The following is a 174,612-nucleotide window of genomic DNA, read 5'->3' on the forward strand; positions in this document are numbered from 1 at the left end:
GGCCGGTATGCAGACCTCGAAGACGATCGTGGCGGTCAACAAGGACGCCGAGGCCCCCATCTTCGACCTGGTCGACTACGGCGTCGTCGGCGACCTCTTCGACGTCGTCCCCCAGCTCACCGAAGAGGTCAAGACCCGCAAGGGCTAACCTGTCCCGGTACCCGACCGCGCCCAGGACCTCGACGGCACCCGTGCCGTCACTGTTCCCGGGCGCGTCGGCGTACGTAATACGCGGCCGCGCCCGCCGAACCGGCGATCAGCGTGGCACCCAGGACGAGCTGCACCGTGCTGAAGCGGCCCAGCGAGCCGCCGTCACCGGCGTGCACGCCGTGGAGTTCCGTGCCGCCCCGGCCCGACACCGTGAGCAGCTGGCGCGCCACGGTGCCGCTCTCGCAGCTCACCGAGATCGGATACGTTCCCGGCCGCGCCGCCGACGGCACCTGGAACCGGCCGACGACGTCGCCCTGGTGGGTGCCCGTCCGGAGCGGGAAGTCACCGGCGCCCAGGCTGTCGGCATCGCCGGTGGCACGCTCGTCCTCGCCGCACGCGGAGGTGTTCGCCGTGACCGTGGAGCCGGGGCGGGCGTCGGCGGGGACGAGTTCGAGGGTGTCGGACGATGACTCGGCCGGGTCCTCGCCGGGCAAGTAGTCGTCCCCCTCAGGACTGTCTTCTACGGGGCTGTCCCCCTCGGGGATGTCCCCCTCGGGGATGTCCCCCTCGGGGATGCCTCCCTCGGGGATGCCTCCCTCGGGGCTGTCTCCCGCAGAACTGTCGGCGTCAGGGATGTCAGTTTCGGCGCCGTCCCCCGTAGCGCTGTCCGGGATCGTGCTGTCCGGGATCGTGCTCTCCCACGTCGCCCTCGTGTCGTCCTGGTCGGCCCAGGCGGGGGCGCAGACCGGCGCGACGGCGAGGGTGAGTACGACTGCGGCGACGGCGGAGGCCGGCCAGGACGTGGTGCGACGCATGCGAGGCCCCTCGGGACGGGCCGACGCGGCGGCCACGGACGGCGTTCCCGCACGAGCCAACCGCGCGGGAGCGCACGCCGCCTCCCGGGACGTCGAGGTGGGTGACGGACGGTGCGCGCACGGGTGACCCCGGGCCCGCACCGGCCGCCGGCGCCCGGGTTACAGGTACCCGTGCACCCGGTGGGCCTCGACCAGCTTCATGCGGGCCGATTCCAGCCGGTGGGCCATCACCTCGGCCACGCCGTGCAGCAGGGTCATGCCCAGCGCGGGCTCCAGATCGCAGAGGCCGCGTACCGCACCGGCGTCGAACTCGTAGGCACGCACCGGGCTGAACGCCTCGGCGCCGAAATCCCATTCGTAGGGCGGGAACAGCCAGGACCAGCCGAGCAGATCGCCCGGTCCGAGCGGGTCGATCGGCAGTGTCGCGCGGTCGGAGACCCGCACGTCGAGCGTGACCATGCCGGTCCTGATGATCCAGAACCGGTCGGCCCGGTCCCCCTCGGAGAAGATCCGGGTGTCCTGGGGAAACGAGACTTCCTCGGCGAGGGCCATCAGCCGGTCGCGGTAAGCACGCGGAAGTCGGTTCAGCAGTCGTGTGCGAGCCGTCATGACGCAACACCTCCACCGTCGTGTCGTTCCAGCGTACGTACGCCGCGGTCGGTGCCGAACGGGGGCGGGCGGACGCGCCTGGGGACGAGCGGACGCGAGTCGAACTATCGCCCGAAAAGGGTAGTTCCTTCCCCGTTCGGGCGCACCTGGACCACATGGCGTAAGCGGAGCGCGAGCCGACGATCACGCCCCTACGTTTCCGGCATGGCGAAATTCTTCGGCTTCTGCCCGGGTAGGACCAGGACGCCCGTGGCGCTTGCGACCTCAGGGTTCGTGACCTCAGGGCTGTGCGCGGCGGTCGCCGTCGGGGCCGTCGCGGGCCCGGCCAGGGCCTCGGCCCCCGCTCCGGCCCCGCCTGCCGCGCCGTCCCTGTCGGCGTTGTCCTGGGAGGTCATGGACGCGGGCTCCGGGCAGGTGCTGGCCGCGAAGGCGCCGCACCGCAGACTGCCGCCCGCGAGCACGCTGAAGACGCTGTTCGCGGTGGCCCTCCTGCCGAAGCTGCGCCAGGACCTCGTGCACAAGGCGACCACCGCGGATCTGGCCGGGGTCGCGCAGGGCAGCAGCCTGGTCGGGGTCGACGAAGGGAGCCGGTACACCGTCGCCGATCTGTGGCGCGGGGTCTTCCTGAGCTCCGGCAACGACGCCGTGCACACCCTCGCGCGGATGAACGGCGGGCCGGCACGCACCCTCGCCCAGATGCAGGCCACGGCCGAGCGGATCGGCGCCCGCGACACCCAGGTGCGCTCGCCGGACGGGTTCGACACTCCCGGGCAGTTCTCCTCGGCGCACGATCTGGCTCTCATGGCCAGGGAGGGTCTCAAGAATTCCGATTTCCGGCGCTACATGGGCACCAAATGGGCCCGTTTCCCGGCCGCCGGCGGTCCGAAGGCATTCGGGATCCAGAACACCAACCGATTGCTGGTGGGTTCGCACGGCGTACGGCCCTATTCGGGGCTCATCGGGGTGAAGAACGGTTATACGTCGCAGGCCGGCAGCACGCTCGTGACCGCCGCCACCCGTAAGGGCCGCACCATTCTGGTCACCGTGATGAATCCGCAGAAGGAGTCGTTCAACGCGGTCTACGAGGAGAGCCGCGCGCTGCTCGACTGGGGCTTCGCCGCCGCACCGCCGCGCGTGGTGCACAACGCGGGCCCCCAACACTCGGTCGTGCGGCACAAGTTGACTGCTGCCGCCGCCGCACCGGCCGCACCGACGGGGACCTCGGACGCAGGGCCCGGCCTCACCCGGCACCTCGGCGCCGCGGCAGCGCTCCTCGTCCTGTCCTTCGTCCCCTTGCTCATCGGCAGGCGCCTGCGCGGGCGGCGCTCGCTCCGCTGACCGGCGCGGCCGTCCTGTGCCGACGGCCGCGCGCTTACCGGTTGTGGCCGGGAACGGTCAGCGGTGCACGTTGACGTACACGACCGGAGAGACGGCGCCGCCGCCGACGATGCGCAGCGAGTTGCGCCCGATCAGGCCGAGCTGGACGCGCAGGTTGTAGCCGCCGCTCTGGTTGGTGGTCATGGAGGCGGGCAGCGACACCCAGTGCTTGTGCTTCCCCGTTCCCTGCATCTGTTGCAGCGTCACGCGGGTACCCGCACGCAGGTGTTCGGTCTTTCCGTAGATCCGGAACTGCTGCCACGCGCGTACGCTGCCGACGGACGCCTTCGCGCTGATCGACGGGCGCGTGGCCCGGACCGCCGTGGTGGACGGCGCCGAGATCGCCTCGGCCACGGGGCCGGCCAGCACCGCCAGAGCCGAGAGGGCGGCGGCGGACGCGTACTTCATGCGTTTCATATGCAACTCGCTGTTCTTTTCCGGACTTATTCGGGAATTGCGTGCGCTTGATTGCGCGCCCCAAAGATATGCAAATCCGTAAGTCGGTCCGGGCGAGCAACACGCATATCCCGAAACGGCTCTTCACATAGGCGTCCCGCGTCCCCCGTCCGGCTCAAGGAAAGGGGCGGCATCTCGCTTACGCAATGCGAGGAAGAGGCGGAGTGCGAAGGTCGCGGCGCCGGCGGCCGCCGCGAGGCACAGGGCGAGCGTCACATCGGGGAGCCAGAGCCACAGCGGCCCGAGGCCCGGCCGGGCGGCGGCCAGTATCAGCAGGGCGGGCGGCACGGCGCCCACGGCGCACCACGGCGCGGCCCCGACGGCCCGGCGCAGCAGGCCTGCGGGCACGCCCGGCCGGCGCAGCAGCACGACCGCACGTCCGGCGGCCAGGACCAGCAGCAGCGCGAGCCCGGTGAGACCCCAGACAGCGAGGTCGTAGGGCGACAGCCACGACGTGCCGGGCGAGGGTGGCGCGCCGCCCGCGAGGATCCGGGCCGCGTCGAAGCCGATCCGCATCACGTCCTCGTCGTCGAGCAGTCCGTACAGGTTCTGCTGGAGGACGAGGGCGAGGTTCCGCTCCGGCAGCAGGAACAGCATCGCGGAGTAGCCCGGGGTGCCGCCTGTGTGCCAGACGGCCTTGTCGAGGGGGGCGTCCAGGCCGCCGACGCGCCAGCCGAGCCCGGAGCCGGTGCCCTCTCCGGAGTGGGTCCTGTCCTCGGTGCGCATCGACCGTACGGAAGCCGGGGTCAGTACGCCGTCGCGCTCCCCCTTCGGCCCGCCCGCGCGCAGTTGCAGCGCCGCGAATGCCGCGAGGTCGTGCAGGTCGCCGCCCATGTACCCGTAGGCGGCGCCGGAGTCGTCCACGCCGTCGGCGATCGCGGCCGTCATGCCCCAGAGCCGCTGGTGTCCGGGGGCCAGGTTCCGTTCGCGGGCCGATGCCCGGTCGGCGATGGCGCCGTCCATGCCCGCCGGGCCGAGGACCGCCGTACGCAGGGACGCGGCGAAGGGCCGGTGCGTGACGGCCTCCAGGACAGCGGTCAGGACGAGGTAATTGGCGCTGCTGTACGCGTACTTGGCACCTGGCGGGCCGAGTGGTCGCACGTCGTCCAGGGCCTTGACCCGGGCGGCCGGTCCGGGGCAGTCGGCGTCGAAGCAGTCGGTCACCTTCGCGGTGGCCGCCTCCGGTATGCCGGAGGTCTGAACGAGCAGGTGGCGGACCGTGACCCGTGCCGTGTTCCGCGCGCCGCCGAAGCGGAAGGCTGGGACATGGTCGACGATCCGGTCGTCGAGGCCGAGCCTCCCGTCCTGGACGAGTGTCATGACAGCGGTCGCCGCGACCGGCTTGGCGACCGACCCCCAGAGGAACGGGGTCCGCGCCGTCACCTCCTTCCCCCGCCCGTCGGTACCCCAACTGCGCTGGTGCAGCGGCCCGTTCGGGCCGACGGCGGCGTACGCGAGCCCAGGAGTGCCGGTGGCGTTCATGCGCTCGCGCACATAGGTGTCGATCGCCGCGTAGCGGTGGGACGGATCCGCGCGCGCCGAAGCGGGAGAGAGCGCTCCGGGCAGAACGAGCGGAGCGAGCAGGGCGAACAGGGTGGAAAGGACGAGCGAGAACAGCTGGACGGGCCTGCGTGCGGCGCGCTGCCGCGGACGTCTTGACACGAGGGTTCCTCACCGTCGGAAGGAAGGCCGGAAGCGATAACCGTACGGGCATACGGTTATCGGCACCCGGAGTTTTACCGTACGCTGGTACGGTTATCAAGTGCCGAGAATCGCCGACCATGAAGAACGCCGACGTCAGATCGCCGTGGCTGTCTGTGAACTGATCGCGGATCAGGGCCTGGACGCGGTGACCGTGGCGCGGACCGCTGCCGCCGCCGGGATGTCGGTCGGTCTCGTCCAGCACTACTTCCGCACGAAGGACGACATGCTGCTGCATGCGTTCAAGGAGGTCACCGCCCGGATCCGCGGCCGGGCCGACGAGCGGATCCGGGGCGGGATCCGGCATCGGCGGCCCATCGCGGAGGTGCTCGCGGAGGCGCTGGCCGAGTTCCTGCCGCTGGACGAGGCGCGCCGCACCGAGTTCCGTGTCACCCGGGCCTTCGCCGGCCGGGCGCTCGACGCGCCCGCGCTCGCGGAGGTCGACGTGGAGACCGCGCACCGACTCCGGGAGGACGTGGCGCGGGCCGTGCACAACGGCAAGGAGTGCGGCGAAGTCGAGGAGGACCTCGATCCCTGGCCCGCGGCCGTCCGGCTCACGGCGGTGACGGAGGGCCTGGCCATGCAGGTCTACCGGGACGCCGCGGGCACGGAAGGGGTGCCCGCGAGCGAGCTTGCGGCGTCGGTCGTCGCCGCCGAACTCGCCGCCGTATTCACGGGCAAGTGCCGGCAGTACGCCGGGAACTGAGGACCCGTCAGTCGTGTGACGCGGTGCCGGTCACCCGGTGGTCCGCGTGGCTGAGGGCTTCCATGATCAGGCGTCGCAGGTGGCCGTCGGTGAGGCGGTAGTGCATGTGGCGGCCTTCCCTGCGCGCTTCCACCAGGCCCGCGAGGCGCAGCTTCGCCAGGTGCTGGCTGACGGCCGTGCGGGAGGCCGTGACGCGTTCGGCCAGTGAGCCCACGTCGGACTCCTCGAGCGCGAGCAGCCACAGCAGATGCAGCCGGGTGGCGTCCGACAGCAGAGCGAACACCCGTGTCGCCTCGGCGAGCCGGGCACCGTCCGGCTCGCGCAGATGCGCACCCGGCGCGGCGGGGAGGGAGTCGCGTGGAGGCATGGGGCAAGGGTAGGGCCGACGGGGCGGATGCCGGCGGCCCGGTCCTGGTGAACCCGCCGACCCCGGGCAGATATGTGCTTGAGTGCGCACATGACGGTACCGTGATGCGCATGCTCGCCGTTCTGCGTCATCGCACGTACCGTCGGCTGTTCGCCGCGCAGGTCGTCGCCCTGGTCGGGACGGGGCTGGCCACCGTGGCGCTGGGGCTGCTCGCCTACGACCTGGCGGGGGCCGACGCGGGTGCCGTTCTCGGTACCGCGCTCGCGATCAAGATGACGGCGTACGTCGCCGTGGCCCCGGTCGTCGGGGCGTTCGCGGACCGGCTGCCGCGCCGGGCCCTGCTGGTGGGGGCGGATCTGGTGCGCGCCGCGGTCGCGGCGGCGCTGCCGTTCGTGGATCAGGTGGGGCAGGTGTACGTGCTGGTGTTCGTGCTGCAGTCGGCGTCGGCCGTGTTCACGCCCGCGTTCCAGGCCGTGATCCCCGATGTCCTGCCGGACGAGCGCGCCTACACGCGGGCGCTGTCCCTGGCGCGGCTCGCCTATGACCTGGAGAGCCTGTTCAGCCCGGCACTCGCCGCCGCCCTGTTGTCCGTGATCACGTACAACCGGCTCTTCACCGGCACGATGTTCGGCTTTCTCGCCTCCGCCGCGCTGGTCGTCGGCGTCGCACTGCCCTCCGCCACGTGCCAGGCGTCGCGTGCGTCCGGCAGCCGCTGGGTCACCTCCGGAGCCCGGCTGTTCCTCACGGTCCCGGCGCTGCGGTCGCTGCTCGCGATGAACCTCGCGGTGGCTGCGGCGAGCGCGATGGTGACGGTCAACTCGGTCGTGTACGTACGGGAGTTCCTCGGCCGGCCCGTCGCCGCGCTGCCTCTGGCGCTCGGCGCGTACGGGGCCGGGTCGATGGTGGTCGCGCTCGCGCTGCCGCGCCTCCTGGACCGGGTCGGGGACCGGACGGTGATGCTGCGCGGGGCGCTGCTGCTGGCGGCGGTGTTCGCCGTACTGAGTGTCGTCACCGCGGCGGACAGCGGGAGTTGGCGGCTCCCCGCGCTGCTCGCGGTGTGGTGCGCGTTCGGGGCGGCGGGCTCGATGGTGCTCACGCCCACCGGACGCCTCGTGCGGCGCGCGGCCCCGGAGCGGGAGCGCACGGCGGCGTTCGCCGCGCAGTTCTCGATGTCGCACGCTTGTTGGCTGCTGACGTATCCGCTGGCGGGGCTGGTCGGCGCGGCAGCCGGGCTGCAGAGCGCGGTGCTCGTCCTCGGGGCCGTGACGCTGGGCGCGGCCGTGCTCGCGGTGCGCCTGTGGCCGGCGGCCGGGGAGGCGGTCGTGCACGAGCACGTCGGCCTGGCCGCGGACCATCCGCATGTCCGCGGGGCGCTGCGGGTGCCGCACGGCTGGCGGCACAGCCATGCCCGCGCCCGGGACGGGCTGCACCCGGTGCGCCCGTGACCAGGTCGCCGGGGCAGGATGCCCGGCATGGGACTTCACGAGCAGTACGGGCTGACGCACGTCATCAACGCGAGGGGGCCGTTCACGCCGCTGGGGGTCTCACGCAGTGACCCACGGGTCGCCGACGCCACCGCGCAGGCGCTGGGCGGGTTCTTCGTCATGGAGGAGGTGCAAAACCTCGCCTGCCGCGTTCTGGCGGAGGCCACCGGAGCGCCCGCCGCGACCGTCGTGCACTGCACTTCCTCCGCGATCACCCTGGCGGTCGCCGCGTCGATGACCGGCTCCTCCCCGGAACGGATCGCGGCGCTCCCCAACACCGCCGGCATGCCCACGCGCGTGGTGCTGCCCGCCGGGCACGCGGTCCACTACGGTCACCCGCTCGTGCAGGACATCCGCCTGGCGGGCGCCACGCCCGTGCTCGCCGGGACGGAGGAGGGCTGCACCCCCGAGGGTCTGGAGAAGGAGCTCGCCCACCCGGACACGGCGTGTCTGCTGCTCGTGTCGTCACGGCTGGTGCGCGGGGCGCCCGTGCCGCTCCCGGACGCCGTGGCGGCGGCCCACCGGCGCGGGGTCCCGGTGGTCGTCGACGGAGCCGCGCAGGATTTCCGTATCGCCGAACTCCTCGCCACCGGCGCCGACTTGGTGCTGGTGAGCGGGCAGAAGTACCTGGGCTCCCCCACCGCGGGCGTCGTGCTCGGAGGTGTCGGCCCCGTCACCGCGGTGCGGGCGCAGGAGAAGGGCATCGGGCGGGCGATGAAGGCGGGCAAGGAGGCCGTTCTCGGCGTGCTCGCCGCGCTTCAGGTGCGGCGGGACACCGACCTCGGCGCCTGGCAGCGTGCGCAGACCGACAAGGCCGCCCGTTTCGTCGAGCGGGCCGGCGCGCTGCCGGGGATCCGCGCGGCGCTCGCGTCCGACCCGACCGGGCTGCCCTTCCCTCGCGCGAGCCTGCGGGTGGACGCGGATGCCGCGCTGGACGCGGCCTCGTTGGCGCGGGCGCTGCGGGCGGGTGCCCCGGCGATCTGGGTCATGGACCACCGTCAGGACGAGGGGGAACTGCTCCTGGAGCTCGTCCCGCTCACGGAGGAGGAGATCGACGTCGTCCTGGACCGCCTGGGAAAGTTGCTGGGCTGAGACGCACCCGGTCGTCCGGGCGGCGTCGGAGTCGCCCGCGGGCCGGGCCGTTGCCTGCCGCGCGGCGTACCCGCCGCGGTCATGGAAGGCTCAGAGCGCTCCGACGCGGGGCGCCGGACGGCCGGTCCCCGGCACGGGGCCGGGGACCTGACCCGGCGTCACTGCCGCGGCCGGTCAGACCCGGCCACCCGTCAGCCGGGTCAGCGGACCCTGGCTGCCGCGTTCGGCGCGGCGTCCGGCCGCGTAGGAGGCCGCGGTCAGAGCGGTCGCCCCGACCGTGGCACCCGCCGCGATCATCTTGCGGTTCTTCAGGACGGTCCACGCGGTCGTGGCCACGGTGGCCACCTGCCCCGCCGCGGCCGTCACACCTTCACGCGCGGTGTTCAGCGCGGCGCCCGTCGTCTGCGCGGCACGACCGGCGGCCTGGCCGGCGTGGGTCGCAGCGCGGGCGGCCCCGGAGCCCGCCGACTCGGCGGCCTTGCCCGCCGACTCGCCGGCGCTCTTCGCCTTCTCGGCGGTGCCGGCGGCCGCGCCGGTCGCCGTTCTGGTCGCCGTCTTGCGCGCGGTCTTCGTCCTGTTCTGGTTGTCTCGTTGAGTAGCCATGGTCTGCGATTAGCCGCAATCGGCGCGCACAAACAGGCGAACGCTCAACGGCCGGAGAGGAGTTGCAGCGTGTCGATCACGCGGTTCGAGAAGCCCCACTCGTTGTCGTACCAGGCGACCACCTTGATGTGGCGGCCGTCGACGCGGGTCAGCTCGGAGTCGAAGATCGCCGACGCCGGGTTGCCGGTGATGTCGGACGACACGAGCGCGTCCTCGGAGTACTCCAGGATTCCGGCCATCGGCCCCTCGGCCGCGGTGCGGTAGGCGGCCAGCACGTCCTCGCGGGTCACGTCGCGCGCCACGGTCGTGTTGAGCTCGACGATCGAGCCCACCGGGACCGGCACCCGGATCGAGTCGCCGGACAGCTTCCCGTCGAGGTTCGGCAGCACGCGGCCGATCGCCTTGGCGGCACCCGTCGTGGTCGGCGCGATGTTGACGGCGGCGGCGCGGGCCCGGCGGGCGTCGCGGTGCGGGCCGTCCTGCAGGTTCTGCTCCTGCGTGTAGGCGTGCACCGTCGTCATGAACCCGTGCTCGATTCCGGCGAGTTGGTCCAGGACGGCGGCGAGCGGGGCGAGCGCGTTCGTCGTGCAGGAGGCGTTCGAGACGATCGTGTGCAGGTCCGGCTCGTACGCGTCCGTGTTCACGCCGTACGCGAGGGTCACATCCGCGCCGTCGGAGGGTGCGGAGACCAGCACCTTCTTCGCGCCCGCGTCGAGATGCGCACGGGCGGCCTCGGCCGAGGTGAAGCGGCCGGTCGACTCCAGGACGATGTCGACACCCAGCTCGGCCCAGGGCAGTTGCGCGGGTTCGCGCTCGGCGAGCACGGTGATGCGGCGGCCGTCGACCACCAGGACGTTGCCGTCGACACTGACCGGGCGGCCGAGCCGGCCCGCCGTCGAGTCGAAGGCGAGGAGACGCGCGAGAGCGGTCGGCTCCGTGAGGTCGTTGACGGCGACGACCTCGAGGTCGCTGTCGCGCTCGAGCAGGGCGCGCAGCACGTTGCGTCCGATGCGGCCGAAACCATTGATGGCGATACGAGTCATGAGAAATGTCCCTTCTCTCTTCGCCCCAAGGTTCGCGCGCGGCGATCACCGACGACAGCGGCAGGATCGCCATGGTCCGCAAGGATCCCGCCACGCCGCTCCGGGCTCTCAGTCGCCCCGGGCGAACGTGCGCCGGTACTCGCTGGGGGTGGTGCCGAGGATGCGCTGGAAGTGCAGGCGCAGATTGGCGCCGGTGCCGAGGCCGACGTCGGCGGCGATCTGTTCGACGCCGCGCTGCGAGCGCTCCAGGAGTTCGCGGGCCACGTCGATACGGGCCCGCATGACCCACTGCATCGGCGTGTAGCCGGTGTCGTCGACGAAGCGCCGCGAGAACGTGCGCGGGGAGACCGCCGCGTGCTCGGCGAGCGCCTCCAGGGTGAGCGGATCGCCGAGGCGGCGCAGCGCCCACTCGCGGGTCGCGGCGAACCGTTCGCCGAGCGGTTCGGGCACGCTGCGCGGCACGTACTGGGCCTGTCCGCCGCTGCGGTACGGGGCCGCGACCAGACGTCTCGCCGCGTGGTTCGCCGCCGCCACGCCGAGGTCGCCGCGCAGGACGTGCAGGCACAGGTCGATGCCGGAGGCGGCGCCCGCCGACGTCAGCACGCTGCCCTCGTCGACGAAGAGCACGTTCTCGTCGACGCGTACGCGCGGGTGCTTCGCGGCGAGCGCCTTCGTGTAGTGCCAGTGGGTCGTGGCCCGCTTGCCGTCGAGCAGTCCGGTGGCGGCGAGGGTGAAGGCCCCGGTCGAGATGGCGGCGAGCCGCGCGCCCCGCTCATGGGCCTCGGTCAGGGCGGAGACGACGGACGGCGGCGGGTCGTCGCGGTCCGGGTTCCGGTAGCCGGGGACGAAGACGATGTCGGCCCACGCGAGCGCTTCGAGGCCGTGGGCGACGGCGTACGACAGTCCGTCGCCGCCGGTCACCGGGCCCGGGGCCGCCCCGCACACGCGTACCTCGTACGGCATGCTCGCGCGGGTCGTGAACACCTGGGCCGGGATGCCGACGTCGAGGGGCTTGGCACCCTCGCTGACGAGGACGGCGACGCGATGCAGGCGGGAGGCGGGCACGGCACGAGCGTACGCGCAGCGGTGATCACCGGGCCCTCCGGTCGCTGCGCACCGCCGCGGCGGCGGTCCGCCAGGCCTCGGTCACCGCGCTGTGCGCCCGGCGCGTGGCGGCGGCCCGGCCGCCGGACAAGGTGAGCGGTGCTCCTACGTGGACGTGCAGGGCGGGGCGGCGCAGGGGCGCGGTCAGGACGCCGGCCACCTGCTTGGCCGCGCCGCCGGAGCTGATGCGCCGTGCCCCGGCCTGACCGACCGGCACGACGGGCGCTCCGGTGCGCTCGACGAGCCGGGCGACGCCGCTGCGGAACGCGCGCGGCGCGGCCTCCCCCGCATCGGCGCGGGCCGGTATCCCGCCCTCGGCGTAGACGAGCAGGAGCCGCCCCTCCCCCAGCGCGGCCGCGGCGAGGTCCAGGGCGTGGGCGGCCCGGCGGTCCCCGCGGTGGACGGGGATGTAGCCGTCGCGCTCCAGAGCGCGGCCGAGCACCGGCGCGCGCCACAGGCCCGCGGCGGCCATGACGACGGGCTGCGCGCCGAGCCGTCGCAGCGCGGCGAGCACGACGGCGGGGTCCGTGACCGACGTGTGGTTGGCGACGAGCAGGCTGCCCGGCGCGAGGGCGGCGCCGTCGTCGGCGCTCACGGTCAGGCGGCCGACGGCCGGCACCAGCAGGGCGGCAAGGCGACTGAGCAAGGGGTCCCCCGGTTTCGGCGATGGTCCCCTCATCGTCGGCGGGGGCGGTGGTGGGGTCCTGAGTGCGCGTACTCAATTCGTACGTGGGCCCGCGCCATTCGTATGCAGGCCCGTGTCATTTGCACGCAGGCCCGCGAAGTCCCGTAGCGGCAGTGCCGTTTGTTCGTGACAGGTGGATATGCGCGGCAGCGATTGCTGGGTAAAGTCATGAGGTCACCGTCCTGCTGTGGGGGCAGCCTGAGTCTGTCGACGGTGATGCGCATGCGGGGAGGTTGTGCCACATATGAGTCGTCGCTCCGGTGGTGTCGTCGGCGTCTGGGCCGAGATGCAACGGCAACAACAGCGTCAGTCCGAAGCCGAGGCCAGGCAGCGCAGGCTGGAGGCTCAGCAGGCACGCGCGTATCAGCGCCGGGTCGCCCAGAGCCATCGCGAGTACCGGCAGGCGGAGGCGCATCGGCGTACCGCCGAACTAGACGCCCAGGTGGCCGCGTTACAGGGCCTGCTCGCGGCCGGGTGCCGTGCTCCCGCGTTCCGCGCCGCCTCGCTCCTGCGCGCCGAGGACATCGAGCCGTTCGCGCCGGGACCGCTGGCGCATCCCGTGCCGCCGCCGGATCCGCGCCATTATCAGGCGCAGAGCGGCGGGTGGACGGCGAACCGCCGCGCCCAGGCGCAGGCCGACGCGAACGCGCGGTACGAGCATGATCTGCGGGCGGCGCAGGCCGCGGAGGCCCGGCGGCAGCAGGACCTGGCGGGGTACCTGAGTCAGTACGAGGCCTGGGCCCGGGCCCGGCGCGCCGAGGTGCGGCAGCACAACGACGGAGTCTCCCGCGTGGTCGAAGGGGTCCGCCGCAGGGAGCCGGACGCCGTCGTCGAGTACTTCTCGGCGGCGCTCTACGCCTCCACCGGCTGGCCGGACGGTTTCCCCCGCCGGGTCGCCGCGGCCTACGACGCGGCCGCCGGGCAGCTGGTCCTGGACTGGGAACTGCCCGGGTACGCCGTCGTCCCGGAGGCCAAGGCGGTGCGGTACGTCTCCACGCTGGACCAGGACAAGGAGAGCCCGCGGCCGGTCACCCAGCGGCGCGCGCTCTACCGGGAGGTCGTCGCGCAGTGCATGCTGCTCGCGCTGCACGACCTCTTCGCCGCCGACGAGCTGGGCGCCCTGGACTCCGTGGCGTTGAACGGCTTCGTCGACGATCACGACCCGGTGACCGGCCGGCCCGGTCAGATCGTGCTGGCGACGGTGCTGGCCCCGCGCGCGGCGTTCGCGGACCTGCATCTCGCACAGGTCGACGCCGTCAGCTGTCTGGGCGACGGGCTGCGCGGGCAGCTCTCGGCCCGGCCGGACCAGCTCACCGCGGTCCGGCCCGGGCGCCGTCCGGACGAGGTCGGCAACCGTGTGGTCAGCCACGGCGGCGACGAGGAGCCCGACCTCTACGCGATGGACCCGGTCGCCTTCGAATCGCTCGTCGCCGAGCTGTTCCGGGCCATGGGGATGCAGGCGGTCACCACCCAGCGGTCGAACGACGGAGGCGTGGACGTCGACGCCCTCGACCCCGCCCCGATCCGCGGCGGCAAGATCGTCGTGCAGGTGAAGCGGTACCGGAACACGGTGCCGCCCACCGCGGTACGCGACCTGTTCGGGACCGTGCAGGACGCCGGGGCCAACAAGGGCGTCCTGGTGACGACTTCGCGCTTCGGTCCGGGGTCCCACACCTTCGCCAACGGCAAGCCGCTGGAACTGATCGCCGGTGAGGAACTCGTCGATCTGCTGCACCGGCACGGCCTGCGCGGACGCCTCGGCCCGCGGGCCGGCACGCGTTCGGACGGACCCCCGGCCTCCGCGCCCGAACCCCGACTGCCAAGCGACTACAACATCTTGGGCATGTCATGGTCGGGGCGGGTGGCCCTCGACGTCTGCGCGCTCGTCTGCAGCGGCAACCGTGTCCTGAGCGACAGCCACTTCGTCTTCTACAACAACCCCCGCACGCCGGACGGTTCGGTGCAGGCGATACCCCCGGCCGGCCGCGACAGGGCCGCGATCCGGGTCTCCTTCGACGGGCTGCCGCCCGACGCCGACCGCTTCGTCCTCGTGGCCGCGATCGATCCGGAGGTCAACCCCGAGGCCGATCTGTCCGGTTTCTCCGACGCCAGGATCCGTCTCCTCGACCCGCAGCTGGCCGAGCTCGGCGAGCTGGAGGTCTCGGACGGCCGCCCGGGCGAGACGGCCCTCGTCCTCGGCTCGTTCCGCCACCGGGCCAACGGCGACTGGGATTTCGTCCTGGGCGGCAAGGGCTACGAGGGCGGCCTGGAGGAGTTGCTGCGGGATCACGGGGTCGAGGTGGACTAGGGCCTGTCGTCCGTCGCGGTGGGCCAGGACCCATCGTCCGTCGCGGTCGGCTGGGACCCGTCGTCGAAGTGGCGGCCGATCGGGATGACCAGCGGGGTGGAGCTGACCGGGTCCGTGGTCACCTGGCAGCGCAGACCGAAGACGTCCTCCACGGTCGACGCGGTGATGACCTCCGCCGGGGCGCCCTCGGCGACGATCCTGCCGGACTTCATGGCGATCACGTGATCGGCGTACCGGCAGGCCTGGTTGAGGTCGTGCAGGACCATGACGACGGTGCGTCCCTCACGGCGGTTCAGGTCGATGATCAGGTCGAGGACGTCGATCTGGTGGGCCAGGTCGAGGTACGTGGTCGGTTCGTCGAGCAGCAGGACCGGGGTGCTCTGGGCGACCGCCATGGCGATCCAGGCGCGCTGGCGCTGACCGCCGGAGAGTTCGTCGACGGCACGGTCGGCGAGTTCGGTGACGCCGGTGGCCTCGAGCGCGTCGTGGACCGCCTGTTCGTCGGACTTCGTCCACTGCCTCCACCAGGTCTGGTGCGGGGAGCGGCCCCGGTTGACCAGATCGAGGACGGTCAGTCCTTCGGGGGCCACGGGTGACTGCGGGAGGATGCCGAGCTGCTGGGCGAGTTCGCGCGTGGGGATGGAGTGCAGGGCGCGGCCGTCCAGGCTCACCGTGCCCTCGCGGGGTGACAGCAGGCGGGCCAGGGCGCGCAGCAGCGTCGACTTGCCGCAGGCGTTGGCCCCGACGATGGCGGTGACCCGGCCGGGCGGCACGGCCAGGTCGAGGTCGGTGACGACCGCGCGGTCGGCGTAGCCCAGGTGCAGGCCGGCGGCCCGCAGGTCGGGTTCGGCGGTGGACATCGGTCAGCCTCCTGAGCCCGCGCGGTTCACGCGGATGAGCAGCCAGAGCAGCACCGGGGCGCCGAGCACTCCGGTGACGATCCCGACGGGCAGTTCGGTGCCGGGGATCAGTTCGCGCGCGACGACGTCGGACGCGAGGACGACTAGGGCGCCGGTCAGCCCGGCGGCGAGCGGGGGCGGCCAGGCGGTGCGGCACAGGCGCTGCGCGATCTGCGGGGCGGCCAGCGCGACGAACGCGACGGGGCCCGCGGCGGCGGTAGCGAAGGCGACGAGGCCGACGCCCGTCAGCAGGACGGCCAGGCGCACCGCCTGGACGCGGGTACCGAGGCCCTGGGCCACGTCGTCGCCGAGCAGGAGCGTGCGCATGAGGCGGCCGATCAGCAGGGTGGCGGGCACCAGGACGGCGAGGGCCGCGGCGAGCGGCGCGGCCTGCTGCCAGTCGCGGCCGTTCAGATTGCCGACGAGCCAGCCCAGCGCGGCCTGCGCCTGGAAGCGGCCGCCGCGGGCGAGCAGGAAGTCGGTGGCGCTGAGGCACATCCAGGACACCCCGATGCCGACCAGGATGATCCGGTAGCCGGTGGTGCCGCGGCGCCACGCGAGCCCGTACACCACCACGGCGCCGGCGAACGCGCCGAGGAGTCCGAGCGCCTGGGTGCCGAGCCCGAAGTCCCAGCCGAGGACGATGCCGCCGACCACGGCGGTCCCGGCGCCCTGGGTGAGGCCGATCATGTCCGGGCTGGCCAGCGGGTTGCGGGTCATGGTCTGGAACAGGGCGCCGGACATGCCGAACGCGATCCCCGCCAGGAGGCCCACCACGGCGCGGGGCAGCCGTAGTTCCTGGACGACGAGCAGCGTCCCCGGGTCGCCGGAGCCCAGAAGCGCGCGAGCGACGTCGGGCAGCGGGATGCCGTACTCCCCGACCGACACATGCCAGCACAGCGCGACGAACACGGCGACGAACAGCCCGCCGCAGAAGGCGAGTTGGCGGGGCCGCAGGAAGCCGGAGACAGGCACGACGCGGAGGCGGAAGGGTCGGGCGCCGCCGAAGCGCAGCGGGGGCGGGTCCGTTGGAGACGGACCCGCCGAGGGGAGGCCGGTCGGGGGCGGGTCCGCCGAGGGCGGGGCCGTCGGGGATCGGTCCGACGAGGGCGGGTCCGTCGTAGACCGGTCCGACGGAGGCAGGTCCGACGAAGACCGGCCCGACGAAGACAGATCCGACGGGGACGGGCCCGACGAGGGCAGGCCCGACGGAGGCAGGTCCGTCGAAGACAGGTCCGTCGTAGACCGGCCCGACGAGGGCAGGCCCGACGGAGGCAGGTCCGTCGAAGACAGGTCCGTCGTAGACCGGCCCGACGAGGGCAGGCCCGACGGAAGCAGGTCCGTCGAAGACAGGTCCGTCGTAGACCGGCCCGACGAGGGCAGGCCCGACGTAGACCGGCCCGTCGAAGACCGGTCCGACGAAGACAGATCCGACGGGGACGGGTCCGGCGGAGGCGGGGTGGTGGTGGGCACGGGTCAGACCTCCGCTAGTCGGCGTCGGCGGACCAGGGTGATGAAGAAGGGGCCGCCGACGAACGCGACGATGACTCCGGCCTGGATCTCGACCGGGCGGTCCACGACCCGGCCGAGGATGTCGGCGCCTAGGAGCAGGCCGCCGGCCAGCACCGCCGAGAGCGGCAGCAGCCAGCGGTGGTCGGGGCCGAGGCCCGCGTACTGGGCCAGCGCCCGAGCGATGTGCGGGACGACGAGTCCGACGAAGACGACGGGTCCGATGGCGGCGACGGCCGCGCCGGTGAGCAGGGTGACGGCGACGACGCCCTGGAGGCGGACGAGGCCGAGCCGCCGGCCCAGCGAGGCGGCGACGTCGTCGCCGAGCGCGAGGCTGTTCAGGGCGGGGGCGCTCGCCAGCGCGAGCAGCGCTCCGACGGCCAGGAAGGGCAGGATGCGCAGGACCGTGGCGGAGTCCTGGTCGGCGAGCGAGCCGGCCGACCAGAAGCGGAAGCGGTCCAGCGCCTCCGGGTCGACGAGGACGACGGCGCTGGTGAGTGAGGACAGCACCGCGGTCACGGCGACCCCGGCGAGGGCCAGTTTCATCGGGGTGGAGCCGGAGCGGCCGAGCCTGCCGAGCAGATAGACCAGGACGCTCGCCGCCATCGCCCCGGCGAACGCGAACCAGATGTAGCCGAGGAGCGAGCCGATCCCGGCGACCCCCGCGGCCAGCACGATGGCGAACGCCGCGCCGGCGCTGACGCCGAGGATGCCGGGGTCGGCCAGCGGGTTACGGGTCAACGCCTGCATCACGCCGCCGGACAGGCCCAGCGCCGCGCCCGCCACCAGGCCGAGCACGGTGCGCGGCACGCGGACGGACCAGACGATGTCCTCGACCCGGACATCGACGTCCTGGCCGGTCAGCGCCCTGACGACCTGGCCCGGCGGGATCTGCAGGGCGCCGAGGCCGAGGGAGAGCAGGCACAGCACGATCAGCACGACGGCCAGGACGGCCACGAGCAGGGCGGGACGCCACCGGGCGGGGCGGGTCACGGGGCGGGTTCCACGGTCGGAATTCCTCATGGCGGTCAGCGGTCGGCGGTCGGTAGTTGGCGGCCAGCGGTCGGTAGTTGGCGGTCGGTAGTTGGCGGTCGGCTGCAGATGGTCAGGACGCCGGGGCGGAGACCTCGGTGACCGGCTTGCCGTCGACGGCGGCCGAGAGCAGCGGGACCAGGCGGTCGACCGTGTAAGGCAGGCTGAGGGGGCTCACGAAGGAGATCGCGCTGCCGAAGTGGCTGCTCTCCTCGACCATGACCTCCCGGCCCTGCGCGGCGACGTCGAGCTTCCCGTAGAGCGGGTCGGCGTGGAGTCTCTTCTCGTCCTTCGCCGGGTCGGTGACGATCCAGACGATGGCGTCGGTGTCGAGCAGGTCGGTGCGTTCCTTGCTGATGTTCGCGCCGAACGCGTCGCCCACGACCTTGTCCAGGTCTGCGGGGAGGGTGAAGCCGAGGGAGGTCAGCAGCCGGGACCGGTTGTCCTGCGGGCCGTAGACGTACATGCCTTCGTACGGGGTGGCCATGACGGCGCCGGCCCCCTTGAACTCGGGGTGCTTCGCGGCGGCGTCGGCGATGTGCCTCTCGGTCTTCGCGACGAGCTTCCCGGCCTCCCCGGGCCGGCCCAGCGCCTTGCCGATCTGCTCGGTCTGGTCCTGCCAGGAGATGCTCCAGTCCGGCCCGTCCTCGGGCTGGGCGACGACCGGGGCGATCTTGGAGAGCGTGCGGTACTGGTCCTTGGTGAGGCCCGAGTACAGGGCGAGGATCAGGTCGGGACGGAGCGAGGCGATCTTCTCGACCTGCGGGCCGGTGCCGTTGTCGTGGAGCACGGTGGGCAGGGGCTTGTCACCGAGTGCGTCCTTGGCCCAGGGGCCGATGGCGCCCTTGAACTCGCCGAGCCACTCGGTCGTGCCGACCGGGACCTTGCCGAGCGCGAGGACGGCGTCCTGGTCGGAGAGGCCGACGGTGACGATGCGCTGCGGTTCGGCCTTGACGGTCGTGGTCCCGTACTTGTGCGTGAGGGTCGCCGGGAAGGCACCCTTCTCCGCGGACTTGTCGGAGACGGGGGCGCTCTTGCCACCGCTCTCGCCGGACCCGCAGGCCGCGGCGCCGAACATCAGCAGGGCGGACGCGGCCACGGCGAGCAGCCGGGTGCGTGGAAGCAGACGGAACATGGCGAAGCCCTTCGGGGATACGAGTGATACGCAACTGTCGTACGAGCGGGTCGAGTTGAGGGGTCAGGGGTGGGGGCCGGGGCGGCTGCCGGACCAGGCTCCCCAGAGAGTCGCGTACGGGCCGCCGGCGTCGCGGAGTTCGTCGTGGCTGCCGCTCTCGACGATCCGGCCCGCCTCCAGCACGATGATCCGGTCAGCGGCGGCGGCCTGCGTGAGCCGGTGGGCGACGATCAGGGCGGTGCGTCCGGCGAGGGCCGCTTCGGCCGAGCGCTCCAGTTCCCTGGCGCCGGCGCTGCCCGCCTCGGCGGTCGCCTCGTCGAGCACGGCGACCTCGGGGTCGGCGAGGACCAGGCGGGCGAGGGCGAGTTGCTGGGCGCGGGCGGGGTCCAGCCGGTGGCCGCCCTGGCCGACGACGGTGGCGAGACCGTCGGGAAGCGCTTCGGCCCACTCCAGCGCGTGCACCGTGGCCAGTGCGGTGCGCAGCTCGGCGTCGGTGGCGTCGGGGCGGACGAGGCGCAGGTCGTCCGCCAGCGAACCGGTGAACACATGGACTTCCTGGGTGACCAGGGCGACGGACGCCGTGCCCTCTCCCCCGGCGACGACTGTGCCCCGCGTGGGCTGTTGCACGCCCGCGACGAGGCGGGCCAGGGTGGACTTGCCGGCGCCGCTGCTGCCGACCAGCGCGACGTGCTCGCCCTTGTCCAGCGTGAACGACACCTGGTGCAGGACGGGGGCGCCGGACCCGTAGGCGTGGCTCACGGCGTCGACGGTGACCGCGGTGCCGGCGCTCGCGGTGTCCTGCCGCGGTGCGGGGGCGCTCTCGAGCCCCGGGGCGCCGTCCTCGCGCAGGTCGGTGACCCCGATCAGGCGCGCGAGACCGGCCGCCGCGGACTGCGCGTCGTCCAGCAGCACCAGCGCCGCGTTGACCGGTCCGAAGAGGCTGTGGAAGTAGAGGGCCGCGGCCGTCGCCGTACCCACCGAGACGGCTTCGTCGTCGACCAGGAAGTATCCGGTGACCAGGACGGCGGCCAGGCCGATGTACTCGGCGATGTGCAGTCGCTGGTAGAAGCCGAGCACGAGGTTGACGCTGCGCATGGTGAGTCCGACGGCCGCGCGGGACCGTCCGGCGTTGCGTTCCGTGTGCTCCGGCTCGAGCCGGTGGCCCCGCACGGTGGCCGCGCCGCCGATGGTCTCCAGAAGCTGTTGCTGCTGGGCTCCGTTGGCGATGCGCTGATCGGCGTAGAGCGTGACGGCACGGCCCACGTACCAGCGTGCGGTGAGCAGTTGTACGGGCACGGCGAGGAGCGCCGCGAGCAGGAACCGGATGTCGAGGAGGGCCAGCGCGCCGAGGGTGAGGACGATGGTGAGGACGGAGCGGGTCATCTCGGGCAGGGCCGAGCGGACCGCTTCGGCGACGCGGGCGACGTCGCCGGTGATGCGGGCGGTGAGGTCGCCGGAGCCCGCGCGTTCCAGCCGGTCGGCGGGCAGTTGCAGGGCCCGCTCGACGAACCGCTCGCGCAGCCGGGCCAGTATGGTCTCGCCGAAGCGGGCGACCTGGGTCAGGCCGAGGGCCGTGGTGCCGCCCTGGGCCACCGCGACGAGGGCCAGGAGGACGACCGGCAGGGTGAGGGCGGAGGCGGGCCGGCCGTCGGCGACGATGTCGACGACGCGGCCCAGCAGCGGCTGGACGAGGAGTCCGATCGCGGTGGCGGCGGCCAGCACGCCGAGGCCGAGCAGGGCCCGGGCCCGATCCGGCCGGACGAGCTCGCGCAGGGCGGCGCGGGTCCGGGCGGCGGTGGCGACGGGCAGCAGTTCCCTGCCGTCGTCCGGTGCGCCCAGGGCGCTCTCGGTCTCCTCGGAAGCGGGGTGGTCCGGTATCGCGGAGATCGTGGTCATGACAGCACCGCCGCACGGTAGAGGGGATGGGCGCCGACGAGGTTCTCGTGGCGGTCCTGCGCGACGACGGTGCCGCCGTCGATGAGGACGACGCGGTCGGTGGCGGCGAGGAGCGCCGGGCTGCTCGTCACGAGGACCGTGGTGCGCCCGGCGCGGACGCGGCGGATGCCGGCGGCGATCCGGGCCTCGGTGGCGGCGTCCACCGCGGTCGTCGGATCGTGCACGACCAGGACGCGGCGGTCGGCGGCCAACGCACGGGCCAGGGCGACGCGTTGACGCTGGCCGCCGGAGAGCGAGCTGCCGCGCTCGCCGACCCCGGCGTGCACCCCGGCCGGGAACACGGCGGCGACCTGGTCGACGGCCGCCGCGTCCATGGCGGCCCGCGGATCGCAGTCGGCGGGCGCGGCCGCGGTCACGTTGTCGAGGAGGGTGCCGTCGAAGAGCTGGGCGTCGTGTTCGGCCACCAGGAGCGCGGAGCGCAGCGCGTCGGGGGCGAGTTCGGTGACCGGGGTGCCGTCCAGGGTGATGCTGCCGCGCTGCGGGTCGCACTGCCGGGCGAGGCAGCGCAGCAGGGTCGTCGCGTCCGCGGGGTCGGTGACGACGATGCCGAGGTGTTCTCCGGGCCGCACGGTCAGGTCGACGGCGGTGAGCCCCGCGTGGCCGAGCCCGGCCAGGCGCAGTTCACCCGGCGCGGGTCCGTCGAGCGGGGCGGTGCCGCCACCGGTCTCGCCGGGTGCGGCCAGCACGTCGGCGATGCGGGCGGCCGAGGCGCGGCCCTTGGCGAACTCGGCGCCCACCCATGCCAGTACGCCGATCGGCCCCGGCAGGAAAAGAGCGAGACCGACCGCGGAGACGAGGGCGCCCAGACCGATGGAGCCGTTCAGGACGAGGCGGCCGCCGACGAGCGCGACCAGCGCGATGAAGCCTCCGGTCAGCGCCAGCATCAGGCCGCTCTGCAGGGCCTCCGCGCGGGCGGCGCGCAGGTTGGCCGTCAGGGAGGCCTGGCTGGTCCTGCGGTAGCGGTCGACGGCGGCACGTTCGGAGCGCAGCCCCTTGAGTACACGGACCCCGGCCACCAGGTCGGCGGCGACGGCGGAGGCGTGGGCCGCGCGTTCCTGTTCCGCTTCGCTGCGGTGTTCGAGCGGGCGTGCCAGGACGTGGCCGAGCACCATCAGGACCGGCGCTCCGACCAGGACGAGCAGGCCGAGCGGGAGGGAGGCCCGGAGCAGGAGTACGGCTCCTGCCACCACGCCGACGACGGCCGCCACCCCGACGGTGACGGCCATGTTGAGCGCGCCCACTCTGCGGGCGTCCTCGGTGGCGACGTTCACCAGGGCGCCGGGCGGCCGGCCTGCCTCGGCGCCGCCGTGCGGGGCCAGTACGCGCTCGACGATGTCCAGGCGCAGGCGGTGCGCGGCGTGTTCGGCGGCGCGCTCGCCCGCATGGGAGCCCGCCCGGAAACCGACCGAGAGCATGACGTAGACGACGATGAGCACTCCGAGCCAGGCCGCGAGCGCCCCCGCGTCGGGCCGGGCCACGGCCCGGTCGACGACAAGGCCGATGAGCACCGGCACGAGCGCCTCGCCGGTCTGGTGCGCCGAGCTGAGCACCGAGCCCACGACGACGTCCCTGCGCTGTCCGGCAACGGCTCGGCGTATGACGCCGCGCCCGGATCTCTCGCCCCCCACGGACCTGCTCCTCAAATAGCCCAGGTCGGAAGGACGATTTCCGGCCTCCCCCAAATAGAAGGCAAGGCTAACCTTATTTTCATCGAATGGGCAGCGTCATCCCCAGTCGCCGAGGAGCCCGCGCCGACTCGTCGGCGCGGGCTGCCACTGCGCCGCTCGTCAGGTCTCGTCCATCCGGCGCTTGTCCTGCTCGTCCCAGGCGCGGGTGTCCCGGGGCTCGGCGTACGGCTCGGCGTCGGGCGGATGACCGCCGGCGATGGCCCGCTGGCGGACGGTCTCCGCGTCGAACTCCAGGCCGAGCAGGATGGCCAGATTGGTGACCCACAGCCACACCAGGAAGACGATCACCCCGGCCATCGTCCCGTAGGTCTTGTTGTACGAGGCGAAGTTGGCGACGTAGAAGGCGAACGCCGCGGAGGCGACCATCCAGACCACCAGTGCGAGCAGGCTGCCCGGGGTGATCCACCTGAAGCCCCTGACCTTGGCGTTCGGGGTCGCCCAGTAGAGGATCGCGATCATGATGGTGACCAGGATGACCAGGACCGGCCACTTGGCGATCGACCAGACGGTCAGCGCGCTGTCGCCGATGCCCAGCATGTCGCCCGCCTGACGGGCCAGGCCGCCGGTGAAGACCACGATCATGGCGCTGGCCACCGCCAGGATCATCAGGACCACGGTCACGCCGACGCGTACCGGGAGGACCTTCCAGATGGGACGGCCCTCGGGCATGTCGTAGACGGCGTTGGCGGTGCGGATGAAGGCGGCCACGTAGCCGGAGGCCGACCAGACCGCCAGCAGCAGGCCGATGATGGCGACCAGCGAGCCCGTGCCGCCGGTGTCCTGCAACTGCTCCACGGCCTGCGTGATGATCTCTCGGGCCGAGCCGGGCGCCAGCTGCTGGAGATTGTCCAGCACCTTGTCGGAGGTGGACTTTCCCGTGATGCCGAGGAGGGACACCAGCACCAGTATCGCCGGGAACAGCGACAGCACTCCGTAGTAGGTCAGTGCGGCCGCGCGGTCGGTGAGTTCGTCGTCCTGGAACTCCCGAAGACTGCCTTTGAGCACCGCCTTCCATGACTTCTTCGGCAGATGGGTGGGGCTTTCCGGGGCCCGCCGTTCGACCTGCTCGTCCGGGCCGAAGCGGTCGGCGTCGCTCTGCTCATGATGCTCGTCACCGAGCTCTGTTCGCTTGCCCATGGGCAGCGGGTAACCAGCCTGCCCGCGAACAAGCCCGCTGTTCGGGTGAATACGTCCCCTCTACGCACCGGCCCCCGCGAGCGTGGAGGCGCAGGGTTCCCACTGCGTGCCCGCGGGGGCCGATGAGCAGCCACTACCCACCGATCCGTCCGATACGCCCCTAAGGTACGCCGCACCCCGGGCCCCTCGGCCGGCCGCGGGGGCCGCGAGCGGTCTCAGCGCGGCAGCAGCGGGCCCAGCGGGCCGAGGTCGATGTTGAGATCCTCGGGCGCGAGGTCGTACCGCTCGCGCAGTTCCGCCATCCGGTCCTCGAGCAGCATCAGCGTGAGGCCGATGCGGTCCTCCTGCTCCTCCGACAGGTCACCCGTGTCGAAGCGGCGCAAGGCCTGACGCTCCATCAGCTGCCGCAGCAGTTCGACGATGGTCAGGACCAGTTTCATCAAGTCCCGTTCCACCGTGTCGGGTTCGATCTGGATACGGCCCCGCCCCTTCTCCACCTGGGGGGCGGGGGCGTGTCCGCCACAGGCAGAGCACGTGCCCTGCCCGGTGTGCTCGGGTTCCGCACCGGTGGGGTGCGCGTCGTCGTGCGGGGTCACAGCATGTCCTCGAACGGTGAGGGGACGTTCTCGTTCACGGAACTGATCAGGGCGTTCAGGTCGATACGGACCAGGTCGACGTCCGCGATCCGCAGCGTGACGTCGCCCGCGAGGACCACTCCCCCGGCGAGCAGCCGGTCCAGGAGGTCCACGAGGGCCACCTCACGCCGTTCGATGACGGTCATGACGCGTCACCTGCCGACGGCAGCGCCTCGTCGTCGCGTTCCTCGGGCGGCGCGGAGAAGGAGTAAGCGGCCCACGGCCCGGTCAGCTCCACGCGCAGTCCGGGCCCGCCGTCCTTGGTCGCGTCGACGAGCTCCACGAAGGCCTCGGACTCCGAACGGGGCACGAGGTAGGCGCCGTTGAGGACGTTGCGTCCCGAGCTCTTGGCCAGTTCCGGGTTCTGCGGCGGGTGGACGCGGGTCTCCACGCTGCGCTGCGCCAGCTGGTCGTGCAGGCGCTGCGCGAACGTCTCCGCCTGCCGCCAGACCTGGTCGCGCCCGTCGCGTTCGGCCCGGCGGCGGCGCAGGTAGTCACGGCCGGAACCGCTGCCGAGCGACTGCGCGGAGACGCGCTCCCGCTTCCCGGCGCCGGCTCCGGCGTCGTCCGCGGCCTGCGCCGGCTGCTCCTCCACGAAGACCTTCACGCCCCATTCGACGCGGTCCTCGATGCGGGCGAGGGAGGTGCGCAGCCGCTCCTGCTGCTCCTCCAGCATGGCGCGTACGCCGTCGTCGTCACGGAAGACGGTGGCGAGGCGCAGCGGCAGCGGGCTGGTGACCGAGGTGAGCGCGGCGATGACCGCTTGGTGGGCGCGCGCGGTGTCCGCGAGCCAGTCGAGGTTCTCCAGGTTCCGGCGCAGCGCGCTCTCGGAGAACTGGTCGGCCGGGACCTGGCTCACGACGGCCGTCAGACCCGCGTGCTCGATCCGGCGCGGGGCGCCGCCGCCGACGCCGGTCAGGTCCGCGGAGAGAGGGGCGTCGAGGGCGCCGCAGACCGCGTACACGTACCGCAGCTCAGTCACGGCGCGCTCCCTTCCCCCGGGCTTCCTTCCCCTGGGTTTCCTTCTCCGGGGCCTCGTCGAGCGCCCCGGCCGCGCCGCCGCCCTCCAGAGCGGCGAGGCGTTCTCTCAACTCGGCGTTCTCCCGGGCGAGTTCCTTGCGCCGGGCGCCGGAGGACAGGGCCGGGTCGTCCTCCCACCAGTCGATGCCCATCTCCTTGGCCTTGTCGATCGAGGCGACGATCAGGCGCAATTTGATGGTGAGCAGCTCTATGTCGAGCAGGTTGATGCGGATGTCACCCGCGATCACGATGCCCTTGTCGAGAACACGCTCCAGGATGTCGGCCAGGTTCGCCCCCGAACTCCCCCCGCCCAGGGGGGAGTCGGGGAACCTGCTTGCGGTACTCATCAGCGACTCCGGGCGTGTGCGTGCTCGCGCCGCTCGGGCTCGTCGGCGGGGGCGTCCTCGTCGGCGTACTCCTCGTCCGGCTCCTCGTCGGCGTACTCGACGTCGTCGTCCTCGTCGGCGTACTCGACGTCCTCGGGCTCGTCGGCGTCGTCCTCGACGGGCTCGTCCGCGGGCTCGTCCTCGTCGAGGTACTCCGCGTCCTCGTCCTCCTCCGCGTCCTCCGGCTCGGCGGCCTCCTCGTCCTCGTACGCGTCGTCCGCGTCGTCCGCGTCGTCGGAGGCTTCGTCGCTCTGGTCCTGCTGGTCCTGCGAGCGCTCGTCCTCCTCCTCGGCGACCGCGTCGTCGTGCGTGCGGACGACCTCGCCGTCGCGGATCTCCCCGCGCCAGCCGTCACTCGCCTCGCCCTTGAGGGAGATGAAGCGCGCGAAGTGCTTCAGGTCCAGGCGGGCGCGCCGGCCCTGGGCACGCCAGATGTTGCCGGTCTTCTCGAAGAGACCCTTCGGGTAGTACTCGATGACCAGCAGGACCCGGGTGAGGTTCGGTCCCAGCTCGTGGAAGGTGACGACGCCCTTCGTGGTGCCCTTGGCCCCTTCGGAGCTCCAGCTGATGCGCTGGTCCGGCACCTGTTCCGTGGTGTGCGCCTTCCAGCTGCGGCTGGACCAGAAGATCTTCATCTGCCAGTCGGAGGTGACGTCGTCCGCGCGGTTCGCGTTCTTCACGCCGCGCGCGAAGGTGGAGAACTCCTGGTACTGGGTCCACTGGTCGTAGGCGGTGCGGACGTCCACGCCGACATCGATGCTCTCCAGGATGACCGTCGGCTTCTGCCCGGCGCCGGACTTGGACTTGCCCTTGCCGCCCTTGTTGAACAGCCCCTTCACCCCGCCGACCAGGTTGTCCTTGAGGTGACCCGCGCCGGTCTCGACGGCCGAGCGTACTGGGCCCTTTCCGTCGGCGAGCTTGCGGCCGCCTTCCAGGGCGAGTTTCCCGAAGCCGGGGCTGTTGCCGTCGGCTATGTCGTTGAGCCGGGTCGTGGCCTGGCCCAGTTTGCGGCCGACGCCGGTCAGCAGGCTGGTCGCCTGTGCGGCGAGGTACTCCTGCGCCTCGGTCTTCAGCCGGTCGGCCGCCTGGCTCTGGGCCAGGTCCTTGAGCGGGTTCGCCTTCGACGACTCAGCCATTGTCCTGTCCCCCCTTCGTGCTGCTGCGCGGGGCCCGCCGGGCGGTGCCCGCGGTCTTCTTGGCCCCGGTGGCGGAGGCCTTCTTGGCTCCGGAGGTCGTCTTCTTGGCGGTCGTCCCCCGGGCCCGCGCGCCCTGCTCCGCCTTACGGTGCCCCGCCGAGGCGGACTTCTTGGCCGGGGCACGCTTGCGGGGCGCCGGGCGGTCGTCGTCCCGGCCTTCGTCACGGCTCTCGCCGCGGTGGCCGTCACGGCTCTCGCCGCGACCCTCGTCACGGTCCTCGTCCCGCGCCGAGCCGCCCGCGTCCTTGTCGTCCTCGTCGTCGGCGCCGGGGGCCACCCCTTCGAGGCGGCCCCGCACACCGGCCGTGCTGCTGTGCAGCCTGCTGGCCAGACCCTCCATCTGCCGTTCGAGGATCGCGCCGGTGGCAGCCTTGCCCACGCCACGGAAGTCGTCGCGCAACTGCCCCCCGAGCTCCTGGAACTGCGGGTTCTTGTCCAGCTGGGTGCGGACCATGTCCAGGACGGCCTTCGGGCTCAGCTGCAACTTCTTGCCGGCGACCATGGTGCCGACGGCGAAGGCCAGCTTCATCTTCTTGGTACGTCCCAGGACGTACCCCGCTCCTACCGCGAGGCCGACTGCTGTTCGGTTCATGGTGTCGTCCGTTCCTGCACGTATCGCTGCACGCGCCTAGAGATGTTCCGGCGTCACGCGCCTGTCTGTCTGTTCCGACTGGCCTCGAGCCGGTCGAGGAGCTCGTCCTCCAGGCGGTCGAAGGTCTCCTCGTCGATCTCGCCCGCCTCCAACTGCTTTTCCAGGGCCGCCAGTTGGGCCTGAATGGCCGAGGGGTCGTAGTACTGGTTCTCCGCTTCCGCGACCACCTGGTCGAGGACCCACATGGAGCCCCGCACGGGAGCCAGCGGCAGCAGCAGCACCTCGCTCAGCAACCCCATGGGGACCTCATCCCGTGATGGAGGCCGTCGGGGCCGCCTCCACGAAGCTGTAGGGCGGCAGCGGTCCGTTGACCCGGAACACGAGGTGGGGGGCCGCCTGCCGGAGCTCCTCGATCGCGCCGAGCAGCCCCTCGGAAGAGGTCCGGTCCACGAGGAAGGAGAGGTTGCTGATCCAGCCGGTGCTGCCGGGGCCCTCGCTGATGTCGTCGGCGTGCGGCTGCAGTGCCGTACGGACCGTCTCGGCGTCCTGCGCCTCGCGCGTCTGCACGGCCTTCGCGACGGCCTCGCCCAGTTGCAGCTTGTCCTCGTGGCTGCCGCCGCCGGCGTCGCGGTTGCGCACCGCCAGGGCGCGCACGTCGTCGTTGTCCGCCATGACGGTCCGCAGCACGGCCTCTTCGTCGTGCTGGACCTTGACGTTGTACTCCACGCGGTCGCGCAGCGCGGCCAGGCGTTCCTGATAGTGCGTCACGCGCTCTTCGAGGGCCGCCGCGACCGCCGCGTCGTCCTCCGCGACACTGCCGAAGCGCATGGGCAGGACGGTGCCACCGCCGCCGGCCTCGGAGAGCACGTTCTGGTGGGCGAGCAGATCGCGCCGCTTGGGGCGCAGGTTCTCGGGGGCGTCGCTGACGAGTGCGGCGAGGCCGCCGCCCTTGACGACGCGCACGGTCAGCGCCGGGCTGCCGATGCCTTCCATGCCGTCGGGCAGGCTCGGGTGATCGGCATCCGCGATGCCGTAGACGTAGGTGCTCACTCCTGCTCCTCCTTGCGGCGGCTCGACGAGGTGCGGCGCTGACGCGGCCGGGACTCGCTCTGGCTCTCTTCACGGGCCTGCGAGAACGCGTCGGAGATGGTCTCCGCCGCGCCGGAGAGCGCGCCCTTGGTCTTGCCGTGGGCGCCCGACTCCATGGTGTCGCCGATGATGTCCGTCAGGCCCGAGGGCTTCTTGCTGCCGGTCTCCAGGTCGAGCCGGTTGCACGCCTCCGCGAAGCGCAGGTACGTGTCGACACTGGCGACCACGACGCGGATGTCGATCTTCAGGATCTCGATGCCGACCAGCGAGACGCGGACGAACGCGTCGATCACCAGTCCGCGGTCGAGGACCAGCTCCAGGACGTCGTAGAGACCACTGGTCCCGCCGCCTCCGCCGCTCTGCTGGGTAGTTGCGACTGTCATGTGCAGTTCCTCCCTGTCGTTCGCCTTTCGGGGAGCCGTTCGCCGGGCGCCCGCCGTGGCGGCGCACCTCCGCCGGGCGCGGCCCGCTCGTTCGGGGGCCGGTCGGCGACGGCCGGTTCAGCGACGGTCGTCGGAGCGTCCGCGCTCGTACCGCCTGAGCCGCCGGTAGCCGGTGAGGATCCCCTCGTCGTCCAGGGCGACCTCGTAGCTGGCGAGCAGGCTCATCGTGTCGGGGACCCGGGACAGTTCCAGGACCTCCACCTCGAGCAGCCAGCCGTCCTCGGTGGCACGGAACGAGGAGACGGAATCGACCGATTTGCCGGTCAGTTCCATCAACTGCTCACGCGCCTCGCGGAGCGCCTCGGTCGGCCGGAGGCTCTTGGCGCGCCGCGGACTCTCGGCCGCCGCGCGCTTCCTCGTACCGCTCCCCTTCTTGGCGGGTTCCCTCGATGTGTCGTCGGACTCTTTGTCTGGTGGATTAGATGTGTTGGTCATAGCGATCTCCTCCCCGCGTGCCCGTGAATCCCTGGCCAAACCTTCACAGTTCTCTCGATTTTCTGGACTTGCGCCGGGCGGGGCCCGCTTCCCCCGGCCTCGGCCAACGAGTGCCCCGCTGATGCCGTGTTACGACACGCAGCCGGGACGCCGCCCCGCCCGCTACTGAGTGACGGCACGTCAACTGCCGTTGCGCCAGGGGATGATGCGACACCGGCCCAGATTTGTCGATCATGGAATGCGCTGTTCGGGGCACTCGTCCGTCAGCCAGATTCGTGACGACGCGCAGGAGACCCAGTGCCGATACGGAACACCAGGAGCACCGCGGGCCGACACCACTCCGTGGACCGGCTGTCGGGGCCGCTCGTCGCCCTCGGCCTGATCGGCGCCCTGCTCTGCGCCGTCGTCCTGCTCTTCATACGCTTCGCCGACTGGGCCGGAGCGCACCCGGTCGCCGCCGTGCTCCTCGCCCTGCTCGCCGTACCCGTGCTCTACGTCCTGTTCCGCGCCATGCCCCGCACCCGCGAGCTGCGCCGCGCCGCCCGTGCGGGGATGGCGCAGGCCGACCGTGAACTGGCCGACGCGGCACGGGCCACCGACCTCGCCGTACCGTCCGCGGCCGCCGTCCAGGACCGGGACACCGTGCGCCTCGTCCCGGCCTCCGCCGCGGTGCACGACGGCTTCACCACCGAACTGCCCGATCCCGAGCCCGACTTCACGGACCTCGACCCCGACGGCTTCGAGGCGGCGGTGGCCGCACTGTGCGAACGGGACGGCTGCACGGACGTCGAGGTCGTCGGCGGCGCGGGCGATCTCGGCGCCGATGTCCTCGCGACGGCGCCCGACGGCCGGCGCGTCGTCGTGCAGTGCAAGCAGTACGGGCCCACGAACAAGGTCGGCTCCCAGGATCTCCAGCGCTTCGGCGGCACCTGCTGGACGGTGCACGGAGCCCAGCTCGCGGTCGTGGTGACCACCGGTGAGTTCACCGCGCCGGCCGAGGAGTACGCCGCGGCGTGCGGCATCCGCTGTATCGACGGCAGCGCGCTCACGGCCTGGGCCGAGGGTTCGGGCCCGGCGCCCTGGAGCGCCCTGCTGACGGACCGCGGCTGAGCGCCTGTCCGGCTCCCTTCCCGCACCGCTCGTGACGTGCAGGTCTGAATCCTCGTACGGCGGACATGCGGAAGGCATGCCAGAACAGCGGAGCAACCTCGAACAGCGTGACGACGAAGCGCCGGACACGGACAAGACCGCGGCCTTCGGCCCGTCCCCCGAGGTGGAGGAGGCCGCGCCCGACAGTCCGGCCGGTCTGTCCGGGCACGCGTGGGGCCAGGTACTGAAGGGCAGCTTCCGCGAGTTCCAGAAGGAGGAACTGGTGGACAGGGCCGCCGCCCTGACGTACTACGCCGTCCTCTCGCTGTTCCCCGCCCTGCTGGTCCTGGTGGCCCTGCTCGGCGTGGTCGGCGAGTCCGCCACCCAGAAGGTGCTGGACAGCGTGGAGACGCTGGCGCCCGGCGCGGCGCGGGACATCCTCACCCAGGCCGTCGGGCAGTTGCAGGGCCGCTCGGGCACCGGCTCGGTCATGGCCGTGGTCGGCCTGGTGCTGGCCGTTTGGTCGGCCTCGGGCTATGTAGGAGCGTTCATCAGGACGGCGAACCAGATCTACCACGTGCCCGAAGGGCGGCCGCTGTGGAAGGTCGTGCCGCTGCGTCTCGGGATCACCCTGGCCCTGATGCTGCTGGCCGCCCTGAGCGCGCTCATCGTCGTCTTCACGGGCGGCGTCGCGCGGCGCGTCGGCTCCGTGTTCGGGGTGGGTGACACCGCGCTCACCGTGTGGTCCCTGGCCAAGTGGCCGCTGCTCGCGGTCCTGTTGGTCCTGATGATCGCCCTGCTGTACTGGGCCGCGCCCAATGTGAAGGGACGCGGCTGGCTCTGGGTCACACCCGGCGGCTGCCTCGCCCTGGTCGTCTGGCTCGTGGCCTCGGCCGGTTTCACGCTGTACGCGGCCGGGTTCGCGTCCTACAACAAGACGTACGGCGCCATGGCGGGCGTCATCGTCTTCCTCGTCTGGCTGTGGCTGAGCAGTCTGGCGATCCTGCTCGGGCTCGAGTTCGACGCCGAGATCGCGCGTCAGCGCGCGATCAGCGGCGGCCATCCGACACAGGAAGAACTGTTCGTCGAGCCGCGGGACACCAGCGCCTGGGACGAACAGGACATACAGCAGGTGCGGCAGAATTCCTGACCGTCTGGCCGGCGGCGGGCCGCGCGCCCGCCGCCGTCAGCCGTCAGCGTCGGCGCGACGTTCTGGACCGGGACCAGCCGCCGGCCCCCGCCAGCTGCAGGGCCAGGGCGGTGAGGCCGAGGAGCATGACGTTCACCGACGAGAAGACGTCGTTCGTCGCGATGTCGGCGGCGTTGATCAGGAAGGCGATGAAGAAAAGTACGGCGGCGGCGATGGCGAACATGGCAACTCCCGTTCGTGGTGGGTGTGTTGCCCGCCCGTATGCCCCGTCGACGCGCCACCACCCGCACGTGTTGCGTCCCGCCGCACGAGTGGGCTTCCTCACTGGCATCGGCAGCCGTATCCGGGGCAACCGTGAGAAGCCGTACCGGACGGCGCACGACCAGCCGATGAGCGAGGACCGCAGATGACAGCCCGCAGCCACCGTCACAGCATCGCCGGCCGACCCGCGCGAGCGCGTCGACTGCTCGACGCCGAGGCCTTCGAGACCTTCGCGGCCTCCGACGGTGAACTCGAGGCCGCCTGCTGTTCCGTGTGGTTCGTCTCGCGCAGCGCGGAACACGAGGCCAGGTGCGCGGCGGGGCCCTTCCGTGGCAGCGCGGCCTGAGCAAACACCTCTGCCCGAATGCGGGCAGGCATGTCCGGACGGAATCAGGGCAGTTGATGTTCCGTCGATCTCCCAGGACAACAGAACAGGAATCGTCTCGTGCGGAACGCCGATCCGATGTACATCCGGACCCTTCTGAGCCGCTACGCCGATGTGCAGCTGCGCTTCTCGGAGCGTCCGACCCAGGAACTGCAGTGGCAGCTCGACGATGTCACCTACACGTTGTGCGCCACCACCGGCACCCGGACCGTACGTGACGCCCTGATGGCAGCCGATCATGTCCTGGAGCGCGCCGCCGCACTCCGCTCCGGCGACGAGTCACCGGCTGCCTGACCCCCCGCCCGGGTTCACGCCGGGCTCGGGTGGACGGGCAGATCCAGTACGGCGGTGATCGTCTTGCCGTGGGGTCCGACCTCGACGGCCACGTGCGAGCTGAGCCGCTGGATCACCATCCAGCCGAACCCGCCCGGCACGCTCGGCCTGGAGGGGGCGCGGTGAGGCACTTCCACACTGCGGTCGCTCACCCGCATCCAGAGACAGTCGCCTTGAAGCCCGGCGTCGAACCCGGTCGTCCCGCCCGCGTGGCGGATCGCGTTCGCCGTCAGCTCGGTGGCCACCAGCAGCGCGTCGTCGTGCAGACGCCGCGCCTGTTCCAGGGGGAGACCGCAGCACACTTCCATGAGGGTCCAGCTGACTTCAGCCCGGGCCTGCGCGCAGGTCGTGCGCTCCGAAGCAGGTGTTTCGGGAACACTCATCAAGACGTGATCCTCTCTCTGTACACGTGCAAACACTGCACTTCGTCGTCGCTTTCATTTCGCTTTCCCAGCGCTGCTATCCGCACACCCGCGCCGGCGGGTGGTTCGCCAGAGTTGCGTTCACACCCGTGAAAACCAGCCCGGACCTGGTGTTTTCCCGGGGATTCGGGAGTCGAAGAACACAGCCGTCCCGTTCCGGAGGGGGCCGGGCATATGACAGGGTCGGGGCATGGCCAGTAACAGCGAGAACATCGAACTCACCCAGCAGGAGCGGGTGGCGGTCGTCATGTTGCGCCATGACATCGACCTCGAGGACGGGGATGAGGTCACCGCCGTCTTCCAGCGCGCGCTGACCGACATCGACACCGTCGCCACCCTGCTGGATCTGGGCGAACTCGACTTCGCCGACAGCACCCTGCTCAACCTGATCCTGCGGGCCAAGGCCGAGCACGACCAGGTGCGGCGGCCCTTCGTCCTGGCCGTGACCGAGGGCGGTGCCGTCCGGCGGCTGTTCGACATCACCGGCGTCACCGACGTCCTGGCCCTGGTCGGCACCCGTACGGAGGCGCTGCGGCGCATCGACACGATCCTCGACGGCGACCCGGATTCACCCGCTCAGCCGACCGGGCCCGGCTCCTGACACTGCTTGATCGTCCTACGGACGGGTAACAGAGCGGCATGTCCACCGAAATCGCCCCGCCCCCGAGCGGATACGTGCAGCCCGTCGTCGACGTCCCGGCTCTCACCGGGCTGCTCGACGGCGAGTACGCCGCCGTCCGCGACCTGGTCCGCACGAACCTGACGACGTACGCCTCCGTCCTCGACGACGCCGAGGAACTGGGCCTGGACGAGTACCGCGAACGCGTCCGGACGCTCGTCGTCGAGATGGCGGCGACGGGCCAGACCGGCATGGGCTTCCCCGAGGAGTACGGCGGCGGCGGGTCCGTCGGCGCCTCGATCGCCGCGTTCGAGACTCTTGCCTTCGGCGATCTGTCGGTACTGGTCAAGGTCGGCGTGCAGTTCGGGCTGTTCGGCGGCGCGATCCTGCAACTGGGGACCCGGCGCCACCACGACGCCTATCTCCCGGATCTGATCACCGGGAAGCTGATGGGCTGCTTCGCGATGACCGAGACCGGACACGGCTCCAACGTCCAGGCGCTCGGCACGGTGGCCACGTACGACGCGGACAGCCGGGAATTCGTCCTCACCACCGGCGACGACCAGGCACGCAAGGACTACATCGGCAATGCCGCGCGCCACGCGGAGCTGGCGGTCGTCTTCGCCCAGCTGGAGGTGGGCGGCACCTCGCACGGTGTGCACGCCTTCGTCGTGCCCGTCCGGATCGACGGTGAGGTCGCGCCGGGCGTCCGTATCGAGGACGACGGCCGCAAGATGGGCCTCAACGGCGTGGACAACGGCCGGATCTGGTTCGACGGCGTCCGGGTGCCGCGCGAGGCCCTGCTCGACAAGTTCGCCGACGTCACCCCCGAGGGCGTCTACGAGAGCGCCATCGAGAACCCCGACCGCCGCTTCTTCACCATGCTCGGCACGCTCGTCCAGGGCCGCGTCAGTGTGGGCGGCGGCGCGATCAACGCGGCCAAGGTCGCGCTCGCCATCGCCACGAAGTACGCCGAGCGGCGCCGCCAGTTCAAGGCGGACTCCGACGCGCAGGAGCAGGTGCTCCTCGACTACGGCCTGCACCAGCGCCGGCTGCTGCCGCTCCTCGCCCGCACCTACGCGCTGCACTTCGCCCAGGACGTCGTCCGCACGCAACTGCACGAGGTCTTCTCCGGCATCAAGGACGACGAACAGAGCAGGCGGGAGCTGGAGTCGCGGGCCGCGGGCACCAAGGCGCTCGGCACCTGGCACGCCACACGGGTGATCCAGGAGTGCCGCGAGGCGTGCGGCGGCGCCGGCTATCTCGCCGTCAACCGGTTCGCCGCGCTCAAGGCCGACAGCGACATCTTCACGACGTTCGAGGGCGACAACCACGTGCTGCTCCAGCTCGTGGCCAAGGGCCTGCTCACCGGCTACGCGAGCGAGTTCGGGGACATGGACCAGCTCGACATGGTCCGCTTCGTCACCGGCCTGGCCGTCGAGACGGTCATCGAGAAGACGTCCGCCCACAAACTCCTCGAACGGGTACGGGACCTGCTGCCCGGCGGTGACGAGTGGGACCAGGAGGCGGGGCTGCTCGACTCGGAGTACCACCTCGCCATGCTCCGCTTCCGGGAGGAGCACATGCTCGCCGGGGCGGCGCGTCGGCTCAAGCGCGGCATGGACGGCAAGGCCAGTCCCGGCGCGGTCTTCTCGCAGGTGCAGGACCATGTCATCGCGGTGGCCGACGCCCATGTGGAGCGGCTGGTCCTGGAGGCGTTCGTGGACAAGGTGCGCGCGCTGCCCGACGGGGACAACAAGGTGGCGCTCGGCCTGCTGTGCGACCTCTTCGCGCTGACCACGATCGAGTCGGACCGGGCCTGGTTCATGGAGCACGGCAGGTTGTCCGCCCAGCGTTCCAAGGCGATCAGCCGTGAGGTGAACGACCTCTGCCGCAAGGTCCGGCCGCTCGCCGCCGACCTCGTCGACGCCTGGGGCATCCCGCCCGAGATGCTGCGCGCGCCGGACCTCGTGGGCTGACGCCGGGCGTCACCGGCCGGTCCCGCCCTGGTGCTTCAGGGCCCCTCCGATCCGTCGGAAGGGCCGTCGCCGAGGTAGTGCGCCCGGCCCTCCTCGTCGAGCCCGACCGAGCCTTCGGGGATGACACAGAACTCGTTGCCCTCGGGGTCCGCCATCACCAGGAACCCGCCGTCGGCGTACTCCTCGAGCCTGCGCCCGCCCAGCTCCTCGATACGAGCCTGCTCGGCGGCGGGCTCGGGCGCGCTGATGTCGAGGTGCAGGCGGTTCTTGCCCGCCCTGGGCGCGTCGCTGCGCTGGAAACCCATCCCGAGGCCGTCCTCGCGCCGCAGCCACACATAGGGCCCGGTGCGGTCCACGACCGGCCGGCCGAGCACCTCGGCCCAGAAGGCGGCGAGCCGCTCGGGGTCGGCGGCATCGACAATGAGGCAGTTGACCCGCATACGTGTCCTCCGCTCAGCCCGCTCCGGGCAGACACACGGCAAGGATGCCGTCCGGTTCGATCCGCGTCTCGAAGCACGGCTGCGGCGCGGTCGCGGGCCCCCGCACCACCGAGCCGTCGGAGAGACGGAACACGCTGCCGTGCCAGGGGCACGTCACGCAGCCGTCGTCGACATCGCCTTCCGACAGCGGGCCCGCGAGATGGCTGCACCGGTCGGCCAGCACGTCGACCGTGCCGTCCTCGCCGCGCACCGCCACGACGGGTACCTCGCCGAGCATCCAGCGCACCGCCTTCCCGGGAGTCAGCTCGGCGACCGGGCCGAGCCGGTGCCAGCCGGGATCGATCAGATGCGGAACAGGCTCCGTCTTGTTGGCCCCCGCCGCCTGCCGGTAGGCGAGGTGGCCGCCGATGAAGCCGCCGACGCTCGCGCTGGCCAGACCGCCGAGCCCGAGCGCCCGGCCGAGCAGGGGGCGGCGCCCGCGCACGACGAACGACGCGCCGTACAGCGACACTGCGGCGACATTGGCGCCGGCGTGCACCAGGCCGGTGCGCATCTGCTGCTCGTGCTGCTCGGCCCAGTCCGCCCAGCCGGCCAGCGCGGCGGGCAGTGCCGCCAGCGTGCCGAGGCCGACGAGGAGGCGGGCCGGCCTGCGCGCGCCCGGCACGAGATCCAGGACGGCGGACGACAGCCAGGCGCCCATCGGCACCTGCACCATGACCGGATGCAGCGGGTGGCCGAGCTGACGGCCGTGGAGCACATCGCGCAGGGAACCGAGCGGCAGCGCCCGTACGGCCTTCTGTACGGGCGTCGCGACGCGGTCGAGGGCTTCGGCGTTCTCCACCCGCTCGAGCGCGTCGAGGCAGGAACGCAGCAGACGGGGTACGAGGACGCTCACGCGTGCGGTCGGCGGCCGAGCGCCGGGGGCAGTGGTCATGGCTGGCGATTCTCCTGGTCTTCGCGGAACAAACCCGGCATCGCGACAACAGGGGCGGACGGTTTCCCCGCAACAGCCCATGCGTCCCGCGGGACGCGAAAGGGGCGCGACCGGCAATCGGTCGCGCCCCTTTCGCATCGGCTCTGCTCTCCGCCCGCGCACCTGCGCGCAGGTGCGGGCGGTTCGGCCGCGCGCGGCATCACGCCTTCTTCGCGGCCTCCGCCTCCGTGGTGGCATCAGCGGTGGTGAGCGTGCCGCCCGCCGTCTCCAGGTGTGCGCGGACGAACCACTGGAACTGCTCCAGGTCCCGCAGCTGCCCGATCAAGAGGTCCTCGGTGGCCGGGTCGATCTCGCCGACCGTCTTGATCGAGGCGCGCAGGTCCTCGACGATGCCCGTGTACACGAGGTCGAGGGCGCCGAGGTGGGCGATGGCGTCGGCTCGGCCGACGCTGTAGTCCTCCCACTTGCGGGCCGCGACCAGAGCGCCGGGGGTGCCCTGCGCGACGCCGCCCAGGGCGGCGAGGCGTTCGGCGACGTCGTCGGCCATGTCACGGACGCTGTCGACCTGCGGGTCGATCATCTCGTGCACCGCGATGAAGTGCGGGCCGACCACGTTCCAGTGGACGTGCTTCAGCGTCAGGTGGAGGTCGTTGTAGGAGTGCAGACGCTCCTGCAGCTCCGCGATGACCGTGGCGGCGTCCTTCACCGTGATGCCGGGGACGGTGTAGCGGGGGGTGGTGGCCTTGGAAGTCAACGTACATCCTCCTGTCTCGTACCGCTTTGCGTTGTTATCGGTACTTCGCTCCGGTACCCCGTTTCGGCACCTGTACCCCACAACTTGAGAAAGTCCTCCGCCCCCGGTCCGTCAGGGACCGGGGGCGGCGGGCCGAGCCGGCGGGTGACCTCAGTCGGTCGTCAGCAGACCGGCGCGCAGCTTGCCCAGCACGCGCGTGATCAGCCGGGACACATGCATCTGCGAGTACCCCAGCTCGTCGGCGATCTGCTGCTGGGTGCGCTCCTCGACGAAGCGGAGGTGAATGATCTTGCGCTCACGGTCGTCGAGGTCCGCGATCAGCGGGGCGAGCGAGTGGAAGTTCTCGACGAGCTCGAAGCGGCCCTCGTCGAAACCGATGAAGTCGGCGAGGATGGTGTCGGCCTCGTCGTCCTTCCCGCTCACGGCGGCGTCCAGGGAGACGCTGTTGTACCCGTTGGACGCCATCTGCGCCTGGGCCACCTCGGACGGCTCCAGCTGCATCAGCTCGGCGAGCTCGGCCGTGGAAGGCGAACGGCCCAGGCGCGTACGCAGCTCCTCGGTGGCCCGGGAGAGTTCGAGGCGGGCTTCCTGGAGGCGGCGCGGGACGTGCACGGCCCAGGACGTGTCACGGAAGAACCGCTTGATCTCACCCGTGATGTAGGGGACGGCGAACGAGGTGAACTCGACCTCACGGGTCAGCTCGAACCGGTCGATCGCCTTGATCAGGCCGATCGTGCCGACCTGAATGATGTCCTCCATCTCCTGCTGGCCACGGTGCCGGAACCTCGATGCCGCGTACCGCACCAACGACAGGTTCATCTCGATCAGGCAGTTGCGCACGTAGCTGTACTCGTGCGTGCCCTCCTCCAGCTCGGTGAGCCGGTCGAAGAACCGCCTGCCGACCTCCCGCGCGTCCTTCGGCGCGAGCGATGCCGGGTCCGCATAGGCGCGCTCGATCAGATCCTGCTCGGCCCCTGCGGCCGGTGCCTGGGTCCGGTCCTGCGCCGTCACGGTGATCATGTGTCCGCCCCTTCTCGATTTTCATCTTGCCGGCCACTCTCGCGCGGCGTGGTGGTGGCGCCCTCTCCCCCTGAGGTGCCGGGGACTCTCAGTGGTTGCCGTGCGCACTGGCCGAGGCGCCGCCGAAGAGTCGTGCGACGGCCCGGAAGGGAAGCGTCACCACGGTGGCGATGGCGCCGCCGATCGCGCGCAGAACATCAGCAATGGCCTTGAACATGACGGGTCCTCTCTCTCAGTAAGAAGCCCGGTCCTCGAACGGGGGATCCGCTCGGGGCCGGACGGCCACAGCACTGGGTGTCCTCAGAGTGGTTTCTCAAACCCATGAGGCCCAGCTCATGACCGGGGACCCCGTCACCGCCGTCCTCGACGGGACGCCGGGCGCCGTCCGACGGCCCGACTTAAAGTGGCTGCAAGCCCTGGGCAGGGCCCGACCGACGCCGCTCGGCGACCACCGGATTGCGCGTGCGGCCGCAGGGTACTCAGCGGCTTCGGCGGTTCCCGGGACTCCCGAGATCGCACTTTCCCCTTCCCCTCGGAGACAGGGAGCGACCTTCATGCCGGCAACGCTGTCACCTCGCGCGCCCGGATCCCTGCACGGCCTCTCCGCCGTGGTCACCGGCGGCTCACGCGGCCTCGGCCTGCTCATCGCCGACCAGTTGGTGCGCCGCGGCTGCACCGTCACACTCGCGGCCCGGGACACGGCCGAACTGGAGCGCGCCGCCGAACTGCTGCAACAGCGGCATCCGGGAGCGCCCGTCCGCACCGCGGTGACCGACGTACGCGACAAGGAGGACGTCGCCGAGCTGCTGCGGCGGACTGCGGCCGCCTGCGGAGGCGTGGACGTGGTCGTCGCCAACGCCGGCATCATCCAGGTCGCACCGGCCGAGGCCGTCGGCGCGGCCGGCTTCGAGTCCGCGATGAGCACCATCTTCGACGGGGCGCTGCACACCGGTCTCGAAGCCCTCCCCTACCTGCGGGAGAGCCGGGCGGGCGGACGCCTTGCCCTCATCGGCTCGGTCGGAGGCCTGCTCGCCGTACCGCATCTGCTGCCGTACTCCTGCGCCAAGGCGGCGGTCGGTGCCCTCGCCGAGGGGCTGCACGTGGAGGCGGCGCGCGACGGCGTCTCGGTGACCGCCGTCCATCCCGGCCTCATGCGCACCGGCTCGCACCTGCACGCCGTGTTCGGCGGCGACCGGCGGCGCGAGTTCGCCTGGTTCTCCGCCCTCGCCGGCACCCCGCTGGTCTCGATGGACGCACAGCGCGCGGCCGACCGTATCGTCACCGCCGTCCAGCGCCGCCGGGTCCGGCTCGTGCTCACCCCGGCCGCCCGCGCCGCCGACAAGGCGCACGGACTCGCCCCGGTGCTCACCGCCCGGCTCAGCCATGTCGTGAACACGCTGCTGCCGTCGCCCGACGGAGAGCCCGAGCTGCGTCCGGGGATCGATGTGGAACCCGACCGCCCGCGCACGTTCGGGGAACGGCTGCGCTCCCTGGGCAGCGCCCTGAACGACCGGGCGGACCGCGCCTACAACGAACGTCACCACACCGCTCAGGAGCGGGCCCACCCCTGAGCCCGTACCAGATCCCGAGGCCCGTACGAGACTCCGGAGGAGCCACCATGACGCACGACCGCAACCGGCAGCACGACGACTCCCGCCCCGCACAGACCGCGGCGGACGAGGTCCTGGAGGAGTTCGAGGACGCCGAGACCGATCCGCTCCATGAGGAGAGGAAGGACCGGCATCGCGGGGAGAGCGGCGACGCCATCACGCCCAATGCCGTCGCCCAGCAGGACGCGGAGGGCGAATGAGCGGCCGCCGGCCGCTGTTCTCCCCTGTGGTTCACGCGCGCTCCGGGGTCCTTGGTGCGGACATGCATGAAATGTGCGCGACGGGACACTCGGGGAGCGAGTTGCTTGAGAAAAAGGAGCCTCTCGGAATGATCACTCCCCACCCGCAGATACTGCGCGCGCTGCTGTCCCGCTATGCGAAGGCGCGCGTCCAGCTGGTCGAGGACGACACAGCCGCCAACCGGCGCCTCTTGGAGGACGTCGCGTACACGCTGTGCGTCACCACCGGCACCCGCGAGATCAAGGACGCTCTCGCCACGGCGGAACGACTTCTGGCCGCCGAACCGTCGCCCACGGGGATCCGCCCCGCACCAGGACAGGAGCAGGCCGACCAGACGCTGGTCGCGTGAACCGGCCCGTTCCTCCGATGCACCACGGCGCGGCCCCACGGCCGCGCCGCCACCCCAGCCCCGGCGGACAGCACAGTGGCAAGGACATCTCCCCGTATGACGGACCGTATGTCGGCGCCCGGCGCACCACACGCGCCCGACGCCACGGACACACCTGGCACCTCTGACACACCTGGCACTTGCGCGACGCGGGCGACCGCGAGCGCCCCCGCCGCGCCGGTCCGCGACGGCATCGCGCCGGACGAGGCCCGCCGGGAGAGCGCCGCGCGGTTCGCCTCGGTCGTCGACCTCATCGACAGTGGACAGCTGGAGTTCCCGCTGCCCGGTTCCGGGCGTACGGCGGCCCGGCTGGCCGCCCTGCGGTCCGTCGCCGAGGAGGACCTGTGCGTCGCGCGCCTCGTCGAGGGGCACGTGGACGCGCTGGCCATCCTCGCCGAACTCGACGGGCCGGCCCCGATGCCCGGACAGCGCTGGGGAGTCTGGGCCGCCGAGCCCCCGAACGCCACGCTCGAAGCGACGCCGTCCGGCGACGGCTGGGTCCTGAGCGGCCTGAAGCCGTACTGCTCGGGCGCCCGCAGCTGTACCCACGCCCTGGTCACGGCACGGACGACGGAGGGCCGCCGGCTCTTCGCCGTCGCCGTCGACGCGGCGCGCTGCGTACCGGTCGAGGGCACCTGGCAGGCCCTGGGCATGGCGGGCAGCGACACACCCGACGTCCACTTCGACCGGGTGCCGGCCGTCGCCGTCGGGGACGTCGAGTCCTATGTGCAGCGGCCCGGTTTCCAGCACGGCGGCATCGGCGTCGCCGCCTGCTGGCTCGGCGGCGCGATCGCGGTCGCCCACGCCCTGCGGCGCGCCGCGGCCCAGCGCTCCGACCCGCACACGGACGCCCATCTCGGAGCGGTCGACGTACAACTGCACGCCGCGCGCGCGGTCCTCGACCAGGCAGCCGCGGAGATCGACGCCGATCCCGCCGACAGCAGCGGTCAGGCGGACGTACGCGGCCTGCGGGTACGGGCGTTCATCGAGTCCGTCTGCTCCGAGGTGCTGACCCGCGTCGGCCGCGCCACCGGAGCGGGCCCGCTCTGCCACGACCTGCGCCACGCCCGCGATGTGGCGGACCTGACCGTCTATGTGCGCCAGCACCACGGCGAGCGCGACCTCGCGCACCTCGGCGCCGTCCTCGCCCGCCCGCAGGAGTCCCGGTGACGCGCCCCGCGATACGCACCGACAGACCCGCGGAGACCGGTCCCGCGAACGCGATCCAGGCGCCCGGCACCGACGAGGCGCAGTGGCGGGACTGGAGCGGCTGGGACGCGATGCCGCCTGCGCTGCTGCCCGAGCGCGGCCGTGTCGTGGTGGTGGCCGCGCACCCCGACGACGAAGTGCTCGGCTTCGGCGGCGCGATGGCCGTGCTGGCAGCGCGCGGGGTGCGGCTGACGGTCGTCTCGATCACCGACGGCGAGGGGTCGCACCCCGACAGCCGGGTCGTGACACCCCCCGCCCTTGCACGTCTGCGCGCCCGCGAACTGCGGGCCGCCCTCACCGAACTCGGCGCCGGTCAGGCGGAGATCATCCGCCTGGGCGTACCGGACACCGGCGTGGCCGACCACGAGGAACAGCTCGTGGACGCGCTCACCCCCCTGGCCCGTGGCGCGGACCTGGTCGCCGCGCCGTGGACCGGCGACGTGCACAGCGACCACGAGGCGGCAGGCCGGGCGGCCCGCACGGCCGCGCTCCGTTCGGGCACGCCCCTTTCGCTGTATCCGGTCTGGATGTGGCACTGGGCTCGGCCGGACGATCCCCGGGTGCCGTGGCGGACGGCTCGGTGCGTCCAACTCCCGCCGCACGTCCAGGCGTTGAAGCAGGTGGCGATCGACCGGTTCACCACGCAGATCCATCCGCTGGGACCCGGCCCCGAGGACGCGGCGGTGCTGCCGCCCGAGGAGCTCGCCCACCATCTGCGCCCCACGGAGGTCCTGTTCCAGTGAGCACCCCGCCCTCGTACTTCGAGGACATGTACCGCGACGCGTCCGACCCCTGGCATCTGGCCGAGCGCTGGTACGAGCGGCGCAAGTACGACCTCACGCTCGCCGCCCTCCCCCGCCCCCGCTACCGCCGCGCCTTCGAACCGGCCTGCTCGGTGGGCGAACTCACCCTGCGCCTCGCCGGGCGCTGCGACACGGTCCTGGCCTGCGACCGGGTCCGCTCCGCGGTCGACACGGCGGCGCACAGGACCCGGGAGCTGGAGAACGTCGAGGTCCGCCGGCTCACCCTTCCGGAGCAATGGCCGGCGGGAACCTTCGACCTCATCGTGCTCTCCGAGCTGCTGTACTACTTCGACACCGCCGAGCTCACCGTCCTGCTGGAGCGTGCGGTCGACGCCCTGGAACCGGGCGGCACCCTCGTGAGCGTGCACTGGAACCATCCGGTCGCCGAGCACCTGCGCACCGGCGACGAACTCGCCGGCATCCTCGCCTCACTCCCCGGACTGGCTCCGGAATGCGAGCACCGCGAGGCGGACTTCGTCCTGCAGACGTTCGGCCGCCGCCTCGACGACGGCACGGCGCCGCCCTCCCCCGCGGCCGCGGAAGGCCTGGTGTGAGACCCCGCTCTCTCGCCGTCCTCGTCCCGGCCCACAATGAGGAGGACCTGCTCCCGGGCGCGCTGGACGCGATCCGGGCCGCCGCGCGGCATCCCGCTCTGCGGCGGGTCCGGGTGCTCACGGTGGTCGCCGCGGACGACTGCTCGGACGGTACGGTCGCGGCGGCCGCGCAGGCCGGTGCCGACGTCGTCCGGGTGACCTGTCGCAACGTGGGCCTTGCCCGGGCCGCGGCGGCCGACCGAGCCCTGGAGCTCCTGGACGGCCCCGAGGGCGTCTGGCTCGCCTCGACCGACGCCGACAGCACCGTGCCGCCGCACTGGCTCGCGTTCCAGCACGCGCGCGCCGTCGAGGGCTGGGACGCGGTCGTCGGCACCGTCTCCGTCGCCGAGTGGCCCCAGCACGTGCCCGGCCTGGCGGCCCGTCACCAGTCGCACTACGTCGCCTCCCGCCCGGCGCACGGCCCCTGGCACCACCCTCACGTCCACGGCGCGAACCTGGGCGTCTGCGCCGACGCCTATCTGGCCGTCGGCGGCTTTCCCGCCCTGCCCGTGAGCGAGGACCACGGTCTCGTCGCCGCGCTCGGTGCCCGGGGGCACCGCATCCTGCGCACGGCCGACTGCCCGGTCACCACCTCGGGCCGCCTGGCCCCCCGGGCCCACGGCGGATTCGGCGACCACCTCGCCGGTCTAGCCCTGGAGGAGAGCCCCGCGAGCTAGCCCATTTCGGAGCGGCTCCGCTCCGTCGGCGGCTCTCCCTACAGCACTCCCTTTAGCTCTCCCGACGTCCCTGCCGAGAGCTTTCCCAAGATGCGGTGCGCCCCGCAGTGACAAAACCTGTGGGCATGGCAGATCAACGTTCAGCACGGGCCGGTGGCTCCTCGACGGCGACCGCGACCCGGCGGAGAAACGCGCCCAAAAAGGGCCCCGTGTACGCCGCTCGCGCCGCCTGCCAGAGCCTCGAAGGCCTGATCGGCCACCGCACCGAGGGCGTTTCGGCCGTCCGGCGCGGTGACGACGACGGCTGGTGTGTCGTCGTGGACGTCCTCGAAGTGGCCCGCATCCCGGACACGACGAGCCTGCTCGCCTCCTACGAGGTGCTGCTCGACCGGGACGGCGAACTCCTGGAGTACCGCCGGCTCCGCCGCTACCGGCGGGGCGCCGCCGACGAGTGATCCGTCCGTACGACCACGCCGCACGAGATCGCCGTACGACCACGCCGTACGACCACGCCGTTCGCAACGGGAAGGACCCCGATGACGACCACGACCTACGCCGATGAGATCGCTCCCTGCCCGCCACGCGCCGGCACGCTCTACGACGTGCTCGAACTCATCCTCGACCGGGGCATGGTGATCGACGTGTTCGTGCGCGTCTCCCTGGTCGGCATCGAGATCCTCAAGATCGACGCACGCATAGTCGTGGCGAGTGTGGACACGTATCTCCGCTTCGCGGAGGCGTGCAACCGCCTCGACCTCGAACGGGACTCGGGCAGCACCACCGTCCCCGAGCTGATCGGCGGCGGCGCCGCCAAGAAGATCGGCAAGCGCAAGGTGCGTGACGCCGCGGAGTCCGTCGGCGACACCGTCCGCAAGGTGGTGGGAGGCGGCGACGACCGCTCCGCCGGACGCTCCGATGACGAGGACGACGGCTACGACGACGCGGACGACGGAGCCGACGAGCAGTACGAGCGTCCGAAAAAGCGTCGTCCCCCGGCCCGCGGCAGCAGTGGCGGTGCGGCTCGGCGCCGCAGAGCGGAGGCGTGATCGTGCCGACCGCTTCTCTGTACGTCTACGCGGTCGTCCGGGCCGGAACCGCACTGCCCAAGGACGCCGCCGGAGTGGGCAGTCCGCCCGCCGCGCCGCGCACGGTCGATGCCGGCCCGCTGGCCGCGGTCGTCAGTGCCGCCCCCGCCCGGTTGCGCGCCCGGCGCCGCGATCTGCTGGCCCACCAGAACCTGCTGACGGAGCTGGCCGAGACCGGGCCGGTGCTGCCGATGCGCTTCGGCGCGGTGGCCCCGGACGAGTCGGCGCTGCGCGACCGGCTGGCCGCGGCGGAGGCGGAGCACCTCGCCACGCTGGAGCGGCTCGCCGGGCACGTGGAGATCAACGTCAAGGCCATGCCCGCGCACGACGCGCTGGCCGCACTGGTCGCCGGTGACGCGACGGTGCGGCGGCTGCGCGACGAAGCGCGGCGACGCCCCGGCTACGAGGCCAACGTACGTCTGGGTGAGGCCGTCGCCGCCGCCCTGTCCCGCCGGGCGGCCGAGGCAGGCCGTCGGGCCCTGCACAGTCTCGCCTCGATGGCCCGCGCGGCGGCCACCGGCCCCGATGTGCAGGGGTGCGCGCTCAACGTGTCGTTCCTCGTGGCCCGTTCGGACACCGACCGGTTCCGTGCCGCGGCCGAGCGGCTCGCCGCCGCGCACCAGGAGCACATGGAGCTCCGGCTGGCCGGGCCGCTCCCCTGCTACAGCTTCGTCGACACCCGCCCGCCGGCCCCGTCGCCCGTGGCCGGCGGGGGCTGACGATGGGGCTGATCACCGGACTCCTGCTCCTCCCCCTCGCCCCGGCCCGTGGCGTCGTCTGGGTCGCCGGACGGCTCCAGGACGCCGCGGAGCGCGAGCTGTACGACCCCGGCGTGGTGCGCGCCCAGCTCGCCGCGCTCAACCGGGACCTGGACGAGGGGCACATCTCCCTGGCCGAGTTCGAACCGGAAGAAGAGCGGCTGCTCGACCGGCTGTACGCCGCGCAGACCGGCCCGACGCCGACAAACAGAAGGTGACAGGCATGGACGACCGGAGCAAAGTGGCGCTCGCGACCGCCGTCGTGGGCGGATATGTACTGGGGCGGACCAAGAAGGGCCGACTGGCTCTGAGCGTCGCGACCTTTCTGGCGGGCCGTCGGTTCGCCCTGGAACCACGCCAGTTGGCGGCCCAGGGGATGCGCAAGCTTGCTGAGATGCCCCAGTTCGCCGAGGTGCAGGAGCAGCTCAGGGGCGAGGTGCTCGGGGCCGGCCGCCAAGCCCTGACCGCTGCGGCCAACCGGAGCATGAACACGCTGGCGGACGCGATCGGCGACCGCACGGCCCGCCTCTCCGGCACGACGCAACCCGACGACGCCGACGAAGACGATGACGATTTCGCGGACGGTTACGAGGACGAATACGACGAGGACGAAGAGCCCGACGAGGAAGGGCCGGAAGAGGAGGAGGAGCCGCCCCCGCCGCGGCCCCGGCGCAAACGAACACCCGCCTCACCGCAGAAGAAGACGCCCCAGGCCAAGAAGGCTCCGCCAGCGAAAAAGGCCCCTTCGGCGAAGAAGGCCGCCCCGGCAAAGAAGACCGCTTCGGCGAAGGAATCCGCCGCCAAAAGGCCCGCCGCGAAAAAGTCCGCTCCGGCGAAGAAGTCGCCCCCGGCCAAGAAAACCGCCGCAAAGAAGACGGCACCCGCGAAGAAGTCGACGGCGAAGAAGTCCGCCCCGAAGAAGCCGGCCTCAGCGAAGCGCACGGCCACCAAGCGCGCCGATCGGCGGAGGTAGCAGGTCATGGCAGAGAACGACAGGGACGAGTCCGCGGCATCCGAGGAATCGGGGATCGGCCGCCTCAGGGACGAGTTGTCGAAGTTCGCCGGCGCTCAGGTCCAGCACCTTGCCGAGAAGGCGGGCGACAAGCTCACCGATCTGACGGACAAGTTGAGCGACGCGGCCGAGAACGGCGGTTCGCTGACCTCCATCGGCTCGCGCGTGCTCCAAGGAGAGTCCCCGGTCAAGGCGTTCGTCTCGGAAAAGGCCAAGGGAGCCAAGGACGCGGTGGTGGACAAGGCGAAGGACGCCTTCGGTGGTGGCGGCGGCAAGGGCAAGCGCAAGTCCGGCGACAGCAAGGTCATGAACATCATCGAGGTCCTCGACGTGGGCGTGCCGTTGCGCACCGCCTATGACGCGTGGACGCAGTACGAGCAGTTCAGCAGCTTCACCAAAGGCGTGCGCTCCGTGTCGACGAGCGACGAGACGCAGAGCGACTGGAAGGTCAAGGTCGGGCCCTCATCGCGCAGCTTCAAGGCCACGGTGCAGGAGCAGATCCCCGACGACCGGATCGTGTGGACCTCCGAGGGCGCCAAGGGCACCACCCGCGGCGCCGTCAGCTTCCACGAGCTGGCGCCGACGCTGACCCGGATCGTTCTGGTCGTGGAGTACTACCCGTCCGGGTTCTTCGAGAAGACGGGCAATCTCTGGCGGGCCCAGGGCCGCCGTCTGCGCCTGGACTTCAAGCACTTCCAGCGGTACGTCACGCTCACCGAGGAGGAGCCGGAGGGCTGGCGCGGCGAGATCCGGGACGGCGAGGTCGTCCTCTCCCACGAGGACGCCGTCGAACAGGAGGAGCAGGAAGAGGCGGAAGGGGAGGAAGGGGCGGAGGACGCCGAGGACCAAGACGCCGAGGACCAGGACGAGTACGACAGCGGCTACGACGACGAGTACGCCGAAGAGGAGCCCGACGAGGAAGAGGAAGACGAGGAAGCGGACGCGGACGACGACGAAGCAGCCGAGGACGATGACGAGGACGACGAGGAGGAGCCGCCCGCTCCGAGGCGTCCGAGCCGTAAGCGCCGGACGGGGGCGTCACGGTGACCGACCTCGACTTCAGGCCGGAGCCGCAGCCGGTGCCGGGCCCGACGACGACCAACCTGGCCGACATCCTGGAGCGGGTGCTGGACAAAGGGATCGTCATCGCGGGCGACATCAAGATCGACCTCCTCGACATCGAACTGCTCACCATCCGGCTCCGGCTCTTCGTCGCGTCCGTCGACACCGCGAAGAAGGCGGGCATCGACTGGTGGGAGACGGACCCGGCGCTGAGTTCGCGGGCTTCGCGCAGCGCGTTGCAGGACGAGAACCGCGAACTGCGCGAGCGGTTGGAGGCCTTGGAGGAAACGTCCGGCACAGCGGACAGGAAAAAAGCGGACAAGAAAGCGAACGGGAAAGAGGAGCACCGGCAGACATGACGCACTCCGACTCCCCCGCGCGGGTCCCGGACTCCGGCGCCACCTACGTGTTCGCCGTGTGCCGCGACACCCGCGCCGTCAACTCGGCCGATCTCACCGGCCTTTCGGGTATGCCCGGAGGCGGGCGGGTACGGCTGATCGCCTCCGGGGCGCTGACGGCCGTGGCCCAGACGGTGCCGGCCGCCGACTTCACCGACGAGGTCTGGCAACCGCGCCTTTCGGACCGTCGGGAGATCGAGCGGTACGCGCGCGCCCACCACGAGGTGGTGTCCGCGGCGGCGGCCGCCGGCCCGGTGGTTCCTCTCCCCCTCGCCACTCTGTACCTCGACGACGAGCGGGTCCGCCGTGTCCTGGCGGACGAGGCGGCGCGCTTCCACGGCGCGCTGCAACGCGTCGCGCACCACGCGGAGTGGGGCGTGAAGGTGTACCGGTCCGTGGCGCCGCCGGAGCGGCCGGCCCCCGTGCCGGAGCGTCCCGTCGCCGCGTCGGCGCCCCGCCGCGGTGCCCCGGCGCCGGGTGCCGGGCTCGCCTATCTGAACCGCAAGCGTGGGGTCCACGACCGGCGGGAGCGGCGCCGTGAGGAGGCGTTGGGCGTCGCGGAGTCGGTCGACGCCGAGTTGCGTGAGCTGGCGGCCGCCTCGCGCCGGCTCCGCACCCACGGCGCGGCCCTCACCGGCGAGCAACGTGTGCACGTACTGAATGCCACGTATCTGGTCGCCGCGGACCGGGCGGACGAGCTCAGGCGGGCGGTCGGGGCGCTGCGCGAACGCACGGACGCGCAGATCGAGTTGTCGGGTCCCTGGGTTCCGTACTCCTTCGTGGGCGAGGTGTGACCGTGGATCGGGATGTGGTGGCGTGGGACAGTCCGGAACCTCTGAGCGGTCCGCTGGGGGTGCCGCTCGTGGATCTGTTGGACCGCGTGCTGGCGACCGGGGTGGTGGTCAGCGGCGACCTCGTCATCGCGATCGCCGATGTGCCGCTCGTCCGGCTGTCGCTGCACGCGCTCCTGTCCTCGGTCAACGAGCGGGTGCCGGCTCCGTGGGCGGACGGGGGTCCCCTGTGACGGACTCCCGCGTCGACCTCGACTCCGAGAAGATGGGCCGCGACCTGGTGGCCCTGGTGCTGACCGTGGTCGAGCTGCTGCGGCAGCTGATGGAACGGCAGGCCATCCGCCGCGTCGAGCAGGGCGATCTGAGTGACGAGCAGGTCGAGGAGATCGGGACGACCCTCATGCTGCTCGACGAGCGCATGCGGGAACTCTGCGACCGGCACGGGGTGGGCCCGGAGGACCTGAACCTCGACCTCGGCCCCCTCGGCTCCCTCCTCCCCCGCGACTGAGAGCCTGTCCACCCGCCCCGGCCCGCGCAGGGCCTCGCAGGCGCTCACTCGGATGGCGGACCGCGACCGGTGGGCGCAGAGTGAGGGAGGGGACCCACGGGCGGGCGCTCCCGTCCGTGCCGGCGACTCACTGTGAGGCGGCCATGTCCGACATCGCAATCGGAAGCGGCAGCACGACGACAGGAAGTGCGCAGAAGGGCGGCACCCGCGGCACGACGAGCATCGCCGACGGTGTCATAGCCACCATCGCCGGGATCGCCGTCCGGGAGACGGACGGTGTCCGCGCGGTCGGCAAGGGCGCGGCGAAGGCGCTGGGTGCGGTCAGGAGCCGGATGCCCGGATCCCCGGACCCCGGGCAGTCGGTCAAGGTGGAGCGGGACGAGGAGAAGGTCTCGGTCGGCGTCGATGTCGAGGTCGAGTACGGGGTGCTGATCCACGAGCTCGCGGATCAGATACGTACCCATGTCATCGACGCGGTCGAGACGATGACCGGACTCGACGTGAACGAGATCAACATCAACGTCTTCGACGTGCACATCCCGGACGACGACGAGGACGCGGACGCGGACGCGGACGACCAGTAAGGCTGGATCAGGCGGCCCGCTGGTGGAAGACGTCCCGGTTGGCGTGGTCGCGGACCTTCGCGCAGCTACGGGTGATGAGACGCGAGACGTGCATCTGCGAGATGCCGACCCGCTCGGCGATACCGGCCTGGGTCATGTCCTCGAAGTAGCGCAGGTAGAGGATGGTGCGTTCGCGCTCGGGCAGGGCCCTGAGCCCTTCCTTGGCGGCTTCCCGGTCCGCTATGACGTCGTAGCCGGGCTCGGTGTGCCCCAGGGTGTCGGCGATGCTGAGACCGTCGGCGGCCGCGCCCGACTCGGCGTCCAGGGACAGGGAGCTGTAGCTCTCCAGCGCCTCCATCCCGTCGCGAACCTCGTCCGGGGTCAGCCCGGCCTGCGCGGCGATCTCGTCCGTGCCCGCCTCTCCGGCGTGGCCGGGCCGGTCCATGACGTCGCGGCGCGCGACACGGACCTTGTTGCGCAGGTCCTGCACCCGGCGCGGGACCCGCACGTCCCAGGTGTGGTCGCGGAAGTGGCGGCGCAGCTCCCCGGTGATGGTGGGGACCGCGTAGGACTCGAAGGCGCCGCGTGCGGGGTCGTACCGGTCGACGGCCTTGACCAGCCCCATGGCGGCGACCTGCTTGAGGTCCTCCAGGTTCTCGCCGCGGTTGCGGAACTTCGTGGCGAGGCGGTGGGCCATGGGCAGCCAGGCCTCCACCAACTCCTGGCTCAGGAGGTCGCGTTCGGGACCCTCGGGAGCGGCGGCCAGGCGGTGGAAGGCCTCGGCGGTCTCGGGCGCGTCATCGTGCAGTCGGCGTTCGGCCATCAGGATGTCCTCCTATCGCTGCTTCCGGCAGAGAGTGACCGTGAAGAAGCAGCGGGGGCCCGCATCCGGGCACAGTGCTCCCCCACGGATGCGCCTGTGGTCCCAAGCACTGACAACCGCCTGCCCTTGGCCCCGGGCGGCAAACAGGGGCACCTGCTGCGGCCTCCGGAGGAGCTGGGATCATGGCTTGCATGGACATCCTCCGCAGGAACAACGTCACCGTGACCGGGAACCCTCAGGGACCGGCGGTGGTGCTGGCCCACGGCTTCGGCTGCGACCAGAACATGTGGCGGCTGACCGTGCCCGCGCTGGAGCGGGACCACCGTGTGGTGCTCTTCGACTACGTCGGCGCCGGTGGCTCGGACCTGTCCGCGTTCTCGGCGGACCGCTACGGCTCGCTGGACGGCTACGCACAGGATGTGGTGGAGGTCTGCGAGCGGCTCGACCTGCGCGACGCGGTGTTCGTGGGCCACTCGGTCAGTTCGATGATCGGTGTGCTGGCCGCCCGGCAGGCACCCGACCGCATCGGGGCGCTCGTGATGGTGGCCCCGTCCCCGCGGTACATCGACGACGTGGGATATCGGGGCGGGTTCAGCGAGGCCGACATCGAGGAGCTCCTGGAGTCCTTGGACGCGAACTACCTGGGCTGGTCGGCGGCGATGGCTCCGCTGATCATGGGCAACCCCGAGCGGCCCGAGCTCGGTGAGGAGCTCAAGAACAGCTTCTGCGCCACCGACCCGGAGATGGCGCATGTGTTCGCGCGGACCACGTTCCTGTCGGACACCCGCGACGAGCTGAAGGGCGTACGGGTGCCGACGCTGATCCTGGAGTGCACCCAGGACGCCATCGCCCCCCGCGAGGTCGGTGCCTTCGTGCACGAGGCGGTGCCGGATTCGACGCTGGTCACGCTCGACGCGACCGGCCACTGCCCGCACCTGTCCGCACCCGAGGCCACCAATGCGGCGATCACCGCGTTCCTGGCAGGTCTGCGGTGATGAGCTGCACCGGGCCCGGGCCCGAGGAGGCCGGCGGCGGGACGGCTCCGGCCCCGACGTTCGCCGACCTTTTGGAGGACAGCCCCGAGGATCTGTACGACAACGCGCCGTGCGGGTATCTGTCCACACTGATGGACGGCACCATCGTGAAGCTCAACGACACCCTGCTGGGCTGGCTGGGGCTCGAACGCAAGGCGATCGTGGGGCAGTTGCGGTTCACGGACCTGCTGCCCGTCGGTGGCAGGCTGTACCACGAGACGCACTTCGCGCCGCTGCTGCGCATGCAGGGCGAGATCAGCGGAGTGGCCCTCGAACTGAAGCGGGCCGACGGCGCCCGGCTGCCGGTGCTGGTCTCAGGCGTGGTCAAGTACGGCAGCACCGGGACGCCCCTGCTGACCCGTATCACCGTTTTCGACGCCACCGACCGGCGTGCCTACGAGACGGAGCTGCTGCGCAGCCGCAAGGCCGCCGAGGAATCCGCGCGGCAGGCCCGCGCCGACCGGGCCCGGCTGCAACAGGCGCTGGCCGTGCTCCAGCAGTCGCTGCTGCCCTCGACGCTGCCGGAGATCCCCGGAATGGAGGCGGCCGGCTACTACCACACCGCCTCCCCCGACCGGCTCGGCGGCGACTTCTACGACGTCTTCCCGCTGGACGACAGGCGTTTCGCCTTCTTCCTCGGTGACGTCTGCGGCAAGGGCCCCGAGGCGGCCGCGGTCACCTCGCTGACCCGGTACACCCTGCGCGCCGCCGCCCTGCACGACCCTGACCCGGTGGCCGCCCTGACGACGCTCAACCAGGTCCTGCACGAGCGGTACTCCGGCGTCGACCCGCGCTTCTGCACCGCCATCTTCGGCGTCCTGGAACCCTCTCCCGACACCGGACACGTCACGGTCCTGCTCGCCTCCGGAGGCCATCCGCCGGCGCTCGTCCTGCGCGCCGCCGGCACCGCCGACTTCCTGCACACCCCCGGCGGACTCCTCGTCGGGGCGCTGCCCGATCCCCGCTTCTCCGCCGCCACCACCACCCTCGCCCCCGGCGACACGCTCCTGCTCTACACCGACGGTGTCATCGAGGCCCGCACCGGACCCGACCGCTCGTCCCTCTTCGGGGACGAGGCCCTGCGCGCGTTCACCGCCGAGCACGCCGGCTCCGCCAGGACCGTCATCGCCGCGCTGAGCGGCCTGTTGAGCGGCCTCGGTGACGGCCTCGACGACGACACCGCCCTGCTCGCGCTCGGCGTACCCACGCCCGCGTCCACGTCCGCATCCACGTCCGCTCCGACGCCGAAGAACACTCCATGAGCCCGTTGAAGATCACCGCCGAAGACGGCGCCACCGGTCCCGTCCTGAGAATCGCCGGGGACCTCGACCACGACACCGCCCCGGAACTGCGCGGGCTGCTGCCCACGATCGTCCTGCGGCCGGGCCAGAGCCTGGTCCTCGACCTCGCCGCGATGCCGTTCTGCGACTCCAGCGGGGTGAGCGCCCTGATCGCCGCGCACAATCACGCCCTCGCGGCCGGCGCCGGCATCGCTCTGGTCGCCGTCCCCGCCAACACCCTGCGGATCCTGCGCATCGTCGGCCTCGACCAGGTCTTCGCGATCCACCCGGACCTCGCGACGGCGACCCGCGCGGGCTGACGCCGGGCCGGACATGACCTCAGGGCCATCACGGGGGTGGGGCCCGGTCATGGCGGAGGGGTGGGCCGGCCGTCCCAGGCCGGGCCCACCCCTCCGGCACGCGCGCCACCGCCGGTGGCGCCGTGCCGCTCAGGCGCGTGTTCGCGCGTGTGCGGAGCTCATCCGAAGTACCTCACCATCGGTACCAGCGGCCCTTGCGGCTGCCGCTCGCGGCGGGCCGGATCACGAAACCGAGCAGCCACACCACCAGCACGATGATCGCGATCCACCACAGCGCCTTCAACGCGAAACCCGCGCCGAAGAGGATCAGAGCCAGAAGAAGAACCAGAAGCAGGGGAACCATCGTTATCGACCTCCTGGCCCTCGTGTGCTCCCACCCTGACCCGACAAACACACAACAGGCGCGTTACTTTCACGAGTTGCGGGGCATGTGCCCGCCCCGCGACCGCGTGGGCCGCCCACCGCAGAGCGGGCGAGGTCAGCGCCCCAGCCGCCGGTGCGCGTCGAACCTGAGCAGCACCCGCACGACGCGCCACACCCCGGCGACCCCGGCCAGGACGGCGCCGGGCACGAGGACCGTCTTGCGCGCCGGCCCGGAGACGTCGGCCACCAGTACGGGGATCAGGAACGCCGCGAACACGAGCGCGGCCAGCACGGCGGCCGTGACCAGAGCGAACATGATCTCCACCGTCATCGCGTCCTTCTCCGCACGCGATTCACGCCCCATATCCATGCCGCAAGTCGTATCAGACCCGCGCGAGGAGCCGCACCCGACCACCGCCGGGCCGGGGTGCGGATCAGAAGTGACGGGTGAACGGGGTCGGGTCGACGGCGAACAACCCGGAGAAGGGGCTGTCGAGTTGATAGATGAGGAGCACGGTGAAGGTGATCAGGGCGGACAGGCCCGCCACCATCACGACGTGCGTGAAGCTGCGCGTCACACCGAACAGGAACATGAAGGCGATGGTGAGGACACCGCCGACGATCAGGCCGAACCAGAGCACCGGTGACAGTTCCTCCGTGGAGTCGGCCTCGCGGCCGCGGCGGGCCTCGTCCAGAGTGCTCAGCTGCGCCAGGATCTCCTGCCCCGTGGCCTGTTGGGCGGGTGTGGCGTCCGCCGGGACCTGACCCGTCGCGCGCACCTCGTCCAGCATGCGCCAGCCCTCCCGGCCCAGCGGGGCCTTCTCGGCCATGGCGGGCCACTCCACGTCGGTGACGTGCCGGGTGTAGGTCTCGATCTCGTCGCGCATCCGGCCGGCCCGCTCGGCGGGCAGGCCCGCGGCGAGGAGATGGATCTGGTGCGCCGCGCTCGCTTCGGTGGCGGTGTGGTCCTCGGCGCCGGACTGCGCGTCCCAGACCGACACCAGGGAGAGGCCCAGGACGAGGGCGTACAGGACGCCGACCATCATGGAGATGTACTCGGCCACGTCCTCGCGGGGTTCGTCGTCCGGGCCCGGCGGCCAGAAGCGGTGTCTGACCAGGACGACGGCCGCGGCGAGCGCGGCGACGCCGAGGACGATGGCGAGACTTTCGATCATCGGGGGATCCCGTTCCGTGGTCGCACGGTCAGAGCCGGCGGGAGCCGAACACCGCGGCGGCGATGGCCGCGGGCAGCAGGATGAGGAACAGCGCGGCGAGCACGCCCAGGCCGGTGGGGGTGTGGTCCTGCCGGACGAAGCGGCTGAGCAGCGAGCGGCGCGGCCGGGTCTCCTCCGGCACGGCGGCCGGGGGCTCTGCGGCCGTCGGCTCGGCGGGCGGCGCCACCGCCGCCGGTTCACGGGGCTTCTCGGGCTTGGCCGGATCGGCCGGATCGGCGGGATCGGCGGGATCGGCCGGATCGGCGGGATCGGCGGGATCGGCGGGATCGGCCGGATTCGCGGGGCGGGCCAAATCGGGCGCGACGCCGGGCGCGGGCCCTGTCCGTACGGCCGCACCGGGCTGCGGGACTCCGGGCAGCATGACGCCGGGCAGCGCGAGGCCCGGGGCGGGGACGAGGCCGGGCGCCGCGATGCTCCATGGCAGCGGCTTCGGGGGCAGCAGCGCGGCGATGGGCGACACCGGACCCGGTGGCCCGGGGACCGGCTGCCCGCCGGGCGGCACAGGCGCCGGGGGCCGCGGCTTGGGGGGAGCGCCGGGCGCGGTGGCCCGGAGCGTGAAGCGTGCGGAGGCCCACGCGGTGAGCCGCGGGGCCGGTACCGGTCCGCCGCGGGGATCGAGGGTGCGCAGCAGGTCGCTGCCGTCGGCCCGGCCCCTGCTGACGTACGTGCCCGGGGGACGCCGTACCACGGCCGTGCACACGGCCTGCCCTCCGGCCGCGAGGTGTGCGACGACCGGCTGTCCGCCCGCGCAGGTGATCCGGTCCGGGGCGAGCGCCCGGGCGCTGCGCTCCGGGAGGAGCGTCCGGTCCGTGACCCGGACGCCGTGGACGGTCCGGTTGCCGCGGTTGACGACGACGTAGCGGACCTCGGCCTGTCCCGGGCCGGTGACGCGCGCCGTCTCCGTCAGGGACAGGGCCGCGCCGACGCCCGCGTAGCCGGACCGGGCGCTCGCCTGCACGGTGGCGCGCAGCAGGCGCACGTTGCCGACCGCCCGGACGTCACCGATCCAGGCTCCCGGGCGTGCGGGCCCGGTCGCCGTGCAGCGCACCGAGTGCATCCCGGTCAGTAGCGGCACCCGGTCCAGGCCGCCGGGGCAGCGGATCGCGGCGCCCGGCATCGCGGGGTCCCGCACCCGCAGGTCGCGCAGGTCGGCGCCGCCGCGGTTGACGAGACGGTACGACTTGACGACCTCGGCGCCGGTCCGGATACCGGGGTTGAGGGCGCCCAGGCCGGGCCGGGTGTTGACCGTGACGACGAGGCCGAGGCCGCGCGTTCCGGTGCCGTCGGCGGCGGAGGGCCCGGCGGCCGACCAGCAGCCCGTGGCCAGGAGAAGGCAGACCAGCAGCCACCGCGCCGACCGCTCCGGCCCCGTGGCTCGCGCACCCTTTCGTCCGATGATCACATCGGCATGGTGGCCATGGACCACCGCCCCGGCCGGCCCCGGCGCGCGTACACGCCCGGTCATTCACCCGAGCAGCGGCAACGGCCCTGCCGAGCGGCCCGGCGGCGGTTCTACTGCTTGAGGGCTGACCGACCGGGATCCGGCGCTCGACATCGACGTCGACGCGGGCGGTGCGCGGTCCGTGTCCTCGGCCGTCGCCGTCAGCAACTCCTTCGGCTTCGGCGGCCACAACGCGGCGGTGGTCCTGGCCCGCGACTGAGCCGGCGGCGCGGGCCCCGGCCTGGTGACCGGCAGTCGCGTCGGTCGTGAGGGGCGCCCGACGCGAGGCCTTTGCCGATACTGGCGTTGGATGGACAACAGCAGATCACCATGGCAGGACTGGGCAGGCACTGCCCACGCCACCCACGCCACTCGGAGGAACCAGTGAAAATGTTGATCAATGTGGCCGAGTCCGTCGTCAGCGACGCCCTGCGCGGGATGGCGGCCGCCCATCCCGAGCTGACCGTGGACGTCGACAACCGGGTGATCCTGCGCCGGGACGCGCCGGTCGCCGGAAAGGTGGCGCTGGTGTCGGGCGGCGGGTCGGGGCACGAGCCGCTGCACGGTGGGTTCGTGGGCCCGGGGATGCTGTCCGCGGCCTGTCCGGGTGAGGTGTTCACCTCTCCGGTGCCCGATCAGATGGTGCGGGCCGCCGCCGCGGTGGACAGCGGGGCGGGCGTGCTGTTCATCGTGAAGAACTACACCGGTGACGTGCTCAACTTCGACATGGCGGCCGAACTCGCCGAGGACGAGGGCATCCAGGTAGCCAAGGTGCTGGTCAACGACGACGTCGCGGTGGTCGACAGCCTCTACACGGCCGGACGGCGCGGCACCGGCGCGACCCTGTTCGTGGAGAAGATCGCGGGCGCCGCCGCCGAGGAGGGGCAGCCGCTGGAGCGGGTCGAGGCGCTGGCCCGGCAGGTCAATGAGAGTGCGCGGAGTTTCGGGGTGGCGCTGGGCGCGTGCACCACGCCCGCGAAGGGGTCGCCCACGTTCGATCTGCCGTCCGGGGAGCTGGAGTTGGGCATCGGCATCCACGGCGAGCCCGGCCGCGAGCGGCGTCCCATGATGACGTCCGGGGAGATCGCCGACTTCGCCGTCGACGCCGTCCTGGCGGACCTGAACCCGACCAGCCCCGTCCTCGTCCTCGTCAACGGCATGGGGGCGACGCCGCTGCTGGAGCTGTACGGGTTCAACGCCGAGGTGCAGCGGGTGCTCGGCGAGCGCGGCGTACCCGTAGCCCGCACCCTCGTCGGCAACTACGTCACGTCCCTCGACATGGCCGGCGCCTCTGTCACCCTGTGCCAGGTGGACGAGGAACTGCTGCGCCTGTGGGACGCGCCGGTCAGCACGGCGGGCCTGCGCTGGGGCATGTGACGGCCGCCCCTCTCGTCAACGTACCTACCACGCAAGGAGACCATGTGCTCGACGCCGACTTCTTCCGGCGCTGGATGGCGGCGACCGCGGCTGCGGTGGACCGCGAGTCCGCCCGGCTCACCGAACTCGACTCGCCGATCGGCGACGCGGACCACGGCAGCAATCTGCAGCGCGGTTTCACCGCCGTGCGGGCCACCCTCGACAAGGACGCGCCCGACACGCCGGGGGCCGTACTCACGCTGGCCGGACGGCAGTTGATCTCGACGGTGGGCGGAGCGTCGGGGCCGCTGTACGGGACGCTGCTGCGGCGCACCGGCAAGACGCTGGGCGACGCCGCGCAGGTGAGTGAGGCCGAGCTGGCACAGGCGCTGCGCGTCGGGGTGGACGCCGTGGCCGCGCTCGGCGGGGCCGCGCCCGGCGACAAGACCATGCTGGACGCGCTGGTGCCTGCGGTGGAAGCGCTCGATGGCGGCGACTTCGCCGCGGCGCGCTCCGCGGCCGAGCACGGCGCGGAGGCGACCACTCCGCTCCAGGCCCGCAAGGGCCGCGCCAGCTATCTCGGCGAGCGCAGCATCGGGCACCAGGATCCCGGCGCCACGTCGTCGGCGCTGCTGATCGCCGCGCTGGCCGAGACCGCCGGGGAGGCCTCGTGACCGCCCCCGACAAGCCCGTCGGCGTCGTGCTCGTGTCGCACAGCCGGGACGTCGCCGAGTCCGTGGCGCGCCTCACCATGGGGCTCGCCGGAGGCGGGACCACCGCCCCCGTGGCCGCGGCCGGCGGCACGGAGGACGGCGGCTTCGGTACGAGTGCGGAGCGGATCTCGGCGGCGGCCGCGGAGGTCGACCGCGGCTCGGGCGTCGCGGTCCTGGTGGACCTCGGCAGCGCGGTCCTCACCGTGAAGGCACTGCTCGCCGAGGGCGACGAACTCCCCGAGGGCACACGCCTGGTGGACGCCCCGTTCCTGGAGGGCGCGGTGGCCGCGGTGGTCTCCGCCTCGGCGGGGGCGGACCTGGACGCGGTCGTGGCGGCGGCGTCGGAGGCGTACACGTACCGCAAGGAGTGAGAGCTCCCTTTCAGGAGAATTCGCGGCAAGTGGGCCGTGTCCCGGCAGGACTGGGGCACGGCCCACTTGCCGCCGCCCTCTTGATGGGGACCCGTCACTCGTGCCATACAGGAGACCTACAGGTCTGAACCAATCCCGTCCGTCTCGAGCGGAAGGCACACCCGTGCGACGCGTCCCCCCACGCACTCTGCTCCCCCGCGCGGCCTGCGCCGTCGCGCTGCTGACGGTCCTGACCGGCTGCGGCCTGTTCCCGGACGACGACAAGGCCGGCGGGCCCGCCCTGACCGAACCGGTCGGCGTCACGGCGCAGGCCGGCAGCGCCACATCCGTGCACGTCATGTGGAACCGGCCCGTGAGCACCACGGACGTCACCGGGTACGAGGTGTACCGGGGCTCGGTGCGCGTCAAGGAACTGAGCGCCGAGCAGCACATGGTGGACGTCACCGGTCTGCGCGCGAAGTCCCGCTACGAGTTCACGGTCCGTGCCCGCGGCAAGGACGGCTCCCTGGGTCCGGCGAGCCGCCGCGTCACCGTCACCACCCCGGCCGCGGTCGCCGCGGACGGCTCCGCGCCGAGCCGGCCGGAGGGGCTGCGCGGGCACGTCGACGGCGGGCGGGCGGTGACCCTGTCGTGGCGGAAGGCGGCGGACGACAGGAGCGTCGTCTCGTACGACATCTACCAGGGCACGACGAAGATCCACAGCGTCGGAGGTACGCAGACACGCGCGCTGCTGACCGGGCTGCGGCCGGGCACCGCCTACAAGTTCAGCGTGCGGGCGCGGGACGCCGCCGACAACGTCTCCGCCGCGAGCGACCCGGTGCGGCTGACCACGGCGCGCGGCAAGAACGAGGGGCCTGGGACCGCCCCGGACGACTTCCGCGCCACGACACGGCGCGCGGACGGCGCGTACTACATCGACCTCGCCTGGACACCGCCGGAGACCGGGGGCGAGGTCCCGGCGTACCAGGTCTTCCTGGACGGTGAGCAGGCGACGACGGTGATGTGGGGGGAGAGTGCGCCCCCGGACGCGGCGAAGTACAGCTTCTACATCGGCAAGGACGCGGGCGCCCGGCACCGGGTGAAGATCCGTGGACAGCTGCCGGACGGGACGTGGGGCGCGTTCTCACCGGAGCGCACGGTGACGACGGGCGGGTAGGGACGCCAGCACGCGTACGGAAGGCAAGGGCCGGACGATGGAATCCGTCACCGGCCCGGCCGCCGTCCGCATGCGCGCGCGGCCGTACGTGCGTTGGGTGAACGGCAGGCAGCACGGGCTTTGCCGATTCGGGCGGGGCACGGGACGAACCGCCTCCTGTGCCGCCGGAGAGCAGACATCATGCGTACCCCTTCGCTCCTCGCCCGGCGCACACTCACCGTCGCCGCCTCGGCCGCGCTGCCGCTGACCCTCGCGGTGCCGGCGGCGCTCGCCGCGGGGGTCGACGTGACGGCCAGCGGCTCCACGGTGACGGCCACCACGACCTCGTGCCCGAACGGCGGCAATGCCGCGCTCCTCGACTCCGGCCAGGCCGACTTCGCCGCGGGCCGCCAGACGGAGCTGCGCTCGGGCACGGCCACCTGGCAGGGCCTGCGTACGGGGACGTACCAGACGGTGGTCGTCTGCTCCGACGGGTCGACCCTCGGGCCGGTGCCGGTGAGTGTCTCGGCGAGCCGGAGCCCGAACCCGAGCCCGACCGCCTCCGCACCGTCCCGCCCGGTCGGCGGTGTGCGGGGCGGACTGGGCGGGACGGTGCGGGACTCGGGCACGCTCACGCTCACGGCGGGCGGGACGCTGGTCGCCGTGGCGCTGGTGGGCGGTGCCTGGTACCTGCGGCGCCGGGCCGGCGGACGGCGCACCTGACCGCTCCCCCGCCCCCGAGGGCCGCCGCCCGCATCCTGGGCGGCGGCCCTCGCATGTCCAGGCCCTCTTGTCGGCGCGGCGCGCCGCGGCTTACCGTCCCCGGAGCCGTGTGATCGTCCGCCAGCATCCGTGGGGGCAGCGTGAGTTCAGGTCCGGTGGGGGTCGCCGTCGTCGGGGCGGGCGTGATCAGCAAGGAGTACCTGGGCACGCTGTCCGGTTTCCCGGATGTACGCGTCCTCGCCGTCGCCGATCTCGACGTGCGCCGCGCGGAGGCCGCGGCGCACGCCCATGACGTACCGCTCGCCGGGGACGTGGACACGGTGCTGGCCGTGCCCGAGGTCGAGCTCGTGGTGAATCTGACCGTGCCGTCGGCGCACGTCGAGGTGGCCCGGGCAGCGCTCCACGCGGGCAAGCACGTGTACGGCGAGAAGCCGATCGCGCTGCTGCCCGGCGAGGCCGAGAAGCTGCTGGAGGAGGCGGCCGAGCGGGGGCTGCTGGTGGGCAGCGCGCCCGACACGTTCCTCGGGGCGGGGCTGCAGTCCGCGCTGCGGGCCGTCGCGGCCGGGCGGATCGGGGCGCCGGTCTCCGCGTCGACGGCGGTACGCAGCCTGGGGCCCGAGGGCTGGCATCCGGACCCGGCGTTCTTCTACCAGCCCGGCGCGGGGCCGCTGCTCGACCTCGGTCCGTACCACCTCACGGCGTTGGTGGCGCTGTTCGGCGGCGTGGAGCGGGTCGCGGCGTCGGTGCGGCGGGCCCGCGAGGAGCGGGTGGCCGGGGCGGGTCCGGCGGCCGGGCGGTCGTTCCCCGTCGCCGTGCCCACGCATGTCTCGGCGCTGCTCGATTTCGCTGCGGGGCCGACGGCGACGTCCGTGTTCAGCTGGGACTCGGCGCGCCCGCACATCCATTTCGAGGTCATCGGCACGGAGGGCACGCTGGCGGTCCCCGATCCCAATACGTTCGGCGGTCCGCTGCGGCTGCGGCCCAACGGGGCGTCCGACTGGGTCGAGCTGCCTGTGCGGGGCCGTACGGACGGGCGTGGGCTTGGCGTCGTCGACATGGCGCGGGCGATCCGGGCGGGTTCCGTGCCGCGGGCGTCGGGGGCGGTGGCGCTGCATGTGCTGCGGGCGATGACCGCGGTGCCGGAGTCGGCGTCCCGGGGGGAGTTCGTGCGTGTGGCGGGGGCTTTGGTGCGGCCGACGCCCCTTCCCGCTGACTGGGATCCGAGGGGCTCGACCCTATGAGGGCGCGGGACTCGGGGCTCCGCCCCGGACCCCGCTCCTCAATCGCCGGAGGGGCTTGAACAGTCTGCGGACAAGTGCGGGACTCGGGGCTCTGCCCAAGACCCCGCTCCTCAATCGCCGGAGGGGCTCGAAAGGCCTGAAGGGGCTGCGGACAAGTCGGTGAGCGTGCGCTCCAGCCACTCCACCCAGAACGTCTCCAGGTCGATCCCTGCCCGCAGGACCGCGTGCTGCAAGCGGTCCGGCATCGAGTCCTTCTCCGGCGGGAAGTCCCGCAGCTCGATGGCCCGGTAGGTCTCCAACTGCCGCCGGTGCAGGTCGAGATGACGGCGCAGCTCGGCGTCGATGCCGTCCGTGCCGACCACCGCGGCGGAGCGCAGCCGCAGCAGCAGCGGGTCGCGCATCGTCTTCGGGTCCTGCGCCGACGCGGTCCAGCGGGCCAGCTCCGTACGGCCCTCGGGCAGGACCTCGTACTCCTTCTTCTGACCGCGCGCGGGGACCGGCGGGGCCAGCGCGCGGATCAGTCTGTCACGCTCGAGGCGGCCCAGCTCGCGGTAGATCTGCTGGTGCGTGGCCGACCAGAAGTAGCCGAACGACCTGTCGAAGCGGCGGGTGAGCTCGAGCCCCGACGACGGCTTCTCCAGGAGGGCCGTGAGGATCGCGTGCGGCAGTGACATGGGGCCAGAGTAAGTGGATGAGGGTGGTCACGCGGCCGGCGGGCCCGGCCACGTGACCACCCGGTCTCAGGGACAGGACCTCACAGGGCCGCCGCGACTTCGGTGCCCTGCTTGATGGCGCGCTTGGCGTCCAGTTCGGCCGCGACGTCCGCGCCGCCGATCAGGTGCGGGGTGCGGCCGGCGGCGACGAGGTCGTCGTAGAGGGAGCGCTTGGGTTCCTGGCCCGCGCACAGGACGACCGTGTCGACGGGGATCAGCGACGGTTCGCCGTCGACGGTGATGTGCAGGCCCGCGTCGTCGATCCGGTCGTACGTCGCGCCCGCGACCATCGTGACGCCGCGGTGGCGCAGCTCGGTGCGGTGGATCCAGCCGGTGGTCTTGCCGAGGCCCGCACCGACCTTGGACGTCTTGCGCTGGACGAGGTGCACCTGGCGCGGCGGCGCGGGGCGCTCGGGGCGTGTGAGGCCGCCGCGGTCGGCGTAGTCCATGTCGACGCCCCACAGCCGGAAGTACGTCGCCGGGTCCTGGCTCGCCTTCTCGCCGCCGTCGGTGAGGTACTCGGCGACGTCGAAGCCGATGCCGCCGGCGCCGATGACGGCGACGCGGTCGCCGACGGGCGCGCCCTCGCGCAGGACGTCGAGGTAGCCGACGACGCTGGGGTGGTCGACGCCATCGATGGCCGGGGTGCGCGGGCTGACACCGGTGGCGACGACGACCTCGTCGTACGCGTCGAGGTCGGCGGCGGCCACGAAGGTGTTCAACTCGACGCGCACGCCGTGCTGTTGAAGCTGCGTGCGGAAGTAGCGGAGGGTCTCGTCGAACTCCTCCTTGCCGGGCACCCGGCGGGCGACATTCAGCTGGCCGCCGATCTCGGCGGCGCCGTCGAAGAGGGTGACGTCGTGGCCGCGCTCGGCGGCGGAGACGGCGCAGGCGAGACCGGCGGGGCCGGCGCCGACGACGGCGACGCGCTTGCGTGTCCGCGTCGGGGACAGGACGAGTTCGGTCTCGTGGCAGGCGCGCGGGTTGACCAGGCAGGAGGTGATCTTGCCGCTGAAGGTGTGGTCGAGGCAGGCCTGGTTGCAGCCGATGCAGGTGTTGATCGCGTCGGAGCGGCCGGCGGCGGCCTTGTTCACGAAGTCCGGGTCGGCGAGCATCGGCCGCGCGAGGGAGACCATGTCGGCGGCCCCGTCGGCGAGCAACTCCTCGGCGATTTCCGGGGTGTTGATGCGGTTGGTGGTGACGAGCGGGACGGAGACCGCGCCCATGACCTTCTTGGTGACCCAGGTGTACGCGCCGCGCGGCACGGACGTCGCGATGGTCGGGATGCGGGCCTCGTGCCAGCCGATGCCGGTGTTGATGATCGTGGCGCCGGCCGCCTCGATCTCCTTGGCGAGCTGTACGACCTCTTCAAGGGTCGAGCCGCCGGGCACGAGGTCCAGCATGGACAGCCGGTAGATGACGATGAAGTCGGGGCCCACGCGCTCGCGTACGCGGCGCACGATCTCCACGGGGAAGCGGATGCGGTTCTCGTACGAGCCGCCCCATCGGTCGGTGCGCCGGTTGGTGTGGGCGACGATGAACTCGTTGATGAGGTAGCCCTCGGAGCCCATGACCTCGACGCCGTCGTAGCCGGCGGCCTTGGCGAGTTCGGCGGCGCGCGCGAAGTCCTCGATGGTCTGCTCGACGTCGGCGTCGCTCAGCTCGCCCGGGACGAACGGGCTGATGGGCGCCTGGATGGGGCTCGGCGCGACGAGGTCCTCGTGGTAGGCGTAGCGGCCGAAGTGCAGGATCTGCATGGCGATCTTGCCGCCCGCCGCGTGCACGGCGTCGGTGACCTCGCGGTGCTGCTCGGCCTCCGCCTCGGTGGTGAGCTTCGCACCGCCGCCGTAGGGGCGTCCGGCCTCGTTCGGGGCGATGCCGCCGGTGACCATGAGGCCGACGCCGCCGCGGGCGCGGGTCGCGTAGAACTCGGCCATGCGGGCGAAGCCGTTCTCCGCCTCCTCCAGACCCACGTGCATCGAGCCCATCAGGACGCGGTTGGGCAGGGTGGTGAAGCCCAGGTCGAGCGGGGCGAGCAAGTGCGGAAAACGGGTCATGGGGGCCTCCGGGCGCGGCGGACGTCGTCACTGTTGTAGACGACACCGAGGTCTTTGTGCAACAAGTTGCAAAAGAGAGCTGCGCCACGCAGGCAAGCCTTACTCGACCCTTTCGACCGGTCGGCACCCGCCCTTTTCGACCGGCCGACACCCGCCCTTACGACGGACCGGCACCCGCCCCTTCCCGACGGGCCGACCGCTACTCCTCCTCGACCTCGGCCACCCACCCGTACGGCAGCTCCTCGCCGTCGACGGTCACCGCCTCCACGGCGCGGGTCCGCGGGTCGATGTCGGCCTGCACCCCCTCGCCCGCGTAGCGCGGATAGCCGGACGCCCCCGCGGCGCCGGTCGCGGTCACCGGCACGGACCGCAGCGGGTTGCCGTGATCGGGGTGGCCGTCGGCGTCGGTCAGCCGGGGCTTGAGGACAACGGTGTAACGAGCGGGCACTTCGGGCGAATGACTCATGCTCCGGAGGCTAGTGCGCGGCGCACGGCCCCGCCCGCCGTCCGGCCCTTGGTTGTAGAGTGCAACCAGCGCATCGGAAAGGAACCCGCACGTGGCAGAGCCCGACCGTCCCTCCGGCCGCGACGCGGCTGTGGAGAGCATCCAGCGCGAGCTGACGTCCTTCGCCCGGCGCGCCAGGGCGACGGCGGCCCGGATGCACCCGGAGCTGTCACTCGTCTCCTTCACCCTGCTCAGCCATCTCGACGAGCAGGGCGGCTGCCGCGCCACCGACCTCGCCGCACAGTTCGCCCTGGACAAGTCCACGGTCAGCCGGCAGGTCGGCGCCCTGGAGCGGGCCGGGCTCGTGATGCGCCGCGTCGACCCGGACGACCACCGCGTCCAGGTCCTGCTCCCCACCCCGGCGGGGGCGGAGATCCTCGCGCAGGTGACCGTCAGCCGCCGGCGAATGTTCGGCGAGCGGCTCGCGGACTGGTCGGCGCAGGATCTGACGCGGTTCGCCGCCTACTTGGAGCGTTACAACGAGGCGTCGCGGGAGGACTGAGCCCCGGGAGCCGGGAGTCCGGGCACGCGCGCCGCGCGGAAGCGGGTTCTGCGGCGCAGTTGGAAACCGAGGGACTCGTAGAGCCGGATCGCCGCCGTATTGCCCTCGCCCGTGTGCAGGAACGGGGTCTCGCCGCGCTCCCTGATACCGGCGGCGACGGCCCGTACGAGCCGCCCGGCGAGGCCCTGGCCGCGCTGGTCGGCGTCGGTGCACACCGCGCTGATCTCGGTCCAGCCCGGCGGGTGCAGCCGCTCCCCCGCCATCGCGACGAGGACGCCCCCGCGCCGGATCCCGAGGTACGTGCCCAGCTCGATGGTGCGCGGCAGGAACGGGCCCGGCCGGGTGCGGGCCACGAGGTCGAGCATCTCCGGCACGTCGGCCGGGGTGAGCCGGACCGCCTCGGGGTCGTGCGCCGCCGCCACACTGACGTCGACGAGCTGCACACCCGCGATGTCCTGCGTCAGCTCCCAGCCCTCCGGCAGGGCGCGCGTCGTGCCCGGCAGCGGCACCTCGGCGCCGGGGCCGGCGAACGCGGCGAGGTCCGCCCAGTCCTCGGGTCCGGGGTCGTCGGGCAGCGCCAGCCAGGGCGAGACGTCGAGGGGGTAGCGCAGTACTCGTCCGCGCCGTTCGGCGAGATGGGCGTGCGGACCGGTCAGCGCGGCGTACGCCGGGTTGTCGAGCGGGTGCGCGAAGCCGCCGGCAGGGCGCCCGTCGGTGGCGGCGGCCGGCGCGGCGCCCTCGTATGTCTGCGTCTCGGTCATCCGGACCCTTCTCCCGTGACTCGGCTCTCGGCTTCCACGATGCGGCGCGGCCACCTGACCGTGATCGCGCCGCACCATGAAACCCCCAGGTCAGAGCCTGCATTCCCGCCCACACGCAGTGTTCATGAGGTCGCAACGTGTTCACACGCGCGCAACGCTCCCGTGCGCGGCCCCGGGGCGGCGTTGCCCGGCGGTGATCGTTGTTGGCATGCTGGCGCGATGCCGTCCATGCCACTCACCGACCATGTCGAGGCCCTGCTCGCCGGGCCGTCGCCGCTGCCGATCGTCGCCGCGGGCGACCCCGTGCTGCGGCGTCCCGCCGATCCCTTCGACGGACAGCTCGCCGACGAGCTGCTGGCCCGTCTGATCGAGGCGATGCGGGTCACGATGCACGCGGCGCCCGGCGTCGGTCTGGCCGCGCCGCAGATCGGCCTGCCGCTGCGCCTTGCGGTGATCGAGGACGCGGCGAACGTGCCGGAGGAGGTGCGCGACGCGCGCGGCCGCGTCCCGCAGCCGTTCCGGGTGCTGATCAATCCGTCGTACGAGGACGCGGGCGGGCGCCAAGTCGCTTTCTACGAGGGCTGCTTGAGCGTGCCGGGCTACCAGGCCGTGGTCGCCCGGCACGAGCGGGTGCGGCTGCGCGCCCTCGACGAGCGGGGGCGCGCGGTGGACGAGGAGGTCGGCGGCTGGCCGGCGCGGATCGTGCAGCACGAGACGGACCATCTGGCCGGCACGCTCTACCTGGACCGGGCCGAACTGCGCTCGCTGTCCTCCACGCAGACCCAGGCGGCCGTGGAGCGCTGGGCGCAGCTCACTCCGCAACTCGCCGCACAGGAGCTGGGGTTCGGGCTGCCGGGGTCCGGCTGACCGTCAGTCCAGCTTGGGCATCTCCCCCTTGGTCGAGGTGACGTCGATGACGGTGAACGCCGCGCCCTGCGGATCGCCGACCGACGCGAACCGGCCGAAGGGGCTGTCCATCGGCCCGAAGTGCAGTGCGCCGCCGAGGCGTTGAACGGTGTCGAGCGCTGCGTCGCAGTCCTCGACGACGAAGTACACGTTCACGTACGACGGCACGTGCTCGGGGAAGTCGTCGGTCATCTGCATGCGGCCGAGGGCCGGCCGGCCGCCGAGGTGCCAGACGTCGAAGTCGATGTGCTCGTCCGGCATCTTCTTCGCCTCGTACGGAAAGACGGCGGTGAAGAACGCGTCGGTCTTCGCGGCGTCACGGGAGTTGACCTCGGCCCAGCAGAACGCGCCGGGTTCGTTGACCGCCTCGAAGCCCTCGTGCGTACCGGGCTGCCAGACGCTGAACCAGCAGCCGGCCGGATCCTGGGCGGTGACCATCGTGCCGAAGTCGCCGACCTGCATCGGCTCCATCGCGAGCGTGCCGCCCGCGTTCTTGATCCGCTCGGCGGTGGCCGCGATGTCCGAGGTGGCGAAGTACAGGTTCCAGGCGGCCGGAACACTTTCCATGCCGGGCATCTGCGGTGACAGCGCGGCGACGTGCTTGCCGCCGGCCGTCCGCGCCTGCGTGTAGTTGCCGAACTCCTCGGCGCCGGAATCGTAGGTCCAGCCGAACAGCTCGGAGTAGAAGCCCTTCGCGGCCTCGAGGTCCGGGAACATGGCGTCGGCCCAGACGGGCGCGCCCTCAGGTACTGCGGGCATGACGCGAAACCCTTCCGTCGGGTCCGCCGGGCACACCGGGGCCCGGCGGCCATGGCTTCACGCTAGGCCGGTAGCAGGCGCTCCGCCATCCGTGCGGAAAGTCCTGTCACGACCCTTGACCCGGCGGTGGAGCTGCCTCCACAGTGCTCGTTAATGCGCATTAGTAATGCGCATAAACGTACGGTGCGAGCGAGGGAGCGGCAGGCGTGGAACAACCGAGGAAGCGGGCGAAACCCGGGCGGAACCCGGCGCCCGCGGGCCGTACGTCGCGGCCCCGGCAGGCCGAGGTGGCCCGGCTCGCCGGGGTGTCGCAGGCGACCGTGTCGCTGGTCCTGTCGGCGCGCGGCGACGGCAAGGGGCCGGCCATCTCCGACGAGACCCGGCAGCGGGTTCTCGACGCGGCCCGCGACCTCGGTTACGTCCCCGACCCGGCGGCCCGGCGCCTCGCGGCAGCCCGTAACAACCTGCTCGGGGTCTTCAGCTTCACCGCGACGTTCCCGACCGATGTGCAGCACTCCTACTACCCGTTCCTGGTGGGCGTGGAGCAGGAGGCGGCGGCGCGCGGCTACGACCTGGTGCTGTTCACCGGGTCGAGCAGCGGCGGCGCGGGGGCCGCGGGGCCGGACGCGCTCAGCCGGGTGCGGCTCGCCGACGGCTGCCTCTTCCTCGGCCGGCACGTGCCGCGCGCAGAGCTGAAGCGGCTCGTCGCCGACGGGTACCCGGTCGTGCACCTGGGCCGTCGCGAGGAGTTGGAGGGGCTCGCCTGGGTCGGCGCCGACTATGTCAGCGCGAGCCGTGAAGTCGTCGCGCATCTGGCCGAGTTGGGCCACCGCCGCATCGTTCTCGTACGGGAGGACGACGACGCGCCCGCCTCGACGGACCGGCAGCGGGGCTTCCTGGAGGGCCTTGCGGCGGCGGGTGTCCCGCAGGGCCCGGAGGCGGTGCTGCGCTGCGCCGATCCGGGGCGCGAGATCACGCCGGAGCGGGTGCGCGCCCTGGTCGCCGGCGGGGTCACGGCCTTCGTCGCCGAGGAGACGGACACCGGCGCGGCCTGGCGGGCCCTGAACACGGCCGTCCGCGAGGCGGGGCTCGCGTGCCCGCGGGATGTCTCCCTCGGGCTGCTCGGCAGTCCGCCCGCGGATCTGGCCGGGGAGCCGGTCCCGATGGGCTTCGACATCCCCCGGCACCGGCTGGGCGCCGCCGCCGTACGCCTGCTGGCCGCGCTGGTGGCCGGCGAGGAGGCGGACGAGCCGCTGGTGGCGTGCGAGTTCCGGAGGGGGCGGACCGCGGCGGCCCGCCTTTAGCCCTCAACCCCTGCGACACGACGGACAGTTCAGGAACGACCACAAGGAGCACAGTGATACCCGAACCGGACATCCTCATCGTCGGCGGCGGACTCGGCGGGGTCGCCGCGGCGCTCGCCGCCTGCCGTGCGGGGCGGCGGGTCGCGATGACCGAGGAGAGCGACTGGATCGGCGGCCAGCTCACGGCGCAGGCCGTGCCGCCGGACGAGCACCCGTGGGTGGAGCGGTTCGGCACGACGGCGACGTACCGGGCGCTGCGCGAGGGCATCCGCGGCTACTACCGGCAGTGGTACCCGATGCGGAGCGAGGCGCTCGGCCTCACGGACCTCAACCCCGGCGCCGGGCGCGTCAGCAAGCTGTGCCACGAGCCGCGCGTCGCGCTCGCCGTCCTGGAGGCGATGCTGGCCCCGCACCGGGCGTCCGGGCTGCTGACCGTGCTGACCGAGCACCGGGCGGTGTCCGCCGAGTCCGACAACGATATCGTCACCGCCGTCACGGTCCGCGACCTGCGGGACGGAACGCTGCGCACCTTCACCGCCCGCTACGTCGTCGACGCCACGGAGACCGGTGAACTCCTCGCCCTCGCCGACGTGGAGCACGCAGGCGGCGCTGAGGCGCAAGGGGAGTTCGGGGAGGCGCACGCGCCCGCCGAGGCGCAGCCGGACAACCAGCAGGGCATCACCGTGTGCTTCGCGCTCTCGCACCACGAGGGCGAGAACCACACGATCGACCGGCCCGGGGACTACGACTTCTGGCGCGCCTACCGGCCCGATTTCTGGCCCGGCCCCCTGCTCGGCTTCGAGGCGCCGGACCCGCGGTCCCTGGAGCCGGTACCGCGCACGTTCGTACCGAACCCGGAGTTGGATCCCCTCGCCGTGAGCGCGGACCAGAGCGCGGACGCCGGTGACAAGGAACTGTGGGGCTTCCGCCGGATCCTGGCCCGGAAGATGCACCGGCCGGGCGCGTTCGACTCGGACATCACCCTCGTCAACTGGCCGCTGAACGACTACTGGCTGAAGCCGTACATCGGCCAGGAGGCCGAAGCGCTGCGCGAGGCACGGCAGTTGTCCCTCTCCGTCCTGTACTGGCTGCAGACCGAGGCGCCGCGCGCCGACGGCGGCACCGGCTTCCCCGGGCTGCGCATCCGCCCGGACGTCACCGGCACCGCGGACGGCCTCGCCAAGTCGGCGTACGTACGCGAGTCGCGGCGCATCAAGGCGGTGACGACCGTGGTGGAGCAGGACGTCGCCATCGACGCCGTCGGCCCCTACGGCAGGACCCGCTACCGCGACTCGGTCGGCGTCGGCGGCTACCGCATCGACCTGCACCCCTCCACCGGGGGCGACTCGTACATCGACATCGGCTCGGTGCCGTTCGAGATCCCGCTGGGCGCGCTCGTGCCCCGGCGAGTGCGCAATCTGCTGCCGGCCGGCAAGAACATCGGCACCACGCACATCACCAACGGCTGCTACCGGCTCCACCCCGTCGAATGGAACATCGGCGAGGCCGCGGGCGCGCTCGCCGCACACTGCCTCGACGAGGGCCTTGAGCCGCACCAGGTGCAGGCCGAGGAGAAGCGGTTCGAGGAGTTCGGCCGGGTCCTGGACCGGGCGGGCGTGCAGCGGCACTGGCCCGACGTCCGCGGCTACTGACACACCCGGCCCACTTTCAGCACACGCACGTCAACGCACAAGGAGGTGCCCTGACATGACCCCTGACCGTCGCATCCGCGTCGGCATCGACGTGGGCGGCACGTTCACGGACGCCGTGGCGGTCGACGCCGCGACGCTCGTCCTCGTGGGCCAGGTGAAAGTGCCCACGAGCCATCACCACGAGGACGGTGTCGCGCACGGCATCGTCGAGGCGCTCGAACGCCTTCTGGAACAGGTCGGCCGGACCCCGGCCGATGTCACGTTCCTGGCGCACGGCACGACGCAGGCGACGAACGCCCTGCTGGAGGGCGACGTCGCGAAGGTCGGGCTGATCGGCCTCGGCGGCGGCGCGGGAGCGGTGTTCACCCGCCGGCTCGCCGCGCTCGGCAAGCTCGGACTCACACCGGGCAAGAGCCTTCCGCTGGCGTACGCGCACGTGGCCGACCCGTTCGACGCCGACGCCGTGCGAGCGGCCGTCGACCGGGTGCGGGCGGAGGGGGCCGAGGTCGTCGTCGCCACCGAGCCGTTCGGGGTGGACCGGCCCGAGGGCGAACAGGCCGTGCTCGACGCGGCCCGGCCCACCGGGCTGCCCGCGGCGGCGGCGCACGAGATCACGTCGCTGTACGGGCTGCACAAGCGGACGCGTACGGCCGTGGTGAACGCGGCGATCCTGCCGCGGATGCTGGCGACCGCCGACCTCGTGGACTCGTCGATCACGAAGGCCGGGGTGACGGCGCCCCTGATGGTGATGCGCTGCGACGGCGGTGTCATGTCGCTGGACGAGATGCGCCGCCGCCCGCTGCTCACGGTTCTGTCGGGTCCGGCGGCGGGGGTCGCGGGCGCGTTGATGCAGGAGCGGATCAGCGAGGGGGTGTTCCTGGAGACGGGCGGCACGTCGACGGACGTCAGCGTCGTGCGCCGCGGCAAGGTAGCGGTGCGGCACGCGACGATCCTCGGCAGGACGTCGTACCTGAACGCCCTCGACGTACGTACCGTGGGCGTCGGCGGCGGGTCCATGGTGCGGGTGAGGGACGGCCGGGTGGTGGGGGTCGGCCCGCGCAGCGCGCACATAGCGGGGCTGCCGTACGCCTGTTTCGCCTCGCCGGAGGATCTGCGGGACGCGCGGGTGACGCTGGTGCGCCCGATGGACGGCGACCCCGACGACCATGTGGTGCTCGACGCGGCGGGCGGCCGGTTCGCCGTGACGATGACGTGTGCGGCCAACGCGCTGGGCCGGGTGCCCGAGGGGGACTTCGCGCGCTGCGACCAGGAGGTGGCGCGGACCGCGCTCGCCCCGTTGGCGGCCGTCCTCGGCACGGATGTGGCCGGTGCGGCGCGGGCCGTCCTGGACGCGGGCACCGCGCAGGTGAAGACGGTCGTGGACGCGATGGTGCGGGAGTACCGGCTCGACCGGGAGACGGCCGTACTGGTGGGCGGCGGCGGCGGTGCGGCCGCGGTCACCCCGCATCTCGCCGCGGACGCCGGTCTCGAAGGCCGGATCGCCCGCCACAGCGAGGTGATCAGCCCGATCGGCGTGGCCCTCGCGCTCGTCCGGGAGCAGGTCGAACGGATCATCCCCGGGGCCACCCAGGAGCAGATCCTTGCGGTGCGCGCCGAGGCCGAACGGGCGGTGGTCGCGCAGGGCGCGGCGGCCGACGGCGTCGAGGTGGAGGTGACGGTCGACCCGCAGACCAGCACGGTGCGGGCCGTCGCCACGGGTGCGACCGAACTGCGCACCCAGGACCGGGCGCACCGCGCGGACGACGCGGAGCGGTTGCGGGCCGCCGCGACGAGCCTGAAGGCGCGGGAGGAGCGGGTCCGGGTGCTGGCCGGCACGGACGCGTACACCGTCTACGGCACCGAGGTGCGGCGCAGGCTGCGCGCGGACCGGCGGCCGGTGCGGGTCGTGGACGCCGACGGCGTGGTGCGGCTCGGGGTGTCCGACGCGCGGGTGACGGCGACGACCGTGGGCGCGGCCGGCGAGGCGCTCGCGTCGCTGGTGCGGGACACCACGTCGTACGGCGACGGCGGCGTGCGCGCGCCCGCGGTGCGGCTTCTGGTCGGCGGGCGGATCGCGGATCTGTCCGGTGTGCTCGAACCGGAGGCGCTCCTTGCCCTGGCCCGCAGCGAGCTGCGGGCGCGCGGCGCCGACGAGCCGGTGGTCGCGGTCGTGGAGTCCCGCACATGAGCGCCGGCAGACTTCCCGGCGCCGACCACGACCTGGACCTCGCGGTGCGGCTGCTCGCGGGCACGCCCACGCATGAAGGCCGTGACCCGGTGACGCTCCGTCATTGGGCTTGTGCAGCGCAGGAGTTCGGGGCCCGGATGGTTCCGGAACCGGTGAACGTCCGGGTCGTCGAGCGGGACGGCGGACTCGCCGCCGGACTGCTCGCGCGCTACCGCTCACGGCCGCCGGTCGTCGAGGTGTACGTCGACGCGGTCGCCCGCGCGGAGCGGCTCGTGGTCGAGCGCGGCTGGCGCCACTGGTTTCCCGAGGGGTCGGTGCGGGCCGCGGCGCTCGCGCACGAACAGGCCCATGCATGGCTCCATCACGCCGAAGTACGGGCCGAGTTCAAGCGGGCGCTCGGCCACACGGCACTGCGGCTCGGCCGGCACCGCGTGTACGCCCATGTCGCGGGCGCCGACGAGCTCGCGGCGCACGCCTACGCCCGCGCCGCCTGCGGACTGGGCCGCAGCCCCCTGCTGCTCACGGAGGCGCTGGCCGCCGTCGCGTATCCCGCAACACATCCCGCCGAGCGTCCCGCCGCGTTTCCCGAAAGCGAGAAGTGACCCATGGGTGTCGTCATTCTGCTCGTCATGGCGGCCGGAGTCGCCGCCATGCTCAGCCGCAAGCTGCCCACCGCGTTCGCGCTCGTGGTGCTCGCCGTGGTCATCGCGTTCGTCTCGGGAGCGCCACTGACCGGCGAGAACAGCGTCCTGGACACGGTGCTCCAGGAGGGCGCGCCCGCGCTCGCCGCGACGATGATCGCGATCCTGCTCGGCTCGTGGCTCGGCAAACTCCTGGAGGAGACCGGCATCGCGGGCACCCTGGTCCGCAAGATCGTCGAGTTCGGCGGTGACCGGCCGGTGTTCGTGGCGCTCGGCGTGCTCGCGGTGTCCGCGCTGGTCGGTACGGTGACGGGCTCGGCGCCCGCGGCGATGCTCGCCGGGCTCATCGGCATCCCGGCGATGATCGCGGTGGGCATCCCGAAGGTGACGGCCGCGGGCACGATCCTGATGGGTATCGCGGTGGGCATCCCGTTCGAGCTGCCGGTGTGGCAGTTCTTCTCCACGGCGCTCGAACTGCCGGTGGACACGGTGCGCGGCTTCATGGTCAAGCTGTTCCCGTTCGCGCTGGTCGCGGCGGTCGCGTACGTCCTGGTGGAGTCGCGGCGCCGGGGCGTGGAGCACACGTGGTCGCTCAAGTCCGTGCGGGAGAAGCCGGTTTCGCGCAGCCGTCGGCAGCTGCTCGGCGACGCCCCGTGGTACGCGCTGCTCACTCCGGTGGTCCCGCTGGTCCTGGCGCTCGGCTTCGAACTGGCCATCATTCCCAGCCTGTTGGCGGGTGTGCTGTACGCGCTGGTGACGACGACGCGGCCGCGTGACATGAACCGGCGGCTGCTGCGCACGCTGTACGGCGGCTTCGAGGTCGCGGCGCCGCCCATCACCCTGTTCGTGGCGATCGGCATCCTGCTCGCCGCGGTGAAGCTGCCCGGCGCGGTCGACGCCCTGGAGCCGCTCGTCAAGGCGGTCAGTCCGCAGAACGCGGTCCTGTTCGTCCTGGTCTTCACGCTGCTGGTCCCGCTGTGCCTGTACCGGGGCCCACTGAACGTCTTCGGTCTCGGCGCCGGCATCGCGGGCGTCCTCATCGCCACCGGCATCTATCCGGCCGTCGCCGTCCTCGGCATGGCCACCTCGTACAACCAGGTCTTCGGCGTCGCCGACCCGACCAGCACCCAGACGGTGTGGAGCGCCCAGTACGCGGGTGTCTCGCCCCAGCAGGTGATGGTCAGGACGCTGCCCTACGTGTGGGCGGTGGCGCTCGGCGGCCTGTGCGTCACGGCAGCCACCTACCTCTGAACCCCGTCAGCCCACCACGACCTCAGGAGCCTGTCATGCATGAGCCGCAGTCCGGCCTGGACCGTCGTATGTTCCTGCGCACCACCGCCGTCACCGGCGCCGCCCTCGCCGTCGGCGGGCTTTCGGCACCGTCCGCGTCGGCCGCCCCGGGTGGTTTTCCCGACTACACCTACGTCCGTACGCTGCTGAGGCCGGAGCAGCTGAAGTACAACCCGACCGGCGAGATCATCTTCCCGACCGTACGCGGCGTGTACGACAAGCTGGCGTCCCCGCTGGGCCGTTACTACCTCTACTACGCGCCGCACGACGCGCCGGGCGGCATCTGCCTCGCGTACGGGGACTCGCTGGAAGGCCCGTTCACGGAGTACCCGGCGAACCCGATCGTGTCGAACAAGTGGGATCCGCACTACTCGGTGAGCCATGTGTCCTCGCCGCACGTGCTGTGGCGGGAGGACCTGAAGGAGTTCTGGCTGTACTTCCACGGCGAGAACACCACGACGCGCCTGGCCCGTTCCAAGGACGGTGTGCACTTCACGTACGACAAGGTCGTCCTGTCCACGTCGATGATGCCGTCGGGCACCACGGAGACGTCGTACGCCCGGGTCTTCCGGCACGATCTGCCGGCGCGCGGGGCGCGGTACGTGATGCTGTTCATGCTGAACAACAGGACCAACCACCGTGACATCTGCTGGGGCTGGTCGGCCGACGGCCGGAACTGGACCTTCGACCAGGCACCGCTCGTACGCCACTCCGACGCCGGCGCGGTGAACGTCGGCGGCCCGCACCTGCTGACCCGGGGCGGATCCGCATACGTCGTCTACAACAAGGACAAGGAGAGCGGCGGCGACCTCATGATCACTGAGGTGGGCGCGGACTTCTCGCTCCGCAGGCACCTGGGCGTCTTCTACAACTCCCGTTCCGGGGCGCCGGAGAACGGCCGCTCGGCCGCGCCGTCGTTCGGCACGATGGGCGGGGTGCCGTACATGGTGTACGAGGCGGGCGAGCGGCTCGCCGGGGCGATCGCGGTGGCGCGGGGGTAGTCGCGAGGTCCGCCCGGCGGGCCCGACACGAAACCCCCGCCGGCCGGTGTGCACGGGCCGACGGGGGTTCGGGCGGTTCTCACGCCTGCGCGAGCTGCGGTTCCGGGAGCGGGGCCGGGACCGCCTTGGGCTGCCACAGTTTGATAGTCCGCATATAGCCGTAGACCACCGAGGCCATGGCCAGCAGGAGCAGCGGTCCGAACGCCCACGGGTGCCGGGCCATCTCCATCGGCAGATAGCGGTAGGTCACCAGGAGAACGGCGAACACGGTCGCGCCGTAGGCGACCAGCCGGATCGCGGCGCCGTCCCAGCCCCGCTCGAACGCCCGCATGGCCGCTTCGATGGTGATCGCGAAGACGACGCCCGCGATGAGGTCCACGCCGTAGTGGTAGCCGAAGCCCAGCGTGGCGGTGAGCGTGGCGACCAGCCAGAAGGCGCCCGCGTAGCGCATGAAGCGCGAGCCCTTGCGGGAGTGGATGAAGATCGTGGTGGCCCATGCCGTGTGCAGGCTCGGCATGCAGTTGCGCGGCGTGATCTCGTCGAACGGTACGGGGTGCGGAGGGCTGATCGCCGCCGCCGTGTGCGGCCAGAGGTCGGCCACCGCCCAGCTGCCGCCGTCGGCCCCGTAGGCGAAGACCGGTCCGACCACCGGGAAGATCATGTAGATGGCGGGCCCGAGCAGGCCTATGACCAGGAAGGTGCGGACCAGGTGGTGGCCCGGGAAGCGGCGCTCGACCGACACGTTGCGCAGCTGGTACAGCGCGATGACGGCCGCCGCCAGCGGAAGTTGACCATAGACGGCGTGCAGGATGTGGGTGCCGACCGGGCCGGTGGCGTCGACCAGCCGACCGGTCAGCCATGACGGGTTGCCCAGCGCGTGGTCGGCGACCGCGAGGTACGGGTCGAGCACTTCCGGACGCGTCTCGGACGTGATCAGCAGCCAGGTGTCACCGGTCTTGTGTCCGGCGACCAGCAGGAGGCCGAGGCCTACGCCCTTCAGCAGCAGGGTGCGTTCGGCACCGGTGCGGCGCGCGAGCGCGAAGCCCGCAATGCCCAGGATGACCCACAACGCGCCGTTGCCGAAGTTCATGTCCGCGCCGACCGCGAGCCGCACCAGCCAGAAGACGACGTCGATGCCGACCGCGGCGCCGAGCGCGAGGAACCGCTGCCGCCAGGTGAGCACCACCAACGTCAACGCCAGTCCGGCATAGAGCAACGGGCCCGATTCGGGAGCGAAGATCACCTCCCGTGCCTGGTTGGTGATCGGCCCCGGCAGACCGTAGCGACGCGCGACGATCTCCAGGACGACGAGGAACGCCAGGGTCGCCACACCCGCCGCGGCCCACAGCATCGTGCGGGGCCGCCGCCACACGGGGGGCGTGGTTCCGGGTCTTGTTCGCGAAGCCGTTTGCGCTTTTGCGTTTATCACTTGTCAGCCGATTTGTGAGTTTTAGTGGTGGGTTCACCCTTCGTGCTAGATCACGTCGTTCTCTAGCGAGGCAGGGGTGCTCGGCGCGATCGCTGTGAGATCACTGTGAGATCGGATCATGTTATCGGAGCGGCGCGCCGCGGTCCGGCGGATGCCCGCACGGCGAAGCCCCGCCACGACGGGGGATGCGTGGCGGGGCCTCAACTACCGGGCGCTGCCCGGCGTATGACCCCAATATGGCAGGCCCGTGCGGCGGCGTACGCGGAAACGCATTTATTCGTGGGAGCGGCCGCTCGTCAGTGCCCGGCGGTGAGTTGACCGCTGAGCGTCTTGTGCAGGTCGGCGCTGGGCTCGTTCAGGCCGACCATCTCGACGGTCTTGCCGCGCTGGGCGTACTTGGCCTCGATCGCGTCCAGGGCGGCGACCGAGGACGCGTCCCAGATGTGTGTGCCGGACAGGTCGATGACGACCTTGCCGGGGTCGGTGGCGTAGTCGAAGCGGGTCACCAGGTCGTTGGCGGAGGCGAAGAAGAGTTCGCCGGTCACGGAGTAGACGACCTGGCTGCCGTCCGGGTCGAGGACGGCGGTGACCTCGGCGACGTGGGCGACCCGCCGGGCGAAGATGACCATGGCGGTGACCGACCCGACGACGACGCCGATGGCGAGGTTGGAGGTGGCGACCACGATGGCGACGGTGATGACCATGACGGCGATCTCGCCCGCGGGCATCCGCTTCAGGGTCTTCGGAGCGATGGAGTGCCAGTCGAACGTGGCGAAGCAGACCATCACCATCACGGCGACGAGAGCGGCCATCGGGATGTCGGAGACGACCGGGCCGAAGACGACGCAGAGCAGCATGAGGAAGGCGCCCGCGAGGAAGGTGGACAGCCGGGTCCGGGCACCGGACACCCGCACATTGATCATGGTCTGGCCGATCATGGCGCAGCCGCCCATACCACCGAAGAACCCGGTGACGATGTTGGCGATGCCCTGACCGATGGACTCGCGGGTCTTGTTGGAGCGGGTGTCGGTGATGTCGTCGACCAGCTGCGCGGTCATCAGCGACTCCATGAGCCCGACGAGGGCCATGGCGAGCGCGTACGGGGCGACCGTGGTGAGGGTGTCGAACGTGAACGGCACGTCGGGCAGGCCCGGCACCGGCAGCGAGGAGGGCAGGTCGCCCTTGTCGCCGACGGTCGGCACCGCGATCCCGGCCGCGACGGTGATCACCGTGAGGACGATGATCGAGACCAGCGGCGCCGGGACCACCTTGGTGACCCTGGGGAAGAACACCATCAGCAGCAGGCCGCCGATGATCAGCGGATAGACGGCCCAGGGCACGTCGTGCATCTCGGGGACCTGCGCCATGAAGATCAGGATCGCGAGGGCGTTGACGAAGCCGACCATCACGGAGCGCGGGACGAACCGCATCAGCTTCGCGACCCCCAGCGCGCCCAGGACGATCTGGAAGACACCGGCCAGGATCACGGCCGCGACGAGATAGCCGAAGCCGTGCTCGCGGTTGAGCGGAGCGATCACCAGGGCGACGGCGCCGGTGGCGGCGGATATCATCGCGCGCCGTCCGCCCACGATGGAGATCGTCACGGCCATGGTGAAGGCGGCGAACAGACCGATCGCCGGGTCCACCCCGGCGATGATCGAGAACGAGATCGCCTCCGGGATGAGGGCGAGCCCGACGACGAGTCCGGCGAGGATCTCGGTACGCCATACTTTGGGGTCGGAGAACCAGTCGGGCTTGAGGCCACGCAGGCGGGCGGCGGAGACGAGCGCGGGAGCAGACAAGAGGAGACGTACCTGTCGGGTCGGGCACGCCCGGCGGCGAGGGGCGTGCGGAGAACGCGGAGGGCCGGGCCGGCCCGTCGCGAAGCCCGCGCGTCGGCGGACCGAGGTCTCAAGAAGAGGGCCACGCCGGAGGAACGGCGGCGGCTCAGCGGCGAGGAGTCACGGCGGGCAGACGGCGAAGCGGCACATCATGGTCATCCGCTCGCTCTCTTCCGCCTCTTCCGCAGTCTCTTCCGCGGGCACGGGATCCTCACCGGCACCACAACTCTACCCTAACGTTACGGTAGAGATGGAAGCGTCGCTGTGGAGCACGAGAAGCTGCTGATGAGCAGGCAAGGGCGAGGGACGAGAGAGGCGGGTCGCGTGAGCGGCGAGCACATGCAGATCGGCGAGGTCGCCGCACGGACCGAGCTGTCGTTGCGCACGATCCGGCATTACGAGGAGACCGGCCTGGTCATCCCCTCGGCCCGCTCCCAGGGCGGCTTCCGCCTCTACACCGAGGCCGACGTGGCCCGCCTCATGGTGATCCGCCGCATGAAACCGCTCGGTTTCACCCTCGACGAGATGCGCGACCTCCTGGCCGCCACCGATCGCCTCGACGCCGGCGGGGACCTCCCCGACGGGGTGCGCGAGCAACTCCTGTCCCGGGTGAGGGACTTCGAGGAGGCCACCCAGCGGCGGGTCGCGGACCTGCGCACGCAGCTGGCCCGCGCGGAGGAGTTCTCCGCCACTCTGGCGCAGCGCCTGTCCGACGGCTCCGCGCGAAGCGAAGAGGTAGCCTACGCACGTGCAGACAAGTCCTAGGGACGACGGCGACCATCCATACGCGGCCGTGCTGGTGGCTGCTTCCGCGGGAGGCCTCCAGGGCCTCGAGGTGATCCTGGGCGGGCTGGCGGCCACGTTCCCGGTGCCCGTGCTGGTGGCCCAGCATCTCAACCGGGCCGGTGGGACGCGCATCGTGCCCATCCTGTCGCGTGCCACCGCTCTCCCCGTCAAACTCGCGGAGGACGGAGAGCGTGCGCAGCCCGGGACCGTCTACATCGCTCCGCCGGACCATCACCTGTGCGTACAGACGGACTGGACGCTGTCACTGAGCCGGGAGCACCGGGTCAACTACGCGCGCCCGGCCGCCGATCCGCTCTTCGAGTCGGCCGCGCAGGTCGACGGCCCGGTCATCGGGTGCGTCCTGACCGGCGCGGACAGCGACGGCGCCGAGGGCGTCAAAGCGGTGAAGAAGCACGGCGGTGCCGTCCTCGTGCAGGATCCCGAGACAGCCGAGTTCCGCGGTATGCCCAGATCGGCGATCGACACCGGGCAGGTCGACTACGTGCTCCCCGTGTCCGCCATCGGGCCGGCGATCACGAAGATCCTCCAGGGAGACGCCGAGGGCGTGGCCGAACTCGGGACCCGCCCCTCCGCGTAGGCAAGCTTCCGCGCCGGGCCGGGCCCCGCACCGTACGGTCGGCGCGATGCCGTCACGCCGCCTCGTAGTGGTGCGCGCGGCCGCCCCGCCACTCCATGAACGACCGGTCGTCGAGCAGCATCTCGGCATCGGGCAACTCCGCACGCCGCAGCAGCTCGGTCACGTCCGCGTCGCAGTGCGCGAGTCCGAGGATCCGCCCGCGCGCCGTCACCCGCCGTCCACCGGTGCCGAGCGAGCGGTGGACGACTATCGGCGCGGCCGTGCACCCGGGGTTCTCAGGCTGGTCCAATGTCACGTCTCCGGCCTGTCAGGGGTGGGGATGACCCTGGTCGGGGTCGTCGTCGGGGGTCTGCCAGGTCGTGCCGCGCTGGGCTTCGTCGCTGCCGGGGTGGGTGCCGGGGGCCGGCTGCGTGGGCTCGGTGCGGCGGGCCGCGCGGCGGCGTCCGCTCACGAACATCGCGAGCAGACCGAGGACCACGACGACGCCGACGACGATGAAGACCAGCGAGCCTCCGCTTCCGGCGGCCAGAACGATATGGCTGTGAGTGTGCATGCGCCTCATGTACCCCGATCCGCGCCGAAACCGCACAGACCAGCAAGGAAAAGAATCTTCAGGGGTCCGCGGGCAGACGCGTCCCGGCCGTGATCGTTTCGGCTGGCCGTCAGGGGCTATCTGGCCGAGGGTGGGGACGGGCCCACGGAGCGAGGAGTCCCCTTGCAGTCATCGAGGAGCGATCGAGTGTCCGGACGAGCGACCACGACCCCGGCCCCGGATCAGGGCGCCGGACTCAAGAAGACGCTGACGACCCCGCTGCTCTACTTCTTCATCCTCGGCGACGTCCTGGGTGCGGGCGTCTACGTCCTCGTGGGCCAGGTGGCCGCCAAGTCGGGCGGCGCCGTATGGGTGCCGCTGGTCCTGGCCCTCCTGCTCTCCCTGCTGACGGCGGCCTCGTACGCCGAGCTCGCCACGAAGTACCCGAGGGCGGGCGGTGCCTCCCATTACGCGACGCTCGCCTACGGGCCGTTCGCCGGGTTCCTCGCCGGGTTCTGCATGCTGGCGGCGGGCATCGTCTCCGTGGCCGCGCTGGCCCGCGGATTCGCCGGCGAGTATCTGGGCGCTTTCGTCAGCCTGCCGGTCGTCCTGGTGGCGGCCGTCTTCCTGTGCGCCCTGGCGCTGCTGAACGCTCGGGGCATCAGCGAGTCCACCCGCGCCAACGTCGCCGCGACCCTCGTCGAGGTGGGCGGGCTCCTGCTCGTGATCGGCCTGGGCGCCTGGCTGTTCCTGCGCGGTGACGGCGACGCGGGCCGGCTCGTCCACCTCGGCACCGCCGACTCCGGGGCCGTCGCCGGAGTTCTGGCCGGGACGGTCCTCGCGTACTACTCCTTCGTCGGCTTCGAGACCTCGGTGAACGTCGCCGAGGAGACCCGCGATCCGCGCCGCTCCTACCCGCGCGCCCTCTTCGGCGCCCTGGTGACGGCGGGGGCCGTCTACGCCCTCGTCGGGATCGTCGCCTCGGTCGCCGTCCCCACCGACACCCTGGCGGGCTCCAGCGGCCCGCTGCTCGAAGTGGTGCGGGAGGCCGGCGGGGTGCCGCCGAAACTGTTCAGCGCCATCGCGCTCGTCGCCGTCGCCAACGGCGCGCTGCTCACCGGCATCATGAGCTCCCGACTGGCCTATGGCATGGCGCGGGACGGGCTCCTGCCGCACGTCCTCACGCGCGTGCTGCCCGGGCGCGGCACACCGTGGGCGTCCATCGCGGCCACCACCGTCCTGTCGTTCCTGCTGGCTCTCACCGGCGACGTGGAGACGCTCGCGTCCACGCTCGTCCTGCTGCTGCTCGTGGTGTTCTTCCTGGTCAACACCGCTGTGCTGGTCCTGCGCCGGGACCGTGACGCGCCGCCGCACTTCCGGGCGTACACCGTGCTCCCGGTCCTGGGCGCGCTCTCGTGCGTCGTGCTCGCCACGCAGGTCGAGGCCGCGGTGTGGGTCCGGGGACTGATCGTCCTGGCCGTCGGCGTGGTCCTGGGCGCGGTGGCCGCCGTACACCGCCGCAAGGCCGCGCGCTGAGCGGCGGCACGCATGCTGCGGCCGCGGCGGCTTCCCGCGAGGCCGGGCCCGGTTCGGCGTTCAGGGCCCGGCCGGACGCGCGCGGTGGTCAGCGGCCGACGGCCTTGGCCAGCTCCTGCTTGTTCATCGACGAGCGGCCCTCGACGTTCTTCTTCTTCGCCTCCGCGTACAGCTGGTCCTTCGTCGGTCCCTGGGAGCCGCTGTGCGAGCGCTCGCCGCCGCGCTGCGGGGCGGACTTCTTGTCGCGGGTGGACGTCTTGCTCGCCGTCTTCGACTCGCCGGAACGGGCCCGTTCCTTGTTCACGGTGCGCGCCGCGATCTCCTTCGCGCGCCCCTCGGAGGTGCCGCGCTTCTCCGCGCCCTCCTTGATGTGCTCGTACTGACGCTCACGCTTCGCGCTGGAACCCTGGGGCATGCCGTTCTCCTTCCGGACCGGGGCGGCTCGCTCGTCCGCACCCGCTGGGCGATGGCTTTCCGCGTACCCTCCGGCGGGCTCGTTCCACCCTGAATCCGGAGTGCTCCCATCTGACGCGGGGCCCCACGGCTGTGCGAGCAGACAACGACCGAACGGATGAGCCGCCGCTTTCCCTGCCGGCACGTTTCGCCCCTGTCCTACCAGGTCACCCGGAAGCACCCGCCCCTCAGCGGAGGCGGGAGAGGGAGCGGCCAGTGTCTAATGGACGTGGTTCGAGCAGCCACGAGAGTGAAGGCGACGCATCCAGCGAGCCATTCGTTCGTTGGAGGTCACGCGCTCTTCCAGGGATCACTGGCCGCCGGTCGCCATCCGGTCTCAGGCCGGGTGCCAGTAGCTCAGCACGGGTGGGGGGCCTCCATCGACCTCAGAACGGTACGAAAATGAGCAGCTATCAGACACCTGCAAGCGAGAGCCCGGCCAGCAGATCGGTGTTCGGCGCGCCCTGTTGGGTCAGCTTGTCCACGTACGATCTGCGGGCCGCCGAGGACTTCTATCACGCCGTGCTCGGGTGGGAGTGGCACACCGGCGAGATGGGCGACCAGTACCGGTTCGCCAGCGTGCACGGTGTACCGGTGGCGGGGGTCTCGGCCGCGAAGAGCATCGGGCAGACGTCCGTCGCCTGGACCCCGTTCTTCGCCGCGTCCAGTGCGAACGAGACGGTGGCGCGCAGCCAGGAGCGGGGCGGGACGACCGCCGTGGGCCCCATCTCCTTCCCGCCGGGCCGCGCCGCTCTGCTGGCCGACCGTGACGGAGCGGTCTTCGGGATCTGGGAGGGCGCGCTGGTGGCCGGCTGGGAGGAGTGGCGCCGCGCCGCCCCGGCCTTCGTCGCCCTGCACACCCGCAACGCCTTCGACGCGGCCATCTTCTACGCGGAGGTCCTCGGCTGGGCGTCCGGCGCCCCCGAGGCCTGCGATGTGCAGTACGAGGACGAGGAGGTCGTGCTGCGCAGCAAGGGCGAGATCGTGGCCCGTATCCACTCGGGCGCGGTGGAGTCCGCCCCCGATCCCGCGATCCGGCCGCGCTGGCAGGTCCACTTCTCGGTCACCGACGTGGAGGCGTGCGCCCAGGCCGCGATCGCGCACGGCGGCAAGATCCTGTCGGGCGCCGACGGTTCGTCGGAGGCCGTGCTGAGCGATCCCGACGGGGCGCGCTTCGCGGTGAACTCGGACTGGCAGGCGCCGTGAGGACCGCACGGGTGGCCGCGCCGCTCGCCCCCGGGGTCAGGGCCTGAGCAGCGTCTTGATCATCCCGTCCTCCTTGTCCTGGAACATCTGGTAGGCCCTGGGGCCCTCTTCCAGCGTCATGTGATGCGTGGCGAAACCGTCGACCCCGAGCGGGTCCTCGTCGGTGAGCAGCGGCAGGATGTCGTCCACCCAGTGCTTGACGTTGGCCTGCCCCATGCGGAGCTGGATCTGCTTGTCGAACATGGTCAGGAGCGGCATGGGGTCGACCGCGCCGCCGTAGACCCCGGAGACCGAGACGGTGCCGCCGCGCCGGACGATGTCGATCGCCGCGTAGAGGGCGCTGAGCCGGTCGATACCGGCCCGGTCCATGAGCTTCTCGGCCATCGGGCCGGGCAGGACGCCCACCCCCCACTGGGCCGCCTTGGCCACGGGTGCGCCATGGGCTTCCATCCCGACGGCGTCGATGACGGCGTCCGTGCCGCGCCCGTCCGTCAGGTCGCGGATCGCGTCGCCGATGTCCTTGCCGTAGCGGCGCAGGTCGAGGGCTTTGACGCCGTCCGCGTGGGCGCGGCGCAGCCGGTCGGGGACCAGGTCGACGCCGACGACGAGGCTCGCGCCGCGGTGCAGGGCGATCCGTGCGGCCATGGCGCCGATCGGGCCGAGTCCGAGGACGGTGACCGTGCCGCCGGGCGGGATGTCCGCGTACTCGACTCCCTGCCAGGCGGTCGGGAGCACGTCGGAGAGGAAGACGAACCGGTCGTCCGGCGGGCCCGACGGCACCTTGATGGGCAGGGTGTTCCCGAACGGCACCCGCAGCAGCTCCGCCTGCCCTCCCGGCACCTGGCCGTAGAGCTTGCTGAAGCCGAAGAGCGAGGCGCCGGTGCCGCGCTCCCTGACCTGGGTGGTCTCGCACTGGGACTGCAGACCCCGGTCGCACATGTGGCAGTTCCCGCAGGAGACGTTGAAGGGCACGACGACCCGGTCGCCCGCCTTCAGTTCCGTGACCTCCGGGCCGACCTCCTCGACGATGCCCATCGGTTCGTGGCCGAGGATGTCGCCGGGATCGAGGTAGGGCCCCAGCACCTCGTACAGGTGCAGATCGGATCCGCAGACGCCGGTGGACGTCACCCGGACGATGATGTCGGTCGGGTCCCGGAGTTCGGGGTCGGGGACCGTCTCGACGCGGACGTCCCGCTTGCCCTGCCAGGTCAGTGCACGCATCAGGCTCTCCTACGGTCACGGTGTTGACGCATTGTCACCCACCGTAAGCAGCCCGCTGCCGATCCGCACACGCGCGGCCTCGGGCGGACCGCTCCCGCGGCCGAGTGTCGAGGAGCCGCCGGCGTCGCCCCTTCCCGGATGCGGCAACCCGTCGGACGGGGTGCCATGGGGGGGAACGGAAAGGGGTGCGGCGGACATGGCGCGACCAGTGTGGAGCGGGACGCTGACCTTCGGTCTCGTCTCCCTGCCCGTCCAGATGTACACGGCCACGGACAACCACACCGTCCGCTTCCACCAGTTGCAGCGCGGCACGTCCGACCGCGTACGCAACAAGCGGGTGAATGAACGGACCGGTGAGGAAGTGCCCCTCGACGAGGTCGTCAAGGCCTTCGACGACGGCGACGAGTACGTACTGGTCGAGCCGGAGGAGCTGGACGACATCGCCCCCGGCCGCTCAAAGACGCTGGAGATCACCGGGTTCGTCGAGCTGGAGGACGTCGAGCCGATCTTCTTCGACAAGACGTACTACCTCGGCCCTAAGGGCAAGGAGTACACGAAGGTCTACGCGCTCCTCGAGAAGGCCCTCGGCGAGGCGGGCCGGGCCGGGATCGCGACGTTCGTGATGCGCAACCACCAGTACCTGGTCGCGGTGAAGGCCGAGGACGGGCTGCTGACACTGCACACGCTGCACTGGGCCGACGAGATCCGTGACCCTCGTCGCGAGATCGACAACCTGCCGGGGAAGATTGAGGTCACCGACCGTGAGCTGAAGATGGCGCGGCAGCTCGTGGACACCCTCGGCATGGAGTGGAAGCCCGAGGACTTCCACGACACGTATCAGGAGCAGGTGACCGCTCTGATCGAGGCCAAGCGCACGGGCGAGTCGGTCGAGAAGGCCGAGCCGCCGGCCGAGTCCACCAACGTGGTCGACCTGATGGACGCGCTCCGGGCGAGCGTCGACCGCGCGAAGAAGCCCTCGGGACGCGGCGGTAAGCAGTCTTCCAAGGCTCCTACGAAGATCAGCGACGCCGCCGCCAAGCGTCGCGCCAAAGGCACGGGCCGGCGGAAGGGGGGCGCCAGAGCCTCGTCGCTCGACTCCCTCACCAAGGCCGAGCTCTATCAGCGGGCCGCCGACGCCGAGGTCCCCGGCCGGTCCTCGATGAACAGGGACGAACTCATCGAGGCCCTGCGCGGGGCCCGGCAGCACCGGGCCACTTCCTGATCTTCGACGATCCTCACCGCGGTTCCAGGTCCCGCAGCCGTTTCTCCGCCGCGCTGACGCCACGGCCGTGCCGCGCGAGTCCCGCCCACGGGTCGGTGTCGAGACGGTCGCCGAGGTCGTTCACCGTCCAGCGGCGGGCGCTCAGCTCGGGCACGTCCAGCTCGTCCCAGCCCAGGGGGACGGCCACGGGCGCGCCCGGCCTGGACCTGACCGCGAACGGCGCGACCACGGTCTGGGCGTATCCGTTGCGCGCGACATCCAGATACAGCCGCCCCTTGCGGGCGTCCTTGCGCACCTCGGTCGTCAGCTCGTCCGGGTGGCGCGCGGCCAGCTTTGCCGCGGCGGCCCGGGCGAAGGCCAGTACGTCGTCGGCGTCGTCGCGCCGGTTCAGCGGTACGACGACGTGCAGGCCCCGGGAGCCCGTGGTCATCAGGCCCGACGCCAGGTCCAGTTCGCCGAGCAGCTCGTGCAGGTGGTGGGCCGCGCGGCGTACGGGCTCGAAGTCGTCGGCGGGCGGGTCGAGGTCGAAGACCAGACGGTCGGGGTGGCGCGGCCGGTCCGCGCGGCTCAGCCAGCGATGCGGGGTGATGCACGCCTGGCCCGCCAGATAGACCAGGGTGGCCTCGTCGTCGCAGACCACGTGGGTGACCTCGCCGCCCTCCTTGGGCACCGCCGCGCGATGGATCCAGTCGGGGAAGTAGTCGGAGACCTCCTTCTGGTAGAAGCGCTGCTTGTCGATGCCGTCGGGCATCCGCTCCAGCATCAGGGGCCTGCCGCGCAGCTCGGGCAGCATGCGCGGGGCCACCCGGCGGTAGTGCTCGACGAGGTCGGCCTTGGTGAGGCCGTCCCGCGGGAACAGTTCCTTGTCGGCCCGCTTCACCTCGACCGTGCGGCGCCCGATCCGTACCTCGACGTCGGAGCTCATGTCTCCGCCTCCTTCGCACCGATGACTGCGCTGCCTGTCCGCGCCCACGGCCGGCTCACGGGAGCGGTGTGCCTCCGGTGGCGTTCATGATCTCCGCGGTGATGAAACTCGCGTGCTCCGAGGCGAGGAACACGTAGGCGGGTGCCATCTCGGCGGGCTGGGCGGGGCGGCCCATCGGGGCCTGCATGCCGAACTCCTGGGTGTCCGGGAGCGTCGCCGGGATCAGCGGGGTCCACACCGGTCCGGGGGCGACGGCGTTGACCCGGATGCCCTGCTCGACCAGCATCTGGGCGAGTCCCTGGGTGAACGTGACGATGGCGCCCTTGGTCATGGCGTAGTCGAGCAGATGGGGGCTCGGCTTGTAGGCCTGTACGGAGGTGGTGTTGATGATGGAGCCCCCGGACGGAATGTGCGGCACGGCCATCTTGCACAGCCAGAACATGCCGTACAGGTTCGTGTGCACGACGCGGTCGAACTGCTCCGTGGAGATGGACTCGATGCCCTTGGGCTGGGACATCTGGTACGCCGCGTTGTTGACGAGCACGTCGATCCGGCCGAACTCGGTGACGGCCCGCTCGATCAGCCGGCGGCACTGTTCCTCCTCCCGGATGTCGCAGGGCACGGCCACGGCGCGGCGGCCCGCTTCCTCGACCAGGCGGGTCGTCTCCGCGGCGTCCTGCGCCTCCTCGGGCAGGTGGGTGAAGAGCACGTCCGCGCCCTCGCGGGCGTAGGCCAGCGCGACGGCCCGGCCGATGCCGGAGTCGCCGCCGGTCACGACGGCCGCCCGGTCCCGCAGCAGGCCGCTCCCCCGGTAGGAGTCCTCGCCGTGGTCGGGCGGCGGGTCCATGGGGCCGCTCCAGCCCGGCGGTTGTTGGTCCTGCTGGGCGAAGTCCGGCTGCGGATGCTTCGTCGTGGGGTCCTGCGGGGTGTCGCCCATCGGTGCTCTTCCTTTCTCCGGTCCACTCTCCGGCCTGCTCCGCGCTGCCCGGAGCCGCATACGACCAAGCCTGCTGGTCGCGGCCGACCTGCGCGAACGCAAGTGACCGGGTGTCCCGCGAACCGCGGCTCCACACCTGCCCGGCGGCAGCGGTCCCGGCGGCGGGCCGTCTCCGGAGGCGGCCCGCGTGGCGCGGTGCGAGACTGCCCGGGCAGCCGTCCGTGCGGCCCGAAGGAGTGATGAAGTGACGGCACCCGACAACGCGGACGGTGTCCTCGGCGAGTTCCTGGCCGACCCTCGTAACTCACCGCTGGACCTGACCACCTCGGTGGCGTGCTGCGCGAAGGCGCTGGGGCTGCAGGGCGCTGTCGTCTACCTCGCCGATCTGCAGCAACGCCAGCTGGCCCCGCTGAACGAGGTCGCGCCGACGCTGCCCATCGACGACTCGCTCGCCGGCTGGACGTACCGCACGGAGTCCCTGCGCGTGGAGGAGTCCGACATGGGCGGGCTGACCGCGTGGCTGCCGATGGTGGACGGTGCGGAGCGGCTCGGGGTCCTCGCCGTGCGGTCGCCCGCTCTCGACCCGCTCTCCTTGCGGCGCGGCCGGACGCTCGCCCACCTGTGCGCCATGATGGTGACCTCGAAGCGGGCGTACAAGGACACCTATGTCCGCCGGGCCCGCACCCGGCCCATGCAACTGCCCGCCGAGATGCTGCGCGCCTACTTGCCGCCCCGCACGATCGGTACGACCGACGCCGTCTCGACAGCCGTCATGGAACCGGCCTACGAGGTCGGCGGCGACGCCTTCGATCACGCCCTGACCGAGACGACGCTGCATGCGGCGGTCCTGGACGCCATGGGACACAACCTGGCGTCGGGGCTGACGTCGGTGGTGTCGCTGGCCGCCTGCCGCAACGCGCGGCGCACCGGGTCCGACCTGCCCGACCTGGTGGAATCCGTGGACGCCGCCCTGGCGCAGTGGCTGCCCGACCAGTTCTGCACCGCGATCCTCACCCAGCTGGATCTCGCCACGGGCGGCCTGCGCTGGGTCAACTGCGGTCATCCCGCGCCGCTCCTCATCCGCGACGAGCGCCTGGTCGCCGGTGCGATGGACCGGGCCGCCGACCCGCCTCTGGGGCTGCCGGCCGCTTTCTCCTCCACTCCGCGCCGGGTGCACGAGATGAACCTGGAGCCGGGCGACCGGGTCCTGATGTACACCGACGGCGTCACGGAGGCCCGGACCCAGAACGGCGGCGAGCTCGGCCTCGACCGGTTCGCCGACTACGTCATCCGCGCCACCGCCGCCGGTGAACTGGCCCCGGAGACGTTGCGCCGCCTCATCCACGCCCTCGTCGACGCCCAGGACAACCGGCTGCGCGACGACGCGACGATCGTCATGTTCGAGTGGCGCCCGGCCGTCCGCTGATGTCCCGTCCGTCCATGGGCGGACTTTTCTGGCATATGCAAAAAAGGTCCAAAGTCCTGGTACAGGCCACCGTGAGCGGGCAAACCGTAGGCAGAAGGGCTCCGGGACCTTAGAAACCGGACGGATCGGTGAAGGAGAACCAGAACATGACCGCGCTGCTTCCCACGGCTTCCGACCTGCGTCAGGCGCTGGTACGTCACGCCGACGCCGTGAGCCGCGACGAGCGCCGCTCGACGGACGGCACAGTCCGCGCACGCGAGGACAGCGCCTACACGCTGTGCGTGCTGACCGGCACGAGGGACGTCGAGGACGCCCAGCGCGTGGCGGAGGCGCTCCTGAGCGGGAGCACCGCGCTTATCACGCGCCTGCGCCCGGTCGCCGAGCCGGTGCCTCCGGTTACCGACCCGGTGGCGGCGCCCTCCGGGGAGGAGAAGGCGGCCGGCCAGGACCGCGCCGCCCTCGCGGACGCCGCGTAGCCGCCCCGGCCGCCGCCCGTTCTCAGCCCGTCGCGGCGGGTTGCAGCCCCGCGTAGACGCCACCTCGGGCGAGGAGTTCCGTGTGCGTGCCGGTCTCCGCGATCCGGCCGTCCGCCATCACCACGATGCGGTCGGCGCCCTGGATCGTGGAGAGCCGGTGCGCGACCACGAACACGGTCCGGCCGTGCACCAGCCGGGCCAGCGCCTCCTGCACCAGAGCCTCGGAGCGGTTGTCGAGCGCCGACGTCGCCTCGTCCAGGACCAGCACGCGCGGGTCGCGGATCAGGGCACGGGCGATGGCGAGCCGCTGCTTCTGGCCGCCGGAGAGCCGGGCGCCGCGCTCGCCTACCACCGTGTCCAGACCGTCCGGCAGGCGTCGTACGAACTCCAGGGCGTTGGCGTCGCGCAGCGCCCGTAGCAGCGTCTCCTCGTCGGTGGAGCCCAGACCGTACGTCACGTTGGAGCGGATGCTGCCCTCGAAAAGGATCGACTCCTGCGGCACCACCGACAGGAAGCGGCGGTAGCTGCGCAGGTCGAGGGTGGCCATGTCGACGCCGTCGAGCAGGATCCGGCCCGCGGTCGGCCGGATGAAGCCGATCAGCAGGTTCAGCACCGTCGACTTCCCGGCGCCGGACGCCCCGACCAGGGCGACGGTCTCGCCGGGTCGCGCGGAGAGCGTGAAGCCGTCGACCGCCACTCCCCCGCCCTCGCCGGTCTCGTCACTCTCGTAGGAGAATCCGACCCGTTCGAAGTCGATCCGGCCCGTGACGCGCTCCACCGACGCCTTGCCCGCGTTGCTCTCCAGGTCGGGCGCTTGCAGCACCTCGCCCGCGGAGCGCACCGATTCGAGCCCCTTGCTGATGACGGGGGCTAGCCCGAGCAGTGTCGTCACCGAGCCGGTCAGGACGGTGAAGAAGGCGCTGAGCATGACGACGTCGCCGGCCGAGACGCCCAGCCAGCCGTGGTAGGCGACCAGCGCCGAGCCGGTCAGGCAGCAGACGCCGAGGATGTTGAGGAGGACCCAGGCGGCCGAGTTGAAGCGGCCGTTCATGGTGTCGAGGCGCAGCCCTGCCGCGAAGACCTGGCGCAGGGAGCCGTCGACGCGGCCGAGCGCGGTGCGTTCCAGGCCGTGGGCGCGGGTGATGGGGATGAGGGTGGTCATCTCGCCCACCCGCGAGGAGAGTTGCTCGACCTCGCGGCGGAAGTCCTCGTTGTGCGTGCGAAGTTGACCGCGCAGCCGCATCACCAGGAAGCCCGCGGCGGGCACGACGACCAGGAACACCGGCAGGAACTCCGGCGTCCGGAAGCCGATCATGACGAGGCCGCCGATGAGCGTGGTCACGGCGCCCAGGCCCATGTCGGAGCTCTGCTGCACCATCTGTTCCACCGCCTCCACGTCCCGGACGACCTTCGCCTGGAGGACGCTGGAACTGACGCGGGCGTGGTAGCCGATGGACAGCTGTTGCATGCGGCGGCAGAGCGCCGAGCGCAGGGTCGTGCCCATGCGGCGGATGCTGCCGCCGAGGAGGCGCACGTACCACTGGTGCAGCGGGTAGTTGATCACGAGGATGAACAGGAGAAGGCCCGTGGCGCGCCACAGGTCGGCCTGCGAGCCGTGCTGGACGACCACGTCGAGGACGGTGGCGGTGATGACCGGCAGCAGCCAGATCGGGCTGTGTTTGACGACGAAGAGCAGCGTGGCGAGGAAGAGCCGGCGGCGGTCGGGGCGGAGGAGATGGCCGAGGGTACGGATCGGATGCTCACCGCGGTAGCGGTGGTCCAGGTGGTCGGGAACCGATTGGTGCATGAAGGAATCCCATCGCATCCACAGCGCATGGGAAAGCGCTTTCCACAAGCTCGGCGTGAATCGGACGTGAAACCTCGGAACAGCCGGGGTGTGCCCTATGAAGCGGCCCGGTCGGAGGCCGGCCAGAAATAAGGGAGATCGTCGGGGACATCCGGGAAGAACGTGGCGTAGAACTCCGGTGCCTTGCGCACCAGTGCCGACTGATGGCTGCGGTGGAAGGCCGGGTCCCCGAGCCAGGGCGGCAGCTCACCGTCGTCGGCGAGCTGCTCCTGGGCGCGCACCGGGGCGCCGGGCCGGTGCCGGGTGAAGTCGGTGACGAGCGTGGTGGCGCAAGTGTCTGCGCGCCCCTCCGCCACCCATACGGCGCACATGTCGAGGCCGTAGCGGACCAGGGCCTCCTCGTAGCCGATCCACATACGGACCGCGGGATGATGGCGCCAGCCGTAGTCGGGCACGGTCAGACCGCGCAGCACCTGGAGCGCCTCGACCCGCTGTTTGCCCAGGCGTGGCTGGTCGAGGACCGCGGCGGACTGCGTGAAATCGGGGTACGGGAGAAAAGTCTGCACGCAGCATGCCTACCGCGCGCGATCCGTTCCCAGACGGGGGGTGTGCCTGGGTCGGTGTCGCGCGCGGCAGACGGTCGGGGGGTCCGGTGGGTCACTTGATGTGGCGGCCGAGGCCCGTGATGCGGTGGAGCAGGTGTTCCAGGGGGCCGCGGCGGAAGCGGCGGGTCCACAGCGTGGCCAGTAGTGCCGCGGCCGCGGTGAAGACGAGCAGCGCGAGCAGGGCGGAGCCGGTCCCGTCCGACAGGGGCACGGCGCCGATGGCGAGGATCTGCAGCACATAGGCGGTCAGCGCGACCGTCCCGATCGCCGCGACGGGTGCGGCCAGGCGGGTGAGGCGCGGCATGCGGTCGGCGACCATGAGGCACACGGCCATCACCACGAGCGCCACGCCCGTGTTGCCGAGGATGGAGAACGTCGTCTCGCTGTGCGGCGCGGCGACCAGCAGCCAGGCTGCCGGGGCCCGGTCCGGGAGGTCGACGACCCGGTCGGACCACCAGGCCGAGCCGACCACGGGGTGATGGGTGGCGGCCGCGATGCTGCCGAGGGCGGAGGGGACGAGACGCAGGGCGAGCCACGAGCCGCCGTAACCGAGGAGGCACAGGGCGCCGCCGGCCAGGGCGAGCCGGGTACGGATCCTGGCGTCGCGGAGGTCGAGCCGGGCCACCGCCATACCCGCGATCATGAAGGGCATCCAGGTCAGCACCGGGTAGTTACCGGTGAACAGCAGCTCGACGAAGCCGTCGGTACCGCTGATCCGGGCCAGCGGGTCCCCGCCGATGACGGTCTCCGCCCAGCTCCCGTTGTCGATCGACCGGCGTATGACGTACAGCAGTTGGGGCAGGAGCAGCGCGGACGCCGCGGCGACGACCGCGAGCCGTGTCGCACTCAACCGGTACAGCGGCAGGACGATGAGGAAGGCGAGCCCGTAGAAGGCGAGGATGACGTTGACGTCCGTGTCCAGGGCGGTCAGGGCGAGGCCCAGGACGACCAGCACGACGGAGCGGATGACGACCCTGGCCACGGCCCGGCGTCCCGCACGGCCGGTCCGCGGACGCGGACGTCCTGTGATGATCACGAGCGTGAAACCGGCGAGCACGGCGAAGAGGGCGGAGGAACGGCCTGCCGCCAGCTCCATGAGGAACCCCAGCGGCCCGCCCGCCTCCGGGTCCGGGCCGACGTGCACGGCGTACATGCCGAGGACCGCGCATCCGCGGGCCAGGTCGATGCCGATGAGGCGGGCCGGCGACGGCCTCGGATCGAGGGGGTCGGGTAGGTCGCGGCCCGGCTCGCGGGACGAGCTGGGCCGCGCCATCGGTGCGTGTTGCGTCATGGGGTTCATCGTCGGAGCGGTGCGGCACGCGGGCCCATCCGGCAGTCGGCCGTAGTCACCCCCGCCGACCGGCGGGGTCCGCCCGGCCGGTCGGAGACCACCGTCGCGCCCCGGAACCGGACGGCGGCGCCTATCGTCGGAGAGGTAACCGTGGTTCGACTGCGAGCGGGGCACTTGTGATCCGGGTTCTGGTGGTCGACGACGAGGCGTTGATCCGTTCGGGTTTCCAGCACATCCTCGGCGCCGCCCACGACATCGAGGTGGTGGACGCCGTTCCGGGCGGCCGGGCGGTCGGCGCGGTCCGGGAGCTGCGACCCGATGTCGTGCTCCTCGACATCCGCATGCCGGACGTGGACGGGCTGACCGTACTGGCCGACCTACGACGTCTGCCGCACCCTCCCGTGGTCGCCATGCTGACGACCTTCGACATGGATGAGTACGTCACGGCCGCGTTGCGGTGCGGAGCCGCCGGTTTCCTCCTGAAGGACACCGATCCTGAGCAACTCCCGCATCTTGTACGCGATTTGGCCGACGGCGGCATCGCGCTGGCGTCGAAGGTCATCCGCCCCATCGTGGACGGCTTCCTGGACAAGGGGCCCTCGAGCGCGGCCGGCCGCATCGTCGCCCGGCTCACCGCCCGCGAGCGGACCGTGCTGCTTCTCGTCGCCGAAGGGCTGCCCAACACCGGGATCGCCGCGCGCATGCATCTCAGCCCCGCGACGGTCAAGGACCATGTCAGCGCCCTCCTCGCGAAGCTGGAGGTCGGCACGCGACTCCAGGCGGCCCTGCTCGCCGAGCGCGCCGGGCTGCTCAAGGCGGACCGAGCCCCGGAGCGCCGATGAAGCGCCGCCGCGTACCGGCCCTTCTGCTCGACGCGGCGGCCATCGTCGCCGCCCTGCTGGACGCCTGGGTCCATGTCGACCCCGACGACCGGGCGGCCGCGGCTTGTGCCCTGCTGGCTGCCATCAGTCTGACGTTGCGCCGCCGACTGCCGCTCCTCACCTACGTGTTGGCCCTGCCCGCCGCCTTCGTCACGGACGCGGTCTTCGCGACGCTCGCCGCCCTGTACACGCTCTCCTCCCTGACCCGGCGCCGCTCGCTGCTGGTCGTCTGCGCCGCCGCGTTCGTGACCGGTGACACCGCCTCCTGGTCGTGGCCCGGACCGGAGTTCGCCGATCTGACCGACTCCGGGAACCTGATCACGGTCACCTACAGCCTGGCGACGGCTGCCGCGCCGGTCTTCCTCGGACAACTCGTGCAGGCGCGGCGGGAGTTGACGGTGCGCATCGCCGAGATCTCGAAGGCGCGGGAGAGCGAGCGGCAGTTGCTGTCCGACAGCGCGCAGGCACAGGAACGCGCGCGGCTCGCCCGTGAGATGCACGATGTGATTTCCCATCAGGTCAGCCTGATCGCGGTGCGCGCCGGAGCGCTCCAGATCGGCAACCGTGACCCGGAGACGAAGGAGGCCGCGGCCACGATCCGGCGGCTCGGCGTGCAGACGCTGGACGAGCTGCGGCACATGGTGGGCGTCCTGCGCGCCTCGGGGTCCGACCCCGTGGAGCTGACCCCGCAGCCCTCGCTCACCGACCTCCCGCGGCTGGTCGACAGCAGCGGCATCGAGGTCGAACTGCACACGGACCTGCCCGCCGACCTGCCCGCGGCCGTCCAGCGCGCCGTCTACCGGACCGTCCAGGAAGCCCTCACCAACGTACGCAAACACGCCCCGGGCGCCACCGCCACCATCGGCGTCCACCACACGGGCGGCACGCTGCGCACGACGGTCACCAACACGGCCCGCACCCGGCCCGCCCTCGTCCTGCCCGGCGCCCACTACGGCCTCATCGGTCTGCGCCAGCGTGCCGAGCTCCTCGGCGGGACCCTGAGCGCCGCCGCGACACCCGACGGGGGCTTTAGCCTGCGCCTCGAACTGCCTGTCCAGGACCCCGGCTGAACCCACATGAGTGGGGCACCGTGACGGCCCGCTCACCCGCGGGCCCGCACTCGCGCCGGTCCCGTAGCGGCGCCCGTAGGACCTGTCCGGGTCACCAGTCGTGGACGCTGCCGTCCTGGAGGCGGTTGACCGGGAGGTACGCGGCCTCGTACGGGTGTGCCGCGGCCAGTTCCTCGTCCAGCTCCACACCGATGCCCGGGGCTTCACCGGGGTGCAGGTGGCCGTCGGTGAAGGTGTAGGCGTGCCGGAACACCTCGTCGGTGAGCGGGGTGTGGCCCGAGTACTCCTGGATGCCGAAGTTGTGGACGGCCAGGTCGAGATGGACCGCTGCCGCCATGCCGACGGGCGAGATGTCCTCCGGCCCGTGCACGGCGCTCTTGATCTGGTACTGGTCGGCGAAGTCGAGGAGCTTGCGCAGGGGTGTGACGCCGCCGAAGTGGGTGACCGCGGAGCGCACGTAGTCGATCAGCTGCTCGGTGATCAGTGTCTGGTAGTCGTACACCGTGTTGAAGACCTCGCCGATGGCGAGCGGCGTGGTGCTGTGGCGGCGCACGAGGCGCAGCGCTTCCTGGTTCTCGGCCGGGGTGCAGTCCTCCAGCCAGAAGGGGCGGTACGGCTCCAGGTCCTTGGCGAGGCGGGCCGCCTGGATCGGGGAGAGGCGGTGGTGGGCGTCGTGGAGCAGGGGCAGTTCGGGGCCGAACTCGGCGCGGACGGCGTCGAAGACGGCCGGGGTGTGGCGCAGGTAGGCGTCGGTGTCCCAGTCCTCGACGAGGGGGCGGGCCTGCTGGTGCAGGACGGGTGCGCCGGCGTCGTCCGTGCTGTGCACTCCGTAGACGGCCTTCAGGCCGGGGATGCCGGACTGGATGCGGACGGCGTGGTAGCCCTCGGCGAGGCGGGCGCGGACCGAGTCGAGGAGTTCGGGCAGGTCACGGCCGTTGGCGTGGCCGTAGGTGCGCACGCGTTCGCGGCTCGCGCCGCCGAGGAGCTGGTAGAGCGGCAGCCCGGCGGCCTTGGCCTTGATGTCCCACAGGGCCACGTCCACGGCGGCGATCGCGGCCATCGTCACCGGTCCGCGCCGCCAGTAGGCGCCGCGGTAGAGGTACTGCCAGGTGTCCTCGATGCGATGCGGGTCGAGGCCGACGAGGAGGGGGGCGACGTGGTCGGTGAGGTAGCTGACGACGGCCAGTTCCCGCCCGTTGAGCGTGGCGTCGCCGAGGCCGGTCAGCCCGTCGTCGGTCGTCAGCTTCAGGGTGACGAAGTTGCGGCCGGGGCTGGTGACGACGACCTTCGCGTCGACGATCTTCATGCTGGTTCTCTTTCGGTTCCGGATACGGGTACGGGTACGGCTACGGGTCGGACGGGGTCGGTTCAGTCGGTTCAGCCCTTGGAGGCGCCCGCGGTCAACCCGGCCACCAGGTACTTCTGTCCGAGGACGGCGGCCAGGACGACGGGCACGGTGATGAGGGTGGCGGCGGCCATCAGACCGCCCCAGTCGGTGCTCGCGTAGGAGATGAAGTTGAAGAGGGTGACTGGCACGGTCTGGGTGCGGTCGTCGGCGAAGACCAGCGCGAACATGAAGTTGTTCCAGCTGAAGACGAAGGCGAGGAGCGAGGCCGTCGCGGTGCCGGGCGCGGCGAGCGGGAGCGTGATGCGCCAGAAGGCGCCGAAGGCGCTGAGGCCGTCGGTGCGTGCCGCTTCTTCCAGTTCGACGGGCAGCCCCGCGAAGAAGCTGATCATGATCCACATGATGAGCGGCACGGAGACGAACATGTGGCTGAGGATCAGCACGGTGTAGGAGCCGACCAGGCCCATCCGCGCGAACAGGTAGTACCAGGGCACGAGCAGCGAGATCGCCGGGACGATCCGCGCGATGAGGATGACGGAGCCGGTGCGGCGCATCCCGAAGCGGCCGACGGCCCAGGCGGCCGGCACGGCGATGACGGCCGAGAGCACGGTGGACACGACGCCGACGAGCAGGGAGTTGCCCATCGAGCGCAGGATCTGGCCCGCTTCGAGGACGCTGCGGAAGTTGTCGAGGGTGGGGCGGAACCACAGGCCCACGGTCGGATCGGTCACCTGCACGTTCGTCTTGAACGCGGCGGCGAACATCCAGAGGACGGGCAGGGCGAAGACCAGGGTCACGACGGCGATGGCGATACCTCGCAGCCACCCCAGGTACTGGCGTCCGCGCGCCCGTCGGGCACCTGTCGGCCGGGCTTCGGTGACGGTGGCGCTCATGCGTGCTTCCTTCCGCCGCGGCGGCGCAGCAGCACCACGACACCGATGATGAACAGCGTGAACAGGACCAGGACGGCGGCGGCGAGCCCGTACTCCTGGTAGTCGAAGGTGAGCCCGTAGGCGTAGACGTTGAGCGTCTCGACCTCGAAGTCCGAGCCGCCGCCCGGGCCCTTGGTGGCGTACAGGATGTCGAAGGTCTTGAGGCCGTCGACGGCGCGCAGGACGAGCGCGGTGGCCAGGGTCGGGCCGAGCATGGGCAGGATCACGTACCGGAACCGCTGCCAGCTGCTCGCGCCGTCGACGAGCGCGGCCTCCTCCGGCTCCTCGGGCAGCGTGGTGAGGCCGGCGAGCAGCAGCAGCGTCATCATCGGCGTCCACTGCCAGACGTCGATGAGCATCAGGGTCGGCAGGGACTGGCTGACCGAGCCGAGGAACTCCTGCGGAGGCAGGCCCACCGAGCTGAGCAGGTGGTTGGCGATGCCGTTCGTCGGGTCGAGGATCAGCAGCCACAGGATGCCGATGGCGACCGGTGTGGTGAGCAGCGGAATGATCAGGATGGTGCGGACCCAGCGCATGGCGCGGAACGGCTTGCGCATGAGCATCGCCAGGGCGAGACCGAGCAGCGTCTCCAGGACCACCGCGCCCACGGTGAAGACCAGCGTGCGGCGGGCCGCGGGCCAGAACCTGCGGGAGTCGCCCAGCGCGTCGGTGAAATTGCGCAGCCCGATGTGTGCGGAGTCGGCGTTCACCGCGCCGAACGCGTCGGTCAGGCTGAGGTCCAGGGTGAAGACGAGCGGGAAGACGATCATCAGGCCGACGAAGAGCAGGGCGGGCGCCAGCATGGCCCACTTCAGCCGCCGGTTGGCCTGCTCGAAGGTGCGCGGCGGGCGGTCGGGGCGGGGCGCCCCAACCGGCGTGCCGACGGCGGGAGTTGTACGTGCCGTGGAGACCTCGGTGGCCGGCATCAGGACTCCTTGTGGCGGTTGTCGCGGACGAGGAAATCGGCGAACTCCGCGTCCGCGTCCCGGGCCACGGGCGGTACGGACTGGCCGAGGATGCCGGCGACCAGCGGTCGGCCGACGATGTCCCGGGCCCGGCCCACCTGGAGCACGCGGGGCCGGTCGTAGCCGCGCCCCCGGGCCGCGTTGACGCGCATGGCCTCGGCGAGGTCCGCGGGGAAGGCGGCGAGCGTCTTCGGGTCGGCCCACACCGAGGCGCGGGCGCCGGGGATGCCCTCGGACTGCAGGGTGGTGGACATCTCGGGCCCCGCCGCCCACTTGATGAACTCCCAGGCGTCGTCGCGCAGTCGGGAGAACGTGCTGATGCCGAGGCTCCAGGACGCGATGTTGTGCGGCACGGCGCCCGCCGGTCCGGCCGGGAAGGGCGCGAAGCCCACGCTCTCGCGCACCGTCGATATCTTCGGGTCGAGGAAGCTGCTGTAGATGGCGTCGGCGTCGATGTAGAAGGCCGCCTTGCCCTGGGCGAAGATCGGCATGGCCTGTTCGAGGCTCATGTTCGTCGCCCCGGGCGGGCCGGTCCGCGCCAGCAGCTTGCCGTAGTACTCGTAGGCGGCCAGCGCCTCGGCGCTGCCGATGCCGGACTTTCCCCGGACCACGAAGTCCCCGCCGTGCGAGTACAGGAAGCTCGACCACTGGGAGACGGCGCCGTTGCGCTGGCCCCGGCCGACGTATCCGTAGAACCCCTTCTTGCGCGCGGCGAGTTCGTCGGCGCCGGCCATCAGCGCCTCCAGCGTGCGCGGCGGGCCGCCGATGGACTCGACCAGGTCCCTGCGGTAGTACAGGACGGGGCGTTCGGTCACCACGGGCACGCTCAAAACCTGACCGGCCGTCACCGACGCGTCGCGCGGGGCTTTCTGGAAGTCCTGCCAGTCGAAGTGCGCGTCGCCCTCGACCCGGTCGGTGAGATCGGCGAGCCAGCTGTTGTGCGAGAAGACGAGCTGGTCCTGCAAGGCGCGGACCATCATGACGTCCACGTCGGTACCGCTCGCGTTCAGCTTGACGTTGTAGCTGCTGGTGAGCTGGTCGGCGGTGAGCAGCGTCATCGAGACGCGCCGCCCGATCCGCTCCTCGAACTCCTTCTTCCGCCGCCGTACCGCCTGCGACCAGACGTGGTTGATCGCCATGATCCGCAGGGGTGTGTCGGCCGACGGCGTCCCGCCGCGGGCCGAACAGGCCGCGAGTGCTCCCGTGCCGGCTGCTCCCGCGATTCCCGCGGCGATTCTGCCGAAGGAGCGGCGGCTCAGGAGCGGGCTGCTCGTGGACATCGTTGTCCTCGCCTCTCAGTTCTGTGGGGGTTCGGCTCGTCTGGTCCAACTGGTAGTACCAGTTGGACCAGTGTGACGGTAACAAGAGATCACCACGCTGAACAGCCCTTCCGGGGTCTCGGTCGGGCTACGGGTCGCCGCTGAGCCCGCGGGGCTACTCCCCGGAGGGCGCGAGCAGGGTCTCGATGTGGTTGCGCGCCATGACGTCGACCTGGAGGTCGAGATCGGCGCCGTAGGTGCGCAGGCCGAGCCGCAGGTGCTCCCGCATCCGCGCGCAGGCGAGCTCCACGTCGCGGGCCTCGATGGCCTCGAAGATCTCCGGGTGGTGCGGCACTCCCGGCTCGCCGATGGACGGATCCGAGTTCGAGCGCAGCATCATCTCGAACATCATTCCGCTGATCGACGACAGCATGATGCGCAGCACCGGGTTCTTGCTCGCCACCGCGATCGCGTCGTGGAACTCCATGTCCGCCCGCGCCTTGACCACCACGTCGGACGCCGACTCCATGGCGTCCCTGGCGGACCGCAGCACCGCGAGGTCCTCCTGCGTGGCCCGCTCGGTCGCGAGCCTGACCGTCTCTATCTCCAACGGGATCCGCGCCTCGATGAGCTGACGCACCGTCGGCCGTCCCGCCCGGTACAGGGCGTCGTACCCGCGTGCCTGCCCCGACGACGGCTCCCGCACGAAGGAGCCGCGTCCCGGCTCGACCTCGATCAGATGCTGGGCCTCGAGTCGGCGCAGCACCTCCCGTACGACGTTGCGGCTCGCCCCGAACTGCTCGGCGAGTTCACGTTCCGAGGGAAGCTTCGATCCGACCGCGATCTCTCCGGACCGGATGCCGTGTTCGAGCTGACGCGCGATACGTTCCGTCAGGAGCCCGCGCCGTCCGGACTCCGCGACATGGCCTGGGCGGGACGAATCCGAAGGGGCTGCCGACTGCATGACCGCAGCGTACAGGCGGCATGCCGGACGCGAGGCAGCAGCGTCCCTGGTCGGGGGCCCGGCCGGCTGGGTCCGTCGTCGGCCGTCCGCCGGTCGCCGCCCGCCGGTTGTCGCCCGCCACGCGTCACCCGTCGCCCGTCAGCGGAGGTGGTGGCTCGTGTCGCCGACGAGGTGGATGCGGACCGTTCGCCCGGTGAAGCGCCACGCGCCGTCCCGTCGGGCGAACCGGTCGTGGTAGCGGCCCGCGGCGACGGCTTGCAACGGCAGACCCTCCACCGCCTGGAACACCGTGACGTACGAGCGTGAGGTGGCCGTGCCGGCCTGCTCGTCGGCGTCGACGATCAGGTTGCTGACGACGTGGTGGGTGCGGGGCGTGCCGTCGGGATACAGGACGAGGGTGGCACGGAACATCTGCTCGATGGCCGCGGCTCCCGTGACGGTGCCGCCGCTGCCGGTGAAACGGGCGTCCGCGAGGAGGCGGCCGAGCCCGGCGAAGTCGCCGGTGTCCACCAGCTCGGCGTAGGTGGCGACCAGGTACGCGACGGCCTGGTGGGGACTCGGCGCATACGCACCGGATGTGTGGCTGGACAGGAGGGGGCCTCTCTCTTGTCTCGCGAAGCTGATGCTCTGGCGCTCTGATGCTATGGCGCTCTGGCGGTTTGGCGCTTTGGCGGTTTGGCGCTTTGGCGCTTTGGCGCTTTGGCGCTTTGGCGCTCTAGGTCGTCGGTGCGCCGGTCTCGTCCCAGTTCCAGTCGTGGCCGTCGACCGGGGTCAGCGGATCCACCGGATCCACCGAGTCCACCGGGCCCTCCGAGCGGCTCCGGTCGGCGAGCCGGGCGATCACGGCGGACAGCTGGCTCTGCACCGTCTTGGGGAGCGGAGCGGCCCCCGTGGTGGAGTCCACCAGGTGCTGCGCCACCCGGTGCAGCTTGATGTTGGTGCGCTGGGACGTGTCGACCAGCGCCTCCCAGGCGTCCTTGGGGTCGATACCGAAGGCCGCCACGAGCACGCCCCGGGCCATGTCGATGGTGCCGCGGCTCTGCATCGCCCGCCGCAGCTGCGCGACCTCACGGCCCAGGTCCGCGCCCGGCTCGTCCGCCGGATCGGCGCCCGCCGCCGCGGCCAGCGGGTCGACCCCCAGCAGGATGTTCACCGCGGCGCAGCCGCAGAGCTCGACCTCGCTCATGTCCAGGTCGATGCTGCCGTCCGAGGCGAGGAGGAGCGGGCGCAGGGCGTCGTTGAGCCGCTGGTCCTCGTCCAGGTGGAGATCGCCGCGCACACTGACAATCATCCGCTCCCCGTCCCAGTGGGTGAAGAGCGTCAGCCCGGTCAGCCGGTGGGTGCCAGCAGGGGCGGCCGGTTCGGCGCAGGTGGCCGCAGACCCGGTCCCGGACTGTGCAGACTGTGGCATGGCCGTCTCCCTCGTGCAGCCTGGCGGTCCTGTTTCAGATTCCCGCCACGCGGCAACCTACGTCAAGCGATACCGGAAATGAAGTTCAGGGGTTTCAAGACGTGAACCCTCGGGCCTACGATGCGGTCATGGATGGAGTGCCGGAACCGCATGCTGGATGGACGTTCATCACCAATCACGCACGGGTGCTCGCCGCCATCGCCGACAATCAGAACGCGCGGATCCGTGACATCGCCGCGCACTGCAGGCTCACCGAGCGGGCCGTCCAGAAGATCATCTCGGATCTGGAGGAGAGCAGTTTCCTTTCTCACACCCGTGAGGGACGCGGGAACACCTACCGAATCGCCCCAGGAAAAACCTTGCGCCACCCGGCCGAGGCCGACGCCGGACTGACCGTCGCCTCGCTCCTCGGCCTCCTCGCCCATGACGAGGCACACCGCGCCGTCCAGAGCCGCGGTGACGAGCGGCAGAGCGCCGACCGCACCTGAGCGCGGAGCCGTCGGCAGGCCGCCTCGCCGGTCCGCGGCGCGTCAACACCACCCATCCCCTGACCCCGGACGGGTCACGCCCCCTCAGGCACCCGGCAGAAACAGGCAGAACGGGTGACCGTGCGGGTCCCGCATGACGCGTACGTCCTTCTGCGGCTGGTGTGCCTCCAGCGTCGCGCCCAGGGCGCGGGCACGCTCCGTCTCCGCCTCCAGGTCGAGGACCTGGAGGTCCAGGTGCCCCTGCATCTGCTGGCTGCCCGGACGCTGCGGCCACACCGGGGGCGTGTGGTCGGTCTCCAGCTGGAAGCCGAGACTGGGCCGCTCCTGCCCCGGGGCGTTCAGACGCACCCACTCCGGGTCGCGTTCGGCTTCCTCCCAGCCCAGCAGAGCCCGGTAGAAGTCGGCCAGCGCGGGCGGGTCGGGGGTACCGAGAACAAAGCCACCGAGCGTTGCTGTCATGTCCCCACGGTTGCCCACGACACCCGCCCTTACGCGCCCGCCGCTCGTTCCCGACCGCCGGGTCGAGACCCGCCGGATCGAGTCCGGCCGGATCGAGTCCGGCCGGGTCGAGTCCGCGCCTGCGTGCGGCGCGCCGTGTCCGCCCACTGACGCGTGCGGGCCGACAGGATTTCAGCGGGCGGGGCGTCGCTCGTAGAGCCGTAGGACGCCGCTGCGGCTCGTGTGCTCCTCGCGCGGGACGAAGTGCCGGCGCAGGACTTCGAGTTTGGCCCGCTCGGTCCGGCCCGCCGGGGTCCAGCCCGGCCGCAGGGCCCGGGAGTCGACCACCACCCACACCCGGCGCACCGTCCGCAACCGGTGCGTCAGCGTCGCCGGCGGGGTCTCCGCGTCGTACAGTTCGCCCGCTTCCCGGCCGCTGCGCGCGAGGGCGACGTCGTCGGCCCGCGCGAAGTCGGCGGGGTAGGCGGCGGCCGCGCGCCGGGCGCCCGGTGACGGGAGGAACAGCACCGTGTCCCCCGGCCTCAGCTCGCGTGCGGCCAGCACCGCGATGCCTCGCAGGTCGTCCGGTCTCGCCCGGGGCCCGCGCTCGTGCCGGTGCTCCGGCAACTGCGCGGCGAACGCCACCGCCACCAGGGCCGCGCCGCCCGCCCCGAGAAGCACGCGGGCCGCCGCACCCCGTGGGCCCCTCGCGCCGGGCACGAGCCGCACGACCCGTTCCGCGCCCGCCGCCGCGAGCAGCGGCACACCTGCCAGGCAGTACAGCAGGTAGCGGTCGTAGTAGAGCGGCTGGAACTGCGAGACGCCCAGCAGCACGGTGGGCGGCACCACCGCCAGCGGCAGCGCCACCGCCCGCAACGACACCGGCCCGCGGCGCGGAAGACGCGTGCACGCCCCCACCGCCACGAGCGTCAGCACCACGGCGCACACCCCGTCGGCGGGGCCGGCGAAGGAGTGCACGAGGCCGCGCACCTGATCCGGGCCGGGCTCCCCCAGCCAGGCGACCTGGGCGCTCTGCCCGCGCGAGAGCTGGACGAGCGGCAGCAGAGCCAGGACGACGCAGCCCGCCACGGCCAGCCAGGCCCGCCACACGCCCCAGGAGGCCCGGGCGCACAGCAGTGTGCAGGCGTGCGCCGCCAGGACGAGCACCGACAGCTCGTGCAGCCACGCCGTGGCGCTGACCAACAGGGCGTACAGCAGCCAGCGTTGACGGGTGCCCGCCCGGACGGCGCTCAGCAGAACGGCGGTCGCCGCCAGGACTCCGGCGGCCACCAGCGCGTACGAGCGGCCCTCCTGCGCGTAGCGGCCGACGAACGGCGTCACGGCGTACAGCAGTCCCGCCCACAGTCCGACCCGGGGCCGCGCCAGCCGCGCGCCGAGCAGTCCCACCAGTCCGGCCGACAGCGCCGCGCCGAACACGGAGGGCAGCCGCAGCAGCACTTCGCCCGGGTGGGGAGCGAGGACGAAGTGCATCAGCGCGTAGTAGACGCCGTGCACCGCGTCGATGTGCGCCACCAGGTGGGCGATCTCCGGCAGCGTGCGGTGCGCCATCTGCAGCGTGACGCCCTCGTCACCCCACACCCCGTCCCGGTCGAGCCGCCACGCCCCCAGCGCGGTCATCACCGCGGAGGGGACCGCCACGGCGGTCGCGGTACCGGATGTCCTGAGCCTCCGGCGCCGTCTTGGGAGTGCGGGCGCGGGATCGTTCTGGACGAGGGCAACGGTCACCGGGCGCTCTCCCGTTCGAGGCTTGTGCGGCCGACCGCCGGCACCTGATGCGCCTCATCCTCAAAGGGCACGGACAGGACGCGTGACGCCACGCGCAGGGGGTCACCTGAAGCGCCCAGCACCGCCCGGACCTACGAAGTGCCGGCCCGGGGGCCTCTCGCGACGTCTCCCGGGCGCCCTCGGGATGCACGGAGGGCGGGCACGCCGGACGGTTGAGGCATGAGCAAACCGATCATCGTCTACCAGCCCTCCCCCTCCGGCGGGCGCCGCGTCCGGGTGGCCGGCGAGATCCTCGGTCTCGCCCACGACCTGCGTGATGTCGCCGAGTTCCTGCGGCACGCGGGACTCGAGATGGACGAGACGGATGTGGAGTCGTCACCGCTGATCGAGTGGCGCGGCGGCGGTCCGGGGACCTGGCCCGCCCCCTGGTGAGAGCCGGTCAGCCATAGGACAGGTTGGAGCAGAGGTCCTCGTCGGCCGAGCGCGCGCTGTCGGCCACGCCGGAGGGCACGGACGTAGGAGCCGGTGACGTCTGTGCGGCACCGGTGTAGTCCTCCCCCAGGACGACGGCGACGCCCGCGGTGCCGGTGGCCCGCGGGGTGGCGTCGGGGAAGAGGCGGGCGACCTTCTCGGCGTCGGCCTTCCGCCCCGGCCCGTACTCGACGGTGGTCGTGGCGTGGTCCTGCGTGGCCGCGTTGGCGGTGCCGGTGACGGTGAAGTCGTGGCCGGTCAGCGCCTTTGCGGCGGTGGAGGCCAGGCCCTTGGTCGTGGTGCCGTTGTAGACGGCTACGGAGATGCCCGCGCCGGACACCTCGGACTCCTCCTCGGCGGAAGGCGAGGCGGGCGGGGAGGAGGTGGTCTTCGCGCCGTTCTTGGCTCCGGCGTCCTTGCCGTCGAGGGTGCGGTCGTCCTTGAGCGCGGCCCACAGCGCGTCGGCGTCCGGCTGCACGACGGCGACGCGGTCCCCCTCGTACTTCCAGGGGATGGTGACGAACTTCGTGTTGTGCAGGTCCACGTCCTTCAGCGTCATCGCGAACTTCAGCAGCTTGTCCGCCGAGCCGAGGCCGGGGTCGACCGTCATCGACTTGGTGGCGGCGTCGGCCAGCGGCAGCAGCTTGGTGGGGGTGAACCCGTCGTCCTTGATCTTCCTGATGAGGCTGGAGACGAACGCCTGCTGGCGCTTGATGCGGCCGATGTCGGAGCCGTCGCCGATGCCGTGCCGGATACGGACGTAGTCGAGGGCCCGCTGTCCGGAGACCGTCTGCTCGCCCTTCTTGAAGAGGACCTTGCCCCGGGTCGCGCGGTTCGGGTTCAGATCGTTCTGGTAGACGTCCTGCGGCAGGCAGACCCGTACGCCGCCGACCACGTCGGTGAGTTGCGAGAAGCCCTTGAAGTCGATGACGACCGTGTGGTCGACGCGCAGGCCGGTCAGTTTCTCCACGGTGTTCTGGGTGCACGCCGGGTTGCCCTCGGCCGTCTCCCCCGTCGAATAGGCCGAGTTGAACATCGCATTGGTCCGGGTGCGGCTCCACGAACCGTCGGGCAGCTTGCACGGCGGGATGGTGACCAGGGTGTCGCGGGGGACGGAGACCCCGACCGCGTGCTCGTGGTCGGCGTAGATGTGCAGCAGGAAGGCGGTGTCGGAACGGCCGATGTCGTCCTTGTCGCCGCCGCCGAGATCGCTGTTGCCGCCGGTGCGCGCGTCCGTGCCGATGACCAGGACGTTCTCCCCCTTGGACGCTTCGGCGTCGGGCCGGTTCCTGGCCACGCCGTCGGACGAGAACGTGTCGATGTTGCCGCTGAGGCGCAGATACAGCCAGCCCGCGCCGGCCGTGGTCAGGACCAGGAACGACAGGGCTATGGCGAGGCCGAGCCGCAGCCTGCCCCGTCGCCGGCGTCTTCCCCGCGTGGCACGGCGTCCCGTGTCGCCACGCGCCGCCCGGTCCCCGCGACGGGTGCGCCCGGCCGGCGCCTCGGGAGTCTGCGTCATCGACGTGCCCTCATCCTGTGCGTCCTGCGTCCTACGGAGGTGTCCTGCGGGAGGTGCATGCGTCACCGCCCCCCAGGGTTGTACGGTTGCGCAATGTAGCAAGTAATTATGAGGACGCGGTACGTACGCCGCGCTGGACGGCGCGCCCGACGGCGCGATCACGACAAGGAGTGCTCACCATGTTCCGCAACGCACTGGAGCCCTGGCACCTGCTCATCCTGGGGCTCGTCATCATTCTGGTGTTCGGCTCCAAGAAGCTGCCGGACACCGCCCGTTCCCTGGGCAAGTCCCTGCGCATCCTCAAGAGCGAGACGAAAGCCCTGAAGGAAGAGAACGGCGAGAAGAGCTGACGCCGCCGCCGAAGCGGCGCAGCGCCGCGGCGTACAGGCCGAGGACCACGGCGAGCAGCAGGTAGTAGGTGACGGGCAGGCCCGTCATGCCGAGCCAGGGGCCGACCGGGGTCAGCGGGAGCAGGATGCCGATGACCGCGAGGCCGGTGGCCGCCCAGCGCACGGGGCCCGGGGCGCGTCCCTCGGCCGCCCGGCGGCCGGTGCGCAGCAGGAGCATGACGAGGGCCTGGGTGAGGAGGTTCTCCGTGAACCAGCCGCCGTGGAAGGCGGCCTCGTCGCTCAGGTCGAGCGCGCCGGGCAGGCACAGGGCGAGTACGGCGAAGGTGGCGAGGTCCGCGAGGGCGCCGAGCGCGCCGATCCCGGTGATGGAGCGGAGGAAGGAGCGGGGCCGCAGGACGGTCGGTCGGCGCAGGGCGGCCGGGTCGGGGCGGTCGTGGGCGAGGGCGAGCTGGGCGCCGTCGAAGCAGAGGTTCTGCACGAGCACCTGCGCCGGGAGCATCGGCAGGAACGGCAGCAGGAGCGCGGCCACGAGCATCGCGATCACGTTGCCGAGGTTCGAGGAGAGCGTGATGCGCAGGTACGAGGCGATGTTGGCGCTGCTGTGCCGGCCCGCCACGACGGCGTGCTCGACGGCCCGCAGGTCCTTCCCCGCGAGGACCACGTCGGCGCTCTCACGGGCCACGTCGACGCCGTCGTGCGGGCAGACCCCGACGTCGGCGGCGCGCAGTGCGGGCAGGTCGTTGACGCCGTCGCCGAGATAGCCGGTGGTGCGGCCTTGGGCGCGCAGGGCGGTGACGACGCGGGCCTTGTCCTCGGGGGTGCAGCGGGCGAAGACCGTCGTGCGGGCCGCCAGTTCCCCGAGCTTCTCGTCCGTGAGGTCCTTGATCCGCTCGCCCGTGGTCACGTCTGCGGGCGCGATGTCCAGGTCGCGGCAGACGCGGGCCGCGGTCGCCGGGTCGTCGCCGGTCAGGACCTTGACCTCGACGCCCCGCGCGGCGAGGGCGCGTACGGCGTCGTGCGCGGTGTCGGCCGGGGCGTCGTGGAAGGCGACGAAGCCGCGGAAGGTCAGGCCGCGCTCGTCGGCCGGGGTGTAGGCCCGGGTGCGGGCGGGGCGCCGGGCGGTGGCGACGGCCAGCAGGCGGACCCCCTCGGCCGCTTGGTCGGCGGCCCGGCGCAGCAGTGCGGCGCGCTCGTCCGCGTCCAGGGCGCAGCGGCTCAGGACGTCCGGCGCCGCGCCCTTCACGGCGAGGATGTGCGTGCCCAGGGCGCCCGGCTCCCGGACGACGGCGGTGGCGAGGCGGCGTACCGGATCGAAGGGCAGGGCGTCGATACCGTCGTACGCGTCCCAGTCGTCCGGGCCCGTGGCCGCGAGGAGCGCTTCGTCGAGCGGGTCGGGGTCGGCGGGCCCGGCGGTCTGCAAGATCCACCACGCCGATGTGCCCGCCCAGTGCAGTGCCTCGGCGTCGGTGCGGTCGGGGTCGACGACGGGGCGGTCCTGGGTGAGGGTGCCGGTCTTGTCGACGCACAGGACGTCGACGGCGCCGAGGTCGTGCAGGGCGGGCAGCCGCCGGACGATGACGCCGTGGGTACGGGCGAGCAGGGACGCGCCGCGGGCCAGGCAGGTGGTGACGATGACCGGCAGCATCTCCGGGGTGAGGCCGACCGCCACGGCGACCGCGAACGGCAGGGTCTCCAGGCCGCGGCCGCGCAGCGCCGCGTCGGCCATCAGGACCAGCGGCGGGGTGAGCAGCATGAAGCGGATGAGCACCCAGGAGATGCCGTGCACCGAGCGGTCGAAGGCGCTCTTTTCGGTGCGGCGGCCGGCGGTGCGCACGGCGGCGAAGCGGGTGTCGGCGCCGGTCGCCACGACGACGCCGGTGCCTGCGCCGGAGGCGATGCTGCTGCCCTGGAAGAGCAGGTGCGCGCTGTCGCCCGCGCCGGGCAGGTCCGCCGGCTGTTTGGGCACCGGGGCGGATTCGCCCGTCAGGGCCGCCTGGTGCACGGTCAGGCCGCGGGCCCTGAGCAGCCGTACGTCGGCGGGGACCAGGTCGCCGGGGGCGAGGCGGACCACGTCGCCGGGGACCAGGTCGTCGACGGGGATCTCGCGCACGCGCGGAGCGGCGTCGGGGGTGCTGCGCCGCTGCACGCTGGCGGTGGTGGCGACGAGTCCGCGCAGCCGGTCCATGGAGCGGTCGGCGCGGTGCTCGCCCTGCGCGCGCAGGGCGCAGCTCACGGCGACGAGAGCGAGGATCACGCAGGCGGTGCCCCACGCGGCGACCAGGGCCGAGACGAGGCCGAGGCAGAACAGGACGGCGGTGAACGGGTCGCGCAGGCTCTGCGCGAGTCGCCGCGCCCTCGACGGGGGCCGACGGCCGGGCGGCGTGTTCGCTCCGCGGTGGGCGAGCCGCTCCCCCGCCTCCGCCTCCGTCAGTCCGCGCGGCGAACCGTCCAGGGCGCGCAGCACCTGCAGGGCGGACAGATCGCCCGGGGCCGGGCCGAGGGCCGGGGCCCCGGCCGGGCGGGAGAGAGCGGGGTCGGGGGCGGACACCTCGCCGCTCAGGCTCCGGCGCCGCGCAGCCGGCGCAGCCTCGTGCCGGACTGCTCGGCACGCTCGGTGAGCTGGCCGACCATCAGCCGGACCACCGTCACGATGTCGGGGTCGTCGACGTAGTAGACCTGTCGGCGGCCTTCGCGGCGGGAGCGGACGAGCCCGGCGAGCTTGAGCTTGGACAGGTGCTGGCTGACGGCGGGCAGCGCGCCGCCGACCCGCTCGGCGAGCCCGGTCACATCGCACTCGCCCTCGGCAAGGGCCCACATCATGTGCAGCCGCGTGGGGGCCGCGAGCAGCCCGAACGCCTCGGCCGCCTGGTCGAGCACCTCGGCGGACGGATCGCCGGCCCCGGCCTCGGCCGCGCCTCGTACACCTGCCGCCACTGTTTCTCCGTTCTTCGCGCAGACCGACGCTCCAGTTTAGAGCCTGTCGGCCGGCGGTTTCCCGGGGCCGGTGGCGTGCTCGGTGAAGGAGCCGAAGGCGCGGAAGCCGAGGCGGCGGTAGACGGGTTCGCCGGCGCCGGAGGCCTGGAGGACGGCGAGGGGGTGGCCGGAGCGGCGGGCCGTGTGCAGGGCGGCGAGGGTGATGGCGCCGCCGTAGCCGCGGCGGCGGTGGGCGGCCAGGGTACTGATGTTGTAGATCCCGGCGACGTCGGCGTGCAGGAAGACCTCGGCCGAGCAGACCGGGCGGCCCGCGGCGTATCCGACCAGGTAGCGGGCCCGGCAGTCGGCCGCCAGGGCCTGGGGCGCGGCCCGCTCGTAGAAGCGGCGGACCGTCGCGGCGGGCGGTTCCCAGTTCGCGGCGAGGACGGCGGCGTAGTCGCCGAGCCGCTCGGGCGTGGTCACCGGATGGATGTCGAGGCCGTCGACGTAGGGCTGGGGCAGGGTGTCGGTCAGCTCGGCCCACATGGCGGTCTCGGTTTCGGTCGCGGGCAGACCGGTGGCCTCGAGGCGGTCCGAGAGGTCCTTCGGGGTGGACGCCGGCCCCACCCACCAGGAGAAGGGGCGGCCGGTCGCGGCCAGGGCCTCGGTCGTCTGCGCGATCCGGGCCGCGGCGGTGCTTTCGGTGAAGCGGGCCGCGGCGACGATGTTGAAGGTGTCGTCGTCGAGACCGCTGTCCGCGATCAGCAGGTCGCCGGTCGCGGTGACCGTCGCGCCCGGAAGAAGGCGGTGCAGATGACAGGCGTGTTCCGCGAGGTTGCGCTCTGTCCTGTCCGCGAGGTCGGTCGTGTCACGTGGGTCCTGCTGCGCGCTCATAGTGCTCGATCAGATCACACCTGGACGAATCACCCGGTGATACCGAAGGTGTTGTTCATGCCGTGTGCCGGGCGCGCGTCATGTCACGGCGCCCGGCCTTCGTGCTGAGCGTCCGTCAGCAGCTGAGGTCGGCACCGGGGTCGACACCGAGGATCTGCGAGAACTTCTTGTAGTTGTCGATACGGCTCTGCACCTGGCCGGGGTTGCCGCCGTTGCATTCGATGCTGCCGTTGATGCTGCGGATGGTCTCACCGAAACCGGAGCCGTTGACCATGGCGTTGTGCGGGGTCATGGTGCCGGGCCCGGTCTGGGTGTTCCAGTACCACAGGCCGGTCTTCCAGGAGACCGCCGCGTCGGTCTGGACGAGGTCGGGGTTGTTCAGCAGATCGATGCCGAGGGCGTCGCCCGCGGACTTGTAGTTGAAGTTCCAGCTGAGCTGGATCGGCCCGCGGCCGTAGTACTTGTCGGTGCCGGCGGGGCAGCCGTAGGACTGCGAAGTGTCGCAGTAGTGGGGGTAGTTCGCGGTGTTCTGCTCGACGATGTACACGAGCCCGCCGGTCTCGTGGCTCACGTTGGCGAGGAAGGCCGCGGCCTCCTGCTTGCGCACCGTGTCACTGCCCGTGCCGGTGAACTCCGGGTAGGCGCTGAGGGCGGCGTTCAGCCCTTCGTACGTGTAGAAGGAGTTCCGGCCCGGGAACATCTGCTCGAACTGGGCCTGGCTGACGACGAAGTCCGCCTGGGCGTCGGCCTTCTCGGCGGACGCGGGCGAGGCCAGGGTGAGCAGGCCGAGGGTGGCGGCTGACGCGGTGGCGGTCAGCAGCGCGAGGATACGACGGCGCATGGGGGGCGCTCCTATCGGATGCGGAGGTGGGGGGTACGGCGCCGCGAGCCATGACACACCTGGGCACATGTGCGCCCTCATGTGTGCCGTGGGGGGAAGACTCGCGGCGCCGCCGTTCTGCGGGCCGAGCCGGCCGGGGACCGGCTCAGGGGTGGAGCGTCAGCCGCCGACGTTCACGTCGATGCAGGCGTAGAACGCGTTCGTCGTGTCCGCGACGTTCCAGACGGCCAGCACCTTCTGCTTGCCGGTCAACGAACCGAAGTCGACCTGGTGGGTGACCGTCGCTCCGGGCTTGGCGCCGTTGTCGTCGAACTCGGCGATCGACTGACCGCCGACGAAGTACTGCCAGGTGCTGGTGGCGTGCTGGGCCGTCAGCTTCCATTCGAAACTGGCGTTGCGCGGGACCGGCGTGGCGGTCCAGCCCTTGGAGTCGTCGTCGAGCTCCGCGAACCGGCTGTTGCCGCCGCTGCAGCTGTTGAGCCCCTTCGGACCCTCGACGCTCTGCGGTTCGTAGGTGATGTCACCGCAGGACACGGTGCCCGCCGCGCACTGGGCCTGGCGGCTGGGCGGGGTGGAGATGTATCCGTGCGCGCTCGCCGAACCGGCGGGCAGACTGACGGCGATGACCGGGGCCAGTGCCGCGCCGATGAGCGCGGCCGTCTTCCTTCTGGCGTTCATGCGTACTCCTTCACTCGCGGTCTTCCTGCCTGCGCGAAGGTGGGGGGCGCGGACAGGTCGGCCTCTCGTGGGTGGGGCCAAGAGGCGCGAAGGGACAGGGGAATGCACACCCGTGAAAACAGGGCGAACTCCCCTAAGCGGAACGGCCGTTACTGCTTGGACTAGACCATACAAGCGGTCGTGACCCTGTCAAGGGAACCGCGGCGAACCCGGGCCCGAGCCATCCATGGCGCATCCGCGCACGAGCCGGCCATGGCGCATCCGTGCACGAGCCGGCCATGGCGCATCCGTGCGCGAGCCAGCCATGGCACACCCGGCACGAGTCACCGCCTGGCGCACCCGCGCACGAGCCACCGCCCGGCGCACCCGCGCACGAGTCACCGCCCGGCGCGCCCGGACATGACGAAGACCTCCAGTGAGGCGGGGTCACAGAGAACCGCCCCTTACGGAGGTCTTCGTGTCTGAAGTCGCGCGGCCTCGGCCGCGCGTGGTCAGCCGGCGGCGCGGCTCCGGGCGGCGTCGATGCTCAGGGCCCGCACAAAGGCGTCCTCGGTCTCCGAGCTGAAGAACCCGGTGATGCCACGCAGCAGCTGGAGCGCGGTGCGCACCCCGGCGGGCAGCGGCCGTGGCATGCCGGCGGCGACCGAAGCGAGCTGATCGGGAGCGGTCCGGGCTGCCTCCAAGTGCTCGCGTGCCAGGTCGAGTTCGCCGGTGACCGCGTGCCGCACCGCGCACGTCACGTCGTACGACGCGCTGCGGGAGAGCGCGAGGAGCGACTGGATCGCGGACGTCTCCGCGTCGTCCCGGGCCGCGGCGGAGAGATGGCCGCCCGCCCGGTCGAGGATCTTCGCTATGGCGGACAGCCGCCCCGCCTCCAGAACTGCCTGAGGTGCCATGCCGATTCCTTTCGTCACCCCGTCCGCCGACCCCGTCTCTCCAGCGTTATCACCGGGGCCCGCCCGGAGCGAACCTCCGTACGGGGGGCGCACAGCACGCGCAGAGAGAGGGCGCGGCGCGCAGCGGCGGCGGTTGAGGCACAGGGCGGCGCACACGGCTTCCAGGGGGGTCGCCACCGGTGCTTCACCGGGGTTTCGGCACGTCACGGCCGACATGGACCCCATGGACAGGCCCCCACCTGCTGTGATCTCATCCGTCCCGCACGCCGCGATTCCGCTCATTCCGCTCAGGCACGAAAGACCCCCACATGCAGAAGACCAAGGCCGCACTCTGGGAGTTCCTCCAGGGGCTCGGCAAGACATTCATGCTCCCGGTGGCGCTGCTCGCGTTCTGCGGCATCATGCTGGGCATCGGTTCGTCGCTCTCCAGCGACGCCGTCACCGACAACCTGACCTTCCTGCGGGGCGAGGGCTTCCACCTCGTCTTCACCTGGATGGCCAACACGGGTCTCGTCGCCTTCCAGTTCCTGCCCGTGATGTTCGCGATAGCCATCCCGCTGGGCCTGGCCCGCGAGGACAAGGGCGTGGCCGCTTTCTCCGGTTTCGTCGGTTTCGCCGCGATGAACCTGGCCGTGAACTTCTACCTCACGGCCAAGGGCGTCGACTTCGACGACGAGAGGGCCATCGCCCACTACGGCATCGCCGATGTGATCGGCATCCAGTCCATCGACACGGGACTGCTCGGCGCGGTAGCCGTTGGCATCGTTGTCAGCGTCCTCCACCGGCGCTTTCGCGGCCAGCGGATGCCCGACGCGCTGGCCTTCTTCGGCGGTCTGCGGTTCGTGCCGATCGTCTCGGCGCTCACGCTCAGCGTGCTCGGCCTGCTGATCCCGCTGGTGTGGCCGACGTTCAACGGCTGGATCACCGATCTGGGCCGGGGCATCGGGCACACGGGCGTCTTCGGGCCGTTCTTCTTCGGCATGGGCGAGGTGCTGCTGCGCCCGATCGGGCTGCACCACATTCTCGTCGCGATGTTCCGCTTCACCGATGTCGGCGGCGCCGGCACCGTCTGCGGCGACCACGTCTCCGGCGCGCTGAACCTGTTCTACGCGCAGCTCAACTGCTCGGACGCGCCCACCGGTGACGTCACGAGCGCCACCCACTTCCTGTCCCAGGGCAAGATGGCGGTCTACCTCGGCGGGCTGCCGGGCGCGGCGCTCGCCATGTACCACTGCGCGAAGAAGAGCATGCGCCCGGAGATCAAGGCGCTCCTCGTCTCCGGTGTCGTCGCGTGCGTCGTCGGCGGCATCACCGAGCCGCTCGAGTTCCTCTTCCTCTTCATCGCCCCGTGGCTGTACCTGCTGCACGCCGTGCTGGTCGGCCTCGGCTTCCTGACGGCCGCGGTCCTCGGCGTGTTCATCGGCAACACGGACGGCAACGTCATCGACTGGCTCGTCTTCGGCGTGCTCCAGGGCACGACCACGAAGTGGTACCTGATCCCGGTGATCGCCGCCGTGTGGTTCGCCGCCTACTACTTCCTCTTCCGCTGGGCCATCGTCCGCTTCGACCTCAGGACGCCGGGCCGCGACGAGCCGGCGGAGGAGACCGAGGGGGACGAGGCCGCCCCGCAGGCCGCCGACGAGGGCCCGCGCGAGCTGGTCGCCGGCAAGTACGACGCGGTGGCGATCCTCGACGCGATCGGCGGCGCCGACAACATCCGGTCCCTCGACAACTGCATCACGCGCCTGCGGATGACCGTGGAGGACGCCGAGCGCGTCGACGAACCACGCCTGAAGAAGCTCGGCGCCGTCGGTGTCATCAAGCTCGACGCCCACAACGTCCAGGTCATCATCGGCCCGCAGGTGCAGTCGGTGAAGGACGCCATCGCCACGATGGTCCCGGTGGGCTGAACCGTGCCGCTCCCCTCCCCCGCCGGCCCTTCCGGGGCCTACGACTTCGACACCCCCGTCGACCGGCACGGCACCTGGTGCACGCAGTGGGACTACGTCGAGGACCGCTTCGGCGTCCCGGGCCTGCTGCCCTTCACCATCTCGGACATGGACTTCGAGACGGCGCCCGAGGTGTTGTCGGCGCTGCGCGGCCGCCTCGACCACGGCGTGCTCGGCTACTCCCGGTGGCGCCAGTCCGACTTCCTCTCCGCGGTCGTCGACTGGTACGGCACCCGGCACCGCACCACGGTCGACCCCGACGCGATCGTCTACGGCCCGTCCGTCGTCTACCAGATCGGCCGGCTGCTGCACCTGTGGTCGCGGCCGGGCGACGGTGTGGTGGTCCACACACCGATGTACGACGCGTTTCCCAAGTCGGTCGCCGCGCACGAACGGCGTTTGCTCGCATGCCCGTTGGGTGACTGGGAGACTCTGGAGCAGCTGCTCGCGCGGCCCGACACCGCGATTCTCCTGCTGTGCTCGCCGCACAATCCCACGGGCCATGTCTGGACCCGGGCGGAGCTCGACCGGATGGCCGAGCTGTGCGCGCGCTACGACGTGGCGGTGATCAGCGACGAGATCCACTCCGACCTCGCGCACCCGCCGCACGTCCACCGCCCGTGGGCCCTGCACGGCGCCCCCGGAGCGCGCTGGGCGGTCGTCACCTCGGCGTCGAAGTCGTTCAACATCCCTGCCCTGACCGGGAGTTACGGCATCTTCGGCGACCCGGCGAGCCGCGACGCCTATCTGCGCCACCTCAAGGAGGCGGACGGCCTCTCGTCACCGGCCGTCCTGTCCCTCGTCGGGCACATCGCCGCGTACCGGGAGGGCGGCGGCTGGCTGGACGCGCTGGGCAGCTATCTTCGCGGCAATCTGTCCTACGTGGCCGAACGGCTCGGCGCGGCGTTCCCGGAGCTCGACCGGGAGCCGCCGCAGGCCGGTTACCTCGCCTGGATCGACGTCCGCCCCCTGGGCGTCGACGACGACGCGCTGCAACGCGAGCTCGTCGGGACGCAGAAGGTGGCCGTGATGCCCGGCGCCGCCTATGGAGCGCCGGGCTTCCTGCGCCTGAACGTGGGGTGCCCGCGCGTCAAGGTCGAGCGGGGCACCGACGCCGTCATCGCGGCGCTGCGGGCACTGGCCTGACGACGCGCCGCCCCTGCCCTCGTCGCGTCACCGGTACGGCGGCGCGACGGGCGGCGGCGGCGCCGTCGGCTGCGGCGGCACCACCGGCATGTCCGGCCGGGTGTCGTGCACGACGCGGGCCAGCCGGAACTCGTACTCGAAGGTCTGCGTGAGGCCCTCCGCGAGGACGAGGTAGCCCTCGCCCTGCTCGTAAACGGTGCGGCGCTGCAGGCTCGCCGGGTGCTTCGGCTCGAAGGCGAGCACGTGGCGGTGCAGGGCGTCCCGCGCCTCCTGCCGGGTCCCGGTCACGTGCCCGACCGGGCGGGTCACCATCCGTACACCGCCGAGCCCGCCGCCCAGGCACGTCAGCATCAAACCCCAGGTCACCCTGGCCGATTCGTCCGTCATCGCTCCCCCGTACCTCGATCGTCCACCGCACTCTGCCACAACGGCCCGGCCGCCCGAACGGACTGTTGTGCGAGACTCGGAGGGTGAAGAGGCAGGAGCTCGACGACCTCGTCCGGCTGCGGCGGGCCCGGGACCGCATGGACCGGGACTACGCCGAGCCGCTCGACGTGACGGCGCTGGCGCAGGTGGCCCTCATGTCGCCGGGGCACTTCTCGCGCAGCTTCCGCGCCGCGTACGGGGAGACGCCGTACAGCTATCTGATGACCCGCCGCATCGAGCGGGCCAAGGCGCTGCTGCGTCGCGGGGATCTCACGGTGACCGAGGTCTGCTTCGCCGTCGGCTGTACGTCCCTCGGCTCGTTCAGCTCGCGCTTCACCGAGCTGGTCGGCCAGACCCCGAGCGCGTACCGGGCCCGGTCCCATGACGACGCGGGCGGGATCCCGGCCTGCATCGTGAAGATCCATACGCGGCCTGTCAGGAACGGGGACGCGGGGTCCGCCTCCCGGTCGTAGGCTGAGTGCCATGGACGACATCAAGCTCTCCACCTGCTTCATCGCCGTGGACGACCCCGACAGGGCGATCGCCTTCTACCGCGATGTGCTGGGGTTCGAGGTGCGCAACGACGTCGGCTACGAGGGGATGCGCTGGGTGACGGTGGGAGCGCCGTCGCAGCCGGACGTCAGCGTCGTCCTGGAGCCGCCGCTCGCCGATCCGAACGCCTCGGAGGCCGACCGGCAGGTCATGGCGGAACTGCTGGCCAAGGGGCTGCTGCGCGGCGTGCTCTTCACGACGGAGGACTGCGACGCCACGTTCGAGCGGGTCAGTGCCGCGGGCGCCGACGTGGTGCAGGAGCCGATGGACCAGTACTACGGGGTCCGGGACTGCGCCTTCCGCGACCCCGCCGGAAATCTGCTGCGCTTCACGCAGCCCCTCAAAAAATAGGCAACCCCCTGCTGCGGCACAGCATGTGAGGCGGGCCGACACGCTCAGCCCCCGGTACTCTCCCGCACCTTGAGTTCGTGGCCCACCACATGGTCGAGGAGCGGGCCGGTCGCCGGCTCCTCGATCCGGTCGAGCAGGAGCGCGACGGCGGCCCGGGCGATCTCCTTCTTGTCCGGGGCGACCGTCGTGAGGCTCGGCACGCTGAACCCGGCGGCCTCGATGTCGTCGAAGCCGACCACGTCCAGGTCCTTGGGCACGCTCTCGCCCCGCTCGTACAGGGCGCGCAGGGCGCCCAGGGCGAGGTGGTCGTTGAGGCAGAGCAGCGCGTCCGGGCGCGGGTCCGTGTCCATGAGAGCGGCGGCGGCCCGTGCCCCGTCCTTCCAGTGGTACGCGTCGACCGGCACCACGAGGCCGCTGTCGAAGGGGACCCCGGCCTCCTCCAGCGCCTCGCGGTAGCCGTCGGTGCGCAGCCGGTCGGTGCCCTGACGTCCGCGCACTGTGCCGCCGACGACGGCGATACGGCGCCGCCCGCGGCCCAGCAGGTGCTCGGTGGCCTCGCGCGCGGCCCGTACGTTGTCGATGGCGACATGGTCGGTGCTGCCCTCGGCGGGGCGCTCGCCGAGCAGGACGACCGGGAGTCCGCGGTCGCGGGTGGCGAGGTCGCTGGGGTGCAGCGCGAGCGGGCTGAGGATGACGCCGTCGGTGAACTGGGCGTCGAAGCCGTGCAGCGCGGCGAGTTCGCGCTCGCGGACGCCGCCGGTCTGGTGCAGCAGCACGGTCTGGCCCCGCCGGTCGGCCTCGGCCATCACATGTTTGGCCAGTTCGGAGAAGTACGCGACGTCGAGTTCGGGCACGGCCAGGGTGATCATGCCGGTGCGGCCCTGGCGGAGCTGGCGGCCCGCGATGTTGACGCGGTAGCCGAGCGCGTCTATCGCCTCGCGCACGACCTCACGGGTGCGGTCCGACACGTGCTCGTAGTCGTTGATCACGTTGGAGACGGTCTTGGGCGAGACGCCCGCGTACTCCGCCACATCCTTGATCCTGGGTCTGGCCGCCACTCTGCTCATTCCTTCCGTCTGCCACCCGCGATCGTATCGAGCATCACGAATCGGTTTCGGGCCGGATTCCGCACCGCCCCGGATATTTACATCGATGTAATCGTCATGGTGCCATGTGGCTCGCACCGACCGGAGCAGCACCCGCAAGGCAAGGAGCACCATGCCCGTCCCGCACCACCAGGACCTGCCGCGCCCTGAGTACCCGAGGCCGCAGTTCACCCGTGAGGCCTGGCTCAATCTCAACGGTGAGTGGCAGTTCGAGATCGACCGCGCCGACACCGGACTCGAACGGGGTCTGCGCGAGCGCGAGCTGTCCGGGCGGATCACCGTGCCGTTCTGCCCGGAGTCGGAGCTGTCCGGGGTCGGCGAGACCGACTTCCTGGAGGCCGTCTGGTACCGGCGGACCGTGACGGTGCCCGCCGAGTGGAGCTCTGCCGACGGGCCCAGGGTGCTGCTGCACTTCGGAGCCGTGGACCACGACACCACCGTGTGGGCGGACGGCGTCGAGGTGGCCCGGCACCGCGGCGGCTTCACCCCCTTCACCGCCGACCTCGGCGACGTGGCCGTACCCGGGCAGGAACTGACGCTCGTGGTCCGGGCCCGCGACAGCCGGCACGGCCCGCAGGCCCGCGGCAAGCAGGCCACCTGGTACGCCAACACGCACTGCCACTACACCCGCACGACCGGCATCTGGCAGACCGTGTGGCTGGAGCCGGTGCCGCGGAGCGTGGCCCTGAAGCGGCCCCGCATCACACCTGACCTGGCCTCCGGCTCGTTCTACCTGGAGCTGCCGCTGACCGGGAACGCGCCCGGGCACCGGGTCCGCGCGACCCTGTCCGACGAGCTCGGCACGGTCGTCACCGCCGAGGCCCGCGCCGACCTCGACCTGCGGCCCCGCCTGGCCCTCACGCTGCCCGCGAACCGGCTGCGTGTGTGGTCCCCCGGCGACCCGCACCTGTACGACCTGACCTTCGAAGTCCTGGACGCCGAGGGCGAGTTGGTGGACCGGGTCGGCTCGTACGCCGGTCTGCGCTCGGTCTCCGCCGACGGCAAGCGCCTCCTCCTGAACGGCGAGCCCGTCTTCCAGCGGCTCGTGCTCGACCAGGGGTACTACCCGGACGGTCTGATGACCGCGCCGAGCGACGCCGCTCTCGTACGGGACATCGAACTCGGCCTCGCCGCCGGGTTCAACGGGGCCCGGCTGCACCAGAAGGTCTTCGAGGAGCGGTTCCTGTACCACGCGGACCGGCTCGGCTACCTGGTGTGGGGCGAGTTCGGCGACTGGGGCTGCGAGGTCGGCGTCCGCGACGACAACCAGCGGCCCGACGCGAGTTTCGTCACCCAGTGGCTGGAGGCCGTGGAGCGGGACTACTCGCACCCCTCGATCATCGGCTGGTGCCCGCTCAACGAGACGTACCAGCATCTGCACGACCGCATCACCCAGCTCGACGACGTGACGCAGGCGATGTTCCTGGCCACCAAGCAGGCCGACGGCACCCGCCCCGTCATCGACGCCTCCGGCTACGCCCACCGGGTGCCGGAGACCGACGTCTACGACTCGCACTGCTACGAGCAGGACCCGGCCGCGTTCGCCAAGACGATGCGCGGTCTCGCCGAGGACAAGCCGTACGTCAACGCCGGCCCCGACGGGCGCCCCTGGTCCGTGCCGTACCGCGGGCAGCCGTACTTCTGCAGCGAGTTCGGCGGCATCTGGTGGGACGCGCAGGCCGCCGCCGAGGTCTCGGGCGAGGCCCGTGACGAGTCCTGGGGTTACGGCGAACGGCCGCGCAGCGTCCAGGAGTTCGTGGACCGGTTCGTCGGTCTGACGGGCGTGCTCCTCGACGACCCGGACATGTTCGGCTACTGCTACACCCAGCTCACGGACGTCTTCCAGGAGCGCAACGGCGTCTACGGCTTCGACCGGAGCGAGAAGGTCGACACCGCGCTGCTGCGGGCCGCCCAGCTCCGCCCCGCGGCCTTCGAGGGCCCGCGCTAGTTCCGCGCCACTTCCTGTCCACGATTTACATCGATGTATGTCCGGGGTGACGGCGGTGGGTCCGCCCGCCGCCGTCACCCGGGGAAGGAGCCAGATGACCGGCACACCCGCACCCGTCGGTCGCCCCGCACTCACCAGACGACGCGCTCTGACGGCCGCGCTCGCCGCCGGGACCTCGGTCCTCGGCGCCGGAGCACTCAGCGGCTGTGGCAGCGCGCTGGCGGCCGACGATTCGACCGTTCGCCTGTGGGACCTGTTCAGCGGGGCCGACGGCGGCCTGCTCAACGACATGGTGCGCAAGGCGCGACCCGACATGCCGGGCACGCGCATCGAGCGCACCGTCCTGGAGTGGGGCACCCCCTATTACACGAAACTCGCCATGTCCTCGGCCGGAGGGCGCGGCCCGGACGTCGCCGTCCTGCACATGTCGCGCCTCGCGGGCTACGCTCCCACCGGCCTGGTCGACCCGTGGGACCTGGACCTGCTGGCCGAGTACGGCGTGCGCCGCGAGGACTTCACCGACGCGGTGTGGTCCCCCACCCAGTACGAGGGACAGACCTACGCGCTCCCCCTCGACACCCACCCCTTCATCGTGTTCTTCCACCCGGAACCGGTGAAGAAGGCGGGGCTGCTGACGAAGGACGGCACGCTGGACGCGGACGCGTTCTCCTCGCCCGACAAGTTCCTCGCCGCCGGCAAGGAGCTGGCGAAGGCCTCCGGCAAGCAGGGCATCTCGTTCGGGTACGTGACCGACACCGCGCAGGGCTGGCGGCTGTTCTACGGCCTGTACAAGCAGACCGGCGGCGTCTTCAAGGTGCCGCCGGGCGGTCCGGCCGAGGTGGACGTGGACCGGATGGCCGAGGTCATCGCGTTCATGGCCAAGCTGGTCGACGGCAAGGTCAACCCCAAGCGGCTCGACTACGCCGCGGGCATGGCCTCCTTCAACAACCGGCAGACCGCGATGATCCTGTCCGGCGAGTGGGAGCTGGGCACGTTCCGGGGCGCGGACAAGAACGTGGGCGCCGCCCCGTTCCCCACCGTCTTCGGCACCCCGGCCGTCTACGCCGACTCGCACTCGTTCGTGCTCCCCCACCACCCGGACCCCGATGCCGCGCACCGCCGTCGTACGCACCGCGCGGTGGCCGCGCTGCTGAAGGCCGGCCAGATCTGGGGGACCGCGGGCCACATCCCCGCGTACGGGCCGGTCACCCGCACCAAGGAGTACGCGGCGCTGCTGCCGCAGGCGCACTACAAAGTGGCCGCGGACCACGTCGTCCTCGACCCGGCGGCCTGGTTCGCCGGCGCGGGATCCGACTTCCAGAACGCCATGTCCCAGGTGCTCCAACAGGCCCTGCTCGACGGTCTCGCCCCCGACCGTGCGGCGCGCGCGATGGTGCGGCGCCTCAACACCTTCCTCGCCAAGCCCAGCCCGGCCTGACCGGCCGCACCCCTCTAGGAGGCACAACGATGTCCTCTCCCCACGCCTCGCCCCGGCCAGGGGCCCTGTCGGTGCGGCGGCTGTTCTCACCCGGCCTGCTCTTCGCACTTCCCTTCCTCGTCCTGTTCGCGGTGTTCCTGCTCTGGCCGCTGGGCCAGGGGCTGTGGATGAGCCTCACGGACCGGGCGCTTTCGGCGCACGCGCCATCGTTCATCGGTGTCGGCAACTTCACCGAGGCGTTCCAGGACGCCGAGATGTGGAAGGCGCTCTGGCACACCGTCCTGTTCACGCTCATCTCGACCGTCCCGCTGGTCGTGGTGGCCCTCGGCATGGCCCTGCTCGTGCACACCGGGCTGCCCGGCCAGTGGGTGTGGCGGCTCGCGTTCTTCGCGCCGTACCTGCTGCCCGTCGGCGTGGTCAGCCTCCTGTGGATCTGGCTGTACCAGCCCGACCTCGGGCTCTACAACCATCTCCTCGACAAGCTCGGCCTCGATGGAGTCGCCTGGCTGAGCGACGAGTCGGTGGCCCTGTGGGCGATCGCGCTGACGACCCTGTGGTGGACGGTCGGCTTCAACTTCCTGCTGTACCTGGCCGCGCTCCAGTCAATCCCGGACCACCTCTACGAGGCCGCGGCGATCGACGGCGCCGGGGCCTGGCGGCGCCTGTTCTCGATCACGCTGCCGAGCCTCAGCCGGATCACGGTGGTGATCACGGTGTTGCAGCTCCTGGCGTCCCTCAAGGTCTTCGACCAGGTGTACCTGCTGACCAAGGGCGGCCCGAACAACTCGACGCGGCCCGTGGTCGAGTACATCTACGACGTCGGCTTCACCGGATACCGGCTCGGTTACGCCTCGGCGATCAGCTACATCTTCTTCGCCCTGGTCGTCCTCGCCTCCGCCGCCCAGTTCGCCGTCCTCCGCCGCCGGGAGAAGTGACCATGACCTCCACCGATGCACCCGCCCGCAGCAAGCCCGCGCCACAAGTGCGGAGGCCCGTGACGCCGCCGAGACGGCCGCGGCGTCCCGAGCGGTCCCAGACGAACCTGACCCTCGGCGCGAGCCGTACGGCCCGCGTGCTCGCCCTCGTCGTGCTCGGCGTCGCCGCTCTGGTGTGGCTGCTGCCGATGGCGTGGGCGCTGCTCACCGCGTTCAAGTCCGAGCAGGACGCGAGCGATCCGCTGCACTGGCTGTGGCCGAAGCACGGCTTCACGCTCGACGGGTTCAGCTCCGTGTGGGAGCGCGGCGACCTGCCGCTGTGGATGCTCAACAGCCTGCTCATCTCGGCCGCCGTCACCGTGATCACGGTGCTGGTCTCCGCGATGGCCGGCTACGCGTTCTCCCGCACCCTGTTCGCCGGCCGGCGCTGGCTGTTCACCCTCACCGTCGCGGCCGTCCTCGTGCCGCCGCAGATCCTGATCGTGCCGTGGTTCCAGCAGATGCTGACGTTGAACCTGCTGGACACGTACGCGGCGGTGATCCTGCCGCAGACGGTGGCCCCGGTGATGGTGTTCATCCTGAAGAAGCACTTCGACTCCCTGCCGAAGGAGCTGGAGGAGGCCGCCCGGATCGACGGCGCCGGGCACTGGCGGATCTTCTGGTCGGTGCTGCTGCCGCTGTCGCGGCCGATGCTCGCCGCCGTGGCGATCTTCGTCTTCATCGGCGCGTGGAACAACTTCCTCTGGCCGTTCATCTCCACCTCCGACCCGTCCCTGATGACCCTGCCCGTCGGCATCACCACGGTGAAGGACGCGTACGGCATCCAGTACGCGCAGTCGATGGCGTCGGCGGTGCTCGCCGCGCTGCCGCTCATCGTGGTGTTCGTCTTCTTCCAGCGGCACATCGTGAAGTCCGTGGCCACCACCGGCCTCGGCGGCCAGTGACGCGCTCCTCAACTCCCCGCCCTACCCGCCCCGTTGACACTCCTCCGCCTCTTCCCTACCGTCCTGAAGCCGTGAGACTTACATCGATGTAAGGAGCCGCTCATGCGCACCCGGCCCCGTACCGCTCTGGTCACCGCCCTCCTGGCCCTGCTCGTCGGACTGGTCTGCGCACCGCAGGCCGGAGCGGCGGGCCGGGCGCCCGCCGCGGCTGCCTCGGGCACCTTCCGCAATCCGCTGAACACCGGACCCGACCCGTATCTGGCCTATGCGAACGGGGCCTACCACCTCACCACCACCCAGGGCGACAGCATCAAGATGTGGCGCTCGCCGTCCCTGGCCACGCTCCTCGACGCCGACCCGGTCACGGTGTGGACGGACACCACCGCCTCCCGCAACCAGCACATCTGGGCGCCGGAGTTCTACCGCTTCGGCAACCGCTGGTACCTCTACTACACCGCCGACGACGGCACGGACGACCACCACCGCCTCTACGTCCTGGAGTCGGAGCGCGACGACCCGGCCGGCCCGTACCACTTCAAGGCGAAGCTCGCCCCGCCCAACCACGCCGACGACTTCGCCATCGACCCGGGCATCCTCCAGCACAACGGCCGCCTCTACCTCGCGTACAGCGGTATCAACGCCTACCAGCACAACGGGCTGAACATCGCGCCGATGTCGAACCCGTACTCGGTCTCGGGCAACGCGGTCGCGATCAACGCCGCCGGGGGCTGCCCGGAGGTTCGCGAGGGCCCCGAGTTCCTCAACCGCAACGGCCGTACCTGGATGACGTACTCGGCCTGTGACACCGGCAAGCCCGACTACCAGGTCTGGCAGATGTCCCTCGCCAACGGGGCCGACCCGCTCGTCCCCGGCAACTGGACCCAGCGCTCGGGCCCGGTCTTCTCCCGCGCCGACGCCCGCGGCGTGTTCGGCCCCGGTCACCACGCCTTCTTCAAGTCGCCCGACGGCACCCAGGACTGGCTGATCTACCACGCCAAGACCACCTCGGTGAACACCTACACCAACCGAACGACCCGGGCCCAGAAGATCAGCTGGAACGCGGACGGCAGCCCGAACCTCGGCACGCCGCTCGCCATGGGCGCGACCCAGGACCTGCCCTCGGGTGACCCCGGCTCGGGCAACTACTGGATCAACGACGACGGCCGCTCCAGCGGGGCCGGCTCGGTCGCGTACACCGGCACCTGGAACTCGGGGTCGGGCTGCGGCGCCCAGTGCTTCTGGAGCGACGACCACTGGAGCGACAAGGCGGGCAACACCGCGACGTACACCTTCACCGGCACCCGGATCGCGCTGCTCTCCGTCCGTGACACCGGCAACGGCGTCGCGGCGATCAGCGTCGACGGCGGCCCCGAGCAGCGCGTGGACTACTACAACGCGATCCGGACCGGTGAGACGCTCCAATACCTCAGCCCGCGCCTGGCGAACGGCAAGCACACGCTGCGGGTCCGGGTGACGGGCGAGCGGAACGGGTCGTCCGGGGCCGCGTTCGTCAGCGTCGACCGGGCCGAGGTCTACACGGACTGACCCCCACCGGATCGGACTGTTGACCGACCACACAACCGTTTGAGTGGCCGCGCCGGTTGCCCGTCACCCCGGGCCCGGCGCGGCAGTTGGAGTCCGTGGATGCGCCCCGGCGAGCGTCGGGCGTGTGCGTCCTGGGCGGCGGCCACGGCACTGTGCGGGTGTGTTCGACGTGGCCGCCGCCTTCTGAAGGACAGGCTCTGACTACGGGCTTCAGCCGCGTACGGTCTCCAGCTCCCGGTCGTCCTCGGCGGGCGCGGCCGTGGCCAGGGACTTCTGCAGCTTCTCGCCCTCGACGTCGACGTTCGGCAGCGCCTTGTCCAGCCAGCGGGGCAGCCACCAGGCCGACTTGCCGAGCAGCGCCATGACCGCGGGCACGATCGCCATGCGGACCACGAACGCGTCGAAGAGAACGGCGACGGCGAGACCGAAGCCCATCATCTTGATCATGTCGTTGTTCTCCATGATGAAGCCGGAGAAGACGCTGATCATGATGATCGCCGCGGCGCCGACGACCCGGCCGCCGTGCCGGAACCCGGTCACGATGGCCTCGCCGGGCCGCGCCCCGTGGACGTAGGCCTCCCGCATCCGCGTCACGAGGAAGACCTCGTAGTCCATGGCCAGGCCGAAGACCACGCCGATCATGAAGATCGGCATCATCGACATGATCGGGCCCGGCTGGTCGACGCCGACGAGGTCCGCGAGCCAGCCCCACTGGAAGACCGCGACCACGGCGCCGAGCGCCGCCGCCACCGACAGGAGGAAGCCGAGCGCCGCCTTCAGCGGGACCAGGATCGAGCGGAACACCAGCATCAGGAGCAGGAAGGCCAGACCGACGACCAGCAGCAGATACGGCACGAGCGCGTCGTTCAGGGTCTGCGAGAAGTCGATCGTCATGGCCGTCTGACCGGTGACGAGGACGTCGGAGTCGGTGTCCGCCTCCCAGGCCCCGGCCTCGGAGCGGATCGTCCTGACCAGTTCCTCGGTCTTGTGGTCGCTCGGGCCCGTGGTCGGGACGACCGACATGATGGCGGTGTCGCCCGCCTCGTTGACCTGCGCCGGGGCGACCGCGGCGACGCCGTCGACCTTGGCGAGCGAGTCACCGACCGACTTCGCGGCGGCCTGTGCGCCCTTGCCGTCGACGGTCACCATCAGCGGGCCGTTGAAGCCGGCGCCGAACGACTCGGACAGCATGTCGTACGCCTTGCGCTGCGTGCTGTCGGGCGCCGAGGTGCCCTCGTCGGGCAGACCGAGTTCAAGGCTGGCGGCCGGGACGGCGATCACGCCGAGGCCGAGGACGGCGACCAGCAGGACGCCGAGCGGGCGGCGCATCACGAAGCGGGACCAGCGGGTGCCCAGGTTCGGTTTGCCCGCCGCGGCGCCGGGCGTGGGGACGGGCGCCTTGCGGTCCTTGCGGCGCAGCACCTTCTTGCCCGCGAAGCCGAGCAGGGCCGGGATCATGGTGAGGGCGATGACGACGGAGATGGCCACGGTCGCCGCGGCGGCCAGGCCCATCTTCGTCAGGATCGGGATGTTCACGACGGAGAGGCCCGCGAGGGCGACGATCACGGTGAGGCCGGCGAAGACGACCGCCGAACCCGCCGTGCCGGTCGCGCGGCCCGCCGCCTCCTCGGGCTCGCGGCCGTCGGCTATCTCGGCGCGGTAGCGGCTCACGATGAACAGGGCGTAGTCGATGCCGACCGCGAGGCCGATCATCGTCGCCAGCGTGGACGTGGTGCTGGAGAGGTCGAGGACGCTGCCGAGCGCCGCGATGCCGGAGACACCGATGCCGACGCCGATGATCGCGGTGAGCAGCGGCATGCCCGCGGCGACCAGCGAACCGAAGGTGATGAGCAGGACGACCGCGGAGATCGCGATGCCGATCAGCTCGGCGCTGCCGCCCATCTCCTGTTCGGCCTCGACGGCGTCGCCGCCGGACTCGACGGTGAAGCCCTCGGCGCGGGCGTCGTCGGTGGCCTTGGTGAGCGCTTCGTGCGCCGTGTCGGTGAGCTCGGTCGAGGCGACCTTGTACGACACGGAGGCGTAGGCGGTCGTGCCGTCCTTGCTGACGGCGTTCGCCTTGTACGGGTCGGCGACGGAGGAGACCTGGGGGCCCTTGCCGAGCGCGGTCACCAGCTTCTGGACGTCGGCCTTGGGCGCCGGGTCGGTGAGCTTCTCGCCCTGCGGGGCGCGGATGACGACGCGGGCGGTGGCGCCCTCGGCGCCGGCCGCGGGGAACTTCTCCTCGAGCAGGTCGAAGGCCTTCTGCGCCTCGGTGCCCGGCATCGAGAACGAGTCGGCGGGCGGGGCCGGCGCGGCCGACGACGCGAAGCCGATCCCGCCGAGCAGCAGCACCCACAACAGGGCCACATAGCGGCGGCGCCGGAAGGACAGCCGTCCGAGTTTGTACAGGAACGTAGCCACGGCGAAAGGGGCTCCCGTCGGGTCGTGGGGCAGGAGCGACCACCCGGCGGTGCGTCGTCGCACGTCAGGACGGTCGGCAGGATCGGATTCCATCGTCTCCGCTCCCACGGGCCCCGGGCTAAGCCTCTGAGCCCGACTACGGACCCACGTTCGCGGTAGTCGCGGACGGGGCGTGTCATACCCGGGGAGGAGTCGTGTGTGATGCGTGTAGAACCCCGGGAGCAGCCGCGCATACCGCCACGGGTGTGAGCACGGGTCAGGAACCGCAGGTGAGAGGCGTTTCGATAGCTGCTTTGACATACCTATTGCCTCATACATATGGTGGTTGTCATGCCCGCATCCCGTGCCGCCCGCAAGGACGTCGACCGCGTAGCCTCCGCGCTCGCGGCGTCCCTGCCGACGCTGCACCGGACCCTCGACCGCCGGATCCTCGGGGACTTCCCGCACGACCGGCTGCCCGAGGCGCAGATCGCTCTGCTCCGTCTGGTGGCGGACCGGGACGGCATCACCGTGCGCGAGGCGGCGCGAGAGCTGCTGATGCAGCCGAACAACGTCAGCGCGCTCGTCTCGCACCTCACTCGCTCCGGGCTGCTGACGCGCCGCTGCGACACCGCCGACCGGCGCGTGGCCCATCTGCACGCCACCGCCGTGGCCCGGGAGCGCATCGCCGAGGCCGAGGGGATCGCCCGGCGTCACCTCGCCGAGGCGCTGCGGCACCTGACGGGCGGCGAGCTGGACGCGCTCGGCTCCGCCCTGGGCGCACTGAACTCGCTCGACGCCCGGCTGCGGCCGACCGCGGGCTGACGCCCGGCCGGTCCGCCGCGCTCCTCGCCCTGCTTCCGTCCACCGGAGCGGGGCTCTTTCGTGCTCCCTTCTCCTGTTCGCATTCGTCCCAGACAAGGCACACGTATGTCCTCCCCCTCTGTCGCCCCCTCCCCTGCCCGGGTGTCCGCTCCACCGGACGCCGCGCCCTCGGGGCGACGCGCCAATCCCTGGCTGACGCTGATCGCCGTCGCCTTCGGCCTGTTCATGGTCGGGCTCGACGGTTCGGTCGTCTCCATCGCGAACCCCGCGATCGGCCGCGCCTTCGACGCCTCCACCGCGGGCCTGCAGTGGGTGACCAACTCCTATCTGCTGGCGCTCGCCGCCGCCCTGATCCTGGGCGGCAAGCTCGGCGACCGGTTCGGGCGGCGCACCGTCTACCTGGTCGGCGTCACGGGCTTCACCCTCGCCTCGGTGGCCATCGGACTGTCCGGTTCCATCGAGCTCGTCATCGCGTTCCGCGCCGTGCAGGGTTTCTTCGGCGCGCTGCTGATGCCGAACACGCTCGGCCTGCTGCGCGCCGTCTTCCCGCCGCGCAAGTTCGGTATGGCGGTCGGCATCTGGGCAATGGTGTCCTCGGTGTCCACCGCGCTCGGCCCCATCGTCGGTGGACTGCTCGTCGAGCACGTCAACTGGGAGTCCGTCTTCTACATCAACGCCCCCGTCGGCATCATCGCCCTCGTCGTCAGCGCGCTGGTGCTGCCGCAGAGCAAGAACGCGGCGGCGGCCGACGAGAAGTTCGACGTTCCCGGTGTCGTACTGCTCGCGCTCGGCATGCTCGTCGTGGTGTTCGGCGTGGTCAAGGGCGAGACGTGGGGCTGGAGTTCGGCCGGCACGCTGGGCGCGATCATCGCGGGTCTCGTGCTGCTCGTCCTGTTCTGCTGGTACGAGTCCCGCGTCGCCGCCCACCCGCTGCTGCCGATGCGGCTGTTCCGCAGCCCCGCGGTGACGGTCGGCACCGTCGTCACCGCGCTGAACTTCTTCGTCCTGCTCGGCGGCATCTTCTTCGTGATGCTGTACCTGCAGAACGTGCGCGGGTTCTCCCCCGTCGAGGCCGGTGTCCGCACGCTGCCGCTGAGCCTCGCGTCCGTCGTCGCGTCGCCGCTGGGGGCGGCGCTGACCGACCGGTTCGGGCCGCGCCTGACGATGCCGCTCGGCATGGTGCTCCAGGGCGCGGCGTCGTTCCTGATGCTCACCTGGTCGGCGGAGTCCGGGTACGGGGCGCTGTGGCCGCCGTTCGTCGCGCTCGGCCTGGGTGTCGGCATGGTGATGTCCGCGTCGTCCGCCGCGATCGTGGGCAACGCGCCGGTCGAGGACGCCGGAGTGGCCGGCGGGTTGCAGGCCACCGCGCTCCAGGTGGGCGGCGCCCTCGGCACGTCCGTACTGGTGTCGCTGATCGGCAGCCGGGTCGGCTCGACCCTCGGCTCCGAGCTGACCTCGGCCGGCGTCCCGGAGCAGACCGTCGGCCGTCTCGCCGAAGCGAAGGACGCCGTGGCGATGGGCGCGGCGCCCGTCTCCGACGCGATGCCGGCCCAGCTGCGGGCGGCGGTGACCGAGGGCAGCCACGCGGCGTTCATGTCAGGCGTGCACACCGCTGTCCTGGTCACGGGTGTGCTGTGCGCACTCGGCGCGCTCGTCTCGGCGACGGTACTGCGGGGGCAGGCGGCCGCGCGGCACTGAGCGAGCCCAACTCACGTGAACGAAAGGCACGTTGTGGCCCGGTCCCCTCTGTGGGGCCGGGCCACACCGGCTTGTGGGGTCAGTGCGCGGCGGGCACCGACAGGCCCGTGGACCGGGGCGACGCCTGCTGGGCCTTGCGCACGGACGCGATACCGATGAAGACCATCGAGAAGAGGCCGGTCAGGGCGAAGGCGGTGAAGCCCCAGTCGCCGTTGCCGGAGGCGAGGAGCTGGCCGCCGAGCCAGGGGCCGAACACGGCGCCGAAGCGGCCCATGCCGGAGGTCCAGCCGACCGCGGTGGCCCGGCTCTCGGGGTCGGAGCGGATCGAGACCGTCGCGTAGATCATGACCTGAGCGCTGTTGAGGAAGACACCCGCGAGGAAGACCACCACGAAGGTGAGCGCGAGCGCCATGTGGATGCTCAGCAGGTAGACGCTGACCGCCGTGAGCAGGAACCAGACCGCGGAGATGCGCGGGGCGCCGAAGCGGTCGGCGGCGCGGCCCGCGACCAGCATGCCGAGGATGCCGCCGAGGTTGAAGACGACGACGAACTGCAGGGAGGAGCCCAGGTCGTAGCCCTCCGCGCGCATCAGGGTGGGCAGCCAGGTCGCGACTCCGTAGACGAGGAGCAGGCCGCCGAAGGAGGCGAGCCAGTACAGCAGGGTCTGGATCCACTGGTTCGCGCGGAACAGGTCGGTCAGCGCGTCCCAGCGGCCGGTGCCGTCCGGGCGCCGCGCCTTCACGGCGGGCAGTTCCACGTCGTACGTGGTGGAGAGCCGCCGGGCTTCTTCGGTGCGGCCCCTGGCGATGAGGAAGCTCAGGGACTCCGGCATGACCTTGGCGATGACCGGCACGAACAGCAGCGGGATGACGCAGAACCAGAACGCGGCCCGCCAGCCGAGGGGTTCGACCACCCATGTGGCCACGTACGCGGAGAGGATGCCGCCCGCGTGGTGCGCGGTCATCAGGCCGCCGACGACGAGCGCGCCGCGTCCGCGCGGGGCGTAGTCGGAGACCATCGTGATCGCGGTGGGCAGCAGACCGCCGAGGCCGAGGCCGGCGAGGGTGCGGCCGAGGCCGAAGGTGGCGACGTTCGGTGCGAGCGCGCACAGCCCGGAGGCCAGCGAGAAGACGGTGACGCAGCCGATCATCATCTTCTTGCGGCCGATGCGGTCGCAGACCGTACCCGCGGTGAGGGCGCCTATCAGCATGCCGAAGGTGGCGTAGCTGCCGAGGTCTCCGGCCTGGTCCGGGTCGAGGCCGAGCGCCTTCGTCTCGAGCATGTGCGGCAGCACGGAGCCGTAGATGAACATGTCGAGGCCGTCGAAGAGCACGGCGAGCCAGCACAGGGCGAAGACCAGTCTGGCCATTGCGGTGCCGCGGCGCGCGGTCGGCGGGGTGGCGGAGGAGGACATCGTTGTTTCCTCTCGTGGGGACGGCGGGGACGTGCGCGTGCGGGGGGCGTGGACGGCACGTTAAGAAGTGACCGGAGCAGTCGTCAACACTTTTGTTGACAATCTGAGGAAACAATTCGGCCCCGGCGGCACATGATGGTCCCCGGGGCCGGAAAAGCGCAGCTCAGGCCTGGACGGGCGGTGTCCCGTGCGTGTGGAACGACTGGATCGTCTTCAGCCCCCAGGCCTGCCCCTTCGCGCGTTCCGCCTCGGTCCAGGTGATGAGCGGCCAGTCGGGCGCGAGGACGAGCCGGGTGACCGGGTTGCACAGCTCGATGCGGTTGCCGCCGGGCTCGTAGACGTAGAGGAAGAACGTCTGCTGGATGGCGTGCTTGTGCGGGCCCGTCTCGATGAAGACGCCGGTGTCGATGGCGAGGTCGGCGGCGCGCAGGATGTCCTCGCGGGTGTCGGTCGCGAAGGCGATGTGGTGCAGGCGGCCCTCGCTGCCGGTCCAGTCCTCGGTGTAGACGACGTCGTACGACTTGTTCGTGAAGGTCAGCCAGCGGGCCGCGACCCGGCCGGTGTCGAGCCGGATCTGCTCGGTGGGCCGGGCTCCGAGCACGTCCTGCTGGAACTCGGCGTTGGCGAGGACGTCGGCGGCCAGGAAGTTGACGTGGTCCAGGCGGCGGACGCCGACACCCCGGTTGGGCTTGGCCTGCGGCTGGTTCTTGAGGGCGGGCTTCAGCGCGTCGGGGGCCCGGTGGTGCTCGCTCTCCCAGTACAGGGCGTGCTCGTGGCCGTCCGGGTCGGTGGTGACGTACAGCTTGCCGATGCCGGGTTCGTCCTCGACCCAGGTGCCGCTGCCGCCCGCCTCCTCGACGGCCTTCACCCGGCGCTGGAGCGCCTCTTCACTGGAGGTGCGCAGGGCGAGGCGGCCGAGTCCGGGCTGCTCGCGGGCGGTGAGGACGAGGCTGTGGTGTTCGTAGTCGTCGAAGGTCCGCAGGTAGACCGTGTCCCCGTCCTCACCGTTGACGGTGAGGCCCAGGAAGTCGGTGAAGAAGGCGACGCTGGCGTCCAGGTCGGGGGTGAACAGCTGGGCGTGGCCGACGTGCGCGATGTCGCCGAGGGGCGGAGTCATCGGGGGCCTCCTGAAGGGGGTGCGGGCAGGGGGGAAGCGGCGGCCGGCCGGGGGAAGACGGTGCCGTCGAAGATCTTGCGGGCGGTGCGGACCACGGCGGTGCGACGGGCGCGGGGCAGCCCGTCCGGACCGGTGGTGAGACTGCTCTCGATGTCGGTGAAGCCGGTGGGGTGCTCGATGCGGAGCCGGTCGCCGTCGCCGGGCGGCGCCGCGAGGGGCGCGCCCACGCTGCCCTCGATCCGCAGCCCCGCGGCGACGCTCGCGGCGCCCAGGACGCCGATCGAGGTGTGGCAGCGTACGGGGATGAAGGTGCGGGTGGCGACCGCGCCGCCGTGCCGGGGCGGGGCGAGCAGGGTCAGTTTGGGCACGGTGGTCGCCGAGACGTCGCCCAGGCCCATCAACTCCCCTGCTGCCAGCCTCAGTTCGTGGAGTCGGGCCGCCAGCTCGGGGTTCTCCTCCAACTCCTTCGGATCCTCGTAGCCGGTCACCTCCAGGGACTCGGCGGGGATCAGGACGGTCGGCATCCCGTTGTCCACGCAGGTCACCTCGATCCCGGCGACGGTGTCGCGGACGTGGCCGGTGGGCAGCAACGGGGCGCTGCCGGGCGGGAATTCGATGACGACGGGGGCCGCAGTGCCGGGAACGCCGGAGATCTCCGCGTTCCCGGCGTACTCGACGCGCCCGCCCGGGGTCGGGAACGTGGCCGTGGCGAGGTCCCCGGAGTTGACCATGCGGATACGGACGGCGGTCTCTCGCGGGCCGGGGGCGACCAGTCCGCGTTCGACGGCGAACGGTCCGACTCCGGCGAGGAGGTTGCCGCAATTCTGACGGTCCGACACCTCGGGCTTGTCGACGCCTACTTGGAGGAAGAGGTAGTCGACATCGGCTTCGGGGTCCGCGGAGGACGAGACGACCGCGACCTTGCTGGTGAGGGGGTGCGCCCCGCCCAGGCCGTCGATCTGGCGCGGGTCGGGGCTGCCCATGACCCGCAGCAACAGGTCGTCGCGGGCAGCTGGTTCGGCGGGCAGGTCCCCGGCGAGGAAGTAGGCGCCCTTGGAGGTGCCACCGCGCATCAGCAGGCAGCGCACCTCCTGCGCGGACACCGTCATGAGCCGGCTCCGGTGTGCTCCTCGTACGTGCGGTACACGACGCCGAGCCGCTCGAGAGTGGGACGCAGTCCGTAGCGGTCGAGGCCGAGCTGGCCCTCCAGGAACGCGGCGCGGGTGGCGGCTTCCTTGTCCTCGCGGGCCTGGGACTTCCGGGCGGTCTCGGCCGCTTCCTCGCGGGGTACGACCACGACACCGTCGTCGTCGGCGATGATCACGTCACCGGGGCGGACGATCTCGCCGCCGATCACGACGGGGACGTTGACGCTGCCGCCGGTCGCCTTGACGGTGCCCTGCGCGGAGACGGCGGCCGACCAGGCGGGGAAGCCCATCTCCCGCAGTTCGGAGGTGTCGCGGATACCGGCGTTCGTGACGATGCCGCGTACACCGCGCTGCTTGAGAGCCGTCGCGAACAGTTCGCCGAACATGCCGTCCGTCGACGGCGAGGTGGTCGTGACGACGAGGAGGTCGCCCTCGCCGCACTGCTCGACCGCCGCATGGATCATGAGGTTGTCACCGGGCCAGGACAGCACGGTGACGGCGGTGCCCGCGACGCGCGCGTCCTGCTGGTTGGCGCGCAGGTGGTGGCCGAGCAGCCCGGTGCGGCCCCTCGCCTCGTGCACGGTGGCGACGCCGAACCCGGCGAGCGCCTCGACGTCCTTCGGGGCGGCCTTGGGCGGATTGGTGACGATGACGCCGGGCATCAGGCGAGCTCCTTCGCGATCTGCGGGTACGGGCGCATGTACGCCTCGGCCATGGTCTTGTGGGCGAGGCCGAGGTTCGGGCCTGCGTTCCGCTTGAGCTGGACGCCGCGGCGCACGGCCAGATCGGTGTAGTAGTCCCACAGGTGCCGCTGCGCGGCCAGGCGCTCCATCGCGCGGCGCTTGGTGTCCCACACCTCGGTGATGTCGAGCAGGACCTCGGGCTTGAAGCCGCTCATCTCCGGCTGGTGCGGCTCGAAGTAGAAGACGGGCGGGGCGCCGATGATCTCGCCCTCGCCGGGATAGCCGATGGCCTGCGCGAGGACGCGGGCCTCCAGGGCCATCCGGTTGGCGGCCGGATGGTCGCCGTTGTACGGGTCCTCGACGGGGTGCGTGAGGACGACGTCGGGCTGGGTCTCGCGGTAGACCGTGACGAGCTGGTCGGTCAGCTCGGCCGTGGCCACGAGCGGGTAGTCGCCGGCGTCGAAGAAGCGGACCGCGGCGCCGAGTTCGGCAGCCGCTCGCTCGGCCTCGTCACGGCGTAGCGCCTTGATCTCGTCGAGCTTCCTGCCCTCGCGCCAGGCCTTCGCGGACTCGCCGCGCTCGCCGAACGTGAGGCAGGCGATGGTGACCTGCTCGCCCCGGGAAGCGGCCAGGGCGATGGCACCACCGGCCCGCCACACGAAGTCCCCGGCGTGGGCGGTGATCACCAGTGTCGATCGTGGTGGGGCGGCGGGCGCGCTGCCTTCTGTCATGCTGCGTCTCCTTGACTGCGGGGGTGCGCCCGCCCCGGGCGGCGTCAGCCGGCGCGCAAGGCGTCGATCACGCTGCCGAGGTGGGCGCGGACGGCCCGTTCGGCCGCCTGCGGGTCCCTGGCGCGGATCGCCTCGATCACGGCCAGGTGCTCGCTCAGGGACTGCTGCGGACGCCCCGGGCGCAGCGCCAACTGGAAGCGGTGGCGCACCAGTTGGGCGTTGAGCCGCTCCAGGAGACCGACGGCCGTCTGCTGGCCGGAGATGTCCCGGATACGGGCGTGCAGTTCGTGGTTGAGCTCGGAGTAGGAGAGCGGATCACCGGCGGCGACCGCCTCGGACATGGCCTTGCCCAATGCGGTCAGCTCGTCGAGCTGCGCGTCCGTGGCGTCCACTGCCGCCCTGGCCGCGCACAGCCCTTCGAGCGCCATCCGGCACTCCGTGATCTCCACGGCCTCCTCGACCGTGACCACGCGCACTCGCGATCCGCGGTTGCGGATCCGCTCGACCAGCCCCTCGGCGGCGAGGTCGAGCAGTGCTGCCCGGATGCTCGCGCGAGTGACGTCGTACTGCTCGGCGAGTTCGTTCTCCACCAGCCGCTGGGCCGGTGACATCTCGCCGCGCAGAATCGCCTGCCTGAGCCGCTCCAGCGCGTACTGCTTGGCCTGCTCTCCGGAGCCTGGACGGGCTTCCTTCGGCATCTGCCCTCCCTGAGTGAGTGCCTGTCGACGCTAAATCTAGGCCAACAAGATTGTCAACGATTTTGTTCGCAGGATTTACGGGCCCGGAGCCCCGAACGCGGGCCGCTCGGATCCGGGGCCGGCGCCCGGAGGCTGCCGGGGCCGCCGGTTCGGCCGCCCGCGGCCGCGTCGGCAGGCTGCGCGGGCTCGGCGGACAACTACCGTCCGCCCACCGCGAGTTCACGCCACGGACGGGCCCGGTTCACGCATCGACCCCTTCCGCCTCACGCCAAGATCACACGATGCTGCCGTCATGTTCCCGACATGAAGGAGCCCTTTCGTGGTCATCGCCCGGACGCCCCTGGCGGTCCTCGCCGCCACCGTCGCCGCGCTCGCCGTCGCGGCCCCGGCCCCCGTGCAGGCCGCCGCCCCGCTGCCCGCCGTGACCCCGCGCGCGGAGACCGCCGCGCTGCACGACGACGCGGCGGGAGGCGACGCCGACGCGGACGACCCCGCGATCTGGCGCAACGGCGCCGACCCGGACCGCAGCCTCGTGATCGCCACCGCCAAGCAGGGCGGGCTGCGCGTGTACGACCTGGACGCACGCGAGGTGCAGTCGGTGCCCGCGCCCGCCGCCCCGGGCCCGGACGACGCGCCCGGCCGCTTCAACAACGTCGACCTGGTGCGCAGCGCCCGCCTGTCCGCCTCCGACCTCGCCGTCACCACGGACCGCGGCAGCGACCGGCTGCGCGTCTACCGCATCGACCGCGACCGCCCCGGCGGCCCGCTGAAGGACGTCACCGACCCGAAGGCGCCGAGGATCTTCTCCGCATCACAGGAAGAGGTCAACGAACAGCGCACCGCCTACGGCCTGGCCACCTGGACCGACCGGACGACCGGCCGCTCCTACGCGCTCGTCAGCCGGCGGGAGCGCACCCGCCTCGCCCTGCTGGAACTGACCGCCCAGCGCGACGGCACCATCGGCTACCGCCCCGTGCGCACCCTCGACCTGCCCGCCACCTTCCGTCTGCCGAACGGGACTTCATGGTCGCCGTGCGCGGAGCCGGGTGAACTCCCGCAGGTGGAAGGGATGGTGGTGGACCCGGCCGACGGCACGCTGTACGCGGGCCAGGAGGACGTCGGCATCTGGCGGCTGCGCGCCGACCTCACGGGCACGCCGGAACTGGTCGACACCGTGCGGGAGTACGGGGTGCCCGGCACCTATGACGAGGCGACCGAGGAGTGCGTCGCGGGCGCCGACCCCGGCTTCGGCGGCGAGCACCTCACCGCGGACGTCGAGGGCCTGACCCTGGTCACGGAGAAGGACGGCGACGGGCTGCTGCTCGCCTCCAGCCAGGGCGACAACACCTTCGCCGCGTACGACCGCGAGGTGTCCGACGACAACGAGTACGAGGGCGGCTTCCGCATCGCCCCGGCCTCGGCGGCGCTCGACGGGTCCGAGGAGTGCGACGGCGCGGCCGCGCTGAACGCGCCGCTGGGCCGCCGCTACCCGCACGGCCTCCTGGTCGTCCAGGACGGGCACGACGCACCCGGCGACTCCGAGCGCCCCTCCACGAACTTCAAGTTCGTGGACCTGGGCAAGGTCACGGACGCGGTCGAGGACTGACAGCCGGTCTTTGAACCCCCGCTGTCGGCGCGGTGGGCGGTTCGCCCCACGGCGCCTCCAGCGCGGACCGCAGCGCCGCGACCGCCCGCTCACCGATGCGCTCGGCGAGCCGGCCCTCCAGGCGCTCCAGGGCGCGGCGCGCCCGCTCATGGGCGTGCCGCCCCTCGGCGGTGCGGCGGATCAGCCGCTGCCGCGCCGACGAGGGGTCCGGGATCTGTTCCAGCAGCCCGGCCCCCACCAGTGCGTGCACGGCCTGATGCACGGTCTGCCGCGTCACGCCCATCCGCCGGGCCAGCTCCGCCACGGTGGTGCCGTCCTCGTCGAGCGCGGCGAACAGCTGCACCTGCGGCGGCGTCACCGGCGCCACGCCCTCGCTCTCCAGGGCCGCGAGCATCCCTTCCTCGAACCAGCGCCTGGCCTCGCCCAGCAGCTGCGGCAGATCTCGTCGGGTCCCGGTCATCGCTTTCCTCGCGCTCTCGCCCACGGCCTCGGTCAGGACACTTGCCCGCCCCCCCGCCTCGCATGTCAGGCTACCTGACATTATCCGTCAGGCGGCCTGACAGATATCTCCGACCGAAGACCGAGGAAGGCGAGCACGTCATGACCATGGAGTTCGCGACACGCTACCGGGGTACGTCCCGCATCCCGCCCGAACCGGGCAAGCCGTACTTCATCGAGAAGGGCGAGGGCGACCGGGCCCATCTGTTCGGCGACCTGATCACCGTCTACGCGGGCGGCGAGCAGACCGAGAACACCTTCAACTTCTTCACCTGCGAGGGCCCCAAGGGCGACATCATCCCGGCGCACCTGCACGCCGACACCTACGAGGTCTTCTACGTGACGCAGGGCGCGGTCCGGCTGTTCGTCGAGGACACCGCGGGCGAGCAGACGGAGCGCCTGCTGACGCCGGGCGACTTCGGCTTCGTACCGAAGAACTGTCCGCACGCCTACCGCATGGAGCGCCACCACACGCAGATCGTCGGCGTCGCGGCCGGGCCCGGCTCCACCTTCGAGCGGTTCTTCGAGAACCTGGGCACCCCGGCCGAGGAGCACGGCCTGCCGCACCGGCCGTTCGTCCCCGAGCCGCACAAATTCGGCACGGTGCCCCAGAAGTACGATGTCCGCTTCCTGCCCGACCAGGAGTGGAGGACCGCATGACACCGGCCGAGCTGCTGGGGCTGATCGCCGCCCCGCACCCGGACGTCGCACCGCTGCCGCCCGCCGCCGGGCGCGCGGGCGGGGTCCGGATGCTGCGGGGCGTCCCGTACGGCGTCGTGGAGGGCGGCCGGCCCCTGGAGCTCGACCTCTGGCTGCCCGCGCCGGGGGCCGGACTCCCCGCTCCCCTGGTCCTGTTCGCGCACGGCGGGGCGTGGCGGCGCGGGCGCCGCGACGACATGGGCGCACGCACCCGGGCCTGGCAGCCGGGACCGTTCGAGCGGATCGCCGCGGCCGGCTTCGCCGTCGCCTGTGTCGACTACCGGCTCAGCGCCGAGGCCACGTTCCCGGCGCCGCTGGAGGATCTGCGGGCCGCGCTGCGCTGGCTCGGGGTCCGCGCGGACGAGCTCGGCATCGACACCGGGCGCACCGTGGTGTGGGGCGAGTCCGCCGGCGGCCACCTGGCCTCGCTGCTCGCGCTCAAGCACACGGAGCCGCCGCTCGCGGGGGCCGTCGTCTGGTACGGGCCCGCGGATCTGGAGACGCCGCGGCCGCCGTTCGACCCCGCGAGTCCGGCGACCATGGAGGCGCTGCTGCTCGGCGCGGCACCCGTGACGGTTCCCGAACTCGCCGCCGCCGCGTCTCCTGTGCGACAGGCGCACGCGGACGCTCCGCCGTTCCTGATCGTGCACGGAGAGGACGACGTGATGGTGCCCTGCGGGCACGGTCAGGACCTGGCGGCGGCGCTGCGGGCGGCCGGAGCGCCGGCCGGGCTGCGGACGGTGCCCGGCGCGAACCACGGCTGGATCGGCCTCGACGAGGACGGGGTGGAGGAGATCTTCACCGCTTCCCTGGAGTTCGCCCGCAAGGTCTGCTGATCTCTTTGCCGGGCGCCGAAGTACTGGCAGATTTGGGCTCTCTTGTTCAAAACTTCTCAGGACTTCGATGACGAGGTGTGCGATGAGCCCGCAGTTCGGCGACTACCAGTACGAGATCTACCTCGACGGACTGCGCGGTGTCGTCCCCACGCTCCCGATGGAGTTCGGCGCGCTCGAGGAGCGGGCCCGGGCGGCGCTGCCCGCCTCCGTGTGGTCGTACGTGGCGGGCGGCGCGGGCGACGAGCACACGCAGCGCGCCAATGTGCGGGCCTTCGAGCGGTACGGCCTCGTGCCGCGCATGATGGTCGGCGCGACACAACGGGACCTGGCCGTGGACCTGTTCGGACTGCGCCTGTCCGCACCGCTGTTCATGGCGCCGGTCGGCGTCATCGGGCTGTGCGCGCAGGACGGGCACGGGGACCTCGCGACGGCCCGGGCGGCCGCGCGCACCGGCGTGCCGATGGTCGCCTCGACGCTGTCGGTGGACCCGATGGAGGACGTGGCCGCCGAGTTCGGCGAGACCCCCGGCTTCTTCCAGCTCTACACGCCGACCGACCGGGAGCTCGCCGAGAGCCTCGTCAAGCGGGCCGAGGCGGCGGGCTACAAGGGCATCGTGGTCACGCTCGACACCTGGGTCACCGGTTGGCGCCCGCGCGACCTGTCGACCTCCAACTTCCCGCAGCTGCGCGGCCACTGCCTCGCCAACTACACCTCGGATGCGCGGTTCCGCTCGCTGGTCCCGAGCGCCGACCCGATGGACACCGTCTCCACCTGGGTCGGCCTGTTCGGCAACCCGCTCACGTGGGACGACCTGCCGTGGCTGCGCTCGCTGACCGATCTGCCGCTGATCCTCAAGGGCATCTGCCACCCCGAGGACGTACGCCGCGCCCGGGACGGCGGCGTCGACGGCATCTACTGCTCCAACCACGGCGGACGGCAGGCCAACGGCGGACTGCCCGCGCTCGACGCGCTGCCCGGCGTCGTCGAGGCCGCGGACGGCATGCCGGTCCTCTTCGACTCCGGGATCCGCTCGGGCGCCGACATCATCAAGGCCCTCGCCCTCGGCGCGACGGCGGTGGGCGTCGGACGCCCGTACGCCTACGGGCTCGCCGTCGGCGGTGAGGACGGCCTGGTCCACGTCCTGCGCACGCTGCTCGCCGAGGCCGATCTGCTCATGGCGGTGGACGGCTACCCGACGCTCGCGGACCTGACGCCGGAGTCGCTCGTGACGGTCAAGGGGTCCTGACACCCGGGTCGCGGCCGGCCAGTGCGCTCAGTCACGGGTCACCGCCTCGATCAGCTCCGCGAGGCAGGCCGCCGCCTCGGCCAGGCCGTCGTGCGGGGTGACGGGTTCGTCGAGGTAGACGTCGCGGCGCAGCTCCAGCATGAGGGCGCCGACGCGGGCGTCCTTGCCGTAGTGGCGCAGGGGTACGTACGCGCCGGCGAAAGGCGTGTTCAGGCCGATCTCTCCGAGCGGCGCGAACGCCTCGCGGGCCCGCTCCAGCAACGCGTCCGGGGTGTGGAAGGGGTCGGTGCCGAGGCAGACGGCCGGGCGCGGGTCCGTGCCGTGCAGCTCGTAGGGCAGGGCGCGGCTCGGGTACGAGTGGACGTCGATGATCACGGCCCGGCCGGTCGCCGCGAGGCGCTCGTCGACGGCCTGGGTCATCGCCCGCGCGTACGGGTGGAAGTACGTGGCGAGGAGAGCGGCCTCGTCGGCGGGCGGCTCGGGGCGCAGGGGCGCGCGCCCGGTGGTGCGGGTGTAGACGGCCCCCATGCCGGCCGCCCGCATCTCCTCCCGCTCGTCGGGGAACCGCTCGGGGTCCACGACCAGCCGGGACCGCTCGTTGACGAAGCGCCAAGGTGTCACCGCCGCGGCACCGGCGGCCTGCTCCGCGAGGTCCTGGGTGCGGGCGTCGGTGATGAGGTCCAGCTCCCGCTCCAGAGCGGCGTCGTCGAGCAGGAGCCCGGCGCGGACGTCGGCGGGGACGGTGCGGGAGCCGTGCGGCACGTGGAGGAGGACCGGCGAGTCCGGATCGCCGGGCACGAGGCGGTGAGCGGGCCCGTCACCGCGTACGGAGGTGTCCATGGCCCCCACTGTCCCCTCGTGCCGGGCGTCGCTAGAAGCCGGGGTCGCAGCAGCCGTCCTTCCTCATGTGGTGGCCGACCTCCAGCCAGTTCTCGTGTGCCCCGGCCGTGCGCGCCTTGGTGGTCACCGGTTCGAACGCGCCGACCAGGTCGGTCTGCCGGAAGGGGATGCCGCCGCGCAGCACGGAGGTCGTACGGACCAGGTCGTCGAAGTCGGTGAACGGGTCGCCGTCGACGAACGTGAGGTCGGCGAGCTTGCCCCGCTCCACGGTGCCGAGGTCGGCGTCGGCGCCGAAGACCCGCGCGGGCAGCACGGTCGCGGTGCGCAGGGCCTGGGCCGGGGAGAGCCCGCCACGGTGCAGGGCGCGCAGGGCGAGGTGGAGGTGGAGGCCGACGGGGACCAGCGGCTGGTCGGTGCCCAAGGCCACCTGGCCGCCCGCGGCGAGGATGCGCCGGTAGACGTCGGTCTCCCTTTTCAGAGTGGCGAGTTGGGCGTCGGTGGGCGGTGTCTTGGCCAGCTGGTCGACGACGGCGGTGTCCCAGGGCGGCATCATCGCGGTGACGCGCGGGTCGTCCGCGAGCGCTGGGTCCGCGCCGAGCAACGGCGAGGCGGTGAACGGCGTCGCGATGAGGTGGAACCCGGCCCGCGTGTAGATCTCCTCGACATCCTGGTACGCGTGGCCGCCCGCGGTGGTGGCGTGCCCGAACTCCAGCCGCTGGGTCGCCTGGAGATGGGTCGTCAGGTCCTGGCCGAGCTGGACTCCGGGTGTGCACAGGTGGCTGCCGCTGCGCACGCCGAGCCGTTCGTGGGCGAAGCGTGCCGCTTCCTTCATCACCCAACCGGGCGCTCGTACATAGGTCTTGACGAAGTCCCAGTCGAGCGCCGCCGCCCGGTCCAGGGAGCGGCGCAGTCCCGCGCGGGTGCGGTGGGCGCGGCCCATGCTGTACGCGACGCGGGCTCCGTCCAGGAGTTCGCCGGTGGCCAGCAGGCGTGGTCCGGCGAGCGCACCGGCGTTCACGGCTTCCCGGATGCGGGCCTGTTCGTAGGCGAAGCCGCCGAGGGAGACGGCGGTCGTGATGCCGTACGCGAGTTGCAGCGCGGTCTGCCGGCCGCCGTAGGTGGACTGCCAGGGGTGGGTGTGGGAGTCCCACAGGCCCGGCAGGACCGTCCGGTCGGAGGCGTCGATCCGGCGGGCGGCGGGCCGGTGGCTCGCGCGGTGCGCCTGTACGGCGGTGATGCGCCCGCGTTCGACGGTGATGTCGACGTCGTCGCGGACCGTGGCGCCGGTGCCGTCCCAGAGCCGCCCGGCGTGCACCACGGTGTCGGCGGGGCGGGGGCGGCGCTGGTCGAGGGGGAGGCGGACGGTGCGGGCGGTGCCGTCGGCGGTGTCCAGCAGGCGGAGTTTTCCGGCGGAGAGGTAGAGCAGGGTGCGGCTGTCGGCGGCCCAGCTCGGGTGGTCGGCGGGCTCCTCGGTGACCTGGCGGGGCGGGCCGTCGGGGGTGCCGTCGGGGCGGACCGGCAGGAGCCACAGCGCGGACTCGACGACGACGGCCATGGTGCGGCCGTCGGGGGACCAGGCGGGCCCCGAGTCGTAGCGGTCGGCCAGCGAGACGTGCGGGGCGACCGCGTGCAGCGCCACCTCGCCGGTGGTGGTGTCGATGACGCGGATCAGGTTGTAGCCCTCGCGGAAGCGCTGGTTGAGGCGGCCGCGGTCGCACAGGGCTACGTAGCGGCCGTCGGGCGACCAGCAGGGCCGGCCGGGCAGGCCGCCGCTGCCCATCGGCTTGGCCAGTACCCGCTCCGTCTTCGCGGCGAGGTCGCGGACGACGAGGTTGCCGGACATGTCCAGGCACGCGAGGCGGGCGCCGTCCGGCGAGAGCGCGGGGAAGACCCGGCCGCCCTCGGCGAGGGCGGTCTCTCTGCCGGTGGCCAGGTCGTGGCGGCGCACGGAGAACAGGCCCGCGCGGTCGTCGGCGTAGACGAGCCCCTTGCCGTCGGGGGTCCAGGTGGGGGCGAGGACGTAGCGCGTCGCTGTGGCGCGGACGATCCTGCGCGGGGCGAGGCCGCCCGAAGTGGCGCCCACCCACAGGGAGTTGAGCGCGGCGAATGCGACCGAGCGGCCGTCGGGGGAAAGGGTGGGCAGGTGCGGGGCGCGCACCGGGTGCACTCCCCCGGGCTCGAAGTCGTAGCGCTTGACGCGGTAGCGGGGCCGCTCGGCGGAGTACCGCGCGGTGAAGGGGATGCGCTCGGCGTCCCCGGGCGCGTCGGGGCGCACGATGCGGAACGTGCCGTCGACGGTGAGGAGCAGGGTGTCCTCGCCGGTCCAGCGCGGCGGCACCGGAGCGAGGTCGCCCGGCACCTCGACGGGCCGGCCGTCGACGACGAGGGTGCAGCTCGCGGCGGGCGCCGGGGTGGTCCGCAGCTGGGCGAGGCGGCCACGCGGCGAGACGGCCGGGGTCATGAGCTGGGCGCCGGAGTCGTCACTGCGCTCGGTGGTGACGGGCCCGGCTCCGTCTGCGCCGACCGACGCGATGGTCGAGGCCTGCAGGGTGCCGGCCGGGGTGACGGCACCGCGGACGAACAGCACGCGGGTGCCGTCCGGCGACCAGGTGGGGTCGAAGTCCTCCCAGGCGCCGGTCTGCCCGGGCCCGGGCTGTCCCGGAAGGCCGGTCAGCTGCGTCAGTTTCCCGTCGCGTACGTCGATGGCCCAGACGCGGTACGGGCTGCCGGTGACGGGGTCGCCGCCGCGCTCGGAGGCGAACGCGATGCGGGTGCCGTCCGGGGACCAGGCGGGGCCGCGGTCGTCCCAGGGGCCGTCCGTCAGCCGGCGCGGTGTGCCGCCGTCGGCGTCCAGGAGCCACAGGTGGAAGCCCCCGCCCTGGTAGGCACTGACGACGAGGCGGCTGCCGTCCGGGCTGAACTGCGGCCGGGTGGGCTCGAGTTCGGGTGTCGTGAGCGCTGTCGCGGCGCCGCCCTCGCGTGGGATCGACCACAGGACGTTCTGGATCTCGGCGACGAGGCGGTCGCCGGTCGGGGCGAGGGTGGCGGCTCCGTTCGTGGCCCGGGTGAACGACAGCGCGGCGGGTCGGGCATCGGCCGCGGCGGCGCCCGGGTCGAGGGAGGCGCCCGCGGCGACGGCGCCCGCCGTGACGGTGGTGGTCTGCAGGAAGCGACGGCGGGAGAGGGCGGGACCGGAGAGGCGGGTGGTGTCCATGGGGCTCCCAAGGCACAGAGGGTGTGCAGGACCGGAGGGTGCGCGAGCGGGACAGGAGACCCACAGCAACATACGGGGCCCGGCCACGGGATGGCCCCGGCCCGCGCGAGTACGGCCGGATCTCTGCGCCGGGCCCCCGGGCCGGGCACGGAAGCTGCCAGGGGGTGACCTGCGCGGCGACGCCCCGGGAATATGCCGGAAGCCTCCTGGGTTGACGGCCCCGAAGGAGGCAATCGTGGAGCAGAAGTACTACGAGCATGGGACGGCCGCGGAGCGCTGGGAGCGGGCGCGGATGTTCTTCGACGCCAAGGAGTACACGACCGCCGCGGGGATCCTGGACGGCCTCGTCGAGGAGGTCCCGGAGCAGGTGGGCCCGCGTCTGCTGCTCGCCCGTTCCTACTACCACTCGGCTCAACTGCGGCGCGCCGAGAGCCAGTTGCGCATCATCGTCGAGCGCGACCCGGTCGAGCACTACGCCCGGCTGATGCTCGGGCGGACGCTGGAGCGCCAGGGCCGGGACGCCGAGGCGGCGCCGCACCTGCGGATGGCGGCGGCCCTCGCCGGAGATTTCCCGGAGGACTGAGCCGCCGGGCGGCTCCCGGGGGCCGAGGCGGGCCCCAGAGGCGAAGGATGGTGCGGCCGGGTGTGACACGCCCGGCCGCGCCGCTGCGTGCGGGCACTCGGTCAGCCCGGTCGCGCCGCTGCGTGCGGGCACTCGGTTAGCCTGGTCGGACGATGAACCGCACCGATCAGCCCGCCCCGGCCGCCCACCGTCTGACGACCCCCTGGGGGGACGTCGACCTCACCCGCTTCCCGGCGGACCCTCGCGACCAGCTGCGCGCCTGGGACGCCGCGGACACGTACCTGCTCAAGCACCTCGCCGAGAACCGGACCGACCTCTCCGGTGCCGTCGTGGTGGTCGGTGACCGCTGGGGCGCCCTCGGCACGGCCCTGACCGGAGCCGACGGCTGCTCGCCGACGCTGATCTCGGACTCGTACCTCGGTCAGCAGGCGACCGGCGAGAACCTGGCCCGCAAGGACACCGCCGGGGCCGGGGCCACGCTGCTCACCACGCAGGACACCCCGCCGGACCGGGTCGACGTCCTGCTGGTCCGGGTGCCCAAGAGCCTCGCTCTGCTGGAGGAGCAGCTGCACCGGCTGCGGCCCGCCCTGCACGAGGGCACCGTGGTCATCGGCACCGGCATGGTCAAGGAGATCCACACCTCGACGCTGAACCTGTTCGAGCGGATCATCGGCCGCACCCGCACCTCGCTCGCCGAGAAGAAGGCGCGGCTCATCTTCAGCACGCCGGACCTGTCCCTGTCCCCCGGCCGCAATCCATGGCCGCTGCGCTATCAACTGCCCGACGGCATCGGCCCGTTGGCGGGCCGGACGGTCGTCAACCACGCCGGCGTGTTCTGTGCCGAGCGCCTGGACATCGGCACCCGCTTCCTCCTGCGGCATCTGCCGCGGGGCGCCGAGGCCACCCGGATCGTCGACCTGGGCTGCGGGAACGGCGTCGTGGGGACGAGCGCCGCGCTCACAAGCCCCGACGCGGAGATCCTGTTCACCGACGAGTCGCACCAGGCGGTGGCGTCGGCCGAGGCGACGTACGCGGAGAACTGCGGCGACCGGCCGGGCAAGGCCGTCTTCCGGGCCGGCGACGGACTGGCGGACGTACCGGACGCGAGCGTCGACCTGGTCCTCAACAACCCGCCCTTCCACACGCACCAGGCGACGACGGACGCGACGGCGTGGCGGATGTTCGCGCAGGCGCATGCCGCGCTGCGGCCGGGCGGCGAGCTGTGGGTCGTCGGCAACCGGCACCTCGGCTACCACCTGAAGCTGCGCCGCCTCTTCGGCACCAGCGAACTCGTCGCGAGCGACCCGAAGTTCGTGATTCTGAAGGCGGTACGCCAGGACGGGTCGTCGAAACGGGAGCGGGGCCGGGACCAGCGGGCACAGCGCCCTTGATGTGGCCTTCCCGTGCTTGTCGGAACGGATCTCCTTGGGCGACGATGCACCCATGAAGGGTGATCTTTTCGCAAGTGAGTACATGGTGCAGCCCGCCGTCGCGCCGGGCATGACCGTCCAGAACGCCAAGTCGATCCGCTACGTCGTCAACGGCGAGATGCTCGCGCGGCAGGGCGCGATGATCGCCTACCGGGGGAATCTGCACTTCGAGCGCAAGGGCCAGGGCGTCGGCGGCATGCTCAAGCGGGCCGTCACCGGCGAGGGCCTGGCCCTGATGAAGGTGCACGGCCAGGGCGAGGCCTGGTTCGCGCAGGAGGCGCAGAACGTCTTCGTGGTCGACATCGAGCCCGGCGACACCTTCACGGTCAACGGGCGCAACGTGCTGTGTTTCGACGCCACGCTGTCGTACGAGATCAAGACGGTGAAGGGCGCGGGGATCTCCGGCGGCGGCCTGTTCAACAGCGTCTTCACCGGGCAGGGCAAGCTCGGCCTGGTCTGCGAGGGCAACCCGCTCGTCCTGCCGGTCTCCCCGCAGCAGCCGGTGTACGTGGACACGGACGCGGTGGTCGGCTGGAGCACCAGCCTCCGTACGTCGCTGCACCGTTCGCAGTCCATCGGCTCGATGATCCGCGGCGGCTCCGGCGAGGCGGTGCAGCTGATGCTGGAGGGCGAGGGCTTCGTGGTCGTCCGGCCCAGCGAGGCGACACCGCAGAAGCCGCAGCAGCACTAGCGATCATTAAAGGACTGACAGATCGCCGTCGGGGTGGTTACGATTCCGGGGATGAAGAACTTCTCCTTTTCTGGAATGGGGGATTCGTTCGCTCAAGGTGAGTGCTGATGGCACATCACTTCGCGAACGAGATTCCGGCCCATCTGTTGATCTGGCAGCGCGTACGTGAGTACGCCGTGCCCTCGTCCATGATCGAGACTGCGACCGTACGACGTGCGGCCGGCGACTGGGCGGGGGCCTGCGCCGCCGCCCGCGTGGACGTCGCTCTCGATCTGCGCGCCGTGCGCGACCGCCACGGCACCGATTTCGCCCACCTCCTGCGCACGGATCTGCGTCGGCTGGCGCCCGATCTGCTGCGCTGGCACATGCCCCGCACCGCCCCCGACGGGCGGCTCCGTCCCGGCCTCACCCTGTCGCTGGCCCGGTACCCGAACTCCGGCGCCACACCGGTGCAGTTGGTGGTGCGGACGCCACCGGCCCGGGCGGATGCCGGGCAGCGGATGTCGCTGAGCCTTTGGGAGGGGCCCGGGACCGGTGATGTACCCGCGCACCACCCGCATCCGCACCCCGACCGGCGGTTCCGGCTCGACCTGCACCGCCATCTCTGGGACGCCACGCGCAGCGGGGAACTGGCGCACAGGTCCTTGCCGGGCGCGGCGCCACCCGGCCCACCCCCCGACATGGTCAAGTCTGCCTGGGCGCAAGGGCGTTGGGCCGCCGAAGCGGAGTTGCTGCTGCGCGCCGACGGACGTCCGCGCGGCGCCTTCACCGTACGGCTGGCCGCACGGAACCGGGTGGTACTCGAACTCGTCGCCCCGGACGACAGCCACGCCCCGACGTTCCGGCCGCTACGGGAGGCGCTGCCCGCGCAGGAGGTCGCGGCGCTTCCTCTGCTGCCGGAGGCGGCGGCCCGGGCCCTGCCTGACCGGGAACTGTTGCGGGCCGGGCTGATCACGGCGGAGCGGCTGCATCCACTGGTCGCGGCGGCACTGGCGCCGTCCGGCACGGGGACGGGGCCGGGGCCGGGGGTCGCCGCGTCGCGTCCCCGGCCTCCGGAACCGGACGATCCGCATCGGGTGGAGTGCCGGGGCGAGGTGCACCGGATCGCGCTACGGGACCAGGTGCTGACGGCGGTCGACCACGACCCGGCCCAACTGCGCCGCGAGGAGCTCCTGGTGGCGCTCGGCGGGCCCGCCCTGCCCTGCCTGCGGGCGATCGACGCGGTGCACCGGGACCCGGAGGCGCTGCCCGCGGTCCGGGAACGGCTCGGGCACGGTGACGTCGCCGGGGCGCTGGACGTGGTCGAGGGGCTGCTCGGCCGTGCCGCGGTCCTGCGCGACGGCCCGCTCCGGGACGCCCTGGAATCGGCAGCGGCCCGCCGCGTCGATCACGGCCTCTTCAGCTCGGGCCTCGTCGCCGTGCATCCCGCCGCGGGTACGGGGAGGGGCCTGAACGCGTCGGGTACCGGAGGTGTCCTGGGGGCGTCGGGTACCGGAGGTGTCCTGGGGGCGTCGGGTACCGGAGGTGTCCTGGGGGCGTCGGGTACCGGGCGCGCGGAGCGGCCGTTCCGTCCCCGGCTCGACCGCCATACGCCGTTGGCCCTCCGCCACAAACGCGACAGCCGCGCGCGACCCCGAACGGGACTGACCGTGAGCCGTTGACCGGTTGCCTGCCCGGATCCCGTACGAACGCGGGCCGGCTGCCTCGCCATGCCCCTGACCCCGTTCCAGCGACTCCGCAACACTGCCGCCCGAACCGGCGAGCCCGCACCCCCATCGACCGACGTCCGGCTGCCCGGCAGCCCCACGGCCCAGCCGGACGTCGTGGGGGCCGGTCGCCCAGGTGGCCGGGCGACCTGCCCACCGACCAGCGATTCACCGGCGCACCGACCGGGCGGGCGTCATGGCGACCGGGCGTCCTGCCTGCTGAGCCGCGTACCGACCAACGAACCCGCCGCACACCGCCCGGCCGGGCGGCAGCCCGAACCGCGTCCTCGCCCGCCCACCCGCGACCTGCTTCCTTCAGACCCGCCGGGCCGTTGCCCGGCCGCGCTGCCGAGTGATGCCCGTACCGGACACACGTACCGCCCTCTCCGCCCTCTCCGCCCCGGACGGGCTTCCCGTCCCTCACTCCTCACAGGTGATGCCCATGACCCCCAGCACCGTCCTGCCCGCCCCCGCCTCGACCCCGGCCCCCGCCCTCCGTACACCCGCACCCGCACCGGCACCCGCTGTCGTATCCGCACAACTCGCCCTCGCCGACGACCTGTTGTCGATCCTCCGGACCAGTACCACCGAGCCGCGGCCCGATGAGCAGCTCGAAGCGCTCACGCTGGCCGTCGCGGCCGATCTGCCCGTGCTGCTCTGGGGTGAGCCGGGTATCGGCAAGACCGCGGCCCTGACGCAGCTCGCGGCCTCCCTCGGGCTGCCCCTGACCACCGTGATCGCCAGCGTGCACGAGCCGTCCGACTTCTCCGGGCTGCCCATCGTCGGCGACGACCCGGCGCGGCAGGGTGTTCCGATGGCGCCGCCGCAGTGGGCGGTCGAACTCGTGCGGGCCGGGCGGGGGTTGCTCTTCCTGGATGAACTCTCGACCGCCACCCCGGCCGTCCAGGCCGCCCTGCTCAGGGTCGTTCTGGAGCGGCGGGTCGGCGCCCTGCAACTGCCGAAGGGGGTACGGATCGTGGCCGCCGCCAACCCGCGCGCCTCGGCCGCGGACGGGTGGGAGCTGAGCCCGCCGCTGGCCAACCGGTTCGTGCACGTGCAGTGGGTGCACGACCGGGAGGTGGTCGTGCGCGGGCTCGGCGGGGTCTGGCCCCGCGCCGAACTGCCCCGCCTCGACCCGGAGCGGCTGACCGAGGCCGTCGCCTTCGCCCGGCGCTCGGTCTGCGGCTTCCTGGAAGCCCGGCCGACGCTGATCCACCGGCTTCCGAGTACCGAGACGCGGCGCGGTGGCGCCTGGCCCTCGCCCCGGAGCTGGGAGGCCGCCATGACCCTGCTGGCCTTCGGTACGGCGGCCGACGTCTCCCGCGACGTGCTGGCCCTCCTGGTACGGGGCGCCGTGGGTGACGGTCCCGGACTCGAACTCCTCGCGCACCTGGACCGGATGGACCTGCCGAACCCGGAGACGTTGCTGGCCGACCCGGCCTCCGCCGAACTCCCTGAACGGGGCGATCTGCGGCAGGCGACGCTGGAAGCGGTCGTGTCCGCCGTCGGGGCGCGGCCGGAGCGGGAACGCTGGGAGGCGGGCTGGGCGGTACTCGTCCGGGCGCTGGAGACCGGCGCTCCCGATCTCCTGGTCGCCCCGGCGACGGCGCTGGCCGCCCTGCGGCGCGACGACTGGGAGGTGCCGGAGGCGGTGGAACGGCTGGCCGGAGTGATCGGCCTCGCACGGCGCGCCGACCGGTCCGTGCACCGGGTCACGCCCATCGGCGCCGCACATTCGGCCGGTACCCGCCGATGACGAGCGCCGGGCAGCCCCCGCTGCCGTCCCCGGCTCCGCGCCCGTCGCCACCCGTGACACCCCGCGCGGCCCCGCGCCCGATGCCGCGGCCCGCACCACCCCGTCCGGCGCGAGTCGCCGTTCCCGTGACCGCGACCGGCTCCCGCGCGTCGAGCGGATACCCCGAACTCGCCCTGGACATGGAGAAGTTGCTGGCCGCCCGCCTGCACGCCGTAAAGGTGCGACCCTATCTGGCGGACGCGCTCTTCGCCCTGCACATCGTGGTGGACAGGACCGTACCGACGATGGCGGTGGACGCGCACTGGCGCTGCTACGTCTCCCCCGGTTTCGTGGCACGCACCCCGGTGGAGGAGCTGGCAGGGGTGTGGGTGCACGAGGTCTCCCACCTTCTCCGCGATCATCACTCGCGGGGCGCGCGCCATGCGCGGGAGCACGAGGAGCAGGGGCCCGGCGCGCGGCTGCGGCGCAACATCGCCGCCGACTTCGAGATCAACGACGACATCTACGGCGACGGGCTGCCCCGGCCCGCCGGGGCCGTGCTGCCGTCACTGCTGCGGCTGCCCGGCGGCCTCCTGATGGAGGAGTACCTGCGGACGACGTCGATGTCGGGGCTCGGCGCGGAACTCGCCTGGCTGGACTGCGGCAGCGCCGCCGACGGGCAGGACCGGCCGTGGGAGCTGGGACCCGACGGGGCGCACGGGCTGAGCAGACAGCAGCGGGACGCGGTCCGCTTCCGGGTGGCGGAGGGGATCAGGGGCCGGCCGGGTGACGCGCCGGACGGGTGGCGCCGGTGGGCGGAGACGGCGTTCCAACCGCCGCAGCCGTGGCGGCAGTTGCTGGGGGCGGCGGTCCGCTCGGCGGCGGGCGCGCCGGGGGTGGGCGAGAACCACAGCTACCGGCGTCCTTCCCGGCGCTCGGCGAGCGTGCCCGGTGTGGTGCTGCCGAGCCTGCGCCGTACGCCGCCCCGGGTCTGCGTCGTGATCGACACCTCCGGTTCCGTCAGCGACGCGGAGCTGGGCAGCGCGCTCCTGGAGGTGGCGGCGATCTCGCGGGCGGTGGGCGGGCGGCGCGACCTGGTGTCGGTGATCTCCTGCGACGCGGCCGCCGGGATCGCTGTCCCGATCTGCCGGGCGGAGAACATCGAGCTGATCGGCGGCGGCGGAACCGATCTGCGCGCCGGTTTCGCCCGGGCCCTGCGCTCCCGGCCCCGGCCGGACGTGATCGTCGCGCTGACCGACGGCCAGACCCCGTGGCCTTCCGCGCAGCCGCCCTGCCGCACCGTCGTCGGCCTCTTCCCGCGCCCGGCCCGCCGCGTGAACGAGAACGACCCCGACTACGTCCCGGACACCCCGCCGCCCTGGGCCCGTGTCGTCACCATCAACTGAGCGGTGACGACAGCCGGGCCCGTCGGCTCAGCCGCGATACGTCTCCAGCAACCGCAGCCACACCTCGCTGACCGTCGGATACGAAGGCACCGCGTGCCACAGCCGGTCGATCGGGACCTCGCCGGCGATCGCGATCGTCGCCGAGTGGATGAGTTCGCCGACGCCGGGGCCGACGAAGGTGACGCCGAGGAGCACCTCCCGGTCGAGGTCGACGATCATGCGGGCGCGGCCGGTGTAGCCGTCGGCGTAGAGGCTCGCTCCGGCCACGTTCGCCATGTCGTAGTCGACGGCGCGTACGCGGTGGCCCGCCTCCTCGGCCTCGGCCAGGGTCAGGCCCGCGCTCGCCGCCTCCGGGTCGGTGAAGACGACCTGGGGGACGGCGGAGGTGTCGGCGGTGGCCGCGTGGGCGCCCCAGCGGTCGGTCTCCAGGAGCGGCACACCGGCGGCCCGCGCGGCGATCACGTCGCCCGCGATCCGGGCCTGGTACTTGCCCTGGTGGGTGAGGAGGGCGCGGTGGTTGGCGTCGCCGACCGCGTAGAGCCAGTCGTGGCCCTCGACGCGCAGGGTGTCGTCGACGGTCAGCCAGGACCCGGGCTTCAGGCCCACCGTCTCCAGGCCGATGTCGTCGGTGCGCGGGGCGCGGCCGGTCGCGAAGAGGATCTCGTCGGCCTCCAGCGTCGATCCGTCGCCGAGGGTGACGGTGACGGTGGAGCCCTGGCGCTCGACGGCCTTCACCGACGTTCCCGTACGCACGTCGGCGCCCGCTTCGCGCAGCGCGTCCGCGACGAGTTCACCGGCGAACGGTTCCATCCGGTTCAGCAGGCTGTCGCCGCGTACGAGCAGGGTGACCTGTGAGCCGAGCGCCTGCCAGGCCGTGGCCATCTCGGTCGCCACGACTCCCCCGCCGACCACGACCAGGCGGCCGGGCGCGTGGTCGGAGCTGGTCGCCTCGCGGCTGGTCCAGGGCTTGACGTCGGCGATGCCGGGCAGGTCGGGCAGGGCGGCGCGGGTGCCGGTGCACACGGCCACGGCGTGCCGGGCGGTCAGCGTGGTGACCGTGCCGTCGTCCGCGGTGACCGTGACCCGGCGCGGTCCGGAGAGGCGGCCGTGGCCGCGGTGGAGGGCGACGCCGATGGACTCGATCCAGCCGACCTGGCCGTCGTCCTTCCAGTGGGAGGTGAAACCGTCGCGGTTGGCGAGTACGGCGGCGGTGTCGAGCGGCCCCTCCACGGCCTGGCGCAGGCCCGGCACACGGCGGGCGTCCGCGCGGGCGATCACCGGGCGCAGCAGCGCCTTGCTGGGCATGCACGCCCAGTACGAGCACTCGCCGCCGACGAGCTCGCTCTCCACGATGGCGGCGCTCAGTCCGCCGGCCCGTGCGCGGTCCGCGACGTTCTCGCCGACCGGTCCTGCTCCCACCACTACTACGTCGTACTCGATAGCTTCCGTCATAGGCACCAGTGTGTACGTAGGTGTGCCGCTGAGCCACATGGGTACGTGCGCGGAATACGGCCGCTCTGCGGACCGTTGTGCCCAGCGGCTTTGCCCTTTACGGCTTCGCCCCGAACCCAGGAAGCAGGAAGAGGGAAATCACCATGAGCAGCACCACCGTGGAGCTGACCAAGGAGAACTTCGATCAGATGGTCACGGAGAACGAATTCGTGCTGATCGATTTCTGGGCGTCCTGGTGCGGGCCCTGCAAGCAGTTCGCCCCCGTGTACGAGAAGTCCGCCGAGGCCAACCCCGATCTGGTCTTCGGCAAGGTCGACACCGAGGCGCAGCCGGAGCTGGCCGCCGCGTTCGGTATCCAGTCGATCCCCACGCTGATGATCGTCCGTGACCAGGTGGCCGTGTTCGCCCAGCCGGGTGCGCTGCCGCAGGAGGCGCTCGACGACGTGATCGGGCAGGCCCGCAAGCTCGACATGGACGAGGTCCGCAAGTCCGTCGCCGAGCAGCAGGCGCAGGCGGCCCAGCAGCCCGAAGAGGGCTGAGAGCCGACAGCTGCGGGAAGAGGCGGTCGCCACGCACGGCGACCGCCTCTTTCTGTTCGAAGACGGGAACTCAGGTCGATTCGCGGGGTACCGTGCTCGCGACCAGCACGTCCCGTACCTCGGGTGCCGCCGCCGGATCGCGCACCAGCCGGTCGACGAGTCCGGCGAGCTCCTCGCCCGAGGGCAGGTCGATCCGGACCGTGCTGAGGCGGGGGCGCAGCAGCCGGCCGAGCATCAGGTCGTCGGCGCCGATGACGGCGACCTCGCCGGGGATGTCGGCGCCCGCGTCCTGGAGTGCGCGCATCAGCAGCATCGCGTATTCGTCGTTGTAGGCGAAGACGGCGTCGAGGCCCAGTTCGCGCAGGTGTGCGGCGGCGCGGGCCGCGTCGTCCTCCTCGTAGGCGAGAGGCAGTCGCACCACCTGCGCCCCGCTCTCCTGTACGCCCGCCAGGCGGGGCAGCGCGAACATGTCGAGGCCCTCCTCGCGGGGCATGACCACGCCGACCCGGCGGTGGCCGCGGGCCAGGAGGTGGGCTCCCGCGGCGCGGCCGACCTCGCGGTGGTCCATGATCAGCGCGTGGGTGCCCGCCACTGGGTCGGGGCCCAGGGTGATGACGACCTTGGCGCCGGAGCGTTTGAGGATGCCGATGCCGTCGGGGCCCATGGCGACCGGGGCCAGGACGGCGACCGGGCGCAGTTCGGCCCAGGCGCGGGCCGCGTCCTCGCCGCCGAGGCCGACGCTGCCGTACTGCACGACGGTGTAGTCGAGGCGGCTCAGCGCCCACTGCAGTTCGTTGAGGAAGCCGCTGTAGAGCGGGCCGACGGGCACCTCGGGGGTCGGCATCAGGACGATGCGGGTGTGTCCGGCGCGCAGGCTGCGGGCGGCGGCGTGCGGGACGTAGCCGAGTTCCTTCGCGGCTTCGCGGACGCGGCGCCGGGTGGGTTCGCTGATCCGGACGGCGCTGGTGTTGTTCAGGACGTAGCTGACCGTGGCCCGTGAGACGCCGGCCAGGCGCGCGACGTCGGCGCTCGTCGGCACGGCGCCGCGGGCGGGCCCGGCGGGTGCGACGGGCCCTGCGGATACGGCCTCGAGGGCTGCGGACGGCTGGGCGGGCTGCTGCTTCGGTATCTGCACCATGACCCACGGCATCTTTCCAGACGGGCCACCGCGGGCGGGCTCCGGGCAGGCCGTGGCCCGCCCCCTGCCCGGGCACCTGCGGCTATCCGGCGGCCAGCGTCCGCCACAGCTCGGGCTGCTCGAAACCGAGCGCCCACAGCACGGTGTTCACCACTTTGTACTTGCGCAGGGCCGGCAGGTGGGCGGCGGTGCCTCGGGCGTCCTGGTACCAGACGGTGCGACGGGTCCCGCCGTCCTGGTACGTGAAGTGCGGTGTGCTCGAGCCGGGGTCGAGGGCGTAGGGCGCCCTGACCTTGCGGCGCAGCGCGTCGGCCTCCTTCGAGGTCAGGTGTATCGCCCGGTCGCTGCTGCCGACCGCCCAGTCCCAGCCGTAGGCGGGCAGGCCCATCTCCAGTTTGTCGCGCGGTACTTCGGCCGTCGCGCGGGCCAGGATCTCGTCGTACCAGCGTGGTGTCGTCAGCGGTCCCGGTGGTCCTTCGGCGTGGTGGAGGTTGTACGCCATGATGCGCATCCGGTCGGCGGCGGCGCCCAGCTTGCGGTAGTCCCAGACGCGGCCGGTGGTACGGGTCTTGGGGGTGACGGTGACGAAACACTGCTTGCGCAGGGCGTGCAGTCGCGCGCACAGGTCGCTCACGAAGGCGGCGTAACCGGCGCGCACGGCGGGGTACTTGGCATCCGGGGTCGGCGCGATGGTCTCGTAGTCGAGGTCGAGTCCGTCGTAGGCGCGGCTGCGGACGACGGTGAGCAGGGCCTTCACATGTGCCGTGCGCTGGGCGGGGCTGGTCAGGACGGCGCCCAGGACGCCGGGCTTCAGCTGCTCCATGACGGTGGGGACGACCTGGATCCCCTGGGCGTGGAGGCCGTCGACGACGCGGCGGTCACCGGCGCCGGGGTGGCCGTCGACGCGGGTCGCGGACTTCGTCTCGTACCAGAAGGGGCTGATGGTCCGCAGCTGCGCGGCGTGCGCGAGGGCCTCGCGGTAGGCGGCCTCCTGGTTCCAGTAGGGCAGCCAGGCGGAGACGGTGCGCGCGGGCGGCGCCGGGGGAAGGGGGGCCGCGGCGCCCAGGCTGAGCAGGACGGCGAGGGCGGACAGGGCGCTTCGGTGTATTCGTCGTGCCATGCGCCGAGCCTGCGGTGCGTCCGCCGTACCCGCCGCGCGGATTGCGCCGTCCAGCCTCTAACGTGACCCGCGTGACTGCCTTTACAGATGACCAGGCGTACGAACACCCGGGCCGCAGCGGTGCGACGGCCACGGTGGAGGCCGATCCGCGGCGGGTGGGGCCGGTGCGCACCGAGTACGCGCCCGAGCACGACGGCGACCCGGACCCGGGCGAGATCGTCTGGACGTGGGTGCCCTACGAGGAGAACGACGGGCGCGGCAAGGACCGGCCGGTGCTCGTCGTCGCGCGCGAGGCGGCGGGCACGCTGCTCGCCGTGCAGCTGTCCAGCAAGCGGCACGACCACGACCGGGAGTGGGTGCCGATCGGTTCGGGGCCTTGGGACAGCAGTGGGCGCGACTCGTGGGTGGACGTGGACCGGGTGCTGCGCGTGCACGAGCGCGGGATGCGGCGCGAGGCGTGCGCCCTGGACCGGGGCCGCTTCAATCTGGTGGTGCTGCGGCTGAGGGAGCGCTACGGCTGGAAGTGACTGAACGGTGACGGCCGGGGCAACAGTTCTCCGTCCCTCCCAGGAGAGCCCCGGGGAAGCCGACAGCAAGCCCAGGGGCACTCTTGTGCGAAGCGCCGCGAGCGTCTTGGGTGGGACGGGCATGGCCCGGATCGGCCCACGCCGGTCCGAATCGCCGACCTGGCCCCCACCGGGGACCATGGACGCACGAGGACCAGGAGGATCCCGGCATGAGCGAGGGAGACTGTACGGCCTACGGTGACCCGGTCACCGAGGCGGAGGCGGAGGCCCTGGTGCAGGGCATCTGCTTCAAGACGGGCCCGCCCCGCACGGTGGGCGTGGAGCTGGAGTGGATCGTCCACGAGCCGCGGCGCCCACGTCACCAGGTGGCACCCGAACGACTCGACGCGGCCTATGTCGCACTGCGCGCCCTGCCCCTGGGCTCGGCGCTCACCGTGGAACCCGGCGGTCAGCTGGAGCTGAGTTCGCTCCCCGCCGCCACGCTGATGGAATGTGTCTCGGCCATGCGGGCCGATCTGACCGCCGTCCGCGCCGCGCTCCGCGGTCACGGACTCGTCCTGTCCGGCCACGGCACCGACCCGTGGCGGCCCCCGCGACGTGTCCTCCACCAACCCCGTTACGACGCCCTCGAGGCGTCCCTCGACCGTGCGGGTCCCGCCGGGCGGTCCATGATGTGCTCCTCCGCCTCCGTGCAGGTGTGCCTGGACGCCGGGTACGAGGAGCCGGGCCCGCTGGGCCACGGCCGGCGCTGGCGGCTCGCTCATCTGCTGGGCCCCGTCCTGGTCGCCGCGTTCGCCAACTCCCCCATGCTGTCGGGGCGTTCGACGGGCTGGCGGTCCACACGGCAACTGCTGTGGGAGCGCATCGCCGTGGGCCGTTCGGGAGCGCCGCCGCTCGACGGCGAGCCGCGCGCGGCCTGGACACGGCACGTCCTGGACGCGCCCGTGATGTGCGTGCGCACGGACAGCGGCCCGTGGCACGTCCCCGAGGGGCTGTCGTTCCGGCAGTGGGCCCGCGGCGGCGGCACGGTACGGCCGCCGGCCCGCTCCGACCTCGACTACCACCTGACCACGCTGTTCCCGCCGGTGCGGCCGCGCGGCCATCTCGAACTGCGCATGATCGACGCGCAGCCGGGTGACGACGGGTGGCTCGTGCCGCTCGCCGTGACCACCGCCCTCTTCGACGATCCGCAGGCGGCCGAGACCGCGTACCGGATCGTCAAGCCGCTGGTGGAGCGCGCCGGTCCGCTGCCCGCGCCGCACAACCCGCTGTGGCGGGAGGCGGCCAGGGCCGGTCTGGCCGACCCCGAGCTGCGTGAGGCGGCGACGGCCTGCTTCGCGGCGGCCCTGGACGCGCTGCCCAGGATCGGTGCGGCCCCCGACGTGCAGCGGGCGGTCGCGGACTTCACCCACCGCCATGTCGTGCGCGGCCGGTGTCCCGCCGACGACGTGCTCGATCTGCTGCCCGAACCCGCACAGGGGAGGACCGTCCGCTCATGACCATCGAGGAGAACGTCACCACGGACCCGGAGGCGCTGCGCCGTCGCGCGGCCGATGCCCTGCTGGCCGCGCGGCGCCGCACCACCCTCCTGACGAGCTGTGTGGAGGGGCCCGAACTGACCGCGCAGCACTCGCCGTTGATGTCGCCGCTGGTGTGGGACCTGGCGCACATCGGCAACCAGGAGGAGCAGTGGCTGCTGCGGGCGGTGGCGGGCCGTGCGGCGATGCGGCCCGAGATCGACCCGCTGTACGACGCGTTCGAGCACCCGCGCGCCGAACGCCCCAGCCTGCCGCTGCTCGCTCCGCAGGAGGCCCGCGGCTACGCGGCCGAGGTGCGCGGCAGAGCGCTCGACATCCTGGACTCGGCGTCGTTCGAGGCGGACGGTGCCGAGCGGCTGACCCGCTCCGGTTTCGCCTTCGGCATGATCGCGCAGCATGAGCAGCAGCACGACGAGACGATGCTGATCACGCATCAGCTCCGGGCGGGCGCGGCGGCGCTCACCGCCCCCGACCCCGAGCGGCCGGCGCGGCCCTTCGACGGTCCGGCCGAAGTCCTCGTCCCGGGCGGCCCGTTCACGATGGGTACGACGGCCGAGCCGTGGGCGCTGGACAACGAGCGGCCCGCGCACGCCCGGTTCGTGCCGGCCTTCCGCATCGACACGACGCCCGTGACGAACTCCGCGTACATGGAGTTCATCGCCGACGGCGGCTACCGCAACACCCGCTGGTGGTCGCCCGCGGGCTGGGCGATGGTGCGCGACCACGGTTTCGAGGCGCCGCAGTTCTGGCGGCGGGAGGCGGGCCAGTGGCTGCGCAGGCGCTTCGGGGTCACGGAGGTGGTCCCGCCCGACGAGCCGGTGCTGCACGTGAGCTGGTACGAGGCCGACGCCTACGCCCGCTGGGCCGGGCGCCGGCTGCCGACCGAGGCGGAGTGGGAGAAGGCAGCCCGCTTCGACCCCGCGTCGGGCCGCTCGACGCGCTACCCGTGGGGCGACGCCGACCCGACGCCGGACCACGCGAACCTGGGCCAGCGCCATCTGCGTCCGGCCGTCGCCGGCAGCTACCCGCTGGGTGCGTCGCCGCTCGGCGTACGGCAGTTGATCGGCGATGTCTGGGAGTGGACTTCGAGCGACTTCCTGCCCTATCCCGGCTTCGTCGCCTACCCCTACCGCGAGTACTCGGAAGTGTTCTTCGGCCCCGACCACAAGGTGCTGCGGGGCGGCTCGTTCGCGGTGGACGCGGTGGCGTGCCGGGGCACGTTCCGCAACTGGGACCTGCCGATCCGGCGGCAGATCTTCTCGGGCTTCCGCACCGCGCGCGACGCCGACGCGCAGGAGGCCTCCTGATGTGCCGTCACTTGGCCTACGTGGGACCGCCGGTTCCGCTGGGCGAGGTACTGGACGCGCCCCCGCACAGTTTGTTCCGCCAGTCGTGGGCGCCGCGCCGGCAGCGGTACGGCACGGTCAACGCCGACGGTTTCGGTGTGGGCTGGTACGCGGACGGGGACCCGGCGCCCGCCCGGTACCGGCGCGCGGGGCCGATCTGGGGTGACCGGTCGTACGCGGATCTGGCCCGTGTGGTCCGCTCCGGGGCGCTGCTCGCGGCCGTCCGGGACGCCACCCTCGCCGGCGCCGACGGGGAGGCCGCGGCGGCGCCGTACGCGTCCGGGCCCTGGCTGTTCAGCCACAACGGCGCGGTGCCCGGCTGGCCGGACTCGCTGGCGCCGCTCGTGTCCACGCTGCCCGCGGCCGATCTGCTGTCCATGGAGGCCCGTTGCGACGCGGCGTTCCTGTGGGCGCTGGTGCTGAGGCGGCTGCGCTCGGGGGACGACGAGGCGCAGGCGCTGGCCGACACCGTCCTCGAGGTGGCCGAGGCCGCGCCCGCCGCCCGCCTGAACCTCCTCCTCACCAACGGCGAGACGATCGCCGCGACCGCCTGGGGCGACACCCTCTGGTATCTCGCCCGGCCCGGCCGCAGCGTCGTCGTCGCCTCCGAGCCGTATGACGGCGATCCGCACTGGACCGAGGTGCCCGACCGCACACTGCTCGCGGCCGACCGTACCGACGTCCTGCTGACCCCGCTCAAGGAGCCGTCCGCGTGAGCCCGTACGCAACCACCCGCACCCTGCCCGAGGACGCCACGGGGGCCGCGCTGCGGTCCGACGTCCTGGCCGGTCTGACCGGTTCCCCCAAGACGCTGCCGCCCAAGTGGTTCTACGACGCGCACGGCAGCGACCTCTTCGACGAGATCACCACACTGCCCGAGTACTACCCGACGCGCGCCGAGCGGGAGATCCTCATGGCGCGGGCCGCGGAGATCGCGGGGGCGACGGGCGCACGGACCCTGATCGAGCTGGGCTCGGGCTCCTCCGACAAGACCCGGCACCTGCTGGAGGCGTTCTCGGAGCTGACGCACTACGTGCCCGTGGACGTCAGCGAGAGTGCGCTGCGGGGTGCCGCGAAGCTGCTCCTCGCCGAGCATCCCGCGCTGGACATCCACGCCCTGGTCGCCGACTTCACCCGGCCGCTCGTGCTGCCGCCGACGCCCGGGCCCCGTCTGGTGGCGTTCCTCGGCGGCACGATCGGCAATCTGCTGCCCGAGGAGCGCACGGCGTTCCTGACGTCGGTACGGCAGCTGCTGTCGCCCGGTGACTTCTTCCTGCTGGGCACCGATCTGGTCAAGGACGAGGCGACGCTGGTCGCCGCGTACGACGACGCGGCGGGCGTCACCGCGGCGTTCGACAAGAACGTCCTGAGCGTGGTCAACCGCGAACTCGGCGCCGACTTCGACCTCGACGCGTTCGACCACGTGGCCGTCTGGGACGCCGGGCGGGAGTGGATCGAGATGCGGCTGCGCTCCGCCGTGGCGCAGACCGTGAAGGTTCCGGCGCTGGATCTCGCGGTGAACTTCGCGGCGGGTGAGGAGCTGCGGACGGAGGTGTCGGCCAAGTTCCGGCGCGAGGGGGTACAGAGTGAACTCGCAGCGGCAGGCCTTGAGTTGACGCAGTGGTGGACGGACTCGGAGGGACGGTTCGCGGTGTCGCTGAGTACGGTGCCGGCTTCCTGAGACGCATCCCCGGCGCGTCCCGGCGGGATACAACCCCCGCCGGGACGCGACGTCACTCGCCGCTCTCGTCCAGGCGTCGGGTGATCTCGCGGGACGCCTTCTTCGCCTCGGTGGCCGGGTCCGCGCCGGACAGGACCCGGGTCATATAGGCCTTGATGGGGTTGTCGGCGGCCTCCACCTTCGCCCAGAGCGGGGAGGCGGGGGTCGCCTTGCCGTGGGCGGCGCCGACGGCCATCGCGGCGACGCCCGGCTCGTCGGCCACGGCGTCGGCCAGGGTCGTCTTGTTCGGGACGTAGTTCATGGTCCTGGCCAGTTCCGTGTTCCACTTCTTTCCGGCCAGGGCCTTCACCACGGCGACCGCGCCCGCCCGGTCCTCGGTACTGCCCGCGACGACGAGGTCGGAGCCGCCGGTGAAGACGGCGCCCGCGCGTGCGGCCGTCTTGCCGGGGATCGGGAAGTAGCCCAGCTTCCCTTCGAGGGCCGGGTTCTTGCGGACGATCTGCTGGGCCGCGCCGGGCACCGAGATGATCTGGGCGATGTCGCCCTTCGCGAACAGGTCGGCCTGCGGGGGGTGTTCCTCGTCGGCGTCCTTCGGGCCGCTGCCCAGCGCCTGCAGCTCCTGGTAGAAGTCCATGGCCCGCAGCGCGGCCGGGGTGTCCAGGGTGCCGGTCCAGGTGCCGGACGACTCGTGGGCCAGCTCGCCGCCCTCGTCCCAGATGAATCCGGACAGCGAGTACCAGTCCTGCCCGGCGAGATAGATGCCCTGGGCGGCGCCGGCGTCGAGCCGGCGCGTCATGTCGAGCCACTCGGCGCGCGTCCTGGGCGGATTCTTGATGCCGGCCTGCGCGAAGAGGTCCTTGTTGTAGATGACGACGCGGTTGGCGGCGTACCAAGGGATGCCGTACTGCCGGGACTTGTCGACGCCCGGCTCGGCGAGGCCGGGCAGCCAGTCCGCCATGTCGAGGTCGCGCGCGGACTCCAGGGACAGGTCGAGCAGCCCGCCCTCGTCGACGTACTGCGGGACCTGGGTGTTGCCGACCTCGATCACGTCGGGGGTGCTGCCGCCGCCGGGGGCCTTCAGTGCGGCGCTGACCTTCTCGCCGATGCCGGTCCACTCCTGGATGCGGATGTCCAGGCGCACGTCGGCGTGTTCGGCCTCGAACTCCTTGGTGAAGCGCTTGATGAACGCGTCCGACGCGCTGTTGCGCATCAGCCAGACGGTGACCGTACGTCGCTCCGGTTCGCCGCCGGGCAGTGCTCCGCACGCGCTCAGCGCGCCGGTCACGACAACGAGGGAACCGAGGGACAGCACGGCACGGCGGGATCTCACGTGGGTCACTTTCTCCTGCGGACAGGGAGGATCGCCCGACGTGGGGGGAAGAGCATGCGGCTCTCACGGGTGTGGCTGGATTTTGGTATGTACCAATCGGGGGGTCAAGAGTTACTGGAAAGTAAGTCGAACGTACGTGTCCGTTCGTCCTCTCGCGGACCGCGGCACCCTGGGGCACGGTGGAACCATGTCGAATCACACCTACCGTGTCACCGAGATCGTCGGCACCTCCCACGAGGGCGTCGACCAGGCGATCCGCAACGGGATCGCGCGCGCCTCGCAGACTCTGCGCAACCTCGACTGGTTCGAGGTCACGCAGGTCCGCGGGCAGATCGTCGACGGGGACGTCGAGCACTACCAGGTGGGCCTCAAGGTGGGCTTTCGCCTGGACGCCGACGGCTGACAGCCGGGGCGGCGGGAGCGGCTCAGGTCCGTCCCTCGCGCTCCTGGGCGTCCTTCAGCGCCGCCGACGTGCTCGCCCAGCGGGCCCGTACGACGGTGAATCCGGCTCGCTCCGCCTCGTCGCACACCAGCTCGTCGTCGTCCACGAGCATCCGTACGGCGCGTCCGCGGGCCAGCCGGCGCAGCGCGTCGAGCTTGGTGCGCCGGGCGGGCCTGCGGTCGTCGTTGCGCCGCATCGTCAGCGCTCCGGGCGGCAGCCCCTGGGCGGCGAGCCATGCCTCGGTGTCGGCGCGGCAGCGCTCGGGCCGCCCGGTCAGGTACACGATCTCGCACTCGCGCGCGCTCTCCAGCGCCAGCGCCACCCCTTCGGCGAGCGGCGGATCGTACGGGGCTGCCGCGAAGAAGGCGTCCCAGTCCCGCGGCCTGCGCTCCAGGAACCGCTGCCGGTGCGCCGTGTCGGCGAGCGTGCCGTCCAGATCGAATACGGCCACCGGCCGCGCGTCCCGCGTCATGACGGCAGCCTAAGCGGCGCGTCCGGGAATCCCCGCGGCTGCGAAGCGTTGAGACGAACGTGACCACCGTGATCGAAACGACCCGCTTCTCCGTCCTGGACCGCTCCCGCACCCGCGAGGGCGGCACGGCACCGCAGGCGCTGCGCGACACCGTCTCGCTCGCCCAGGACCTGGAGCGCCTCGGCTACCACCGCCTGTGGGTCGCCGAGCACCACGGGGTGCCCGGGGTCGCGGGGTCCGCGCCCACCGTGCTCGCGGCAGCCGTCGCGGCGGCGACCCGGACGATCCGCGTCGGCACCGGCGGTGTCATGCTGCCCAACCACCGGCCGCTGGTCGTGGCCGAGCAGTTCGGGGTGCTCGAGTCGCTGTTCCCGGGCCGGATCGACATGGGGATCGGCCGCTCCGTCGGGTTCACGGACGGCGTCCGCAAGGCCCTCGGCCGCGACAAGGACGCCGCCGACGCGGACGACTTCGCGGGGCAGCTCGAGGAACTCCTCGCGTTCTTCACCGGCACGTCGGCGACCCACGCGCATGCCCGCCCGAGCGAGGGCCTGACGGTGCCGCCGTACGTACTGGCGATGGGCGAGGGCGCTTCGATCGCCGCCCGCGCGGGTCTGCCGATGGTGATCGGCGACTTCCGGAACCGGGAGAAGATGCTGGCCGGCATCGACCGCTACCGCGCCGAGTTCCGCCCCTCCGCCCGGGCCGAGGAGCCGTACGTCGTGATCTCCGGGACGGTCGCGGTGGCCGGCAGCGAGCCGGAGGCCCGCCGGCTGCTCGTCCCCGAGGCCTGGTCGATGGCGTACTCGCGCACGCACGGCACCTTCCCGCCGCTGCCGCCCGCCGAGCGGGTCGCGGGCCTGGAGATGACCGCGAAGGAGCGCGAGCTGTACGAGTCCGGGCTGCGCGGCCACATCGTGGGCACGGAGCAGCAGGTCGCGGACGAGCTGGAGACGGTCATCAAGGAGAGCGGCGCGCAGGAGGTGCTGGTGACGACCAGCACGTACGACCGCGAGGGCCTGCTGGAGTCGTACCGGAGGCTGGCCCGGATCGCGCGCCTGAGCCCGCTCCAGGGCACCGCGAACGGCTGAGAGCCCGCGGCGCGCTCAAGGGGGCGCTGTACGGGGACATCCCGCGGCGCGCTCAAGAGAGGCGTACGGGGACACGCTGCGGCGCGGCCTAGGATCGTGTGGTTTGCCCCTGGCCCGCCGTGGCCGGACCGCGACCGCCACACCGCACAGCACCGCGCCACCTGGAGCCCCGCCCATGTCCCACCCGTCCTCGCCCGACCCCCGCCACGACGGCTTCGTCCGGGTCCGCGGTGCCCGTGAGCACAATCTCAGGAGCGTCGACGTGGACGTGCCGCGGGACGTCCTCGCGGTGTTCACGGGGGTCTCGGGGTCGGGCAAGTCCTCGCTCGCGTTCGGCACGATCTACGCGGAGGCGCAGCGCCGCTACTTCGAGTCGGTCGCCCCGTACGCGCGGCGCCTCATCCACCAGATCGGCGCGCCGAAGGTCGGTTCGATCAGCGGGCTGCCGCCGGCGGTGTCGCTCCAGCAGAGCCGCTCGGCGCCGACGTCCCGCTCCTCGGTCGGCACGGTCACCACGCTGTCGAACTCGCTGCGGATGCTGTTCTCGCGGGCCGGCAGCTATCCGCCGGGCGCGGAGCGGCTCGACTCGGACGCCTTCTCGCCGAACACCGCCGCCGGGGCGTGCCCGGCCTGCCACGGCCTGGGCCGCGTGCACCGCACCACCGAGGCGCTGCTCGTCCCCGACCCGTCGCTGTCGATCCGGGAGGGCGCGATCGCCGCGTGGCCGGGCGCCTGGCAGGGCAAGAACCTGCGGGACATCCTCGACACGCTCGGCCACGACGTGGACCGTCCCTGGCGGGACCTTCCGCAGGCGGACCGCGACTGGATCCTGTTCACGGACGAGCAGCCGGTCGTCACGGTCCACCCCGTGCGGGACGCGGACCGCATCCAACGCCCGTACCAGGGCACGTACATGAGCGCGAACCGGTACGTGCTGAAGACGTTCGCCGATTCCAAGAGCCGGACGCTGCGTGCGAAGGCGGAGAAGTTCCTGGAGAGTTCGCCGTGCCCGACGTGCGGGGGCGCCCGGCTGCGGGCCGAGGCGCTGGCGGTGACGTTCGCGGGCCGGACCATCGCCGAGCTGGCGCGGCTTCCGCTGACGGAGCTGGCAGGCATCCTCGCCGCACACGAGCAGGACTCCGAGACGGCACGTGTGCTCACGGACGACCTTCTGGCCCGGATCGCGACCATCACCGAGCTGGGTCTCGGCTATCTGAGTCCTGACCGGTCGACGCCCACCCTCTCCGCCGGCGAGCTGCAACGCCTGCGCCTCGCCACGCAGTTGAGGTCCGGTCTCTTCGGTGTGGTGTATGTGCTCGACGAGCCGTCCGCCGGCCTGCACCCGGCGGACACCGAGTCGCTCCTGACGGTCCTGGACCGCCTCAAGTCGGCGGGCAACTCGGTGTTCGTCGTCGAACACCATCTGGACGTGATGCGCCGCGCGGACTGGCTGGTCGACGTCGGACCGCTGGCCGGGGAGCACGGCGGGCAGGTGCTGCACAGCGGACCGGTGGCGGAGCTGCGCCAGGTCGAGGGCTCGGCGACCGCACGGTTCCTGTTCGACGACGCACCGCGGGAAGCACGCCAAGTCCGTTCCCCGAAGGGCTGGTTGAAGGTCGGTCCGGTGACGCGGCACAACCTGCGGGACGTGACGGCGGAGCTCCCGCTGGGCGCGTTCACCGCCGTCACCGGCGTCTCCGGGTCCGGCAAGTCGACGCTCATCGGCGAGATCACCGAGGAGCTGGAGGGCGTCGGACGGCTCGTGGCCGTCGACCAGAAGCCGATCGGCAGGACGCCGCGCTCGAACCTGGCCACGTACACGGGCCTGTTCGACGTCGTACGGAAGGTGTTCGCGGGCACGGCCGAGGCGAAGGCCCGCGGCTACGGCGTCGGCCGCTTCTCCTTCAACGTGGCGGGAGGCCGCTGCGAGACCTGCCAGGGCGAGGGGTTCGTCAGCGTCGAACTCCTCTTCCTGCCGAGCACCTACGCGCCGTGCCCGGACTGCGCGGGCGCCCGCTACAACCCGCAGACGCTCCAAGTGGCGTACCGGGGGCGGAACATCGCCGAGGTGCTCGATCTGACCGTGGAGTCCGCCGCCGCGTTCTTCGCCGACGACGACGCGGCCGGCGCAGTGCTCCGCAGTCTGCACACGCTGCTCGACGTGGGGCTCGGCTACCTCCGCCTCGGCCAGCCCGCCACCGAGCTCTCCGGCGGCGAGGCCCAACGCATCAAGCTGGCGGGCGAGTTGCAGCGGACACGCCGCGGTCACACCCTGTACCTCCTCGACGAGCCGACCACCGGACTGCACCCGGCGGACGTGGAGGTGCTGCTGCGGCAACTGCACGGACTGGTCGACGCGGGGCACTCCGTGGTGGTCGTGGAGCATGACATGGCGGTGGTCGCCGGGGCGGACTGGGTGGTCGACATGGGCCCTGGCGGGGGCGATGCGGGTGGGCGTGTGGTGGCTGCCGGGCCGCCCGGAGCAGTGGCCGCCGATCCCGCGAGCCGCACCGCCCCCTACCTTCAGCGCCTGCTGGGTGGCTGAGCGCCCCGCGCCCCTGAACGGAGTTTTCCCTTGGCCAGTTTTCCTGTGGGGGTACGTGGGAGGTCGGACACGAACTCCACCTGCCTCGGCACCTTGTAGCGCGCGATGCTGTCGCGTACGTACGCGGTCAGTTCAGCGGCCAACTCCGGTCCGGGAGTGGCCCCTTCGGACGGTTGCACGTACGCCCGCACCGACTCCCCCATCTCCTCGTCCGGTACCCCGATGACCGCGACATCGGCGACCGCCGGGTGCAGGACGAGGCAGTCCTCGATCTCCTGCGGATAGATGTTGACCCCGCCGGAGATGATCGTGAAAGCCCTGCGGTCGGTGAGGAAGAGATAGCCGTCCTCGTCGACATGGCCGATGTCGCCCGTGGTGGTCCAATGGGGGTGCTCGGGGTGCTGCGCCTCGCGGGTGCGGTCCTCGTCGTGGTGGTAGCGGAACGGCAGCTCGTCCCGCTCGAAGTAGACGATGCCCGTCTCCCCCGGCGGCAGCACCTTCCCTTCCTCGTCGCAGATCCGCAGCTCGCCGAGGAGCCCGGCACGGCCGACGGAACCCTGCTTGCGCAGCCACTCGTCCGGGCCGATGAAGGTGATCCCGTTCCCCTCGGTCGCCGAGTAGTACTCGTACAGGACCGGCCCCCACCAGTCCATCATCCGCCGCTTCACCTCGACGGGGCAGGGCGCGGCCGCGTGGACGGCGACCTTCATCGACGAGGTGTCGTAGCGCTCGCGCACCGCGTCCGGGAGCTTGAGCATGCGCACGAACATGGTCGGGACCCACTGACTGTGCGTGACGCGGTGGCGTTCGATCGCCGCCAGGGCGCCTTCCGCGTCGAAGGACGGCATGAGGACGACGGTGCCGCCCGTCGCGATGACCGTGTGGCAGAACCGGAGCGGCGCCGCGTGGTAGAGCGGCGCCGGGCACAGATAGACGCTGTCCTCGTCGAAGCCGTACATGGGCTCGAAGAGCAGCTGGTACGTGGAGGGGTCGGTGCGGATGTCACCGTCGGGCAGCGTCGGCTGGATGCCCTTGGGCCGGCCCGTCGTGCCGGACGAGTAGAGCATGTCGGCGCCGCGCGGCTGGACCTCGGGCGGCTCGGGCGAGGCCTCGGCCAGGGCGGCGTCGTACGTACCGTCGTCGAAACCGAGCCGGAGGGTCACCTCTGGCACCAACTCGGCCACACGCGCGCCGAGTTCACCGAGTATGCCGTCGGCGACGATCAGGGCGGCCGCTCCGCAGTCCCGCACGATGTAGGCGGCTTCCTCCGCGGTCAGATGATGGTTGACGGCGGTGAGGTAGAGGCCCGAGCGCAGGGCGGCCCAGTGGACCTCCATGACGCGTGGGTCGTTGTCGGACAGCAGGGCCAGATGGTCGCCTCCGCGCAGTCCCGCCGTACGCAGGTGGTCGGCGAGGCGCAGCGAGTTCTCCTCCAACTCGCCATACGTCAGCGTGCTGTTGCCGTCGGCCGTGACGACGGCCGGCTTCGCTCGGTCGTACGCTCCCGGGTACATGCGACGACGTTACGCCAGGAAGATGACGGGGCGTCAGGGGCGTGCGGGAACTGGTGCCATCCGTGTGCGGACACGATGACGGGACCGGGGTTGAGCACCACTCCCGGTCCCGCCCACCCCGCGCTGGTCGCGGGACGTTCATGGATGGATCAGCCGCGGCTGACCTTGCGGTTGGCGCGCAGCCACTCCTTGTTCATGCTGGTGATGGAGAACAGCGGGATGCCCTTGGGGCAGGCCGTCGCGCACTCGCCGGTGAGCGTGCAGCCGCCGAAGCCCTCCTCGTCCATCTGCGCCACCATGTCCAGGACGCGGGTCTCGCGCTCGGGGGCGCCCTGCGGCAGCACGTTCAGGTGGTTGATCTTGGCGGAGGTGAAGAGCATGGCCGCGCCGTTGGGGCAGGCGGCCACACACGCGCCGCAGCCGATGCACTCGGCGTTCTCGAAGGCGAACTCCGCGTCCGGCTTGGGCACCGGGGTGGAGTGCGCCTCGGGGGCCGCGCCGGTCGGCGCCGTGATGTAGCCGCCGGACTGGATGATCCGGTCGAAGGCCGTCCGGTCGACGACCAGGTCCTTGATGACGGGGAACGCGGAGGCGCGCCACGGCTCGATGTCGATCGTGTCGCCGTCCTCGAAGGACCGCATGTGGAGCTGGCAGGTCGTGGTGCGCTCCGGCCCGTGCGCGTCGCCGTTGATGACGAGCGAGCACGCGCCGCAGATGCCCTCACGGCAGTCGTGGTCGAAGGCGACGGGGTCGTCGCCCTGGACGATGAGTTCCTCGTTGAGGGTGTCGAGCATCTCCAGGAACGACATGTCCTGGGAGATCCCGTCCACCTCGTACGTGGACATGGCGCCTTCGGCGTCGGCGTTCTTCTGGCGCCAGACGCGCAGGGTGAGCTTCATGCGTAGCTCCGCTGAGTGGGGTGGACGTACTCGAAGACGAGGTCTTCCTTGTGCAGGGCGGGGGCTTCGCCGGTCGCGGTGAACTCCCAGGCGGCCGCGTAGGAGAACTCCTCGTCGACGCGGGCGGCCTCGCCGTCCGGGGTCTGCGACTCCTCACGGAAGTGGCCGCCGCAGGACTCGGCGCGGTGCAGCGCGTCGAGGCACATCAGCTCGGCGAGCTCGATGTAGTCGACGATGCGGTTCGCCTTCTCCAGGGACTGGTTGAACTCCTCGCCGGTGCCCGGCACCTTGATGCGGCGCCAGAACTCCTCGCGGATCTGCGGGATCCGGTCGAGCGCCTTGCGCAGGCCCTCCTCGGTGCGGGCCATGCCGCAGAACTCCCACATCAGCTCGCCGAGTTCACGGTGGAAGGAGTCGGGCGTACGGTCCCCGTCGACGGCGAGCAGCTTCGCGAGCCGCTCCTCGGTCTGGCGCACGACCTCGACGGTCGCGGGGTGTTCTGCGTTCACCTCGTCGGTGTGCGGGTGCTTCGCCAGGTAGTCGTTGATGGTGGCCGGGAGAACGAAGTAGCCGTCGGCGAGGCCCTGCATCAGGGCGGAGGCGCCGAGCCGGTTGGCTCCGTGGTCGGAGAAGTTGGCCTCGCCGATCGCGAACAGGCCGGGGACGGTGGTCTGGAGGTCGTAGTCGACCCACAGGCCGCCCATCGTGTAGTGCACGGCCGGGTAGATCCGCATGGGCACCTTGTACGGATCCTCGTCGGTGATCCGCTGGTACATGTCGAAGAGGTTGCCGTACTTGGCCTCGACGGCCTTGCGCCCCATCCGCTGGATGGCATCGGCGAAGTCGAGGTAGACACCCTGCCCGCCGGGGCCGACCCCTCTCCCCTCGTCGCACACGTTCTTCGCGGCGCGGGAGGCGATGTCTCGGGGGACGAGGTTGCCGAAAGAGGGGTAGATGCGCTCCAGGTAGTAGTCGCGCTCGTCCTCGGGGATCTTGTTCGCCGGGCGGTCGTCACCCTTGGCCTTCGGCACCCAGATGCGTCCGTCGTTGCGCAGCGACTCGCTCATGAGCGTCAGCTTCGACTGGTGGTCGCCGGTGCGCGGGATGCAGGTGGGGTGGATCTGCGTGAAGCAGGGGTTGGCGAAGTAGGCGCCGCGCCGGTGCGCCCGCCAGATGGCGGTCGCGTTGGAGTTCATGGCGTTGGTGGAGAGGTAGAAGACGTTGCCGTAGCCGCCGGAGGCGAGGACGACGGCGTCCGCGAAGTAGGTGTCGATCTTCCCGGTGACGAGGTCGCGGGCGACGATGCCGCGCGCCTTCCCGTCGACGATCACGAGGTCGAGCATCTCGGTACGGGGATGAAGCTCGATGTTGCCCGCGGCGACCTGCCGGCTGAGTGCCTGGTAGGCGCCGAGCAGCAGCTGCTGCCCGGTCTGGCCGCGAGCGTAGAACGTACGGGAGACCTGCACACCGCCGAAGGACCGGGTGTCGAGGAGGCCGCCGTACTCGCGGGCGAAGGGCACACCCTGGGCGACGCACTGGTCGATGATCTCGACCGAGATCTGCGCGAGGCGGTGCACGTTCGACTCACGGGCGCGGAAGTCTCCGCCCTTGACCGTGTCGTAGAAGAGGCGGTACACCGAGTCGCCGTCGTTGCGGTAGTTCTTCGCGGCGTTGATGCCGCCCTGCGCGGCGATCGAGTGGGCGCGGCGCGGCGAGTCCTGGTAGCAGAACTGGACGACGTGGTAGCCCTGTTCGGCGAGCGTGGCGCCCGCGCTGCCGCCCGCCAGACCGGTCCCGACGACGATGACGGTGTGCTTGCGGCGGTTGGCGGGGTTGACCAGCTTCGCCTCGAAGCGGCGGGTGTCCCAGCGCTCCTGGACGGGCCCGGCCGGGGCCTTGGTGTCGACGACCGGTTCCCCGGTGGAGTAGTCCGCGTAGGTGCTCATGTCGTTCCTCAGCTCACCAATCCGGTCATGACGCCCACGGGCACGGCGATGAAGCCGAGCGTGAGCAGTACGGCGAGAACGTTGCCG

178 protein-coding genes and 2 pseudogenes are annotated in these 174,612 nt (G+C 72.0%); 89 read left to right on the forward strand and 91 right to left on the reverse strand.

All coding sequences use genetic code 11. The features are described 5' to 3' along the window. A pseudogene (locus tag ABD366_RS08230) lies at positions 1-148 on the forward strand (electron transfer flavoprotein subunit alpha/FixB family protein); the annotation flags it as partial. A gap of 49 nt (positions 149-197) precedes the next feature. Here the strand turns inward: ABD366_RS08230 and ABD366_RS08235 are convergent. Further along, positions 198-965, reverse strand: coding sequence for a hypothetical protein (locus tag ABD366_RS08235; protein WP_324770590.1), 768 nt, complete (start codon positions 963-965; stop codon positions 198-200). Between the two features lie 159 nt (positions 966-1,124). Next, positions 1,125-1,574 carry a cyclic nucleotide-binding domain-containing protein gene (locus ABD366_RS08240; RefSeq protein ID WP_324770589.1) on the reverse strand — a complete coding sequence of 150 codons (450 nt, stop codon included), beginning with the start codon at positions 1,572-1,574 and terminating at the stop codon, positions 1,125-1,127. 204 nt (positions 1,575-1,778) lie between these two features. Here ABD366_RS08240 and ABD366_RS08245 point away from each other — a divergent pair, with 204 nt between their 5' ends. Beyond that, positions 1,779-2,912 (forward strand): D-alanyl-D-alanine carboxypeptidase family protein, encoded by a 1,134-nt coding sequence (locus ABD366_RS08245; protein WP_324770588.1) that lies wholly within the window; start codon positions 1,779-1,781, stop codon positions 2,910-2,912. A 57-nt stretch (positions 2,913-2,969) separates the two neighbouring features. Here the strand turns inward: ABD366_RS08245 and ABD366_RS08250 are convergent, their stop codons facing one another. Together ABD366_RS08250 and ABD366_RS08255 are read right to left on the reverse strand one after the other, a co-directional pair. Further along, on the reverse strand, positions 2,970-3,368 hold the full coding sequence (locus tag ABD366_RS08250; protein WP_324770587.1) for a hypothetical protein: 399 nt from the start codon (positions 3,366-3,368) through the stop codon (positions 2,970-2,972). 123 nt (positions 3,369-3,491) lie between these two features. Then, the gene (locus ABD366_RS08255) at positions 3,492-5,069 is read right to left on the reverse strand and encodes a serine hydrolase domain-containing protein (RefSeq protein WP_344441382.1); all 1,578 of its coding nucleotides are present in this window, start codon (positions 5,067-5,069) and stop codon (positions 3,492-3,494) included. A gap of 100 nt (positions 5,070-5,169) precedes the next feature. Between ABD366_RS08255 and ABD366_RS08260 the strand changes: the two genes are divergently transcribed. Then, positions 5,170-5,814 (forward strand): TetR/AcrR family transcriptional regulator, encoded by a 645-nt coding sequence (locus ABD366_RS08260; RefSeq protein ID WP_324770001.1) that lies wholly within the window; start codon positions 5,170-5,172, stop codon positions 5,812-5,814. 7 nt (positions 5,815-5,821) lie between these two features. On the opposite strand, the gene ABD366_RS08265 is transcribed toward ABD366_RS08260, so the two are convergent. After that, positions 5,822-6,181, reverse strand: a complete 360-nt coding sequence (locus ABD366_RS08265; RefSeq protein ID WP_324770000.1) for an ArsR/SmtB family transcription factor — start codon at positions 6,179-6,181, stop codon at positions 5,822-5,824. A gap of 110 nt (positions 6,182-6,291) precedes the next feature. Here ABD366_RS08265 and ABD366_RS08270 point away from each other — a divergent pair, with 110 nt between their 5' ends. Together ABD366_RS08270 and ABD366_RS08275 are read left to right on the forward strand one after the other, a co-directional pair. Then, the gene (locus tag ABD366_RS08270; protein WP_324769999.1) at positions 6,292-7,626 is read left to right on the forward strand and encodes an MFS transporter; all 1,335 of its coding nucleotides are present in this window, start codon (positions 6,292-6,294) and stop codon (positions 7,624-7,626) included. Between the two features lie 27 nt (positions 7,627-7,653). Beyond that, positions 7,654-8,757: an aminotransferase class V-fold PLP-dependent enzyme gene (locus ABD366_RS08275; RefSeq protein ID WP_324769998.1), complete on the forward strand. Its 1,104-nt coding sequence runs from the start codon at positions 7,654-7,656 to the stop codon at positions 8,755-8,757. Between the two features lie 174 nt (positions 8,758-8,931). On the opposite strand, the gene ABD366_RS08280 is transcribed toward ABD366_RS08275, so the two are convergent. The 4 genes from ABD366_RS08280 to ABD366_RS08295 all read right to left on the reverse strand — a co-directional run bounded on the left by ABD366_RS08280 (position 8,932) and on the right by ABD366_RS08295 (position 12,153). Then, a complete protein-coding gene (locus tag ABD366_RS08280; RefSeq protein ID WP_324769997.1) occupies positions 8,932-9,360 on the reverse strand; it encodes a hypothetical protein in 429 nt (142 codons plus the stop codon). A 44-nt stretch (positions 9,361-9,404) separates the two neighbouring features. Next, entirely contained in the window at positions 9,405-10,403 is a 999-nt protein-coding gene (gene gap, locus ABD366_RS08285) for a type I glyceraldehyde-3-phosphate dehydrogenase (RefSeq protein WP_324769996.1), read from the reverse strand. A 108-nt stretch (positions 10,404-10,511) separates the two neighbouring features. Then, complete coding sequence (locus tag ABD366_RS08290) at positions 10,512-11,468, reverse strand: GlxA family transcriptional regulator (protein WP_324769995.1); 957 nt, start codon at positions 11,466-11,468, stop codon at positions 10,512-10,514. Positions 11,469-11,493: 25 nt separating this feature from the next. Next, the gene (locus ABD366_RS08295; RefSeq protein WP_344441389.1) at positions 11,494-12,153 is read right to left on the reverse strand and encodes a lysophospholipid acyltransferase family protein; all 660 of its coding nucleotides are present in this window, start codon (positions 12,151-12,153) and stop codon (positions 11,494-11,496) included. Positions 12,154-12,436: 283 nt separating this feature from the next. On the opposite strand from ABD366_RS08295, the gene ABD366_RS08300 reads away from it, so the two are divergent. Beyond that, on the forward strand, positions 12,437-14,500 hold the full coding sequence (locus tag ABD366_RS08300; RefSeq protein ID WP_324770367.1) for a restriction endonuclease: 2,064 nt from the start codon (positions 12,437-12,439) through the stop codon (positions 14,498-14,500). On the opposite strand, the gene ABD366_RS08305 is transcribed toward ABD366_RS08300, so the two are convergent. The 17 genes from ABD366_RS08305 to ABD366_RS08385 form a co-directional block, all read right to left on the reverse strand. Beyond that, positions 14,497-15,360 (reverse strand): ABC transporter ATP-binding protein, encoded by an 864-nt coding sequence (locus ABD366_RS08305; protein ID WP_324770368.1) that lies wholly within the window; start codon positions 15,358-15,360, stop codon positions 14,497-14,499. The genes ABD366_RS08300 and ABD366_RS08305 overlap by 4 nt on opposite strands. 3 nt (positions 15,361-15,363) lie before the next feature. Then, positions 15,364-16,413 (reverse strand): FecCD family ABC transporter permease, encoded by a 1,050-nt coding sequence (locus tag ABD366_RS08310; RefSeq protein WP_324770369.1) that lies wholly within the window; start codon positions 16,411-16,413, stop codon positions 15,364-15,366. Positions 16,414-16,875: 462 nt separating this feature from the next. Beyond that, positions 16,876-17,931, reverse strand: coding sequence for a FecCD family ABC transporter permease (locus tag ABD366_RS08315; RefSeq protein ID WP_411293746.1), 1,056 nt, complete (start codon positions 17,929-17,931; stop codon positions 16,876-16,878). A gap of 82 nt (positions 17,932-18,013) precedes the next feature. After that, on the reverse strand, positions 18,014-19,075 hold the full coding sequence (locus ABD366_RS08320) for an iron-siderophore ABC transporter substrate-binding protein (RefSeq protein ID WP_324770469.1): 1,062 nt from the start codon (positions 19,073-19,075) through the stop codon (positions 18,014-18,016). 63 nt (positions 19,076-19,138) lie between these two features. After that, on the reverse strand, positions 19,139-20,971 hold the full coding sequence (locus tag ABD366_RS08325; protein ID WP_324770470.1) for an ABC transporter ATP-binding protein: 1,833 nt from the start codon (positions 20,969-20,971) through the stop codon (positions 19,139-19,141). After that, entirely contained in the window at positions 20,968-22,659 is a 1,692-nt protein-coding gene (locus tag ABD366_RS08330) for an ABC transporter ATP-binding protein (protein WP_344441392.1), read from the reverse strand. Before ABD366_RS08330 ends, ABD366_RS08325 begins: the two co-directional genes overlap by 4 nt. A 159-nt stretch (positions 22,660-22,818) precedes the next feature. Continuing rightward, complete coding sequence (locus ABD366_RS08335; RefSeq protein ID WP_324768919.1) at positions 22,819-23,856, reverse strand: YihY/virulence factor BrkB family protein; 1,038 nt, start codon at positions 23,854-23,856, stop codon at positions 22,819-22,821. A gap of 215 nt (positions 23,857-24,071) precedes the next feature. Further along, a complete protein-coding gene (locus ABD366_RS08340) occupies positions 24,072-24,353 on the reverse strand; it encodes a gas vesicle protein K (RefSeq protein ID WP_324768928.1) in 282 nt (93 codons plus the stop codon). Positions 24,354-24,448: 95 nt separating this feature from the next. Further along, positions 24,449-24,637, reverse strand: a complete 189-nt coding sequence (locus ABD366_RS08345) for a gas vesicle protein (protein WP_324768917.1) — start codon at positions 24,635-24,637, stop codon at positions 24,449-24,451. Beyond that, positions 24,634-25,473 carry a GvpL/GvpF family gas vesicle protein gene (locus ABD366_RS08350; RefSeq protein ID WP_324768916.1) on the reverse strand — a complete coding sequence of 280 codons (840 nt, stop codon included), beginning with the start codon at positions 25,471-25,473 and terminating at the stop codon, positions 24,634-24,636. Before ABD366_RS08350 ends, ABD366_RS08345 begins: the two co-directional genes overlap by 4 nt. Further along, a complete protein-coding gene (locus ABD366_RS08355; RefSeq protein ID WP_324768914.1) occupies positions 25,466-25,858 on the reverse strand; it encodes a gas vesicle protein in 393 nt (130 codons plus the stop codon). Before ABD366_RS08355 ends, ABD366_RS08350 begins: the two co-directional genes overlap by 8 nt. After that, positions 25,858-27,033, reverse strand: a complete 1,176-nt coding sequence (locus ABD366_RS08360) for an SRPBCC family protein (protein WP_324768913.1) — start codon at positions 27,031-27,033, stop codon at positions 25,858-25,860. The genes ABD366_RS08355 and ABD366_RS08360 overlap by 1 nt, the downstream gene beginning before the upstream one ends. Continuing rightward, entirely contained in the window at positions 27,026-27,685 is a 660-nt protein-coding gene (locus ABD366_RS08365) for a DNA primase (protein ID WP_324768912.1), read from the reverse strand. Before ABD366_RS08365 ends, ABD366_RS08360 begins: the two co-directional genes overlap by 8 nt. A gap of 53 nt (positions 27,686-27,738) precedes the next feature. Further along, positions 27,739-27,984, reverse strand: a complete 246-nt coding sequence (locus ABD366_RS08370; protein ID WP_324768911.1) for a gas vesicle protein GvpG — start codon at positions 27,982-27,984, stop codon at positions 27,739-27,741. A gap of 7 nt (positions 27,985-27,991) precedes the next feature. Continuing rightward, positions 27,992-28,735 carry a GvpL/GvpF family gas vesicle protein gene (locus tag ABD366_RS08375; RefSeq protein WP_324768909.1) on the reverse strand — a complete coding sequence of 248 codons (744 nt, stop codon included), beginning with the start codon at positions 28,733-28,735 and terminating at the stop codon, positions 27,992-27,994. Next, a complete protein-coding gene (locus ABD366_RS08380; RefSeq protein ID WP_324768908.1) occupies positions 28,732-29,157 on the reverse strand; it encodes a gas vesicle structural protein GvpA in 426 nt (141 codons plus the stop codon). The genes ABD366_RS08375 and ABD366_RS08380 overlap by 4 nt, the downstream gene beginning before the upstream one ends. A 117-nt stretch (positions 29,158-29,274) precedes the next feature. After that, positions 29,275-29,652, reverse strand: a complete 378-nt coding sequence (locus ABD366_RS08385) for a gas vesicle protein GvpO (protein WP_324768906.1) — start codon at positions 29,650-29,652, stop codon at positions 29,275-29,277. 297 nt (positions 29,653-29,949) lie between these two features. Here ABD366_RS08385 and ABD366_RS08390 point away from each other — a divergent pair, with 297 nt between their 5' ends. After that, positions 29,950-30,762, forward strand: coding sequence for a restriction endonuclease (locus tag ABD366_RS08390; RefSeq protein WP_411293699.1), 813 nt, complete (start codon positions 29,950-29,952; stop codon positions 30,760-30,762). A gap of 76 nt (positions 30,763-30,838) precedes the next feature. Then, positions 30,839-31,891 carry a YihY/virulence factor BrkB family protein gene (locus tag ABD366_RS08395; protein ID WP_324768905.1) on the forward strand — a complete coding sequence of 351 codons (1,053 nt, stop codon included), beginning with the start codon at positions 30,839-30,841 and terminating at the stop codon, positions 31,889-31,891. 43 nt (positions 31,892-31,934) lie between these two features. On the opposite strand, the gene ABD366_RS08400 is transcribed toward ABD366_RS08395, so the two are convergent. After that, entirely contained in the window at positions 31,935-32,114 is a 180-nt protein-coding gene (locus ABD366_RS08400; RefSeq protein ID WP_324768904.1) for a hypothetical protein, read from the reverse strand. 183 nt (positions 32,115-32,297) lie between these two features. Here ABD366_RS08400 and ABD366_RS08405 point away from each other — a divergent pair, with 183 nt between their 5' ends. Next, positions 32,298-32,498, forward strand: coding sequence for a hypothetical protein (locus ABD366_RS08405; protein WP_324768903.1), 201 nt, complete (start codon positions 32,298-32,300; stop codon positions 32,496-32,498). Positions 32,499-32,597: 99 nt separating this feature from the next. Beyond that, on the forward strand, positions 32,598-32,831 hold the full coding sequence (locus ABD366_RS08410; protein ID WP_324768902.1) for a DUF5133 domain-containing protein: 234 nt from the start codon (positions 32,598-32,600) through the stop codon (positions 32,829-32,831). A 14-nt stretch (positions 32,832-32,845) separates the two neighbouring features. Here ABD366_RS08410 and ABD366_RS08415 read toward each other — a convergent pair whose 3' ends face one another. Further along, positions 32,846-33,253, reverse strand: coding sequence for an ATP-binding protein (locus ABD366_RS08415; protein ID WP_324768901.1), 408 nt, complete (start codon positions 33,251-33,253; stop codon positions 32,846-32,848). A 229-nt stretch (positions 33,254-33,482) separates the two neighbouring features. Here ABD366_RS08415 and ABD366_RS08420 point away from each other — a divergent pair, with 229 nt between their 5' ends. Continuing rightward, complete coding sequence (locus tag ABD366_RS08420) at positions 33,483-33,893, forward strand: STAS domain-containing protein (protein ID WP_324768899.1); 411 nt, start codon at positions 33,483-33,485, stop codon at positions 33,891-33,893. Positions 33,894-33,931: 38 nt separating this feature from the next. Beyond that, complete coding sequence (locus ABD366_RS08425; protein ID WP_324768898.1) at positions 33,932-35,890, forward strand: acyl-CoA dehydrogenase family protein; 1,959 nt, start codon at positions 33,932-33,934, stop codon at positions 35,888-35,890. Positions 35,891-35,925: 35 nt separating this feature from the next. Here ABD366_RS08425 and ABD366_RS08430 read toward each other — a convergent pair whose 3' ends face one another. The 5 genes from ABD366_RS08430 to ABD366_RS08450 form a co-directional block, all read right to left on the reverse strand. Then, positions 35,926-36,330, reverse strand: coding sequence for a VOC family protein (locus ABD366_RS08430; RefSeq protein WP_324768897.1), 405 nt, complete (start codon positions 36,328-36,330; stop codon positions 35,926-35,928). Between the two features lie 13 nt (positions 36,331-36,343). Beyond that, positions 36,344-37,264 carry a Rieske (2Fe-2S) protein gene (locus ABD366_RS08435; protein ID WP_324768896.1) on the reverse strand — a complete coding sequence of 307 codons (921 nt, stop codon included), beginning with the start codon at positions 37,262-37,264 and terminating at the stop codon, positions 36,344-36,346. A gap of 199 nt (positions 37,265-37,463) precedes the next feature. Beyond that, complete coding sequence (locus ABD366_RS08440; RefSeq protein WP_324768895.1) at positions 37,464-38,018, reverse strand: Dps family protein; 555 nt, start codon at positions 38,016-38,018, stop codon at positions 37,464-37,466. Between the two features lie 150 nt (positions 38,019-38,168). After that, entirely contained in the window at positions 38,169-39,038 is an 870-nt protein-coding gene (locus ABD366_RS08445) for a SigB/SigF/SigG family RNA polymerase sigma factor (RefSeq protein ID WP_324768894.1), read from the reverse strand. Between the two features lie 88 nt (positions 39,039-39,126). After that, a complete protein-coding gene (locus tag ABD366_RS08450) occupies positions 39,127-39,255 on the reverse strand; it encodes an LPFR motif small protein (protein WP_324768893.1) in 129 nt (42 codons plus the stop codon). A gap of 337 nt (positions 39,256-39,592) precedes the next feature. Here ABD366_RS08450 and ABD366_RS08455 point away from each other — a divergent pair, with 337 nt between their 5' ends. From ABD366_RS08455 to ABD366_RS08540, 18 genes are all read left to right on the forward strand, one after another. Next, on the forward strand, positions 39,593-40,609 hold the full coding sequence (locus tag ABD366_RS08455) for an SDR family NAD(P)-dependent oxidoreductase (RefSeq protein WP_324768892.1): 1,017 nt from the start codon (positions 39,593-39,595) through the stop codon (positions 40,607-40,609). 47 nt (positions 40,610-40,656) lie between these two features. Next, positions 40,657-40,848 carry a hypothetical protein gene (locus ABD366_RS08460; RefSeq protein WP_324768891.1) on the forward strand — a complete coding sequence of 64 codons (192 nt, stop codon included), beginning with the start codon at positions 40,657-40,659 and terminating at the stop codon, positions 40,846-40,848. A 128-nt stretch (positions 40,849-40,976) separates the two neighbouring features. Next, the gene (locus ABD366_RS08465; protein WP_324768890.1) at positions 40,977-41,237 is read left to right on the forward strand and encodes a DUF5133 domain-containing protein; all 261 of its coding nucleotides are present in this window, start codon (positions 40,977-40,979) and stop codon (positions 41,235-41,237) included. A gap of 96 nt (positions 41,238-41,333) precedes the next feature. Further along, the gene (locus ABD366_RS08470; protein WP_324768888.1) at positions 41,334-42,446 is read left to right on the forward strand and encodes an acyl-CoA dehydrogenase family protein; all 1,113 of its coding nucleotides are present in this window, start codon (positions 41,334-41,336) and stop codon (positions 42,444-42,446) included. After that, a complete protein-coding gene (locus tag ABD366_RS08475) occupies positions 42,443-43,228 on the forward strand; it encodes a PIG-L deacetylase family protein (RefSeq protein WP_324768887.1) in 786 nt (261 codons plus the stop codon). The genes ABD366_RS08470 and ABD366_RS08475 overlap by 4 nt, the downstream gene beginning before the upstream one ends. Continuing rightward, positions 43,225-43,842: a class I SAM-dependent methyltransferase gene (locus ABD366_RS08480; RefSeq protein WP_324768885.1), complete on the forward strand. Its 618-nt coding sequence runs from the start codon at positions 43,225-43,227 to the stop codon at positions 43,840-43,842. Before ABD366_RS08475 ends, ABD366_RS08480 begins: the two co-directional genes overlap by 4 nt. Further along, entirely contained in the window at positions 43,839-44,558 is a 720-nt protein-coding gene (locus ABD366_RS08485; RefSeq protein ID WP_324768884.1) for a glycosyltransferase family 2 protein, read from the forward strand. The genes ABD366_RS08480 and ABD366_RS08485 overlap by 4 nt, the downstream gene beginning before the upstream one ends. 125 nt (positions 44,559-44,683) lie before the next feature. After that, positions 44,684-45,013, forward strand: coding sequence for a gas vesicle protein GvpO (gene gvpO, locus ABD366_RS08490; protein ID WP_324768883.1), 330 nt, complete (start codon positions 44,684-44,686; stop codon positions 45,011-45,013). An 81-nt stretch (positions 45,014-45,094) separates the two neighbouring features. Next, positions 45,095-45,604: a gas vesicle protein GvpJ gene (gene gvpJ / locus ABD366_RS08495; protein ID WP_324768882.1), complete on the forward strand. Its 510-nt coding sequence runs from the start codon at positions 45,095-45,097 to the stop codon at positions 45,602-45,604. Positions 45,605-45,606: 2 nt separating this feature from the next. Then, positions 45,607-46,362 (forward strand): GvpL/GvpF family gas vesicle protein, encoded by a 756-nt coding sequence (locus ABD366_RS08500; protein ID WP_324768881.1) that lies wholly within the window; start codon positions 45,607-45,609, stop codon positions 46,360-46,362. Positions 46,363-46,364: 2 nt separating this feature from the next. After that, positions 46,365-46,619, forward strand: a complete 255-nt coding sequence (locus ABD366_RS08505) for a gas vesicle protein GvpG (protein ID WP_324768879.1) — start codon at positions 46,365-46,367, stop codon at positions 46,617-46,619. A gap of 5 nt (positions 46,620-46,624) precedes the next feature. Beyond that, a complete protein-coding gene (locus ABD366_RS08510; RefSeq protein WP_324768878.1) occupies positions 46,625-47,374 on the forward strand; it encodes a histone protein in 750 nt (249 codons plus the stop codon). 6 nt (positions 47,375-47,380) lie between these two features. Continuing rightward, entirely contained in the window at positions 47,381-48,460 is a 1,080-nt protein-coding gene (locus ABD366_RS08515) for an SRPBCC family protein (protein ID WP_324768877.1), read from the forward strand. Continuing rightward, positions 48,457-48,834, forward strand: coding sequence for a gas vesicle protein (locus ABD366_RS08520; protein ID WP_324768876.1), 378 nt, complete (start codon positions 48,457-48,459; stop codon positions 48,832-48,834). Before ABD366_RS08515 ends, ABD366_RS08520 begins: the two co-directional genes overlap by 4 nt. Continuing rightward, positions 48,831-49,667: a GvpL/GvpF family gas vesicle protein gene (locus ABD366_RS08525; RefSeq protein WP_324768874.1), complete on the forward strand. Its 837-nt coding sequence runs from the start codon at positions 48,831-48,833 to the stop codon at positions 49,665-49,667. The genes ABD366_RS08520 and ABD366_RS08525 overlap by 4 nt, the downstream gene beginning before the upstream one ends. A gap of 2 nt (positions 49,668-49,669) precedes the next feature. Next, positions 49,670-49,897, forward strand: coding sequence for a gas vesicle protein (locus tag ABD366_RS08530; protein ID WP_324768873.1), 228 nt, complete (start codon positions 49,670-49,672; stop codon positions 49,895-49,897). Beyond that, positions 49,894-50,172 (forward strand): gas vesicle protein K, encoded by a 279-nt coding sequence (locus ABD366_RS08535; protein ID WP_324768872.1) that lies wholly within the window; start codon positions 49,894-49,896, stop codon positions 50,170-50,172. Before ABD366_RS08530 ends, ABD366_RS08535 begins: the two co-directional genes overlap by 4 nt. 143 nt (positions 50,173-50,315) lie before the next feature. Next, complete coding sequence (locus tag ABD366_RS08540; RefSeq protein ID WP_324768870.1) at positions 50,316-50,756, forward strand: Asp23/Gls24 family envelope stress response protein; 441 nt, start codon at positions 50,316-50,318, stop codon at positions 50,754-50,756. 7 nt (positions 50,757-50,763) lie between these two features. Here ABD366_RS08540 and ABD366_RS08545 read toward each other — a convergent pair whose 3' ends face one another. Continuing rightward, entirely contained in the window at positions 50,764-51,558 is a 795-nt protein-coding gene (locus ABD366_RS08545) for a SigB/SigF/SigG family RNA polymerase sigma factor (RefSeq protein WP_324768869.1), read from the reverse strand. 191 nt (positions 51,559-51,749) lie between these two features. On the opposite strand from ABD366_RS08545, the gene ABD366_RS08550 reads away from it, so the two are divergent. Genes ABD366_RS08550 through ABD366_RS08560 form a run of 3 tightly spaced genes read left to right on the forward strand, consistent with a single transcriptional unit; the run spans position 51,750 to position 54,192 of the window. Next, positions 51,750-52,553 (forward strand): alpha/beta fold hydrolase, encoded by an 804-nt coding sequence (locus ABD366_RS08550; RefSeq protein WP_324768925.1) that lies wholly within the window; start codon positions 51,750-51,752, stop codon positions 52,551-52,553. Beyond that, a complete protein-coding gene (locus tag ABD366_RS08555) occupies positions 52,553-53,854 on the forward strand; it encodes a PP2C family protein-serine/threonine phosphatase (RefSeq protein ID WP_324768868.1) in 1,302 nt (433 codons plus the stop codon). Before ABD366_RS08550 ends, ABD366_RS08555 begins: the two co-directional genes overlap by 1 nt. Further along, complete coding sequence (locus tag ABD366_RS08560) at positions 53,851-54,192, forward strand: STAS domain-containing protein (RefSeq protein WP_324768867.1); 342 nt, start codon at positions 53,851-53,853, stop codon at positions 54,190-54,192. The genes ABD366_RS08555 and ABD366_RS08560 overlap by 4 nt, the downstream gene beginning before the upstream one ends. 172 nt (positions 54,193-54,364) lie before the next feature. On the opposite strand, the gene ABD366_RS08565 is transcribed toward ABD366_RS08560, so the two are convergent. The 4 genes from ABD366_RS08565 to ABD366_RS08580 form a co-directional block, all read right to left on the reverse strand. Continuing rightward, the gene (locus tag ABD366_RS08565; protein WP_324768866.1) at positions 54,365-54,535 is read right to left on the reverse strand and encodes a hydrophobic protein; all 171 of its coding nucleotides are present in this window, start codon (positions 54,533-54,535) and stop codon (positions 54,365-54,367) included. Positions 54,536-54,670: 135 nt separating this feature from the next. After that, positions 54,671-54,925 carry a DUF6332 family protein gene (locus ABD366_RS08570; RefSeq protein ID WP_324768864.1) on the reverse strand — a complete coding sequence of 85 codons (255 nt, stop codon included), beginning with the start codon at positions 54,923-54,925 and terminating at the stop codon, positions 54,671-54,673. 64 nt (positions 54,926-54,989) lie between these two features. Beyond that, the gene (locus ABD366_RS08575; RefSeq protein ID WP_324768863.1) at positions 54,990-55,730 is read right to left on the reverse strand and encodes a bestrophin-like domain; all 741 of its coding nucleotides are present in this window, start codon (positions 55,728-55,730) and stop codon (positions 54,990-54,992) included. A 28-nt stretch (positions 55,731-55,758) separates the two neighbouring features. Further along, positions 55,759-57,192, reverse strand: a complete 1,434-nt coding sequence (locus tag ABD366_RS08580; RefSeq protein ID WP_324768862.1) for a hypothetical protein — start codon at positions 57,190-57,192, stop codon at positions 55,759-55,761. Between the two features lie 423 nt (positions 57,193-57,615). Here ABD366_RS08580 and dhaK point away from each other — a divergent pair, with 423 nt between their 5' ends. From dhaK to ABD366_RS08610, 6 genes are all read left to right on the forward strand, one after another. Further along, positions 57,616-58,608, forward strand: a complete 993-nt coding sequence (gene dhaK / locus ABD366_RS08585) for a dihydroxyacetone kinase subunit DhaK (protein ID WP_324768861.1) — start codon at positions 57,616-57,618, stop codon at positions 58,606-58,608. 44 nt (positions 58,609-58,652) lie between these two features. Further along, a complete protein-coding gene (gene dhaL / locus ABD366_RS08590) occupies positions 58,653-59,261 on the forward strand; it encodes a dihydroxyacetone kinase subunit DhaL (RefSeq protein ID WP_324768860.1) in 609 nt (202 codons plus the stop codon). After that, positions 59,258-59,671, forward strand: coding sequence for a PTS-dependent dihydroxyacetone kinase phosphotransferase subunit DhaM (locus ABD366_RS08595; protein ID WP_324768858.1), 414 nt, complete (start codon positions 59,258-59,260; stop codon positions 59,669-59,671). The genes dhaL and ABD366_RS08595 overlap by 4 nt, the downstream gene beginning before the upstream one ends. 163 nt (positions 59,672-59,834) lie before the next feature. Continuing rightward, on the forward strand, positions 59,835-60,827 hold the full coding sequence (locus tag ABD366_RS08600; RefSeq protein WP_411293698.1) for a fibronectin type III domain-containing protein: 993 nt from the start codon (positions 59,835-59,837) through the stop codon (positions 60,825-60,827). A 180-nt stretch (positions 60,828-61,007) separates the two neighbouring features. Continuing rightward, positions 61,008-61,529 (forward strand): hypothetical protein, encoded by a 522-nt coding sequence (locus tag ABD366_RS08605; RefSeq protein WP_324768857.1) that lies wholly within the window; start codon positions 61,008-61,010, stop codon positions 61,527-61,529. Positions 61,530-61,669: 140 nt separating this feature from the next. Then, the gene (locus tag ABD366_RS08610) at positions 61,670-62,770 is read left to right on the forward strand and encodes a Gfo/Idh/MocA family protein (protein ID WP_324768855.1); all 1,101 of its coding nucleotides are present in this window, start codon (positions 61,670-61,672) and stop codon (positions 62,768-62,770) included. 110 nt (positions 62,771-62,880) lie between these two features. Here the strand turns inward: ABD366_RS08610 and ABD366_RS08615 are convergent, their stop codons facing one another. From ABD366_RS08615 to ABD366_RS08625, 3 genes are all read right to left on the reverse strand, one after another. Then, positions 62,881-63,444 carry a PadR family transcriptional regulator gene (locus tag ABD366_RS08615; RefSeq protein ID WP_324768854.1) on the reverse strand — a complete coding sequence of 188 codons (564 nt, stop codon included), beginning with the start codon at positions 63,442-63,444 and terminating at the stop codon, positions 62,881-62,883. A gap of 80 nt (positions 63,445-63,524) precedes the next feature. Then, the gene (locus tag ABD366_RS08620; RefSeq protein WP_324768853.1) at positions 63,525-65,540 is read right to left on the reverse strand and encodes an NADPH-dependent 2,4-dienoyl-CoA reductase; all 2,016 of its coding nucleotides are present in this window, start codon (positions 65,538-65,540) and stop codon (positions 63,525-63,527) included. 199 nt (positions 65,541-65,739) lie between these two features. After that, complete coding sequence (locus ABD366_RS08625) at positions 65,740-66,006, reverse strand: hypothetical protein (RefSeq protein ID WP_324768852.1); 267 nt, start codon at positions 66,004-66,006, stop codon at positions 65,740-65,742. A gap of 91 nt (positions 66,007-66,097) precedes the next feature. On the opposite strand from ABD366_RS08625, the gene ABD366_RS08630 reads away from it, so the two are divergent. Next, entirely contained in the window at positions 66,098-66,547 is a 450-nt protein-coding gene (locus ABD366_RS08630; RefSeq protein WP_324768851.1) for a MarR family winged helix-turn-helix transcriptional regulator, read from the forward strand. On the opposite strand, the gene ABD366_RS08635 is transcribed toward ABD366_RS08630, so the two are convergent. Continuing rightward, positions 66,520-67,308, reverse strand: coding sequence for a GNAT family N-acetyltransferase (locus ABD366_RS08635; RefSeq protein ID WP_324768850.1), 789 nt, complete (start codon positions 67,306-67,308; stop codon positions 66,520-66,522). The genes ABD366_RS08630 and ABD366_RS08635 overlap by 28 nt on opposite strands. Before the next feature lie 219 nt (positions 67,309-67,527). On the opposite strand from ABD366_RS08635, the gene def reads away from it, so the two are divergent. Next, positions 67,528-68,175, forward strand: coding sequence for a peptide deformylase (gene def, locus ABD366_RS08640; protein WP_324768848.1), 648 nt, complete (start codon positions 67,528-67,530; stop codon positions 68,173-68,175). Between the two features lie 3 nt (positions 68,176-68,178). Here def and ABD366_RS08645 read toward each other — a convergent pair whose 3' ends face one another. Further along, positions 68,179-68,973, reverse strand: a complete 795-nt coding sequence (locus ABD366_RS08645; protein ID WP_324768846.1) for a VOC family protein — start codon at positions 68,971-68,973, stop codon at positions 68,179-68,181. A 206-nt stretch (positions 68,974-69,179) separates the two neighbouring features. On the opposite strand from ABD366_RS08645, the gene ABD366_RS08650 reads away from it, so the two are divergent. The 6 genes from ABD366_RS08650 to ABD366_RS08675 are packed head-to-tail and all read left to right on the forward strand — an operon-like array spanning position 69,180 to position 77,049. Further along, positions 69,180-70,277, forward strand: a complete 1,098-nt coding sequence (locus ABD366_RS08650) for a LacI family DNA-binding transcriptional regulator (RefSeq protein WP_324768845.1) — start codon at positions 69,180-69,182, stop codon at positions 70,275-70,277. Positions 70,278-70,330: 53 nt separating this feature from the next. Next, the gene (locus ABD366_RS08655) at positions 70,331-71,929 is read left to right on the forward strand and encodes an FAD-dependent oxidoreductase (protein ID WP_324768844.1); all 1,599 of its coding nucleotides are present in this window, start codon (positions 70,331-70,333) and stop codon (positions 71,927-71,929) included. A gap of 55 nt (positions 71,930-71,984) precedes the next feature. Continuing rightward, positions 71,985-74,117 (forward strand): hydantoinase/oxoprolinase family protein, encoded by a 2,133-nt coding sequence (locus tag ABD366_RS08660; RefSeq protein ID WP_324768842.1) that lies wholly within the window; start codon positions 71,985-71,987, stop codon positions 74,115-74,117. Further along, positions 74,114-74,719, forward strand: coding sequence for a hypothetical protein (locus tag ABD366_RS08665; RefSeq protein WP_324768841.1), 606 nt, complete (start codon positions 74,114-74,116; stop codon positions 74,717-74,719). Before ABD366_RS08660 ends, ABD366_RS08665 begins: the two co-directional genes overlap by 4 nt. A 3-nt stretch (positions 74,720-74,722) precedes the next feature. After that, positions 74,723-76,009: a TRAP transporter large permease gene (locus ABD366_RS08670; protein WP_324768840.1), complete on the forward strand. Its 1,287-nt coding sequence runs from the start codon at positions 74,723-74,725 to the stop codon at positions 76,007-76,009. A 35-nt stretch (positions 76,010-76,044) separates the two neighbouring features. Then, positions 76,045-77,049 (forward strand): glycoside hydrolase family protein, encoded by a 1,005-nt coding sequence (locus tag ABD366_RS08675; protein ID WP_324768839.1) that lies wholly within the window; start codon positions 76,045-76,047, stop codon positions 77,047-77,049. A 79-nt stretch (positions 77,050-77,128) separates the two neighbouring features. Here ABD366_RS08675 and ABD366_RS08680 read toward each other — a convergent pair whose 3' ends face one another. Next, positions 77,129-78,400 carry a phosphatase PAP2 family protein gene (locus tag ABD366_RS08680; protein WP_324768923.1) on the reverse strand — a complete coding sequence of 424 codons (1,272 nt, stop codon included), beginning with the start codon at positions 78,398-78,400 and terminating at the stop codon, positions 77,129-77,131. 374 nt (positions 78,401-78,774) lie between these two features. Beyond that, positions 78,775-80,280 (reverse strand): SulP family inorganic anion transporter, encoded by a 1,506-nt coding sequence (locus ABD366_RS08685; protein WP_324768838.1) that lies wholly within the window; start codon positions 80,278-80,280, stop codon positions 78,775-78,777. 363 nt (positions 80,281-80,643) lie between these two features. Here ABD366_RS08685 and ABD366_RS08690 point away from each other — a divergent pair, with 363 nt between their 5' ends. Continuing rightward, the gene (locus tag ABD366_RS08690; protein WP_324768837.1) at positions 80,644-81,084 is read left to right on the forward strand and encodes a MerR family transcriptional regulator; all 441 of its coding nucleotides are present in this window, start codon (positions 80,644-80,646) and stop codon (positions 81,082-81,084) included. Then, positions 81,068-81,703 (forward strand): chemotaxis protein CheB, encoded by a 636-nt coding sequence (locus ABD366_RS08695; RefSeq protein WP_324768836.1) that lies wholly within the window; start codon positions 81,068-81,070, stop codon positions 81,701-81,703. Before ABD366_RS08690 ends, ABD366_RS08695 begins: the two co-directional genes overlap by 17 nt. A 52-nt stretch (positions 81,704-81,755) precedes the next feature. Here ABD366_RS08695 and ABD366_RS08700 read toward each other — a convergent pair whose 3' ends face one another. Together ABD366_RS08700 and ABD366_RS08705 are read right to left on the reverse strand one after the other, a co-directional pair. After that, a complete protein-coding gene (locus ABD366_RS08700; RefSeq protein ID WP_324768835.1) occupies positions 81,756-81,992 on the reverse strand; it encodes a hypothetical protein in 237 nt (78 codons plus the stop codon). A gap of 18 nt (positions 81,993-82,010) precedes the next feature. Continuing rightward, complete coding sequence (locus ABD366_RS08705; protein WP_324768834.1) at positions 82,011-82,256, reverse strand: DUF6479 family protein; 246 nt, start codon at positions 82,254-82,256, stop codon at positions 82,011-82,013. Between the two features lie 258 nt (positions 82,257-82,514). Between ABD366_RS08705 and ABD366_RS08710 the strand changes: the two genes are divergently transcribed. After that, positions 82,515-83,771 carry an APC family permease gene (locus ABD366_RS08710; RefSeq protein WP_324768922.1) on the forward strand — a complete coding sequence of 419 codons (1,257 nt, stop codon included), beginning with the start codon at positions 82,515-82,517 and terminating at the stop codon, positions 83,769-83,771. Positions 83,772-83,859: 88 nt separating this feature from the next. Here ABD366_RS08710 and ABD366_RS08715 read toward each other — a convergent pair whose 3' ends face one another. After that, the gene (locus tag ABD366_RS08715; protein WP_324768833.1) at positions 83,860-84,186 is read right to left on the reverse strand and encodes a plasmid stabilization protein; all 327 of its coding nucleotides are present in this window, start codon (positions 84,184-84,186) and stop codon (positions 83,860-83,862) included. 440 nt (positions 84,187-84,626) lie between these two features. Between ABD366_RS08715 and ABD366_RS08720 the strand changes: the two genes are divergently transcribed. After that, positions 84,627-85,430, forward strand: a complete 804-nt coding sequence (locus tag ABD366_RS08720) for a VOC family protein (RefSeq protein WP_324768831.1) — start codon at positions 84,627-84,629, stop codon at positions 85,428-85,430. Positions 85,431-85,466: 36 nt separating this feature from the next. On the opposite strand, the gene ABD366_RS08725 is transcribed toward ABD366_RS08720, so the two are convergent. After that, positions 85,467-86,651: a zinc-dependent alcohol dehydrogenase gene (locus tag ABD366_RS08725; protein ID WP_324768830.1), complete on the reverse strand. Its 1,185-nt coding sequence runs from the start codon at positions 86,649-86,651 to the stop codon at positions 85,467-85,469. 196 nt (positions 86,652-86,847) lie between these two features. Here ABD366_RS08725 and ku point away from each other — a divergent pair, with 196 nt between their 5' ends. Continuing rightward, positions 86,848-87,873, forward strand: coding sequence for a non-homologous end joining protein Ku (ku, locus tag ABD366_RS08730; RefSeq protein WP_324768829.1), 1,026 nt, complete (start codon positions 86,848-86,850; stop codon positions 87,871-87,873). A gap of 13 nt (positions 87,874-87,886) precedes the next feature. On the opposite strand, the gene ligD is transcribed toward ku, so the two are convergent. Both ligD and ABD366_RS08740 read right to left on the reverse strand, forming a co-directional pair. After that, on the reverse strand, positions 87,887-88,798 hold the full coding sequence (gene ligD / locus ABD366_RS08735) for a non-homologous end-joining DNA ligase (RefSeq protein ID WP_324768827.1): 912 nt from the start codon (positions 88,796-88,798) through the stop codon (positions 87,887-87,889). 55 nt (positions 88,799-88,853) lie between these two features. Further along, a complete protein-coding gene (locus ABD366_RS08740) occupies positions 88,854-89,735 on the reverse strand; it encodes an SDR family oxidoreductase (protein WP_324768826.1) in 882 nt (293 codons plus the stop codon). Positions 89,736-89,979: 244 nt separating this feature from the next. Here ABD366_RS08740 and ABD366_RS08745 point away from each other — a divergent pair, with 244 nt between their 5' ends. Together ABD366_RS08745 and ABD366_RS08750 are read left to right on the forward strand one after the other, a co-directional pair. After that, positions 89,980-91,161: a PP2C family protein-serine/threonine phosphatase gene (locus ABD366_RS08745; protein ID WP_324768825.1), complete on the forward strand. Its 1,182-nt coding sequence runs from the start codon at positions 89,980-89,982 to the stop codon at positions 91,159-91,161. A 146-nt stretch (positions 91,162-91,307) separates the two neighbouring features. Next, positions 91,308-91,637, forward strand: a complete 330-nt coding sequence (locus tag ABD366_RS08750) for a DUF5133 domain-containing protein (RefSeq protein WP_324768824.1) — start codon at positions 91,308-91,310, stop codon at positions 91,635-91,637. A 22-nt stretch (positions 91,638-91,659) separates the two neighbouring features. Here the strand turns inward: ABD366_RS08750 and ABD366_RS08755 are convergent, their stop codons facing one another. The 3 genes from ABD366_RS08755 to ABD366_RS08765 all read right to left on the reverse strand — a co-directional run bounded on the left by ABD366_RS08755 (position 91,660) and on the right by ABD366_RS08765 (position 95,340). After that, on the reverse strand, positions 91,660-93,444 hold the full coding sequence (locus ABD366_RS08755; RefSeq protein WP_324768823.1) for an ABC transporter ATP-binding protein: 1,785 nt from the start codon (positions 93,442-93,444) through the stop codon (positions 91,660-91,662). 95 nt (positions 93,445-93,539) lie between these two features. Next, positions 93,540-94,010, reverse strand: coding sequence for an MSMEG_6728 family protein (locus ABD366_RS08760; RefSeq protein ID WP_324768822.1), 471 nt, complete (start codon positions 94,008-94,010; stop codon positions 93,540-93,542). A 91-nt stretch (positions 94,011-94,101) separates the two neighbouring features. After that, positions 94,102-95,340: a DUF418 domain-containing protein gene (locus ABD366_RS08765; protein WP_324768821.1), complete on the reverse strand. Its 1,239-nt coding sequence runs from the start codon at positions 95,338-95,340 to the stop codon at positions 94,102-94,104. 176 nt (positions 95,341-95,516) lie between these two features. Here ABD366_RS08765 and ABD366_RS08770 point away from each other — a divergent pair, with 176 nt between their 5' ends. Beyond that, the gene (locus tag ABD366_RS08770) at positions 95,517-96,182 is read left to right on the forward strand and encodes a response regulator transcription factor (RefSeq protein WP_324768820.1); all 666 of its coding nucleotides are present in this window, start codon (positions 95,517-95,519) and stop codon (positions 96,180-96,182) included. Then, on the forward strand, positions 96,179-97,291 hold the full coding sequence (locus ABD366_RS08775; RefSeq protein WP_324768819.1) for a sensor histidine kinase: 1,113 nt from the start codon (positions 96,179-96,181) through the stop codon (positions 97,289-97,291). The genes ABD366_RS08770 and ABD366_RS08775 overlap by 4 nt, the downstream gene beginning before the upstream one ends. A 91-nt stretch (positions 97,292-97,382) precedes the next feature. Here the strand turns inward: ABD366_RS08775 and manD are convergent, their stop codons facing one another. From manD to ABD366_RS08810, 7 genes are all read right to left on the reverse strand, one after another. Then, positions 97,383-98,597 (reverse strand): D-mannonate dehydratase ManD, encoded by a 1,215-nt coding sequence (gene manD / locus ABD366_RS08780; RefSeq protein ID WP_324768817.1) that lies wholly within the window; start codon positions 98,595-98,597, stop codon positions 97,383-97,385. Between the two features lie 71 nt (positions 98,598-98,668). Next, on the reverse strand, positions 98,669-99,529 hold the full coding sequence (locus ABD366_RS08785) for a carbohydrate ABC transporter permease (RefSeq protein WP_324768816.1): 861 nt from the start codon (positions 99,527-99,529) through the stop codon (positions 98,669-98,671). Continuing rightward, complete coding sequence (locus ABD366_RS08790) at positions 99,526-100,494, reverse strand: carbohydrate ABC transporter permease (RefSeq protein ID WP_324768815.1); 969 nt, start codon at positions 100,492-100,494, stop codon at positions 99,526-99,528. Before ABD366_RS08790 ends, ABD366_RS08785 begins: the two co-directional genes overlap by 4 nt. After that, positions 100,494-101,813: an ABC transporter substrate-binding protein gene (locus ABD366_RS08795; RefSeq protein ID WP_324768814.1), complete on the reverse strand. Its 1,320-nt coding sequence runs from the start codon at positions 101,811-101,813 to the stop codon at positions 100,494-100,496. Before ABD366_RS08795 ends, ABD366_RS08790 begins: the two co-directional genes overlap by 1 nt. A 154-nt stretch (positions 101,814-101,967) precedes the next feature. After that, a complete protein-coding gene (locus ABD366_RS08800; RefSeq protein WP_324768813.1) occupies positions 101,968-102,756 on the reverse strand; it encodes a FadR/GntR family transcriptional regulator in 789 nt (262 codons plus the stop codon). A 138-nt stretch (positions 102,757-102,894) separates the two neighbouring features. Next, positions 102,895-103,401, reverse strand: a complete 507-nt coding sequence (locus ABD366_RS08805) for a nuclear transport factor 2 family protein (RefSeq protein ID WP_425576952.1) — start codon at positions 103,399-103,401, stop codon at positions 102,895-102,897. A gap of 70 nt (positions 103,402-103,471) precedes the next feature. Further along, on the reverse strand, positions 103,472-104,167 hold the full coding sequence (locus ABD366_RS08810) for an ANTAR domain-containing protein (protein WP_324768812.1): 696 nt from the start codon (positions 104,165-104,167) through the stop codon (positions 103,472-103,474). A 128-nt stretch (positions 104,168-104,295) separates the two neighbouring features. On the opposite strand from ABD366_RS08810, the gene ABD366_RS08815 reads away from it, so the two are divergent. After that, complete coding sequence (locus ABD366_RS08815; RefSeq protein WP_324768810.1) at positions 104,296-104,655, forward strand: helix-turn-helix domain-containing protein; 360 nt, start codon at positions 104,296-104,298, stop codon at positions 104,653-104,655. A gap of 84 nt (positions 104,656-104,739) precedes the next feature. On the opposite strand, the gene ABD366_RS08820 is transcribed toward ABD366_RS08815, so the two are convergent. Both ABD366_RS08820 and ABD366_RS08825 read right to left on the reverse strand, forming a co-directional pair. Next, a complete protein-coding gene (locus ABD366_RS08820; RefSeq protein ID WP_324768809.1) occupies positions 104,740-105,114 on the reverse strand; it encodes a VOC family protein in 375 nt (124 codons plus the stop codon). Positions 105,115-105,285: 171 nt separating this feature from the next. After that, positions 105,286-106,752, reverse strand: a complete 1,467-nt coding sequence (locus ABD366_RS08825) for a glycosyltransferase family 39 protein (RefSeq protein ID WP_344441418.1) — start codon at positions 106,750-106,752, stop codon at positions 105,286-105,288. 306 nt (positions 106,753-107,058) lie between these two features. Here ABD366_RS08825 and ABD366_RS08830 point away from each other — a divergent pair, with 306 nt between their 5' ends. Beyond that, entirely contained in the window at positions 107,059-107,271 is a 213-nt protein-coding gene (locus ABD366_RS08830; protein ID WP_324770476.1) for a hypothetical protein, read from the forward strand. Between the two features lie 7 nt (positions 107,272-107,278). Here the strand turns inward: ABD366_RS08830 and ABD366_RS08835 are convergent, their stop codons facing one another. Continuing rightward, entirely contained in the window at positions 107,279-108,829 is a 1,551-nt protein-coding gene (locus ABD366_RS08835) for an LCP family protein (RefSeq protein ID WP_324770475.1), read from the reverse strand. A gap of 179 nt (positions 108,830-109,008) precedes the next feature. Between ABD366_RS08835 and tatA the strand changes: the two genes are divergently transcribed. Beyond that, positions 109,009-109,179, forward strand: coding sequence for a Sec-independent protein translocase subunit TatA (tatA, locus tag ABD366_RS08840; protein ID WP_324770474.1), 171 nt, complete (start codon positions 109,009-109,011; stop codon positions 109,177-109,179). On the opposite strand, the gene mgtA is transcribed toward tatA, so the two are convergent. From mgtA to ABD366_RS08870, 6 genes are all read right to left on the reverse strand, one after another. Next, entirely contained in the window at positions 109,130-111,727 is a 2,598-nt protein-coding gene (gene mgtA, locus ABD366_RS08845; protein WP_425576947.1) for a magnesium-translocating P-type ATPase, read from the reverse strand. The genes tatA and mgtA overlap by 50 nt on opposite strands. An 8-nt stretch (positions 111,728-111,735) precedes the next feature. After that, on the reverse strand, positions 111,736-112,113 hold the full coding sequence (locus ABD366_RS08850; protein ID WP_324766431.1) for an ArsR/SmtB family transcription factor: 378 nt from the start codon (positions 112,111-112,113) through the stop codon (positions 111,736-111,738). 36 nt (positions 112,114-112,149) lie between these two features. Then, on the reverse strand, positions 112,150-112,986 hold the full coding sequence (locus ABD366_RS08855; RefSeq protein ID WP_324766432.1) for a GNAT family N-acetyltransferase: 837 nt from the start codon (positions 112,984-112,986) through the stop codon (positions 112,150-112,152). A gap of 115 nt (positions 112,987-113,101) precedes the next feature. Continuing rightward, positions 113,102-113,827: a chitinase gene (locus tag ABD366_RS08860; protein ID WP_324766433.1), complete on the reverse strand. Its 726-nt coding sequence runs from the start codon at positions 113,825-113,827 to the stop codon at positions 113,102-113,104. Between the two features lie 159 nt (positions 113,828-113,986). After that, positions 113,987-114,505, reverse strand: a complete 519-nt coding sequence (locus ABD366_RS08865) for a lytic polysaccharide monooxygenase auxiliary activity family 9 protein (RefSeq protein ID WP_324766434.1) — start codon at positions 114,503-114,505, stop codon at positions 113,987-113,989. A 491-nt stretch (positions 114,506-114,996) separates the two neighbouring features. Further along, positions 114,997-115,401 (reverse strand): hypothetical protein, encoded by a 405-nt coding sequence (locus tag ABD366_RS08870; protein ID WP_324766435.1) that lies wholly within the window; start codon positions 115,399-115,401, stop codon positions 114,997-114,999. A 308-nt stretch (positions 115,402-115,709) separates the two neighbouring features. Here ABD366_RS08870 and malX point away from each other — a divergent pair, with 308 nt between their 5' ends. Continuing rightward, positions 115,710-117,311, forward strand: coding sequence for a maltose/glucose-specific PTS transporter subunit IIBC (gene malX / locus ABD366_RS08875; RefSeq protein ID WP_324766436.1), 1,602 nt, complete (start codon positions 115,710-115,712; stop codon positions 117,309-117,311). A gap of 3 nt (positions 117,312-117,314) precedes the next feature. After that, positions 117,315-118,496, forward strand: a complete 1,182-nt coding sequence (locus ABD366_RS08880) for a MalY/PatB family protein (RefSeq protein WP_324766437.1) — start codon at positions 117,315-117,317, stop codon at positions 118,494-118,496. A gap of 27 nt (positions 118,497-118,523) precedes the next feature. Here ABD366_RS08880 and ABD366_RS08885 read toward each other — a convergent pair whose 3' ends face one another. Further along, positions 118,524-118,883, reverse strand: coding sequence for a hypothetical protein (locus ABD366_RS08885; protein WP_324766438.1), 360 nt, complete (start codon positions 118,881-118,883; stop codon positions 118,524-118,526). Between the two features lie 83 nt (positions 118,884-118,966). Here ABD366_RS08885 and ABD366_RS08890 point away from each other — a divergent pair, with 83 nt between their 5' ends. Both ABD366_RS08890 and ABD366_RS08895 read left to right on the forward strand, forming a co-directional pair. Then, a complete protein-coding gene (locus ABD366_RS08890) occupies positions 118,967-119,395 on the forward strand; it encodes a helix-turn-helix transcriptional regulator (protein ID WP_324766439.1) in 429 nt (142 codons plus the stop codon). 10 nt (positions 119,396-119,405) lie between these two features. Further along, positions 119,406-119,825, forward strand: a complete 420-nt coding sequence (locus tag ABD366_RS08895) for a VOC family protein (protein ID WP_324766440.1) — start codon at positions 119,406-119,408, stop codon at positions 119,823-119,825. A 44-nt stretch (positions 119,826-119,869) separates the two neighbouring features. On the opposite strand, the gene ABD366_RS08900 is transcribed toward ABD366_RS08895, so the two are convergent. Further along, positions 119,870-120,892: a LacI family DNA-binding transcriptional regulator gene (locus ABD366_RS08900; RefSeq protein ID WP_324766441.1), complete on the reverse strand. Its 1,023-nt coding sequence runs from the start codon at positions 120,890-120,892 to the stop codon at positions 119,870-119,872. A 151-nt stretch (positions 120,893-121,043) separates the two neighbouring features. Here ABD366_RS08900 and ABD366_RS08905 point away from each other — a divergent pair, with 151 nt between their 5' ends. The 5 genes from ABD366_RS08905 to ABD366_RS08925 all read left to right on the forward strand — a co-directional run bounded on the left by ABD366_RS08905 (position 121,044) and on the right by ABD366_RS08925 (position 127,741). Further along, positions 121,044-122,879, forward strand: a complete 1,836-nt coding sequence (locus ABD366_RS08905) for a glycoside hydrolase family 2 protein (RefSeq protein WP_324766442.1) — start codon at positions 121,044-121,046, stop codon at positions 122,877-122,879. 94 nt (positions 122,880-122,973) lie between these two features. Next, a complete protein-coding gene (locus tag ABD366_RS08910) occupies positions 122,974-124,317 on the forward strand; it encodes an ABC transporter substrate-binding protein (RefSeq protein ID WP_324766443.1) in 1,344 nt (447 codons plus the stop codon). A gap of 29 nt (positions 124,318-124,346) precedes the next feature. Beyond that, a complete protein-coding gene (locus tag ABD366_RS08915) occupies positions 124,347-125,252 on the forward strand; it encodes a carbohydrate ABC transporter permease (RefSeq protein ID WP_324766444.1) in 906 nt (301 codons plus the stop codon). A gap of 2 nt (positions 125,253-125,254) precedes the next feature. After that, positions 125,255-126,196: a carbohydrate ABC transporter permease gene (locus ABD366_RS08920; RefSeq protein ID WP_324766445.1), complete on the forward strand. Its 942-nt coding sequence runs from the start codon at positions 125,255-125,257 to the stop codon at positions 126,194-126,196. Positions 126,197-126,298: 102 nt separating this feature from the next. After that, positions 126,299-127,741, forward strand: a complete 1,443-nt coding sequence (locus ABD366_RS08925; RefSeq protein ID WP_324766446.1) for a glycoside hydrolase family 43 protein — start codon at positions 126,299-126,301, stop codon at positions 127,739-127,741. Positions 127,742-127,951: 210 nt separating this feature from the next. Here ABD366_RS08925 and ABD366_RS08930 read toward each other — a convergent pair whose 3' ends face one another. Next, on the reverse strand, positions 127,952-130,162 hold the full coding sequence (locus ABD366_RS08930) for an MMPL family transporter (RefSeq protein ID WP_324766456.1): 2,211 nt from the start codon (positions 130,160-130,162) through the stop codon (positions 127,952-127,954). 330 nt (positions 130,163-130,492) lie between these two features. Here ABD366_RS08930 and ABD366_RS08935 point away from each other — a divergent pair, with 330 nt between their 5' ends. Both ABD366_RS08935 and ABD366_RS08940 read left to right on the forward strand, forming a co-directional pair. Then, entirely contained in the window at positions 130,493-130,966 is a 474-nt protein-coding gene (locus ABD366_RS08935) for a MarR family winged helix-turn-helix transcriptional regulator (RefSeq protein ID WP_324766447.1), read from the forward strand. A gap of 105 nt (positions 130,967-131,071) precedes the next feature. Beyond that, on the forward strand, positions 131,072-132,664 hold the full coding sequence (locus ABD366_RS08940) for a DHA2 family efflux MFS transporter permease subunit (RefSeq protein ID WP_324766448.1): 1,593 nt from the start codon (positions 131,072-131,074) through the stop codon (positions 132,662-132,664). A gap of 79 nt (positions 132,665-132,743) precedes the next feature. On the opposite strand, the gene ABD366_RS08945 is transcribed toward ABD366_RS08940, so the two are convergent. From ABD366_RS08945 to ABD366_RS08970, 6 genes are all read right to left on the reverse strand, one after another. After that, positions 132,744-134,078 carry an MFS transporter gene (locus ABD366_RS08945; protein WP_324766449.1) on the reverse strand — a complete coding sequence of 445 codons (1,335 nt, stop codon included), beginning with the start codon at positions 134,076-134,078 and terminating at the stop codon, positions 132,744-132,746. Positions 134,079-134,241: 163 nt separating this feature from the next. Continuing rightward, on the reverse strand, positions 134,242-135,195 hold the full coding sequence (locus ABD366_RS08950; RefSeq protein ID WP_324766450.1) for a catechol 2,3-dioxygenase: 954 nt from the start codon (positions 135,193-135,195) through the stop codon (positions 134,242-134,244). Beyond that, positions 135,192-136,304: a 4-oxalomesaconate tautomerase gene (locus ABD366_RS08955; protein ID WP_324766451.1), complete on the reverse strand. Its 1,113-nt coding sequence runs from the start codon at positions 136,302-136,304 to the stop codon at positions 135,192-135,194. The genes ABD366_RS08950 and ABD366_RS08955 overlap by 4 nt, the downstream gene beginning before the upstream one ends. Further along, a complete protein-coding gene (locus ABD366_RS08960; RefSeq protein ID WP_324766452.1) occupies positions 136,301-137,005 on the reverse strand; it encodes a 4-carboxy-4-hydroxy-2-oxoadipate aldolase/oxaloacetate decarboxylase in 705 nt (234 codons plus the stop codon). The genes ABD366_RS08955 and ABD366_RS08960 overlap by 4 nt, the downstream gene beginning before the upstream one ends. Then, positions 137,005-137,757 carry a PIG-L deacetylase family protein gene (locus ABD366_RS08965; protein WP_324766453.1) on the reverse strand — a complete coding sequence of 251 codons (753 nt, stop codon included), beginning with the start codon at positions 137,755-137,757 and terminating at the stop codon, positions 137,005-137,007. The genes ABD366_RS08960 and ABD366_RS08965 overlap by 1 nt, the downstream gene beginning before the upstream one ends. A gap of 44 nt (positions 137,758-137,801) precedes the next feature. Next, positions 137,802-138,455 carry a GntR family transcriptional regulator gene (locus ABD366_RS08970; RefSeq protein ID WP_324766454.1) on the reverse strand — a complete coding sequence of 218 codons (654 nt, stop codon included), beginning with the start codon at positions 138,453-138,455 and terminating at the stop codon, positions 137,802-137,804. A 319-nt stretch (positions 138,456-138,774) separates the two neighbouring features. Here ABD366_RS08970 and ABD366_RS08975 point away from each other — a divergent pair, with 319 nt between their 5' ends. Then, positions 138,775-140,061: a phytase gene (locus ABD366_RS08975; protein ID WP_344441428.1), complete on the forward strand. Its 1,287-nt coding sequence runs from the start codon at positions 138,775-138,777 to the stop codon at positions 140,059-140,061. Here ABD366_RS08975 and ABD366_RS08980 read toward each other — a convergent pair. After that, positions 140,039-140,521 carry a MarR family winged helix-turn-helix transcriptional regulator gene (locus ABD366_RS08980; protein WP_344441430.1) on the reverse strand — a complete coding sequence of 161 codons (483 nt, stop codon included), beginning with the start codon at positions 140,519-140,521 and terminating at the stop codon, positions 140,039-140,041. The genes ABD366_RS08975 and ABD366_RS08980 overlap by 23 nt on opposite strands. Positions 140,522-140,661: 140 nt before the next feature. Between ABD366_RS08980 and ABD366_RS08985 the strand changes: the two genes are divergently transcribed. From ABD366_RS08985 to ABD366_RS08995, 3 genes are all read left to right on the forward strand, one after another. After that, on the forward strand, positions 140,662-141,219 hold the full coding sequence (locus ABD366_RS08985; RefSeq protein WP_324774992.1) for a quercetin 2,3-dioxygenase: 558 nt from the start codon (positions 140,662-140,664) through the stop codon (positions 141,217-141,219). After that, a complete protein-coding gene (locus tag ABD366_RS08990) occupies positions 141,216-142,094 on the forward strand; it encodes an alpha/beta hydrolase (protein ID WP_324774994.1) in 879 nt (292 codons plus the stop codon). The genes ABD366_RS08985 and ABD366_RS08990 overlap by 4 nt, the downstream gene beginning before the upstream one ends. Before the next feature lie 82 nt (positions 142,095-142,176). After that, on the forward strand, positions 142,177-143,340 hold the full coding sequence (locus tag ABD366_RS08995) for an alpha-hydroxy-acid oxidizing protein (protein ID WP_324774996.1): 1,164 nt from the start codon (positions 142,177-142,179) through the stop codon (positions 143,338-143,340). 27 nt (positions 143,341-143,367) lie between these two features. On the opposite strand, the gene ABD366_RS09000 is transcribed toward ABD366_RS08995, so the two are convergent. Next, positions 143,368-144,180: an N-formylglutamate amidohydrolase gene (locus ABD366_RS09000; protein WP_324774998.1), complete on the reverse strand. Its 813-nt coding sequence runs from the start codon at positions 144,178-144,180 to the stop codon at positions 143,368-143,370. Between the two features lie 31 nt (positions 144,181-144,211). Further along, positions 144,212-147,394, reverse strand: a complete 3,183-nt coding sequence (locus ABD366_RS09005; RefSeq protein ID WP_324775000.1) for an amidohydrolase family protein — start codon at positions 147,392-147,394, stop codon at positions 144,212-144,214. 292 nt (positions 147,395-147,686) lie between these two features. Between ABD366_RS09005 and ABD366_RS09010 the strand changes: the two genes are divergently transcribed. The 6 genes from ABD366_RS09010 (at position 147,687) to ABD366_RS09035 (ending at position 154,945) form a co-directional block, all read left to right on the forward strand. Next, positions 147,687-147,977 carry a tetratricopeptide repeat protein gene (locus ABD366_RS09010; RefSeq protein WP_411293866.1) on the forward strand — a complete coding sequence of 97 codons (291 nt, stop codon included), beginning with the start codon at positions 147,687-147,689 and terminating at the stop codon, positions 147,975-147,977. 152 nt (positions 147,978-148,129) lie between these two features. Then, complete coding sequence (locus tag ABD366_RS09015; protein ID WP_324775006.1) at positions 148,130-149,368, forward strand: methyltransferase; 1,239 nt, start codon at positions 148,130-148,132, stop codon at positions 149,366-149,368. A 52-nt stretch (positions 149,369-149,420) separates the two neighbouring features. Next, complete coding sequence (locus tag ABD366_RS09020; protein WP_324775008.1) at positions 149,421-150,098, forward strand: AIM24 family protein; 678 nt, start codon at positions 149,421-149,423, stop codon at positions 150,096-150,098. Positions 150,099-150,205: 107 nt separating this feature from the next. Next, positions 150,206-151,759, forward strand: coding sequence for a hypothetical protein (locus tag ABD366_RS09025; RefSeq protein WP_324775011.1), 1,554 nt, complete (start codon positions 150,206-150,208; stop codon positions 151,757-151,759). 487 nt (positions 151,760-152,246) lie between these two features. Next, positions 152,247-153,560 (forward strand): AAA family ATPase, encoded by a 1,314-nt coding sequence (locus ABD366_RS09030; protein ID WP_324775014.1) that lies wholly within the window; start codon positions 152,247-152,249, stop codon positions 153,558-153,560. A gap of 179 nt (positions 153,561-153,739) precedes the next feature. Continuing rightward, positions 153,740-154,945: a vWA domain-containing protein gene (locus ABD366_RS09035; RefSeq protein WP_324775069.1), complete on the forward strand. Its 1,206-nt coding sequence runs from the start codon at positions 153,740-153,742 to the stop codon at positions 154,943-154,945. Between the two features lie 27 nt (positions 154,946-154,972). On the opposite strand, the gene ABD366_RS09040 is transcribed toward ABD366_RS09035, so the two are convergent. Beyond that, on the reverse strand, positions 154,973-156,397 hold the full coding sequence (locus ABD366_RS09040) for a dihydrolipoyl dehydrogenase family protein (protein ID WP_324775016.1): 1,425 nt from the start codon (positions 156,395-156,397) through the stop codon (positions 154,973-154,975). Between the two features lie 143 nt (positions 156,398-156,540). Between ABD366_RS09040 and trxA the strand changes: the two genes are divergently transcribed. Further along, positions 156,541-156,936, forward strand: a complete 396-nt coding sequence (gene trxA, locus ABD366_RS09045) for a thioredoxin (RefSeq protein WP_324775018.1) — start codon at positions 156,541-156,543, stop codon at positions 156,934-156,936. Between the two features lie 70 nt (positions 156,937-157,006). Here the strand turns inward: trxA and ABD366_RS09050 are convergent, their stop codons facing one another. Both ABD366_RS09050 and ABD366_RS09055 read right to left on the reverse strand, forming a co-directional pair. Beyond that, positions 157,007-158,074 carry a LacI family DNA-binding transcriptional regulator gene (locus ABD366_RS09050; RefSeq protein WP_324775020.1) on the reverse strand — a complete coding sequence of 356 codons (1,068 nt, stop codon included), beginning with the start codon at positions 158,072-158,074 and terminating at the stop codon, positions 157,007-157,009. A gap of 82 nt (positions 158,075-158,156) precedes the next feature. Next, positions 158,157-159,194: a glycosyl hydrolase family 18 protein gene (locus ABD366_RS09055; protein WP_324775022.1), complete on the reverse strand. Its 1,038-nt coding sequence runs from the start codon at positions 159,192-159,194 to the stop codon at positions 158,157-158,159. A gap of 71 nt (positions 159,195-159,265) precedes the next feature. On the opposite strand from ABD366_RS09055, the gene ABD366_RS09060 reads away from it, so the two are divergent. From ABD366_RS09060 to egtD, 5 genes are all read left to right on the forward strand, one after another. Continuing rightward, positions 159,266-159,721, forward strand: coding sequence for a type II toxin-antitoxin system PemK/MazF family toxin (locus ABD366_RS09060; protein WP_324775025.1), 456 nt, complete (start codon positions 159,266-159,268; stop codon positions 159,719-159,721). 209 nt (positions 159,722-159,930) lie between these two features. Next, positions 159,931-161,220 (forward strand): ergothioneine biosynthesis glutamate--cysteine ligase EgtA, encoded by a 1,290-nt coding sequence (gene egtA / locus ABD366_RS09065; RefSeq protein ID WP_324775027.1) that lies wholly within the window; start codon positions 159,931-159,933, stop codon positions 161,218-161,220. Further along, positions 161,217-162,566 carry an ergothioneine biosynthesis protein EgtB gene (gene egtB / locus ABD366_RS09070; protein WP_324775030.1) on the forward strand — a complete coding sequence of 450 codons (1,350 nt, stop codon included), beginning with the start codon at positions 161,217-161,219 and terminating at the stop codon, positions 162,564-162,566. The genes egtA and egtB overlap by 4 nt, the downstream gene beginning before the upstream one ends. Next, positions 162,566-163,321 carry an ergothioneine biosynthesis protein EgtC gene (egtC, locus tag ABD366_RS09075; protein ID WP_324775032.1) on the forward strand — a complete coding sequence of 252 codons (756 nt, stop codon included), beginning with the start codon at positions 162,566-162,568 and terminating at the stop codon, positions 163,319-163,321. Before egtB ends, egtC begins: the two co-directional genes overlap by 1 nt. Beyond that, positions 163,318-164,286, forward strand: coding sequence for an L-histidine N(alpha)-methyltransferase (gene egtD / locus ABD366_RS09080; protein WP_324775034.1), 969 nt, complete (start codon positions 163,318-163,320; stop codon positions 164,284-164,286). The genes egtC and egtD overlap by 4 nt, the downstream gene beginning before the upstream one ends. A 52-nt stretch (positions 164,287-164,338) precedes the next feature. Here the strand turns inward: egtD and ABD366_RS09085 are convergent, their stop codons facing one another. Next, entirely contained in the window at positions 164,339-165,625 is a 1,287-nt protein-coding gene (locus ABD366_RS09085) for an extracellular solute-binding protein (RefSeq protein WP_324775037.1), read from the reverse strand. A 178-nt stretch (positions 165,626-165,803) separates the two neighbouring features. On the opposite strand from ABD366_RS09085, the gene ABD366_RS09090 reads away from it, so the two are divergent. Then, on the forward strand, positions 165,804-166,019 hold the full coding sequence (locus ABD366_RS09090) for a dodecin (RefSeq protein ID WP_324775039.1): 216 nt from the start codon (positions 165,804-165,806) through the stop codon (positions 166,017-166,019). Positions 166,020-166,041: 22 nt separating this feature from the next. Here the strand turns inward: ABD366_RS09090 and ABD366_RS09095 are convergent, their stop codons facing one another. Continuing rightward, entirely contained in the window at positions 166,042-166,530 is a 489-nt protein-coding gene (locus tag ABD366_RS09095; protein WP_324775042.1) for a phosphatase domain-containing protein, read from the reverse strand. Between the two features lie 59 nt (positions 166,531-166,589). On the opposite strand from ABD366_RS09095, the gene ABD366_RS09100 reads away from it, so the two are divergent. Continuing rightward, the gene (locus ABD366_RS09100) at positions 166,590-167,621 is read left to right on the forward strand and encodes an MsnO8 family LLM class oxidoreductase (RefSeq protein ID WP_324775044.1); all 1,032 of its coding nucleotides are present in this window, start codon (positions 166,590-166,592) and stop codon (positions 167,619-167,621) included. A 175-nt stretch (positions 167,622-167,796) separates the two neighbouring features. Further along, positions 167,797-170,166, forward strand: coding sequence for an excinuclease ABC subunit UvrA (locus tag ABD366_RS09105; RefSeq protein WP_324775046.1), 2,370 nt, complete (start codon positions 167,797-167,799; stop codon positions 170,164-170,166). Here the strand turns inward: ABD366_RS09105 and ABD366_RS09110 are convergent. From ABD366_RS09110 to ABD366_RS09125, 4 genes and pseudogenes are all read right to left on the reverse strand, one after another. Further along, positions 170,145-171,680, reverse strand: a complete 1,536-nt coding sequence (locus ABD366_RS09110; RefSeq protein ID WP_324775049.1) for an acyl-CoA synthetase — start codon at positions 171,678-171,680, stop codon at positions 170,145-170,147. The genes ABD366_RS09105 and ABD366_RS09110 overlap by 22 nt on opposite strands. A gap of 149 nt (positions 171,681-171,829) precedes the next feature. After that, entirely contained in the window at positions 171,830-172,579 is a 750-nt protein-coding gene (locus tag ABD366_RS09115; protein WP_324775052.1) for a succinate dehydrogenase/fumarate reductase iron-sulfur subunit, read from the reverse strand. Beyond that, positions 172,576-174,525: a fumarate reductase/succinate dehydrogenase flavoprotein subunit gene (locus ABD366_RS09120; RefSeq protein WP_324775055.1), complete on the reverse strand. Its 1,950-nt coding sequence runs from the start codon at positions 174,523-174,525 to the stop codon at positions 172,576-172,578. Before ABD366_RS09120 ends, ABD366_RS09115 begins: the two co-directional genes overlap by 4 nt. 8 nt (positions 174,526-174,533) lie before the next feature. Next, positions 174,534-174,612 (reverse strand): annotated as a pseudogene (locus ABD366_RS09125) (succinate dehydrogenase); the annotation flags it as partial.

This window comes from Streptomyces kunmingensis (assembly GCF_039533535.1).
Lineage (GTDB): Bacteria > Actinomycetota > Actinomycetes > Streptomycetales > Streptomycetaceae > Streptomyces > Streptomyces kunmingensis.

What these genes read in the sequence shown, in the direction of transcription:
- ABD366_RS08235 (WP_324770590.1), bottom strand. Translation starts at nt 965, where the DNA reads ATGCGTCGCACCACGTCCTGGCCGGCCTCCGCCGTCGCCGCAGTCGTA.
- ABD366_RS08240 (WP_324770589.1), bottom strand. Translation starts at nt 1,574, where the DNA reads ATGACGGCTCGCACACGACTGCTGAACCGACTTCCGCGTGCTTACCGC.
- ABD366_RS08245 (WP_324770588.1), top strand. Translation starts at nt 1,779, where the DNA reads ATGGCGAAATTCTTCGGCTTCTGCCCGGGTAGGACCAGGACGCCCGTG.
- ABD366_RS08250 (WP_324770587.1), bottom strand. Translation starts at nt 3,368, where the DNA reads ATGAAACGCATGAAGTACGCGTCCGCCGCCGCCCTCTCGGCTCTGGCG.
- ABD366_RS08265 (WP_324770000.1), bottom strand. Translation starts at nt 6,181, where the DNA reads ATGCCTCCACGCGACTCCCTCCCCGCCGCGCCGGGTGCGCATCTGCGC.
- ABD366_RS08270 (WP_324769999.1), top strand. Translation starts at nt 6,292, where the DNA reads ATGCTCGCCGTTCTGCGTCATCGCACGTACCGTCGGCTGTTCGCCGCG.
- ABD366_RS08275 (WP_324769998.1), top strand. Translation starts at nt 7,654, where the DNA reads ATGGGACTTCACGAGCAGTACGGGCTGACGCACGTCATCAACGCGAGG.
- ABD366_RS08280 (WP_324769997.1), bottom strand. Translation starts at nt 9,360, where the DNA reads ATGGCTACTCAACGAGACAACCAGAACAGGACGAAGACCGCGCGCAAG.
- gap (WP_324769996.1), bottom strand. Translation starts at nt 10,403, where the DNA reads ATGACTCGTATCGCCATCAATGGTTTCGGCCGCATCGGACGCAACGTG.
- ABD366_RS08300 (WP_324770367.1), top strand. Translation starts at nt 12,437, where the DNA reads ATGAGTCGTCGCTCCGGTGGTGTCGTCGGCGTCTGGGCCGAGATGCAA.
- ABD366_RS08305 (WP_324770368.1), bottom strand. Translation starts at nt 15,360, where the DNA reads ATGTCCACCGCCGAACCCGACCTGCGGGCCGCCGGCCTGCACCTGGGC.
- ABD366_RS08315 (WP_411293746.1), bottom strand. Translation starts at nt 17,931, where the DNA reads ATGAGGAATTCCGACCGTGGAACCCGCCCCGTGACCCGCCCCGCCCGG.
- ABD366_RS08320 (WP_324770469.1), bottom strand. Translation starts at nt 19,075, where the DNA reads ATGTTCCGTCTGCTTCCACGCACCCGGCTGCTCGCCGTGGCCGCGTCC.
- ABD366_RS08325 (WP_324770470.1), bottom strand. Translation starts at nt 20,971, where the DNA reads ATGACCACGATCTCCGCGATACCGGACCACCCCGCTTCCGAGGAGACC.
- ABD366_RS08335 (WP_324768919.1), bottom strand. Translation starts at nt 23,856, where the DNA reads ATGGGCAAGCGAACAGAGCTCGGTGACGAGCATCATGAGCAGAGCGAC.
- ABD366_RS08345 (WP_324768917.1), bottom strand. Translation starts at nt 24,637, where the DNA reads ATGACCGTCATCGAACGGCGTGAGGTGGCCCTCGTGGACCTCCTGGAC.
- ABD366_RS08355 (WP_324768914.1), bottom strand. Translation starts at nt 25,858, where the DNA reads ATGAGTACCGCAAGCAGGTTCCCCGACTCCCCCCTGGGCGGGGGGAGT.
- ABD366_RS08360 (WP_324768913.1), bottom strand. Translation starts at nt 27,033, where the DNA reads ATGGCTGAGTCGTCGAAGGCGAACCCGCTCAAGGACCTGGCCCAGAGC.
- ABD366_RS08365 (WP_324768912.1), bottom strand. Translation starts at nt 27,685, where the DNA reads ATGAACCGAACAGCAGTCGGCCTCGCGGTAGGAGCGGGGTACGTCCTG.
- ABD366_RS08370 (WP_324768911.1), bottom strand. Translation starts at nt 27,984, where the DNA reads ATGGGGTTGCTGAGCGAGGTGCTGCTGCTGCCGCTGGCTCCCGTGCGG.
- ABD366_RS08380 (WP_324768908.1), bottom strand. Translation starts at nt 29,157, where the DNA reads ATGACAGTCGCAACTACCCAGCAGAGCGGCGGAGGCGGCGGGACCAGT.
- ABD366_RS08385 (WP_324768906.1), bottom strand. Translation starts at nt 29,652, where the DNA reads ATGACCAACACATCTAATCCACCAGACAAAGAGTCCGACGACACATCG.
- ABD366_RS08395 (WP_324768905.1), top strand. Translation starts at nt 30,839, where the DNA reads ATGCCAGAACAGCGGAGCAACCTCGAACAGCGTGACGACGAAGCGCCG.
- ABD366_RS08400 (WP_324768904.1), bottom strand. Translation starts at nt 32,114, where the DNA reads ATGTTCGCCATCGCCGCCGCCGTACTTTTCTTCATCGCCTTCCTGATC.
- ABD366_RS08405 (WP_324768903.1), top strand. Translation starts at nt 32,298, where the DNA reads ATGACAGCCCGCAGCCACCGTCACAGCATCGCCGGCCGACCCGCGCGA.
- ABD366_RS08415 (WP_324768901.1), bottom strand. Translation starts at nt 33,253, where the DNA reads ATGAGTGTTCCCGAAACACCTGCTTCGGAGCGCACGACCTGCGCGCAG.
- ABD366_RS08420 (WP_324768899.1), top strand. Translation starts at nt 33,483, where the DNA reads ATGGCCAGTAACAGCGAGAACATCGAACTCACCCAGCAGGAGCGGGTG.
- ABD366_RS08425 (WP_324768898.1), top strand. Translation starts at nt 33,932, where the DNA reads ATGTCCACCGAAATCGCCCCGCCCCCGAGCGGATACGTGCAGCCCGTC.
- ABD366_RS08430 (WP_324768897.1), bottom strand. Translation starts at nt 36,330, where the DNA reads ATGCGGGTCAACTGCCTCATTGTCGATGCCGCCGACCCCGAGCGGCTC.
- ABD366_RS08435 (WP_324768896.1), bottom strand. Translation starts at nt 37,264, where the DNA reads ATGACCACTGCCCCCGGCGCTCGGCCGCCGACCGCACGCGTGAGCGTC.
- ABD366_RS08445 (WP_324768894.1), bottom strand. Translation starts at nt 39,038, where the DNA reads ATGATCACCGTGACGGCGCAGGACCGGACCCAGGCACCGGCCGCAGGG.
- ABD366_RS08450 (WP_324768893.1), bottom strand. Translation starts at nt 39,255, where the DNA reads ATGTTCAAGGCCATTGCTGATGTTCTGCGCGCGATCGGCGGCGCCATC.
- ABD366_RS08455 (WP_324768892.1), top strand. Translation starts at nt 39,593, where the DNA reads ATGCCGGCAACGCTGTCACCTCGCGCGCCCGGATCCCTGCACGGCCTC.
- ABD366_RS08460 (WP_324768891.1), top strand. Translation starts at nt 40,657, where the DNA reads ATGACGCACGACCGCAACCGGCAGCACGACGACTCCCGCCCCGCACAG.
- ABD366_RS08465 (WP_324768890.1), top strand. Translation starts at nt 40,977, where the DNA reads ATGATCACTCCCCACCCGCAGATACTGCGCGCGCTGCTGTCCCGCTAT.
- ABD366_RS08470 (WP_324768888.1), top strand. Translation starts at nt 41,334, where the DNA reads ATGACGGACCGTATGTCGGCGCCCGGCGCACCACACGCGCCCGACGCC.
- gvpO (WP_324768883.1), top strand. Translation starts at nt 44,684, where the DNA reads ATGGCAGATCAACGTTCAGCACGGGCCGGTGGCTCCTCGACGGCGACC.
- gvpJ (WP_324768882.1), top strand. Translation starts at nt 45,095, where the DNA reads ATGACGACCACGACCTACGCCGATGAGATCGCTCCCTGCCCGCCACGC.
- ABD366_RS08505 (WP_324768879.1), top strand. Translation starts at nt 46,365, where the DNA reads ATGGGGCTGATCACCGGACTCCTGCTCCTCCCCCTCGCCCCGGCCCGT.
- ABD366_RS08510 (WP_324768878.1), top strand. Translation starts at nt 46,625, where the DNA reads ATGGACGACCGGAGCAAAGTGGCGCTCGCGACCGCCGTCGTGGGCGGA.
- ABD366_RS08515 (WP_324768877.1), top strand. Translation starts at nt 47,381, where the DNA reads ATGGCAGAGAACGACAGGGACGAGTCCGCGGCATCCGAGGAATCGGGG.
- ABD366_RS08525 (WP_324768874.1), top strand. Translation starts at nt 48,831, where the DNA reads ATGACGCACTCCGACTCCCCCGCGCGGGTCCCGGACTCCGGCGCCACC.
- ABD366_RS08540 (WP_324768870.1), top strand. Translation starts at nt 50,316, where the DNA reads ATGTCCGACATCGCAATCGGAAGCGGCAGCACGACGACAGGAAGTGCG.
- ABD366_RS08545 (WP_324768869.1), bottom strand. Translation starts at nt 51,558, where the DNA reads ATGGCCGAACGCCGACTGCACGATGACGCGCCCGAGACCGCCGAGGCC.
- ABD366_RS08550 (WP_324768925.1), top strand. Translation starts at nt 51,750, where the DNA reads ATGGACATCCTCCGCAGGAACAACGTCACCGTGACCGGGAACCCTCAG.
- ABD366_RS08555 (WP_324768868.1), top strand. Translation starts at nt 52,553, where the DNA reads ATGAGCTGCACCGGGCCCGGGCCCGAGGAGGCCGGCGGCGGGACGGCT.
- ABD366_RS08560 (WP_324768867.1), top strand. Translation starts at nt 53,851, where the DNA reads ATGAGCCCGTTGAAGATCACCGCCGAAGACGGCGCCACCGGTCCCGTC.
- ABD366_RS08565 (WP_324768866.1), bottom strand. Translation starts at nt 54,535, where the DNA reads ATGGTTCCCCTGCTTCTGGTTCTTCTTCTGGCTCTGATCCTCTTCGGC.
- ABD366_RS08570 (WP_324768864.1), bottom strand. Translation starts at nt 54,925, where the DNA reads ATGGATATGGGGCGTGAATCGCGTGCGGAGAAGGACGCGATGACGGTG.
- ABD366_RS08575 (WP_324768863.1), bottom strand. Translation starts at nt 55,730, where the DNA reads ATGATCGAAAGTCTCGCCATCGTCCTCGGCGTCGCCGCGCTCGCCGCG.
- ABD366_RS08605 (WP_324768857.1), top strand. Translation starts at nt 61,008, where the DNA reads ATGCGTACCCCTTCGCTCCTCGCCCGGCGCACACTCACCGTCGCCGCC.
- ABD366_RS08615 (WP_324768854.1), bottom strand. Translation starts at nt 63,444, where the DNA reads ATGTCACTGCCGCACGCGATCCTCACGGCCCTCCTGGAGAAGCCGTCG.
- ABD366_RS08620 (WP_324768853.1), bottom strand. Translation starts at nt 65,540, where the DNA reads ATGACCCGTTTTCCGCACTTGCTCGCCCCGCTCGACCTGGGCTTCACC.
- ABD366_RS08625 (WP_324768852.1), bottom strand. Translation starts at nt 66,006, where the DNA reads ATGAGTCATTCGCCCGAAGTGCCCGCTCGTTACACCGTTGTCCTCAAG.
- ABD366_RS08635 (WP_324768850.1), bottom strand. Translation starts at nt 67,308, where the DNA reads ATGACCGAGACGCAGACATACGAGGGCGCCGCGCCGGCCGCCGCCACC.
- def (WP_324768848.1), top strand. Translation starts at nt 67,528, where the DNA reads ATGCCGTCCATGCCACTCACCGACCATGTCGAGGCCCTGCTCGCCGGG.
- ABD366_RS08645 (WP_324768846.1), bottom strand. Translation starts at nt 68,973, where the DNA reads ATGCCCGCAGTACCTGAGGGCGCGCCCGTCTGGGCCGACGCCATGTTC.
- ABD366_RS08660 (WP_324768842.1), top strand. Translation starts at nt 71,985, where the DNA reads ATGACCCCTGACCGTCGCATCCGCGTCGGCATCGACGTGGGCGGCACG.
- ABD366_RS08665 (WP_324768841.1), top strand. Translation starts at nt 74,114, where the DNA reads ATGAGCGCCGGCAGACTTCCCGGCGCCGACCACGACCTGGACCTCGCG.
- ABD366_RS08670 (WP_324768840.1), top strand. Translation starts at nt 74,723, where the DNA reads ATGGGTGTCGTCATTCTGCTCGTCATGGCGGCCGGAGTCGCCGCCATG.
- ABD366_RS08675 (WP_324768839.1), top strand. Translation starts at nt 76,045, where the DNA reads ATGCATGAGCCGCAGTCCGGCCTGGACCGTCGTATGTTCCTGCGCACC.
- ABD366_RS08680 (WP_324768923.1), bottom strand. Translation starts at nt 78,400, where the DNA reads ATGCTGTGGGCCGCGGCGGGTGTGGCGACCCTGGCGTTCCTCGTCGTC.
- ABD366_RS08705 (WP_324768834.1), bottom strand. Translation starts at nt 82,256, where the DNA reads ATGCACACTCACAGCCATATCGTTCTGGCCGCCGGAAGCGGAGGCTCG.
- ABD366_RS08715 (WP_324768833.1), bottom strand. Translation starts at nt 84,186, where the DNA reads ATGCCCCAGGGTTCCAGCGCGAAGCGTGAGCGTCAGTACGAGCACATC.
- ABD366_RS08720 (WP_324768831.1), top strand. Translation starts at nt 84,627, where the DNA reads ATGAGCAGCTATCAGACACCTGCAAGCGAGAGCCCGGCCAGCAGATCG.
- ABD366_RS08725 (WP_324768830.1), bottom strand. Translation starts at nt 86,651, where the DNA reads ATGCGTGCACTGACCTGGCAGGGCAAGCGGGACGTCCGCGTCGAGACG.
- ku (WP_324768829.1), top strand. Translation starts at nt 86,848, where the DNA reads ATGGCGCGACCAGTGTGGAGCGGGACGCTGACCTTCGGTCTCGTCTCC.
- ligD (WP_324768827.1), bottom strand. Translation starts at nt 88,798, where the DNA reads ATGAGCTCCGACGTCGAGGTACGGATCGGGCGCCGCACGGTCGAGGTG.
- ABD366_RS08740 (WP_324768826.1), bottom strand. Translation starts at nt 89,735, where the DNA reads ATGGGCGACACCCCGCAGGACCCCACGACGAAGCATCCGCAGCCGGAC.
- ABD366_RS08750 (WP_324768824.1), top strand. Translation starts at nt 91,308, where the DNA reads ATGACCGCGCTGCTTCCCACGGCTTCCGACCTGCGTCAGGCGCTGGTA.
- ABD366_RS08755 (WP_324768823.1), bottom strand. Translation starts at nt 93,444, where the DNA reads ATGCACCAATCGGTTCCCGACCACCTGGACCACCGCTACCGCGGTGAG.
- ABD366_RS08765 (WP_324768821.1), bottom strand. Translation starts at nt 95,340, where the DNA reads ATGACGCAACACGCACCGATGGCGCGGCCCAGCTCGTCCCGCGAGCCG.
- ABD366_RS08775 (WP_324768819.1), top strand. Translation starts at nt 96,179, where the DNA reads ATGAAGCGCCGCCGCGTACCGGCCCTTCTGCTCGACGCGGCGGCCATC.
- manD (WP_324768817.1), bottom strand. Translation starts at nt 98,597, where the DNA reads ATGAAGATCGTCGACGCGAAGGTCGTCGTCACCAGCCCCGGCCGCAAC.
- ABD366_RS08785 (WP_324768816.1), bottom strand. Translation starts at nt 99,529, where the DNA reads ATGAGCGCCACCGTCACCGAAGCCCGGCCGACAGGTGCCCGACGGGCG.
- ABD366_RS08790 (WP_324768815.1), bottom strand. Translation starts at nt 100,494, where the DNA reads ATGCCGGCCACCGAGGTCTCCACGGCACGTACAACTCCCGCCGTCGGC.
- ABD366_RS08795 (WP_324768814.1), bottom strand. Translation starts at nt 101,813, where the DNA reads ATGTCCACGAGCAGCCCGCTCCTGAGCCGCCGCTCCTTCGGCAGAATC.
- ABD366_RS08800 (WP_324768813.1), bottom strand. Translation starts at nt 102,756, where the DNA reads ATGCAGTCGGCAGCCCCTTCGGATTCGTCCCGCCCAGGCCATGTCGCG.
- ABD366_RS08810 (WP_324768812.1), bottom strand. Translation starts at nt 104,167, where the DNA reads ATGCCACAGTCTGCACAGTCCGGGACCGGGTCTGCGGCCACCTGCGCC.
- ABD366_RS08815 (WP_324768810.1), top strand. Translation starts at nt 104,296, where the DNA reads ATGGATGGAGTGCCGGAACCGCATGCTGGATGGACGTTCATCACCAAT.
- ABD366_RS08820 (WP_324768809.1), bottom strand. Translation starts at nt 105,114, where the DNA reads ATGACAGCAACGCTCGGTGGCTTTGTTCTCGGTACCCCCGACCCGCCC.
- ABD366_RS08830 (WP_324770476.1), top strand. Translation starts at nt 107,059, where the DNA reads ATGAGCAAACCGATCATCGTCTACCAGCCCTCCCCCTCCGGCGGGCGC.
- ABD366_RS08835 (WP_324770475.1), bottom strand. Translation starts at nt 108,829, where the DNA reads ATGACGCAGACTCCCGAGGCGCCGGCCGGGCGCACCCGTCGCGGGGAC.
- tatA (WP_324770474.1), top strand. Translation starts at nt 109,009, where the DNA reads ATGTTCCGCAACGCACTGGAGCCCTGGCACCTGCTCATCCTGGGGCTC.
- ABD366_RS08855 (WP_324766432.1), bottom strand. Translation starts at nt 112,986, where the DNA reads ATGAGCGCGCAGCAGGACCCACGTGACACGACCGACCTCGCGGACAGG.
- ABD366_RS08860 (WP_324766433.1), bottom strand. Translation starts at nt 113,827, where the DNA reads ATGCGCCGTCGTATCCTCGCGCTGCTGACCGCCACCGCGTCAGCCGCC.
- ABD366_RS08865 (WP_324766434.1), bottom strand. Translation starts at nt 114,505, where the DNA reads ATGAACGCCAGAAGGAAGACGGCCGCGCTCATCGGCGCGGCACTGGCC.
- ABD366_RS08870 (WP_324766435.1), bottom strand. Translation starts at nt 115,401, where the DNA reads ATGGCACCTCAGGCAGTTCTGGAGGCGGGGCGGCTGTCCGCCATAGCG.
- malX (WP_324766436.1), top strand. Translation starts at nt 115,710, where the DNA reads ATGCAGAAGACCAAGGCCGCACTCTGGGAGTTCCTCCAGGGGCTCGGC.
- ABD366_RS08885 (WP_324766438.1), bottom strand. Translation starts at nt 118,883, where the DNA reads ATGACGGACGAATCGGCCAGGGTGACCTGGGGTTTGATGCTGACGTGC.
- ABD366_RS08895 (WP_324766440.1), top strand. Translation starts at nt 119,406, where the DNA reads ATGGACGACATCAAGCTCTCCACCTGCTTCATCGCCGTGGACGACCCC.
- ABD366_RS08900 (WP_324766441.1), bottom strand. Translation starts at nt 120,892, where the DNA reads ATGAGCAGAGTGGCGGCCAGACCCAGGATCAAGGATGTGGCGGAGTAC.
- ABD366_RS08905 (WP_324766442.1), top strand. Translation starts at nt 121,044, where the DNA reads ATGCCCGTCCCGCACCACCAGGACCTGCCGCGCCCTGAGTACCCGAGG.
- ABD366_RS08910 (WP_324766443.1), top strand. Translation starts at nt 122,974, where the DNA reads ATGACCGGCACACCCGCACCCGTCGGTCGCCCCGCACTCACCAGACGA.
- ABD366_RS08915 (WP_324766444.1), top strand. Translation starts at nt 124,347, where the DNA reads ATGTCCTCTCCCCACGCCTCGCCCCGGCCAGGGGCCCTGTCGGTGCGG.
- ABD366_RS08920 (WP_324766445.1), top strand. Translation starts at nt 125,255, where the DNA reads ATGACCTCCACCGATGCACCCGCCCGCAGCAAGCCCGCGCCACAAGTG.
- ABD366_RS08925 (WP_324766446.1), top strand. Translation starts at nt 126,299, where the DNA reads ATGCGCACCCGGCCCCGTACCGCTCTGGTCACCGCCCTCCTGGCCCTG.
- ABD366_RS08935 (WP_324766447.1), top strand. Translation starts at nt 130,493, where the DNA reads ATGCCCGCATCCCGTGCCGCCCGCAAGGACGTCGACCGCGTAGCCTCC.
- ABD366_RS08940 (WP_324766448.1), top strand. Translation starts at nt 131,072, where the DNA reads ATGTCCTCCCCCTCTGTCGCCCCCTCCCCTGCCCGGGTGTCCGCTCCA.
- ABD366_RS08945 (WP_324766449.1), bottom strand. Translation starts at nt 134,078, where the DNA reads ATGTCCTCCTCCGCCACCCCGCCGACCGCGCGCCGCGGCACCGCAATG.
- ABD366_RS08950 (WP_324766450.1), bottom strand. Translation starts at nt 135,195, where the DNA reads ATGACTCCGCCCCTCGGCGACATCGCGCACGTCGGCCACGCCCAGCTG.
- ABD366_RS08955 (WP_324766451.1), bottom strand. Translation starts at nt 136,304, where the DNA reads ATGACGGTGTCCGCGCAGGAGGTGCGCTGCCTGCTGATGCGCGGTGGC.
- ABD366_RS08960 (WP_324766452.1), bottom strand. Translation starts at nt 137,005, where the DNA reads ATGCCCGGCGTCATCGTCACCAATCCGCCCAAGGCCGCCCCGAAGGAC.
- ABD366_RS08965 (WP_324766453.1), bottom strand. Translation starts at nt 137,757, where the DNA reads ATGACAGAAGGCAGCGCGCCCGCCGCCCCACCACGATCGACACTGGTG.
- ABD366_RS08970 (WP_324766454.1), bottom strand. Translation starts at nt 138,455, where the DNA reads ATGCCGAAGGAAGCCCGTCCAGGCTCCGGAGAGCAGGCCAAGCAGTAC.
- ABD366_RS08980 (WP_344441430.1), bottom strand. Translation starts at nt 140,521, where the DNA reads ATGACCGGGACCCGACGAGATCTGCCGCAGCTGCTGGGCGAGGCCAGG.
- ABD366_RS08985 (WP_324774992.1), top strand. Translation starts at nt 140,662, where the DNA reads ATGACCATGGAGTTCGCGACACGCTACCGGGGTACGTCCCGCATCCCG.
- ABD366_RS08990 (WP_324774994.1), top strand. Translation starts at nt 141,216, where the DNA reads ATGACACCGGCCGAGCTGCTGGGGCTGATCGCCGCCCCGCACCCGGAC.
- ABD366_RS08995 (WP_324774996.1), top strand. Translation starts at nt 142,177, where the DNA reads ATGAGCCCGCAGTTCGGCGACTACCAGTACGAGATCTACCTCGACGGA.
- ABD366_RS09000 (WP_324774998.1), bottom strand. Translation starts at nt 144,180, where the DNA reads ATGGACACCTCCGTACGCGGTGACGGGCCCGCTCACCGCCTCGTGCCC.
- ABD366_RS09005 (WP_324775000.1), bottom strand. Translation starts at nt 147,394, where the DNA reads ATGGACACCACCCGCCTCTCCGGTCCCGCCCTCTCCCGCCGTCGCTTC.
- ABD366_RS09010 (WP_411293866.1), top strand. Translation starts at nt 147,687, where the DNA reads ATGTTCTTCGACGCCAAGGAGTACACGACCGCCGCGGGGATCCTGGAC.
- ABD366_RS09015 (WP_324775006.1), top strand. Translation starts at nt 148,130, where the DNA reads ATGAACCGCACCGATCAGCCCGCCCCGGCCGCCCACCGTCTGACGACC.
- ABD366_RS09020 (WP_324775008.1), top strand. Translation starts at nt 149,421, where the DNA reads ATGAAGGGTGATCTTTTCGCAAGTGAGTACATGGTGCAGCCCGCCGTC.
- ABD366_RS09025 (WP_324775011.1), top strand. Translation starts at nt 150,206, where the DNA reads ATGGCACATCACTTCGCGAACGAGATTCCGGCCCATCTGTTGATCTGG.
- ABD366_RS09030 (WP_324775014.1), top strand. Translation starts at nt 152,247, where the DNA reads ATGACCCCCAGCACCGTCCTGCCCGCCCCCGCCTCGACCCCGGCCCCC.
- ABD366_RS09035 (WP_324775069.1), top strand. Translation starts at nt 153,740, where the DNA reads ATGGAGAAGTTGCTGGCCGCCCGCCTGCACGCCGTAAAGGTGCGACCC.
- ABD366_RS09040 (WP_324775016.1), bottom strand. Translation starts at nt 156,397, where the DNA reads ATGACGGAAGCTATCGAGTACGACGTAGTAGTGGTGGGAGCAGGACCG.
- trxA (WP_324775018.1), top strand. Translation starts at nt 156,541, where the DNA reads ATGAGCAGCACCACCGTGGAGCTGACCAAGGAGAACTTCGATCAGATG.
- ABD366_RS09050 (WP_324775020.1), bottom strand. Translation starts at nt 158,074, where the DNA reads ATGGTGCAGATACCGAAGCAGCAGCCCGCCCAGCCGTCCGCAGCCCTC.
- ABD366_RS09055 (WP_324775022.1), bottom strand. Translation starts at nt 159,194, where the DNA reads ATGGCACGACGAATACACCGAAGCGCCCTGTCCGCCCTCGCCGTCCTG.
- egtA (WP_324775027.1), top strand. Translation starts at nt 159,931, where the DNA reads ATGAGCGAGGGAGACTGTACGGCCTACGGTGACCCGGTCACCGAGGCG.
- egtB (WP_324775030.1), top strand. Translation starts at nt 161,217, where the DNA reads ATGACCATCGAGGAGAACGTCACCACGGACCCGGAGGCGCTGCGCCGT.
- egtC (WP_324775032.1), top strand. Translation starts at nt 162,566, where the DNA reads ATGTGCCGTCACTTGGCCTACGTGGGACCGCCGGTTCCGCTGGGCGAG.
- ABD366_RS09090 (WP_324775039.1), top strand. Translation starts at nt 165,804, where the DNA reads ATGTCGAATCACACCTACCGTGTCACCGAGATCGTCGGCACCTCCCAC.
- ABD366_RS09095 (WP_324775042.1), bottom strand. Translation starts at nt 166,530, where the DNA reads ATGACGCGGGACGCGCGGCCGGTGGCCGTATTCGATCTGGACGGCACG.
- ABD366_RS09105 (WP_324775046.1), top strand. Translation starts at nt 167,797, where the DNA reads ATGTCCCACCCGTCCTCGCCCGACCCCCGCCACGACGGCTTCGTCCGG.
- ABD366_RS09110 (WP_324775049.1), bottom strand. Translation starts at nt 171,680, where the DNA reads ATGTACCCGGGAGCGTACGACCGAGCGAAGCCGGCCGTCGTCACGGCC.
- ABD366_RS09115 (WP_324775052.1), bottom strand. Translation starts at nt 172,579, where the DNA reads ATGAAGCTCACCCTGCGCGTCTGGCGCCAGAAGAACGCCGACGCCGAA.
- ABD366_RS09120 (WP_324775055.1), bottom strand. Translation starts at nt 174,525, where the DNA reads ATGAGCACCTACGCGGACTACTCCACCGGGGAACCGGTCGTCGACACC.